Annotated in this window: 191 protein-coding genes, 1 rRNA gene, 2 pseudogenes and 1 riboswitch (1 of these 195 cut by a window edge); of the genes and pseudogenes, 104 read left to right on the plus strand and 90 right to left on the minus strand. The window is 39.5% G+C overall.

Annotation, left to right across the window (positions count from 1 at the left end):
- The 5 genes from AACV00_RS05975 to AACV00_RS05995 form a co-directional block, all read left to right on the plus strand.
- Positions 1-1,147, plus strand: partial view of a cellulose biosynthesis protein BcsC gene (locus tag AACV00_RS05975; RefSeq protein ID WP_104459536.1) — the 3' end only. The gene continues 2,540 nt to the left of window position 1, outside the view; 1,147 of the gene's 3,687 nt are visible here — the last part of the coding sequence; its start codon lies off the left edge, out of view; it ends in the stop codon at positions 1,145-1,147.
- Between the two features lie 15 nt (positions 1,148-1,162).
- Positions 1,163-1,633, plus strand: coding sequence for a cellulose biosynthesis protein BcsD (gene bcsD / locus AACV00_RS05980; RefSeq protein ID WP_004246549.1), 471 nt, complete (start codon positions 1,163-1,165; stop codon positions 1,631-1,633).
- Positions 1,634-1,671: 38 nt separating this feature from the next.
- Entirely contained in the window at positions 1,672-2,577 is a 906-nt protein-coding gene (locus AACV00_RS05985; RefSeq protein ID WP_020946489.1) for a sensor domain-containing diguanylate cyclase, read from the plus strand.
- A gap of 173 nt (positions 2,578-2,750) precedes the next feature.
- A complete protein-coding gene (galU, locus tag AACV00_RS05990) occupies positions 2,751-3,713 on the plus strand; it encodes a UTP--glucose-1-phosphate uridylyltransferase GalU (protein ID WP_020946490.1) in 963 nt (320 codons plus the stop codon).
- A 73-nt stretch (positions 3,714-3,786) separates the two neighbouring features.
- A complete protein-coding gene (locus AACV00_RS05995; RefSeq protein ID WP_049220162.1) occupies positions 3,787-4,824 on the plus strand; it encodes a glycosyl hydrolase family 8 in 1,038 nt (345 codons plus the stop codon).
- 138 nt (positions 4,825-4,962) lie between these two features.
- Here AACV00_RS05995 and AACV00_RS06000 read toward each other — a convergent pair whose 3' ends face one another.
- From AACV00_RS06000 to fdnG, 7 genes are all read right to left on the minus strand, one after another.
- A complete protein-coding gene (locus AACV00_RS06000) occupies positions 4,963-6,612 on the minus strand; it encodes an LTA synthase family protein (protein ID WP_143475488.1) in 1,650 nt (549 codons plus the stop codon).
- 108 nt (positions 6,613-6,720) lie between these two features.
- Positions 6,721-8,583, minus strand: coding sequence for a selenocysteine-specific translation elongation factor (gene selB / locus AACV00_RS06005; RefSeq protein ID WP_020946492.1), 1,863 nt, complete (start codon positions 8,581-8,583; stop codon positions 6,721-6,723).
- Positions 8,580-9,971, minus strand: a complete 1,392-nt coding sequence (gene selA / locus AACV00_RS06010; RefSeq protein ID WP_004249787.1) for an L-seryl-tRNA(Sec) selenium transferase — start codon at positions 9,969-9,971, stop codon at positions 8,580-8,582. Before selA ends, selB begins: the two co-directional genes overlap by 4 nt.
- 15 nt (positions 9,972-9,986) lie before the next feature.
- Positions 9,987-10,907 (minus strand): formate dehydrogenase accessory protein FdhE, encoded by a 921-nt coding sequence (gene fdhE, locus AACV00_RS06015; protein WP_004246539.1) that lies wholly within the window; start codon positions 10,905-10,907, stop codon positions 9,987-9,989.
- A 198-nt stretch (positions 10,908-11,105) separates the two neighbouring features.
- Positions 11,106-11,762 (minus strand): formate dehydrogenase cytochrome b556 subunit, encoded by a 657-nt coding sequence (fdoI, locus tag AACV00_RS06020; protein ID WP_004246538.1) that lies wholly within the window; start codon positions 11,760-11,762, stop codon positions 11,106-11,108.
- Entirely contained in the window at positions 11,759-12,697 is a 939-nt protein-coding gene (gene fdxH / locus AACV00_RS06025; protein WP_004246537.1) for a formate dehydrogenase subunit beta, read from the minus strand. Before fdxH ends, fdoI begins: the two co-directional genes overlap by 4 nt.
- An 11-nt stretch (positions 12,698-12,708) precedes the next feature.
- Complete coding sequence (fdnG, locus tag AACV00_RS06030; protein WP_080633831.1) at positions 12,709-15,756, minus strand: formate dehydrogenase-N subunit alpha; 3,048 nt, start codon at positions 15,754-15,756, stop codon at positions 12,709-12,711.
- 179 nt (positions 15,757-15,935) lie between these two features.
- Here fdnG and fdhD point away from each other — a divergent pair, with 179 nt between their 5' ends.
- On the plus strand, positions 15,936-16,766 hold the full coding sequence (gene fdhD / locus AACV00_RS06035; RefSeq protein WP_161680112.1) for a formate dehydrogenase accessory sulfurtransferase FdhD: 831 nt from the start codon (positions 15,936-15,938) through the stop codon (positions 16,764-16,766).
- Here fdhD and AACV00_RS06040 read toward each other — a convergent pair.
- From AACV00_RS06040 to umoA, 3 genes are all read right to left on the minus strand, one after another.
- A complete protein-coding gene (locus tag AACV00_RS06040; RefSeq protein ID WP_004249783.1) occupies positions 16,763-17,524 on the minus strand; it encodes a GNAT family N-acetyltransferase in 762 nt (253 codons plus the stop codon). The genes fdhD and AACV00_RS06040 overlap by 4 nt on opposite strands.
- 19 nt (positions 17,525-17,543) lie before the next feature.
- Positions 17,544-18,419, minus strand: coding sequence for an ATP-grasp fold amidoligase family protein (locus AACV00_RS06045; RefSeq protein ID WP_004246527.1), 876 nt, complete (start codon positions 18,417-18,419; stop codon positions 17,544-17,546).
- Positions 18,420-18,710: 291 nt separating this feature from the next.
- Positions 18,711-19,253 (minus strand): flagellar biogenesis regulator UmoA, encoded by a 543-nt coding sequence (gene umoA / locus AACV00_RS06050; RefSeq protein WP_004246526.1) that lies wholly within the window; start codon positions 19,251-19,253, stop codon positions 18,711-18,713.
- Positions 19,254-19,467: 214 nt separating this feature from the next.
- Here umoA and AACV00_RS06055 point away from each other — a divergent pair, with 214 nt between their 5' ends.
- The 6 genes from AACV00_RS06055 to AACV00_RS06080 all read left to right on the plus strand — a co-directional run bounded on the left by AACV00_RS06055 (position 19,468) and on the right by AACV00_RS06080 (position 28,136).
- The gene (locus AACV00_RS06055; RefSeq protein ID WP_161680114.1) at positions 19,468-20,439 is read left to right on the plus strand and encodes a nitrilase family protein; all 972 of its coding nucleotides are present in this window, start codon (positions 19,468-19,470) and stop codon (positions 20,437-20,439) included.
- Positions 20,440-20,563: 124 nt separating this feature from the next.
- The gene (locus AACV00_RS06060; protein ID WP_004249779.1) at positions 20,564-21,451 is read left to right on the plus strand and encodes a LysR family transcriptional regulator; all 888 of its coding nucleotides are present in this window, start codon (positions 20,564-20,566) and stop codon (positions 21,449-21,451) included.
- A 414-nt stretch (positions 21,452-21,865) separates the two neighbouring features.
- A complete protein-coding gene (locus AACV00_RS06065; RefSeq protein WP_036908603.1) occupies positions 21,866-22,666 on the plus strand; it encodes a Slam-dependent surface lipoprotein in 801 nt (266 codons plus the stop codon).
- Between the two features lie 174 nt (positions 22,667-22,840).
- Positions 22,841-24,193, plus strand: a complete 1,353-nt coding sequence (locus AACV00_RS06070) for a surface lipoprotein assembly modifier (protein WP_152134546.1) — start codon at positions 22,841-22,843, stop codon at positions 24,191-24,193.
- Positions 24,194-24,227: 34 nt separating this feature from the next.
- The gene (locus AACV00_RS06075) at positions 24,228-27,305 is read left to right on the plus strand and encodes a TonB-dependent receptor domain-containing protein (RefSeq protein WP_161680116.1); all 3,078 of its coding nucleotides are present in this window, start codon (positions 24,228-24,230) and stop codon (positions 27,303-27,305) included.
- A 27-nt stretch (positions 27,306-27,332) separates the two neighbouring features.
- Positions 27,333-28,136, plus strand: coding sequence for a TonB family protein (locus AACV00_RS06080; RefSeq protein WP_161680118.1), 804 nt, complete (start codon positions 27,333-27,335; stop codon positions 28,134-28,136).
- Positions 28,137-28,189: 53 nt separating this feature from the next.
- Here AACV00_RS06080 and AACV00_RS06085 read toward each other — a convergent pair whose 3' ends face one another.
- From AACV00_RS06085 to AACV00_RS06110, 6 genes are all read right to left on the minus strand, one after another.
- Positions 28,190-30,046 (minus strand): insecticidal delta-endotoxin Cry8Ea1 family protein, encoded by a 1,857-nt coding sequence (locus tag AACV00_RS06085; protein ID WP_237612835.1) that lies wholly within the window; start codon positions 30,044-30,046, stop codon positions 28,190-28,192.
- Between the two features lie 136 nt (positions 30,047-30,182).
- Entirely contained in the window at positions 30,183-31,112 is a 930-nt protein-coding gene (locus AACV00_RS06090) for a metallophosphoesterase (RefSeq protein WP_004246518.1), read from the minus strand.
- A gap of 184 nt (positions 31,113-31,296) precedes the next feature.
- A complete protein-coding gene (locus tag AACV00_RS06095) occupies positions 31,297-31,761 on the minus strand; it encodes a DUF1097 domain-containing protein (protein WP_004249773.1) in 465 nt (154 codons plus the stop codon).
- Between the two features lie 402 nt (positions 31,762-32,163).
- Positions 32,164-33,477, minus strand: coding sequence for a type II toxin-antitoxin system HipA family toxin (locus AACV00_RS06100; RefSeq protein WP_036908598.1), 1,314 nt, complete (start codon positions 33,475-33,477; stop codon positions 32,164-32,166).
- Positions 33,478-33,735 (minus strand): helix-turn-helix domain-containing protein, encoded by a 258-nt coding sequence (locus AACV00_RS06105; RefSeq protein WP_049203075.1) that lies wholly within the window; start codon positions 33,733-33,735, stop codon positions 33,478-33,480.
- 254 nt (positions 33,736-33,989) lie between these two features.
- Positions 33,990-34,313 (minus strand): phage integrase N-terminal domain-containing protein, encoded by a 324-nt coding sequence (locus AACV00_RS06110; RefSeq protein WP_237584914.1) that lies wholly within the window; start codon positions 34,311-34,313, stop codon positions 33,990-33,992.
- Between the two features lie 764 nt (positions 34,314-35,077).
- Here AACV00_RS06110 and AACV00_RS06115 point away from each other — a divergent pair.
- From AACV00_RS06115 to AACV00_RS06130, 4 genes and pseudogenes are all read left to right on the plus strand, one after another.
- Positions 35,078-36,208, plus strand: a complete 1,131-nt coding sequence (locus tag AACV00_RS06115; RefSeq protein WP_161680122.1) for a ComEC/Rec2 family competence protein — start codon at positions 35,078-35,080, stop codon at positions 36,206-36,208.
- Entirely contained in the window at positions 36,205-37,641 is a 1,437-nt protein-coding gene (locus AACV00_RS06120; protein ID WP_161680124.1) for a HamA C-terminal domain-containing protein, read from the plus strand. Before AACV00_RS06115 ends, AACV00_RS06120 begins: the two co-directional genes overlap by 4 nt.
- Entirely contained in the window at positions 37,641-39,818 is a 2,178-nt protein-coding gene (locus tag AACV00_RS06125; RefSeq protein ID WP_161680126.1) for a DEAD/DEAH box helicase, read from the plus strand. Before AACV00_RS06120 ends, AACV00_RS06125 begins: the two co-directional genes overlap by 1 nt.
- Positions 39,819-39,980: 162 nt before the next feature.
- Positions 39,981-41,091 (plus strand): annotated as a pseudogene (locus AACV00_RS06130) (IS3 family transposase).
- Positions 41,092-41,103: 12 nt separating this feature from the next.
- Here AACV00_RS06130 and AACV00_RS06135 read toward each other — a convergent pair.
- The 6 genes and pseudogenes from AACV00_RS06135 to rpmH form a co-directional block, all read right to left on the minus strand.
- Positions 41,104-42,096, minus strand: a pseudogene (locus AACV00_RS06135) (tyrosine-type recombinase/integrase); the annotation flags it as partial.
- A gap of 275 nt (positions 42,097-42,371) precedes the next feature.
- Positions 42,372-43,736 (minus strand): tRNA uridine-5-carboxymethylaminomethyl(34) synthesis GTPase MnmE, encoded by a 1,365-nt coding sequence (gene mnmE, locus AACV00_RS06140; protein WP_004246513.1) that lies wholly within the window; start codon positions 43,734-43,736, stop codon positions 42,372-42,374.
- Between the two features lie 137 nt (positions 43,737-43,873).
- Positions 43,874-45,514, minus strand: coding sequence for a membrane protein insertase YidC (gene yidC, locus AACV00_RS06145; RefSeq protein WP_004246512.1), 1,641 nt, complete (start codon positions 45,512-45,514; stop codon positions 43,874-43,876).
- Positions 45,515-45,516: 2 nt separating this feature from the next.
- A complete protein-coding gene (yidD, locus tag AACV00_RS06150) occupies positions 45,517-45,777 on the minus strand; it encodes a membrane protein insertion efficiency factor YidD (RefSeq protein ID WP_012368639.1) in 261 nt (86 codons plus the stop codon).
- Entirely contained in the window at positions 45,741-46,100 is a 360-nt protein-coding gene (rnpA, locus tag AACV00_RS06155) for a ribonuclease P protein component (protein WP_004246510.1), read from the minus strand. Before rnpA ends, yidD begins: the two co-directional genes overlap by 37 nt.
- A 17-nt stretch (positions 46,101-46,117) precedes the next feature.
- A complete protein-coding gene (gene rpmH / locus AACV00_RS06160; RefSeq protein ID WP_004246509.1) occupies positions 46,118-46,261 on the minus strand; it encodes a 50S ribosomal protein L34 in 144 nt (47 codons plus the stop codon).
- A gap of 722 nt (positions 46,262-46,983) precedes the next feature.
- Here rpmH and dnaA point away from each other — a divergent pair.
- Genes dnaA through gyrB form a run of 4 tightly spaced genes read left to right on the plus strand, consistent with a single transcriptional unit; the run spans position 46,984 to position 53,027 of the window.
- Positions 46,984-48,384, plus strand: coding sequence for a chromosomal replication initiator protein DnaA (dnaA, locus tag AACV00_RS06165; RefSeq protein ID WP_004246507.1), 1,401 nt, complete (start codon positions 46,984-46,986; stop codon positions 48,382-48,384).
- 4 nt (positions 48,385-48,388) lie between these two features.
- Complete coding sequence (gene dnaN, locus AACV00_RS06170; RefSeq protein ID WP_004246506.1) at positions 48,389-49,492, plus strand: DNA polymerase III subunit beta; 1,104 nt, start codon at positions 48,389-48,391, stop codon at positions 49,490-49,492.
- Positions 49,493-49,503: 11 nt separating this feature from the next.
- Positions 49,504-50,592, plus strand: a complete 1,089-nt coding sequence (recF, locus tag AACV00_RS06175) for a DNA replication/repair protein RecF (RefSeq protein ID WP_004246505.1) — start codon at positions 49,504-49,506, stop codon at positions 50,590-50,592.
- Between the two features lie 20 nt (positions 50,593-50,612).
- Positions 50,613-53,027: a DNA topoisomerase (ATP-hydrolyzing) subunit B gene (gene gyrB, locus AACV00_RS06180; RefSeq protein WP_004246504.1), complete on the plus strand. Its 2,415-nt coding sequence runs from the start codon at positions 50,613-50,615 to the stop codon at positions 53,025-53,027.
- A gap of 77 nt (positions 53,028-53,104) precedes the next feature.
- On the opposite strand, the gene asd is transcribed toward gyrB, so the two are convergent.
- A complete protein-coding gene (gene asd, locus AACV00_RS06185; protein ID WP_004249769.1) occupies positions 53,105-54,211 on the minus strand; it encodes an aspartate-semialdehyde dehydrogenase in 1,107 nt (368 codons plus the stop codon).
- Positions 54,212-54,710: 499 nt separating this feature from the next.
- Between asd and AACV00_RS06190 the strand changes: the two genes are divergently transcribed.
- Entirely contained in the window at positions 54,711-55,280 is a 570-nt protein-coding gene (locus AACV00_RS06190) for a class I SAM-dependent methyltransferase (RefSeq protein ID WP_004249768.1), read from the plus strand.
- 55 nt (positions 55,281-55,335) lie between these two features.
- Here the strand turns inward: AACV00_RS06190 and pdxR are convergent, their stop codons facing one another.
- Complete coding sequence (gene pdxR, locus AACV00_RS06195) at positions 55,336-56,823, minus strand: MocR-like pyridoxine biosynthesis transcription factor PdxR (protein WP_087740988.1); 1,488 nt, start codon at positions 56,821-56,823, stop codon at positions 55,336-55,338.
- A gap of 128 nt (positions 56,824-56,951) precedes the next feature.
- Here pdxR and AACV00_RS06200 point away from each other — a divergent pair, with 128 nt between their 5' ends.
- Complete coding sequence (locus AACV00_RS06200) at positions 56,952-57,410, plus strand: GNAT family N-acetyltransferase (protein ID WP_004249766.1); 459 nt, start codon at positions 56,952-56,954, stop codon at positions 57,408-57,410.
- 95 nt (positions 57,411-57,505) lie between these two features.
- Here AACV00_RS06200 and AACV00_RS06205 read toward each other — a convergent pair whose 3' ends face one another.
- Complete coding sequence (locus tag AACV00_RS06205; RefSeq protein ID WP_004249950.1) at positions 57,506-58,243, minus strand: tetratricopeptide repeat protein; 738 nt, start codon at positions 58,241-58,243, stop codon at positions 57,506-57,508.
- A 108-nt stretch (positions 58,244-58,351) separates the two neighbouring features.
- Between AACV00_RS06205 and murQ the strand changes: the two genes are divergently transcribed.
- Complete coding sequence (murQ, locus tag AACV00_RS06210) at positions 58,352-59,251, plus strand: N-acetylmuramic acid 6-phosphate etherase (protein WP_109023958.1); 900 nt, start codon at positions 58,352-58,354, stop codon at positions 59,249-59,251.
- A gap of 356 nt (positions 59,252-59,607) precedes the next feature.
- Here murQ and AACV00_RS06215 read toward each other — a convergent pair whose 3' ends face one another.
- From AACV00_RS06215 to AACV00_RS06235, 5 genes are all read right to left on the minus strand, one after another.
- Positions 59,608-60,846 (minus strand): type II toxin-antitoxin system HipA family toxin, encoded by a 1,239-nt coding sequence (locus tag AACV00_RS06215; RefSeq protein ID WP_020946511.1) that lies wholly within the window; start codon positions 60,844-60,846, stop codon positions 59,608-59,610.
- 12 nt (positions 60,847-60,858) lie between these two features.
- Entirely contained in the window at positions 60,859-61,173 is a 315-nt protein-coding gene (locus AACV00_RS06220) for a helix-turn-helix domain-containing protein (protein WP_004246498.1), read from the minus strand.
- A gap of 406 nt (positions 61,174-61,579) precedes the next feature.
- The gene (locus tag AACV00_RS06225) at positions 61,580-61,963 is read right to left on the minus strand and encodes a type II toxin-antitoxin system death-on-curing family toxin (RefSeq protein WP_049194960.1); all 384 of its coding nucleotides are present in this window, start codon (positions 61,961-61,963) and stop codon (positions 61,580-61,582) included.
- Positions 61,960-62,181 carry a type II toxin-antitoxin system Phd/YefM family antitoxin gene (locus tag AACV00_RS06230; protein ID WP_004246496.1) on the minus strand — a complete coding sequence of 74 codons (222 nt, stop codon included), beginning with the start codon at positions 62,179-62,181 and terminating at the stop codon, positions 61,960-61,962. The genes AACV00_RS06225 and AACV00_RS06230 overlap by 4 nt, the downstream gene beginning before the upstream one ends.
- 280 nt (positions 62,182-62,461) lie before the next feature.
- Positions 62,462-63,325 carry a YicC/YloC family endoribonuclease gene (locus AACV00_RS06235; RefSeq protein ID WP_004249947.1) on the minus strand — a complete coding sequence of 288 codons (864 nt, stop codon included), beginning with the start codon at positions 63,323-63,325 and terminating at the stop codon, positions 62,462-62,464.
- A gap of 126 nt (positions 63,326-63,451) precedes the next feature.
- On the opposite strand from AACV00_RS06235, the gene rph reads away from it, so the two are divergent.
- Together rph and pyrE are read left to right on the plus strand one after the other, a co-directional pair.
- Positions 63,452-64,168 carry a ribonuclease PH gene (rph, locus tag AACV00_RS06240; RefSeq protein WP_004249946.1) on the plus strand — a complete coding sequence of 239 codons (717 nt, stop codon included), beginning with the start codon at positions 63,452-63,454 and terminating at the stop codon, positions 64,166-64,168.
- An 80-nt stretch (positions 64,169-64,248) separates the two neighbouring features.
- Positions 64,249-64,893 carry an orotate phosphoribosyltransferase gene (gene pyrE / locus AACV00_RS06245; RefSeq protein ID WP_004246493.1) on the plus strand — a complete coding sequence of 215 codons (645 nt, stop codon included), beginning with the start codon at positions 64,249-64,251 and terminating at the stop codon, positions 64,891-64,893.
- Between the two features lie 318 nt (positions 64,894-65,211).
- Here pyrE and slmA read toward each other — a convergent pair whose 3' ends face one another.
- The 3 genes from slmA to coaBC form a co-directional block, all read right to left on the minus strand.
- Positions 65,212-65,817 carry a nucleoid occlusion factor SlmA gene (gene slmA, locus AACV00_RS06250; protein ID WP_004246491.1) on the minus strand — a complete coding sequence of 202 codons (606 nt, stop codon included), beginning with the start codon at positions 65,815-65,817 and terminating at the stop codon, positions 65,212-65,214.
- Positions 65,818-65,936: 119 nt separating this feature from the next.
- Complete coding sequence (gene dut, locus AACV00_RS06255; protein WP_004246490.1) at positions 65,937-66,395, minus strand: dUTP diphosphatase; 459 nt, start codon at positions 66,393-66,395, stop codon at positions 65,937-65,939.
- A complete protein-coding gene (gene coaBC, locus AACV00_RS06260; protein ID WP_049219319.1) occupies positions 66,379-67,587 on the minus strand; it encodes a bifunctional phosphopantothenoylcysteine decarboxylase/phosphopantothenate--cysteine ligase CoaBC in 1,209 nt (402 codons plus the stop codon). The genes dut and coaBC overlap by 17 nt, the downstream gene beginning before the upstream one ends.
- Positions 67,588-67,894: 307 nt before the next feature.
- Here coaBC and radC point away from each other — a divergent pair, with 307 nt between their 5' ends.
- From radC to AACV00_RS06295, 7 genes are all read left to right on the plus strand, one after another.
- A complete protein-coding gene (radC, locus tag AACV00_RS06265; protein ID WP_004249757.1) occupies positions 67,895-68,566 on the plus strand; it encodes a RadC family protein in 672 nt (223 codons plus the stop codon).
- Between the two features lie 247 nt (positions 68,567-68,813).
- Positions 68,814-69,050: a 50S ribosomal protein L28 gene (gene rpmB, locus AACV00_RS06270; RefSeq protein ID WP_004246485.1), complete on the plus strand. Its 237-nt coding sequence runs from the start codon at positions 68,814-68,816 to the stop codon at positions 69,048-69,050.
- Between the two features lie 11 nt (positions 69,051-69,061).
- The gene (gene rpmG, locus AACV00_RS06275; protein ID WP_004246483.1) at positions 69,062-69,229 is read left to right on the plus strand and encodes a 50S ribosomal protein L33; all 168 of its coding nucleotides are present in this window, start codon (positions 69,062-69,064) and stop codon (positions 69,227-69,229) included.
- Between the two features lie 148 nt (positions 69,230-69,377).
- A complete protein-coding gene (locus AACV00_RS06280; RefSeq protein ID WP_012368651.1) occupies positions 69,378-70,505 on the plus strand; it encodes a glycosyltransferase family 4 protein in 1,128 nt (375 codons plus the stop codon).
- Between the two features lie 138 nt (positions 70,506-70,643).
- Entirely contained in the window at positions 70,644-71,645 is a 1,002-nt protein-coding gene (locus AACV00_RS06285; protein ID WP_012368652.1) for a glycosyltransferase family 9 protein, read from the plus strand.
- A 3-nt stretch (positions 71,646-71,648) separates the two neighbouring features.
- A complete protein-coding gene (locus tag AACV00_RS06290) occupies positions 71,649-72,755 on the plus strand; it encodes a glycosyltransferase family 4 protein (RefSeq protein ID WP_036919452.1) in 1,107 nt (368 codons plus the stop codon).
- Positions 72,752-73,930, plus strand: a complete 1,179-nt coding sequence (locus AACV00_RS06295; RefSeq protein WP_017826991.1) for a glycosyltransferase family 4 protein — start codon at positions 72,752-72,754, stop codon at positions 73,928-73,930. Before AACV00_RS06290 ends, AACV00_RS06295 begins: the two co-directional genes overlap by 4 nt.
- On the opposite strand, the gene rfaL is transcribed toward AACV00_RS06295, so the two are convergent.
- Positions 73,923-75,191 (minus strand): O-antigen ligase RfaL, encoded by a 1,269-nt coding sequence (rfaL, locus tag AACV00_RS06300; protein ID WP_161680128.1) that lies wholly within the window; start codon positions 75,189-75,191, stop codon positions 73,923-73,925. The genes AACV00_RS06295 and rfaL overlap by 8 nt on opposite strands.
- A 121-nt stretch (positions 75,192-75,312) precedes the next feature.
- On the opposite strand from rfaL, the gene mutM reads away from it, so the two are divergent.
- On the plus strand, positions 75,313-76,137 hold the full coding sequence (gene mutM / locus AACV00_RS06305; RefSeq protein ID WP_004249937.1) for a bifunctional DNA-formamidopyrimidine glycosylase/DNA-(apurinic or apyrimidinic site) lyase: 825 nt from the start codon (positions 75,313-75,315) through the stop codon (positions 76,135-76,137).
- Here the strand turns inward: mutM and coaD are convergent.
- The 6 genes from coaD to rfaQ all read right to left on the minus strand — a co-directional run bounded on the left by coaD (position 76,134) and on the right by rfaQ (position 82,047).
- A complete protein-coding gene (gene coaD / locus AACV00_RS06310; RefSeq protein ID WP_004246474.1) occupies positions 76,134-76,619 on the minus strand; it encodes a pantetheine-phosphate adenylyltransferase in 486 nt (161 codons plus the stop codon). The genes mutM and coaD overlap by 4 nt on opposite strands.
- Positions 76,609-77,388, minus strand: coding sequence for a glycosyltransferase family 2 protein (locus AACV00_RS06315; protein ID WP_036895904.1), 780 nt, complete (start codon positions 77,386-77,388; stop codon positions 76,609-76,611). The genes coaD and AACV00_RS06315 overlap by 11 nt, the downstream gene beginning before the upstream one ends.
- A complete protein-coding gene (gene waaA / locus AACV00_RS06320; RefSeq protein WP_161680130.1) occupies positions 77,388-78,665 on the minus strand; it encodes a lipid IV(A) 3-deoxy-D-manno-octulosonic acid transferase in 1,278 nt (425 codons plus the stop codon). Before waaA ends, AACV00_RS06315 begins: the two co-directional genes overlap by 1 nt.
- Before the next feature lie 81 nt (positions 78,666-78,746).
- Positions 78,747-79,850: a glycosyltransferase gene (locus AACV00_RS06325; protein ID WP_004249748.1), complete on the minus strand. Its 1,104-nt coding sequence runs from the start codon at positions 79,848-79,850 to the stop codon at positions 78,747-78,749.
- The gene (locus AACV00_RS06330; protein ID WP_004249747.1) at positions 79,847-80,980 is read right to left on the minus strand and encodes a glycosyltransferase family 4 protein; all 1,134 of its coding nucleotides are present in this window, start codon (positions 80,978-80,980) and stop codon (positions 79,847-79,849) included. The genes AACV00_RS06325 and AACV00_RS06330 overlap by 4 nt, the downstream gene beginning before the upstream one ends.
- Positions 80,980-82,047 carry a putative lipopolysaccharide heptosyltransferase III gene (gene rfaQ, locus AACV00_RS06335; RefSeq protein WP_049199802.1) on the minus strand — a complete coding sequence of 356 codons (1,068 nt, stop codon included), beginning with the start codon at positions 82,045-82,047 and terminating at the stop codon, positions 80,980-80,982. Before rfaQ ends, AACV00_RS06330 begins: the two co-directional genes overlap by 1 nt.
- 159 nt (positions 82,048-82,206) lie before the next feature.
- Here rfaQ and AACV00_RS06340 point away from each other — a divergent pair, with 159 nt between their 5' ends.
- Positions 82,207-83,169 (plus strand): polysaccharide deacetylase family protein, encoded by a 963-nt coding sequence (locus AACV00_RS06340; RefSeq protein WP_161680131.1) that lies wholly within the window; start codon positions 82,207-82,209, stop codon positions 83,167-83,169.
- Position 83,170: 1 nt separating this feature from the next.
- Positions 83,171-84,247, plus strand: a complete 1,077-nt coding sequence (locus AACV00_RS06345) for a glycosyltransferase family 9 protein (protein WP_161680133.1) — start codon at positions 83,171-83,173, stop codon at positions 84,245-84,247.
- Positions 84,248-84,263: 16 nt separating this feature from the next.
- Here AACV00_RS06345 and rfaC read toward each other — a convergent pair whose 3' ends face one another.
- From rfaC to rfaD, 3 genes are read right to left on the minus strand one after another with little or no spacing between them, the layout of a single operon-like run.
- Positions 84,264-85,223: a lipopolysaccharide heptosyltransferase RfaC gene (rfaC, locus tag AACV00_RS06350; RefSeq protein ID WP_049210422.1), complete on the minus strand. Its 960-nt coding sequence runs from the start codon at positions 85,221-85,223 to the stop codon at positions 84,264-84,266.
- The gene (gene rfaF, locus AACV00_RS06355; protein ID WP_049194944.1) at positions 85,220-86,272 is read right to left on the minus strand and encodes an ADP-heptose--LPS heptosyltransferase RfaF; all 1,053 of its coding nucleotides are present in this window, start codon (positions 86,270-86,272) and stop codon (positions 85,220-85,222) included. The genes rfaC and rfaF overlap by 4 nt, the downstream gene beginning before the upstream one ends.
- A gap of 9 nt (positions 86,273-86,281) precedes the next feature.
- Positions 86,282-87,220, minus strand: a complete 939-nt coding sequence (gene rfaD, locus AACV00_RS06360) for an ADP-glyceromanno-heptose 6-epimerase (protein ID WP_004246462.1) — start codon at positions 87,218-87,220, stop codon at positions 86,282-86,284.
- Positions 87,221-87,487: 267 nt separating this feature from the next.
- On the opposite strand from rfaD, the gene AACV00_RS06365 reads away from it, so the two are divergent.
- Positions 87,488-88,687 carry a glycine C-acetyltransferase gene (locus AACV00_RS06365; protein WP_017628701.1) on the plus strand — a complete coding sequence of 400 codons (1,200 nt, stop codon included), beginning with the start codon at positions 87,488-87,490 and terminating at the stop codon, positions 88,685-88,687.
- A gap of 9 nt (positions 88,688-88,696) precedes the next feature.
- Positions 88,697-89,722, plus strand: coding sequence for an L-threonine 3-dehydrogenase (gene tdh / locus AACV00_RS06370; protein WP_161680135.1), 1,026 nt, complete (start codon positions 88,697-88,699; stop codon positions 89,720-89,722).
- An 81-nt stretch (positions 89,723-89,803) separates the two neighbouring features.
- On the opposite strand, the gene AACV00_RS06375 is transcribed toward tdh, so the two are convergent.
- The 5 genes from AACV00_RS06375 to AACV00_RS06395 form a co-directional block, all read right to left on the minus strand.
- Positions 89,804-90,862, minus strand: coding sequence for an Abi family protein (locus tag AACV00_RS06375; RefSeq protein WP_004249737.1), 1,059 nt, complete (start codon positions 90,860-90,862; stop codon positions 89,804-89,806).
- 247 nt (positions 90,863-91,109) lie between these two features.
- Positions 91,110-92,075 carry a divergent polysaccharide deacetylase family protein gene (locus tag AACV00_RS06380; protein ID WP_161680137.1) on the minus strand — a complete coding sequence of 322 codons (966 nt, stop codon included), beginning with the start codon at positions 92,073-92,075 and terminating at the stop codon, positions 91,110-91,112.
- Between the two features lie 2 nt (positions 92,076-92,077).
- The gene (gene envC / locus AACV00_RS06385) at positions 92,078-93,370 is read right to left on the minus strand and encodes a murein hydrolase activator EnvC (RefSeq protein ID WP_049194938.1); all 1,293 of its coding nucleotides are present in this window, start codon (positions 93,368-93,370) and stop codon (positions 92,078-92,080) included.
- A 219-nt stretch (positions 93,371-93,589) separates the two neighbouring features.
- The gene (gene rimO, locus AACV00_RS06390; RefSeq protein WP_004246457.1) at positions 93,590-94,921 is read right to left on the minus strand and encodes a 30S ribosomal protein S12 methylthiotransferase RimO; all 1,332 of its coding nucleotides are present in this window, start codon (positions 94,919-94,921) and stop codon (positions 93,590-93,592) included.
- A 65-nt stretch (positions 94,922-94,986) separates the two neighbouring features.
- Entirely contained in the window at positions 94,987-95,274 is a 288-nt protein-coding gene (locus AACV00_RS06395; RefSeq protein WP_071531011.1) for a hypothetical protein, read from the minus strand.
- Between the two features lie 3 nt (positions 95,275-95,277).
- Between AACV00_RS06395 and AACV00_RS06400 the strand changes: the two genes are divergently transcribed.
- From AACV00_RS06400 to AACV00_RS06425, 6 genes are all read left to right on the plus strand, one after another.
- Entirely contained in the window at positions 95,278-95,715 is a 438-nt protein-coding gene (locus tag AACV00_RS06400; protein WP_004246455.1) for a rhodanese-like domain-containing protein, read from the plus strand.
- A 70-nt stretch (positions 95,716-95,785) separates the two neighbouring features.
- Positions 95,786-96,259: a protein-export chaperone SecB gene (gene secB / locus AACV00_RS06405; RefSeq protein ID WP_004246454.1), complete on the plus strand. Its 474-nt coding sequence runs from the start codon at positions 95,786-95,788 to the stop codon at positions 96,257-96,259.
- Positions 96,259-97,275 (plus strand): NAD(P)H-dependent glycerol-3-phosphate dehydrogenase, encoded by a 1,017-nt coding sequence (gene gpsA, locus AACV00_RS06410; protein ID WP_004249735.1) that lies wholly within the window; start codon positions 96,259-96,261, stop codon positions 97,273-97,275. Before secB ends, gpsA begins: the two co-directional genes overlap by 1 nt.
- 108 nt (positions 97,276-97,383) lie before the next feature.
- Positions 97,384-98,205: a serine O-acetyltransferase gene (gene cysE, locus AACV00_RS06415; protein WP_004249733.1), complete on the plus strand. Its 822-nt coding sequence runs from the start codon at positions 97,384-97,386 to the stop codon at positions 98,203-98,205.
- Between the two features lie 2 nt (positions 98,206-98,207).
- Positions 98,208-98,765, plus strand: coding sequence for a serine acetyltransferase (locus tag AACV00_RS06420; protein WP_161680140.1), 558 nt, complete (start codon positions 98,208-98,210; stop codon positions 98,763-98,765).
- Between the two features lie 9 nt (positions 98,766-98,774).
- The gene (locus tag AACV00_RS06425; protein WP_071233807.1) at positions 98,775-99,752 is read left to right on the plus strand and encodes a glycosyltransferase; all 978 of its coding nucleotides are present in this window, start codon (positions 98,775-98,777) and stop codon (positions 99,750-99,752) included.
- Positions 99,753-99,891: 139 nt separating this feature from the next.
- Here the strand turns inward: AACV00_RS06425 and trmL are convergent, their stop codons facing one another.
- The 12 genes from trmL to cpxR all read right to left on the minus strand — a co-directional run bounded on the left by trmL (position 99,892) and on the right by cpxR (position 112,859).
- Complete coding sequence (trmL, locus tag AACV00_RS06430) at positions 99,892-100,395, minus strand: tRNA (uridine(34)/cytosine(34)/5-carboxymethylaminomethyluridine(34)-2'-O)-methyltransferase TrmL (RefSeq protein ID WP_161680144.1); 504 nt, start codon at positions 100,393-100,395, stop codon at positions 99,892-99,894.
- 11 nt (positions 100,396-100,406) lie between these two features.
- Positions 100,407-101,573, minus strand: a complete 1,167-nt coding sequence (locus AACV00_RS06435; protein ID WP_161680146.1) for a nucleotide sugar dehydrogenase — start codon at positions 101,571-101,573, stop codon at positions 100,407-100,409.
- A 66-nt stretch (positions 101,574-101,639) separates the two neighbouring features.
- A complete protein-coding gene (locus AACV00_RS06440; RefSeq protein WP_161680148.1) occupies positions 101,640-102,035 on the minus strand; it encodes an adenylyltransferase/cytidyltransferase family protein in 396 nt (131 codons plus the stop codon).
- Entirely contained in the window at positions 102,020-103,225 is a 1,206-nt protein-coding gene (locus AACV00_RS06445; protein WP_161680150.1) for a CDP-glycerol glycerophosphotransferase family protein, read from the minus strand. Before AACV00_RS06445 ends, AACV00_RS06440 begins: the two co-directional genes overlap by 16 nt.
- Positions 103,212-104,351 carry a glycosyltransferase gene (locus AACV00_RS06450; protein WP_161680152.1) on the minus strand — a complete coding sequence of 380 codons (1,140 nt, stop codon included), beginning with the start codon at positions 104,349-104,351 and terminating at the stop codon, positions 103,212-103,214. The genes AACV00_RS06445 and AACV00_RS06450 overlap by 14 nt, the downstream gene beginning before the upstream one ends.
- 7 nt (positions 104,352-104,358) lie before the next feature.
- Complete coding sequence (locus AACV00_RS17625; RefSeq protein ID WP_161680154.1) at positions 104,359-105,426, minus strand: EpsG family protein; 1,068 nt, start codon at positions 105,424-105,426, stop codon at positions 104,359-104,361.
- 1 nt (position 105,427) lies between these two features.
- Positions 105,428-106,333, minus strand: coding sequence for a glycosyltransferase family 2 protein (locus tag AACV00_RS06460; protein WP_161680156.1), 906 nt, complete (start codon positions 106,331-106,333; stop codon positions 105,428-105,430).
- 12 nt (positions 106,334-106,345) lie between these two features.
- Positions 106,346-107,464 (minus strand): polysaccharide pyruvyl transferase family protein, encoded by a 1,119-nt coding sequence (locus tag AACV00_RS06465; RefSeq protein ID WP_161680158.1) that lies wholly within the window; start codon positions 107,462-107,464, stop codon positions 106,346-106,348.
- A gap of 3 nt (positions 107,465-107,467) precedes the next feature.
- Entirely contained in the window at positions 107,468-108,835 is a 1,368-nt protein-coding gene (locus AACV00_RS06470) for a Coenzyme F420 hydrogenase/dehydrogenase, beta subunit C-terminal domain (protein ID WP_237584916.1), read from the minus strand.
- Entirely contained in the window at positions 108,832-110,376 is a 1,545-nt protein-coding gene (locus AACV00_RS06475; RefSeq protein WP_237584917.1) for a lipopolysaccharide biosynthesis protein, read from the minus strand. The genes AACV00_RS06470 and AACV00_RS06475 overlap by 4 nt, the downstream gene beginning before the upstream one ends.
- A 380-nt stretch (positions 110,377-110,756) precedes the next feature.
- Complete coding sequence (cpxA, locus tag AACV00_RS06480; protein WP_004249722.1) at positions 110,757-112,148, minus strand: envelope stress sensor histidine kinase CpxA; 1,392 nt, start codon at positions 112,146-112,148, stop codon at positions 110,757-110,759.
- Positions 112,149-112,160: 12 nt separating this feature from the next.
- Complete coding sequence (gene cpxR, locus AACV00_RS06485; RefSeq protein WP_004246432.1) at positions 112,161-112,859, minus strand: envelope stress response regulator transcription factor CpxR; 699 nt, start codon at positions 112,857-112,859, stop codon at positions 112,161-112,163.
- 183 nt (positions 112,860-113,042) lie between these two features.
- On the opposite strand from cpxR, the gene cpxP reads away from it, so the two are divergent.
- Positions 113,043-113,609 (plus strand): cell-envelope stress modulator CpxP, encoded by a 567-nt coding sequence (gene cpxP, locus AACV00_RS06490; RefSeq protein ID WP_161680160.1) that lies wholly within the window; start codon positions 113,043-113,045, stop codon positions 113,607-113,609.
- A 276-nt stretch (positions 113,610-113,885) separates the two neighbouring features.
- Here cpxP and AACV00_RS06495 read toward each other — a convergent pair whose 3' ends face one another.
- Positions 113,886-114,857, minus strand: coding sequence for a phage integrase (locus AACV00_RS06495; protein ID WP_124740830.1), 972 nt, complete (start codon positions 114,855-114,857; stop codon positions 113,886-113,888).
- Positions 114,858-114,923: 66 nt separating this feature from the next.
- On the minus strand, positions 114,924-115,229 hold the full coding sequence (locus tag AACV00_RS06500) for a helix-turn-helix domain-containing protein (RefSeq protein ID WP_036908544.1): 306 nt from the start codon (positions 115,227-115,229) through the stop codon (positions 114,924-114,926).
- 104 nt (positions 115,230-115,333) lie between these two features.
- Here AACV00_RS06500 and AACV00_RS06505 point away from each other — a divergent pair, with 104 nt between their 5' ends.
- The 10 genes from AACV00_RS06505 (at position 115,334) to AACV00_RS06550 (ending at position 121,270) form a co-directional block, all read left to right on the plus strand.
- A complete protein-coding gene (locus tag AACV00_RS06505; protein WP_124740831.1) occupies positions 115,334-115,624 on the plus strand; it encodes a Cox family DNA-binding protein in 291 nt (96 codons plus the stop codon).
- 1 nt (position 115,625) lies between these two features.
- Positions 115,626-115,814 carry a hypothetical protein gene (locus tag AACV00_RS06510; protein ID WP_049220106.1) on the plus strand — a complete coding sequence of 63 codons (189 nt, stop codon included), beginning with the start codon at positions 115,626-115,628 and terminating at the stop codon, positions 115,812-115,814.
- Entirely contained in the window at positions 115,811-115,960 is a 150-nt protein-coding gene (locus AACV00_RS06515) for a hypothetical protein (protein ID WP_157849310.1), read from the plus strand. Before AACV00_RS06510 ends, AACV00_RS06515 begins: the two co-directional genes overlap by 4 nt.
- An 8-nt stretch (positions 115,961-115,968) precedes the next feature.
- Positions 115,969-116,364, plus strand: a complete 396-nt coding sequence (locus AACV00_RS06520; RefSeq protein WP_049220105.1) for a DUF5347 family protein — start codon at positions 115,969-115,971, stop codon at positions 116,362-116,364.
- Positions 116,365-116,432: 68 nt separating this feature from the next.
- Positions 116,433-116,639, plus strand: a complete 207-nt coding sequence (locus tag AACV00_RS06525; protein WP_232467360.1) for a DUF2732 family protein — start codon at positions 116,433-116,435, stop codon at positions 116,637-116,639.
- Complete coding sequence (locus AACV00_RS06530) at positions 116,632-116,853, plus strand: TraR/DksA family transcriptional regulator (protein WP_124740832.1); 222 nt, start codon at positions 116,632-116,634, stop codon at positions 116,851-116,853. The genes AACV00_RS06525 and AACV00_RS06530 overlap by 8 nt, the downstream gene beginning before the upstream one ends.
- 1 nt (position 116,854) lies before the next feature.
- Complete coding sequence (locus AACV00_RS06535) at positions 116,855-117,682, plus strand: DNA adenine methylase (protein ID WP_049220103.1); 828 nt, start codon at positions 116,855-116,857, stop codon at positions 117,680-117,682.
- On the plus strand, positions 117,682-118,005 hold the full coding sequence (locus AACV00_RS06540; protein ID WP_087726419.1) for a DUF5405 family protein: 324 nt from the start codon (positions 117,682-117,684) through the stop codon (positions 118,003-118,005). The genes AACV00_RS06535 and AACV00_RS06540 overlap by 1 nt, the downstream gene beginning before the upstream one ends.
- The gene (locus tag AACV00_RS06545; protein WP_161680162.1) at positions 118,005-120,383 is read left to right on the plus strand and encodes a replication endonuclease; all 2,379 of its coding nucleotides are present in this window, start codon (positions 118,005-118,007) and stop codon (positions 120,381-120,383) included. Before AACV00_RS06540 ends, AACV00_RS06545 begins: the two co-directional genes overlap by 1 nt.
- 206 nt (positions 120,384-120,589) lie before the next feature.
- A complete protein-coding gene (locus tag AACV00_RS06550) occupies positions 120,590-121,270 on the plus strand; it encodes a terminase large subunit domain-containing protein (protein WP_152964423.1) in 681 nt (226 codons plus the stop codon).
- 70 nt (positions 121,271-121,340) lie between these two features.
- Here the strand turns inward: AACV00_RS06550 and AACV00_RS06555 are convergent, their stop codons facing one another.
- A complete protein-coding gene (locus AACV00_RS06555) occupies positions 121,341-121,736 on the minus strand; it encodes a GNAT family N-acetyltransferase (protein ID WP_152964424.1) in 396 nt (131 codons plus the stop codon).
- Between the two features lie 315 nt (positions 121,737-122,051).
- Here AACV00_RS06555 and AACV00_RS06560 point away from each other — a divergent pair, with 315 nt between their 5' ends.
- Entirely contained in the window at positions 122,052-123,026 is a 975-nt protein-coding gene (locus tag AACV00_RS06560; RefSeq protein ID WP_049220095.1) for a hypothetical protein, read from the plus strand.
- A 1-nt stretch (position 123,027) separates the two neighbouring features.
- A complete protein-coding gene (locus AACV00_RS06565; RefSeq protein WP_049220093.1) occupies positions 123,028-123,369 on the plus strand; it encodes an STAS-like domain-containing protein in 342 nt (113 codons plus the stop codon).
- Between the two features lie 43 nt (positions 123,370-123,412).
- Here the strand turns inward: AACV00_RS06565 and AACV00_RS06570 are convergent, their stop codons facing one another.
- Entirely contained in the window at positions 123,413-124,441 is a 1,029-nt protein-coding gene (locus tag AACV00_RS06570; RefSeq protein ID WP_087726284.1) for a phage portal protein, read from the minus strand.
- A complete protein-coding gene (locus AACV00_RS06575; RefSeq protein ID WP_087726283.1) occupies positions 124,441-126,195 on the minus strand; it encodes a terminase ATPase subunit family protein in 1,755 nt (584 codons plus the stop codon). Before AACV00_RS06575 ends, AACV00_RS06570 begins: the two co-directional genes overlap by 1 nt.
- Before the next feature lie 172 nt (positions 126,196-126,367).
- Here AACV00_RS06575 and AACV00_RS06580 point away from each other — a divergent pair, with 172 nt between their 5' ends.
- From AACV00_RS06580 to AACV00_RS06690, 23 genes are all read left to right on the plus strand, one after another.
- The gene (locus AACV00_RS06580; protein WP_049256947.1) at positions 126,368-127,177 is read left to right on the plus strand and encodes a GPO family capsid scaffolding protein; all 810 of its coding nucleotides are present in this window, start codon (positions 126,368-126,370) and stop codon (positions 127,175-127,177) included.
- A gap of 15 nt (positions 127,178-127,192) precedes the next feature.
- Positions 127,193-128,338: a phage major capsid protein, P2 family gene (locus AACV00_RS06585; protein ID WP_152964427.1), complete on the plus strand. Its 1,146-nt coding sequence runs from the start codon at positions 127,193-127,195 to the stop codon at positions 128,336-128,338.
- Complete coding sequence (gpM, locus tag AACV00_RS06590; RefSeq protein ID WP_087726281.1) at positions 128,338-129,006, plus strand: phage terminase small subunit; 669 nt, start codon at positions 128,338-128,340, stop codon at positions 129,004-129,006. The genes AACV00_RS06585 and gpM overlap by 1 nt, the downstream gene beginning before the upstream one ends.
- Before the next feature lie 77 nt (positions 129,007-129,083).
- The gene (locus AACV00_RS06595) at positions 129,084-129,539 is read left to right on the plus strand and encodes a head completion/stabilization protein (protein ID WP_087726280.1); all 456 of its coding nucleotides are present in this window, start codon (positions 129,084-129,086) and stop codon (positions 129,537-129,539) included.
- A complete protein-coding gene (locus tag AACV00_RS06600) occupies positions 129,539-129,745 on the plus strand; it encodes a tail protein X (protein WP_012368195.1) in 207 nt (68 codons plus the stop codon). Before AACV00_RS06595 ends, AACV00_RS06600 begins: the two co-directional genes overlap by 1 nt.
- Before the next feature lie 19 nt (positions 129,746-129,764).
- Positions 129,765-130,079, plus strand: a complete 315-nt coding sequence (locus AACV00_RS06605) for a phage holin family protein (RefSeq protein ID WP_012368194.1) — start codon at positions 129,765-129,767, stop codon at positions 130,077-130,079.
- Positions 130,072-130,476, plus strand: a complete 405-nt coding sequence (locus AACV00_RS06610; RefSeq protein ID WP_087726278.1) for a M15 family metallopeptidase — start codon at positions 130,072-130,074, stop codon at positions 130,474-130,476. Before AACV00_RS06605 ends, AACV00_RS06610 begins: the two co-directional genes overlap by 8 nt.
- The gene (locus AACV00_RS06615; protein ID WP_087726277.1) at positions 130,473-130,976 is read left to right on the plus strand and encodes a lysis protein; all 504 of its coding nucleotides are present in this window, start codon (positions 130,473-130,475) and stop codon (positions 130,974-130,976) included. Before AACV00_RS06610 ends, AACV00_RS06615 begins: the two co-directional genes overlap by 4 nt.
- Entirely contained in the window at positions 130,951-131,385 is a 435-nt protein-coding gene (locus AACV00_RS06620) for a phage tail protein (RefSeq protein WP_087726276.1), read from the plus strand. The genes AACV00_RS06615 and AACV00_RS06620 overlap by 26 nt, the downstream gene beginning before the upstream one ends.
- On the plus strand, positions 131,375-132,010 hold the full coding sequence (locus AACV00_RS06625; RefSeq protein WP_087726275.1) for a phage virion morphogenesis protein: 636 nt from the start codon (positions 131,375-131,377) through the stop codon (positions 132,008-132,010). Before AACV00_RS06620 ends, AACV00_RS06625 begins: the two co-directional genes overlap by 11 nt.
- 65 nt (positions 132,011-132,075) lie before the next feature.
- Positions 132,076-132,702: a phage baseplate assembly protein V gene (locus AACV00_RS06630; protein ID WP_087726274.1), complete on the plus strand. Its 627-nt coding sequence runs from the start codon at positions 132,076-132,078 to the stop codon at positions 132,700-132,702.
- Positions 132,699-133,037 carry a GPW/gp25 family protein gene (locus tag AACV00_RS06635; protein WP_036907670.1) on the plus strand — a complete coding sequence of 113 codons (339 nt, stop codon included), beginning with the start codon at positions 132,699-132,701 and terminating at the stop codon, positions 133,035-133,037. The genes AACV00_RS06630 and AACV00_RS06635 overlap by 4 nt, the downstream gene beginning before the upstream one ends.
- Before the next feature lies 1 nt (position 133,038).
- Entirely contained in the window at positions 133,039-133,947 is a 909-nt protein-coding gene (locus AACV00_RS06640) for a baseplate assembly protein (RefSeq protein ID WP_087726273.1), read from the plus strand.
- Positions 133,940-134,551 (plus strand): phage tail protein I, encoded by a 612-nt coding sequence (locus AACV00_RS06645; protein ID WP_161680164.1) that lies wholly within the window; start codon positions 133,940-133,942, stop codon positions 134,549-134,551. The genes AACV00_RS06640 and AACV00_RS06645 overlap by 8 nt, the downstream gene beginning before the upstream one ends.
- Positions 134,541-136,169, plus strand: a complete 1,629-nt coding sequence (locus AACV00_RS06650) for a phage tail-collar fiber domain-containing protein (protein ID WP_161680166.1) — start codon at positions 134,541-134,543, stop codon at positions 136,167-136,169. The genes AACV00_RS06645 and AACV00_RS06650 overlap by 11 nt, the downstream gene beginning before the upstream one ends.
- A 101-nt stretch (positions 136,170-136,270) precedes the next feature.
- The gene (locus tag AACV00_RS06655) at positions 136,271-137,443 is read left to right on the plus strand and encodes a phage tail sheath protein (RefSeq protein WP_087726271.1); all 1,173 of its coding nucleotides are present in this window, start codon (positions 136,271-136,273) and stop codon (positions 137,441-137,443) included.
- Between the two features lie 3 nt (positions 137,444-137,446).
- A complete protein-coding gene (locus AACV00_RS06660; protein ID WP_012368183.1) occupies positions 137,447-137,962 on the plus strand; it encodes a phage major tail tube protein in 516 nt (171 codons plus the stop codon).
- Positions 137,963-137,966: 4 nt separating this feature from the next.
- Positions 137,967-138,329 (plus strand): phage tail assembly protein, encoded by a 363-nt coding sequence (locus tag AACV00_RS06665; protein WP_232467348.1) that lies wholly within the window; start codon positions 137,967-137,969, stop codon positions 138,327-138,329.
- A gap of 23 nt (positions 138,330-138,352) precedes the next feature.
- Positions 138,353-138,463, plus strand: coding sequence for a GpE family phage tail protein (locus AACV00_RS17630; RefSeq protein WP_308807857.1), 111 nt, complete (start codon positions 138,353-138,355; stop codon positions 138,461-138,463).
- Complete coding sequence (locus AACV00_RS06675; RefSeq protein WP_161680168.1) at positions 138,456-141,290, plus strand: phage tail tape measure protein; 2,835 nt, start codon at positions 138,456-138,458, stop codon at positions 141,288-141,290. The genes AACV00_RS17630 and AACV00_RS06675 overlap by 8 nt, the downstream gene beginning before the upstream one ends.
- Positions 141,290-141,754 (plus strand): phage tail protein, encoded by a 465-nt coding sequence (locus AACV00_RS06680; protein ID WP_036907694.1) that lies wholly within the window; start codon positions 141,290-141,292, stop codon positions 141,752-141,754. Before AACV00_RS06675 ends, AACV00_RS06680 begins: the two co-directional genes overlap by 1 nt.
- Positions 141,754-142,851 carry a phage late control D family protein gene (locus AACV00_RS06685; RefSeq protein WP_124740845.1) on the plus strand — a complete coding sequence of 366 codons (1,098 nt, stop codon included), beginning with the start codon at positions 141,754-141,756 and terminating at the stop codon, positions 142,849-142,851. Before AACV00_RS06680 ends, AACV00_RS06685 begins: the two co-directional genes overlap by 1 nt.
- 52 nt (positions 142,852-142,903) lie before the next feature.
- The gene (locus tag AACV00_RS06690) at positions 142,904-143,122 is read left to right on the plus strand and encodes an ogr/Delta-like zinc finger family protein (RefSeq protein ID WP_012368178.1); all 219 of its coding nucleotides are present in this window, start codon (positions 142,904-142,906) and stop codon (positions 143,120-143,122) included.
- A gap of 31 nt (positions 143,123-143,153) precedes the next feature.
- Here the strand turns inward: AACV00_RS06690 and AACV00_RS06695 are convergent, their stop codons facing one another.
- Complete coding sequence (locus AACV00_RS06695; RefSeq protein WP_124740846.1) at positions 143,154-143,861, minus strand: hypothetical protein; 708 nt, start codon at positions 143,859-143,861, stop codon at positions 143,154-143,156.
- A 335-nt stretch (positions 143,862-144,196) separates the two neighbouring features.
- Here AACV00_RS06695 and AACV00_RS06700 point away from each other — a divergent pair, with 335 nt between their 5' ends.
- Complete coding sequence (locus tag AACV00_RS06700; protein WP_161680170.1) at positions 144,197-145,258, plus strand: glycosyltransferase; 1,062 nt, start codon at positions 144,197-144,199, stop codon at positions 145,256-145,258.
- Between the two features lie 48 nt (positions 145,259-145,306).
- Here the strand turns inward: AACV00_RS06700 and AACV00_RS06705 are convergent, their stop codons facing one another.
- Complete coding sequence (locus AACV00_RS06705) at positions 145,307-146,455, minus strand: glycosyltransferase (protein WP_107336901.1); 1,149 nt, start codon at positions 146,453-146,455, stop codon at positions 145,307-145,309.
- Between the two features lie 118 nt (positions 146,456-146,573).
- Positions 146,574-147,329, minus strand: a complete 756-nt coding sequence (fabG, locus tag AACV00_RS06710; RefSeq protein WP_063691996.1) for a 3-oxoacyl-ACP reductase FabG — start codon at positions 147,327-147,329, stop codon at positions 146,574-146,576.
- A 538-nt stretch (positions 147,330-147,867) separates the two neighbouring features.
- On the opposite strand from fabG, the gene pfkA reads away from it, so the two are divergent.
- Both pfkA and AACV00_RS06720 read left to right on the plus strand, forming a co-directional pair.
- A complete protein-coding gene (gene pfkA / locus AACV00_RS06715; RefSeq protein ID WP_004246429.1) occupies positions 147,868-148,845 on the plus strand; it encodes a 6-phosphofructokinase in 978 nt (325 codons plus the stop codon).
- Positions 148,846-149,138: 293 nt separating this feature from the next.
- The gene (locus tag AACV00_RS06720) at positions 149,139-150,143 is read left to right on the plus strand and encodes a sulfate ABC transporter substrate-binding protein (protein WP_161680171.1); all 1,005 of its coding nucleotides are present in this window, start codon (positions 149,139-149,141) and stop codon (positions 150,141-150,143) included.
- Between the two features lie 95 nt (positions 150,144-150,238).
- Here AACV00_RS06720 and tpiA read toward each other — a convergent pair whose 3' ends face one another.
- Together tpiA and AACV00_RS06730 are read right to left on the minus strand one after the other, a co-directional pair.
- Positions 150,239-151,009, minus strand: a complete 771-nt coding sequence (tpiA, locus tag AACV00_RS06725) for a triose-phosphate isomerase (RefSeq protein ID WP_004249716.1) — start codon at positions 151,007-151,009, stop codon at positions 150,239-150,241.
- Between the two features lie 106 nt (positions 151,010-151,115).
- Positions 151,116-151,751 (minus strand): DUF1454 family protein, encoded by a 636-nt coding sequence (locus tag AACV00_RS06730; RefSeq protein ID WP_017827016.1) that lies wholly within the window; start codon positions 151,749-151,751, stop codon positions 151,116-151,118.
- A gap of 111 nt (positions 151,752-151,862) precedes the next feature.
- Here AACV00_RS06730 and AACV00_RS06735 point away from each other — a divergent pair, with 111 nt between their 5' ends.
- Entirely contained in the window at positions 151,863-152,291 is a 429-nt protein-coding gene (locus AACV00_RS06735) for a DUF805 domain-containing protein (protein WP_004249714.1), read from the plus strand.
- 60 nt (positions 152,292-152,351) lie between these two features.
- On the opposite strand, the gene fpr is transcribed toward AACV00_RS06735, so the two are convergent.
- Positions 152,352-153,098 (minus strand): ferredoxin--NADP(+) reductase, encoded by a 747-nt coding sequence (gene fpr / locus AACV00_RS06740; protein WP_161680173.1) that lies wholly within the window; start codon positions 153,096-153,098, stop codon positions 152,352-152,354.
- A gap of 338 nt (positions 153,099-153,436) precedes the next feature.
- On the opposite strand from fpr, the gene emrD reads away from it, so the two are divergent.
- Entirely contained in the window at positions 153,437-154,621 is a 1,185-nt protein-coding gene (gene emrD / locus AACV00_RS06745; RefSeq protein ID WP_004246423.1) for a multidrug efflux MFS transporter EmrD, read from the plus strand.
- A 110-nt stretch (positions 154,622-154,731) separates the two neighbouring features.
- Here emrD and glpK read toward each other — a convergent pair whose 3' ends face one another.
- Positions 154,732-156,264, minus strand: coding sequence for a glycerol kinase GlpK (gene glpK / locus AACV00_RS06750; RefSeq protein ID WP_004246422.1), 1,533 nt, complete (start codon positions 156,262-156,264; stop codon positions 154,732-154,734).
- A gap of 42 nt (positions 156,265-156,306) precedes the next feature.
- Entirely contained in the window at positions 156,307-157,122 is an 816-nt protein-coding gene (locus tag AACV00_RS06755; RefSeq protein WP_004246421.1) for an MIP/aquaporin family protein, read from the minus strand.
- A 296-nt stretch (positions 157,123-157,418) separates the two neighbouring features.
- On the opposite strand from AACV00_RS06755, the gene zapB reads away from it, so the two are divergent.
- Positions 157,419-157,661, plus strand: coding sequence for a cell division protein ZapB (gene zapB / locus AACV00_RS06760; RefSeq protein WP_012368679.1), 243 nt, complete (start codon positions 157,419-157,421; stop codon positions 157,659-157,661).
- 93 nt (positions 157,662-157,754) lie between these two features.
- Here the strand turns inward: zapB and rraA are convergent, their stop codons facing one another.
- The 7 genes from rraA to priA all read right to left on the minus strand — a co-directional run bounded on the left by rraA (position 157,755) and on the right by priA (position 165,754).
- Positions 157,755-158,285 carry a ribonuclease E activity regulator RraA gene (gene rraA / locus AACV00_RS06765; RefSeq protein WP_161680175.1) on the minus strand — a complete coding sequence of 177 codons (531 nt, stop codon included), beginning with the start codon at positions 158,283-158,285 and terminating at the stop codon, positions 157,755-157,757.
- 108 nt (positions 158,286-158,393) lie between these two features.
- Positions 158,394-159,311 carry a 1,4-dihydroxy-2-naphthoate polyprenyltransferase gene (locus tag AACV00_RS06770; protein WP_020946557.1) on the minus strand — a complete coding sequence of 306 codons (918 nt, stop codon included), beginning with the start codon at positions 159,309-159,311 and terminating at the stop codon, positions 158,394-158,396.
- Between the two features lie 98 nt (positions 159,312-159,409).
- Positions 159,410-160,750, minus strand: a complete 1,341-nt coding sequence (hslU, locus tag AACV00_RS06775) for an HslU--HslV peptidase ATPase subunit (RefSeq protein WP_161680177.1) — start codon at positions 160,748-160,750, stop codon at positions 159,410-159,412.
- A gap of 12 nt (positions 160,751-160,762) precedes the next feature.
- Positions 160,763-161,293 (minus strand): ATP-dependent protease subunit HslV, encoded by a 531-nt coding sequence (hslV, locus tag AACV00_RS06780; RefSeq protein ID WP_004246416.1) that lies wholly within the window; start codon positions 161,291-161,293, stop codon positions 160,763-160,765.
- A 110-nt stretch (positions 161,294-161,403) separates the two neighbouring features.
- The gene (ftsN, locus tag AACV00_RS06785; RefSeq protein ID WP_004246415.1) at positions 161,404-162,198 is read right to left on the minus strand and encodes a cell division protein FtsN; all 795 of its coding nucleotides are present in this window, start codon (positions 162,196-162,198) and stop codon (positions 161,404-161,406) included.
- Positions 162,199-162,268: 70 nt separating this feature from the next.
- Positions 162,269-163,300 (minus strand): DNA-binding transcriptional regulator CytR, encoded by a 1,032-nt coding sequence (gene cytR / locus AACV00_RS06790; RefSeq protein ID WP_004249710.1) that lies wholly within the window; start codon positions 163,298-163,300, stop codon positions 162,269-162,271.
- Positions 163,301-163,552: 252 nt separating this feature from the next.
- Positions 163,553-165,754, minus strand: a complete 2,202-nt coding sequence (gene priA, locus AACV00_RS06795) for a primosomal protein N' (protein ID WP_004249709.1) — start codon at positions 165,752-165,754, stop codon at positions 163,553-163,555.
- Between the two features lie 203 nt (positions 165,755-165,957).
- On the opposite strand from priA, the gene rpmE reads away from it, so the two are divergent.
- Complete coding sequence (gene rpmE, locus AACV00_RS06800; protein ID WP_004246411.1) at positions 165,958-166,170, plus strand: 50S ribosomal protein L31; 213 nt, start codon at positions 165,958-165,960, stop codon at positions 166,168-166,170.
- 391 nt (positions 166,171-166,561) lie between these two features.
- Positions 166,562-167,866: a type II toxin-antitoxin system HipA family toxin YjjJ gene (gene yjjJ, locus AACV00_RS06805; RefSeq protein ID WP_004246410.1), complete on the plus strand. Its 1,305-nt coding sequence runs from the start codon at positions 166,562-166,564 to the stop codon at positions 167,864-167,866.
- A 72-nt stretch (positions 167,867-167,938) separates the two neighbouring features.
- Here the strand turns inward: yjjJ and metJ are convergent, their stop codons facing one another.
- Complete coding sequence (gene metJ, locus AACV00_RS06810) at positions 167,939-168,256, minus strand: met regulon transcriptional regulator MetJ (RefSeq protein WP_004246409.1); 318 nt, start codon at positions 168,254-168,256, stop codon at positions 167,939-167,941.
- Positions 168,257-168,541: 285 nt separating this feature from the next.
- Between metJ and metB the strand changes: the two genes are divergently transcribed.
- The 5 genes from metB (at position 168,542) to ppc (ending at position 176,140) form a co-directional block, all read left to right on the plus strand.
- Positions 168,542-169,702: a cystathionine gamma-synthase gene (metB, locus tag AACV00_RS06815; RefSeq protein WP_004249895.1), complete on the plus strand. Its 1,161-nt coding sequence runs from the start codon at positions 168,542-168,544 to the stop codon at positions 169,700-169,702.
- A 9-nt stretch (positions 169,703-169,711) separates the two neighbouring features.
- Positions 169,712-172,150 (plus strand): bifunctional aspartate kinase/homoserine dehydrogenase II, encoded by a 2,439-nt coding sequence (locus tag AACV00_RS06820; RefSeq protein ID WP_004249705.1) that lies wholly within the window; start codon positions 169,712-169,714, stop codon positions 172,148-172,150.
- Positions 172,151-172,272: 122 nt separating this feature from the next.
- Complete coding sequence (locus AACV00_RS06825; RefSeq protein ID WP_004246405.1) at positions 172,273-172,791, plus strand: TIGR00645 family protein; 519 nt, start codon at positions 172,273-172,275, stop codon at positions 172,789-172,791.
- Positions 172,792-172,869: 78 nt separating this feature from the next.
- On the plus strand, positions 172,870-173,031 hold the full coding sequence (locus AACV00_RS06830; RefSeq protein WP_004246404.1) for a hypothetical protein: 162 nt from the start codon (positions 172,870-172,872) through the stop codon (positions 173,029-173,031).
- Positions 173,032-173,503: 472 nt separating this feature from the next.
- Entirely contained in the window at positions 173,504-176,140 is a 2,637-nt protein-coding gene (gene ppc / locus AACV00_RS06835) for a phosphoenolpyruvate carboxylase (RefSeq protein WP_104459511.1), read from the plus strand.
- 57 nt (positions 176,141-176,197) lie between these two features.
- Here the strand turns inward: ppc and AACV00_RS06840 are convergent, their stop codons facing one another.
- Genes AACV00_RS06840 through proP form a run of 3 tightly spaced genes read right to left on the minus strand, consistent with a single transcriptional unit; the run spans position 176,198 to position 180,164 of the window.
- Positions 176,198-177,181, minus strand: coding sequence for a glycosyltransferase (locus AACV00_RS06840; RefSeq protein ID WP_017628677.1), 984 nt, complete (start codon positions 177,179-177,181; stop codon positions 176,198-176,200).
- A 39-nt stretch (positions 177,182-177,220) separates the two neighbouring features.
- Complete coding sequence (phrB, locus tag AACV00_RS06845; protein WP_017827019.1) at positions 177,221-178,651, minus strand: deoxyribodipyrimidine photo-lyase; 1,431 nt, start codon at positions 178,649-178,651, stop codon at positions 177,221-177,223.
- Between the two features lie 10 nt (positions 178,652-178,661).
- The gene (gene proP / locus AACV00_RS06850) at positions 178,662-180,164 is read right to left on the minus strand and encodes a glycine betaine/L-proline transporter ProP (RefSeq protein ID WP_004246398.1); all 1,503 of its coding nucleotides are present in this window, start codon (positions 180,162-180,164) and stop codon (positions 178,662-178,664) included.
- A 769-nt stretch (positions 180,165-180,933) separates the two neighbouring features.
- On the opposite strand from proP, the gene AACV00_RS06855 reads away from it, so the two are divergent.
- On the plus strand, positions 180,934-181,947 hold the full coding sequence (locus AACV00_RS06855) for a LysR substrate-binding domain-containing protein (RefSeq protein WP_004246397.1): 1,014 nt from the start codon (positions 180,934-180,936) through the stop codon (positions 181,945-181,947).
- 75 nt (positions 181,948-182,022) lie between these two features.
- On the opposite strand, the gene AACV00_RS06860 is transcribed toward AACV00_RS06855, so the two are convergent.
- From AACV00_RS06860 to AACV00_RS06870, 3 genes are read right to left on the minus strand one after another with little or no spacing between them, the layout of a single operon-like run.
- On the minus strand, positions 182,023-183,204 hold the full coding sequence (locus AACV00_RS06860; protein WP_161680179.1) for a M20 metallopeptidase family protein: 1,182 nt from the start codon (positions 183,202-183,204) through the stop codon (positions 182,023-182,025).
- Positions 183,204-183,653 carry a hypothetical protein gene (locus AACV00_RS06865; protein WP_004246394.1) on the minus strand — a complete coding sequence of 150 codons (450 nt, stop codon included), beginning with the start codon at positions 183,651-183,653 and terminating at the stop codon, positions 183,204-183,206. The genes AACV00_RS06860 and AACV00_RS06865 overlap by 1 nt, the downstream gene beginning before the upstream one ends.
- Positions 183,650-184,471, minus strand: a complete 822-nt coding sequence (locus AACV00_RS06870) for a DUF3100 domain-containing protein (protein ID WP_004246392.1) — start codon at positions 184,469-184,471, stop codon at positions 183,650-183,652. The genes AACV00_RS06865 and AACV00_RS06870 overlap by 4 nt, the downstream gene beginning before the upstream one ends.
- 564 nt (positions 184,472-185,035) lie before the next feature.
- Between AACV00_RS06870 and poxB the strand changes: the two genes are divergently transcribed.
- A complete protein-coding gene (gene poxB, locus AACV00_RS06875; RefSeq protein WP_017827020.1) occupies positions 185,036-186,760 on the plus strand; it encodes a ubiquinone-dependent pyruvate dehydrogenase in 1,725 nt (574 codons plus the stop codon).
- A gap of 91 nt (positions 186,761-186,851) precedes the next feature.
- On the opposite strand, the gene argE is transcribed toward poxB, so the two are convergent.
- Positions 186,852-188,015, minus strand: coding sequence for an acetylornithine deacetylase (argE, locus tag AACV00_RS06880; RefSeq protein WP_004249893.1), 1,164 nt, complete (start codon positions 188,013-188,015; stop codon positions 186,852-186,854).
- Positions 188,016-188,115: 100 nt separating this feature from the next.
- Here argE and argC point away from each other — a divergent pair, with 100 nt between their 5' ends.
- The 5 genes from argC (at position 188,116) to oxyR (ending at position 193,817) form a co-directional block, all read left to right on the plus strand.
- Entirely contained in the window at positions 188,116-189,120 is a 1,005-nt protein-coding gene (gene argC / locus AACV00_RS06885) for an N-acetyl-gamma-glutamyl-phosphate reductase (protein ID WP_104459509.1), read from the plus strand.
- 20 nt (positions 189,121-189,140) lie between these two features.
- A complete protein-coding gene (argB, locus tag AACV00_RS06890; protein WP_004246388.1) occupies positions 189,141-189,914 on the plus strand; it encodes an acetylglutamate kinase in 774 nt (257 codons plus the stop codon).
- Positions 189,915-189,978: 64 nt separating this feature from the next.
- Positions 189,979-191,190: an argininosuccinate synthase gene (locus AACV00_RS06895; protein WP_004246387.1), complete on the plus strand. Its 1,212-nt coding sequence runs from the start codon at positions 189,979-189,981 to the stop codon at positions 191,188-191,190.
- A gap of 92 nt (positions 191,191-191,282) precedes the next feature.
- Complete coding sequence (gene argH, locus AACV00_RS06900; RefSeq protein ID WP_104459508.1) at positions 191,283-192,665, plus strand: argininosuccinate lyase; 1,383 nt, start codon at positions 191,283-191,285, stop codon at positions 192,663-192,665.
- A gap of 234 nt (positions 192,666-192,899) precedes the next feature.
- Positions 192,900-193,817, plus strand: a complete 918-nt coding sequence (gene oxyR / locus AACV00_RS06905) for a DNA-binding transcriptional regulator OxyR (RefSeq protein WP_004249700.1) — start codon at positions 192,900-192,902, stop codon at positions 193,815-193,817.
- On the opposite strand, the gene sthA is transcribed toward oxyR, so the two are convergent.
- Entirely contained in the window at positions 193,809-195,206 is a 1,398-nt protein-coding gene (gene sthA / locus AACV00_RS06910; protein ID WP_004246384.1) for a Si-specific NAD(P)(+) transhydrogenase, read from the minus strand. The two genes, oxyR and sthA, sit on opposite strands and share 9 nt — an antisense overlap.
- A gap of 200 nt (positions 195,207-195,406) precedes the next feature.
- Between sthA and fabR the strand changes: the two genes are divergently transcribed.
- Complete coding sequence (fabR, locus tag AACV00_RS06915) at positions 195,407-196,087, plus strand: HTH-type transcriptional repressor FabR (RefSeq protein WP_004246383.1); 681 nt, start codon at positions 195,407-195,409, stop codon at positions 196,085-196,087.
- The gene (locus AACV00_RS06920; RefSeq protein WP_004249699.1) at positions 196,087-196,488 is read left to right on the plus strand and encodes a YijD family membrane protein; all 402 of its coding nucleotides are present in this window, start codon (positions 196,087-196,089) and stop codon (positions 196,486-196,488) included. Before fabR ends, AACV00_RS06920 begins: the two co-directional genes overlap by 1 nt.
- A gap of 121 nt (positions 196,489-196,609) precedes the next feature.
- Here AACV00_RS06920 and trmA read toward each other — a convergent pair whose 3' ends face one another.
- Entirely contained in the window at positions 196,610-197,707 is a 1,098-nt protein-coding gene (gene trmA / locus AACV00_RS06925) for a tRNA (uridine(54)-C5)-methyltransferase TrmA (RefSeq protein ID WP_004249698.1), read from the minus strand.
- 113 nt (positions 197,708-197,820) lie between these two features.
- Positions 197,821-198,023, plus strand: a riboswitch (cobalamin riboswitch).
- 69 nt (positions 198,024-198,092) lie between these two features.
- Here trmA and btuB point away from each other — a divergent pair.
- From btuB to AACV00_RS06940, 3 genes are all read left to right on the plus strand, one after another.
- Positions 198,093-199,946: a TonB-dependent vitamin B12 receptor BtuB gene (btuB, locus tag AACV00_RS06930; RefSeq protein WP_104459507.1), complete on the plus strand. Its 1,854-nt coding sequence runs from the start codon at positions 198,093-198,095 to the stop codon at positions 199,944-199,946.
- On the plus strand, positions 199,891-200,757 hold the full coding sequence (gene murI, locus AACV00_RS06935; protein WP_104459506.1) for a glutamate racemase: 867 nt from the start codon (positions 199,891-199,893) through the stop codon (positions 200,755-200,757). Before btuB ends, murI begins: the two co-directional genes overlap by 56 nt.
- Positions 200,758-201,154: 397 nt before the next feature.
- Positions 201,155-202,697: ribosomal RNA gene (locus tag AACV00_RS06940) — 16S ribosomal RNA — on the plus strand.
- The last annotated feature ends 22 nt before the right edge of the window (positions 202,698-202,719 follow it).

The following is a 202,719-nucleotide window of genomic DNA, read 5'->3' on the forward strand; positions in this document are numbered from 1 at the left end:
GCAGCAGATATCTCCTTGGGTACAAGGTGGTATTGCTATTCGTCATCGTAATGGTGATAAGGGATTATCAAATTTGACTGAAATATCGGCACCGATTGCTATCTCAAGTGTTCCTGGTGAAGATTGGCGCTGGCAATTTAATATTAATCCCGTTTCAATCACCAGCGGTACGGCTTCTGGAGAGCGCGCTAATCGCTTTGGCTCGGGGCAATTGCAGCATGCTGAACGTTTTGCGAAAAACAGTGATAATCATGATGAAAAGAACAAAATAAACGCAGATGATGCGGGAAGCCAGCGGGCTTCAGGTGTTGAATTAGGATTGGTTTTATCTGATCACAATACACGTTTTGATGTTGGAACAACACCTTTGAATAAAGATAGTTCCACTATTGTTGGTGGACTGACTTACTCACCAAAAATTGGCCAAAATGGACAGTTAACATTAACCGCAGAGCGTAGAGCGATTAAAGATAGCTTACTTTCCTATATGGGACGTACCGATCCTATAACGGGAGAAACCTGGGGACAGGTCACGCGTAATGGTGCTAAAGCGCAATATGCATGGGATGATGGCAAAGTCGGTGCTTATATTGGTGGGGGATACTATAACTACCAAGGGAAAAGTGTTGAAAGTAATGAAGAGGTAAAAGTTTGGCTTGGCTCTTATGCAAACTTCTACAAAGATGAGCAACAAGAAGTCAAAGCGGGTGTTCATGTGGACTATATGAACTTTAAAAACAACCAAAATTACTTCTCATTAGGGCATGGGGGGTACTTTAGCCCACAAAATTATGTCGCTGTCTCTTTGCCTGTTGCTTATACCCGTCGTTTTGAAAAAGGAGAGGTATCGCTAAATGGTGCGATAGGGGTACAGAGTTACAAGCAAAAGGGGAGTGATTATTTTCCAACCCATGCTTATATGCAAAATGCGTTAAACAAACGTCATACGAGTGACTCACGTATTAAATCTCGTTATGAAGAGCAAGATGAAACCAATATTACCTATCGTTTAGGGCTCGATGCTAAATATTATTTAAATAAAGAGTCAGAATTAGGACTCAGCTTATCTCATGATACATCGGGTGATTATGCTGAAGATAATATGTGGTTATATCTAAAATACACCCCAGACTTTTTATCTAAATAATTAAGGAGATAAGTAATGAACCAACATGATAGCGATATATTACAGTTACCTTTTGAAAGCGGTTGGCAAGATCTGACACAACTATTATTTTTTCAAATAGTTAGTGATAACGATATTACGCAGGCCGAAAATAAATTAAGGGATATCGGGAAAGATATCGCTCAACGTTACCCATTACCTGATAGCGAAAATATCCAGTCATTAGAATCACATATTAATCAAGTTTTAACACTGTTTAAGTGGGGCTTTGTGACTATCTCTCCAGCAATGAGTGAGTTGCTATTAGTTCACTGTGCATGGCCACATTTTTCAGCAAATGAAGAGGAAGCTAATTGGCGTGCAGCGAGTGCCAGTGTATTAGAAGGGCTATATGAAGGCTGGCTTACTCATCAAGGGGGAAATGATAAAATGCATGTACACCGTCAAGCTACAGATGCAAAAGATGCCTTTATTTTTCGTTATGCGAATAGTTCATCAGATAAATAATAAAAACTATGCTTTATTGATAAGCATAGGAGGAAAAAATGAGTGAATTAGTAATTAATAATAATATTGTTAATGACTTATTAATAAAGCAATTTACTAATTATGTATTTATGATGATAGTAACAGATATAAAAGGTAATATTATCTACGCTAATAAAAAATACTGCCAATTTAATCATATTAATTTTGAAAGTATAAAAAATAAAAGATATAACTTGTTTTATTTAGTTGATGAAAATCAAGATGTGTTTTCTAACATTAGTGATAATAAAGAGGTAATAAGATTAGAGGCAAAACACCCAAATAAAAATAAACAAGAAATATGGGAAGATATTAATATCGTTCCAATTTTTGATGAAAATAATCTAATTTCTCATTATGCATTTTTAAGTTTAGATATCACGGATAAAGTAAAGTTAAGAAATGATTTATTAAATAAAAGCTATATTGACTCTTTAACTGGGATGGCTAACCGTCTAAGTATTATTGAGAAAATTGAACAGGAGCGATTAAATATCGCGACACCTTCATCTTTTTGTCTTGGGATTATTGATTGTGATAAATTCAAAACGATTAATGATCAATATGGCCATGCTATTGGTGATCATGTTTTATGTGAGATAGCGCAGCGTTTATTAGCCTTAGAACGCCAGCAGGTTTACTGTGGACGACTCGGTGGCGATGAATTTGCGGTACTTTTCCCTGCTGGATTACGTTCTTGCTCTTTATTGTTATTGGAGATCATCGAATCGCTATGGCGAGGAATGGAAAAACCGATAAAAATCAATAAAGAAAAAACAATCGTTCCTTCTATTAGCTTAGGTATTGCTGAATACCCTAAGGATGGCAAGACATTATCTGAACTATTAAAGTCAGCAGATAAACAGCTTTATGCAATAAAAGAGAAAGGAGGAAATAAATACGGTTTTTATTCAGAGTATTAAATAACACTATATTTCAAATAAAAGTCATTATTAATAAATAAAAATCTCCTTATCTGGAGAGGGATACTTATATTTTAAATAGAGAGTTTCTTAGAAAAGAAAATAAAAGAAAATTATTTTCAATTAATAACAATGTATTGTTTTTATATAAATAATTATTTGAGGAGTATATTATGATGAAAGCTGTTATTCCTGTCGCTGGATTAGGCACACGTATGTTACCTGCAACTAAATCCATTCCAAAAGAAATGTTACCGATAGTTGATCGTCCTTTAATTCAATATATTGTTGAAGAGTGTGCACAAGCGGGCGTTGAAGAAATTATTTTAGTGACACATTCATCTAAAAACTCAATTGCTGATCATTTTGATACCAGCTTTGAATTAGAGAATATGTTAGAGCAACGAATAAAAAATAAATTATTAAAAGAAGTTCGCTCTATTTGTCCTGAAAATGTAAAAATTATTCAAATTCGCCAAGGGCAAGCATTAGGATTAGGGCATGCCATTTGTTGTGCTCACCCTGTCATTGGTGATAATCCTTTTATTGTATTACTCCCCGATGTGCTATTAAATTCTCACTACTGTGATCCTTGCCATGATAACTTATCTGCCATGATCAAACGCTTCCAAAAAACAGAGCGTAGCCAAATTATGGTTGAACCTGTCGCACTCACTCAAGTACATCAATATGGAATTGTTGATTGCCAAGGTGTTTTTTGTCCACAAGGTAACTGGGCGCCTATTCGTCGTATTGTGGAAAAACCTAATCCAGAACAAGCACCTTCTAATCTTTCTGTGGTGGGGCGCTATGTTTTCTCTGCAGAAATCTGGCCGTTACTCGATGGGTTGCCTGCGGGGGTTGGCGGCGAAATCCAATTAACGGATGCTATTGATCTCTTATTGAGAAAAGAGGTTGCCGAAGCTTACACCTTAGTTGGCAAATCTCATGATTGTGGTAATAAACTCGGTTATATGAAAGCCTTTGTTGAGTATGGTTTACATAATAGCGAACTGAAAGAAGAGTTCGCTCATTGGATACAAGAGTTATATGCAAAAGATGTATTATCCCAAACTATGGCCAATAATCGCCCAACACTAAAAGAAGTCGATAACAGTGTGATGACAATTTTTTGAGGCTATTTTGCAATAATCAGTAGTATGCCGACCGAGTTCATTTAGCGGTCGGCAAAAGAAGGAGAAAGAGACAATGTCCATAAGACAGTTATCTCGATTGACTCATCGACTTGGTATTTTGCTAACACTAAGTGTGATGTTAATGATATCCCCAATCACACAAGCGACAGAAACCCAAGCAGGATGGCAACAATTTAAAGCGCGTTACATTACTCCCGAGGGGCGTGTCATTGACAGTGCTAATCAAAATATTTCACACTCAGAAGGTCAAGGATATGGCATGTTAATGGCGGTTATGAGTGACGATCGCCAAACCTTTGCACAATTATGGCACTGGACGGCAATGTCGCTGTATCGTGGTGATCTTGGCTTATTTAAATGGCGTTATGAACCCGAAAATAACCAACATACACCCGATCCTAATAATGCAACAGATGGTGATATTTTAATTGCTTGGGCATTATTAAAGGCCGGGGAAAAATGGCATGATGAAAGCTATCTTTCAGCATCAGATTCTATTCAGCATGCGATCCTTGAACACACTTTAGTGAAGACAGAAAACTACAGTGTACTCTTACCGGGAATTAATGGTTTTAAAACTCCCGAAGAAATTATTATTAATCCCTCCTATTTTATCTTTCCGGCATGGAAAGATTTCTATCGAGTTAGTCATGATAGCCGCTGGAAAAATTTAATTAACGATAGCCAATCCTTATTAAGAAAAATGCGTTTTGGTAAATATAAATTACCAAGTGATTGGGTAAGTTTATACCCTGATGGTCATCTTGCCCCGAGTGAAAAATGGCCAGCACGATTTAGTTTTGATGCTATTCGCATTCCTCTTTATTTAGCATGGGCACAAGATAAACTCGCATTACAACCTTTTGTGAATTATTGGCAACAATTTGATCGTGATAAGACGCCTGCGTGGATCAGTATTGATGGTAAAGAGCGCGCTGATTATAACTTAACGCCAGGTATGATGGCGGTAAGAGATCTGACAATGAAAACAGTAATTGAAAATGTTGATTTAACTAAGGATACGGATTATTACTCTTCAGCCTTACATTTATTAGCCGCCTTTGCGCAGAATAATCACAATGACTATTAATTAGCCCCGGTGGATATAACCATTAAAATAAAAAGAGGCCAGTTATCAGCCTCTTTTTTGTTTGATATCAGGACGAGTCAATAATCGTGTTGTTACAGATTAGTAATCCCGATCACCTTTTATCAGTAAATTTGAAAATTAATTATCTTTGCCACCGGCAACGTTTAATTTGTCATAAATATAGTTCTTATAACTATTAACTAATTTTTCATCCTCACAATCATTTAATTTGCCTTGGCATAAATGACGCATTTGAATATTGGCTTTATAGTAAGGTGATAAAGGTAAACGAGCGCGCTCTAACAACATTCCCCCTAAAAAATTAATATCCGTTAATTCTCCAGTAGAAAGGGTTGCACCTTGCGTTAAATTATCCCTTAAGGTGAATTGAGTAATATGTGCTGGATCACTAAAAGGTGATTGATAATTTTTTAGGTCAATATTAGGTTGATGATCACCAAAATAAAGAAACAGGGTGGGGCGCTCTCTATTTGCGACAAAGTGGGAAAAATCTTCAATAGCCGGATCACTGGCAATAATTTTTTCCATATAGTGGCTAAATTTACCCGGTGCATCAGGGCTTTCTGTCTGACCAGCTAATTGATAATCATCACTATGTGAGCCTTTATAAGGGCCATGCTCATACATAGTTAAAGAAAAGATAAATAATGGCTTATCTGTATGTGTTTTTAAGATTTCTTTTAGATAATTAATCATATCTTGGGTAGGGATAGTCCATAAATTCTCTTCTAAACTCCCCGGATAACCCAATTCTTGTGGCTGGATAATCTCATCAACCCCTAATTTTTCATAAGCATATCCCGCGTGATAGGCGTTACGATTAAAGGGAGTGAGCAGTACGGTGTAATACCCTTGAGATTTGAGTTGGCGGAATAAACTTTCATTGAGTTTATCAACCACAAAATAGAACACAGAGTTTTTACGCGCACCAAAATCATCGGTATTTAGACCGGTTAATACTGAGAACTCAGAAAGCCAAGTTCCTCCACCAAAGGTTTGTACTCGTAATGGGCTTTGGGCACTGACACCTTCATCTTTTTTAAACATAAAAAGATCGGGCAAATCCACGTTTTTATCAAATTGGTAAATGTTTGGGTTTACGGTAGATTCTTGTAGTAATACAACAATATCGGGTTTTACCTCGGTTTGTGTTTCCGGTAAGACCACACGGTTGGCTTGCTCGATAAAGTAGTCTGCACTTTGTGCATAGTAAGGGGGATGATAAGCCGTTTGATAACCCGACATAATTAAATTAGTCACAGTTCCTCGACCACCGGGAAGCGTACCTTCCCACTCCGATTGCCATTTATTCACTGTAAAATGAATAGTTGTAAGGCCAATAATAATGAGCAATAAGCTACTTAGGCGTGTAGCAATAGGTGATTTACGGGAGAAACGCCACGCGGTAACCATATTAATGATTAGCCAAATAGCCATGGCAATAATCGCGACACCGGCTTCCCAATACTGCGTTAAGGTGCCTAAATTTGAGCTATCAAAAGCAAGATTAAAATCTGAAAATAGCAGTGACTCTTTATAATAGTGGACTTTAAGCTGATTGATAAACTTGATAATGATAAAGAGTGTCCCTGTTGTGATTGCCGAGAATAGCGCGCGGGACGATAAAACAAAACACAGCGTAAAAATAATAAAATAAACACTAACAGACAGTAGTGCGGTATAAATTAGAGAAGCTTTCTCAAAGACAATAAATAATGAAGCAATAAGAACAAGCGCAAGATATATACGCCCTGATAATTTTTTCATATCTCTTCCGAGCATAGTGATTAAAAGTTTATTGATAAATACAAGCAAAGAATACCTTAATTGGCTGAATGCTCATATCCAGCCAATCATAAAGAGTAACCAGTTAAGTTAGAATAACCCTTTATCTCGTAAGATATGAAGATCTTTTTTACGTCGAGTGAACCCTGTTCGGTCAAAATACTCAAGAATTTGTACGGCAAGTTTGCGACCTACGGCCAGTTCATCACGAAAATCGGCTGCGGTCACACTGCCGTTAGTTTCGTTATATTTTACGATGATAGCGGCAAATTTTTCTATCGAATCATGAGTATAATAGCGATCGGCAATAATGGGGATAATAAGACCTAGTTGAGCGGCTTTGCGTAATAAGCCTCGTATGACTTTTTCATCATTTTTCATTTCATGGGCGAGATCACGAACCCACCAAGGCTCTGATTGTTGAAAATAGTTTTTGGCAATCTGCCATAGTGCCTCTTGCTCTGCTGTGAAAGCTAACCCATGTGTTGGTAGATGTAGCCAGCCTCGAGTTTGCTTAATAGCACCTTCTTGGCGTAACTGATCAATTAAGTGATAAACCAGCTCATCGTGATAAGTGGGAAGAGCCATACGTTTTAAACGGGAACGGCCCACACCCATTTGATCGTTATGTTGCTGGTGATATTCTTCTAGTGTGCGTAATAGCTTTGCTTTGGCCTGTTCGGCATTGGCTTTCGAAATGACGACGCCGGAAATAGAAATAACATCAAAGGTGGTTAATAGCGTATCAAGTGCAGTTTCCGTCAGTTGCTGTGCCCAAGCAAATTGCGTCAATAACAATTCACCTTTGGGTAAATAGAGTGCGAGGTTATCACTCACCGTGTTGGCTTTATCAAGTGCACTTAGCCAAGATAAAAATTCAGCTTGTCGTTTACCCCGACGAGGAGAGTGTAAGCAGAGCACTTTGGCAGCCGCTAAAGTTCGTTGTGCACTGATATCGCGTAAAATCAGTCTATCGTTATCCACCAGCCACAAGGGTTCATCAAGAATAAGCTCTGCTAATAGCGGTGTTTCATCGGTATTATTTAATAGTGCAATACGTCCTGTAATATGGCGTGTACCATGATGAATATGAACCGGTTGCCAATGTTTAATAGGTTCATCAGCTGTTAGACTGACTAATATTTTGTGTGAAGGATAAAGTGGTGCTTGTGATAGTAACCAATCACCACGAGAAACCGTTTCTTTACTGACATCACCACTAATATTTATCGCAATGCGCATACCTGCACCAGCTTGTTCTACTGGCTGATTTTGCGCATGTAATGCCCTAATTCTTACCGGTTTGTCTGCACCGGTTAGCCAAAAAGTATCACCTAGCGCAATTTGCCCGGCAAGTGCTGTACCTGTGACCACCAAACCCGCACCTTTAATACTAAATACACGATCAATTGCTAAGCGAAAACGCTTATGCCATTGAGGGTGTTGTTGCTCTTGCTGATGTAGAGTAACTAAATAGTCCCGTAATGGCGCGATACCCGCGCCAGTTGAGGCTGAAGTGACAAAGATTTGTGGTGCTGACCAACCTAGATTAAGTAAGTGTGTAGTTATCTGCTGTTTAACTTCATCAATACGTGGCGGCTCTACACGATCTGCTTTGGTGAGGATCACCGTGATGTTTGGACAACCGGCAAGACGTAAGATAGCTGTATGTTCAATAGTTTGTGCCATCACACCGTCATCACAAGCGACAATTAATAAGGCGTGAGAAATTCCCCCAATACCTGCCAACATATTAGAAAGAAACTTTTCATGACCGGGGACATCGACAAAACCAATGACTGATCCATCGGTTTGTGGCCAATAGGCATAACCTAAATCGATGGTCATACCGCGTTTTTTCTCTTCAGGTAAGTGAGTTGTATCTACACCGGTGATCGCTTGTATTAATGTTGTTTTTCCGTGGTCTACGTGACCGGCTGTCGCAAAAATCATAGTGATAGAGCCTGTATTAATGCATTTTCATCCTCAAGACAACGTAGGTCGAGCCATAAGCGACCATCCGTAATACGGCCGATAATAGGTTTTTCTAGGTTACGCCAATGTGCCGCAAGGGCATCTAATTGACTTCCTTTCCCATCTTTGGCAGCAAAGGTAAGGGCTGCACTGGGTAAGCTTTCAATCGGTAATGAGCCACTTCCTATTTGCGAAGCACATGAGGATATTGTGATATGGTAGTTATCGCCATAATATGCCTGAAAATGAGGAAGTAACCGTTGCGCCATATCATGAATTTCGGTTTGTGTACGAGTGAGTAAACGTAATGTCGGGATATCCTTGATCATTTTTTCAGGTTGTTGATAAAGTCTTAAGGTGGCATCTAATGCTGCCAATGTCATTTTATCGACACGTAACGCTCGTTTTAGGGGGTGATGTTGGATGGCTTCTATCCACGCTTTTTTACCTAAAATAATTCCTGCTTGTGGGCCACCTAATAGTTTATCTCCTGAAAAAGTGACTAAATCTATACCCTGTTGCAAATAGTCCTGTGGCATCGGCTCGCTAGGTAAACCCAGAGCAGCCAAATTGGTCATAGAGCCACTGCCTAAGTCTATGGCGGTGGGTAAATTCATCTCTTTACCCAGCGCAGCAAGTTGTGCACCTTCAACTTCAGCGGTAAAGCCTTGAATGCTGTAGTTACTGGTATGAACTTTCATTAGCAACCCAGTATTTTCGTTAATCGCGTTACGGTAATCTTTTAGATGGGTACGGTTAGTGGTTCCCACCTCTTTTAAACGACATCCCGCTTGGCACATCACATCAGGAATACGAAAAGCACCGCCGATTTCAACTAATTCGCCACGAGAAACAACCACTTCTTTATCTGGTGCGACGGTGGCCAGCATTAATAAAACGGCAGCTGCATTATTATTAACAATACAAGCATCTTCGGCGCCAGTTAATTCACATAACAGATCGGCAATGGCTCGATCACGATGTCCTCGAGAAGCACCATCAAGGGAGTATTCTAATGTTGCCGGAGAGCGCATGACTTGGCTTACCGCTTCAATCGCTGACTCTGCCATTAACGCACGACCTAAATTGGTGTGTAATACCGTCCCTGTTAAATTAAAAACCGGTTTTATGGCGGCTTTTCGTTGTAATGCAATACGATTTTTTAATTCTTCCGCCCAATTATCATGCCATTGCGGTAACTGATTATTTTGTCGAATAATGATACGCGCTTCTTCTTGTAGTTTGCGTAAATGTTCAACGATAAAGGTCTGCCCATAACCATCAACTAAAGTTTGAATGTCAACCTGATGGAGCAAACTGTCTATCGATGACAGTTGACTGTAAAGTGAACGCGTATCATGTGTCATGTTAATACCTAATTATTATTCATTGGGGAATAGAAGGGGGTTAATACTACTGCGTGCAAAACCTTCTTCTTCCATTTTTGCATCAAGAATAAGGGAGGCTAAATCGTCAGCTACAGCATCGACGTTAGCATCTTTTTCTTGGTATAAAATTTTTAAATAACTACCACAATCGCCACAGCTTTCTGCTTTGACTGGCGCATTTTCACTATCAAGAGACCAGTAATTTAATTTGCCCGTTAGTTCACAATTAGTACATTTTATACGTACCACGTGCCATTCGGTTTCACATAAATTACAGTGTAAATAACGCAGTCCTTGAGTGGTGCCAATTTGTACCATACTCGATACAGGCATACTGTTACAAACGGGGCAAAATTGGCGATTTTCGCCATATTCTGTTTTCGCTTTACCGGGAATGTTTGCCGCCAGTTGCGCCCAGTAAAGTGATAATGCCGCCCAAATAAACACTGATTTATCAGCGGAAACTTTTGAGTATTCATCGTTTAATAGTGCTGTTGCCATCTCTTCTAATTCGGTTTCAGAGGCTTTAGAGAGATTTTCTAAGGCAATTTTAGCACTTTCAGGTACAACGGATTGTAATTCCGCAATGATTGAGGCGAGTAATGCATGCCAATGCTTACTACGCTTAAAGGTCTTTTTATCTAACGGCGCTATACCCGTTTGTTGAGAAAGTAACGGGGTTAAATCTAATTCAAGCGGGTTATCATGTAATGCTTTTTCTTGTGCTAAGGCAATTTCGGCAGCAAATTCAAGATAATCAGCGAAAGGATTGTCTTTGGCTAATGCTTGAAAACGTTCAGCACGACGTTGGTAGAGGTTTTTTAAATTCGGGAATAACACCGGTGGAATAAAGCTGATGCTTTTTTCTGATGGCTCTTTACCTAATTGCTCTTTAGGAACGATGCGAATACTCATAACGTTCTATCTTCCTTCATAGTGTATTACCTACAAATATTGGCATCAGAATAATGCAAAATTTTACTTGAAGCCATGACAGCAGGTAAGGATATAGTCAATTTCTTGTTTATTTACGCTTGAAGATGATCGGGTAAATAAAATAAAAACGGAGGCAACAGTCAGCCTCCGTTTGTTCAGCAAATTAGCGTTAGTGCATTATTTCTGTGACTGCTTTTCGGCTTCTTTTTTCTCTTCTTCCAGTACTTCACGATACCAGCGAGGATGGTGTTTTTTCGCCCAACCGCGAGTCACCCAACCTTCAACCATGCTACGAATTGAGCCTTTCACCCAAAACGCTGCATAAGCGTGAACGATAACGGTAATAATCAGTAAGATTGCGGCAAATGAGTGCACCAGCAATGCAATACGAATCACCGGAATGGAGAAATATTCAGCAAAATAAGGACGCCAGATGATGATGCCACTGACCGTCAGCAGGATCAAACTGATAGATAATGCCCAGTAAATGCCTTTCTGACCTAAGTTATAGTGACCAATATCACCCGCTTCTTCATTTTTTAGCACTTTATGAATATTTTTAGCCCAAACTAAGTCATCTTTATCAATAAAGTTGTACTTCAGGTATCTGAAGAACATAAAGATAAACAAAATCGCCATCGCACTCCCCACAAATGGGTGAAGTAAACGTGACAGTTGAGGCGTACCTAAAATGTTCATAAACCAGTTCAGAGATGGGAAGAAGAAACCCAAACCACTGATGGCTGTGAATAGAAATACAATCACAACAACCCAGTGATTAATTCGCTCTGATGCGGTATGGCGAAGAATTTTATCACCTTTCTTCTTCATCATTTTTGCTCCTCCTTATTCACAGAGGTCTGTGTTTTAGAAGATGCTTCCATCTCTTTTTGTGCCGCTTCTTCATCTTCTTCGGTGGTGCGGTTAGGGCCAACACCTAAGTAGTGGAAGATAGCACCTGCAAATGTAGCAGCAAAACCAACCGCCGCTAATGGTTTCCAAATACCTTTCCAGAATTTAACCGTTGAGCTAATTTCTGGGTTTTCTGGTAAACCATGGTACAGGTTGGGTTTATCCGCGTGATGAAGCACGTACATAACGTGTGTGCCACCAACGCCTTGTGGATCGTAGAGTCCAGCGTTGTCATAGCCACGAGTTTGTAACTCTGTAACACGTTCATTGGCAAGATTAATCATCGACTCTTTTGAGCCAAAATGGATAGCACCAGTCGGACAGGTTTTAACACAAGCCGGCTCTTGACCCACTTCAACACGGTCTACACACAAGGTGCATTTATAAGCACGGTTATCTTCTTCATTAATACGCGGTACGTTAAAAGGACAACCAGCAATACAGTAACCACATCCGATACAGTGCTCAGATTGGAAGTCCACAATACCATTAGCATATTGAATGATAGCGCCTTCCGCAGGACATGCTTTTAAACAGCCCGGATCAGCACAATGCATACAACCATCTTTACGGATCAACCATTCCAATTTGCCATTCTCTTCAACTTCAGAGAAACGCATCACTGTCCATGATTTAGCCGTTAAGTCCGTTGGGTTGTCATAAACACCGACGTTAGTACCAATTTTATCGCGGATATCGTTCCATTCAGAACAAGCAACCTGACAGGCTTTACAACCAATACAGGTGGTAACGTCGATAAGTTTTGCCACTTCTTCCTTGTAATCCCGCACTTGTGGTGCGGGAGTAAGGGAATTGGTGGCAGAGCGACGAATAATGTCTTGTGATTGCAGTGACATAATTTATCTCCTTACACCTTTTCCACATTAACAAGGAACGCTTTAAATTCTGGCGTTTGTGTATTTGCATCACCGACGAATGGCGTTAGGGTATTAGCAATAAAGCCTTTAACCGCAACCCCTTCAAAACCCCAGTGGATCGGAATACCAATGGTATCCACTTTGCGACCATCAACATCAAGTGTTCTAATACGTTTGGTCACTACAGCTTTTGCTTTAATGTAACCACGTTTGGAACTGACTTTAACGGTGTCACCTTGAGAAATACCTTTTTCTGCCGCTAACCGTTCACCGATTTCGATAAATTGTTGAGGCTGAATAATGGCATTTAACAGCGCATGTTTTGTCCAGAAGTGGAAATGCTCAGTCAGACGGTAAGTCGTACCTACATATGGGAACTCTTCTGCTTTACCCATCTCTTCCCAGTCATCTTTAAACACACGTGCTGCTGGGTTTGAAACAACATTTGGATGCAGTGGGTTGGTACCTAATGGGGTTTCAATTGGCTCATAGTGTTCAGGGAATGGACCTTCTGCCATCTTGTCGATAGCGAATAAACGCCCCATACCTTCAGGTTGCATAATAAATGGACCAACATCAGAGCCTGGTGCGGCATTGCTATAGTCAGGTACATCAATACCTGTCCATTTGCTACCATCCCATTCGATTAACTTGCGTTTTGGATCCCATGGTTGACCTTGTGGATCTGCTGATGCACGGTTGTAAATAATGCGACGGTTTAAAGGCCATGCCCACGCCCAACCTAATGTGTTACCCAAACCTGATGGGTCTGAGTTATCACGGTTAGCCATTTGGTTGCCTTTTTCTGTCCAGCTACCCGCGAAGATCCAACAGCCACTTGCCGTTGTACCATCATCACGTAACTGAGCAAATGAGCTTAGTTGCTGACCTTTCTTCAAAATGATATTGCCATCAGCGTCTTTTAAGTCGACAAGGGCTTTACCATTGCTCTCTTGAGCCACTTCTTCAGATGTTGGATTATTAGGATCAAAGTAATCCCAAGTCATATTCAACACCTGCTCAGGCATTGCGCCACCTTCTTCTTTATAAAGTTGGCGTAAACGATGGAAAATACCTGAGAGAATTTCACCATCAGGCAGTGCAATTCCTGGGGCATCAGCACCTTTCCAGTGCCATTGTAACCAGCGTCCTGAGTTAACAATAGAGCCGTTCTCTTCAGCAAAACAAGTCGTAGGTAGACGGAAAACTTCAGTTTGGATATCTGCTGTTTTCACATCATTCTCTTCACCGTGGTTTTGCCAGAAACAAGATGTTTCTGTATTTAACGGATCCATGGTGATAAGGAATTTCAGTTTTGATAATGAACGGATCACTTTGTTCTTATTCGGGAATGAAGCTACAGGGTTAAAGCCTTGGCAGATATAGCCATTGACTTCACCTTTATCCATCATTTCGAAATATTGCAGAACGTCGTATGGTTTATCCCATTTAGGTAATAGTGAGAATCCCCAATCGTTATCACGTTGAGCATGATCACCATAAAATGTCTTCATCATACTGACGAAGAATTTAGGATAGTTACCCCAGTAGTTAACCTGCCCTTGGACGGTCGGTTTTGGCGTATTGGCTGCTAAATAGGTTTCTAACGATGTTTGCTTTTCAGAAGGCAAGGTTAGGTAACCCGGTAAGCTTTGTGATAACAGACCAAGATCTGTTAAACCTTGAATATTAGAGTGACCACGTAGAGCATTAACACCGCCACCTGCCATACCCATATTACCTAACAGTAATTGGATCATCGCCATAGTACGAATGTTTTGTGCACCAACAGTGTGTTGAGTCCAGCCTAATGCATACAGGAAAGAGGCTGTTTTATCTTTCGCCGCTGTTTCAGCAATATATTCACAGACTTTTAAGAAATCTTCTTTTGGTGTACCACAAATCTGAGTGACCACATCAGGTGTGTAGCGACTAACGTGTTCTTTTAATAGATTCCAGACACAACGAGGATGTTGAAGCGTGGTGTCGCGTTTAGCGAAACCATTTTCATCCATCTCGTAATTCCAAGTGGTTTTATCATATTGACGTTTTTCAGGATCGTAACCACTAAAGAGACCATCATCAAAATGGTAATCTTCGCGTACAATCAAGCTGGCATTGGTATAAGCCTCAACGTACTCTTTTTGATATTTTTTATTTTCGAGCAGATATAAGATAACCCCCGATAAGAAGGTGATATCTGTACCTGAACGAATAGGCGTATAGAAATCCGCAACAGACGCAGTACGTGTGAAGCGAGGATCAATCACAATTAACTTGGCTTTATTATGGATTTTAGCTTCCATCGCCCAGCGGAAACCGACAGGGTGTGCTTCAGCCGCATTACCGCCCATAACGACGATAAGGTTGGCATTTTTCATATCAACCCAGTGGTTGGTCATCGCACCGCGACCAAATGTTGGAGCAAGACTTGCTACCGTTGGTCCGTGTCAGACACGCGCTTGGTTGTCGACAGCCAGCATCCCAAGTGCTCTTGAGAATTTCTGGGTCAAAAAGCCTGTTTCGTTACTTGCTGCGGAGGCACAAAGCATCCCCGTTGATAACCAACGGTTTACTTCAACACCTTCTTTATTGAATTTTTCGAAGTTGGCATCGCGATCTTTTTTCATTAAGCGTGCGATACGATCAAAGGTCTCTTCCCATGAAAGTTTTACCCATTTATCTGAGCCGGGAGCACGATATTCAGGATATTGTAAACGGCCTTTACTATGGATAAAATCAACGAGACCAGCACCTTTAGGACAAAGTGCACCACGGTTTACTGGGTGGTCAGGATCACCTTCAATATGGAATATGGTTTCTTTTGCGTTTTTCGCGCCATCGCCCAGACTATACATTAATAGTCCACAACCGACAGAACAGTACGTACAGGTATTGCGAGTTTCACGGGCACGCAGTAATTTATACTGACGTGAGCCTGCTAACGCAACAGCGGGTGCAAAACCTAAGGCAGCCGCTGTAGTACCTGCCATACCGCCAGCACAGATCTTAAAGAACTGTCTTCTGCTGACCTGCATGGGGTCTCTCCTCATCATACATTGCTTTTACTGACTCTGATTTTCTTCACGAAAACAGGAGCTGATTGTTTTTTTATTCCTATTATCCTTAATAGGATCAGGTTCATTGCCTGATAGGTAGTGTAAAATCGTTTTACCCGTATTGTTATTATGTATTAATAAAATTAGGAATTCATCTTATGGATGAAACAAAATCGACAAACTTGTTAACTAAACGTGTAATTGTTGGCATAGATCAAACAACTGTGCAACACAAAGGCTCCCTTAACCAAGCAGAGCAGGATTATATTGCACTCGAAGTTCCAGTTGCATTAGTGTACAACGGAATATCTCACGTTGTTATGATGGCAAGCCCTAAAAATTTAGAGTTATTTGCTGTCGGATTTTCCTTATCTGAAGGCATTATAGGATCTTCTAACGAAATTCGCAGTATTGAAATCGTTGAAAGTTGCCATGGTGGCACAGAAGTACAAATTGAATTATCAAGTCGGCGCTTTATGCAATTAAAAGAGCGACGTCGTAGTATGGCGGGGCGCACCGGATGCGGTATTTGTGGTACAGAACAATTATCAGAAATTTTTCGCCCTATAGCGCCATTACCTTTTACACAAACATTTTCACTCTCTTTGCTTGATAACGCACTCGAGCAACTAAAAACCGTACAGGAAATTGGCGAGCTAACAGGATGTACTCATGCCGCAGCTTGGCTATCTCCTGAGGGGCAATTACAAGGCGGTTGCGAAGATGTCGGGCGCCATGTAGCTCTTGATAAGTTGATTGGCTTAAAAACACAACAAAAGTGGACAGAGGGTGCAATATTAGTATCAAGTCGTGCAAGTTATGAAATGGTGCAAAAATCAGCAATGTGTGGTGCCGAAATTTTATTTGCGGTTTCCGCTGCTACCTCACTCGCCGTTGAAGTGGCGAATCAATATAATTTGACGCTGGTGGGTTTTTGTCGCCGTGGAAGAGCAACTGTTTTTACTCATCCACAACGACTCACTGATTAACGTATGCGGTGAAACATCCAAAGGTTGGGTTCCAGATAGACACCATATTGACGTTGAATATCGATATTTAACGGTGCCAGCCCCATAGGAATGGTGTAGTCACCACTGACAGGAAATCGTAATGAAGTCCATTGTTGCCATTTTTCTGTCGGTGCTTCAATTTTCATAGACTGTGGGGCAATTTTGATCGTGGTGGCACCTAAGCGCCAATGTGTACGTATCCAAGGATCAAAAGGCTCATTATTATCGTTTTTCCATTGGCAATATTCAGCAAAAGAGTGCAATGGATAACAATGTTTTAATGTAGGGCGTACAGGTACAGCAACACCGAGGTAACCTTGTTTTTTTGCATGCTCCTTTAAGGTATTAATTAAGCGTTGAGCAATACCTTTCCCCCGATAATGATGATCGATAGTAACCGACAAAGCAGAAATAAGATGGCAAGGTAATTGTTGTTCTTCAGCCTCCATGCCTAGCTGAAAAACACGATCCCAACCTTCATCCGGTAAATCGTTGAGAGAGTTGGTTTGCCAAGGTAACGCAATGGAGTTAATTACACCGATAACCTTTTCTTCTGTTTGCGTTTTTAATACCGCCATAAATTGGTAATGGGAAAAAGGCACATCATATAAGCGTTCCCAATAGCTATCATCAACAGAAGTTCCCATCATAAAAGCAGGCCAATGGTTGGCTATCATGGCTTCTGCTTTATCTAACAAATCGCTGCGATGGTAAAAATCGGTGATAAATATATTCATGATATACATATACCTTTTGTTAAGAAGCAATAGGTGTCCATAGTTCACCTAATTTATAGTCCCACTCTTTTGGTTTAATGGGAATGCGCCCCGCATTGGGGGTAAAGGTCATTTCACTAAACAGTAGTGTGGTTTCTGACATTAAAAAATCGACCCGACAATAGGCAAAACCGTTAGCTAATTTGTTGGCTAATGTGAGCATATTGTCAAATTGTAGCGGTTTTTCAATATATTCTGGGGTATTGGGATCTTCTAAAGTAAAAGGCTGTAATTGCCATTGTGTATCATAAACATTGATATACTCGCATCCCTTTGTATCCGAAATATCAATTTCCGCATAATGAGGCTGACCATGAAAACAGTGGATACGGCATGTGGTTGGGATCATCGGGCATTGAGTATCAAAAAGGTCGATATACTCTTCACAGATAATTTGCGCACTAATATTTTTATAATGCCATTCACGAGTAACGTGGTAGAGATTTCTCTTTAAATGAAAATTAAGTTTCTTTTTTGCCATCTCCAAATCAAATTGAGATTTATCAAGGCAAATAATAGTACTGCCACTGTCATGATTACATTTTAATACGAAACGGTTAGGTAGTGTATTAAGTTCGATTTCATTTGGATGGCGATAAGTATTAAGGATTTTGACCAGATATTTTTCGCCTATCTTTTCTTTTACATACTCCCTGACACTGATTTTATCTGCTAAGCGTGTATAGATAGGATCTCTATCAAATAACATACGTGCATTGATTTTTTCATTCAATGACATGGGGTGGCGAAAATTAGGTTGATAACCTAAGTTACGAATAAATTTATTTTTTAGATAAACACGATCTGGCTGTGCGAGCGTGCGTAATTGTTTGAAATAATATTCTAAAATTTTCATATGCAACTGTTTATTTTAAATATTTAAGTAAGATAAATATAAATTTTTATTTATATAATTTTGCCTTAGGAGAAATTAATTTTTTATTAATTTAGCCTTAATATTTTTATGTATTTATAGAAAACAAAAATACAAAAGAATACAGATATATTCTTTGTTGTATTATCATTTTTTTATATAGAATCAATGGCTTTCTAGATAAGCTTTATAGAATAAAAAAACTATTATAGAAGAGAAAGCAATATTGACATTAAGAGAGAATTAATAAAAAGATGAGAAATTAAATATATATTAATATGTAGACCAATTTGTTATATTTATAGGTCTATCCCAGCGGTTAAAACGCAATCCTTTGCCTGTCCTATTTCCATGTGTATCTAAAATCTCATAATACTCTTCAACTATTTGGCTACGACCGCGTTGCCATTCATTGGTGGTAGCAGCAGGATCGATTAAATAAATATCACCGACAACGGTATATAACTCACCTAAATAACGAACTTTACGTGTGGTGGTGGTGGAATAGTGAGAGAACATCACTTGGTAGGTTTTATAGTGTTCAGGTTGCCCATAAGGGCCATATTTCATCGCAATATAGCGAATTCCTTTAGTACCAACAGGACTCGTGCCACCTGGCGTTGGCATATCGGGTGTAATATTAAAAAGAGTATAACGTGAGCCAACCGTTGGTTGCCTTAGCGCTTGGCGATAACTATAGCTATCCATTCCTGAAGCTGTCCATGTTCTATCCACCAGACCATTTCCTGCCCAACAATAGCAAGATAAGGCGAGTAAAGGGAATGAAAGAGGGATAAACAAGGCTCTAGCCAACATAAATACTCCTTTTTATTAGTATTATGATGCCAGAAAACTAGGGTGTTATTCCGTAAAATAACGCTATAACAGCGTGCCATTTCTGATGCTTATCCCTTTCCATTCCAAAAGGTTATTAAAAACAGAAAATAATTGATTATATTTTGGACAAAAAAAACGTTTAGATAATAAAGGTGAAAAGGTGATAAATAAGACAGTGTAGAGGTAACCGTTTATGAACCCATTAACGACATTACGTGTTGCAAGCGTACAACTACAACATAAGGCTAATGATAAAGATTATAATTTAGCCAAAATACATCAGTTTATTGAGATGGCTGCCAGTGAAAAAGTGAATCTTCTAGTATTTCCTGAAATGTGTATCACGGGATATTGGCATGTCCCTAAATTACCGGCGCAACAGGTTTATGCATTAAGTGAAAAACTGGCTGATAGCGCATCATTAAAATCCATTAAACAAAAAGCACAACAGTATGCAATGGCTATTGGTGTTGGATTAATTGAACGGGATAACAATAATAATTTGTATAATACTTGGGTTGTTTGTATGCCTGATGGTTCATTACAAAAACATCGTAAATTGCATGCATTTGAACATCCGGTTATTTGTAGCGGAGATCAATACACCGTATTTGATACCCCATGGGGAATTAAAATGGGTATTTTAATTTGCTGGGATAATAATTTAGTTGAGAACGCACGGGCGACGGCGTTATTAGGGGCAGATATTTTATTGGCTCCTCATCAAACTGGCGGAACCCACTCTCGTAGTCCACACAGCATGAAACCTATTCCAATGGCGTTGTGGGAAAATCGTCAGCAAGATCCACAAGCGTTACAAGCTGCTTTTCAAGGTGAACATGGCAAAGGATGGCTAATGCGCTGGTTACCTGCTAGAGCTCACGATAATGGTATGTTTATCATCTTTAGTAATGGGGTTGGGCGTGATGAAGAAGAGGTGAGAACGGGTAATGCGATGGTTATCGATCCTTATGGACGTATTGTAAAAGAATGCTGTGCGATAGAAGACGATATGGTCGTTACGGATATTGATTTAACGCTTTTGCCTGAATCAACAGGGAGACGCTGGTTAACGGGCAGAAGACCAGAGCTATATCAGATCCTCACCACTCGACAAGGTAATGAACAAGATCCGATTTCCGTTCGTTTTGGTAACAAAGACTAATAGAGATAATTATAAAAAGAGCATAATTATTTATCAGGCAAAAGATTAACACCTAATATTAATTTTACTAATTTATTTTATGTTAGAATAATAAAAGAAACTAATATAGGTTTGATGATAAATAATGGATACACGTTTATTAAATGCTTTTGTGGTGTTAGCTGATACAGGGCACTTTGGTGAAGCTTCCAAACAGCTTTGTATTAGCCAACCCGCATTAACTAAACAGATTAAAACGTTGGAATCACAACTGGATATCGTGTTGTTTGAGCGTGGTCGCCATGGTGCAAAGCTCACGCAAGAAGGACAATATTTACTCAATCAAGCTCAAGTGGTATTACGGGAATCCCATATTTTAGAAAAACAAGCTCGTCAATTAGTTGAGCCACAAAAAGTCTCACTTTATGCGGGATTCGGTCTGTCATCATTAAGTTTTATTACTTCACTATTGGCGAGATTTAATCAAATTGAGCCAAATATTAGCGTCAATATTGATGATATGTCTTCTCATAAAATGGAAGAAAAATTATTAATAGGTGAACTTGATGTGGCTTTTTCTCGTTTACCCGTTATGCCCCCTTTACAAGGGATAGCGTTGACACAAGAGCAACTGATGTTAGCTATTGCAACACAACATATTACGGTGTTGGAGGCAGATTATAACCCATTACATTATTTTGATTCATTAGGGCTTATTCTACTTGCCCCAGAAAAAGGGAAAAAACTGTATCAGCAGATACATGCTTTTTTACAACAGCATAAACTAGCACCGCGTTTATTACAGCAATCTCAAGATATTCAGACCCAATTAGCGCTAGTCGCAGCTGGATTAGGGATAGCATTAGTGCCTAAAAGCGCGCAATTAATTTGTGATAAACAAAGAGTCACATTGTTACCTCTATCTGGGTTATACACACAATGGAAAATTGGTGTAATTTGGAATAGTAATATTAAAAATAAAGAACGTGATCTTTTTATTAAAATAATTACTGAAAAAATTGATATTAAATAAACAATTAGCTTTCTTTATTTCTTTTAATATAAATATTCTATTTCAATTTTTAGTCTCTATTAAATATTAATTAGTTTTAAAATAAATAGGAATGATCAACTGAGATCACTCTCACAAAAAATAAACATAAGTTTATAAAGGTTTTATTTAAGCTTTATGATAAAAAATAATTTAAAACATTAAGTTAAATGATTTTTGTTTTGTTAAATGTATTTAATGGGAATTAGCGTGCTTTAAAAGATCTATTTACAATAAAATAAGAATGTTTAATATCAAAGGGCAGTCAACTCAAGAAAGGTACTTGCCTTGTTTTAATATTGAGTAAGAAAGAGAGAATTAAAATATCTCTCTCATGGATAATTTATTAGTGATAATAAATTATGATCTTATGTAATAAATAATAAGGAAGTTATTATGAAAAAAATAAACATTTTTACGGGTACTCTATTTGTTTTATCTAGCATAAGTATGGCACAAGCAGAAATCCATTCTAATCAAAGTGGCCCTTTAACCACCATGAGTGTGGGGGCGAGTGATCCCGTGACTCATGGCCCTCATCAATCAGCAGGTGGGGAGCCGGGTGTTGGTATTTCTAATCTATATGGGGGTAAAAAAATTGGTTTTGCGTCATTAACACCAAATAATATGAGTGGTGGGGCGGATAGCCATGGTGTTTATACTGTCCAATCTAATCATCATCATAATAATCTTGGCGTTTTTCATTTTTCACAGGTGACTGATGCCAATGTCTATTTTGGTACTTGGGCAAAAACAGCCGCTGTTACAGATATCACTCATCAGTCTTATTATGTAGGTAAAGAAGTTACTAGTACGCTACCGACAGACAGTGCAACTTATACCGTAACAGGTATCAGTCAATATAGTGGTGATAATTTACTGTCTGGTACTTTTGATGTTGATTTTTCACAAAAGACAATTGGTGGTTCACTGGCTAATAACCTACGTACTGTCGAGTTAGAACGTGGCAATATTTATACCGCAAATAACCAAGTAACCTTCTCTGCAGATGCAAAAGAAGATACCACATCAGGTATTGTTGAAGGGGCTTTTTTTGGTGAAAATGCTGAAACATTGGCTGGTATTGTCGTCTTCCACACCGATCATACTAAAGATATTGGTTTTGGGGGAAGCAAAAATAGTGCTGAAGTAGATACTGCAACAGATAGCGTAACAGATAGTGCAGAAGCCTCTTAACGTTAGGTTTTAAGTTCGGAGCTTAAAAACAATTTAGTCCTTTTACATACGTGGTATTAGTGGTCATTAAGCTAGTTTTTAGCAACAGATAATCAAATATACGGTTATCTGTTTTTTTTTGCCTTAAAAAACGGATTGTAAGGAATAGATCTATTGTTATTATAAGGATAAACCATGCATTATTATCAAAGGCTAATAAAGTCATTATTTATTATTAATATCTTATTTCATTCGTCACAGGGGGCGGCAACACAACCTAATCAAGAGCCGCTTAATAAAGAGAAGGTCGCTCAATTAGGTCAACAACTGTATCATCATTTACAGCAACAGCAGTGGTATCAAGCGGAAAAACTATTAGTTAATTATCAGCAATTACCATTACACGAAACTTTATTAGTCTATTATGCTCAAGCACTATTAGCACAGAAGAATGGTAATTTCTTACAAGCTGAATTTTATTATCAGCAGCAACTTAAGCAGCAAGCAGATTTTATTCCGGCACAAACAGGCCTAATTCAGCTCTACTTTTCTCAAGGAGAATATAAAAAAGCACAATACCAGCTAAATCAATTAAGTCGTTTATCGGGATTATCACCTACCATTAATCAAGCAATTATCTATTATCAGAAACAGCTTAACGATTATTTTAAAGCTAGGCGTTTTTATCAAATCAGTTTTTTTTATGATGATAATATTAATCATGCACCTTATCTTGATGAGCAAATTGTTTCGCAATCAACGCAAGTCATCATGACCAGAAAAGGCGCTCAACCTATAGCATCGATGGGGGTTAGTCATCTTTTTTCTTTCTATCAGCCCACTTTTATTTACGCTAATAATACCCTATCAGGCTATTTTTCAGCACGCTACCGTGATTATTTTGCATATAAACAAGCTAATTTTACACATTTATATACTCAATTAAGTTATCAGTACCAAAAAAAGGATTATCGGTGGACTTTATCCCCCTATTATGAAATAAAATCACCTAAAAAGGCGTTTGAGTATCAATCTATTGGGGTATATACCGGGCTATTTTTCTCCATTAATAAATATCATTCTATTAATTTATCTATAAATTATTATATAAAGAAATATAATAAAGAATTAATAAACTTAAATAATCATAAGCAGCTATATGCTATTAGCTATTACTATACATTAGCAGAGAATGTTCAATTAGTTAATCAATTAAACTATTATAGTAGTCGTAAAAAAAATACTTTATTAAATTATCAGCAATATGATATAAAAACGGGTGTTTATTACTTATTACCAAAAAATTGGCAAGTTTCTCTTTCTTTACAATATCAATTTAAAAGTTTTAATAATTATAGTCCATTATTAAATAAGAAAAGAGAAGATAATGGTTTTGTTTTTACAACAACTATTAAAAATAAAGCACCTATTATCTGGGGTTTTTATCCAGCAATAGAATTAAGTTATACCCGTAGATTAAGCAATGTGGATTGGTTATATCAATATCAGCAGCATGAAGTCTTATTTAAATTAGAAAAACAATTTTAAGCATGACTTCTTTATTAATTAAGTAGGTAACACAATGCATGTAGTGCTTTTTCACAAACGTACGTTAGTCTCCATGATGGTTTCACTCTCCTTATTTTCTCTCAATAGTTATTCCAAGACGAAGGATAATACAACCGATCTTGGACAAATTCAGGTTGCAGATAATTTAGAAAAAGATCAACAAGGTTATGCTCAAGTCTATGAAAAGGATGTGGCTAATATTTATTTAGGTAAAGCCCTTATTGAACGTTATCAAGGGGTATCGCCTGCAGATTTATTTAAAAGCGCGATAGGTGTTTATAGTGGTGAAGCCCGTAATGGAGGAGCATTGGATCCGAATATTCGTGGTATTCAAGGCCAAGGGCGTATCCCCGTTACTGTGGATGGTACTGAGCAGGCGATTACGGTTTATCGTGGTTATAGCGGTGCATCTAATCGTAACTATATTGATTCAAATTTGATAAGCAGTATCTATATAGAAAAAGGCCCTTCACTTAATCCTAATATAAAAACAGGGATTGGCGGAGGGGTTGCCATTAAAACATTAGATATACGTGATATTGTGCCCATTGGTGAGTCTTTTGGCATTAATTTTAAAGGGGATATTAGTAATAATGCCACAGGCTATAAAGATATTTATATCAATATGATTGAAGATTATCGTAATTATCCAAAATTCTATCATAAATATTCTTTTTTAACTGATCCCGCATTAGAAATAACACCTGAAAAAAATAAAGATTTAAAGTTTAATGACTATGCGTTTCGTATTGGAATAGGATTTGAGAATGAAAAATTTAATTTACTCTTTGCATATGCATTACGTGAAAAGGGAAATTATTTAGCAGGTAAAAGAAATAAAGACGATTATCTTAAAACAGATTACATGCATGAGATACATGCTACAGATCATAAATTCAGGTTAACACCTTATGTGCCTTTTATTGCTCATATTTATCGACCTGGTAATGAAGTGCCAAATACATCTAATCGTAACCGCTCTTTTTTAGTAAAAGGAACTCTATTTCCACAACAAGCGCATCGTTTCTCCATTAATTATCGATACACCGATTTATTATTTGGCGACATTATGCCATTACGTTTAAGTTGGGCTCGTTATGAAGAAAATTTAGTTAATCAATGGCCTTTGGCAAATATTACACAACAAGCAGGCATATTAACCTATCAATATAAACCAGAAGATAAAAAAACAGATTTATTACTGCGTTTATGGGGCAATTTAACGACAGGAAATACTAATACTCGAGGAGGAGCACCTCGACAACCTAAGAATAGAGATATAACTAATGATTTTGATCGATATTTATTTATGAAATCAAAATCTGAAAGTGGTATGAGTTATGACACTGATACTCGTTTTTTAGATACAGCTTCTCTATATCAAGATAATAATCGTTATGGTGTTGATTTTTCATCGTTATTTAAATTATCACCTCAGTTTTCTATTTCTTTTTCCGGTCAATATCAATTGGAAAAATTAGATAGTCATGAGCTTGAACTTCCCATGGGTTTTGATTTCGTGACCGAGGGGCGAGCAGGGCAACGTCATGAAGTCAATTTAGCGTTAGCCACAGATTGGAAACCATTACCCTGGTTTGCGATGAATATTGGCGGTAAATATCATTACTATCATCTGACGGATACCTTTTTAAATAATAAACGGAAGAATAGGGTTAAAAATTACGAGAAAACAGCCCCTATCCGCGGTTATCTGATCTCTTATCGACGAGTATTAACGCCAGAAGAGTATTTACTCTATCGCGCGGTTAATAAAATTGATGTCGATACTTTACCTGACGAGTTAAAAAATTACCGAAGTTCTGCTGAGCTGAGTAAAAAAATTAGAGACTTTCAACAAGCGGATTTAGTTTACCCTGAAGGTGGCGCTTTGCTAGAGGAAATCAAGGAGCAGATTGTTAGGCCATATCTTCAGAGAATACAGCATGATATGGAGCATGAAGATTTTCTTCGTAATAATCATGGAAAGATGCAAATAAAAAACGCTAAAGCCATCCCGATGAAAAGAGAGTTTAGCCTTTGGTTATTTGATGAAAATGGCGTGCTATCTAAGAGTAAGAATATTTTACTTAATGGTTTTCTTGATATGGAGGAAAAAGTCCCTCATCCAGTGACGGGGGAGTTAGTCTATCGCTTTGAAAAAGATGTTATTAATCCTCAGGCATTTTCTCTATCAGAAGATATTCAAGATCCCTACGCACTGGAGCCTAGCTATCAGCATGGCGCATTTTCCCCTTTAATCTCTGCCACCCTTTATGCCAACGATATGGTGCGTTTTTATGGCCGTTATACTGAGCAATTGCGTTTGCCTAACTTATTTGAAGATACCAGTGGTTTTTCAGGCTCTAAAGCTCGCTATTATGGTTTTAAGTTAAAGCCAGAGCGAGCCAAAAGCAGTGAGTTTGGTGTGGTTGTTGATTTTACGCATTGGTTGAATATAGAGCGCCACGCTGATATTAAAATTAATTACTTTAAAACGAACATTGAAAATGTATTTGATAGAGATGCTAATTGGCAAATTAGACAGTTAGAAAAACAAATATTAGAAGGTGTAGAGTTACAAGCCCGGTTTGATAATGGATTTATTTTCTTTGATACCGCATTAGTGTATAGCCATAAAAATAAAGTCTGTGATGAAAATGCTTTTTATGAGCTTGATGCATCAGGATTATCGGGTATTAAAAACTGTATGACAGGGGGATACCCTGGCGGATTTTTGCGCACCTCAATGCAGCCTAAATACTCAGTTAACCTACATTTAGGCACGCGCTGGCTAAATGATAAATTAGAATTAGGTAGTCGCTGGCTCTATTCATCAGAAGTTGAAAATAAAGATGAGAAATGGCTTAAAGAAAATTTACCTAATAGCTATTTTGGCATAAATAATAATCCGATGCGTTGGGCAAAAGTATTTACTATTGATGCTTATGCAACTTATCAATATAGCCCCAACTTAGCTTTTGAAATAACAGGAAGTAATTTATTAAATGAATATTACATTGATCCGCTGACTCGTTCTGGTATGCCGGCACCAGGAAGAAGTTTGCGATTAGGTGTAACAGCCCAATTTTAATACAAGGATAAAATAGGAGTTTTATTTATGTTGGCACTTTCTGTCAGACAGCCACTTAATATTTATTATTGGCTCATTGCGATATCATTAGTTTATATCAGTTTATTGAGTTGGGTACTTAATTCATGGTCTATGACAGAAAGTGCGCACCATATTGATCAGCAACAGCAAAATACATTATCGGTCTATCAGGTGATGTTTTCGCCACCTAAACAATCTACTACCATGATTGAACCGAGAATAAAGATCGAGTCACAACAACCACCTATTGCACTACCAAGAAGTGAGAACGGTGAATTTATTGAAGCGCCCAAACAACCCGCAAAAAAGCGTCAACAACAACCGGCCCCAATAACACCTAAAGCGATAAAACAGGTAAAAAAACAGCCAGTAGTAGAAAAAACAGTACCTATAAAACCACGTGATTTAACAAATCACAACATAGTTCAAAGTACATCACAACCATCAGCAGAAAACTTAACACAGCATACCGCGAGTTCATTGGCAGGGAGCAGTCGTGCATTAAGTGAAAATGGTATTGGGCAGGGAGAGTCTGAAAATCACTATATCAGTTTATTGCGTCGAGAAATTGAGCGTCATAAGCGCTATCCTGCGCAAGCTCGTCGTATGCAAGATGAAGGGCTGGTTGTTGTGCGTTTTTCATTAACCGATGAAGGCTATATTTCATCCGTTGTACTTGAGCAGACCTCAGGGGTGGCATCTCTTGATAATGCTGCACTTGCCGCGGTAAAACGGGTAAAACCAATTGGCCCGAAACCTAATAACTTATCTGATCCTTTAACTATCTCGTTAAAATTTCAATTAAATTGAATAAAAAATACCTAAGTCAATATCACACTTAGGTATTTTATGGAAATAAAACATTAGAATAAAACAGTCATATCAGCCAACAAGGTATTAGGCTCAAAGAAATAGAGATGAAAATAGAGATTTTTTTGATCTTCTTGACTAAAAATACAAGATAAATCAATTTGATAAGTATAAAAATAACTTTTATTATCGGAAATAGGATGATTAAGTAATGGGGTTATTTTATAAATAATATTATCTTGATCTGTGGTGAGCTTAAATTCAGCAGAACCAATAATAGTGCCTTGGGTCGCATCGCCCGTTCTTGCCACTATGGCTAACGATTGTTCCTGCGTAATTGCACACTGTAATAACAAGGTGATTTTTTGTGATAAACCTACTTTGCCAATCGGCTCTTCGGATGGTAAACAAAAATAAGCATCGTGATTTAACAAAATACAATTTTTCCCCACTAACATATCACTATAGCCATATTGAGCTTTGCTTAATTGAGTCATAAATCCATGATTTAAATCGAGTTCATAGCTCTTTTTTGCTGTGGGTAAATGATTTTTAGTGTCAAGAGGTAAGGATGCATAACCATCATAAAAACGAAATATAGGTGCAGATTCAGTTAACCAAGCTCCTGAGTCAGCTTGACAGCTTTTTCCATTGTGACGACTTAAATAAAGATTTACGCCATTAAAGCAGTAGCCAGGAATATTAAGATACGATTTATTATCTCGATTACCTTGACCGATAGTAAAACTATTATTGTTAACATCATCAAGTACCATATATTTTAACCCTCCCCAAGGTGTGTCAGAAATATAGCGAACGGAGGGTAAAATTTGTGTTGGTGACAGATAGGCTTTCTGACTGTCTGGGGTAAAAAATGTGTCGTTTTTTATAACATCATGGCTATCTCCTGCCACGCCATTACAGCCTTCATATTGAAAACTATCTACCTCTTTTTCAGGTGTTAAGTAGTTCTGTTTTAAACGGATCACTGCATCAATATGAGAGTAGGATTCAATACTTTGTAGCATGGATGTTCTATGTAATATATCTTTTCCCATCTCAACGTAAGTCTTGTAATAACTGATTTTTGGATCATGGCTATAGTCATTTCCATAAAGCTCTAAGCTATTCCAACGAGCAAAGGGGGTTGTAAATTCAATTTCAAAACTACGTTTAACCCAAGTTTGATAGAAAGATAAACCAGAAGTATAGATACCCACTAAAAAAGTATTACATTTATTATAATCATCTTTAAAAACTTGGGAGGTCTGCTGATAAATGGCTTTATGAATATTGGCGTTAAATTTATCAATGCTGTTTCTTAATGTTTTTAGATTATTTTTGAAATAATCCTCTTCCAGAGCAAGTTTTTCTTTATTGGTTAATATATCGCAATGGGCGGCGACAAAAAGTGCGCAACAGTGGCAATAAAAGGGCAATCCTGCTGATTGTGCTAAATTTAATACTAATGGTTGTTGAGCGATAATTGTCGAAATCACATCATCAAAACGGTTAAGAACTTGTTCCCGTAAATCTCGTAATTGTTCTTCTGAATAATGCACATTGGGGTCAAGGTAACGAGCGAGAGAATCTGAAAATAATTGATAAACGTCGCTAATACCTTCTGTGGTAAGTTTAATGATTTTTATATTGTTATCAGTGATTTTAGCATCAATAATACGAGAGACATGGGCAATAATTTGCTCAGCTAAAGAGCTATCTTTCATATTTTTATTCATGAGGCCAAAAAGCGCGGAAGTAATTTTTGAAAGTACTCCCCCAACAACGGGTATTAGACCAATGATATGACCCACGACCACTTCACCCACCATAATAGGCGCATTAAGCGGATCTTGTTGATTAAATTCATCCACAACAGTGGGTAATATATTACTGTTGCGATTAATCATATCTAACATCCCATCCTTTAAGTCCTCATATTCAATGCAGGTTAAAGGTTGAGTGCAGGGGAGTGACGAAGGGCTTATTGATATTTTTAACGGATTTAAATGCATAAAAGAGACTCCTTCTCTGTTGTAGTATTCTTTAATTCCATTTTTCTATTAATTGAGGTGTACCTGATAAGCCGTTATAAACAGTGATAGATAGTTCAGTACCACGGATTTCTACGGCTAAATAATCTCCTTTAAATAGCGCACCACTATTATAAACCGGGACATCGCCGAAGATCTCACTGCCACCATAACGGTTATCTTGACCAACATAATGGGTATGTCCAACAAATACCGCCTTTACCCCGTAATGTTCTAGCATATATTTAAAGAAGGTCAGCTCTTCTTGAGATGATTTTTCTGGGAAGTGTTGGTTTCCATCATGGAAGTTTAATATGATGGTTTTATTGCTATTTCGCGCCTGAATTAAATCTTTTTCTAACCAATCAATAGAATCTGTGACATTAATGGTTGAAGCTGACCAGTGATCGAGCACCACATGATAAGTGGGATAATTTTGTAATTGTACAAAATGAATATCACCATATTCCCAAGAGTAAGCCTTACTACCTGAATATTCGCTACTATCGTATCTAAAATTACCTGAAGTTGCATAATTACGATACTCTTCAATACGGTAGTGCATATCAAAAACCATGCCCCTTGCACAGGCATTCATACTGTAATCGGCATTACTCGGCTCTGCACAGTCACCCACATTGTTTTGATAATCGTGATTACCAAGTCCAACATAGGTATTAAATCCTAAAGGTGAAGGGGCAAACAGTGCACGAAAACTTTCACGTTGGGAGCGACGGCCAAATTCTGTTAAGTCACCATTTATAATGCCAAAAGCAAAAGATTTTTCACGGTGTAATGCTTGAATACTGTCTCTAACGCTTTTTACGGTGGTTTCCCAACGGGATTGATCATTATTGGGGTCATTATTATCCAGATCTAGACGCCAAGGTTGTGGATCTGACATGACAATAATATTGTAATCAGTAGATTGTGTTGTTGTCATCGCGATACTCCTCGTTACATTTTTATCGGTTAGCCTCCTTTTTGACCTAAATAGCCATAAACTACAATTGCAAAGTTTATTAGTGGACTGTGAGAAACATTGGAGAAAGTAGTGAAAAAGAGAAAGCGGCGCTCTAGAAATAAAACCTATAGAGTTACCGCTTTTTCATGGTGAGGTAAATTGATTAAATGGCTTTCTTCTGTGATTTATTCGCGATCCACAGTCCGCTCATTTTCATCGAGTAACCAAATAAAATACCGAGAATGAGTGAAGGGATAGTTTGTGTTAAATGACCTTGTGCGGCAAAAATAGTACATGCGCCAATAAAAGTACCCGGAATATAAGCCAGTAATGTGCTTTTAGCTTGCACACACATTACAAAGGCAATTACACCGGTGACGGCGTAGCCAAAAATCGCACTATCATTAAACAGTTGGCTACCATAAATAATCGCTAATGCCCAAATAACACCACTCATAATAGTCGCAATCGTCACGACTAAGCCTTTAAAACCTTCTTTAGGGTAGGCGAAATAAGCCGTGCAACCTAAAAAACCAGCCCAACTTAATAAGTCAAATTGGCTAGCAACAAATGCCCAAATGGCAGAAAGAATGCCTGTTGTCAGCGCAGTAAAATAAAGCGTTCTCACGATAGACTCTTAAAAGTAGTGGGGATATTTACCCTGTTAACTAAAGGTGAAGTTTAGCATTGTCATTAGTTGATTTACTATATTTAGATCATTAAACATCATAATTTAAATAACAATTTTTTTGCTATCTGAAATCTATTTATCTATTGAAAAATAAAAAGATAAAGTAAACGATTGCTTTATTAGATTTGTAGTTAAATAAAAAATAACTAAGTATGTTGTTTGATATATATTATTAATAGGTTAATTAAAATCGAGTATTAAATAATATAATAAATAAAAATAATTAATTTATGACACTCTTTTTGAAAAAACGTATTACCTAACTTTATATCGTATATATGCAATTTTTACCTGCTATAACCGGTAAAGTAATATTTACACGCTATAGCAGGTAAATGGCTAAATGTTAGCTAATCTAACAGCGCGTGCTTTCATTCCATCTAATATTGTATTGCTAATCTCAGAAGGGAAATCCTCGGGTAATTGCTGTTTTACGCGTTGTATGACATCGTCCATTTCTTGATAAAAATAACGAAGAATATCGCTCATTAATGAAGGATCGAAACCAACAGCTTCAGCTGTTTGGTAGAAATGACGAGGAAAAATTTGTTCTATTGCGTATTTTTTGCCTCGGCTTGCTTTTAATCCCATAGCAAGTTTTGCATCTCGTGGATTAAGTCCTCGTCCTCCGAAATTGGGATAGATGGACATAATGTCATAAAGGGGAGTGAGATGGAAACGTCCTTCTTGGTTGATAAAAACAGAAAAATTCTTTGCGTGTCCATCCGTTGCAGCCAAAAGCCAAAATAGCACTTGTGCCTTCATAAAATGAAAACGATCTTGATCGGCATTTGATGAGCCAAGTAAATATTTCATAATATCGATAATGCCAGGCCCTCCTTCATTTTCATATTTTAGCGCAGAAGGTATATTTAAAATTTGGCAAAAATCTTCTTGAGGTAAACGTATTATCCACGATTTATCAGATGAATATTTTCTATCAAAACGTTCTACAGCAAGCGCTTTAACATTTTTTGTTTTAATAATAGAGCAGTGGGGGACGGGAAGATCAAATTCTTTGGCAATTAAGGTACAAAGATACTCATTTTCTACACTATTGGATAAATCCATTGTATAAGAATGACTTTCAATAACACCAATTGGCAGTTTAATAATATGGGTAGTTGGTGTGTTATTATGTGGCACACACCAATGATTATCTTTTAAAAGTAATGCCGTTTTTTCTTGTGCTCCAGCGATGGAAATTCTGAAATCAGTATATTCTTTAAGCATACCAAGTGGAGTATTGGATTTATATCCTAGTAGAATTTTTTCAAGCTCAATATCATTGAGTTTTTGATATTCTATTTTTTTGATATTCGCAGGCGTACTGCCACTAGGAAGTAACCTTAATGCACCAACAGTATCTGCACCGATAGCCGCTAATAGGTCAAAGGGTTGATTTGAGTTCGCATTATAGCGACTCACAATACGATTTCTAATTTCAGTATTATCAGGTAACAGATTATCAAAGAAATTATAGACACAGTCTCCTTGATATTCTTGAAGCTGTAATGGCATCGAAAGAGAGATGGGACGACTTCCTGGTTGATTAACCCAATCTTCAGTATATTGGAATGAATGCGCACCTGAGCTTTTTTTAGTAAAGATGCCCACATAGTATTCATTCATATATACATCAAGACTCGCCATTTACCACTCCTCTTTCCATTCACTTTTGTGTGCTAAATTATTTTTAGCATCTTTAGGATGAATTTCCATCTCTAAATTTAGTGCGGAGAGCAGTTTGAAAAAGGTTTCTAGTTTGGTGGAATTAGGATTAATTTCAAAATTGGACACGGTATCTTGTCGGATCCCTACTTTTTGGGCGACTTTACTTTGAGACAGTTTTTTTGTTAATCGGACATCTTTTAGATGCACACTGAGTTGATAGGCATTAATTATGATCATCATCTTCTACCGGTTATAGGCGTTAATATCTAATATACCGGTTATAGCGTGTAGATCAAGATTTAATGGTTATAGCGTGTAGAGCTATAATTACCTGCTATAGCCGGTGAAGTTTGGGCGTTCAATACAGAAGCTGGAAAATAGAGTTAACTCGTTAATCTATAAGCGATACGTTGTCTCGAAAACATAGCTATGGGCACATTCAAGGACACAAAAACCAAATAGCTGGTTGAACCACGGTTAAAACTATCACCCTATGAGGACTTAGGGAAGTTCAACCTTTTATTGCTGATGCGCTCCGATTGGGCAAATTTTTGACGTCCAGATTGAGCAAGGATGGTGCGCAGGGCAGCCATCTCGTTTTGTAGCGTGCGTGGCGTAATGCCTGCTTCCCGTCGCGCCATCACGTAGCTTTCTATATGTAACGATTTCAGATGCTGGAGATCCTGAATCTGGATATTCAGCTTGTGCAGATGCTGGCTTAAACGCCTGGCGATGCGGAGGCGATCATGGACTGTTTTAAAACTGTCGCCAGCCAGCAGGGCGAGTTTTTCCATGCTCTTTGTAAGTTTCGACATAGTTACTCTCCACTCAATTCTCCGACATACGGTTGGGCACAGCGTGCTGTGCTGAACGATACCGGTGCGCCGGAGAATGCGCGGATGAGGTATGACAGGGTACGGTGATGCACGAATGCAGCCGCCTGCTCAGGCAGGTATATCCCCACAGGTAAAATAACCTGTCCTCCGGTATTGGTTCGGTAGTGCTGGTTTCTCCTCCTGGTAAGTGAATTTCTGACATCTGTTTGAGTGTCAGTCTGTTTGTTGCAGTGGAATTGCAGGCAGTAGCTGGGTTGAAGCTGATCTGCGCGCTGGCGTCACTTTCACTCGCTTACGCTCTTAAAAGTGACGCCGCGTTTTGCACATTCAGCAGGAAGTACGGACGCAAAGCCTTCGGCAATGCCGTCCGACTTCTCTACAGCGTTCTGTCTGTCGCTACGCTTGCAACAGGGTAGCGATATAGGGTGTGGTCACCTGTATCGAGACAGGAGGTCAGTTTCAGACCACGCTTCGTTCCCTGGTTTACCGGGGGGCTGACCACCAAAGGCGATTCTTACAGGTCGCAGTTCGTCTTAGAACAGGAAGCTTTTAGGGGTAATGCTATGAGTTGGGGATAGGGTAGAGTGGGGGGAGGGAGGAAGCAGTGGGAAACTGTTTTAGAAATCTAAAAATTTTTACCCATAGGAATCAATAGGTAAACACGCTAATATCATGGAGCACAAAACATTATCATCATTAGTCTTGTTTCTATATTCTTGATATATAAGGTTTTTTGGTGTTTTATGAAAATATATTTAAATGATGCTGGTAATGGCGACAGCATCATACTCGCAACAGAAAATACAACAATTATGATTGACGGTGGTACAGCAGCCTCTTACAACATTTGGAAAAAAAACGTATCAGAGATCAATAAAATTGATGCTTTATTTGTAACACATATTGATAACGATCACGTTAATGGTCTCATTCGTATGTTTGAAGAAAAAGCTCATCCAGTCATAAATGAAATTTTCTACAATGGCATTGAACAGGTAACTAACTCTGAATTTTGTCAGGATGATTCAAATAATGAGGAATCAAGTATACTTGATTCTATGATATCAAATTTCTCTGATGATGTTGAAGGTCAATCAAATATAGGGTTTTCGGAAGGAACATCTCTTTCATTTTTATTGAGAGAACTTAGTTATAATGTGAATGAAAGATTTGATGGTAAGGTAATTACCAACACTTCAAAACCAAATGTTTTTAGTATAGGTGATGTTACTATTGAAATTATAGGACCATCGAATGAAAATATCTACTCAATCAAGAATAATTGGCTTGAAGTTTTGTCTGAATACGGGGTGAAAAGAAAACTAATCAATAAAAAATGCAGTGTAGCATTTGAGAAATATATCGATTCATTAAGAGGTGATCTTGATGTTGAAGATATATGTGAGGCTTCAGAAGAATCAATTGAGAATTTATCGAATAAACCATTTATTGATGATAATTCGTTAAATAATATGAGTAGCATATCTTTTATAGCTGAGTGCAACAAGAAAAAAATACTTCTTCTAGGAGATAGTGATGCTCGAACCATCTTAGAATGGATGGATTGTAGAGGTTATGAAACAATTAATGTGGATGCAGTGAAGTTACCACATCATGGTAGTAAACATAATTATAATAAAGAATTATTAGAAAGGATTTTATGCAATAAGTATTTAATTAGTACTAATGGAAGAAAACATAGTCATCCAGATTTAGAAACACTAGCTAGGATTGTAAGATATTCAAAAAAACAACCAGTAAATATTTTTATTAACCATTCAATATCACATATTGATGAGTCATTTAAAGAAAAAGTATCAAATTATAGTCCTGGCTCAAATATATTGACAGGAGAGAGAGAGGTTTTGTTATGAAATTAAATAACTATCCTACAGGAAGTGTTTATATATTTCAGTCACAGAAGGAGGATTCTGTTAGGAGGGGAACCTGTTTTAGTATAAGTAATAATGTTGTTATAACGGCAAAACATACGATTGAGGATGGCGGAGAATATAGCCTTTATTTAAAACCTGATGATTTCATATCAGGAGATAAGGTTAAATTAAAAATTATTGATGGATATGATAACTCAGAATCCGATTTTGTTCTTCTTGAATGTATCGAAAATGAGATTTCGTCATTTTTAAATGCCGGAATAGTCAGCTTCTCTGTCGATGAAGAGGTCCAAGTATATGGATTTCCTGCGGAAAAGAATCAAATTCCAGCTGGTTTTTCTTCAAGAATATGCAGTGTAATTGAGAATATAAAAACAGCTAAGCATAGCTATGAAATAGCACAGGTACCTACTGTTTCGAAATATAAAGGTATGTCGGGATCACCTGTTTTATTCAATGGTTACGTTGTTGGTATGTTAATTGTTCAGCAAGGAAATAGTACTTTACATGTTCTATCTATTTCTGAAATATATAATAATATCGGTGAGGAGGTTAAGGGCCTAAATCTAAATACAGCGCTACGGGAGGAAATAGAGTATATACCTCCTGAACATCCAGACACTCCGTTTGAAATTTGTATTGATTGCAATAAAGCTATACCCAATATAAAAGGGATTAATATCGGTTTTGAGTATAGTGAATGGCGTAAAAATGAACTTATTGAATATTCAAAAGACTGGTTGATTGATTATTCATTAACTGCGCAGCATAAGAAAGCTATAGGTAACAGACCAGCTAAACAATTACAAGAGGCTATAAAGAAATATCCAATTGATAATTTAAATGCTTTGGGTGATCTTTTTTTACATATGGCCATTAGGCAAAGCCATAAAACAATTCCTGTAGTTAATGGTGTCTATGATATCAATGGTAATTCACTTTTTTCTTGCTCACACGTTGTTATTAATAGTGGGCAGGTTGAATTATGGCTTGGTGCTTCATCAATAAAAAGTACTATGAATGAAGCCATAACTTCTGTTATAGAAAACATTAACAATTTAATTACAATTAATGAAATAAAAAACAGATTTTTAATTATAACATCTGAAATAGATAAAGAATGGCCTTTTAAAGAAAAACTAAAAAGACTGTCTGATAATAGAATTTCCATTGAGAAACGAGTGGATAAAATAATAATACCAATATTTATTGTTAACTCAAGTGATATAATAAAAAACTATAATGAAAATGAATTTTTAGAAAAATTCAAATCCAAAATAGATAAATGTCGGGAATTAATTACGTCTCATTACAGCAATAAAATTGTCAAGTTAATTGATGTTAGAGTGTTTCTATTTCCTGTGGATGATATCACCTCATTGTATAATGATTTCAAAAAGGAAGTGCAATAATGAACATTGTAAAATATAATGAGCTAAAAAATCGTATAGCTGCAGAGGATAGTGTTTGGGTAGAGATAATTTTGGAATTAATTAATGAATATAATAAACATGAGAACAAATATTTAATCCAAGATTTAGTTTTGCGTTTATTAGATAAAAAAGATTATTTCAGCGAGCATGTTAATCTACTAAATAGATTAATATGGGAGTTGGGATTGTTTCCATATATAGACGACACCAAGATAGATTTTAAGACTAAAATTGGAAGGGATGTTTTCTTATCCCCGATAGATGACGAGACTACATTCCATGTTAAGCAGGCAGAGATTTACTATAGAATAGTTAATGGTGAGAATATTGTTTTAAGTGCTCCAACAAGCTTTGGAAAAAGTCTTATAATAGATGCTTTAATTAGCTCTCGGTTATTCAATAATATTGTTGTAGTTGTACCTACAATAGCACTGATGGACGAACTTAAGAAGAAATTTCATAAGCACAATGATGTATATAAAATAATAACCCAATCAAATCAAGCTACTTCTGGTAAAAATATTTTCATATACACACAGGAAAGGGTAATTGAGCGTGACTTTGAGTCAATAAAAATTGACTTTTTTATTATTGATGAGTTTTATAAGTTGGCGCCTAGCAGTGATAGTGATTACAGATGTGATAGGTTAAATATTGCTTTTCATAAACTATATAATGTATGTAATAGATTCTATATGTTGGGGCCAAATATAAATGGCCTTACAAATGGGTTGGAGGATGACCTTAATTGTTCTTTTGTTAAGTTTGATTCATATAAAACAGTGGCTGCTGATGAATTTTACTACGAACTTAAGACCAAAGGTAAAGACGAAGATGTAGATATAGAAAGAGATAAATATTTAAAAAGTATACTTAGTGCACTTGATTCTAATGAACAAACTGTTGTTTATTGTAAGTCGCCAAAACGAGCCAATAAATTAATGTCAAAAATATTGGCAATGGATCTTACAAGTAAACGACCAGAAAATAATAAATTTTCTAAGTGGTTAAGGGATAATTATCATCAGGATTGGAGTTTAGCTCATGCGGTTGGTTATGGTATCGCGTGCCATCATGCAAAACTTCCAAGAGCAATAGGTTCTTATCTGGTCGATGCATTTAATAAAAAAAGAATAACTATATTAGTTTGTACCTCAACCCTCATTGAGGGGGTGAATACAAATGCTAAAAATGTCATCATTTATGATGATTGTATTACTGGAAGAACTAAACTAGATTCGTTTACTTTTAATAATATTTCAGGCAGAAGTGGGCGAATGTTTAAGCACTTTGTTGGAAGAATTCATGTAATTGGTGCCAAACCCAACAAGCAGTTGCCATTAATTGATATCCCTATTATTACTCAAAGTGATAATGCTTCAGATTCTATGCTTTTACAAATTAAAAATGATCTATCAGAGATTAATTTAACTAGGATATATAAATATACTCATCAACAAATCCTACCAATAGAGTTAATCAACAAACATCAAGGTATTTCACCTGAAAAACTATTAACTTTTGCAGAAGCTTTGATGGATAATTGCGGTAAGTGGAATAGGAATATGGTATGGGATTCATTGTATCCCACAAAAGGCCAGCTTAATCACTTATGTTTTATTTTATTTGAGTATTTTTCTATATCAAGGATGGGTAATGGCACGGTAAAATCTGCATCGCAACTGCACAATAGATTAAGATCTATCATGAATCATGAAAGCGATTTGGATTTGATCAATAAAGAATATTCTTATTGGATAGAAAAGGATGCTGATTATACTGTGGATGACGCAGTACAAATTATTTTTGATTTCAAACGGAATTTAGTTAGCTATAATTTACCAAAAATAATTCTTGCTATTAATGATATACAAAAGTTAATTTTTACAAGATTTAATTATTCGTTTGGTGATTATACTAATTTCTGTCATGCTCTAGAGGCGCATTTCGAATTACCAACTTTAGTTACGTTAGAAGAATTCGGTATTCCAATGCAGATATCTAAGAAAATTGCAAAAGTTGCGGATATTACATCAGAGGATAATATAGATATCACCTTAGGTAAGATAAAATTGAAAGCAAGTAATGGAAAAATATATAATGTTTTGAGCGATTTTGAGTCTTCTCTTTTGGAAAATATTCTTCCTTATTTATAATGATAAGAAAGTGGTCACTATAATTTGGGGTGACCACTTTAAATTTATTTTATTGTATAAGCCTTCCTAAACTTACCAATAACAACCTTTCGCCCTGTCCACTTCCCCTAAAATAAGACAGCTGTAATTAGATTTTCTGCCCTAAAATTTGCAGAGGTCATGATGAAGAAAGCCCGTTTTACTGAAACTCAAATCGTTAATATTTTAAAACTCGCTGATTCTGGTATGAAAGTGGAAGATATTTGTCGCCATAATGGGATCAGTAATGCCACTTATTATAATTGGAAATCAATGTATAGTGGTATGGAAACTAATGATATTAAACGATTAAAATAGCTTGAAGCATGAAAATGCTAAACTGAAAAAGCTATTTGCAGAAGTCAGCCTTGAAAATCATGCCATGAAGGAGCTTTTCGCAAAAAAGGGTTGGTGATGGCTGAGAAAAAATCCTGTGCTCAGGCTTTAAACGAGGCAGGGTTATCAGTCATTAAAGCTTGTCTGCTCACGTCATTGCCTCGATCCACGTTTTATCGGAAGACTCAAAATTGGCGCGAGAAGGATAAAATCGTTATTGATGCTATCCAAACTGTGTTAGCTAAACCACCTCAAGCAGGTTTCTGGAAATGCTATTTCCGGCTACGATTTCAAGGCTATCCGTTTAATCATAAACGAGTTTATCACGTTTACTGTCGACTAGGACTGAACTTGAAGCGACGGATTAAAAAATTGCTTCTAAAGCGTGAAAAAAAGACCATTAAAAATTGAAAATGTCCCGAATATTCAATGGGCATTAGATTTCATGCCCGACAGTTTGTTTTGTGGTAAGTGTTTCAGAATACTCAACATTATTGATGAAGGAACGCGTGAATGTTTGGCAATTGAGGTTGATACATCACTGTCTGTAGAGTTTATTATAAGGGTGCTCGAGCGATTAAAAATGGAAAGAGGATTGCCAAAACAGATCCGAGTCGATAATGGACCTGAGCTAATCTTGATTAATTTATTGAATTACTGCAAAACTCACCACGTTGAGCTTTGCCATATTCAACCCGGCAAGCCACAGCAAAATGGCTTTATTGAACGATTTAATGGCTCATTTCGCCGTGAATTTTTAAATGCCTATTTATTTGAATCATTAAGTCAGGTGCGAGAAATGGTGTGGTTTTGGCAGCAAGATTATAATCAAAACCGTACTCATGAAAGTTTAAATCACCTCCCGCCGGAGGCATACAGAAAACAGTTAGAAAACTCTAATTTAACGTGTCTCAATTAATGGGGAGTGGACACTGGCAGTACGCCGGAAGTCATGAATAACAAAATCCCTGACGTTCAGATCCAGTGTACGCACCGCACAGTTAAGTGTTGTTTTGGAGATCGGGCGTCGGTGGTCGTTTCGGCTTGGGAAGACGTATGGAGAATCTCCGGCCAGAAATTTTAACTCTTCAAACATCGCCAGCGCCTGCTTTGACAGCGGAACAATATGCGGGTTATCCATCTTCATTCTTTCGCCGGGGATACGCCATTCCAGCGCGTTGAAGTTAACTTCGCTCCATATCGCTTCAATCATCTCCGATTTACGCACCATGCAGATGATCAGCAGGTGCAGAGCCAGTTTGTGGCGTCGGTTCATATTAGAGGTGTAGATCCCCCGTAACAGGATGCCGATCTCTTCTGCGGTTAGCGCTACGTCGCGGCTTGTTGCTTGTGCGATATAACGGGCCTAGATAGCGGCTGCCGGGTTGTTGAAGATGATTCCCCTGGAAATCGCATAGGCCAGCATGCGTTTAAGCACGTTTCGCGTCAGTAATGCGACGTGATCCGAACCTCGTTGCTTGATGCGGTCGAGCACGACCTGAATGTGGGCTTCGAGTTCCAGCTTCCCGATGATGGGAATGATGTCCTTCTTGATAACGCGAGTGATGTTGCGCGGATCGCGGTTACTTTTTTCAACGATATCGGTCAGCCAGCGTTTGGCGAATGTTTTGACTGTCGTTGGGTCTTTCTGTTTAAGTTTTTCTTCTTGCTTTTTCTGCGCGAGATTGATGCCATGGGCAACCATTGAGCGGCACTTTTCACGCCAAAGCCGCGCTTCTGCAAGTGAGAAAGCAGGGTATTCGCCCAGCGTGATCTTTTGCGATTTGTTGTCAAAGCGGTAGCGGAAACGCCATATTTTCCGTCCGGTGGGAAGAACTTCAATCACCAGTCCGTCATGATCGGTAAGTTGCCAGGGGCGGTTTCTGGGGGCAAGTGTGCGTAGTTTGGTATCTGAAAGTGCCATATCTCACCTCTACAGTGTGTCCATGAGCATCCTTTCTAATAGATTGTTTAATATTGGATTATTAATGCCTTCTTTTTCACTGTGTCCATTTGATGTGATTTTTAGCTCAAAAAACAAACAATGACACTCGAGGAATTTAAAGATGGGCACAATTCGGGATACAAAAATCGCGGATGAACCCGCACGGCGATGAACTCGTGCAGAAAGTAAAAAACCGCATTAACAGGCAGTTAATGCGGGTTAGTGAACGTTAACGGACGAGGGTGAACTAAAATTTACTTCCCAATACAGAAACTAGAGAAAATTCGCCCTAATAAATCATCTGATGTAAATTCACCAGTAATTTCGCTTAATGCTTGTTGAGCAAGTCTTAACTCTTCTGCTAATAGCTCACCTGACTTGGCATAAACCAATTGCTGATAGCCTTGTTGTAGGTGTTCAGCGGCTGTGTTTAACGCTTGTAAATGACGGCGGCGCGCTAAGAAGCCCCCTTCAGTATTGCTGTTAAAGCCCATGGCTTCTTTAAGGTGTGAGCGTAGTAATTCAATACCCATCCCATCACGGGCAGATAAACGGATCATCGGATAGTCACCTTGCGAGGTGATCTCGGCAGGTTCACCCGTTAAATCTGATTTATTGCGAATAACGGTGACCGGCAGTGTGCTAGGTAAACGAGCCATAAACTCAGGCCAGATCTCTTCCGGTGTCGTCGCCTCGGTGGTGGTACTATCAACCATAAAGAGGACTCTATCTGCTTGCTCAATCTCTTGCCATGCACGCTCGATACCAATACGTTCAACTTCGTCACTGGCTTCGCGTAAACCTGCTGTATCGATAATATGTAATGGCATACCATCAATATGGATATGTTCGCGTAATACATCTCGTGTCGTACCCGCTATATCGGTGACAATGGCCGCTTCTCTTCCCGCTAATGCATTTAATAAGCTTGATTTACCAGCATTAGGGCGCCCGGCAATGACGACTTTCATCCCTTCACGCAATAGGCTGCCTTGGCGCGCTTGCGCACGAACATCGTCTAATTGACTGATAACCGTATTGAGTTTGCCCTCAATCACCCCGTCAGAAAGAAAGTCTATCTCTTCATCAGGGAAATCAATAGCCGCTTCAACATAGATACGCAAATTGGTTAAGGACTCGACCATCTCATTAATATGAGAGGAGAAAGCACCTTGTAAAGAGTTAATCGCAGAGCGTGCTGCTTGCTCTGAACTGGCATCAATTAAATCGGCAATCGCTTCAGCTTGCGCTAAATCGAGTTTATCGTTTAAGAAGGCTCGCTCTGAGAACTCACCAGGCTTAGCAATACGGATACCGGGAATTTGTAGAATACGCTTTAAGAGTAAGTCGAGAATAATTGGGCCACCATGGCCTTGTAGTTCTAAAACATCTTCACCCGTAAAAGAGTTAGGATTAGGGAAGAACAGGGCGATACCCTGATCAAGCACTGAGTTATCTTCATTGCGAAAAGGAAGATAGTCGGCATAACGTGGCTTAGGTACTTTGCCTAAAATAGTTTGTGCCACAACAGCCGCTTTAGGGCCAGAAACGCGTAGGATACCAACACCGCCTCTTCCAGGAGGTGTGGCCTGAGCGACGATAGTATCAGTGCTATGCATGGTGAACTCGCTTAATCAGAATAATCATTAATCGTATAAAAATAAAAAAACAGAAGGCGGCCTATTAGACCGCCTTCACTATTTTATGTCACTTTTCTTTGAATGTAACCAAAGAAGAGGTTTTTCCTGATGTGACCTTATTTTTTGTCTCTACTATGTAGCCCACGTTTTTCCAGACCGCGGTAGATTAACTGCTGCTGGATAATGGTTACTAGGTTACTGACGATATAGTACAGAACCAGACCTGATGGGAACCACAGGAAGAATACAGTAAATACAACCGGCATAAAGGTCATAATTTTTTGTTGCATCGGATCAGTGACTGCTGTTGGTGACAGTTTCTGAATGATGAACATCGTCACACCCATTAATAATGGCAGGATATAGTACGGATCTTGTGCTGATAAGTCTTGGATCCATAATATAAATGGTGCATGACGTAATTCAACCGAGCCCATTAACATATAGTATAAGGCAAGGAAGATTGGCATCTGGATAATCAGCGGTAAACAACCACCAAGAGGATTAACTTTCTCTTGTTTGTATAACGCCATCATTTCTTGGCTCATACGTTGTTTATCATCACCAATACGCTCACGAAGTGCCGCCAGTTTTGGTTGCAGTAAACGCATTTTCGCCATAGAGGTGTATTGCGCTTTCGTGAGTGGATACATAATACCACGAACGATAAAGGTGATCATGATGATGGAGAAACCCCAGTTACCGATAAAGCTGTGCAGGAATTTCAGCAGCTTAAACAGTGGCTGAGAGATAAACCATAACCAACCATAGTCAACAGATAGGTCTAAATGTGGTGCGATTGCAGACATTTCAGACTGGATCTCAGGCCCGACCCATAATGTTGAAGTGATATCCTGTGTGCTATTGGGTGCAACAGTAATAGGTGCTGATTTATAACCAATCAGTGCGATAGATTTATTATCTAAAGTGATAGAGTAGAAGTTGTTATTCTGACTATCTTTAGCTGGGATCCACGCGGTTGCGAAGTATTGTTGTAACATCGCAATCCAACCATTGTTGGTTGTGATAGAAAGGTTTTTATCTTCGATATCACCAAAGCTATATTTTTTATAGTTGGTTTCATCTGATGAATAAGCCGCACCACGATAGGTATGTAGCGCAAAGTTGCTACTTCCAGTATCACGGTGTTCTGGTAACTTAACAGATTGTTTTAACTGACCATAAAAGTTCATTGTCAGTGTTTTATCTGTTGGGTTCTCAACTTTGTATTCAATACCAATGTCATACTGACCTTTTTTCAGAATAAAGGTTTTGACGAATTTCACGCCTTCTTCATTCACAAAAGTCATAGGTACACGTAATTCATCTTGGTTTTCACCTAAGATAAATTCTTGTTGTGTGGCACTGTAGACAGGGCGAGATTTCTGATCTGGACCATCAGGGCCAATTAAGCCACTTTGAGCCTGATACAGGAATTGAGGTGTAGTTTCCAGTAAACGGAAAGGGGTTTTTGAATTAAGCTCGGCGGGATAGGCTAACAAATCAGCCTCATCGATAGTACCGCCCTGAGTATTGATACGAAGATCAAGTACGTCAGTTTTTACGGTAATCAATTTTGCCTGCTCATTGCTGTTACCAGTCACAGCAAGACTATCACTGCTTGGCATGTCCGCTTGTTGCGAGACCTGAGTAGTAGTGGTGGTGTTTTGTGATACTTTATCACCCTCCCACTGCTGCCAGATCAGGAAAGAAACGAACAGTAAAGCGATGAATAGAAGATTGCGTTGCGAATCCATCGTTAATTTTCTCTGTTATCGTCGTTTTTTCTAGGTGGGACAGGATCATCACCACCTTCGTGTAAAGGGTGGCATTTTAATATGCGTTTCACTGTTAACCAACTACCTTTTATCATTCCAAACCTGCGCAATGCCTCAATACCATAATGAGAGCACGTAGGATTGAAACGACAACGAGGCCCCAACAGAGGACTAATCCCCAGTTGATAGCCCCTAATCAGCAAGATCAGGATTTTTGAGCCAAGCGACAATGACGACGCCATAATTTACCCAACACTTCCGTCAATTGGTGGTTATCAAGTTCAGCTACCCCCTTCCTTACTAATACCACAAAATCCATAGCAGGTAATTGATGCTGATGTAAACGAAAGTATTCACGGGCTAATCGTTTAATCCGATTACGCTCATGAGCACGTTTAACGTTTTTCTTTGCGATAGTTAGACCGATGCGGGGATGCCCCAGCTCATTCTGGCGACCCAAAATTGTAACTTCTGGTGAACTCGCACGCTGTGGCTGCTGGAAAACAAAATTGAAATGCTTGGGAGTTAACAAACGTAACTCCCTTGGAAAAGCGAGCTTAACCACGGAATGGTTAGCTTTTATTATTTCGAAGAAACGGTCAGACGAGCGCGGCCTTTCGCACGACGGCGAGCCAGAACCTGACGACCATTTTTAGTGGCCATACGAGCGCGGAAGCCGTGGTTACGGTTGCGCTTCAGTACAGACGGTTGAAAAGTGCGTTTCATAGCGATTTCTACCTACTTTATATTATTACTGATTCAGCAAATGCGTTGACAGACAGGAGTGCAATAAATAAACAAACCAGTACTTCAATCGCAGCATCAATGATGGAAAGATGCGGGATTGTAATAAAATCACTCAAATGCGTCAATGAAGATGACGTTTTAAGTACCGATTTTTGTCGTCTTTTTTAGCAAACCCGATTATCAATCCTTACTTATGCGCAACGCTCGCTCTTATCGACACCCTAAAAAGGGAAGATAAAGGGCGAATTGTTGGTACAAGCACGCAGGGTGCAAGATTATACGGACTCAGGGTGAAAGCGCAAGGATCTTTGGTGGATCATCATGCAGATAATTGATCATCCTTTATAAGAAGAGCAGAAATTTACTTACAGAAAGTTATCCCCAATTGCTATTTATAGGGTGACTCAAGTACACTAGAACTCCCTTACCTATTTATTTCGGAGAATTATCACAAATAGGTAAGCCTGTGGATAAAAACCATAAAAACTGTGTAAAAGAAAGAGGATCTTCGTTTCATTTTGCGATATGATCCCCCGTCACGATCAGAACAACCAGTCTGCGATCGTGAAGCACGATGTAAAAATCGTGGTCATCAAAGTTGTTCCTTATTAAGAATTGAAGAGGAACGGTGTTGTGTACCTAAGTGTTTAATCACATTTTTCCTGTTTATTTTTTAGTCTTGTTTTTGAGGGGAGTCCGCCGTGTCACTTTCGCTTTGGCAGCATTGTCTTGCCCGATTGCAGGATGAGTTACCTGCCACTGAATTTAGTATGTGGATACGTCCCTTGCAGGCAGAACTAAGCGATAACACGCTGGCACTGTATGCACCTAATCGTTTTGTGTTAGATTGGGTAAGAGAAAAGTACATTAATAATATTAATGCGTTATTAGTCGACTTTTGTGGTTCTGATGTCCCTTCGTTGCGTTTTGAAGTGGGGAATAAACCTGTATCAGCACGTACCACCGAGAGTGTTCCCAAAACCGTGACACATCCCGCGGTTAATTCCACACCGACTAACAGCCAGCCTGTGCGTCCTAGCTGGGATAATCAACCGCAATCCCAGTTACCTGAACTTAATTATCGTTCTAATGTGAATCCTAAACATAAATTTGATAATTTCGTTGAAGGTAAATCGAACCAACTTGCTAGAGCTGCCGCAAGACAAGTTGCTGATAATCCTGGAGGAGCTTATAACCCACTGTTTTTATATGGGGGAACGGGTCTGGGTAAAACGCATCTATTGCATGCGGTGGGCAACAGTATTATGGAACGTAAAGCCAATGCTAAAGTTGTTTATATGCATTCGGAACGTTTCGTGCAAGATATGGTAAAGGCGTTACAAAATAATGCTATTGAAGATTTTAAACGCTACTATCGCTCTGTAGACGCGCTATTAATTGATGATATTCAATTTTTTGCCAATAAAGAGCGTTCACAAGAAGAGTTTTTTCATACCTTTAACGCTTTGTTAGAGGGAAATCAGCAAATTATTTTAACCTCAGACCGTTATCCTAAAGAGATTAACGGGGTAGAGGATCGATTAAAATCGCGCTTTGGTTGGGGATTGACTGTAGCCATTGAACCACCAGAATTAGAAACGCGTGTGGCGATTTTGATGAAAAAAGCGGACGAAAATCAAATCCAGTTACCTGATGAAGTGGCGTTTTTTATTGCTAAACGACTCCGCTCTAACGTCCGTGAACTAGAAGGTGCATTAAACCGAGTAATAGCTAACGCAAATTTTACCGGTCGAGCCATTACCATCGACTTTGTGCGTGAAGCATTACGTGATTTACTCGCATTACAAGAGAAACTCGTTACTATCGATAATATTCAGAAAACTGTAGCAGAATATTATAAAATTAAGGTAGCGGATTTGTTGTCGAAGCGACGATCCCGATCGGTTGCCCGTCCGAGGCAAATGGCAATGGCGCTGGCAAAGGAATTAACAAACCACAGCTTGCCTGAAATCGGGGATGCCTTTGGTGGTCGTGACCATACTACGGTACTGCATGCTTGCCGAAAAATAGAGCAACTGCGTGAAGAAAGTCACGATATCAAAGAAGATTTTTCTAACTTAATCAGAACATTATCATCCTAGCGCTATGAAATTTATCATTGAACGAGAACAGCTGCTAAAGCCGCTGCAACAAGTCAGCGGCCCTTTAGGCGGTCGCCCAACTTTACCTATTTTAGGCAACCTGTTGCTTAAGGTGACGGAGAATACCTTATCGCTAACAGGTACAGACCTTGAGATGGAGATGATGGCAAGAGTGAGTCTTAGCCAATCTCATGAAATCGGTGCAACGACTGTTCCTGCGCGTAAGTTTTTTGATATTTGGCGCGGATTACCTGAGGGAGCAGAAATCAGCGTAGAATTAGACGGTGATCGCTTACTCGTTCGTTCAGGAAGAAGTCGTTTTTCTTTATCGACACTCCCTGCGTCTGATTTCCCGAATTTAGACGATTGGCAAAGTGAGGTTGAATTTACTTTGCCACAAGCCACTCTAAAACGTTTGATTGAATCCACACAGTTTTCAATGGCGCATCAAGATGTGCGTTACTACCTCAACGGTATGTTATTTGAAACGGAAAACACGGAATTGCGCACAGTTGCTACTGATGGTCACCGTTTAGCGGTCTGTGCCATGGATATTGGACAATCTTTACCCGGACATTCTGTTATTGTGCCACGTAAAGGTGTTATTGAACTGATGCGTTTACTTGATGGCAGTGGTGAGAGTTTATTACAGTTACAAATTGGCAGTAATAATTTACGCGCTCATGTAGGCGACTTTATTTTTACCTCGAAACTGGTTGATGGTCGTTTCCCTGACTATCGCCGCGTATTACCGAAAAATCCGACTAAAACAGTTATCGCAGGTTGTGATATCCTCAAACAAGCGTTCTCTCGTGCGGCGATTTTATCGAATGAAAAATTCCGTGGGGTGCGTATTAACCTCACTAATGGACAATTAAAAATTACCGCTAACAACCCTGAACAAGAAGAAGCAGAAGAAATTGTCGATGTTCAGTATCAGGGGGAAGAGATGGAGATCGGTTTTAATGTGAGCTACCTTCTTGATGTGTTAAACACACTCAAGTGTGAAGAGGTAAAATTATTACTGACTGATGCTGTTTCAAGTGTACAGGTTGAGAATGTGGCAAGTGCAGCCGCAGCTTATGTTGTTATGCCGATGCGCTTGTAATCACGATTAATATGATTTTATCCCGTTTATTGATCCGCCATTTTAGAAATATTGAACAGGCTGATTTGCCATTAGCGGATGGTTTTAATTTTCTTGTAGGACCAAACGGGAGTGGGAAAACCAGTATACTTGAAGCGATTTACACATTAGGCCATGGACGGGCATTTCGTAGTGCCCAAGCGAATCGAGTGATCCAGCATGATGAAAATGCGTTTATTTTACATGGGCGTTTAAGTGGCCTTGATGAAGAAAGTCGCGGTTACTCAATTGGTTTAAGTAAAGATCGCGAGGGTAACAGTACGGTACGTATTGATGGTAGCGATGGGCATAAAATTGCAGAGTTAGCGAAGTTATTACCGATGCAATTAATAACCCCTGAGGGGTTCACATTACTTAATGGTGGGCCTAAATATCGTCGTGCTTTTATCGATTGGGGTTGTTTTCATAATGAGCCTCGATTTTTTGCTGCATGGTCAGATTTAAAACGCGTCTTAAAACAGCGTAATGCAGCACTCAGGCAAGCGTCGTCTTATCGACAACTCTTACCTTGGGATAAAGAGCTTATCTTACTGACAGAACAGATAAGCCAATGGCGAGCTGAATATACAGAAGATATCGCCAAAGATATTGAAGAAACGTGCCAATTATTTCTCCCTGAATTTACCTTGAAAGTCAGTTTTCAACGAGGATGGGATAAAGAAACCGATTATGCACAGTTGCTAGAACGTCAATTTGAACGTGACAAAGTGTTATCATATACCTCGTTAGGTGCTCATAAAGCGGATTTACGTATTCGTGCTAACGGCACTCCGGTAGAAGATATGTTGTCACGGGGTCAGCTTAAGTTGTTAATGTGTGCATTAAGGCTGGCACAAGGTGAATATTTCACTCGTAAGAATGGGCAAAGATGCCTGTATCTGCTCGATGATTTTGCTTCTGAATTAGACGCAAATCGGCGCCAGTTGTTAGCCGAGCGTTTAAAGTCTACGCAAGCTCAAGTGTTTGTCAGTGCAATCACTTCTGGGCAAGTTAAAGATATGCTAGATGTAAATAGCAGGCTATTTAGCGTAGAACATGGCAAAATAGAGGTTAAACCATAGGAATAAAGCGAGAAACGTTGATGTCGAATACATATGACTCCTCAAGTATCAAAGTATTAAAAGGGCTGGATGCGGTGCGTAAGCGCCCGGGGATGTATATCGGGGATACAGATGATGGAACCGGTCTGCATCACATGGTCTTCGAGGTGGTCGACAACGCTATCGACGAAGCCCTCGCGGGTTACTGTGATGAGATTATTGTCACTATCCATTCAGATAACTCAGTCTCTGTTCGCGATGATGGCCGTGGTATTCCAACGGGTATTCATGAAGAAGAGGGCGTTTCTGCAGCAGAAGTGATTATGACGGTTCTGCATGCGGGTGGTAAATTCGATGATAACTCCTATAAAGTCTCTGGTGGGCTGCATGGTGTAGGGGTTTCCGTTGTTAATGCGTTGTCTGAAAAACTTGAACTGACTATCCATCGTGATGGTAAAATTCATCAACAAATTTACCGTTCAGGTGTACCTGACGATCGCTTAAAAGTGATTGGTGAAACAGATAAGTCAGGAACCTTTGTTCGTTTCTGGCCAAGTCTTGATACCTTTAAAGGTGAGACTGAATTCCAATATGATATTTTAGCGAAACGTCTGCGTGAGCTCTCCTTCTTAAACTCAGGAGTCTCTATTCGTTTAATTGATAAACGTGATAACCGCGAAGATCATTTCCACTATGAAGGTGGTATCAAAGCATTCGTTGAATACTTAAGCCGTAATAAAACGCCTATTCACCAAAATGTATTCTATTTTTCTACAGAGAAAGATGGCATTGGTGTTGAAGTGGCGATGCTGTGGAATGATGGTTTCCAAGAAAACGTTTATTGCTTTACCAATAATATTCCACAACGTGATGGTGGTACTCACTTAGTTGGTTTCCGTACCGCGATGACCCGTACGCTAAACAACTATATGGATAAAGAAGGCTTTAATAAGAAATCGAAAATCAGTGCAACGGGTGATGATGCTCGTGAAGGCCTGATTGCGGTTATTTCTGTTAAAGTACCTGATCCGAAATTCTCATCACAAACGAAAGATAAACTGGTTTCTTCTGAAGTTAAAACAGCGGTAGAAACGCTGATGAATGAGAAGCTGGTGGAATATCTATTAGAAAATCCGACTGACGCAAAAATTGTTGTCGGTAAAATTATTGATGCCGCTCGTGCCCGTGAAGCTGCGCGTAAAGCACGTGAGATGACGCGTCGTAAAGGCGCACTCGATTTAGGCGGTTTACCGGGTAAATTGGCGGACTGCTCTGAGCGTGATCCTGCTTTTTCTGAACTCTACTTAGTGGAAGGGGACTCTGCGGGTGGCTCGGCAAAACAAGGGCGTAACCGTAAAACGCAAGCGATTTTACCGTTAAAAGGTAAGATCTTAAACGTTGAGAAAGCGCGTTTTGATAAGATGCTGGCATCTCAAGAAGTGGCAACGCTTATCACGGCATTAGGTTGTGGTATTGGCCGTGATGAATATAACCCAGATAAACTGCGTTATCACAGCATTATTATCATGACGGATGCGGACGTCGATGGTTCTCACATTCGTACATTATTACTGACGTTCTTCTATCGCCAAATGCCAGAAATTATCGAACGTGGTCATATCTTTATTGCTCAGCCACCTCTCTATAAAGTGAAAAAAGGGAAACAAGAGCAATACATTAAAGATGATGATGCGATGGATGAATATCTGATGTCTATTGCGCTTGATGGTGCAGCGCTTTACGTCAGTGAACATGCCCCTGCTATGCATGGTGCACAATTAGAAAAACTGGTTGTTGACTACCATGCTGCGCATAAAATTATTCGTCGTATGGAGCGTCTCTATCCACTGAGTATGTTAAATAGCTTGGTCTATCACTCAACGCTGACAGAAGATGATCTCTCTGATAAAGCGAAAGTGGAAGAGTGGATGAGTGGCTTGGTGAACCGTTTAAATAATGCGGAAGAGCAAAGCAGTACTTACAGCTATACCATCACACAAAACGAAGAAAATCGTTTATTTGAGCCAGTATTACGCATTCGTACTTACGGTATCGATACAGACTATAAATTGGATTACGATTTTATTCATAGTAGTGAATATCAACGTATTACTAATTTGGGCGATATTATTGGTAACCTGATTGAAGAAGGGGCCTATATTGAGCGTGGAGAACGTCGTCAGGCGATTTCAAGCTTTGAAGAAGCCCTAGAATGGTTAACCAAAGAATCACGTCGTGGTCTTGCTGTACAGCGTTATAAAGGTCTTGGTGAAATGAACCCAGAACAATTATGGGAAACCACCATGAACCCAGATACACGTCGTATGATGCAAGTCACTGTGAAAGATGCGATTGCGACCGATGAGTTATTCACAACCTTAATGGGTGATGCTGTTGAACCTCGTCGTGCCTTTATCGAAGAGAATGCACTAAAAGCAGAAAATATCGATATCTAATAACGTTTTTTAAGTCAAACAAAACCCGCTAATTCAATAGATTAGCGGGTTTTTATATTTATAATATTCGTTGTGTTTTAAGCTAAAATCTTCAGCATACGACGAAGTGGCTCTGCAGCACCCCATAACAACTGATCACCCACTGTAAAGGCAGAAATAAATTCAGGTCCCATATTCAGTTTACGAATACGTCCTACAGGGGTACTTAATGTGCCCGTTACGGCTGCTGGGGTTAATTCGCGCATTGTTAATTCACGATCGTTCGGCACTACTTTTACCCAATCATTATGTTGGGCAAGCAATTGCTCAATTTCGTTAACCGGTAAATCTTTTTTCAGTTTTAAGGTGAATGCTTGGCTATGACAACGTAATGCACCTATACGAACACAAAGACCATCCACAGGAATGATATTTGAACCGGTGTTTAAGATCTTGTTGGTTTCAGCTTGGCCTTTCCACTCTTCACGGCTTTGGCCATTTTCCAATTGTTTATCAATCCAAGGAATTAAGCTACCTGCCAGTGGAACACCAAATTGCTCTGTCGGCATAGTACCACTGCGAGTAAAGTTAGTGACTTTGCGTTCAATATCTAAAATTGCCGAAGCTGGATTTTCTAGCTCTTTAACCACTTGGTTATGTAATGCACCCATTTGTGACAATAATTCACGCATATGACGCGCACCGGCGCCGGATGCGGCTTGGTAAGTGGAGACACTAGCCCATTCAACTAAATCGTTAGCAAAAAGTCCGCCCAAAGACATCAACATTAAGCTTACGGTGCAATTCCCCCCCACAAAGGTTTTAATACCTTTATTGAGGCTATCTTGGATATGTTGACCATTAACGGGATCAAGAATAATCACCGCATCATCATTCATGCGTAGTGCAGATGCCGCATCAATCCAATAACCTTGCCAACCCGCTTGACGTAATTTGGGATAAATATCATGGGTGTAATCACCCCCTTGGCAACTGATAATGATATCGAGTGAGGCGAGCGTATCAATATCATAAGCATCTTGCAGTGTACTACGATGATTGCCATAAGCAGGTGCTGCTTCACCTAATTGAGAAGTGGTGAAGAAAACAGGGTTTATCCCATCAAAATCACGTTCTTCAACCATTCTTTGCATTAAAACGGAGCCGACCATACCACGCCAGCCCACAAAACCAACATTTTTCATTGTAATTACCCTGTCTTTGTCTGTAGGAATAGTGAGAGACTTCACACTAACCTGACAAAATATAGAGAGAGGTGCAAGTGAATTTATTGATTATTTACCAAAGAATTAGAAGTGTTTCTAATAGTCTGCATAGAGTTAACAAAAGGAAACCACAGAACGAACAAATATCACGAATTTGTTAAAAATAATGCGCCATTAATTAAGTGAACATTAAGCACAAATCATTTATAAAAAAGATTAAGATGATTCCGTTATGACTTATTTCATTTTTTTGATAAATAAATTTATATTCTTGTCTAATAAACAATGATAAAAATAGAAAAATGTAAAATAGTGTAATATATAAGAAAAACGTATTTACTTAGAGATAGCTCCAAGCTTTATACTGAAATCCGTCATTGGTGAGATGACATAAATTCATAAATAAAAAATAACGATGAATGTACTTCATTTTATCTGATTTTTATTTTATCTAGATAAAAGCTTTAGGGGGCGCAAGATGGATTTATCAACCTACTTTCCATTATCAACCTATTATTCATATTTAAAGCGGTTTGTACTGTCTCCTACCACAATGGGAACTATTGCGCCTTCATCACGTTGGTTATGTTATGAAATGCTCAATAAATTAAATTGGCAACAAGATATCCAAATTGCCGAATTAGGTGCGGGAACTGGGGTGATTACGCAACAGATCTTAAAACGTATGTCATCAAACTCGGTATTAGATGTTTTTGAGATAGAGCCGGCATTCGCTAATGAGCTGAATAAGATTAATGATCCCCGTTTAACCATCTATACAGCGTCGGCTGAAAAGTTAGATAGTCATTATAATATGATTATTTCTGGGTTGCCTTTCTTGTCTATTAACAGAAGGTTAGGGTTAAAAATCTTAAAGCGGGTACATAGCGAATTATTAAAAACCCAAGGTTGTTTTGTGTTGTTTCAATATACCACTCGATATGAAAAAACATTATCTCGTTATTTTCATTTAGAGAAAAAACGTGTGATGTTAAATGTACCGCCAGCTTGGGTTTATTATTGCACGCCCAAAAATAAAATAGGGTAAATAGAAATCTTATTCGATTTTTATAGTGAAAATGATAAATAAGAATAAATGTTATTTATTTAGATAAAGCTTGAGCAAGCAAAATAATATTTTTTTCAATTTCAGAGGGATGGTGTGCGGCATATCCTAATAATACACCCTGTTTAGGATAAGATTGAATACAATAACGCGATAAAGGCTGTATGGCTAACCCAATTTTCCGTCCCTCTTTCACAATATATTCTTCTGTATAACCAGACTGTAACCAGCAGACAATATGGATGCCAGAATCAGTCGGTTCAATACGAAAAATGTGAGAGAGATACTTTTTTATCGTATTGGTTAACGTTAGATAACGTTCATAACAGGCTTTTCTGATCCGTCTAACATGGCGAGCATAATGTCCTTGAGATATAAATAGCGCTAATGTTGCTTGTTCTAAAAAACCAGAATGAGAGTCGGTGTAGTATTTAGCGACTTTAAAGCTGTCAATTAAAGATGGAGGTACCACTAAAAAGCCTAAACGAAATCCCGGGTACATCATTTTTGAAAAGGTTCCGGCATAAATAACCCGCTGATGTTTGTCTAATCCTTGTAGAGCTTGAATGGGTTTAGTGTGATAGCGAAATTCGCTATTGTAATCATCTTCAAAGATCCACATGTTATTGGACGATGCCCACTCTAATAAGGCAATACGACGTGAAAGTGAAAGAGTATTACCTAAAGGGAATTGATGTGAAGGTGTGGTGAAAACCAGTTTTGCTTGCGGGCATTGGTCTATAGCTTGAGAAATATCCATACCGTCACTATCTGAATGAACGGGGTGTATTTTTATACCATACGATGTAAAGATAGCTCGAGCGCTGTCATAACCAGGATCATCTAACCAAGCAGTATCTCCCTCTTGTAATAGCACTCGAGTAGCAAGATTAATCGCTTGCTGTGTGCCATTGACAATGATGACTTGCTCAGGTTGACAGTTAAGTCCACGCGTTGATTGGGCATATTGGCATATCATCTTTTTTAATGGTGTATAGCCTGTTGGCGAGTTAAAGGTTGCGAGTTCTTTTTTGGAGTGTCGCCAAACTCGTCCTAATAATCTTCCCCAAAGCTCATGGGGGAAAAGATCAATACACCCAACACCCACATGAAACATAAAGCGACTATTGGTATTTAGTTGTGATTGCTGCCAAAAAGCATGCATCTTTTGCAAATTAGGATTAAGTGTTCCTAATTCATTATCGATATGCAATGAAGACGTCGGCAGGGTTGTTTTAACCCACTGATTGGAATTAATGCTATCAGGAATGGTATTCGTAACAAAAGTGCCCGACCCGCGACGAGTAAATAAATAGCCTTCATCAATTAAACGTTCAAATCCGGCAATAACAGAATTGCGAGAAATCGACATCATTTCAGCCAATGTGCGACTTGACGGTAGACGGCTACCCGGAGATAGAACGCCTTCTAAAATAGCCTTTCTAACGGCGTAATAGACTTGTGAGCTAATAGACCCTTCTTCTAATACAAGGTTAGGGAAATAAGCTGTTGGTTTCTGTTTCATAAAGTGGATCCTATAAAAACACAAAAAGTGTACCTTATTAAGAGCCAGAATTAAACGTACTATGACAGCAATAACAGGCCGAGTGATATCTTTTTATCGCGTTGATGAAAGTAAAAGGAAGTAAATAAATGAGCACAATATCGATGGCAGTTTCCGTTCAACTTATTGAGCAAGAGCATTATGCTCAATGGTTACCATATTGGTTAAGTTATCAGGAATTTTATAACGTTGAATTATCAGAAGAGATAACATTAAAAACATGGGCGCGCTTTTTTGATGAGAAAGAGCCGATTTACTGTGCTGTAGCAACAGATGGCAAAAAAATACTGGGTTTTGTTCATTATCTTTTTCATCGTTCAACTTGGGCTGAAAGTGATTTTTGTTACCTCGAAGATTTGTTTGTTTCACCAGAAGCTCGTGGTTGTCATGTGGGGAAAAAATTAATCGATTTTGTAAATCAACAGGCTAAACAACGTAATTGTGCTCGTTTGTACTGGCATACACAGGAAACCAATTTACGGGGTCAACGTCTGTATGATTGGGTGGCTGAAAAACCAGGTGTAATTGAATACCGTATGGCGTTGTAAAAAATAGGTGTCACGTCGAGATGAATAGAAAAGAGATGATATAAGCATAACCATCCCTTTTCTGAGCTAGGGGCATTTATTAGCTTTAATTTCGGTTAATTTAATTCTGGTTGGCAATAAAATTCATTGCCAACTTTTCTCGCTTCTTCACAGGCTTGTTTCATAAATGCATCTGCTTTTTGTTTGTTGGGCTCGATAATATGATATTGACCTGAGAACATAAAAGAGGCCATTGCTTGAGCAAATCCTTCAAATGTCATTTCATTGGCTTGTGCAAATAATTTATTGGTTTTTTCCATATCGACAGGAATATTACCTATACCACTATATAAAATACCTAACCAAATGGGGGCATAAACAAGTTCTTGTTGATGCGCTTGTGTGGCTTCTTCAAGTAATACCATCGCTTGCTGATAATCTACTTCACCAGATAAAGGAGCAATAAGCGCGGTTGCTAAGCTGATTTTTCCTCTCATGCTTCCTTTATTAACGGCAGTGGTGGCTAACTCTTTTGCTTCGACATAATAGCTTTTAAAATAAGGGTCGGCATTAAAGAGGTAAATGTCAGCAAGGAGCGCATAGGCATCGGCATAGCCACTTTTTATTGCTTCATTTGCCCACAGCTGTGCATTTAGCAGGTTTTTTTCTACGCCATCCCCCAGTAAATACATTTCAGCTAACTGATATTGAGCGAGTGCATTATGGTTTAGTGCTTCTTTGCGGGTATCTTCAAATAATTTTTTATCTTGCTCTTCGAAATTAGCGTGTAAAGAAAATGAGCAAAAAAGTGTTATTAGACTGATAAAGGTCGAAATAGATTTAATAAATGTCATGTAGAGTACCGTTTATAATGATTTTGAAAATATTACCAATAATAGTGGTATAAAAGCAGTTAATTTCTTTGTCTTAATCAAATAATTAATAATATTTGGAGAGTAATAATGGCTATTGACCTTAGCAATCTTGTCACGGAAAGTCGCAATCATCACAGTGAACATATTGATACACTTTCAACACTTGAAATGCTAAAAGTCATTAATAATGAAGATAAAAAAGTGCCTTTTGCGGTTGAAGCCACATTACCCCATATTGCACGGCTGGTGGATAAGGTCGTAACAGCATTTTCTCAAGGTGGTCGATTAATTTATTGCGGTGCAGGTACTTCTGGTCGTTTGGGAATTTTAGATGCCAGTGAATGTCCTCCAACCTATGGAACCCCCCATGATATGGTGATTGGCTTAATTGCCGGGGGACACAAAGCCATTTTACAAGCGGTTGAAAATGCAGAAGATAATGTCCAATTGGGGGCAGAGGATTTACACCAGCTTAATTTTAATGCTAAGGATGTACTAGTTGGGATTGCAGCCAGTGGTCGAACGCCTTATGTGATTGGCGCATTAGAATATGCACGCTCACTAGGTGCGGTGACCGGGGCAATTAGTTGTAATCCTGATAGTCCCATAGCGCAACGTGCCGATATTGCTATTACGCCGATTGTGGGGCCGGAAGTGGTAACTGGCTCATCACGTATGAAAGCAGGCACGGCACAAAAACTGGTATTAAATATGATAACCACAGGTGCCATGATAAAGATGGGTAAAGTATTTGGTAATTTAATGGTAGATGTTGAAGCCACTAATGCCAAATTAATTGAACGCCAAATTCGTATTGTGATGCAAGCAACAGAGTGTGATCGAGCTACTGCTGAACAAGCACTAGCACAATGCCAACGTCATTGTAAAACAGCGATTTTGATGATTTTAGCCGGCGTAAATGCACAACAAGCAACACAGTTGTTGGCGCAAAATAAAGGGTTTATTAGGCAAGCACTAGCTAAATGATAGCGTTACAGATTTGCTTTTAAACGGAATGATAAATGCTATCTTCGCATTGGTGAGTGATCCGTCGCAATGTTAATCAGCGAAAATTCAATATGTTACTACCTTGTCATATTTGGTATGAAATATTGAAAGGATCCTTTATTTTATGTCCATGTTTATAGAAATAAGCGCAATATGAATACTCTGGTATCCAAAAAATAATAGGCCTGAGTGTCGTGAAGTAACCCTATCAATTGTTACCTATAAAGTAACTTTGTGTAGATCTCTGGCCGCTGTATTTCTCCGTTTAGTAAAAAGAATGGTTCAGTAATCAATTTGCATTTCACACTTTATGCGCATAAAAGTGCGATGGCGTTCTAGTCGAGTCGAAAGCAGTCCCTCAATAATTCTCTTTCTTCTTTGCAGATACCCGCTTGTTGGGCAAGGCTTTCCCATTGTGAAACTGCTTTGAACAATCTTTGGTATATGGACTTCGCTTTACTTTTGGTAACGTGAAAATACTCTGCGACGTCAAATGCCAAGTCGGTAGAAAGCGCATTGCTGACGTCATCAATATTAAGGTGTAGACCATAGGCGTATAACATAGGGTTAATATCGTAGGCGGGAGATAGTCGCCAACCAGTAGGCTCTAGAATGAATCCGTGATTTCTAAGATGATCATCACAATTAGATACCATGATATTAAACAGTATTCTAGTCCAAAGTTGTTCAAGATCTGACTGAGTATTCGAGCCGTTTTGGATCAGAAACTCAGCCAGCTCTAAGTAACTTGCGCCATTATCCTGACCATCAAAGTACTCTAGTTGAGTCATCGCTGAACTGAAGTGTAGTCGCTTTCCTGTTTTGGTACGGTCGAATCTTTTTGTTAAAAAAATATGATGTTTGCCAATAGCCTCAGCTTTTGATTCAGCCATTTCGATCCCAGATTCAATAGCCATTTGATAAACAATGAACTCCCATAAGCCAATATCGTAATCATCGTGACGGCTAGGGAACTTAGCTAACCACAAACTATCGTCGTGATTTCTTATTGATGCCTTTGGTCTGGCTCCGCCTAGTGATGATCCCGGTGAGATCAACATATTGAGCCACTTCAGATAATCTGGATTATCTAAATCCGGAGTTTCTTCGATTTTATTGGCGGCATGTTGTAGCTCGGGTAAACTGGTTATTGTGGGTGCTGCAAGCTCATGGTTATCATCTAAAAATGGACCATTTGGAGATGTACGAAAGCGCAGTGCTCCCATGCGAAATGAATCGTGAACGCCTAGTAAGTAATCCGTCTCATATAGGCTTTTTGCTCGCCGTTTTTCTTGCCTAGCCACCACCGCTTCTCTGCGTTGCATTAATAGTCGACCCCAACGATCAGGGCATGAGTCGAGAAATATTTTGAAATTCTTATCGTCCTGCGCATGTTGCTCGCCAACGAATAGTTTTAAAGAAGGGTCAATCTGGCGGACATAATCGGAGGTTAACCATGTCTTGTCATAACTAAAGCTGAAATGTTCTTTGCCTCTAATTTCTGATGATCGTAATGTACCAACTAATACAGGGTCAGTTGATTCAGTCCAATCAGCATAAACGTAGATTTCCATAATGCGATACCCTTATTTTTTTTTCAGCAATTGGATGTCTTGCAGCTTTCTTCCCAATTCGTCATCAAAGGCGACTTTGGTTAAGTCTTCTAAGAGGCCTAAGGAGGCTAATACGTTGACATAGTGACCAAGCGAAACGGAAGGATCGCCTTTTAGGATTTTTCGTAGCGTTGGTTTAGACAATCCTGTTCGATTATGCATCATTTCTTGGGTAATACCACGTCGCTTCATTGCTAGAGTTAAGTTCTCGCCCAAAATGCTTAACACCTTTTTATGTTTTGGAAAAACGACAGCAGTGCGCTTTGTTGTTGATTCGATGGTATTCATAGTGAAACTATATTTTCTTAAATCTTCAGTTAGTGAAAGTATAGCTTCACTTTTGGCTTTGAGTAAAGTGACTGTTCGATATTCTCAAATAGATTAAAGTGAAATAATACTTTCATTTTTAATCGAATAAGGAAATTATAGTTTCACTTTCGCTCAGTTGCGTCGTAAAATCAAGTTACTTCAGAAATCAGTGCTGGAGAGGCTTTTTTGCTGAATGTGTACATTGTAAAAATTAAGTTTTCAGTGGACTGGGATTGGGAGGTATTGAGAGGTAAAGTTGTTAGCTGTCCTTAATGCGGTAAAACTAATTATAGCTATCTCATTTTAGGGGAAGTGGGCTGTGCCACCTTGTCATATTTGGTATGAAATATTGAAAGGAGCCTTTATTTTGCTAATGAAAACTATTTTAGTTAGTTTTCTCTACCAAGTTTTGTAGATGTTTTGCTAACTGGTCGACGGTTTTCTCACCTGTAGCCGCTTCCACTGTTAAGTTTTCCAGCATATTGTCGGTATCGCGGATCCTGATGCCATTACGATAGAGAAATGTCATGGTCACAAAAAATGCGGTACGTTTATTACCGTCATTAAATATGTGCCCTCGAGCGATAGCGACCCAATAAGTTGCTGCCAGTTCAAACACATCTGTAATGCCTTCATCATGTTTACGGTTTTGCACCCGGTAAATAAGAGCTTCCGCTCTGCCAGGATCGGACATACCGGCCACACCTGGGAAATGTTGTAATATACGATCATGGAAAGCGATAACTTCCTGTGCGCTAACCCATATCATCGATTTGTCAGCGCCTCTACGGTATGTCCATGACGTTGCATCATCATATCAAACTCTGCATCTAGCTTAGCATTCTGGTATGACTCAAATTCAGTTTTACTGATAACAACCGCTGAACAACCGTCTCTGCGGGTGATTTCAACAGGTTCACCGTGGGTCGCAATATCTAATACTTCTGAAATATTGGCTCGGGCTTGTGTCGAGGTATATGTACGCATAATATTTCTCCTATAATGTACATTTTAAGTGTACATTTTAAATAATAAATATGCAATTGTACTCAGTGATCAGAGATAACTATTTGTTGATGTAGTTTATATTGGGTGAGGGATTACTGCGCTAAGGTATAACCAAACAAGCTTTTTAAACTCGTCCAAATTCTCTTGCGCTTTTATTTAGTGATATCAAAATATGACTTAAGTAACTTAAAAAGCCAGCATTTACACTGGCTTACTATGTTGGGTGATGTCGTGAGACTGAATAAATATAATCGATAATTTACTCAATATTCTGGATCTGCTCACGCATCTGTTCAATTAATACTTTTAATTCAATAGCGGAATTGGTGACATCCGTATTAATTGATTTGGATGCTAGTGTATTGGATTCACGATTAAACTCCTGCATCATAAAATCAAGGCGACGGCCGACAGCCTCTTTTTTACTGAGAATTTTGCGTGTTTCTTTAACGTGGGCATCTAATCTATCAAGCTCTTCAGCGACATCTAAGCGTTGCGCTAACATCACTAATTCTTGCTCTAAACGATTATTATCGACTTGAACTTGTGCTTCTTCTAATTTGCTGGTTAAGCGCTCACGTTGCCATTGGAGAATTTCTGGCATCTGTGCTCTTACTTTTACGACCTCAGCACTTACGGCATCTAAACGTTGCTCAATCAGCGTTTTGAGTGCTTGGCCTTCAGCTTCTCGACTTGCAATAAAGGCATCGATAGCTACATCAAGCTCTGCTAATAGTTCGCTACCAATGGCATCTAAATCTTGCTCTTGGGCTGAGATAACCCCAGGCCAACGTAAAATATCAAATGGGCTGATAGTACCTTCATGGCTTTGGCTTTTTACCCAGTTAGCAGAAACAATCAGTTGCCTTGCTAAATTTTCATCCAAAGTCAGTTCACCTTGTGAGTGAGCATTGAGTTCAAAACGCAAGTTACATTCTATTTTACCGCGTGTTAAGCGATTACGTAGACGTTCACGAATAACAGGCTCTAAACTACGTAATTGCTCAGGTAAACGGATATATGTTTCAAGGTAACGTTGATTAACGGAACGCAGTTCCCATGCGGCGCTACCCCACTCTTTTTTGATATCTCGACGAGCGAAAGCGGTCATACTACGGATCATAATAGGGTCTCAATATTGTAAATGATGTAACGATTATAACCCTAGGTATCAACACAAGGATAGGCATAAGCCGTTTTAGGTCGTATAATGCGCCCCCAATATGTCAGAGAAAGCGGAGATAACACCATGCGTCCAGCAGACAGACAAGCAGACCAAGTACGTCCGATTACCATTACTCGCCACTATACAAAACATGCTGAAGGTTCTGTATTAGTTGAATTTGGTGATACCAAAGTCTTGTGTAATGCCACTGTAGAAGAGGGTGTACCTCGTTTTCTTAAAGGACAAGGGCAAGGCTGGGTGACTGCAGAATATGGCATGCTTCCTCGCGCCACTAACAGTCGTAATGCTCGTGAAGCCGCTCGCGGTAAACAAACTGGCCGCACAATGGAAATCCAACGTTTAATCGCTCGCTCACTACGCGCCGCTGTGGATTTAAAGGCCTTGGGTGAATTTACTATCACGGTTGATTGTGATGTTATTCAAGCCGATGGGGGTACTCGCACCGCCTCTATTTCTGGTGCTTGTGTCGCGTTAGTGGATGCTTTAAATAAAATGGTTGCAGAAGGTAAGCTGAAAAAGAGCCCTCTTAAATCAATGGTAGCTGCTGTTTCTGTGGGTATCGTTGATGGTCAACCATTATGCGATTTGGAATATGTTGAAGATTCCGCAGCCGAAACGGATATGAATGTGGTGATGATCGATGATGGCCGTATGATTGAAGTACAGGGTACGGCAGAAGGTGCACCATTTAGTCATGAAGAGTTACTTGCTTTACTCGCCCTTGCGAAAGGGGGATTAGAAAAGATATTTGAAGCGCAAAAAGAGGCGCTAAAGCAATAAATTCTATTTTTAAGGCGACTGAAAAGTCGCTTTTTTTATGTCTAAAATCTGTCATTAAGCAATCTTAATAGGAGAAAAAAATGAAAGCCTACCAGCGCCACTTTATCGAACTTGCATTAGCAAAAAATGTATTAAAATTTGGTGAGTTTACGCTGAAATCAGGTCGTGTTAGTCCTTACTTTTTTAATGCAGGTTTATTTAATACTGGGCGTGACTTGGCTTTATTAGGACAGTTTTATGCACAAACATTAATAGATAATCATGTGCCTTGTGATGTGCTGTTTGGACCGGCTTATAAAGGTATTCCCATCGCGACAACGACCGCAGTGGCCTTAGTTGAACATCATGATATGGATGTTCCTTACTGCTTTAATCGTAAAGAAGCTAAAGATCATGGTGAAGGAGGGACATTAGTCGGCAGTCCATTAACAGGGAATGTGGTGATTGTTGATGATGTTATTACCGCTGGAACTGCTATTCGTGAATCGATGGAAATAATCAAACAACATGATGCGACGCTGTCAGGGGTATTGCTTAGTTTAGATAGACAAGAAAAAGGGCGTGGTTCGCTTTCTGCAATACAAGAATTAGAGCGCGATTATCAATGCCAAGTTTATTCAATTATTACTTTGGATGATTTAATTAGCTACTTAACTGAAAGTGAGACATTATCGGCACATTTGCCAGCAGTAAAAGCCTATCGTGAACGTTATGGCATTAATTAAAAAAGCAAAAATACAATAAAATCGCTCAATAGCTGTAAAAAAAAGCCCTCGCCCAATAATGGGCGGGGTGAGTAGTACAATGAATTTTCTGCGATAATTATCACAGATATTGAAAGATAAAAAGGACTTTTACAGTAGGGACAAGGCGCGTTGCCACTGTCACAGATTGGGGATCGCTTAGTGCCATTCCCAGTAAATCTATTTAGATACTCTGATATCAATAGAGCGCATGTTAACACAAATAAGAAAAAAACGGCATATATGTCATTTTCAAATTATTGAGTTAAGTCACGAGTCCACTCTTTCATTGTTACTTGCTCACTGTAATTGCGCCTGAATTAATGGCCAACGTGCTTCAAATTCCTGTGTAGGATGATAACGAAATTCCGTACGTACAAAACGTGCTAGCATACCTTCACAAAACGCAAGCAGTTGTGAAGCGAGTAGTGCTTCATCATGTAAAAAGGCACTTCCTTCGCGAATTTTACGCTCTTTAATCACTTGGCGAAGTTGTACTTCAATTCGCTCATACAATTGGTTAATGCGCCCTTGTAATCTATCTTGCTCAAACATTAATGCGTGTCCGGTAAGAATGCGAGATAGCCCAGGGTTTTTCTCTGCAAAGCCAAGGATCAAGATAAGAATAAGGCGAATGCGTGCGATAGTTTCTTTCTCATCTTTTAAAATCAGGTTGATACGCGAAACTAAGCTATCTTCGATAAACTCAATTAGGCTATCAAACATCTTTGTTTTACTGGGGAAGTGTCGATAAAGTGCTGCTTCAGATACCCCAACGGTAGCCGCTAATTTGGCTGTAGTAATACGTTGACTACCATCACTAGACTCCAACATTTGAGCGAGCGATTGTAGTATTTCATCCCGTCTATTTCTGCGTTTCTTTTTGGTTTCTTTTTCTTCTGCCATGACTGATAAGGCCCCTGCTAAAAGCAAAACAAATCAGTAAACCTTTGCACTAAATAAAAGTGTTAGTGCAAAGGGAGTGATATCGTCATTGATATTAAAATAAATGCAAGACGTCGTGCTTATTGGCGACCAGAGTGTCCAAAACCGCCTGTACCACGCTCTGTTGCCGTAAAATCTTCTACAATATTAAATTCTGCTTGAACAACAGGTACGATAACCATCTGGGCAATACGTTCGCCGGGTTCAATAGTGAACGCTTGTTGACCACGATTCCATACCGATACCATCAGTTGACCTTGATAATCAGAATCAATTAATCCCACTAAGTTACCGAGTACCACCCCATGTTTATGACCTAGGCCTGAGCGAGGAAGCACCATTGCCGCTAACCCTTCATCAGCAATATGTACAGCAAGACCTGTAGGTAACAGCTCAGTTTGTCCTGGTGCTAATACCAGTGGAGCATCAAGGCAAGCACGTAAATCTAAACCAGCAGAGCCTGTTGTTGCATACGCAGGGAGTGGATACTCTTGTCCAATTCGTGGATCAAGGATTTTAACGTCAATTTTTTTCATCATAATGTTTGGCTATCTCGTCAAGTAGGCGATGACTCAGTTGCGTTTTACTACTATGTGGTAAACGCGTTTCTCCATTTGCCCAGATAAGGTGTAATGCGTTGTTATCACTATTAAAACCAGCATCTTTTAGTGATACATCATTAGCACAGATTAAATCGAGTTGTTTTTGTTCTCGTTTACGGCGGGCATATTCTTCCACATTCTGGGTTTCGGCTGCAAATCCGACAACAAATGGGCGATGCTCAACCATTTTTCCGACACTGGCAACAATATCGGGGTTTTTTATCATAGTTATCGTTACTTCATCACCTTGTTTTTTAATTTTTTCAGGGGCAACCTGTTTGGCTCGATAATCGGCAACGGCAGCACAACCAATAAAAATATCTTGGGATGGCGCAATATCCATCACTTGTTGATACATCTCTTGGGCACTTTCGACGTCGATACGTTTAACACAAGCAGGTGTCGGCAATGTGACAGGGCCGGCAATGAGTGTCACTTCTGCTCCCCGTTGAGCGGCCGCTTGCGCAATAGCAAAGCCCATTTTTCCTGAGCTATGGTTGCTGATAAAGCGTACTGGATCTAAGGCTTCACGTGTTGGGCCTGCGGTAATGGTAATTTTTTTACCTTTAAAATCGTGTTGAATTGCAAATTGTTGCTCTGCTAATGCCACCAATTCAAGAGGATCTAACATTCTACCGGGTCCAACATCACCACAGGCTTGGCTACCAGAGTCAGGCCCCCAGATAAGACAACCTCGTTGTGCCAAAGCCGTTAAATTTTCTTGTGTAATCGCCGCACGATACATTTGTTGATTCATCGCTGGGGCAATCGCAATAGGTGCTGCACTGGCTAAACAGAGTGTGGTTAACAGATCGTTTGCCATTCCCATGCGTAAACGAGCAATTAAATCCGCGGTAGCAGGGGCTAATAAAATCAGATCAGCCCATTTTCCTAGTTCGATATGTCCCATTGCGGCTTCTGCGGCAGGATCAAGCAAATCATCCGCAACAGGGAAGCCTGATACCGCTTGTAGCGATAACGGGGTGACAAAGGCATGTGCTGCAGGCGTCATAACGACGCGCACAATAGCGCCTTTATCACGTAAACGACGGACTAGCTCAGGCGCTTTATAGGCCGCAATACCACCACTGATACCCAGAATAATCTTTTTGTCGTGAAGTGTAGTCATGATGAAATGCCTAATTGCATAAATAAATGTCCATAATTTTACCACAAGCTAAGCCAGAGTTAGGCATTCTATGTAATACGATGTTTTATAAAATAAATTATTGTGTATTACCTCGCACAAATTTTATCTGTGGCTTTTTTATTCAACTTGTACAGTTTATAGTAAATTAACTGTATATAACAACAGTTGTTTTGTGATAAATATTGCATGAAAGATAAAATTAAATAATTGAAAGATAAAATAACAAGATAGGCCAATTATAACGTATTGATGTTTAAATGCTTGGCGAAAAGGGAGAGCACAAAGAATGGAAAACGCAACCATAGAGACACTCTTACCGAGAGAAAAACTGCTATTGCATGGTGTAGAATCGTTAACGGATGCAGAGTTATTGGCCATTTTTTTACGTACAGGCACCTATGAAAAATCGGTATTAGAATTAGCAGACTTTTTACTTAGAAAGTGTGGTTCTCTCTATCATGTGATCAATGCGGATTATGAAACATTAGGCTGTTTTAAGGGGATAGGCGTGGGTAAATTTACCCAATTACAAGCCATTAATGAGATGGCTCAACGCTTTATTAAAACAAAGTTTATGCATAAAAATATCCTCTCCTCATCCGCAGAAACCAAAAGTTATTTGCAAAAACGACTTAATTGGCGTGATAGAGAAGTATTTGTCGTGCTATTTTTAGATAACCAAAACCAAATGATCGATTGTGAGGAAATGTTTAAAGGAACGGTGGATCGTGTTGAAGTTCACCCCAGAGAAATTATTCGCCAGTCGATTAAAAAGAACGCAGCATCGATTATTTTAGCCCATAATCATCCTTCAGGTCTGTCTGAGCCAAGTCTTGCCGATAAGCAGATGACAGAAAAAATTTTTACAGCTTGTCAATTAGTCGGTATAAAAGTGCTTGATCACCTTGTGGTAGGGCATGATAACTGTGTTTCTTTTGCTGAGCGAGGTTGGTTATAGCCAATATTTTTTAAAATTATTGACAATCTTTATTGTACGGGTCTTGAGCGTTGAGGCCATTGGGCGTATACTACGCCACCTTTGAGGATCTTGGGTTTGGCGAGAAGAGCCTATCTCAGCAAGTTTTTTCTGAGGTGTTTACACAGTTTTTCAATCGTTAAAAGTTGCTGAGATGGGCTCCAAAGCCTGACGAGGCGGTCAAACCTGATACTAAAGCTCGAGCTGATTAGATTTTTGGAGAATAGACATGTCCCGAGTCTGCCAAGTTACCGGCAAGCGTCCTGTGAGTGGAAACAACCGCTCTCACGCATTAAACGCGACTAAACGCCGTTTTCTGCCAAACCTGCACTCTCACCGTTTCTGGGTTGAGTCTGAGAAACGTTTCGTAACTCTGCGTGTATCTGCTAAAGGTATGCGTGTGATCGATAAGAAAGGCATCGAATCTGTATTAGCAGATTTACGTGCCCGTGGTGAGAAGTACTAAGGAGCTGAAAAATGGCTAAAGGTATTCGCGAGAAAATTAAACTCGTTTCTTCTGCTGGTACAGGTCACTTCTATACCACTACGAAGAACAAACGCACTATGCCAGAAAAACTGGAAATGAAAAAATTCGATCCAGTTGTTCGTCAGCATGTGACTTATAAAGAAGCTAAAATTAAATAATTTTAGTTCTCTGAAAAAAACCCGACCTTAGCGTCGGGTTTTTTGTTATCTGGCTTGCGCTAAGTATAACAAAGTAAAGCTATTATGATCTTTATTGACTCTTTCGTTATACTAGTGCCCTTTTTATCTATCGAGTGAATAGTTGCAGATGAGTAAATCGGTGTTATCTATCTTACATACAGAGTCGTCTTGTGGTTGGGGTGGTCAAGAAATCCGCATTTTGACAGAATCTCAAGGCATGGTGCAAAGAGGGCACCATGTGACACTGGTTTGCTGTCCAAACTCAAAAATTGCCAAAGCAGCCCCTGACTATGGTATTGAGGTTGTCACATTACCGATTGAAAAAAAACGCGGATCTGCACTGATGGCATTGCGTAATTGGTTAAAAGTCCATCGTCAGCAATTTGATGTGATTAATACCCATAGCTCGACAGATGCTTGGTTAGTTGCGCTATCTTGTGCTTCATTACGCCACTCTCCCGCCATAGTACGTACTCGCCATGTATCTACCGATGTATCACGTTCACTGCCCACGCGTTGGCTCTACCTGTCTTCAAGTGCCCATATTGTCACTACCGGTGAAAAATTACGCCAAACCTTACATCAATATAATCGTTTTCCGCTCAGTCAAATGACCTCAGTTCCTACGGGGATCGATTTAGAAAAGTTCTCGCCACAAAATAAACAGCAAGCACGAGAAAAAATAGGTGTGCCTAATAAACCTACATTAGGGATTGTGGCAACAATGCGGGTATGGAAAGGACATAAATACCTAATAGAAGCTTGGAAAACACTGCATCTTCAATTTCCTGACTGGCAACTACTTCTCGTCGGAGATGGCCCACAACGTAAAAATTTACAACCGATGGTTAAACTTGCAGGGTTAGAAGAGAGTGTCTTTTTCTTAGGCAACCGCAATGATGTACCGGATTGCTTAAATGCAATGGATTTATTTGCCTTACCCTCTTTTGGTAACGAAGGGGTGCCACAAGGTATTATGCAAGCGATGGCTTGCGGATTACCGGTGGTATCAACCACAGTAGGTGCAATTAGTGAAGCGGTGATTGATGGTAAAACTGGTTTTACATTGGCACCTCAAGTACAAGAAACCCTAATCAATTACCTTGCTAAATTAATGGCCTCTGATGAGTTACGTCAACAAATGGGGCAAGCGTCATTAGCCCATGCCAAAGCTCAGTTTGGTTTAGATAACATGCTAGATAAAATGGAAAAAATATTTATTAACGCCATTAGCCTTAAAGATAAATCACGATAATTGATATCCTATAAAGTCGCTAAGGGCTAATTATCCTGTATCTGATGTTATATTTTCATTCTGTTTATGAATATTTGTAATGCTTTTTAGTGTATAGTCTGGAAAGTAAATGTATCATTTAAACTAAATAAAAAGTGTATGGATCCAAAAAACATATTGGTTATAGCAATTGCGCGTTTTGGTGATACGTTACTGATCACGCCGGTGATCCACGCACTAAAAGAGCGTTGGCCGAATGCCCGTATTCATGTATTGGCGCATAAACGCAGTGCCTGCATCTTGCAGCACAATCCTGATATTTTTAGTGTTAAGCCTTTCTCGAAAAAGCGCGCCCGTTGGCGAGGATGGTTACCCCATAAACCTTATGATTTAGCTTTGGTATATGGAAATGATCATTCATTAGTGCAGTATGCCCGCCGTCAATCACAACATGTAGTGGCTTTTGCTGAAAATAACCAAAAGCAATCAGACATAACATGGGTGGCTTACCCTAAAGAGTTAATGGTGGCACAAAAAGAGCGTGCTTTATTAATTAATGCATTAGGAATTTACCCAACCAATTGGCAATTACGCTACTCTATTAGTTCAGAAGAAAAGCAATTTGCCCAACAGTTTATAGAGAGTAATGCATTAATTAATAAGCACATTATTGGCTTACAATTACAAAGTTTTCCTGCCAAAGCTTACCGCGATTGGCCTATAGAACACTTTTTGCAGTTAGCCAAACAGATAATGACTCATGACGAGCAGGCCTATTTTCTGTTATTAGGTGGGAAAGAGAGCCAACAAGTCGCCATTGAACTGGCGAAAAAAATAGGTACTGAGCATTGTTTGGCATTAGCAGGGCAAGTTTCTATGCGCGAAAATGCTGCCATTATGGCGCATTTGTCGCTCTATATCGGGGTTGATACAGGGCCGACGCATTTAGCTGGCGCGTTAGGTATTCCGATGGTAGCCATGTATCACAGCTATCATCCCGGATGTTATTTAGCGCCATTACAACATTCATGTTGTCATATTATCCAACATCCTATTGCGTTAGCCGATGCAAGTCGTGAAGATAGTATGTCTGATATTTCTGTCGCCAATGTTTGGCATGCCGTTAGCGATATTTTAAATGGAATAAAGGTGAAACAGTAACTCATGAAGATTGGCTTAATTGATGTCACAATCACAATGTCTTATGGTGGGATCCAAACCGCAGTATGGGAGCTTGCCAAACAGTTACATGATGCGGGACATGAGGTACATCTTTATGGGGGCAATGGTGATGTCAGGCATGAACTAGCAGGCCGACAAATTCATATTCATACCTATCCTTATACACCAAGAGAGAAAGTTATCGATCTCGGTGGTCGTTTTCGTCGTATTGTTGAACGTTATAGTTTTGCTCGCTATGCTAAACAAGATGTTATTCGACAAAATTTTGATTGGGTTATTTTAACCAAGCCGTTTGATTTCTTTTGGCCTGCAATGATGCCCAAATCTTGCTCGACACGTTTTTGTTATATGAGTGGTGGCACCAGCTTTTTTAAAGGTGATCGTAAACTGGCGAAAAAAATCTCTGCTTGGGTTGCGTGTAGCCATTTTAATGCTTGGCAAATTCAGCAGCATTTTAAACAATTTCCTGCGGTTATCTATAATGGTGTTGATATGGCAAAGTTTAAGCCTATGACAACATCTTTGCGCCAACAGCTCGGTGTGAGTGAGCCTACATTTTTATTGGCATTTGCGGGGCGTGTAGTCGGTTGGAAAGGCTTAAGTGTTGCTATTGATGCAATAGCCCAATTGCGAGATGAAGACGTTAAGTTACTGATCATCGGCGCGGGGGATGCGCTGGAACAATTAAAAAATAAAGCGATGGTAAAAGGTGTTGCTGAACAAGTTATTTTTCATCAACCAGTTGAGCACGCAATGTTACCTGAGTTTTATGCCGCTTGTGATGCAGGGGTTTTCCCAAGTATCGGCGATGAAGCATTTGGGATCACCATTGCAGAAGCAATGGCATGTGGAAAACCGGTGATTGCCAGCTATATCGGCGGTATTCCTGAGGTGGTAGGCAATGAGCAAAGTGCAGGATTATTGGTAACCCCAGGTGATGTAACCGCGATGGTGAAAGCCATCAACCATCTTCGGGCATTGCCGGATAGAGGTAAAGCGATGGGTGAAAATGCACGCCAACGCATTGCTTCTCACTATACTTGGCAACATTCAGCACAACGATTACTACAGGCATTAAAAACAGAATGATGAAAATCGCCTATCTTGATCCTTATCCCGTTCCCGATTTGCGTGTGGCTTCATTGCAAATATTGCAAAACGTTGATGCGTTTGCCCGTGCCGGTGCACAAGTGACGCTAGTCACCCCCAAAGGACAGTATCGAGATAGCGATATTCTCGGGCGTGATATTCATAACAATGCGCGGTTAATTGCGCTAAGAGATATCAGACGTAAATGGTATTTTCCCTTTAATTCTCAAAAGCTATTTTCATTACAAATTGCACGTTGGTTAAAACAACACCCTGTTGATGCACTATTTACGCGTAATTTAAAACTGGCCTGTTATCTGGCTGAGAACCATGCAGATATTCCGCTTTTTTTCGAAAGCCATGAGATTTTTGCGCAATCTTTTGCAGAGTCGCACTCTTTTGAAACGAAAAAAAATCGCCTGAAATACCATAAACTACTAAAAATGGAGAAGTTGGTATACAGTCGCGCAACGGCAGTATTTGTGCTGACCTCGCTGTTAAGGGACGATATTATTTCGCAATATCAAGTAACCACGCCTATTACTATTGTACCCGATGGGGTGGATTTATATGCCGCAGATAGCAACAAAGATAGCCATAGAGATATAACCGCTACGACCAATAATGTAACAGAGGTACTTTATCTAGGTAGTTTGCATAAATGGAAAGGGATCCCCACCATGATGCGAGCGATGAAATATCTGGATAATGCTAGACTGAATATTGCTGGTGGAACGGCTGAGCAAATTAAAGGGCTGCAATTGCTTGCTAAGGAGATGGATGTAAAAGAGAAAGTTAACTTTCTTGGTTTTATCGATCCTAAACAACGCTTTCAGGCGATTGCTCAACATGATATTTGTGTGCTGCCTTTAACCTTAACCAGTATCGGTAGTCGCTACACCTCTCCGTTAAAACTGTTTGAATATATGGCGATGAGAAAACCGGTGGTTATTTCAGATTTTCCATCAATTCGTGATGTGGTGGATGAAAAAGCGGTGAGTTTTGCTGATAGTGGTGATGCGCAGAGTTTTGCCCAACAAATTAAATTACTAAGAGAAGAGCCACAACGTACCAGTGAGAAAATCAATCACGCCCGCTCATTAGTTGAAAATTATTACAACTGGGATAAACGGGCAGAGACGATTTTACATACCATCAATAAACTGATTAGCTAACAGATGTATTTTCTTGGGTCGGTGTTGCTGAGGGCTGATTTAATAATGAATAGCGCAATGCTAACATTAACCCTAATAAAATACCCACTTGATTAATATAGGCATTTTCAAATAATCCACGCAGTACATAAATCCCTAAAAACGATATTAATAACACTAGCGCTGCTTGGCGAATAATCCCCTGATTTTTGCGGATCAGTTGAATACCCTGAGCGATAAAAGACGCGCAGAAATAGAGTAGACTTATTAACCCCAAAATACCGCCGGCAAACCAGAAAGCTAAAAATACATTATGGGGGCCAATGGATTTTTTAAAAAACCAGTTTTTATGCTGTTTTACTTGCTGATTATAAACATTATGATAAAGCTGATTACCATAACCATAGCCTTTAATAGGTTGTTCTAAGATCAAATCTAAGGCTGAGCCTTGGGTGCCTCCATCAAATCTTAGTCCGCTATTGGTTTGCGATAGTTTATATTTAAGTTTGGCGTTAATAAATTGGTTATTAGGTAATTGTGTTACACCGAAAAAGAGCGCAACGCAGATACCCATGCTGAGTAAAGTAAATATCCACTGGCGATTAATGATTAAGATAAGTAATGTGCTAATCGCTAATGCGACCCAAGCCCCGCGTGCTAATGTCCCTAAAATTGCAAATAAAAATAATAGGCTAACTACACTTAATAAAAGCCAATTAATTATCGAATGATTTTTTTTCAATGCCCATAAGGCCAATATAATAGGAAAGAAAAATAGCAGAGCATAAGAGATTTCTCTATGCGCTAATTGACTTTTTGTTGTAAAAGGCAAAAGATTTTGCTGATATTCCAAATAATACTGCACCAACTCCTTTGCCATAATCACCAATAACCCCATGGCGAATGACACCATCACCATCTTCGCAATTGCCGTAGGTGTTTCTTTATACAATACAATGGGAAACGCAATGGCAAAGAGCAGTAAGCCATTTAAAATCGGCTTATTAATCTCCTTTAGACTCAGTGCGGGCTCTACGGAAATCACCACTGAATAGCCAATGGCGAGCAATAAAAAAAACAGCGCATAGGCGAGATTATTTTTAAAAATCTGACCAATAGTGCGAAAATCACGCACCAGATACCAAAGTGCCGTTGCACCAATTAGCCCCATCACTATATTTTTATAGCGAGTGATATCGGGTAAGTAGATCAATATAATGTAAAGTCCAATAATGGATAAATTCCACAAAGATTTTTTACTATCGTCTTTAAACAACATCATAATAAGCTACCACTGTCCTTTATGTTATATTGCTCTAGCGGTTTGTGGGGATGAATGGCTCATCATACAATAAAAATGATGTTATCGCTGTATTTCTCAAGTGACAATAATGGAGTGACTTGTGCCAGAATTACCAGAAGTTGAAACCAGTCGCCGAGGTATTGAGCCTCATTTAGTGGGCAATATCTTGCACTACGCGATAGTGCGTAACAGTAAATTACGTTGGCCTGTTTCTGAAAAAATCAAAACCTTGCTGGATGAACCGATTTTAAGTGTTAAACGGCGCGCTAAATATCTGTTAATTGAATTAAATCAAGGATGGATCATTGTTCATTTAGGCATGTCCGGCAGTGTACGTATCTTGCCAGAAGAGCAGCCTGAAGAGAAACACGATCATATTGATTTAGTGTTTCGTGATGGCAAGGTACTACGCTATACCGATCCGCGTCGTTTCGGTGCATGGCTATGGTGTGAAGATTTAGCCACCAGCTCCGTATTAGCCCATTTAGGGCCAGAGCCGCTTTCGGCGCAATTTAACGCGCAATATTTATATCAACAGAGCAAAAATAAAAAAATCGCCATCAAACCATGGCTAATGGATAACAAACTGGTGGTGGGTGTCGGCAATATTTATGCGAACGAAGCACTCTTTTCATCAGGGATCATGCCAGATAGAAAAGCCAGTAGCTTAACCGAGCAAGAGTGTGACGTATTGGTTAATGCCATTAAAACGGTATTAACTCGCTCGATAGAGCAAGGGGGAACCACTTTAAAAGATTTTCTACAATCTGATGGTAAACCAGGTTATTTTGCCCAAGAGCTATTTGTCTACGGGCGCAAAGATAAAGCGTGCTTAATTTGTGGTCATACTATTGAAAGTATTAAGCAGGGGCAACGTAGCACTTTCTTTTGCCGACATTGCCAACATGGTGAAATAACCGATTAACGCTTACCGAGCTTTTGTAGCATTGCTGTAGCAACCACTTCAGGTAAAAAAGTCGATACATCGCCGTCATGACGTGCCACATCTTTGATCAGTGAAGAAGAAACAAAAGAGAGATTTTGTGAAGGCAACAAAAAGACACTATCGAGATCTGGGGCAAAATGACGGTTCATATTCGCCAGTTGCCACTCATATTCAAAATCAGAAACCGAGCGTACGCCACGGATCAAAATGGTCGCTTGCTGTTTTTTAGCAAAATTCGCCATTAACTCACAAAAGCCGACAACTTCCACATTCGGCAAGTGTTGGGTGACTTCTTTTGCTAAAGCGACACGCTCTTCTAAACTAAACATAGGGTTTTTACGGGCGCTGGCGGCAATAGCTAATAACACCGTGTCAAACATCCCCGCAGCACGAGTGAGAATATCAATATGCCCATAGGTGATGGGATCAAAGGTTCCAGGGTAGATAGCTTTATTTTTCATATTCACGGTTTTTCCGGCTAAGTTCCCATAATGAGGCGTATTTATTAAAGGTATACTGTGCATTAACAAATGCCAATATTAATCCCTGTTTTCCATCTAAAATACCCATTCTCAGTAACCAAGTTTTAAAAAACGCCCCCAGCGTATGGCTAATAATGGCGCTATAACGGGTGGTTTTACCCTGCTGATTGCGCTCTTGTGCCCATGCTTTAGCGTATTTTAGCTGTTTTTGTTGGAACTCGATTAAATCACGACAAGTAAGATGCAGCAGATCCCCTGGTAAAGTTTTAATGGTTGCGCCTTGGGTTTCTAATGACTCATGAACCAAATTATCATTATATTGATACTGTTCGCGAGCATAAAGGCGGGTTACTTTATCGGGATACCAACCACTATGTTTCATAAAACGGCCCATAAACAGGTTACGGCGAGCACAATTATAAACCACACCCGATTCAGGTTGTTGTAACACGGCTTGAATACTGGCTTTTAACTCAGGGGTAATACGCTCATCACTATCAATCATAAAAATATAATCGCCTGTGGCGTATTGCTGTGCTAATTGTCGCTGTTTACCAAACCCCGGCCATGGAGTATTACTAAATACTTTAGCCCCTTTTTCACGGGCCAACTGGCAAGTTGTATCATCGCTCCCTGAGTCTAAAACAATAATTTCATCAGCCCATTGTACCGAGTCTAAACATGCTTCAATAACATCCGCAACATTTTTACTGATCATCACGACCGAGAGGCGTTTATTTTCACTCATCAATGACTCCGAGGTGGCAGATAAGGAGAGAGTAAGGTTAATAAGCGCAATAACGCCCCTTGATTTTCATGAAGTACCTCAACGGCATGGTGTCCATAATAGCGGCGATAATCTTCATCATTGAGTAATGAGGCGATTGCCGTCGCCATAGAGTCACTATCAGTGACGGTAATTAGCCCTTCAGCTTGGTCTAACTTGGCACAGATATTTTTAAAATTAAAAGTATAAGGCCCCATTAATACCGGAATAGCATGGGCTGCGGCTTCTAATGGGTTATGTCCACCGCGCTCGACTAAACTGCCTCCAACAAAGGCCAGATCAGCAATACCATATAGCAACATTAACTCCCCCATAGTATCGCCTATCACCACTTGGGTTTGTGCATCGGGAATAGCATTACTACTGCGTAGGGTATATTTAAAGCCGGCCTCTTGGGTAAGTTGTTCTGCTTTTGCAAAACGTTCTGGATGGCGGGGAACTAAAATCAGCAACAGTTGAGGAAATTGTGCCAGTAATTTTTTATGGGTATCTAAGACAATCGCCTCTTCCCCTTCATGGGTACTGGTGGCTATCCAGACAGGGCGATGTGCTGCCCACTGGCGGCGTAATGCCACAGCTTTAGCAGCGAGTTCAGGGGTGACCGAGATATCAAACTTTAAGCTACCGGTAATATGCAGATGTGAGCGTTTTAGCCCTAAAGCAATAAAACGTTCGCCATCTTCCTGATTTTGGGCAGCAATTAAGGTAATTTTTCTCAGCATCGTTTTGACAAAACTACCTAGTTTTTGATAACCCGCCGCTGAGCGCTCTGATAAGCGAGCATTAGCAATAATCAATGGGATTTTGCGACGATAAAGCTGTGAGATAAGATTTGGCCACAGCTCTGTTTCCATGATGATCACCAATTTCGGATCAACCGTTGTAAGAAAACGATTAACCGAGCCGGGTAAATCATAAGGAAGGTAGACATGGTACACATCGTCACCAAATGCAGAGCGTACGCGCTCTGAGCCTGTTGGTGTCATGGTGGTGACGGTAATAGGTAAATCGGGATAATGGTGGCGTAATGCACGAACAAGAGGTACGGCGGCAAGTGTTTCACCCACTGAAACGGAGTGCAATAAAATGCCATGAGGCGCGACTTTGCCTCGACAAAAGCCATAGCGCTCACCCCACCGTTTGCGATAGGCGGGTGCTTTGCGGCTGCGTAATAAAAGACGTAGCCAAATCAGAGGTTGAATAAGGTAAAGAAGTACCTGATATAAACGCAACAACATGCTATCAAATTCACTTATCTGGACGAAAGCCTATAGTACCACACTGTGTAGGAGAAAGTGTGTAAAACAAGTCGGCGTGTATTACGGAATTAAAGCGATATACTGCTTTAAAATATGGTTTATTTCAAATTTTGCATAAGATGATGGCAATATTTGAGGTGGTGCGTAATAAGCGAGACGTAGTTTATCTGCGAGTGAGTCTGCATCCATATCTGAAAGATAGTTAGTCAGTTCGTCTGTCATAATTTCACTTACGCCACCAGGGCAACGAGTGCTTACAATGGGCGTTCCACAGATAAGAGCTTCAATTAGTACGGTTGGTAATCCTTCACTGTCAGAGCTGAGTGCAACAACTTTAGCACCTTGAATGATAGGGAGTGGATTGGCGATAAAACCCGCTAATATGACTTTTTCATTTAAATTGAGTTGGGCAATTTGCTGCTGTAATTGTTGCTTAATAACGGGAGTACCTTCCCCTAATAGAATAAGTTGACAAGGTATATTGGCTTTAGCGAAAGCATTTATCAATCTATCTTGTCGTTTAACTTCATGGAATCGCCCAACATGCAAAATATACGCTTTCCCTGCAAACGGGTTAGGTTGTGAGGCTTTATGTTGGATCTCCATAATATTAAATGGGTTATAAATTGTTTTTAATTGTTGTGCATCGACGCCAATAGCATGTATTAAATCGTCTTTTACCGCATTAGAAACACAAACAAGGTTTTTATCTTTATAAACTCGCTGAATTTTCTTCTTTTTTAACCAATAAGAGAAACCCGATTTATTACCAAGATAAGATTGTGAATAGATCCCATGAATACAGTACCAAACATTACAATGTTTTAGTTGTTTCGCTCGACAAACAATACGGTCTGTCTTATGTAAATTAGAAAGTACCAATGCAGGACGACCTTTTTGTGCAAAAAGTCGCGTTAATACCTTATCAAGAGATTTTGCTCTGCGAGATATCTCTGTTAGTTTTCTAAAGATACCTCGGTATTCATCATGATCAACAATATAGTCAATAAAATCAGGTAATTCATACGCCAATTTATTATGTAAGGATAAAAGAGTGACTTGATATCCTTGCTGATGAAAACCATTAGCCAGCCTGAGCGTGACATTTTCAGCGCCACCACCTGGTAATCCATCAATAATAAAAAGTATATGTCGTTGATTCACAAAGTTAATATCCGTTTATAAAGTGAAATAAGCTCGTCTGATAATCGCTTCGGTGTATAGGGGAGGATAGTTTCTCGCGCCACTTGCGACATTTCAGACCATGCTGAGTTTGTTGGAATTTGCACAATTGCCTCTGTTAATGCAGGAATATCTAACGCATCACAAACAAACCCATTTTTACCATTTTGAATAAATTCTGCACCACCACAACTGGTTGAAGTGATCACAGGCAAACCACATGATAACGCCTCAAGAATAACATTGGGAAACGGATCGTAAAGCGTTGGTAGTAATAAGGCATCGGCTATTTGATAAAAGTCGAGCGTCTTTTTTTGCATACCCAAAAAGAAGATACGCTGTCTACAGCCTAATTGTGTTGCAAGTTGTTCATATTTTGGCTGATTTTTATCACTACCTACGACAAGTAAGATTGACGATGTATTGGCAATGGCTGAAATAGCTGCAGCTAACCCTTTTCGTTCAAATCCCGATCCTACATAAATAAAACAAGGCTTATCTTGAGGGATATTATACTGTGTTTTTAAGCGCTGTTTTTGAGAATTTGTTGCTGGTACAAAAACATTATGGTCAATTGCATTATAAATAACAGATATTTTATCGGCAGAGAGGCCAAAATCCGCAATAATTTCCTTTTTCACCATCTGTGAGTTACAAATAACTTGTTTTAACGCTGGATCAGCATACATCTGTTGTTCTGCATTCATCACATAACGGTGGTATCTATCATAAAATAACCAACGTCCTTTCCAACGAGGTAATATTTTCTGTCGTTGTAATAACCAACGACGATGTACGCCATCACCTGCACGAAAAATATCACATCCCGCGATACGCTCATGGCTTTGTACAATATCAAAGTGGTTTTCTTGCCAGCATGCTCTAGCCGCTTTAGCAAAACCAGACTCCCGACTAATACGACCATATTTTTTGGGGTTGCATAGATGTATATGCCAATCAGGATGGGTATCACCCTGCCATTGTCGAGTAATGACGTTAAGTTCTAGTGCATCACTAGATAAGGCATCAAGTGCACGTGCGATAAAGCGCTCAGCACCGCCATCTGGACGGTATTTTTGTCTAACAATGGCTAATCGTAAAGGGGCATTCATTAGCTTAAGTACCTTTTTGCTGCATTAAATACAGCATCAACGGGAATAGCAGAAAGATAACGTTGTTGTGTATCGGTTTTTATTTGATCTGGGTGGGGGATTTTAGCGTAATTACCTGCCCAAATAGTTTCTCCAATGGCTTGCCAAGGATGCCAATGCTCTAGTTTTGATGGGCCAAAGAGTGCGACTAGCGGTGTTTTTAATGCAGCCGCCATATGCATAGCTACAGAATCAACACCAATAAAAAGAGCCGCATGATCAATTAATGCCGCAAGCTGAGAGAGTGATGTTTTTCCTGCTAATACATTAATTGATGTTTTATCAGGACACTGAGCTAAAATATTTTCTATCATCTCAAGCTCTTTCGCTTCTGGCCCTGATGTTAACACAATTGAGTAATTATCTTGCTGAAGCTGAGTAATTAATGTCGCCATTTTATCTTCATTCCAACATTTAAAAAACCAACGAGAGGTTGGTTGAATAACAATATAGTTTTTAGGGATATGATGCTTTTTAATTGTCTCTTCTAACCATTGTTTATCTTGGTGGCTATATGCCATGGTAACATCAGAAATAATTGGTACATTAAGAGGGGCTAGAATAGAAAGATTTTGCTCTACAGTGTGTAATTGTCCATGCTCTGCAGTAGGGACAATAATGTTATGACATTTTTGCCAAAACTTACTATTTTGCCGTTTTTCAAATTCAAACCCTAGGCGCACTGGGGCTTTGGTAACTAAGGCGAAAATAGCGGCTTTCCATTGGTCAGCTAAATTCACCACTAAGTCATATTGCTGTTTTTGTAAGATTTTCCCTAGTTGCCACTCTTTTTTTAATCGTGTGAACTTACCTTGATATTTCCAATTTCGGTCAAGATAAAAAATATGATTTATTAATGGATTATGTTCAAGCATCGGTAATGTTTCTTTGTATAATAAAACATCAATCTTTGCATTAGGATAAGCTGATTTTAACGAATTAATAACAGGTGTCGTTAATAACATATCTCCATGATGTTGAAGTTTAATAACCAGTATTCTGTTAAATGATTGATTTATATTATTCATAATTACTTTAGCTTCAATGAGATACTTTAATTGTAAACAAATCCGTAGAATGCATCTACCATACCTTGTTTATATTATTTGAATTGACGTTTTCTACTGCGTAACATGAGTCAATTGATACAATTATGAGCCTATAATCCATAAGTTGACGGGGAATGCATGAAAAAACCAGCATTTATTATCACATTAGATACCGAAGGCGATAATCTTTGGGAAAATGAGCATAACATTACTACGCAAAATACGCATTTTTTACCCCGTTTTCAGCAACTTTGCGAACGTTTTCAATTTAAACCCGTTTGGCTAACCAACTATGAAATGGCAATAGATGAAGCCTATATTGAGTTTGCACAAGATGTGATAGCCCGTAACACTGGGGAAATTGGTATGCACCTTCATGCATGGAATAGTCCCCCACTTGTTGCGTTAACGGACAATGATCTCCATTATCAGCCTTATTTAATTGAATACCCCAAATCGCAGATGCGTGACAAAATTGCCTTTATGACTGACTTACTGGAAAATAAACTACAAACAAAAATGTTAAGTCACCGTGCTGGGCGTTGGGCATTTAATGAAACTTATGCGCAGCTATTGATTGAATTTGGTTATCAAGTCGATTGCTCAGTCACACCCAAAGTCGATTGGCGTTTTACTAAAGGTGATCCGGCACAATCAGGCGGTACAAATTACAGTAATTTCCCAAGCCATGCGTACTTTATGGATGTTAATGATATCAGCAAAGCAGGGGATTCAACGTTACTTGAAGTGCCAATGAGTATTCAATATAAACATTCCCCTTTTATGAATAAAATTAAGCAAGGGTACGATAAGCTAAGAGGTAAACAACGTTCACCTTCTGTTAATTGGTTACGCCCTAAAGGGGGAAATGCACAACAGATGATTGAAGTGGCACAAAAATCTTTAGCTCAGGGTCACTCTCATATTGAATTTATGTTGCACTCTTCTGAGTTTATGCCTGGTGGAAGCCCTACTTTTAGAACAGAACAAGATATTGATGGCTTATATCATGATTTAGAAACACTATTTAATTTCTTACAAGATAAAGTACAGGGAATGACATTGGCTGAGTATTATCAAAATAGAGTGCAGGCAAAATAAGATGAAGTTAAAGAAATTAAAATGGGTGCACTGTTTTTTAAATCTCTATAACCCACTCTTTGGTAAGATGAAAAAAACGGCAACATTTTCATCTGATATCAAATTTAACAGTATTGTTATTTTTTCAACCACAGCGTTGGGGGATTTTATGTTTAATACCCCAGCCATCAGAGCAATTCGTGCACATTATCCTGATGCACATATCACACTGGTTTCTAGTGTAAAAAATAAGCTATTAGTGGAAAACTATGAGCAAATAGATAGTGTGGTGTATTGGGATAATAAGATCAGAAACTTGTTACCGGTGGCTTTACAAGCTAAAAAGTATAAACCTGAGTTAGCGATTATTTTACATTCCCACCTTCCTTATGACGTATTATTTGCTGTGATGGCAGGTTGCCAATATATTTTACGCAATACTTTTCATGTTATTCCTGAGTGGTTCCGAAAATGGATTATTGCTGAACACCAACCCTCTCAATATCATGTGATCCAAAGCAAATTAAATATTATTCGTTATTTAGGAATTGATTGTTCTGATACTAGAATGGAGCTCCCTTGTAAAATAGAACCATTAGCTCAAAGTAACAATAGCATTGTTGGTTTTCAGATGGGAGCATCAACACAAGAGCGTAGATGGCCTGTTGGATCTTTTGTGGAATTAGCGAAAAAATTAATTGATAGTGCGCCATTATTACAAATAAAGCTAATAGGTTCATCGAGAGAGCTGGAATTGCCAGAAGAGTTTTTTGCTTTATTACCTGAAAGATATCATCAAAATATAGAAAATCTGGTAGGAAAAACCTCACTACCTGATCTGTTAAGTCAAATAAAAACCATGGCGGTATTAGTTACGGGAGACACCGGCCCGCTACATTTGGCAATAGCATTACAAGTACCTACGGTAAGTTTATTTGTAACCGCAAATCCAAAGTGGACAGGACCTTATCAAGATCTTGATATTCATACTATTATCCATAAGATCCCGCAACAAGATGAAAATAGAGCACTTTCGATGGACTTGATTACTGTTGATGAGGTTCTAACTGCAGTAAATAACACCCTAAAAGATAAATAACTTTTAGGGTATTGGGTTAAATATTAAGTATATTAAAAACCTTTTGAGGCGTGATCTCCCCAATATCCCCACCTGCTGCTTTTAACGACCTTTGTGCCTTACCATAACCGCCGATTAATCCCGGATCGGTAGGGCCAAAGAGGGTAATATTCGGCTTATCTAAGGCTGCGGTTAAATGGCTTAATCCGGTATCGACAGAAACGACACTTTGCGCTCCGGCAATCACTTGAGCCACTTCTGCGAGTGACATTTTGGGTAATACATCAACATAGTCAAAACCTTGAGCAAGGCGTATTGCACGCTGATGTTCATGCTCTGCGCCCCAAGGTAGTTTGATACGTAAACCTGAATTCGCCAGTAATGCAATTAACTCTCGCCAATGGGTCTCGGGCCAATGTTTCTCATCACGGGTAGTGGCGTGTAAGAAGACTAAATAAGGGCGTTTATCAATAGCGGGTAATGAGAGAAAATGCTGTGCTATACCATAGTCCCCTTGAGTGGTGGGGAGTGGGTAATTAAGGCTGAGGGCAAATAGCTGGCGGATACGCTCTACCGCATGCATTTTTTTACTGACATTGTGGCGAATATCATAGAAAAAACTCGCTAAAGGCTCTCTAGCACTTTGACGAGAATAGCCGTGCTTAGTGCCTTTCGCATAGCGTGTAACTAAAAAAGCGCTTTTTAGTAAACCTTGGGCATCAATCACCGCATCATAATGATGTGCTTGTATCGCGTGACGAAATTGTGCACGCTCAGCGCGAATAGGCGCACTAAACCAGTTTTTACGCCAACGGCGTATTGCGACAGGAATAACGGTATCAACAGCTGGGTGCCAGCTTGGAATTTGTGCAAAACCCTCTTCAACGGCCCAATCAAAACAGATCTCAGGATATGCTGCTCTTGCATCAGTTAATGCTGGTAGGGTATGCAGTACATCCCCCATGGAAGAGGTTTTAACAATCAGTACCCGCTTCATAGCGATGGCTCCGTAGCGAGTAATTGCTCGAGTTCGCTAAAGACTTGTTCCGGTTGAATGTCGATTAAGCTTTGGTGATAACCTTGTTCAGCATCGCCTTTACGCACTTTGTGATAGCCAGTAATTAAACGAATAACACGGGCTTTATCAGATAACGGGGGGGTAAAGTCGGGACTACTTGGGCCATAAAGGGCAACTAATGGACGCTCTAATGCTGCGGCGACATGCATTAAGCCAGAATCGTTACTGACCACGGCTTTACAAGCGGCAATGAGGTTAACGGCTTGCTCAAGAGTAGTCTCACCGGCCAGATTAATACAAGCAGCTTGGGCATCGGGGGTTAAGGCGTGTTTGATCTCTTCCCCTGCAGGCTTATCTTTTTGTGAACCGAATAAGAAAATCTGATAGCCATATTCGCTAATAAGTTTCTGGGCTAATGTCGCGTAGTGGTAATGAGGCCAGCGTTTAGCTGGACCAAATTCCGCCCCCGGACAAAAACCGATAGCAAGGCGCTGTGTAGATAATGAAAAGTGCTTAAGTGTGGTAGTGATATCTTTGTCAGAGACAGCCAGTTTTGGCCATAATAACGGCTTTGGTAACTCAGCGGCTGAATGTACCTGCTGTTTATCGTAAGCTAGCGCGACATAACGCTCTACCATTAATGGAAATGCAGCTTTATCCAATGGGCGTAAATCATTTAATAATCCATAACGCATTTCTCCTCGCCAGCCAGTACGTTTAGGAATAGCGGCAAAGAAAGGCACTAAAGCAGATTTAAATGAGTTAGGTAAAACATAAGCATGAGTATAACCTTTGGCTTTTAGTTGTTTACCTAAGCGGCGACGCTCACCAATTGCTAAGGCACCGTGACCTAAAGGCATAGCAATGGCATTATCGACCTCGGGCATTTTCTCTAATAATGGACGACACCAAGCGGGTGCCATCACATCAATAGTTGCCGCGGGATGTAACGCTTTTAATGTACGATATAGGCTTTGGGACATCATCATATCCCCAACCCAAGAAGGCCCTACCACAAAAATTTTCATAAACCGCGATTACTTATCCTGATTTAACCATTGCATATAAAGAGCAACACCTTCTGCGACCGTTTTAAAAGGTGCGCTGTAGCCTGCTTTGCGTAAATTTGTCAGATCAGCTTGTGTAAAGGCTTGATAGCGACCTTTGAGTTTCTCAGGGAATTCAATATGCTCCACAGAGAGCTCTTTATCGTTATGATAAGCGATAACTGCATCAGCCACGGCTTGGAACGATTCTGCGCGGCCGGTACCACAATTATAAATACCGGAGACATTGTTGCGCCAGAACCATAAATTAACCGCAGCCACATCACCCACATAAATAAAGTCACGTTGGAAGGTTTCACTACCTTCAAATAATTTTGGATTTTGCCCGTCATTGACTTGTGTATTTAAATGGAAGGCAACACTGGCCATACTGCCTTTATGCCCTTCACGGGGGCCATACACATTGAAATAACGGAAACCACACACCATAGATTGTGCTTCAGGTAAAATTTGGCGCACATATTCATCAAATAAGAATTTAGAGTAGCCATACACATTAAGTGGGGCTTCATATTTTCTTTCTTCAATAAAATGATCAGTACGGCCACCATAAGTGGCAGCAGAAGAGGCATATAAGAAAGGAATTTGGCGATCGAGGCAATAATGCAATAACTCTTTAGAATATTGATAGTTATTATCCATCATATATTTGCCATCCCACTCGGTAGTAGAAGAGCATGCCCCTTCATGGAATACGGCATCAATATCACCAAAATCATCACCGGCTACAATACTGGCAATAAAGTCTTCTTTATCCATATAGTCAGCGATATTAAGATCGACAAGATTCACAAATTTTGTGCCATCTTTTAGGTTATCAACCACTAAAATATCGGTATAACCTTCATCATTTAATGCTTTAACAATATTGCTGCCGATAAAACCTGCACCGCCAGTGACGATAATCATATGGCTACCCCTTTATATAAAATCTAAAAATTAGCTCTGCAACTATAATAACACTGAACAGCATGAACGGTAGCATTCATCATAGAAGAGTAGACTGAAATTCTTGAAAATCGCAGTGATGATTAGTGATCTTAATTACATAAATAACATTATTTATTTACATTTGTCGTTTTTAATAGAACAAAAGCATAAAATAAGAAACAATAATGATTATATTATAGTCAACTCTAGCTCTTATCTCTTTTCGTCTCTGCCTTAGGAGAAAGCATGTCTACTCACTCTTTCTATCAACAAATTAATCAACAACTCGAACAAACACGTCAAGATGGCTTATTTAAAAATGAGCGGATCATCACTTCTTCGCAAAGTGCCGATATTGCGGTTGCTGATGGTAGTCATGTTATTAACTTTTGTGCCAATAACTACTTAGGTTTAGCTAACCACCCACAACTTATTGCAGCGGCGAAAGCGGGAATGGATAGCCACGGTTTTGGTATGGCGTCGGTGCGTTTTATCTGCGGAACGCAAGATCTACATAAAACATTAGAAAAGAACATTGCTGAATTTTTGGGTATGGAAGATGCCATTTTGTACTCCTCTTGTTTTGATGCCAATGGTGGGTTATTTGAAACACTGATGGGATCTGAAGATGCAATTATTTCTGATGCGCTAAATCACGCATCGATTATTGATGGTGTTCGTTTATGTAAAGCCAAGCGTTATCGCTATGCCAATAACGATATGGTGGCGTTACGTGCCCAACTTGAACAGGCCAAAGCAGATAATGCCCGCCATATTATGATTGCCACCGATGGGGTGTTCTCTATGGATGGGGTGATTGCTGATCTAAAAAGTATCTGTGATTTGGCTGACGAATATGGCGCATTAGTGATGGTGGATGACTCGCATGCGGTGGGTTTTGTCGGCGCACAAGGGCGCGGTACTCATGAGTATTGTGATGTATTAGATCGCGTCGATATCATCACAGGAACATTAGGTAAAGCTTTAGGTGGCGCATCGGGTGGTTATACCGCAGCTCGTAAAGAAGTGGTGGAGTGGTTACGTCAACGCTCTCGTCCTTATCTATTCTCAAATTCTTTAGCCCCTGCAATTGTGAGCGCCTCTATTGCAGTTTTAGATATGCTGAAATCAGGGGATGAACTGCGCGCTCGTTTATGGCGTAACGCAGCACTTTTTCGTGAAAAAATGACGGCAGCAGGTTTTACTTTGGCGGGGGCTGATCACGCGATTATTCCTGTGATGTTAGGAGATGCCAAATTAGCGCAACAATTTGCAGCACGTTTACTTGATGAAGGTATTTATGTCACCGGCTTTTTCTACCCAGTAGTACCACAAGGGCAAGCACGTATTCGTACACAAATGTCAGCGGCACACACCCCAGAACAAATTGAACGTGCTGTTGCTGCATTTATTAAAATCGGTAAGCAACTTAATGTGATTGCATAAGGTTCTAATATGAAAGCATTGTCAAAATTAAAAGCACAACCCGGTATCTGGATGACCGATGTACCCGTACCTGAGCTTGGTCATAACGATGTGATGATCAAGATCCGTAAAACTGCCATTTGTGGTACAGATGTTCATATTTATAACTGGGATGAATGGTCACAAAAAACCATACTGGTTCCCATGGTGGTTGGCCATGAATATATTGGTGAGATTGTTGCTATTGGCCAAGAGGTTAAAGGTTTTAATATTGGTGATCGCGTCTCGGGGGAAGGGCATATTACTTGCGGTCATTGTCGTAATTGCCGTGGTGGGCGTACACACTTATGCCGTAATACCATTGGTGTTGGCGTAAATCGTCCCGGTTGTTTTGCGGAATATCTGGTTATTCCCGCCTTTAATGCATTTAAAATTCCTGACAATATTCCGGATGAACTGGCGGCTATTTTTGATCCCTTTGGTAACGCAGTACACACGGCGTTATCTTTTGATTTAGTGGGGGAAGATGTACTGGTTTCAGGTGCGGGACCCATTGGTATTATGGCGGCAGCAATCTGTAAACATGTGGGGGCACGCCATGTGGTGATCACCGATGTTAATGAATACCGCCTTGATCTGGCTAAAAAAATGGGTGTCACCCGTGCAGTCAATGTTAGCAAAGAAAATCTAACAGATGTGATGAAAGAATTAGGTATGACCGAAGGCTTTGATGTTGGATTAGAAATGTCCGGTGCGCCACCGGCTTTTCGCACCATGCTTAGTACGATGAATCATGGTGGTCGTATTGCTTTACTGGGTATTCCTCCCTCAGATATGGCTATTGATTGGGGACAAGTCATTTTTAAAGGATTATTTATTAAAGGTATTTATGGTCGTGAGATGTTTGAAACATGGTATAAGATGGCGGCGCTGATCCAGTCGGGTCTTGATCTCTCACCGATTATTACTCATCAATTTCCTATCGATGAATTCCAAAAAGGCTTTGATATTATGCGTTCAGGTCAATCGGGCAAAGTAATTTTAGATTGGCAGTAGGAGTTATAAAGCGCCCTGAACGGTGAAAGGGCGCTACCTCTTTTAAATAAATACCTATATTGAGGGTAAAATAGATTTGTATTATATTTGTCGATGAGGTTTTTCTATTATTCCTCTAACAAGATTATTTGAATTTGTAACAACTAGATATTTTATTTTTTTACTTTGAAATATTTTCTTTGCATGAAGAAAACTTTCAGAATCACCAAAAATAGCAATATTCTTTTTAATTCTTCTATTAGTAACGATGTCACCAATAGTTAATGTACTAAGATCCATCATAAGAGTTTTATCTTTATCAACAGCGGAAAGGAAGTATTGAGCAATTTCTCGTAGATCTACGATGAGCTCTTTGTCTTCACAATAGATAAAGCGGCTTTTAGGAATTGGTAATAAGGCATCTGAACTTTGGACAATAGTAAAATCGATATCCGCTTTATCTTTTAATAGGGGTTTAGGTTGTCCAGATGGTGCTGGTTGCGATGCAATAACTAACTCAACGGTTGAATGTGATTTCACCCAAATTTGAACTTCATTATTGATATAACCTATAGCCTTTAAAATATCTTGATAGCGTGCATTATAAGGTTGGTCTAAAATTGGCTCATAATGAGCGATTCGATTCCTAAAATCATTGATTTTCTTTATAAGAGCAAAAAACTCACCTCGAGATAGGGATAGGTTACTATAGCTAAATTTAGAGAAATTAGTTCGCCAAAATTTATTGTAATCAGCGTGAAGTAGGAATGTCCAAAACTCAAATGTGCTACTAGCGACTACATCGTCGATAGAGTTTGATTTTGCGTTTGACTTTGCTTTTTGTAGGCTATCTTTGCTTTTGGGTTTGAGCATATCAATAAAGTTAGGATCTTCATGCCAATCATCACGATTGAATGCTTCTTTTAGTACCCACTGTATGCGATTTCGTAAAGTTACTTCTAATATATGTAATGGAAACAACAGAGATTTTGATAATCTAGCATTATATAGATATTGATGAAATGCTTTTTCGTAATCATAACCAGCGCTCCTCATATAAGGAAGCAGTCTTTCAATAGATAGGCTTGTTTCAATCCATTGTGCTTTTTGTTTTAAGTTAACTATTTCTGTATATGGGTAAGGTTGTTGACTTTCCGCCATGTTTTTCTATAATCCCTTTCAGAGCAGTTTTTTGGCCCCACTGGCAACTTGTGTTGTTATGCGCCCTTAAACAATCTACTTAGAGTCCCGAGGCGAGCTTTAGTTAGCAGACCTTGGGATTTGTCTTTTGGGGATATAATAAACAAAACAATTAGCCTAGTCCTCTCAAAAAATAGAAATTAATATCATCTTCTTTTTCTTCAAGTAACCTAATTTGATCTGAATATTTTCCACTAAATATTTTTATTTATTCGACTTTATCTTTGTTGCTTTCTAAATGCTGGGAAGGGAATTGCTTATCTTGTTCGAAGGTCATTAATTTTTTAGTAAGTACTTTCATAAGAGTACTTTTTTTCATTGAAATAATGGCTTGTTGTGCTGGCTTTAACCATGTTGCAGGTTTTGGCTCTTTAGATTGTTCTGTTGGCGGTATAACAGCGGGTGGCTCTTGTACCATTGGGCTGTTTGGTGAAGGGGTTAACAAACCACTGGGTGCGACTAGCTGAATATCGGCAGGTAGTAGTGGCAACTGCTGTTGTAATGCCCTTACGGTTGAAGGGTGGGGGTGACCAATGGCAATAGCAAAACCATTTTTACGCGCTAAATTAATAGCACGATTAAGCTGTTGTCGGGTTTCTGCTTCTGTTTGCACATTATCTAAAAATACATGCCGGCGTAAAGAAGGAACGCCAGCCGCTTTGGCTGCCGTGGCCGCTTGCGTATTGCCTATAGTGACACTATCAAGAAAATAGAGATCAGAATAATTAAGGGCTTTGATCACTCTATCCATCGCTTGCCTATCCGATGTCATCGCACTCCCCATATGATTATTCATACCCACAGCATAAGGCACACGATTAATTGCATTTTGAATAATACGATTAATTTCAGCCTGATCCATGGAAGGCTTTAAGGTATCTTTTTCTAATGGCTGTTTACTAATGGGTGCCATTGGCATATGAATAAGAATTTCTCGTCCTTGGGCATGGGCTTTTGTCGCCATCTCTTTACCATGGGGCGAGTTGGGTAAGATGGCAATAGAAACGGCTGTTGGCAGTTGTAAGATTTGGTTATCTTCTTTTTTTCGATAACCAAAATCATCAATAACAATGGCCAACTTTGCCGAAAAAGCAGGTGCACTGAATAGAAAACTTAGCAACATTAAACTAAGTGTTAGCGCGATATTTCGTTGTAATGTGCCAAGTAAATGCAAAACTACCTCCCAAGCCAAGGAACTGGGTTGACTGCTTTTCCTTGGCGTCTAATTTCAAAATAGAGCGCTGAACGCTCTTGTCCACCACTGTTTCCTACCAAGGCGATAGGTTGTCCAGCTTTGACTTGCTGACCAACATTGACTAACGCACTTTGGTTATAGCCATAAAGGCTCATATCCCCTTTACCGTGCTCAACGACGACCACTAAACCATACCCTTGTAGCCAGTCGGCTAACAGCACCCGACCATCCGCAATCGCTTTTACTTCAGTGCCTTGTGCTGCGGGGATCACAATTCCTTTCCAACGTAATTCACCCGAGCCGGAAATAGACTCACCAAAGCGGTGTAATAAACTGCCTCTAATAGGCCAAATAGCCTGACCTGCAGGTTTACCCAATCCGCCAGTACGGGACATTAAAGAGCGTTCTTCTGCGGTGGGTTTATAGGTCGAACCACGCTGTTGCGCTTCACGTTGCTTGGCGGCAATACGAGCAGCTTCCCGTGCTTCACGCTCAGCTCGCGCTTTGGCTTCACGCTCTGCTTGAGCAATTTTATTTCTTAAGCGTGCTTCATTAGCACGCATGGTGGCTAAATTGCGTTGATCTTCTTTTAAGGTTGATTCTAGTTGCGTTAATGTTTTTTGACGAGCAACTAGCGCATTATCCAGTTTTTGTTTCTCTTGTTGCTGTTTGGTGAGTACCTGCTTTTGCTCGTTCTGTTTCGCTTGTTGGGCGTCTTTTTCTGCCTGTAGCTCTTTGGAAGTTTGCGCCAATTGCTCCATTGACTGTTTACGCGCTTCATTTATATAACTGTAATAGGCTAAGATCCGCTCTTCTCGCTGACCTTCTTCACCGCGAAACAGTAACTCAATACCTTGATGTTTCCCTTGTCGGTAAGCCGCATCGAGTTGGCGTGCTAGCAGTGCTTGTTGCTCGTTATATTGCTTTTGCAATCGGGCAATATTTGCGGTGATGGTTTTGATCTCTTTAGCTAAGGTTTGTAAGCGGTTTTGCGTCTCATGCACAGAGCGGCTGGCATTAGCGATTTGCGTCTCTTGTGATTTGAGTTGTCCAAGTAAAGCCGTGCGCTGTTTTTGTTGCTCTTGAACGCGCTTTTCTTTTTCAGCAATGGTGGTTTGCAGATCTTTTAACTGACTACGATTATCCGTTAATGTATTGGCAAAAGCGCTGGTTGCAGAAAACAGAGATGTGCTAATCAGTAGCGTGATTAACGGTAAAGAAAATACACGGTAAGTACGGTGTGTTGTGTTCTGAAGATCCTTTTTCTCTGCCATCTGACCAAAGTACCTTTAATAACAGTTTATAAGATTATTTCATGTCGCTAATCAACTGACCAGTTAACAGGAAATAAAGTCGTAATTTCAGATAATACCTAACAGTTAATCTAATGAACTCAGAGATGATAATAAAGCAATAATAGTCGGAAAGAGGAAAAAAGCAGCACAATGTGTAACAGCGCAATAGAATAGCTATCACGCTGTACACAGGATAAGTTATTGTTCGACGATGGTACCCCACAGATCATATTCATCGGCATGCTCAATCAGCACACGTACGATCTGTCCTGGCTCGACATCAAACTGCTCATTAAGGTACACAGCACCATCAATTTCCGGCGCATCCGCCATACTACGGCCAATAGCACCTTCTTCATCCACTTCATCAATGATAACCGGTAAAACTTTACCTATTTTCTCTTGCAGACGCTCGGTGGAAATTTGTTGCTGTAGTTGCATAAAACGATGGTAACGCTCTTCTTTTACCTCTTCAGGAACTTGATCAGGTAATTCATTCGCTTTCGCACCTTCAACGGGGCTATATTTAAAACAACCCACGCGATCTAAACGAGCTTCAGTCAAGAAATCCAATAGCATTTGGAAATCTTCTTCTGTTTCCCCCGGGAAACCGACAATAAAGGTTGAACGTAACGTTAATTCAGGACAAATTTCTCGCCAACGTTTTACACGCTCTAAAGTACGCTCAACAGAGCCTGGGCGCTTCATTAATTTCAGCACTTTCGGGCTAGCGTGTTGTAGCGGAATATCTAAATAAGGCAAAATTTTGCCTTCTGCCATTAATGGAATAACTTCATCCACATGTGGATAAGGGTAAACATAATGTAAACGTACCCAAATCCCCAATTTTGCCAGTTGTTCACATAAACTGACCATACTGGTTTTAACTGGCATACCATCCCAAAAACCGGTTTGATGTTTGGTATCAACCCCATAAGCGGAAGTATCTTGTGAGATAACCAGTAACTCTTTCACCCCAGCATTGACTAATCTTTTCGCTTCATTTAACACTTCACCAATTGGGCGACTGTCTAAATCACCTCGCATTGAAGGAATAATGCAAAAAGTACAACGGTGATTACAACCTTCAGAAATTTTTAGATAAGCGTAATGACGAGGGGTTAATTTAACGCCCTGCTCGGGAACCAAGCTGGTAAATGGATTATGAGAAGGTTTGGGAACATAGTGATGGATATGTGATAACACTTGTTCATAACTATGAGGGCCGGTGATTTCCAGCACTTTTGGGTGAACTTCACGGATTTGATTTTCTTTGGCACCTAAACAACCGGTGACGATAACTTTACCGTTTTCATCGAGTGCTTCGCCAATGGCTTCAAGAGATTCTTGTACTGCGCTATCAATAAAGCCACAGGTATTGACGATGACTAAATCAGCATCATCATAGGTAGGAACAACTTGATAACCTTCTGTACGCAGTTCGGTGAGGATACGTTCAGAGTCCACTAAATTTTTAGGACAACCTAAAGAAACGAATCCAATTTTAGGCACTTGATTTGTTTGCGACATGCTCGTGTTCTCAATACTTTTAATAAATAACAAATAGTGGTTGTATCTCAGACAGGTGTGAAATTCTACGTACGAGTGACTATTTTTGTCACAGGCTTTGATGATGAATGCTGATTTCTTAATAGCTTACCTGAAGAGAGATCCGGTAAAGTGAAAAGAGAGACTCTTTTAAACGCTGTTTTACAGGATTTTTCGGCGCTAATGGTACATAAATCCGTCAATAAAAAAAATGATTGTTGAGAAACTTTCCGCAAAAACTGAAAGAGAAACGAAGGAATAGGCTGTAATTGCGCCATGACAAAGGTATACTTTGGCTCTTTAATACTATTTTTAACTAACGAGAGTGATTGCATCCTATGCTGCAAGAAGTAATGCAATTTTTTAGCCGGCACACCCTGTTAAGTTTTATCTGGATTGCGCTGCTGGTGGCGGTCATTGTATTGACCTTTAAAGGCCTTTTTTCTAAAACGAAAAATATTTCCCGTACAGAAGCGATTTCTTTGATAAACAAAGAGAATGCGGTTTGTGTTGATATCCGTAGCCGTGATGAGTTCCGTAAAGGACACATCATCGATTCTATCAATTTAACGCCTTCTGAGATCAAAAGTAACAATATTGCTGAGCTGGAGAAATATAAATCACAGCCGGTGATTGTGGTATCACCATCAGGTATTGAGGGTGCAAAACCTGCTGAAAGCCTTATCAAATTAGGTTTTGAAAAAGTCTTTATTTTAAAAGATGGTCTTTCAGGTTGGAGTGGTGAGAATTTGCCACTGGCAAAAGGTAAAAAGTAACGAGCGGGCAGATTGAGTTCTATACTTACTGCTATTCAATTTAATAAGGATATAAAAAGGTAAGATTATTATGTCAGAACAGCAAAACCAAGAGATGACTTTTCAAATTCAACGTATCTACACAAAAGATATCTCTTTCGAAGCGCCAAATGCCCCACAAGTTTTCCAAAAAGAGTGGCAACCAGAAGTTAAATTAGATTTAGATACTTCTTCTAATACGCTAGCTGAAAATGTATATGAAGTTATCTTACGTGTCACTGTTACGGCAACAATGGAAGAAGAAACCGCTTTCCTGTGTGAAGTACAACAAGCAGGTATCTTTACTGTTGAAGGTATCGAAGGTACACAATTAGCACATTGCTTAGGTGCATACTGCCCGAACGTATTATTCCCTTATGCACGTGAATGTATCACCAACTTAGTGGGTCGTGGTACTTTCCCACAATTAAACTTAGCACCTGTTAACTTTGATGCGTTGTTTATGAACTACTTACAGCAACAACAGCAACAGGATGCAGCAAACTCAGGAGTTGAAGAAGCTTAATGAACGCTTCTATGACAGTTATCGGTGCCGGTTCATACGGCACCGCTTTAGCGATTACCTTAGCGCGTAATGGGCACGATGTTGTGCTGTGGGGGCATGATCCCAAGCACGTTGCGGCATTAGAACAAGCGCGCTGTAATCAAGCCTTTCTGCCCGATGTTTCCTTTCCTGATAGTTTATATATGGAAGCTTCTTTGCAAAAAGCGATTGAAGCGAGCCGTAATATTCTTGTGGTGATCCCAAGCCATGTGTTTGGTGAAGTACTGCAACAAATCAAACCCTTTTTACGTCAGGATGCACGTGTTGTTTGGGCGACAAAAGGTCTTGAAGCACATACTGGTCGCTTATTACAAGATGTTGCCCGTGAAGTATTAGGTAATGAAATCCCGCTCGCAGTATTATCTGGCCCTACTTTTGCTAAAGAGCTTGCCGCGGGTTTGCCCACCGCGATTGCAGTGGCCTCGACAGACAATCTCTTTTTAGAGCAGTTACAACAGCTATTTCATTGTGGTAAAAGCTTCCGAGTCTATAAAAACCCTGATTTTATCGGTGTGCAACTGGGGGGCGCTGTTAAAAACGTGATTGCTATTGGTGCGGGTATGTCTGATGGTATGGGATTTGGCGCTAATGCGCGTACTGCACTTATTACCCGTGGTCTGGCCGAAATGAGCCGCTTAGGTAAAGCCTTAGGTGCAGATGCGGCAACTTTTATGGGCATGGCTGGTTTGGGTGATTTAGTTTTAACCTGTACTGACAACCAATCACGTAATCGTCGCTTTGGTATGATGCTAGGTCAAGGTTTAGATGTTGATACAGCCCAAGAGAAAATTGGCCAGGTAGTCGAAGGTTATCGTAACACCAAAGAAGTTCGCGCATTAGCCGAACAAGTGGGTGTAGAGATGCCAATCACCGAACAGATTTACCAAATTTTATATCAACATAAAGATGTAAAAGAGGCTGCATTGGCTTTATTAGGGCGAGCAACCAAAGATGAGATAGACAGCAGCCTGTTGTAAGTTTATTTTAAATAATATTCTTAGGGTATCTGTTTTAACTATCCATTTGTTTGAAAATTCAAAGCCTAAGTATTTACTTAGGCTTTGGTGTAAAAAATGAGAGTGAGTATGTCGCTAGAAGAACTAACAAGAGTCTGGGATCATATTAAAAGCGAAGCGCGTGCATTGGCAGATTGTGAGCCAATGTTAGCCAGTTTCTTTCATGCGACACTTCTCAAACACGAAAATTTAGGTAGTGCATTAAGCTATATGCTGGCCAATAAGCTGGCAACTCAGACTATGCCAGCCATTGCAGTACGAGAAATTGTTGAAGAGGCTTATAGTCACGATAGCTCAATGATTGAGTCGGCCGCTTGTGATCTCTCCGCGGTACGCCTACGTGATCCCGCAGTAGATAAATATTCAACCCCATTGCTCTATTTAAAAGGGTTTCATGCATTACAAGCCTACCGTATTGCCCATTGGCTATGGCAACAAAATCGCCAAGCGCTAGCCATTTATCTACAAAACCAAATATCAGTCACCTTTGGGGTGGATATTCACCCTGCGGCACGTATTGGACACGGTATTATGCTCGACCATGCGACAGGTATTGTGATTGGTGAAACGGCGGTGGTTGAAAATGATGTCTCCATTTTACAATCTGTGACCTTAGGGGGAACAGGTAAAACAGGAGGCGATCGTCACCCGAAAGTGCGTGAAGGGGTAATGATTGGCGCAGGAGCTAAAATTCTTGGTAATATCGAGATTGGTCGTGGTGCTAAAATTGGTGCTGGCTCGGTAGTATTACATGAAGTACCGGCTCATACTACGGTGGCGGGGGTGCCTGCCCGCATTGTCGGTCGTCCTGATAGTGAAAAACCGTCATTCGATATGGATCAACACTTTAATGGTGTTGTACCCGGCTTTGAGTGTGGTGATGGTATTTAACTATGCATGCTCAAGCTAAGGTTACCCTTGCTGAACTAAAAGATTGCTTACAGGCTGAATATATTGGTGATAAAAAACCCTTTAGTTGGTTAAGACTATTTCATCGAGTATTTTTCTGCCAGCGTTCCCGTTACCTATTTTGGTGGCGGGTAGCACAGTATTTTTATTTCTCTCCCCATCGCTTTTTACATAAATTAGGTATTCGGATCGGTGCTAGCAATAATCGTAAGTACTGTAATGATATCTCGTTAAAAACCCGTATTGGTAAAGGCCTTTCTTTACCACACCCGATTGGCATTGTACTGACTAATTACTGTCAACTGGGGGAATATGTCACTATTATGCAAGGGGTGACTATTGGCGTAAAAGAGAAAGGGGGAAAAGCCAATATCCAAGTAGGAAACCATGTTTATATTGGCTGTAATTCGTCCATTATTGGTGGTGAGATTAAGATTGGTGATAATGCGATTATTGGCGCCCATGCATTAGTATTAAAGGATGTGGGAGAAGGGTGTCGGTATATCAATAAGATGAATTTTGAAATTAATAAATATTGCTGAAAATAGATAATGAAAAACAATATGCCCAAAATTACCGTATTAATGTCGGTATACAATGATGAGAAATACCTTCAGGAGTCTATTGATTCTATATTAAATCAAACATTTAAAGAATTTGAGTTTCTTATCATTAATGATGGCTCAACGGATAACTCATTATCTATCTTAAAAGAAAATGCCAAAAAAGATCCCAGAATAAAACTGATTATTAATGAACAAAATATCGGATTGATCGCTTCTTTAAACAAAGGATTACAATTAGCTTCATGTGATTTAGTTGCTAGAATGGACTCTGATGATATTGCCGTTTCAACCAGACTAGAAGCGCAATATCAATTTATGTTACAACATCCTGAAGTGAGTGTTTGTGGTGGTGCTTTTATCTACCAAGAAGAGCCAAATAGAATTAATACTTATCCAGAAACACATAGTGATATTGTGATTTCTAGTCTTTATGATTGCTCCTTGGCGCATCCAACCATTATCTATCGTAAGCAAGATATATTATCTGTTGGTGGATATGATAAAGCAGACCTCTATGCAGAAGATTATGGTTTATGGGTGAACTTAATTATTGCTGGAAAATTTAAGCTCCATAATCTTCCTGTACCACTTCTTTATTATCGTACTCATCCAAATGTCGATCGCTCGCAATATAAAGCGATACAAAAAGATACCGCGGAAAGAGTAGGGCAAAAATTATTAATGTATTTTGGCATTAACGTGAATAAAGAGGATTATTCATTATTATTGGATAATGATAAAAAAACAGTAGAGCAAGTAGTACGCTGTAAAAGGTTACTTGAAAAGATTAACCAACAATTTAATGCTAAAGAGTATCGAAAAGAGTTAATACAAAAAAATGAATTTAAGAAAAGATTATTAGAAAGAAAGATATTAGTAACTGATTTCTCATCATTTTTAATAAAAGTAAGTGCAAGATGGTATTTCTTGATAAGAAAAATAACTAAAAAAGCTAAGAAATAAAACCGAAAGATATAAAAAAGATACAAAGAAGATATAAAACAAGAAAAGCTAAAACTAGCACAAAGCATATACATAAAAATGACCTCGAGACAATGAAGTCTAGAGGTCATTTTTTATGGTTATAAATTAAAAATATAAATTAATCTCTTAATAATGCCCCCGGATAGCCTAATTGACGCCATGCCTCAAAAACAACCACGGCAACCGTATTAGAAAGATTCATACTGCGGCTATCTGCTAACATTGGCACACGGATTTTTTGTTGTATTGGCATATTATCCAACACATAAGGTGGTAAACCTCGTGTCTCAGGGCCAAATAGCAGATAATCCCCATCGTGATAACTTACATTACTATGGGCGGGGGTACCTTTAGTGGTTAATGCAAACAACCGCGCACCTGTCGGGGATTGTGCATTATCAGTGCTTAATCCTTCACTTGCTAAAAAAGCATAATAATCGTGATGCTGTTTGATATCAGCAAACTCACGATAATCAAGCCCTGCACGGCGTAGCCGTTTATCATCCCAAGTAAAACCCAATGGTTGGATCAAATGAAGATGAAAGCCTGTGTTGGCACACAGGCGGATAATATTACCCGTATTCGGTGGAATTTCGGGTTCAAATAAGACGATATTGAGCATATAAATTAGTTTTAATCGTTACCAAAGAGATCACGAGTATAAACTTTTTCTTCAACATCGTTTAGTGCAGAAGCCATTCTATTGGTAATAATGACATCAGACATTGCTTTAAACTCATCTAAATTATGAATTAATTTTGAGTTAAAGAAAGTCTCTTCTTTCATTTCTGGCTCATAAATCACCACTTCAATCCCTTTCGCTTTAATACGCTTCATAATCCCTTGGATTGAAGATGAACGGAAATTATCAGAGCCTGATTTCATAATTAAACGATAAACGCCAACAATCTTCGGTGATTTAGCGATAATAGAATCAGCAATAAAGTCTTTACGAGTGCGGTTAGCTTCCACAATGGCGCCAATAATATTATTAGGCACTGATTCGTAGTTGGCTAACAGTTGTTTAGTATCTTTTGGTAAGCAGTAACCGCCATAACCAAATGATGGGTTGTTATAGTGATTACCAATACGCGGATCTAAACAAACACCTTCAATAATTTGTCTTGCGTTTAGACCGTAAGCTTGGGCGTAGCTATCGAGTTCATTAAAATAAGCAACACGCAGTGCGAGATAAGTATTAGCAAATAACTTAATGGCTTCTGCTTCTGTAGAATCAGTAAAAAGAACATCAATATCTTTTTTTAATGCCCCTTGTTGTAAAAGCTCAGCAAATTTCTCTGCTCTTGCAGATTGCTCACCAATCACAATACGAGACGGATAAAGGTTATCGTAAAGGGCGCGACCTTCACGTAAGAACTCAGGAGAGAAGATAATATTATCGGTATGATATTTTTCTCTCATCTGTTTAGTAAAACCAACTGGAATGGTTGATTTTATAATCATAGTGGTGTTTGGATTATATTCTAAAACATCACGAATAACCGACTCTACAGAAGAGGTGTTAAAGTAGTTAGTTTTAGGATCATAATCAGTAGGAGTGGCAATGATAACAAATTCAGCATCTTTATAAGCGAATTCTTTATCTAAAGTTGCCGTAAAGTCGAGCTCTTTAGTGGCTAAAAACTCTTCAATTTCTTTATCAGAGATAGGAGAGATTTTTTGGTTTAATAGTTCGACTTTTTCTTTATTGATATCTAATGCAACAACTTTGTTGTGCTGGGAAAGGAGTATCCCGTTAGATAGACCGACATAGCCGGTTCCTGAGATGGTGATTTTCATAATATATTAAAACCATATGGAATATATTGCAATATACGTTAAGCAATAGAAAGGAATGAGTAATACTTATCTTGCTTTAGCGATTTCAATAATTTCTGTAGTTGATATTGACGGTGTTCTAGGTAAATAGATAACTTTACATATTTTTCCTAAATGATCAAATTTTCCCTCCCAATCATTTCCCATCACTAGAATATCAGCATTAAAGCTTTTAATATAATATTCTTTTAATTCTAAAGATTCTTCAATGAATACTTCATCGACATATTTTAATGATGATATAATATCAATTCTATCGTTTTGATTATATATAGGGTATCTGTTTTTTTTCTTGAAGTTTAACTTATCAGACGATACCCCTACAATTAAATAATCACCTAAGCTTCGAGCTCTTTCAAGTATTTTTATATGCCCTATATGAAAGACATCAAATGTTCCAAAAGTTATTATTCTGACGGCCATCTTTTTTTATACTCCTTCATAATGATAGATATATTGTAGTCTGTGATTGAACAATTATCTGGGATAAAATTTAATTTTTCTGCTAAAGTATTTTGTTCTTCGATATTAAAACAATCATTAGACACTTGTGCACAAAAATCGATAAAGTCAGTATGATTTTTTATTATGGTTTTAGGGAAAATTTCTTTATATAGAAATGAAAAACCTATTTCCTTAACATATTTATCTAAATCATAAGGTAACAATGCAACTGGTTTTTTTAATAATAAATAATCGCAGTAAATACTAGAATAATCAGTTATAAGACCAGAGGTAAAATATAGAGCATCAGAGATATCTTCACAAATTTTTGAATTAAAATTTAAAATATTAGTTCTTAGGTAACTATTTAAATTAGACTCAAATCTAGGATGTAATCTCAATAAAATAATTATGTTAAGTTGTTGAAGTTCTCGATTCAAATTATCGATATTATCTTTAATGTAAGGAAATAGTTTAACATCGTCATAATGACGCCAAGTAGGAGCATAAAGTATATATTTTTTATCCTTTTGAAAAGAAAAGTTTATGTTTTTATTTTTATTTATTAAATCTTCAATTCTAGGCTGTGGTGCCACAACAATCTTTTCTTCATTAACACCAAATGCTCTAGCCATATATTTTTTAAAAAAATGTGAAGAGCTTAAAAATAATGAAATATTACTCTTGTTTAATCTATAAAAAGATTTTTTTAAGAAACCTAAATTATTTTCACATAATCCTATATTTTTTATTGGCGTTCCATGACCTAAATGATAGACAAATCTTTTCCTATTTAAGAAAATTCCTGAACAAGGTGTTTCTAATGTACTTAAAATCCAGATAGCCGCAGTATATATTTTAATGACATTGGTTTTTTTCTTATTGCATATAAAATAGTTGCCATAAAGAGATGTTAGATATTCTCTTTTATTTTTATCATTGATAACAAAATATACTTTAAAACCTAGAGCTTCAAGTTTATTTCTAGAATGAAGAAATAAACTTTTAGCATTCCATGTAAACTCTTGATTACATGCAGAATTAAATATAATAGTTTTTTTTCTTTTTGTATATATATATGAATAATATATTGAAAACAAAATTCCTTTTATAAAATGTAATATTCTATGAAAAAGGTATTTATTTCTAAAATTTTTAGATGTACTCATCAAATAAATCCTTCCATCTTAAAAAAATATTTTCTAAATTAAACTCTTTAGCTCTATTTTCAGCTAAATCTAAATTTTTTTTATTAGCTACACAATTCAATAAAAGCAATATTTCATTTGAAATCAATCTATCGTAATCACCTATAGATTTAGTATATAATGAAGAAGTAGTTCCATAATTTGGTATTAATTTCCCATAGGTAATATTATCTTTAATTAAAAGCTCTCTGGGGCCGGAAAAACAGTCACTAGAAATAATAGGAGTTCTACAAACCATTGCTTCTATTAATACCATAGGAAGGCCTTCGTATAAAGAAGGGAAAACAAAAGCTGATGATTTATTCATATATATGAAAGGATTTTCTTTAAAACCCTCGAAGATTACTTTTTTATCTATATTTAAACTTTTGCATAGATTTTTTAATATTATTTTCTCTGGTCCTTCACCAATAATTACTAAATATAAATCAGGTTGCTTTTTTAATGTTAAATAAAATGCTTTTATTAAATGCCAGTGACCTTTTTGTGAATCTAATCGACCAATATTTAATATAAATTTTTTATTGCTTAGATATTCTGGTAACTGAGCGTTTAATGATTTTTTTATTAAATTAAAGTCAACAGGATTAGGAATGTTTATTATTTTATTATAATTTGAATATTTTTTTTTAAGCTGAGAAGCTAAATCTTCAGAAACAGTGACAACGGCATCTGATTTTTTTAAAATAATTATTTTTAATAGTAATTTTGTTATTTTAGAGTATCTTAGTTCAACGTTATTATGTACTGTCGATATCGTAATTTCTTTGTTTTTTGTTTTTGTTATAGAATTTATAATATCACAATGAGGAATATGACTAATAAAAAAATCATATTTATTAGAAGTTTTTATTTTTTTTATTTTTAAATATAACTTAATAAAGTTAAGTATTTTAAATACCCCCCGTTTTCTTTTTAAATTTAAATTTATTAGGTTTCCTGAAAATGGGAATTTAACAGATTTATTTTCTTCTACGATTATATCAACGAGATAACCTTGATTTGAAAACATGATGGAATGTAGAGCTGCAACTCTACTAACTCCATTATCTTTTAGATTAGGTACTAAGATAGCAATTTTTTTCATTTTTAACCTAGCTTATAAATATATTCTGGTAAGGTAAAAGCCCATTTGAATTTGATAATGAAGCCAAGAAACTTATTAGATAGAAACAAGTAATTACAATACTAATAATAAATTTATTCTTATTAAAGCACATAATAAAGAAAGGAATGAAAAAAGTATCAAAAACGGTGAAGTAATATGATGGCCTGACAAATATAATGTTATCTAATGCTAGTATTCTAAATGAAATGCCTATAGAAAACATAAGAAATAAAAAATTATATTCTTTGGTTTTCATTTTCTCATTTCTGACGACAAATTTTATAAAATAAATAAATAGGAATAATATAACGTATAAATAAACACCAAGCCCAGAACCTCCATAGTCAACAGGATTTTCCAAATATCTGGCATATTTTTCACCAAGAATGTTAATCAAACTATTTATTGTTAAACTAAATATACCTGACTTTACTAAAATAAAAGAAATGGAGACAATAATAAAGCAATACAAGTTTTTAATATTTATTTTATATACAAAATAAAACGGAATAAATAATAATATTGATTTGTGAAATAAACTACCTATTAAAATTAATATTAGGAAATAAAGAAAACGTCTTTGTTTTATGAACGTAAATGATAATAAAGTACAAGAGAAAGCGATTCCCTGCCTGATACCATTAAATGGCAAAAAATATAAGTTACTAATAAAAAAGAATAAAATTATAAGAAACCTTTCTTCAGGTGATTTATTCTTAATTCTATTTTTTATGGCTAAAAATAAAGTGAAATTTGTTATTAGAGAAGTTATGAAAATAAGACTAAAAAAGCCTTCTTTTTCTTGTGGTAATAATTTTGATAAATAGTAGAATCCATATTCTAGTCCGCTATTATAACTATTATCATAATGAATGTTATAAAATATACTTTCATAATTAAAATAGTCAGTACCTATTCCATACCTAAATCCAGAGAATGATAATATTAATATATAAGATATAAAACTTAAAGGATAATAAATATTGTTATTAGATCTAAATGGTATAGATAACAAAATTAAATTTGTTATTATAAATATAATGTATATTGCCATATTATTTTTTTAGCAAATAAAATTTATAGATAATTAAGTATAGGAAGAAATTTAGTTCATAAATAAATTTGTTTTTTCCAAAAATGTTTTTAATTATATTATTTATTTCAATAAATTCTTTTCTCTTAGAATAAATTTTCCCTAAAGGAAAAGAGCGAATAAAATTATTAAGAATTATTTTTTTATCCTTTTTTATGAAGTTTTCTAAATCAATTTTTTTTAGCGTATTGTTTCTTATAGAAATACTTTCTAAAGCTTTAACGCTATCAAATCTTCTATGAGAAAATGTATACATAGCCGAATTGCATCTTTGAATATAAAATAAATTAATATTATCCAATTTAGTAAAACTATTAATGCTGTCTATACATTCATATATGAATTTCAAATCTTCTCCATACTTATAGTTTTCATCAAACATTATTTTTTGAGAAATTTTCTTTGAAATTATAAAGCTCCCCATGAATAAATAATATTTTCTACATAGTAATGCATAAACTAAATCATTTACGTCTTTTTCTAAATATGTCTTGTAAATTATATTCTTATTATTTGGAAATACTTTTATTGTGTCCCAATATATTAAATCAAAATTTTTTATTTCTTCCGAATGTTTAATTAACTCATCAAAATTTATATAATCGTCGCTATCTAAAAATAAAAGTTTTTCTTTTTTTGCAAATAAGATCCCTTTATTTCTGGCTGACGAAACACCTTTATTTTCTTGTTCAAGATAAGTTAACTGAGGATTAATTATATTTTTTATATCTCTAGCTATATTATCGGAGCTACCATCATTAATAATGATAACTTCACCATCGATTTTTTTTGCAAATAGTAGTAAAGAATCTAAATTTTTTTCTAACGATTGCCAATCATTATAGCATGGAATAATGATAGATATCATAGTTGGAAAGGCCTATTTATTAGTATTAAGTGCTTTCTTTAAAGTTAAAGATGCTATGTTTTTTTCTTTTTCTAATATTTCATTAATTAAACAATAATCTATTTTATGATTAAAAAACTCATCATTTAAATCTTTAGAAGAAAAAATGATTCTATTTTCTAAGCTAAATTTTTTTAAAATAGAACTGAAACGAGCTAATCCACGGTTTATATTACCTATAGCTATAAACTGTTTATTAAAAATAATCGAAAATACAACACCATGAAATGAGTCAGTTACAACATATTCAGCATCCCAAAAACCACGCAACCATTGTGTAACAGGAGGATATACTTTGTTATTTTTATCAGGCATTACCGAATACGGAGTTAATTTATATTTTTTAGCTACAATATTAATTATTTTTTCTTTATCTGGTGATGAATCTAAAATATATGTCATCATATTGCCTGTGTTTCTAGATATATTATCTTTTTTTATTAACTCAATATAATCCTCTTTGTTTAATAACATTGTAGGGTCTAAAACATGTTGAGCATTTAGGTTAAAATATTTTTTGCATAATTCAACACCAGAATCTTCCCTGACTGATATTAAATGAAATTTCTTTGCTAATTCAGAACAAATTTTTAATTGTTTTTGAGTAAACTCATTACAATTATCTAATCCAAAAGAAGCTGCATAAGCAATACGAATTGTTTTTATATCGTTTTTTAAAAAATCTAAAAAATAAGTTGTTATATTAGGTGAGTATGCAGGACGCCAGACTTGATCACTACCAACTATATAAGCATCAAAATTATACTTATTAAGTTTATTTATCTCTTTTATTGATTTTATTTTTTCAGTTGTTTTGATATTTTCATTTATAAATTTAGAAGTATATTTTCGAATTGTTTTTTTTTCTTTTTTAGATATAGGAAGAATAGTTATATTTTTTCTCCTAAGTAGATATTTTTTAATTATATTTACTATTATACTTTTTATTCCCCATAATTTTGGTTTTTTAGGACGAATATCAACTGTTAATACCTCAAAATCATTTTTTATCAGATATTTTTGTAAAGCATAAGCTTGTAATAATCCACCATAATTAGTAACTAATGGTTGAGTTAAAATACCTATTTTCATAGACTACCCTTTCATTTTAATTATTAATCTTCTTTTAAGATGATTTAATTTTGTTAATATTTTCAATATGGTTAGATCAAGTTTCATTTTTTTATCAAATGTTATATGATTTTTTTCTTTTAACCATAGTTCGAGACTTTTTCTTCTGGTTTTCATTCGCATTCTTTGTATTAATCTCTCTAGAATATCTATTCTTGAATTAAATATTCTTTTGGGGGGAATTAAAATTCCTAATTTTTTAAACCTTCTTATACGAAAAGGTAGGGCATTATGTCTATGAGTAAAACTACCTTGCTGAGATTTTAAAAATTCATCTGTTGACAATTTAGTAATGTTTAACTCTTTATTTTTTATCCCGTAAGTAATAATGTCATTTGCTAATTCCGATCTTGTAATTATGACATTATTTCCTTTCCCATCATCAGAGAAAGGTTTCATCCATGCATCTCCAACTGATATATCGGCTAGTTCTGTTGTTACATCATCACATAAATCACAAGCATTTGATTTAAATAATCCTGTGCCCCACATATCACCTACAGCAGACATTTTTATTAAATTTATATTATTTTTTTTATCATAACATCCGAATGAATAATCACTTGCTTTACTATTAATATCTTTAATTCTAAATTCAGGATTTTTATATTCATAAGGATTAGCTCCTGCTTTGCTTGCTAAATATTCTGCAAAAAAACTACTTTTTATACCACCACAAATAATACCAACAATGAATTTTATTTTATCTTTCAGTATCGGATCATTTAATTGTGCTAATCTAATTGCTTTTACAAAACAAGCAACACCAACAATAGCTATACTTCCATCTAGTTCATTTATTTCTTTTAGAACTGAAGATAATGTCACTGGATAATATTTTGTTTTTGCAGATTTGAAGAGCTCTTCTTTAGAACTACTTATTATATATTCATAATGAGTGCTCCCATTTTGGGATGCTTTAACGGATATAACATGATTGATCGTTTTATTATCTAAAAGTTTTTCTAATACATATGTTGCTATACCTCCTGAAGATGAGCTCTTTCTATGTTTATGAGAATAACCTGCATATGTTGAAATATAATAGCCAATTTTGGGATGATGTTTCTTTTGATTATCGAAAAAATATTCTGATATTTCGTTCTCTGTTTTTACTTTTTCATTCGGATATGGATTGAATGGACACACAGATAAACATTCACCATCGCAACTACAGTCTTTTATTTGCCTTGCTTCATAAAATCCATATTTATTTTCTGACATAATTAAAGAGTTATTTTTACATTTTGATACGCATAATCCACAACCTATACATAAATTATTATTGACTACTAATTTAATAACATTACAACATTGATTATTTTTCATCATTTATTTTCTTTAAATTTTATATATTTTTTGACTAAAATATTTTTTACTTTTAACCTTTCATTTTTTGTTAATCCTAAAAATATAATATTAATAATTAAGAAAGACCAACTAGTAATACAAGTTAAAATAAAATTAAACAAATCATTTTTAAGATCTTTTGTAATAAACCAAGATAAAGTATAAGAAATAGAAAATATCGCAATTACTCTCCAAAAAATTGTCTTATAAAATTTATCAGAAATACCAGGAAATAATTCATTTAATAACAATAAACGTACTATTAAAGATATCAATGATAAAACAATACTAACAGCGAATGTTATTGTCGCTTCAAATCCATAGCTTAGTAAAAAATACGAAATAGGAATGTTTAATAGTAAGATTGAGCCAATAGTAATTTGATATTTTTTTATTTTACCTGATGCTTGAAATGCAGTCATTAAAGAACTAGACAAGCTATTAATTAATGAATCAATTAAAATTAACTGACAAAATATTGATGTATATGCAGGATAGTTACCTAACCAAAGACTTAAAACTATATCTGGTTTTAATAAAATAGGGAGTGATAGGATTAAAATAAGAAAAAATGAATATTTGGAGCCAAGTAAAACTAAATTTTCTAGATAAGAAATATCATTTTTTGCATAAGATTTTACAATTTGTGGACTTAAAGCTGATTGTAGATTAATTACAAATCCATTAATTGCATTGTTGACTTGAAATGATATTGCTCTAGCGGCATTAACTATAGGTCCGAAAAAGATATTTAATAATATATTAATACCCTGGTTCATTCCTACAGAAGCCATGTTGCCAAACAAATTCCAACCAGTATAACTAAAGAGTGAGAAAAAAAGTTTTCTATTCCAATAAAATTTATATTTTGTAGTATCAAAATGGAGCCTATTATAAGCTAATAATATTAAGTAAATTGAGATACTGATGATGGAAATTAATATAGAATAAATAATGAGTTTATCACCTAAAATATATTCAAGCATTAACACTGCTATTAATTTTAGAAAAACATCGATTATACCTATATAAGCAAAAATATTCATTTTCTCATGGGCAATAATATTGGCTTTATATGGCGTACTTAATATTGTAAAACAAAATGATAATAATGAATATTGAAAGACAATATTAGCAGCTTTGATTCTATCTGGACCAATTATTAAATAATTATTGATTAACCATAGACCAGCTGTTTCAGCAATTATAAATATACATATTATAATCATAATATGTATATTTATACTCATTATAAATGTTTTTGATAATTTTTCTTTATTATCTTTTCCTATTTCAAAAGATAAAAATCTTTGTGTTGCTGAAGTCATTGCCCCACTAATAAAAGTTAACATAGTAACAACACCACCAACGATATTGTATATACCAAAATCTTCTACACCTAATGTTTTTAATACTATTCTAGAAGAATACAATGTTATTACTAAGGTTAAGATCATTCTAAAATATAAAAACAATGTGTTTTTTATTATTATTTTATTTTTTATATTATATGTCATATTCATTATAAAATATTTGTTTTAATATATTTATCTTTTTTTTTAGATATTTATTTAAGTAAAAATAAAGCTACCGCACTGGGTTTACGGCCCCCAGAGCGCCAAAATTTCTCTTTCAAAACCCTTATCTATCTGTAATATAAGAGTTTTATTATATAAGCATACTTTAACAGTACGCAAAACCGCTCTGAGATTAGACTCTTCAAACCCGCGGGTCAAGTAATTGATGGGTATTCTAACATTGATTAGGTATATATAAATATCGGAATATCGACTGAATTAGCAAGATCATTCTGAAATATCTATAAAGATGGGAATGAAAAGAATATGCCACCTATTCTTCAATAGATGGCAGAATATTTTAATGTAGTAATTTTATTACTGAATTAAGCGTGTTGTGATTTATTTACCACACTCCCTCTCGGCAACCAAATCTCCACTCTTAACCCCCCTAATGGGCTATCGTCAGCTTTTACATGGCCTCGATGTTGACTAATTGCGGTTTCAACAATTGCCAGTCCTAGTCCTGTACCGCCGGATTCTCTATCACGTGCTTCGTCCGTACGATAAAAAGGTCGGAAAATATGCTCGCGATCTTCTGGGCTAACCCCTGGGCCATCATCATCAACAATAATAGTGATACCCTGATTTTGTTCGGTAAAAGCCACTTCAATACGAGAATGTGAATAACGCAAGGCATTGCGAACTATATTTTCAAAGGCACTCGCTAATGAATAAGGATTGCAATAAATCGTCCATGGGCCTGGCGGGGCGGTTACTGTTAGAGTTTTATTGCTCTGTTCAGCCTCAAATTTCGCATTATCTAAAATATCGTTCCAAAGCTCATTCGCTTTTACGGTTTCGCGTAATAACTCATTTTTATATTGATTGCGGGAAAGCACTAATAAGTCATTGATCATGCCATCTAGCCGCTGTGTTTCTGTTTCAATACGCTCTAGCTCTTTACTTTCACCGCTACGACGACGTAGTAATGCACTGGCAAGCTGTAAACGAGTTAATGGGGTGCGCAACTCATGGGAGATATCAGAAATCAATCGCTGTTGCGCTTCAACCATGCGTTCTAAGGCGCTGATCATCTGATTAAAACTGGTGCCTGCCGCTAAAAATTCTTGCGGGCCGGTTTCCAGTTCAGGGTGAGGGCGCAGATTACCTTTTGCCACATCATCCGCCGCATTTTTGAGTTTTCGGGCCGGTTTTGCCAAGCTCCAAGAGAGCCAAACCAGTAGCGGTGTACTGATAAGCATAGTGAATATCAGTAATAAAAGCGGTTTATCAAATAATAAATTGATAAAATCAGATTGCGGGCTACTTGATGGGCGCACTAAGTAAAGTTGGTAGTGATCTTCACCATCTCTAATGGAAAAGGGGCCTAACATCTCAGAGCGACCGTATTTTTTCTTTTTCGGATGGTCTGCGTTATCAGACTGCCCCATAAAGTTTCTGACAACTTGTATCTCATTACGTTGAGCACCAATAATACGACCTTCACTGGTGACAATAATAAGACGTTGACCAGGTGGCGCCCATTTGTCAATGGCGCGGATTAATCGCCGCCACCATAGCAGATCGTTAGCCGGATCTTGCGCTAGTTCGGCTTCTATATGTTGCTCTAGCATAACACCTTGACGGTATTCACTTTCAAGTAAAGTGGTAAGCTGGCGCGAGTCCAGCTTGGGTACCATCATAACTAGCACTAGAACTAATGCTAGTGTCAGCCAGAATATGGCGAATATACGCGCTGACAAACTGTTTATCATAAAGATTTTTTATTAAGTTATTGAAACCATAAGATAACCACGGCCACGTAATGTTTTAAACCAAGGCTGCCCGTCTGTTCTTTCCGGTAACTTACGACGTAAGTTGGAAATATGCATATCAATCGCTCTATCAAAAGGTGTTAAGCGTTTACCTAACACTTCTTGGCTGAGATGCTCGCGCGATACCACTTGTCCTAAATGCTGAGCAAGTAGATAAAGTAACGTAAACTCAGTACCTGTTAGCTCTAATGGTTCATTATCAAAGCTGGCCTCTTGTCTACCCGGATTAAGTTGTAATTTATCAACTTGCAATATCGGTGAGGTGTTGCCATCGGTCTGTTTTTGTTCACTCCAGTTGGAACGACGTAAAATAGCCCTAATGCGTGCAACTAGCTCTCTATCGTTAAATGGCTTAGGTAAATAGTCATCTGCTCCCAGCTCTAGGCCAAGTACACGATCAAGATCGCTGCCTCTTGCCGTTAACATAATGACAGGTGTTTGGAAATTTTGGCGTAACTCTTTAAGTGTCTCGATCCCGTTCTTACGTGGCATCATGATATCCAGTAATAACAAGTCAATAGACGCGTCCAGAAGTTTTAAGGCCTGTTCGCCGTCAGTGGCGAGCACAACATTAAAGCCTTCCATTTCAAGTAGTTCTTTCAATAGCGAGGTTAATTCGCGATCGTCATCCACTAATAAGATTTTATGCATTCGTCAATTCCTCCAAGAGAAAAATACGATAATAAATAGCGCGAATCTATGACTTTACGTTCTTTTACACGCTCTGACGCTAGTTTGCAGCCGTAAAGGTATAGTAATCCACATCGAGAACAATTACACATATTTAGGTCAGCATTAATAAGTCGGTATTATAACCGAATGAGGAGTGGGACAATGCGTAAAGTAGCAATGGTTGCACTAGCATCAATGTTTTTAGTAGCTCCGACGGTAGTAATGGCTGAAACATCAAATACAAATAATCAGCCTGCTGGGCAACAACAGTATAATGATAATTACAATTGTGGATACGGTTACGGTATGCATGATGGACGAGATAATCGAGGTCATCGTGGACAACGTGGTCATATGATGGGTAACAATAATTTCGGTGAGTCGCGTATGTTTAATGGTATTACATTAACAGAGCAACAACGTACTCAAATGCGCGATTTAATGCGCCAGCATCATCAAGATCGTTTTAATAACAGTGATTTTCGTCAGCGTCACGAAAATATGCATAAGCTAATTACCGCGGATAAGTTTGATGAAGCAGCGGTAAGAGCGCAAATACAAGATATGGACAAACAAGCAATAGAGCGCCGAGTTGAAATGGCGAAAGTTCATAATCAAATGTATCAGCTATTAACCCCTGAGCAAAAAGCGCAGCTAGAAAAGAATTATCAACAGCGTGTCTCTTCTGTTAGCCAGCAAAACCAGCAAACTCAAGAGAAAGCTAATTAGTGATTAAGTAAAGTCCTTTAGTAATGTAGTAAGAGTGTAGTAAAGCAGTACCTAGTTAGAGAGTAAGTAGCAACAACGAAGTTTTTTCCTTGCCATAGACACCATCCCTGTCTTTTGCAGCCCCTCTGGAGAGGGGCTTTTTTTTATCTATTATATTTTAAATCCTTATAAAACAAATAGATAATGATTTATGAGATCTAACGGTAAGTCTCTAAAAGCATCTAAATTTATCTCAAGTGTGGACACTTTGTGGACACTTTTAAAGGTTTATAAATGCTAAATTTCCACTTTACCTTTTAGTGGGTTTAGTGAAATGGCGAATTGCAAATAATCAGGCGCTAAATGAGCATATGCCATTGTTTGGTTTATGCTTGCATGACCTAATATTTGTTGTAGTGCAACAATATTCCCCCCATTCATCATAAAATGACTAGCAAATGTATGCCTTAATACATGAGTTGCTTGTCCTCTCGGTAGATCGCTTTTTACCGCCTTTAGTTTCGTTCTGAAAGATTCATAATCAACTTTAAATAAAGCACCAGATGTTTCACTTCTTAGGAGTTTCTCCAGCTCCTCTGAGATTGGAACAGTTCGCTGTTTACCATTTTTGGTTTTTAAAAAGGTAACTCGTCCATGCATGACTTGCTTGCCTTTTAAATTAGCCGCTTCGCTCCACCTCGCGCCTGTACTTAAGCAAAGTAGTGCTACTCGTTTTTCATCTCCATCTAATACATTTAATAACTGACGTATTTCCTCTCGAGATAAAAAAGTCATTTCTGGCTCTTTTTCTTTTAATGGTGGTAATCCCTTAATTGGATTGTCACCGTTGAATAACTCAAATTTTTTCAGAACAGTTAACATACCGGATAAGCGGTACATGTCACGATTGATTGTTGATGCACTAACGGAATTGCTAAGCCTCTCTGTTCTGTGTTCAAGCAATACTTTTTTATTTAGGCGGTTTATTGCTGGATTTTTTAGGGAAGCAATAGTCTTGTTTAATTGGCGTTTTTCAATCTCACCATTTTTAAGGTTAGCGCCATGATATAACCACCATAAATCTAATAATTCGCTTAATGTCCGGCGATCTTTTTTTGTATCGGAAATATTCGCATTAGCCATTGTGTATCTTTCAAATGCAATAGCTTCTGCTTTTTTGTTAAAGACTTTCCTGATTCGATATCCTTGTCGTCCAAGAGGTCTTATATCCACTAAATAACGGCCATCATCGGTTTTTTTAATAGGCATATTAAAGCCCTCCGATGTGGCAAATTGATTGGCTATCTATCCAATCAATAAAATCTAAATGTAGGTCTAGCCAGTTTTCTTCTCTGATTGGGGTAATGTTGTTGAATCTGCTCCATCAGGGGAGAGAGACGGACTAATTTGCCCAATGGATTCGTTAGTCTTTCCTGTTAGAAGCCATAAAGTGTATTTTTCAAATCTAGGATGATTAGTAAATTTGACTATTGATGACTCCGTAAGCTGAATTCCTTTAGTTTCATAGTTATTGAGAGTTCCATAAGAGATACCTAACAATTCTGATAGCTCTTTTCTGTTAAGTCCTTCCGCTTCACGTATTAAGCGAATTTTATCTCCAAGTCTTGACGTGTTGGTCATATGTGTCTAATATCCTCTTTAGTTGGTCACATGTGTCTAACTATTAAAAGCCTAAAGATGCAAAAAGAAGCATTTATAAGCATTCAAGAAAAGGATTATGACATATGAGTGAGAAGAACGCAGAAAGTTATATGCAGGTCTATTACCCAATTGATGCCGTGCCTTATCAAAAGTTTGCGGAGCTAATTGGGAAAACTCCAACCGCAGTTAAAAACATGGTTGATAACAATAAATTACCGCTTATTCCTTGGCAAAATCCAGATAACAAAGGAAATACCAAAACTCGTGGTGAGAATTGGGTTTATATCCCAGAATTCAATCGTGCTATGCGAGATGCATTTGAAAATAGGCCAAAAGAGTTACGTGATGCATGGCTTTTATGGGTAGGGCTATAAGATGCAGGTGAAACAAATTACAGAGCATAGTTTTATGTATCGAGGTTTCACCATTATTAAACTGCCAAGAAAAGCAGTAACACCGATAACTCGTTATCATGTTTGGTTAGATGATCAGTCATTCGGTAAGTTTGATGCAATGGCAGAAGCAACTCACTATATCGACTTATTAAAAGGTGACATTCAATGAACCAATTAATTAAGCAAAGAAATAAATATAAATTAAGCAGTGAATCTTTTACTAATAAAAGTAAAAAGTATTCAAAAGCGGATAGAGTAACACTGGCTTTATGTGCCATTGTTATTGTTTCGTTTCTTGTGAAAGTTTCTATCTAGGTGTTGTTATGAATGCTGCGGAGCTTATTCAAGCAAGAGAGCAACTACAAGGCAATGATGATTTTTATCAGTCTAAAGTGGTAAAGCATTATCGCAATGATGGTCTTTCATTTGATGAGCGCGTCAGTGGTATGAATAAAACAGCCGAAGTTAGGGCTGATTTATTAAGTAAGTTAAATAAAAATAGTGATGATATTTTGATTGGTGAGTTTCTTGATTATTTAAGAAATGAAAATAATCGTATATATCAGATGATTTATTACCTTGCTGAGATAGAAAAAGAAAAGAACGGAATAGATTATTTATTATTAAAGAGGAAAGATAAAATAAAAATCATTAATGCACTTCATCAAATAAAAGTATTGAGCGCATTAATCCCAAATAAATTAGCAATGCCTATTTAATTACACCTAAAAAATAAATGACATTTATTTGTCAGGACTTTTTATATCTGATTATCAGAGGTCTGATTATGTCTAAAGAAAGTGATGTAACCGATTTAATTAATGCCGTTCGAGAAGATGAAAGAAAATCTCGGGCGGTTTTTTATGCAGTTCGTTTGCATTCATTGATATCAAAAATAACAAGCGAACAAATGGAACGCCCTGAAATCGTTCAGTTAGTGGAAGGGGAAATCGAGAATATCGAACATCAAGCGCAGGAATGGAATTATGTCTAAAGAAATGGATTTAGCCTCTGAACAATCACAGTTATTGCTTGATAAACAAATAAAAGCAGTAACAGGGCGTTACGTCGGTGTATCAGCGTTTGAATGTGAAGATTGCGGTCGTGAAATCCCAGAAAAGCGCCGTATTGCAGTAATGGGATGCACCCGCTGTGCAGATTGCCAAACAGTGTACGAGCTGAAATCTAAGCATTATCGGAGTGTGTGAAATGGCGAATAAAACCATTCTGAAATGGGCGGGGTCAAAAGTCCGTATCATGGATAAATTAATTCCACATTTGCCAAAAGCAAAGCGCTTAGTTGAGCCTTTCGCCGGTTCTTGTGCTGTGATGATGAATACAGAATATAACGAATATTTAATTGCTGATGCTAATCAGGATTTAATTAGTTTATATCGTAATGTCGTAGAACATACTGAAATAATGGCGCGTAAAGAGTTTTATGCGTGGGAAGAAAACAATCATAAAAATGATTACATTGCTATTAGAAAGTTATTTAATTCAATTAAGATATTAGATAAAAACGAGTGTGATCAATATATACAATCTGCTCGGTTTTTATATTTAAATCGTCATTGCTTTAATGGATTATGTCGATATAACAATTCGGGTGAATTTAATGTGCCATTCGGAACATATGCCCGTGTTTATTTTCCAGAGGAGGAAATCAGACAATTTGCTGAGAAAGCCACTAATGCCATTATCGCTTGTTTAGAATGGCAAGATACTTTGTCACTCGTTGATTTCGGTGATGGTGTTTATTGTGATCCTCCATATATGGGAGATGAAGGTAGTTTTACTAAATATCATCACACGGATTTTACTCACGCTCATCAAATTGAGTTAGCTCAAGCATTAAAGGCATTAAATCAATCACAAGGTAACCCGATTACTGTCTCTAATTCCATTCACGCCAAAGAGCTGTATGCCGATCTCGGTTTTATTATTCACGAGATTGATGCGCCTCGTTCTATTTCTGCAAATGGAAACCGCCAATCAGCAAAAGAGATTATCGCCGTTTTGCCGGAGGTGTGCTGATGGAACAGGGCTATGTCGATATTCAAGATCCAAAAAATGGGGTGCATATTACCGGCACTCGTTTTGCTATCGTTTATTGGAAAAAACAATTTGGATTAATTGAAGTCACTGTGATTGATGGTCGTGTGCGCCGTGAAGTGATTGCGTGGTATGACTCTGCGGTAAATGTGACGGCTGGCGTTGTTGGTGCACATGTGAGTCGTGTTATTAGTGCTGAAATTAAATCTATCTCTGAATTGATAGACGTAATGACTCACGTTGCTAAACTGTGCGAAACAGCCATTGAAATTATTGATCCGAAGCATTTAGGCGGTGTGCGGTAATGGCTAGCCGTCTGATTGATTTTTCTCAGCCTCCGGTTTCCTATCCTGCTGATATGCAATGGACATATTGGTGGAATAGGAAACAGCATGAGCCAGTTGTTTATGAAAGACCGCTTACCCGTGAGCAATTGGCTCAGGGGCAAGCGATTTTATTCGATATTGAAAAACTGCCTCGCTTTCTTAAATCTCGCTTATTTAAGTACATCGAACATCTTAAAAAAGAGAAAACGCCGAAAGAAGTTCATAACTGGCTGGTCTTTAAGTTCCATAAAAGCGTCTATCAGCGTTTGCAAGCCGTTAATGCGCGCTATGGTTTAGCGAAAGATAAACGTCAATTTTTATTAGATAGAGATTTTGATCAAGCCATGTTCTTTAATCGCTTGCCCGATGCACATGACAAAATATTGCGTCATATGGCGAAGTCATTTGCGAACGCGTGTGACAACTTATTCGATGAATTGGCTGATCAGGCAATTGCTGAAAATAACGGTGATCGTGAGGTGTTACTTAACCTAAAAGTGATTAACCCTATTTATCATCAATTAGGAGAGTTAATTACCTATTTACATGTAACACCGTTGTTTTGGGGAAAAGCTCAAAAAGGGAAATTGACACCCGAAGATGCACTATCAGGATTGAGTCGGTTAACGAATGAAGATTGGTGGTTTAAAAAGTTAAAAGCTCATCGTCAGCGTTGGCGTGAGTCTTTGCATATTGCTTTTGGTGATGTGAATTCAGATAAGACGCCTTACGCCAGTAAAAATGCAGTACGTGAAGTCAGAGCGCAACGTTTAGCGAATATGAATTATCTTGAAATGATGGATATTCAAGACGTTGAATCGGGTGATCGCTTCGATTTAATGGAAAAAGTATTAGCGAGTATCGCTAACCCTAAAATTCGCCGTATGGAATTAATGGCACAAGCCGCAGGTATTCAAAAAGTCGCAGAAGAACGGGGTGATATTGGTTTATTTATTACGTTAACCACCCCTTCAAAATACCATCCCACCAAGCAAATTAATGTTTCTAAAGATGAGAAAAAGAAAAAAGTTCTCATTAACGAGAAATGGAATAACAGCGCATACACTCCGAAAGACGGTCAACGTTATTTAGTGAGGGTATGGGCGAAAATTCGCACTGCTTTTAAAGATAACGATATTAACGTTTACGGGATCAGAGTTGTTGAACCTCATCATGACGCTACACCCCATTGGCATATGATGATGTTTCTGGATAAATCTCAACGTGCATCAGCGATTGAGATCATGCGTAAGTATGCCCTTGAAGAAGACGGCGAAGAACGGGGCGCAAAGAAACATCGTTTTGAAGCAAAGCATTTAAATAAAGGCGGTGCTACGGGTTATCTCGCTAAATATATCTCAAAAAATATCGACGGTTATGCATTAGAGGGCGAAGTTGATGACGAATCGGGAGAATTATTAACCGAGGTTGCATCAGCCGTTACTGCGTGGGCGTCTACTTGGCGTATTCCTCAATTTCACATGTTTGGCTTGCCGTCTAAAGGTGTGTGGCGTGAGTGTCGTCGTATTCGTGGTGTGAGTATCGCTGATAAATTGGGTGATATAGCGGAAAAAGTAAGAGCGTCTGCCGATGCAGGAGATTTCGCCGCTTATATCGAGCACCAAGGAGGCCCTAACGTTAAGCGTAACCTACAAACGTTATTAGTCGCTCGTACTGTTGCCGATGAGCCGAATTCTTATGATGAAGAAGTGATGCGCGTTATTGGGCTATGTTCACCATTGAAAAGCGGTGATTTAGTAAAAACGCGTGAGCGTCAGTATCGTTTAGTTCGTAAATCTAAGCAGGATATTGAGGCAATTGAGCATAAGCGTAAGTCAGAAACGGGTCGGGTTTTGACTTTAAAAAGCGCGATCAGCGCGCCTCGGAGTCCTGTCAATAACTGTGGATCGGGCAGTTCACCCGATATTAAAAATCCACACGAAAGGGGCTTAAAATCGCCCGTATGGGGGATTTCTGAGCCTGATGTTTTTGACCTACGTTCACAATATAGCGATTGGGAGAAATCATTTGGCGAGGTTTTAGAGCACAAAAAGAGTCAGCGAATAATTTCAACGGTGTCATTAAGTGAAAATCAGGAACGTTTGATACCTGAATTCAAAGCCTTTGCCGAAAAAATGGGATTGGATTTACCACCAGACACAATGTGGTCAATGGTGATGAACGGTATGCGCCTTAGTTATGGCGATGAAGTGATTTGGTTTGAGAACGGGAAGATTCAAATTTCATCAGCGAAAAGTGAAAAAGTTAATTTTGAAGAAGTGAAGCAAAAGAATATCTCAAATACACGAGATAGGGTAATGGCTAAGGTTAATAAATTGAGAGGAATAAATGATTAAATATTTAATTTTGTTTTATTTGTTGGTATCGGTAACTCTTTTTATATACAGGACTATTAAATCAAAAAAGAGTTATCACGATAAATATAGTTTTGGCGAAGCGATAGATTATTCAACGTTATGGCCTCTTTATGTTTTTATTGCGCCATATTTTTTTATTGCAGAGAAATATAGAAAATTTATTGGTATGAGTGAGGAGAGATAAAATGAAAGTCAAGGTAACAACTGATTTATTGATAAGTTTATATAGCAAGTTAGATAAATTATATCCATGGCAAACACGTTGGTATAACCACAGGTTTGAAAGAAATAGATATTTACATAAAGGACGTCAAATAGGTAGCAGTTATTTCTTTGCTCTAGAGGGTTTATTAGATGCCTGTTTAACAGGAAGAAATAAAATATATATAAGCCATGTTTGTGGGCCAGATGATGAGTTTATCTCTAATGAAATGGAGATTGTTAAATATTTTTTAGGTATAAAAAGCAATAATTCTATAACAAAAATAGGATTAGATAATGGTGCAGTATTGTATTTTTTACCTGAGAATCGTAAGTCGTGGGTTGATATCATTGGTGACATTTATGTTTCAGAATGGAGCTGGTTCCAAGACCCTTCTTACATTGTAAGCCTAGTTAAATCAGTGAGTTCAAATAAAAAATGGAGAAGGACTTTTTATTCAAGTCGTTCAAAGTCAGATAATGGCCATATTGTTGATAATGACTATTTTAAACATCATAAAGTTTTTAATGAGGAAACGTATTGGGATGTTGTTCCATCCGTTGATATAGGATGTCGTGAATTGTTTAATATGGAAATGGTAAGAAATGATATGGGTGATGGTTATTTTAATGAAATGATATTATGCCAGTTTTGTTATAATTAGAAATATATATATTGAAAGTGTTAAGCTTTAAAAATTTAAAGAGAGGTTTATATAGTTTACCTCTCTCTTTTCAGAAAAGACTTTTTATCCAATATTCATTAGAAGTGTTGTCTTTTTTATAGCCGTGCTTTTCATACCAAGAAATTAGCTTTTCTTTTGTTATAGTGCGATCGAAATTATTTGGTTCTAATTTAATTGGATTACGATGAGACTGAGCTGCTTTATCTTCGGCAAATGTAAGTAATTTTTCACCAACTCCTTTTCTTCGATAATTATGTAGCACATATATTTCATATATAAATGCAGTTGTATTTGTGGGCCAAAATACAAGGGAAATAAATCCTACTTCTATATTGTTCATAAGTGCAATGTACTCAGTACTTGTATCATGAGATGCACCTTTAATTCTTTCTTTTAAACAATTATCTCTTACTTGGTTTGGCTCAATACTTTTTATTTCTAACATACAAAACCTTATTCAACATAAAATGTATGATTTTTTGACTATGCCATTTTCTGCAAGATTTTGCATTAAGTTGCAAGCTTAAAAAAGAATTAAAGTTAATTAATTGTGATAGCTATCACGGGTTTTTGTGGCACTCATGCAGGTGCATAAAAAGAGGTCGATTTAGTGCGCGGGCGTGGCGGGGTCACGATTGCGTTTTGAGAGGCTCGAGATACTAAATCTTCCCAATATTTAATAGACTTTATTTCGGTTAATTTTGCTTAAAAAGTATCAACGTTATATCATAAGAAAAATTGATTAAAATAGGTTTATGTTATGGGGTTAGGGTTAAAAGATGCGATTAGATATGTGAATGTTTTTCATGAAAAAAACACTAATAAATTAAACTTATTTAGAGGCCATTGGTATCCTGGTTTTATTTCTGTTTTAGCGGCATATATTAATTATCATCGAATAACAGAAGAAAATTGTGATTTACCTAATTTGGAGTATATGCAAGCAATTAATTTGCATGGAGCTTTATGGGGTACTGATCAATACCCTCAAGAACGTATAAATGTTGGTACAAATTATAGTTTAGTAACGGCTCTGAAAAGTGTTGAAGCTGTAGATACAGCAACAGGAGCTATAAATGGTTGTGTGAGGCGATTAACGTTTCCCGATCGTTCGCCAGAATTTTATCCTCAAGGACTACTTGATCTAACCCATGTTATCGGAGAGCTTCATGATAATGTTTGGTCACATGGAAAATCAACGGGTTTTTCTTTTGCACAAAAATATGCAGTTCCTAGAACCAATCGAGAGGAGTACTACCTTGAGTTTTCTTTAGCTGATTGTGGTCTCGGTTTCCTTAAAGAGCTTCAACGGGCTAAGATTCCAAATATTCGCACACATCAAGAAGCTATTGAATGGTGTATACAGCAAGGAAATTCATCTAAACATGCTGATTTACAGGATGATTGGGCTCAACAACTCCCCCAAGACTTTATGGGAGGGAGCATGTTTGGTGCTGACGTCGCAATAAAAGAAAAAGATAATAACCATCAAGGACTTGGTTTATATCATCTAATTGAATTAGTAAAAAACTATAATGGAGAATTGCATCTTGCAACAGGAGATGTATGCTTAGATGTAATTGATGGTAAAATGAGCTATACTAAGCTAGATTCTATGTGGTCCGGTGTCGCCATTTCTTGTCGTTTTAAAATTAGTGAATTGGCGAAGGAACATGACAATGGAGATGATGACCCTCAGCTTATGGATATTATGAGGGCGTTAGGAGGAGAGTAAAATGAGAAAATTAGCATATAAGTTACCTGTTGGTGACCTAGCTTCACGTAATCAAGCTATCCCCCAACGGCATAAAATTGAATCAATCATTAATGATAATAATCTTGTGGAATTAGATTTGAGTGGAGTTTTTTCAATATCTGAATCTTATTCAGATGAAATCTTTGGTGTTCTAGTTATCAAATTTGGTAAGCAACGTGTTTTAAATCAATTAAAAATTCGGAATGCTTCACCGGCAATCCTAAAAAGTATTGCAAAAGTTATACAACGTCGTGACAATGAGATTCAATTAAAGAAAGTGTATCCAGAATATAACAGAGAATATTCATGTGTAGCTTGTTAATGATGAAAAGCGCTCAACTTGTAAAATGTTGAGCGCTTTTTTATTACTCATCATCTAATGTGTACTTATCAAACTTAATCACTTCTTCACCTAGCCAATCATTAATCTGTAATATCTTGCTTTGTAGTGGTGCCAACTCATTACGAAAGAAAACCTTTGCTGCTTTTTCAACATCACCAAAGCCACCGGTATTCTGTGGAATGATCCCCATCATTTGAGGCGGTACACGGTGCGCCGCTAACATATCGTCACGGCTGACATTCTTGATATTGAGAAATTCATCTTTTGCCGCAATTTCGCTTAATGGAATAACTTGCACACCGTCTTTTTTGCCGTTCGGCGCGTGGATAAACAGGTTGCGGAAATTGCCGGGGCCTTTTGAGTTTTGCATTGCGTTACGGATTTTATCAATGTCGCTTTGGTTTTGTGAGGCGTCACTGACGTATAAAATAAATCCGGCATGGCTTCCGTTGCGATAATATTTAACACGAAACAAGGTTGCAGCTTCATTCAGTAGCACTGACATCGTGGAGGCCAGATATTCTGGTAACCCGTATAGCTCTTGATTTAAGTCTGGTTCGTATAACTGAAATACACTACCGGGCTTAAATTCATACGGCTTTGAGTCATAGCCATAGCGCACAAACCAATAGCTATCATCAGCAACACCACGGCGGGTATATTTGGCGAGAACGGGGGTGAGTTTTAATAAGTTACCCACCATATTATTACGACGTTCAAGATAGGCATTGCCAAAGGTTAAGAAGTCGAGGGCAAATCGGCTAAAGTCTAACTTAGAGAGAAAACGGTTAGGCTGGAACGTACTCACTAAGATATTACGTTTGACATAAATCGCACTGCTATGATGCGTCGCCGCACGAAACAGTTTTGATAATCCATCAAAGCTAATCGGTGGCTCATACCAATTATCAATTTGCGCACACTCCAGATAATCAAAAATTTCTCGTTTATCTAATACCGGAACGGGATCACCAAAGGTAAAGGCTTCCATGCTGTTATTGGCGGTTGCCGTTTGTTGTGCTTTAAAACTTTTTTTATTTTTACGGCTCATCAATAAATCTCCACAATGTTATTACTGTTCTCGGTGGTGCCGGTTAATGGTTCGTTGAAAAGGGCGTGCATCGTTGCCCATGCAAGGTCAGCATGTCCGCTTTCTTCACTGCGTGAGGCTTCATAAGTAGGTCGGTTACCGCTTCCGGTGGTGGTACGGCGAATGGAAGTAAAAGATTGAATGATATCAACGCACTGTGCATCGAACTCTAAACGTCCGTGACTAATCACGTCATAGGCTTTAATCACTAAGGCATTTTTGACATTCGGGTTATAAATAAACTCACGCGCAGCAGGAAAAAACTGGATAACATTCTGATAAACCCCATGCCCTAAGCCGGTGGTATCAATACCCATATATTCCACATAGAAACGTTCGGTGATTTTTTTAATGGCGTCAGCTTGTGCGCGAAAATCCATACCACGCCATTGATGGCGTTCTAATATGCGGAATTTTCCTCCGGGTACTTTCGGCGGCGCGATAACCACACAACCGGCACTATCACCATTTTCACCGCCTTTGCTGGGGTCGTAACCTACCCAAACCGGATCATAACCATAAGGGCGCAACGCTAATGGCTGAATGTCGTCCCATACTTCCCAACTGTCCACCATGCAGTTTTGCATCATGTTAAAGTTGAATAGGGATTCGATATCATCCATAAAGTGACACATTAACAGGTTGTTATATTCGTCCGGGCTATACTCTTTTTTGAGTTGCTCTAAATCGAATAAATCACAACCGCCTCGTAGTGCATCTTCAATATTGACGATTTGTCGCCATTGCCCATCTTCACATAAACGTCCATTGACTAAGGCTTCATGTGAGATATCAATATCAACTCTGTCTTCTTTTTTGCGCCCGCGGTTATACAGCTTGCCTGACCAAAAGGGGTACGCTTCATGGCTCATGGTTGACGGTGTTGAAAAGTAGGTTTGTCGCCACTGTTTTTGTATCGCCATACCCGAAGTCACTTTGCGTAACTCCTGAAATTTCGGGATCCAAAAGGTTTCATCCAGATATAAATTGCCGTGATAACTTTGTGCTGTGCGTGCATTAGTGCCAAGGAAATAGAGCGTTGCACCGTTGCTTAACATCAATGGGTCGCCTTTTAATTCAACATCAACCTCCAATGCCATTTTGATAATGTATTCACGGAACATATAGGCTTGCGCTTTACTGGCGGAGAGGAAAACCTGATTACGTCCGGTGGTCAGGGCATCAATAAAGGCTTCTCGGGCAAAGTAGAATGTTGCGCCGATTTGACGGGATTTTAAAATATTGCGGATACGGTGATGACCGGCGCGATACCACACCTTTTGATATTCAAACAACGTATCACGAAAGATATCTTCCAGTTTTTCAATTTGTTCTTCTGAAAAGAAGTTTTTCTCTGGCTGACGGCGTTCGCCTTTGTTGCGGTTAGCAATCTTAGGATTAAGGTCTGTTTCATTACCGCCGTTTTGATATTTTCTGATCCGCGCCATACGTTCGAGTTGACGTCCTAATAAGTCGATTTCTTTAAAATCTTTGCCTTCTTTGCTCTCTTTTAAAATTAGATTGCAATAACGTGCCTCAACGGTTAGCTCTGCGCGTTCGGTAGGGCTGATTTCATCCCAATTATCGCGGCGTTTCCAACTGTGAATAGTGGACGCCTTTTCGCCTAGCGATTCCGCTATGCGAGCAATGCGGTAACCGGCAAAATACAGGTGCATTGCTTTTTTTCGGTTATCAAATGTTTCTGTAATAGTCATTGCACAATCACGATTTCTTGCTTAAGTTACGGCTAGTCTATTGACCGCTGATCACCGATTCGCTTTATTCCCGTTGTGCCATATCTCAGACAAACCCTATCCATTGTTTAACGCCCCTTTTAACCGACAACATACAGACCAACGAATAAACGGATGCAGTCTGGAGTAGTGCATGTCGAAGAAATCAAAACCGGTTCGTCTTTGTGTTGAAGGGGCGACAACGGATGGGCGTCGAGTTGATCGGGAATGGTTAACCCAAATCGCGAAAAACTTTGATCCCACGGTTTATGGTGCGCGAGTCAATATCGATCACTATAACTATTCATGGGCACCACGCTTTGGTGATGTGGAGTCGGTGTATACCGAGGAAATTAAAGAAGGGGCACTGGCGGGTAAGTTGGCACTGTATGGTGTGATCAATCCGACGCCTGATTTAATTGAACTCAATAAAAAACGTCAAAAAGTCTATACCTCTGTTGAAATTGACCCGAGTTTTTCAGATACCGGCGAAGCGTATTTAGTTGGGCTGGCGGTCACCGATAACCCCGCGAGTTTAGGCACTGAAATGCTGCAATTTAGTGCTAATGCACAAAGTAGCCCGCTTTCAGAGCGCAAACAAAGCAAAGATAACGTTTTTACTGCTGCAGAAGAAAATCACTTTGAATTTATTGATGAAAACCCGCAGAGCGAGAAGCCAGGGCTTTTTAGCATTATTAAAGAGATGTTTTCTAAAAAACAACACAGTGATGATGCGCGATTTACCGATGTGCATCAGGCGGTGGAGCTGTGCGCCCAAGAAGTACAAACCCTTTCTGCAGAAATTACCGCATTAAAAAACGCCGACCAAAGCGAAGCGGTAAAAGCACTCACGCAACAACTCACGGAATTAAAAAACCAATTTGAAAATACAGACGCCTCGTTCTCACATCGTCCGCCGGCCACGGGTGGCGAAAATAATAGCGAAGTGCTGACGGATTGCTAAGGTAGTGAACAGACCATGAAAAAAGAAACTCGTTTTAAATTTAATGCGTACCTCACGCAACTCGGTAAAATTTACGGTGTTAGCGCACAAGCGTTTAGTGATACAAAGGTTCAAATTGAACCGTCTGCCGCGCAAACGCTGGAAACCAATATTCAGCAGTCAGCAGAATTTTTAACACACGTTAATATCGTGCCCGTTGATGAGCAAGTGGGTGAGGCCATCGGTTTAGGTATCGGCTCAACTATCGCAGGCACTACCGATACAACAGCAAAAGAGCGCGAAACAAGTGATCCGATCAAGCTGACCAAAAATAGCTATCATTGCCAGAAAACCAATTACGACAGCCACCTTGATTACGCCAAAATTGATATGTGGGCGAAGTTTACCGACTTTCAAACCCGTATCCGCGATGCGATTATCCGCCGTCAGGCATTAGACCGCATTATGATTGGTTTTAATGGTACGCACCGCGCTGATAATTCTGATCGGACAAAATACCCCTTACTGCAAGATGTGAATTCAGGCTGGTTACAAAAAGTACGCGAGCGTGCGCCAGAGCATGTGATGGGCAGTGAAACGAAAGACGGCGCAACCACAGCGAAGCCTATTCTGGTCGGTAAAGGGCAAGACTACCAAAATCTTGACGCATTAGTGCAAGATACGGTCGATACTGCGATTGATCCTGAATATCAGGACGATACCGGTCTTGTTGTGATTTGTGGCCGTAAATTATTAGCAGATAAATATTTTCCACTGGTTAATAAAGACCAAGATAACAGTGAAAAACTGGCGGCAGATACCATTATCAGCCAGAAACGTATTGGCGGTTTACCGGCTGTACGTGCGCCGTTCTTTCCTGACAATGCGTTTTTTATCACCCGCCTTGATAACTTGTCGATTTATTTCCTTGCGGATTCTCGTCGTCGTCAAGTGTTAGATAACCCAAAACGCGATCGCATCGAAAACTACGAGTCCGTCAATGAAGATTTTGTGGTTGAAGATTTTCGCGGTGTGGCACTGGTCGAAAATATTGTTTTTGAAGATGTAAAAGAGAAATTGCCAGAAACAAAAAAAGAGGGAGTAGCTTCTGAAAATGAAGTCGTCAAAGACGACAAAGCAGTAACAGAAGAAACACCCACTGAAAATAAAAAGGCGAAATAATGGCATTATCTCCGTGGGAAAAACACCGCATGAGCCTTAGCGCGCAACAGTCCAGCCAATTGGGTGGGCATGTTAGCCGCAATACACAGGGCTATCACATGATGCTGTTACGTCTTGCGACAGATAAAAAAGAGCTAAAACATTTTCAGTCACGCGAACGCAAAGAAGCTTATAAGCGCAAGATATTAGCCAATTATCAGCCGTGGGTTGATGGGGCATTGTCCGGTGGTAGCGGTGTGCAAGATGATGTCTTAATGACGATTTTGCTGTGGAAAATTGATGCGGGGGATCATGAGGGGGCGTTAGATATTGCCGTTTACGCATTAGCTAACCGTTTAGTGATCCCCGGTGTTAACCGCACCACTGGCACCGTGATTGCCGAAGAAATCGCCGATTCTGCCATGCGAGCGTATGCCGTGAAATCACCGGTTTCATTGGCAACATTAGAGCGTACACGTGCCTTGACCGATGATGAAGATATGCCTGATGAAGTGAGGGCAAAACTCTACAAAATCTTAGGGTTAGTGCTACGCGATAATAATCGCCCACAAGAAAGCTACTGCGTATTAAGTCGAGCCTTAGAGTTAAACATGAATATCGGTGTGAAAACCGAATTAAAACAACTCGACAAAGTGCTTAAAGCCCAGCGTGACGCTGAAAAAGCATAGTGACACCACGTCAGGGCGGCACGGAAAAAGCAATTTGCTTTCTTTCGTCCACCGCCCACCTATTTTAAGGTTTTCTTATGGATTATGTTTCTGCTAACCCTGTGCCACAAAAAGACGAAACCATTAAAAATAATGGCTTTTTCCCTGATATTCAAACTCGTGATTTTCAATTGCAAACTCGCGTCGATGGCACTGTGACACCGGAACGGCTGAAAAGTACGTTATTGAACGCCATGATTGAAGTGAATCGTGAATTGTATCAGTGGCGTATTGGTCAAACTGCGAAAACATTAAAAGAGGTGCCTGCCGAACAGATTAACGGTGAAAGTGAATTGATGATTTTATATCAGCGAGCGGTGTTCTGTTTTGCAAAGGCCAGTTTAATCGAACGTTATCGCGATATTGATACTACCGCACAAGGTAATAAAAAAGCCGACACCATGACGCCGGCTATTGATGAAGTGTGGCGTGATGGCAAGTGGGCGTTACAACGTATCAAAGGGGAAACCCATAACACGGTGGAGCTTATCTGATGCGGATTTATACCCAACAAGGGGATACCGTCGATGATATTTGTTGGCGTTACTTTGGTCAGTCATCCGGCATGATTGAACAAGTATTAGAAGCCAATCCGGGGCTGGTTGAATTAGGGGCAATATTACCCACCGGCACCGCGATTGAGTTACCGGATACGCCTCAACAACACAGCACCACACCGATTTTACAACTTTGGGATTAACCCCTTTAAGGGGGAAGGTATGAAGAAGATGCCCTATAAAGATCCAAATAATATGAATTGGTTTACTGCCTTATTAATTGCCGGTATGGCGGTTTTTGGTGGTATTGCCAGTTATGCCAATAAAATAGTGAAAGGGGAACCGTTCCGCTTTGCCATCTTATTTGCACAAATTGTTGTCTCTATGTTTTCAGGGGCATTGATTTTATTCGGTGCAAGTTATTACCAGTGGCAACCTGAAATTGCCGGCGCTATTGCCGGTATGGCGGGCTGGTCTGGTGCTGCATTGGTCAGTGCGTTAGAAAAAAGATTCTTAAGGAAGGTCTCTGGTGAATAAATTTATCTTTAGCCAGCGCAGTAAAAATAATCTTAGTGGCGTTAATCCGCTATTAGTGAAAATTGCTTATCGTGCGTTAGACATTTCTACGGCGGACTTTGCAGTGATTGAAGGTGTTCGCACACTTAAAAAGCAAAAAGAAAATGTGAAAAAAGGCGTTTCAAAAACATTAGACAGCCGTCATTTAACAGGCGATGCCATTGATATTTTGCCTTCTGCGATTAAACCAGGGATGGAATGGCACCCGCATTTTTTTGAGCCGGTTTTAATGGCATTTAAGCAAGCGGCAGATGAAGAAGGGGTAACATTACGTTTTGGTAAAAACTGGAAAAGTGATCCCAGTTTACCCGTTGAAACCCGCTTTCCTGATTATCCTCATATTGAGATCCCACGATGAAAAGGAACGTACTGCTTATTATTGTGGCGGGTGTGATGGGCTTGCTACTGATATTTAAGTTTGATGCTTTGCTCACTGAGAATAGCCAGCTTAAGGGTGATAATCTCGCCCTTAAGAAAAGTGTTATCAGTCATCAAGACGCCATTGAACATTATCAGGAAGAACTTGCCCGCTTATCAGAATTGGATAAACAACACACAAAGGCGTTAACCGATGCAAAAAATGATATTAGCCGGCTTAATGATGAGTTGCGCAATAATACTAAACGGGTGTACATCAAAGCCGATTGCCCCAACCCCGATAATCACACCACCGCCACCGCCGGCATGGGTAATGCAACCTCCGCACGACTTACCGAAACAGCTCAACAAGATTATTTACGTCTCCTCGAAATGATGGCGGAGAATAAGGCACAAACGGAATATTTGATTGATTATACAAATCGATTATTGCAATACATCAATGAGTTAAACCATGAAAAAGCCTGCAAACCTGCGTGATGCATTAATTAAAAAGGTAAGCTATTTAGGGGATAACCCCGATAGGCTCTACACCTTTATTGACGGCGGGGCGATTGTGGCAACGGGTGCAAGCAGTCAATCTTATGAGTATCAATACAATCTCAATATTATTATTGATGATTATCCAGGTGACCAAGATGTGTTAATGGCGGTGATCATTGGTTGGATTGAACAACATCAGCCTGATATTTTCCTGAATCCCGATAAACGCCAAAGTTTTACCTTTGACGCCTTTATTGATAGCAACCAGACCGCCAGTATTAGCATTGATTTAAAGTTGACTGAGCGTGTCCTCGTTAATGTGCAAGCGGATAAATTGGTTGTTGGTGCCATTGAAGAGCCGGCTGATCCGTTTGAAAGTTGGGAGAGTGTGGCTCATGAACGCTGATGATTTCAGCCCGTTAACCCAAGCATTAGCCGCTATATTGGCAAAAGCGTCACCCAATGAACGTAAAAAATTAGCCCGTGAAATTGCCCGTGATTTACGCAAAAGCAATTTACAACGTATCCGTGCGCAAAAAAATCCCGATGGAACGGCATTCACCAAACGTAAAGCATCAACGGTTACCGTGTTGCGAGGAATGAAATTTGTCTGGAAAGGGCAACCACGTAGTTTAAAAAACTGGCGATTACGCAAAACAAAAAAAGGTGAGGTGATCACCGGTTACGATTTGGAAAAGAAAGCCGAACGTAGTTTTTATAAGCGCGATATTCTGCGTTTTATTGAAGTAAAAAAAGACAAAATTAGCACCGCAAAGCCCAATAAACAGACTCGCATGTTTAAGCGTTTAGCCACTGCCCGTTATTTGCGAATGTCAGCAAATGATAAAGGTGTCACCCTCTCTTTTGCCCCGCAAGTTGCAGGCATTGCTGCGGTGCATCATTACGGTTTAAAAGAGCGTGTGCGGGGCAAGTCATTAGAAATCCAATACCCTGAAAGAAAGTTACTAGGCTTTTCATCAGCGGATATCAAACATATCGAAAATCAATTACTGGAATTCCTTTCCCGTTAATTGTCCTGTCGTTGAAACAATCCCAACCCCGTGCGTTTTTTTATTTCCCGTTGCACATTGCGGGTATGAATATCGCAGAACTTATCCGAAAAATACAAAACTTGATCCGCACTGGCGTTGTGATTGATGTCAGTGCGGAAAAAGGCTGTCGAGTTAAAACGGGCGACAATGAAACCGACTGGCGCCCGTGGCTGACTGCACGTGCTGGTAACTCGCGCTCATGGTGGGCGCCCAGTGTTGGCGAACAAGTGTTATTGCTATCAATCGGTGGCGATTTAACTACCTCGTTTGTGTTGCCGGCGATATTTAGTGATGATTTTTCAGAGCCGTCAACCTCATTAACCGCGCATCGTCATGAGTATAAAGACGGGGCAGTAATTGAATATGAGCCGGCAACAGGGTCGCTAACAGTCACGGGAATTAAAACCGCCGTGATTGAAGTCCGCGAGTCGGTCAAAGTCACGTCACCTGACATTACGTGTGTCGCGACAAGCAAAATCACCTTAGATACCCCTACCGTTATTTGTACCAACAACTTAACTACGGGATCACTGACGGTGCAAAAAGGCGGCACCATGACCGGTGATATTACCCATGTTGGTGGGAAAATGTCCTCTAATGGCGTGGTGGTTTCAGCCCATACCCACGGTGGTGTGCGTACCGGTGATGATAATACGGGGCAACCGCAATGAACTATCTCGGCATGAATGCACAAACCGGTGAACGTATTACCGATATTGAGCACGTTCGCCAGTCTATTAAAGATATTTTTAACACCCCCATTGGTAGCCGATTGATGCGCCGTGAATATGGCAGTTTGCTTGCCGATTTAATTGATGGCCCAGTTAACGCCAAGATGCGATTGCAATTAATGTCAGCGTGTTACACCGCAGTTTATCGTTGGGAGCCGCGTATTGTGATGACGGCCATTGATATTCATAGCCAACAGGAACAGGTGATTGTCGATATCACCGGCTATTACGCCCATAACCAACAACCGATTAATTTCTCTCTACCGGTGACATAACATGCCAACGATTAATTTAAGCCAATTAACACCGCCCGATGTGATTGAGTCGTTAGATGCAGAACAATTATTACGCGAACGCAAAACGGTATTGATTGCCGCAATGCCCGTCCATTTACGTGATGCGGTGGCTAACACGTTATCGTTAGAGTCTGAACCACTGACCAAGTTGTTAGAAGAAAACGTCTATCGTGAGTTGTTATTGCGCCAGCGTATCAATGAGTCTGCCCGCGCGGTGATGGTGGCGTATGCAAAAGGGGCGGATTTAGATCAGTTAGCGGCGAATTATAATTTATCGCGTTTAGTGTTACGCCCTGCCAATAACAACACTATTCCGCCTACACCGGCGATTTTAGAATCTGACGATGATTTGCGTTTACGCATTCCCGCCGCGTTTGAGGGGCTAAGTGTTGCGGGGCCGGTGGGCAGTTATGAATTTCATGCCCGTAGTGCCGATGGTCGGGTATCCGATGTGTCCGCGATCAGCCCAACGCCGGCAAATGTCACTATCTCGGTGTTATCTCGTGAGGGTGACGGCACCGCATCGGAAGAATTACTGCGCATTGTTGAGCACGCGTTAAACGATGAAGATGTGCGACCAGTTGCTGATCGCATCAAAGTGCAATCTGCCAAAATTATTCCCTATCAAATTGATGCCACGTTGTTTTTATTTCCGGGGCCTGAGTCGGAGCCGATACGCAAAGAAGCAAATCAACGTTTGACGCAATACATCACAGAGCAACACCGCTTAGGGCGTGATATTCGCCTGTCAGCGATTTATGCCGCGTTGCATGTGGAAGGCGTGCAACGTGTGGAATTAAAACAACCCACTAAAGATGTGGTACTGGATAAAACGCAAGCCTCCTATTGCACCCAAAGCACCTTAACCATTGGTGGTTCGGATGAATAGCTTGTTACCGTCAGGCAGTAGCCCATTAGAAAAGGCAGCCGCCATTGCCTGTCAATCCTTGCAAACCTTGCACGTGCCTTTACGCCAATTATGGAACGCCAGCACATGCCCCGTTGAGTTATTGCCATATCTCGCATGGGCCTGGTCGGTTGATAGATGGGATGAAAACTGGTCAGAATCCGTTAAGCGCCAAGTAGTACGGGATTCGATGTTTATTCACCGACACAAGGGCACTATTGGCGCACTTAAGCGCGTGGTCGAGCCGTTAGGTTACATCATCAAAGTCACTGAGTGGTGGCAAACCGACGATCCGCCGGGCACATTTCGCCTTGATGTGGGCGTGCAAGAAAACGGCATTACTCAAGAAATTTATGACGAATTAGAGCGTTTGATCGCTGATGCACGCCCTGTTAGTCGGCATCTCTTGGGGTTATCTATCAATCTTGATTCGCAAGGTGAGTTTTATCTTTCTGCCGCGACGTTTAGCGGTGATGAGTTAACGGTTTACCCCTATTTTGCAGAAGAAATTACCGTGTCTGGTGCGCCATTAACGGCGGTCGGAGTACACATTATTGATAAAGTTGAGGTCGCACATGAGCGCTAAATTTTTTGCCTTATTAACGGTAATTGGTGCCAATAAATTGGCAAAAGCCACGGCACTAGGCACTACCTTAAAAATTACCCAAATGGCCGTGGGTGACGGTGGCGGAATGTTGCCAACACCCGATACACAACAAACTAAACTCGTAGGCGAAAAACGTCGCGCGGGATTAAATACCTTATTTGTTGATCCAAAAAACGACAGCCAGATTATTGCTGAACAAGTGATCCCTGAAAATGAGGGCGGTTACTGGATACGTGAGATTGGTTTATTTGATGATGAAGGCAGTTTAATTGCTGTAGGTAATTGCCCCGAAACCTATAAACCCCAATTACAAGAGGGAAGCGGGCGCACACAGACTATTCGCATGATATTAACCGTTAGTCATACCGAGTCAGTCGAGTTAAAGGTTGACCCCTCGGTGATATTGGCGACCCGTGAATCTGTCAATGATGCTATTGAAAGTGCCTCAAAACAGACATTGGAGGAAGTCGCTAAGCTTTATGCCACCAAAGCCGAATTAAGCACGGGATTAAGTAAGGTACAAAAATCAGCGGATGCCGCTAACACGAACGCCAATAGTCGCGTACCTAACACTCGCAAAGTAAACAATAAACCATTGAGTACCGATATTACCTTAACTGCGGGTGATGTGGGCGCAGCAACGCCGGCACAAGTGAATGAAGCCAAGACCGCCGCATCTAATGCACAGGCCACAGCAAACAGTGGTGTGAGCAAAGCGGATGCCGCACAGAAAACTGCTAACGATGCAGTAAGCAAAGCTAACGCCGCGCAAATTGCCGCAAATAATGCCAATACTAATGCTAATGGTCGTGTACCTAGCACCCGTAAAATTAACAACAAACCATTAAGCGCTGATATTAGTTTAACTGCCGGTGATGTAGGTGCTGCAACGCCGGCACAAGTGAATGAAGCCAAGACCGCCGCATCTAATGCACAGGCCACAGCAAACAGTGGTGTGAGCAAAGCGGATGCCGCACAGAAAACAGCTAACGATGCAGTAAGCAAAGCTAACACAGCACAAACTGCCGCAAACAATGCTAACACTAACGCCAATGGGCGAGTGCCTAACACGCGTAAAGTGAATGGCAAGCCATTGAGCGGAGATATTAGTTTAAATGCGAGTGATGTAGGGGCTGCAACACCGGCACAAGTGAATGAGGCCAAGACTGCCGCAAACAATGCTAACAATAATGCCAATGGGCGGGTGCCTAACACGCGTAAAGTAAATGGTAAGCCACTAAGTGCTGATATTAGTTTAACGGCGGGTGATGTGGGTGCTTTAACTCAAGGGCAAGCTGATGCTAGATACCAAACTAAAGGAACAAATTCTAAATCAAAATTAATATGGAATAAATTCGTCGGCAGTGGAGGTGTTGTTGACTTACCTAAAGATATTCGTGGAAAGTTTGCGCTTATTGCAACAAATATTAATGTTGAAATTTATGCATTAACGTATTTCCCCACTATGGATAATATAGAGGTTGAAGTCCATCGTGGTGCTACGGCTTTTTGTCGATTAAAAATCACTAATGGAGGTAAGCGAATCACAGTAACATCCATGGATTGTGGGTTATATAAAATCATACTATTAGATTAGTCAGAATAGCCCTTGTATCACCCCTCAAACAATCCCGCTTTCGTGCAATTTAACCGCTAATTTTTCATGCTACACGGACACAGTTATAGGAGTCCGTGAGCATGGCACAAGATTATCATCACGGTGTGCGCGTTATTGAAATAAACGAAGGCACCCGCCCCATTCGCACTATCAGCACCGCTATTGTCGGCGTGGTTTGCACCGCTGATGATGCGGACGAAAAAACCTTTCCTTTAAACAAGCCCGTCTTATTGACCGATGTATCACAAGCGATCGGTAAAGCAGGGAAAACTGGTACTTTAGCCAGCACGTTAAAGGCGATTGCAGATCAGGCTAAACCCATCACTATTGTAGTACGTATTGCTCAAGGTGAAGAAGAGGCAGAAACCACCACTAATATTATCGGTGGCACTACCGAAGAAGGGCTAAAAACAGGATTACAAGCACTGCTAGCCTCTCAATCTCAACACGGCATTAAGCCTCGTATTATTGGCGCGCCCGGTCACGATACGTTAGCGGTTGCCAATGAGATTGCGGTGATTTGTCAAAAGCTCCGCGCCTTTGGTTATGTGTCTGCTTACGACTGTAAAAATATCAGCGAAGCAATCAAGTACCGTGACAACTTTGGTCAGCGTGAATTGATGGTGATTTTCCCTGATTTCACGTCATGGGATAGCACCACCAACAGCGAATCAACCGCTTACGCCACTGCGCGTGCGCTAGGTTTGCGTGCCAAGTTAGACAATGATATTGGTTGGCATAAAACCCTATCAAATATCACCGTTAATGGTGTGACGGGTATTTCTAAAGATATCTATTGGGATTTACAAGACCCTGCCACCGATGCCGGTTTACTGAATGAAAAAGGCGTCACTACGCTTATCCGCCGTGATGGTTTTCGTTTTTGGGGTTCTCGTACCTGTTCGGATGATCCGCTGTTTGCCTTTGAATCTTATACCCGAACTGCGCAAGTCCTAGCTGACACCATGGCAGAAGGGCAAATGTGGGCGATTGATAAACCGTTAACACCGTCTTTGGCGCGGGATATCGTTGAAACCATCAACGCAAAATTACGTTCACTGGTCAGTCAGGGCTATTTGTTAGGCGGTGAATGTTGGTATGACCCGACATCAAATAGCAAAGAAGCACTTAAAGACGGCAAACTCACACTGGATTATGACTATACGCCAGTGCCACCAATGGAAAATCTGATGTTACGTCAGCGTATTAGCGATAAATACCTGATGGATTTCGGTAACAAAATCAAGGGGTAAATCATGGCGTTACCACGCAAGCTAAAGAATTTTAATTTATTTATGAATGGCACCAATTATGTGGGCGTTGCGGAAGAACTCACATTACCCAAAATCACCCGCAAGTTAGAAGCCTATCGCGGGGGCGGTATGAATGGTTCGGTGCAAATTGATATGGGCCTTGATGATGGTGCGCTTGATAGTGAGTTTACCCTCGGTGGTGCTGATATCGACGTTTACCGCCAATGGGGTGCCTCAACCATTGATGCCGTACAACTGCGTTTTTGTGGTGCTTATCAGCGTGATGATACGGGGGAAGTGCTTGCTGTAGAGGTGGTTCTGCGTGGCCGTTATAGCGAAATCGATCCGGGTAACTGGAAATCGGGTGATAACACGCAAACTAAAGTCACCGTAAAACCCACTTACTACAAGTTAGTGATGGACGGTCAAGAAATCATTGAGATTGATATCGTCAATATGGTGGAAAAAGTGGACGGTAAAGACCTGTTACAAGCACAGCGTGACGCGCTGGGGCTTTAATTAAATGCGGAAAGAGAACATGAAAGAGCCAATCGAAGAACAGAACAAAGAGCAAGTTGAGTGGGTTGTTGTTAATGGCGACCAAGCCACGGTGACCTTAGAACAACCGATTATGCGCGGTGAAACCAAAATCGACAAAGTGACCGTGCTTAAACCCAATTCAGGCGCATTACGCGGTGTGCGTTTACAGCCTTTAATGGATATGGATGTTGATAGCATGATGCAGGTGCTACCGCGCATCACTATGCCAACGCTAACCAAAAACGATGTGCTGTCTTTAGCCGCGGGCGACTTGGTAAACCTAAGTGTGCAGGTGGTCAATTTTTTATTACCGAAGTCGGTTATGCCCGATTCCCAAGCGAATTAACCACCGATGAACTGGCGGCAGATATTGCCGTCATTTTTCATTGGTCACCGGCAGACACCGGCAAAATGAGCCTTTCAGAATTATTGTCATGGCGCTATCAAGCGGCGAAACGTAGCGGACAACAGGATGAGTAATAACTTAAAATTACAAGTTGTACTGAGTGCGGTTGATAAATTAACCGCACCGTTTCGCAGTGCGCAAGAAAGTAATAAACGACTGGCGTCCGCTGTACGCCAGTCGCGTGACTCATTAAAAACCCTTAATCAGCAAGCCTCACAAATTGACGGCTTTCGCAAGATTAAACAGCAGTTAACCTCCACACAGCAAGCGTACCAATCCGCCACACAACGTGTTGCCACTCTCGCCAAAGAAATTGCCAACAGTGAAAATCCCACAAAAAAACAGTTAGAGGCGTTTAAAAAAGCGCAACGGGAAGCGGGGCAGCTCAAAACTAAGTATGAGCAGTTACAGCAGTCGGTACAGCGACAGCGCTCAGCATTACAAGCTAATGGCATTTCAACAAACCAACTCGGTCAAGCGCAACGGCGACTGAATGGTGATATTGAACGCACTACGCAACAGCTCCGCCGGCAAGAAAACCAATTAAGGCGCAGTGCTGAACAAGAGCGGCGCATGGTAGCGGCTAAATCGCAGTATCAAAAGACGCTCGATGTACGAAATAAAATGGCGGGCACTGGTGCCACCATGACGGCAACCGGTGCCGGTATGTTGTATTCCGCGAAACAAACCTTAATGCCGGGGTACGAGTTTAATGTCGGGATGTCAAAGGTGCAGGCATTAACGCGCTTAGATAAAAACTCCGATGAATTTAAGATGTTGCGTGAACAAGCGCGAGAGCTAGGTGCAACCACGGCATTTACCGCCAACCAAGTGGCGCAAGGTCAGGCATTCTATGCAATGGCGGGCTTTAAGCCTGAGCAAATTAAAAATGCTATGCCGGGCACGCTGGCAATGTCATTGGCAGGTGATATTGATTTAGGTACTACGGCAGATATCGGCTCCAATATTTTAACCGGCTTTGGGTTAAGCTCTGATGAAATGAGTCGAGTGAGTGATACGCTGGTAGGGGTATTTACACGAGCTAATGTTAATTTAGCAATGCTCGGTGATACCATGAAATATGTTGCTCCTCCTGCATCTTCATTAGGTGTTGATTTAGAAACTACTGCCGCCGCTGCTGGCAAGTTAGGGGATGCGGGGATTCAAGCAAGTACGGCAGGTACAAGCTTAAAATCTATTTTTGGACGGCTTGCCGCACCAACTTCGGAAGTCTCTAAAGCGTTAAAAGAAATAAATCTAAAAACAACCGATTCAAAAGGAAATTTTAGAGAGTTCACGGAGATATTGGTCGAGTTAGACAAAAAAACTAAAGGTATGGGTAATGCCCAACGCGCTGGCTTATTTAAAAAATTAGCCGGTGAAGAAGCTTTTAGCTCATTAATGGTTTTAGTAGATCAGGCATCCACAGGCTCTTTACAAAAATTAATAGCAGAACTCAAGGCGTCAAAAGGTGAAGCCCAAAAAGTGGCGGGCACCATGACGGATAACTTAAGCGGGGATATGAAAAACCTGCAATCTGCATGGGAAGATTTAGGTATTCAGATTTTTGACGGTATTGATAGCCCGTTGCGTCAGATATCACAAAGCATTACCCGTGTGATTTCTAAAGTCGGTGTGTGGATGAAAGAAAACCCTGAATTGGCTAAAACACTGACGATGATCGGTTTAGCCATTGCAGGCATTATTACCACACTGGGCATTCTCTCGTTATCCATTGCGGCAATGTTAGGGCCATTAGCCGCCGCGAAATTAAGCTTGTCAATTTTAGGCATTAAAGGCGGTAGTGCGCTAACACTGTTATTAAAACCGATAAAATTATTAGGTAGTGCATTTTTAGGGTTGGGTAAAGCCATGTTAGCTAACCCTATTTTATTGGTTATTGCCGCTATTGCGGCTGCTGTTTATCTGATTTATAAAAACTGGGACACCATTGGCCCCTACGTTTACAAGGTATGGGATACCGTTAAAAGATATACTGCTATCGCATGGCAAGCGCTAAAAGATACTATTAAGAGTGCATGGGAGGCCATTAAGTATATATTCTTTAATTGGACACCGCTTGGGCTCATTATTAAACATTGGGATTCGATAGTCAGCTACACCCAAACAACATGGACGATGATAAAAACTAAAATTTCAGATGTTTGGGAAGGAATTAAAACAACACTTAAAAACGGTTGGAATAATATTGTTAAGTCTGTACAAGAAACGTGGGAAACAATTAAAACCACGATATCAACAAAATGGAATGAAATTGTCGAAGACACCAAAGCATTACCGGCTAAATTTTTGCAGTTTGGTAGTGACCTGATTGATGCCATTATTCAGGGGATCAAAAACAAATGGACGGACTTTAAAAATAGCATTGGGGAATTGGCAACCGCAGCTAAAGAAGCACTCACCCCTGAGTTTATGAAAAGTAATGATCCGAAAGTGCAGTCTGCGTTAGATTCTTACAACAGCAACTTTGCCGGTATGTATGATTCCGGCGGTTATATCCCGCGTGGTAAATTTGGTATTGCGGGAGAAAATGGCCCGGAAATTGTCGAAGGCCCTGCGAATATCACCAGTCGTAAACACACTGCGATGTTAGCGGCTGCCGCATTATCGTTAGGCAGCGCCTTTTCGTTACAGGCACAAAATGCCCCGTTGCACCCACACAGTTTGCCCGTTGAAAACTATCGTCCTGCTCCGGCTAATGTGAGTATTCAACAACAGCGTTATCAAGGCGCGCCGGCACATTATGAAATTAATATTCATCCTCAACCAAACCAATCCGCGCAAGATATTGCCCAGCTTGTTATTGCGGAAATCGAACGCCGTGAGCGTGAAAAACAAGCACGATTAAATAGCCGTTATCAAGACAGTGAGGTGTGGTAATGATGGCAGCACTTGGGGTATTTGTGTTCGAGTTACGCACCGTACCTTATCAATCCCTACAAAAACAACAAACGTGGCGACATGGTTTTACTCAACGTGTCGCACGCCGACCGGCACAACAATTTATTGGCCCTGATACCGATGTGATCACCTTATCGGGGGCGCTTTATCCCTCATTAACTGGCGGTAAAGTGTCGTTGCTGGCTCTAGAACTCATGGCGGATAGCGGTAAAGCATGGTCGTTTATTGATGGTACGGGTACCATTCATGGCATGTTTGTGATCACCGATTTACAACGTACCCATACCGAATTTTTCCAAGATGGTGCAGCCAGAAAAATTGATTTCTCGCTGACACTAAAACGGGTGGATGACTCCATCAGTCAGATGTTGGGAGATTTAAGCGACCAATTAGGCATGATGGCCAATGGTGCCGGTGAAGCGATGAAAGGAGTTTTATCATAATGTTGCCAGAAATGATCACCGGTAAAAGTAGCATACCGGCTTTTGTGTTAATTGCTGGTGATGAAGATATCAGTGCCAAAATTCAAGGGCGATTAATTTCGCTTTCATTAACGGACAATCGGGGCTTTGAAGCTGACCGGCTTGATATTGAGTTAGATGATTCTGACGGCGCATTAATGATGCCTAAACGCGGTGAGGTGTTGACCTTGCATCTTGGTTGGCAGGGTGAAAACCTTATTCATAAAGGCTCATTTACAGTTGATGAGATAGAGCATTCAGGTGTACCCGATAAAATGACATTGCGCGCTCGTAGTGCCGATTTTAGGGCAACACTGAATGTGCGCCGTGAAATGTCTTACCACCAAAAAACATTAGGCGATATCGTCAGAACCATTGCAGGGCGTAATAATGTCACGGCAGTGGTTGATCCTGGTCTTGATACGGTAAAGATTGAACATATCGATCAGACTAATGAGTCAGACGGTAGTTTTTTAACGCGCTTAGGACAATTAAACGGTGCCACCGCTTGTGTTAAAAACGGAAATTTGTTGTTTATGGTACAAGGGGGCAATACTACCGCCAGTGGTCAAGTATTACCGCTAGTACAAATTACCCGAAGTGTGGGTGATGGACACCGTTTTTCATTAGTGGATAGGGGCGCTTACACCGGTGTGACGGCCAATTATTTAAATACCCGTAAACCGCAAGAAAAAACACAATCACAAATTCGCCGTAGAAAACCCACTACCAATAAACCGAAAAAAGAAGAGCAGAAACAAGGGGAGTACCTTGTCGGTGAAGAAGGTAATGTGATGGTGTTGTCTCATACTTATGCGAGTAAAACCAATGCTGAACGTGCCGCGAAAGCCGCGTGGGAAAAAATACAGCGAGGTGTTGCCTTTTTTAGTATTACCCTTGCGAAAGGGCGTGCGGATCTCTTTCCTGAATTGCCTGTAAAGGTTAGCGGATTTAAGCCTGAGATTGATGAGGCCTATTGGACGTTAGTCACGGTGAGTCATTCATTGAACAATAGCGGATTTACCACCTCGTTAGAATTAGAGGTAAAAAGCAGTGAGATAGATATGGATAAGGAATAGTGCCTGTGTATAATTACAGGTAATTTCCACATCATAAAGAGGTAACCCGTTTATGATGATTTGTCCTGTTTGTGGTCATGCCGCTCATACTCGTAGTAGTCAACAAATATCTTCCGATACCAAAGAACGTTATAACCAGTGCCAGAATATCAATTGTGGCGCGACGTTCGTCAGCCATGAAACCGTAACGCGGTTTATTTCAAAGCCTCAGTTGATTGAGCGGGTAGAGCCGCATGTAGATAAGTGTTGCCAACAGGCATTAGCGATTTGAGGAAAATGCCCGGAGTATTCCGGGCGTTGTTTTATTTATTTGCCGTTAATTCATTAAAGAATTTATCAAAACCTTTTTTGCCGCTATCGTCATAACGTAATTCATTAAACTGTTTTGTGAATGAGCAGTTTTCATCAATTAAGTCATTCAATGAATTGATTGGAATATATTTCTGGGTAATTTTTAGAGCTTGATCTTTGGTAATTGTAGCTGTGTATTCTGGACTATCTTTTAGCTTTTTATAACTATTGTTGTAATCAACTAAATTAGAAACGATAGTGATACTATCATTGTTTGTGTTAATAAATGTACGGAATATGCCATAAACAAGAGCTCGTTTAGCTAAATTATCTTTAACATCACTAAAATCATTATCTAAAGCAAAAGCGGATAATCTAATTTTTAATGGTTTTTCGCTAATAAGCTCAAAGCCATTCATATCTGATGGATAGTCGTTAAAATCTTCTATCATGGCAGAAATTGAAGGGTAAATTGCATTTTTATTACTACATACAAAAGAATCGGTTATTGTTTCTTGTGTTTCGGTGATTTGGTTGTTAGGGGTATCGGGAGCGAAATTAAGAACCCCAATGATTGATAAGACGAAGGTAATAAGAAAAGCAATAAATGATTGTTTGCGGTTTTTTAACTTGATGATGCTAGGTTTTATCATGCCTAGAGTTATGCAAACGACAGATATTAAAAATAAAAAAATTGATACAATGAATAGAAATTCCATGTTTTTTCCTTTCTAACGATAAACAGAAGAATCTTAAGAATTTCTAATGATGAGACACGAAATGTGGTAAGTAAAGCCCCTAAAGTAAGGGGCTAGTCTTTATATCAATGTGGTCGTTTTTTTCGTGGATGTGGACAGTTGGTGGACAGTCCGATATTAGACTTCAATAAAAACAAAGTGTTAAATTCTATTTTCGGACACCATCCCTGTCTTTTGCAGCCCCTCTGGAGAGGGGCTTTTTTTTGCCCTTCAATACATATAACGCGTTGAAATAGTAATCTCTATAGAGTTCTAATATAATCAACAAATATTTTTAAGTATGGTTTATTTCTATAATGAAAAAAGTATTAATTATTGGTTATAATTTAGGTGGATTTGGCGGTATGGAAACCGTTTTTAAAAAATCTATAAATATATTGGCATCGCATGCTATCCACTCGGAGTTTATCTTTTTTAATGAAGGGGATAATAAAGTTAATGATGATTGGTTAGTTGATTGTAAATATAGAAGGCTATCTTCTAAGATAAAAAATACTAAGTTAAGAAGGATGAGCTATGCAGTTCAGTTAGCAAGAATTCTTAAACAAGAAAAGCCAGACATTATTATTTCTTATGATACGGTGTGTTGCTATATTGCTAATTTAGCAAGAAAAATTGTTAGAAGTAAAGTTTATATTTACTCATGGATACATTTTTCATTAAATAATTTATATAAATCAATTTATTTACATAAGGCTGATTATCATTTATCGATTAGTTCGGGTATAACTCGGTATATGCTTGATATGGGGATAGATAGAGAGAATATATTTACTATTTATAATCCCATAACAGAAAATAATATAATTATACCAAGAAATGATAAGATAAGATTTCTATATGTTGGAAGATTGGTTGCGTATGCTCCTAAAAATGTTAATGAATTATTTTATGCGCTTTCCAAATTGAATGGCGATTGGACGCTTGATATTGTTGGGGATGGAGAAGATACCGATTTTTTAAAAAGCTTAGCACTAGAATTAAAAATAGCCACTAAGATCAACTGGCATGGTTGGCAAAAAGATGTTTGGTCATATATTAAGAGGAATATAAAATATACGTCTACATTAGTATTGACATCAATATCTGAAGGGTTTCCCATGGTGTTATGTGAAGCTTCTTCTTATGGTATTTTTTGTATTAGCTCTAATTGCCCAACCGGTCCTGAAGATATTATAACGCCTGAATCGAATGGATTACTGTACCCAGTAAAGGATGTAGCTAGTTTAGCTAATCACTTACAAAGTATTATTGATGGGCGTTTATTGCCTAAGCATAATGAAATAAAAAATGCTATTACTAAATTTAATGATGAAAACTTTGCAAATCGTTTATTATCTGCATTAAAGTTGAGTTGATATGAATAAAGGATATTATTATCCTTTATTCTATTCTTTATATTTTAGCTATATTTGACTATCTCTTATCGTACTTTCAAATTCTTTAATAAATAGATTGTAATCTGTCGTTTCTTTTGACCATTCAATCGCATTCTGGCTAAAGTTAGTATAATTATTCATTATTTCTATTATAGCCGTAGCACAGTTTTGGGGAGATATTAATTTGGGTAAAATTAATGTATCTGAGATAGGATCATAAACTTTATAGGGGAAGTTGATATCTAAATTTGTTAATTTATGATATTCATCAATAGATAATTTGGGAGCAATACCTAGACCGCAATACTTATCTTTTATTGCTTCGGGTTGTCCGTCAATATTAGGATAGATAACAGGGATACCTTGAGCTAAAGCTTCAATGCAAGATAAACCAAAAGGCTCTGTTACTGGTGTACTTAAATAAATATCGATATCTGAATAAAATTTATCCATATCTGATTGATAGCCAATAAAGCTGATATGGTTTTGTACATTATTTTGTCTTGCTAATTGTTCTAATTCTGTCCTTTGTTCACCATCACCAGCAATAATTAACTTTGCCTTTATATTTAATTTTATTAATTCTGATAAACAGAGAATACTAATTCCGATCCCCTTCAGTCCTACTAAGCGAGAGGCTGTTCCTAGCGTAATTTTATTATTGTGCAGTTTTTTAGCTATGTTACTAGACTTTAGTGGTAGACGATTAATGACTTTTTTAGGCGTATATGTCGTATTGAATCTTAACTCCATAACACGTTTAGATGCTGTAGATATCGCGATAGCATTATTGAGCATACTAAAAAAGCTTAATGTTTTTTTGTTAAGAGGATAGCGCCAAGAACAGCCATGATCATAGTAGACTAAGCTAGTATTCTTGGGTTTTCTAGATAATCTAGGGACGAAATCCCATACTAGAGTGACATCGGCTTTACTTGCTTCTATTTTTTTTGTTAAGACATGTTTTCTTAAAAAAGCAGGGTACTTTATTTTAGTAGAAGCGATTTTATTAGCGTATTTTATATCGAAATGCTTAAGCTCAGGGATCAGGTTTTTATTTAAAGAGTTACTGGTGCACAAAACCTCATTTTGAAATGAGCTATTTTTTAAATATTCAATAAACAAACGTTCAGCACCACCAAACCCTTGTAAATTAATTAAATGAAGTATTTTCATGATACTAAGCCTGTTTTTTATTAAAAAACGCAATAATTCAATTAAGCCGTTATAACTCAAAAATTTATATAATTATAATTAAAAATAAGGGTAGGTTATTATTCTACCCTTAAATATATTACAACAACGCCTCTGGAGATTCAGGTAAAATCTGGCCGCCATCGACAATAATGGTTTGACCGGTAATATATTTTGCTTCATTAGAGGCAAAAAATGCAGCGGCATAGCCGATATCTTCAGGCTCCCCTAAGGTATGGGTTGGGATAGAGGCCTTCATTTGATTAAGATACGTCTCTCCTTGGGCTTGTAAGCCTTCGGTTAAAATATTGCCGGGCATAACGGCATTAATGGTAATACCGTGGCGTGCATATTCTAGTGCAGCACTGCGCATAAAGCCTAACTGACCTGCTTTGCTTGCTCCGTAATGGCTCCAGCCCGGATAGCCAGTAATGGCGCCTGTAATAGAAGAGGTGATGATCACACGGCCATATTGTTGTTTTTCCATTACCGCAAGGGCCGCTTTTACTAAGAAAAACATCCCTTTTAAATTGACGGTATGCATTTTATCCCAATCAGCTTCGGTCATCTCTTTAATTGTCGCCTGGGGGAAAATACCGGTATTAGAGCAAAGAATATCGAGTTTGCCATACTGTTTAACAACATCATTGACTACTTGTTCACAGGCTGCTTGAGAGGTGACATCAAGGTGCATAAAATCAACACCAAGTGCTTCTTTGGTTGCGTTACCTGCTACATCATCAATATCAGCAATAATAACCTGTGCACCGCTGTTTTTTAATGCGCTAACAATGCCTTTACCAATACCTTTTGCTCCGCCGGAAACTAAAGCAATTTTACCCGTTAAATCAAACATAAAACCTCCTACTGTACTGTTTGTTATACTGTATCAGCCTTATTGTATAAACGGTAAATTAACGCAAAATTTTTGTCATCAGTCACAATTGTGTAGGGTGAGCGCTTTTTCTATTTATGCCGAATAACACAAAAGTATCGATAACAGCGCGCAAAGTGTTAAGCAAACAGTCAATAAGCCCATTACACTTTATGTGATATGTTGATAGCTATATATGGCTAACACACTGTTTTTTGAGATAGATAGCAAAAGGCTGTAAAGTATCTGTATAAAAAGTGTTAACTTATCGGTGTAATACAGAGACGATAGACTAGTATAGTATTTATACAGGCTACTCAATTAATTTAATGCGTATCAAGTTTATAAAAAAAAATGTACGTTGATGATGAAGTGATAAAAAATATGCGTACAATGGGGTTGTTGAATCAATTCAGCATTTGAGATATCGGTGGATTACGTTCGTGAAGCCGGTATTAAGATAACAGTTATTCCAACAATATATTGCAATAATGATATCGAATAAGAATCAGAGGTAATCATGGTTAATGGGATCAAAAGAATTGGGGTTTTAACAAGTGGTGGTGATGCACCGGGTATGAATGCCGCGATCCGTGGTGTTGTCCGTGCAGCACTCAGCGAAGGTTTAGAAGTGTACGGTATTTTTGATGGCTATATGGGCTTATATGAAAACCGTATGAAAAAACTCGATCGCTTTAGTGTGTCAGATATGATCAACCGTGGTGGTACCTTTTTAGGCTCAGCGCGTTTCCCAGAATTCCGCGAAGATAATGTGCGTGCCGTTGCTATTGAAAATATGAAGCAAAATGAGTTAGATGCACTGGTGGTTATCGGAGGTGATGGTTCTTATCTGGGGGCGAAAAAATTAACTGAAGCGGGTTTCCCATGTATTGGTTTACCGGGCACCATTGATAATGACGTTGCGGGTACTGATTACACTATTGGCTATTTCACGGCGTTAGAAACGGCGGTAGAAGCGATTGACCGCTTACGTGATACCTCAACATCGCATAAACGTATCTCTATCGTTGAAGTGATGGGACGTTATTGTGGTGATTTAACCTTATCCGCTGCTATTGCGGGTGGTTGTGAGTTCGTGGTGTTGCCTGAATCCGAATTACCTTTTGATCGTGATGAATTATTAGCAGAAATTAAAGCGGGTATTGAGCGTGGTAAACGTCATGCTATCGTGGCAATTACTGAACATGTGTGTGATGTACATGAGCTAGCACGTTTTATTGAAGCAGAAACCAAACATGAAACACGTGCCACTGTATTAGGCCATATTCAACGTGGTGGCTCTCCGGTTGCTTACGATCGTATTTTAGCCTCTCGTATGGGTGCTTACTCGGTACAACTGCTACTAGAAGGTTATGGTGGTCGTTGTGTAGGGATCCAAAATGAAAAACTGGTTCACCATGATATTATTGATGCGGTTATGAATATGAAACGTGTCTTTAAAGCCGATTGGTATGAAACTGCGAAAAAACTGTATTAAGCCATAGTTTTACTCTATTACCAGAGCCTTTCTGAGTTATATCCTTATTCGTGGACTGTTCTGATGCAATATCAGCTTGTATCAGAACAGCTTCCCGAGTGAAAACATTTCATTCTACGCGCTTTTCTTCTCTTATCTGATGGGTAATGACTGTGTGAGTCCCCGTTTTATCAACTATATAGCTGTTACGTATAACAGTCTGTTTTTTATTATTTCATCGTTATAAATCTTTCTGTCAGCCTAGTTAAACAAAACAAATAAACCAACTAGAAATAGGATAGGGGGAGATAACGATGTTAAAACGATGGGGATTATTGACGACGCTAGCGCTGACGGCACTGTTTACACAAAGCATCTGGGCGAAGGATATTCAGTTATTAAATGTCTCTTACGATCCGACTCGAGAGCTTTATCAACAATATAACCACGCATTTAATCAATATTGGCAACAAAAAACCGGCGATCATGTGACTATTCGTCAATCTCATGGTGGCTCTGGTAAACAGGCAACCGCCGTAATTAATGGTATTGAAGCGGATATTGTCACCCTCGCATTAGCTTATGATATTGATGCCATTGCACAAAGAGGGCGTATAGATAAGCAGTGGATCACCCGCTTACCTGATAACTCAGCACCTTACACCTCAACCATTGTTTTTTTAGTGAGAAAAGGTAATCCCAAACAGATAACCGACTGGGATTCTTTAATTAAACCCGGTGTATCGATTATCACGCCTAATCCTAAAACCTCCGGTGGGGCAAGATGGAATTATCTGGCTGCATGGGGATATGGATTAAAGGCCAATCAGCAAGACAGTGAAAAAGCGAAAGCCTTTGTAAAGTCACTGTATCAACAGGTTGAAGTATTAGACTCAGGCGCGAGAGGCGCGACAAATACTTTTGTTGAGCGTGGTATTGGTGATGTGTTAATTGCATGGGAAAATGAAGCGTTATTGGCGATTAATGAGTTAGGTACAGATAAGTTTGAAATAGTCACCCCTTCCGTCTCTATTTTGGCAGAGCCAACCGTCTCTGTGGTGGATAAAGTGGTTGATAAGCGAGGTACGCGGGAAGTGGCAACCGCTTATTTAGAGTATCTTTATTCACCTCAAGGGCAAGAAATTGCTGCTAAAAACTATTATCGTCCAAGAGATAAAAGCATTGCTGAGAAATATCAAAAACGTTTTCCAACCCTGCAATTATTCACTATTGATGAGCTTTTTGGCGATTGGCAATCAGCACAACAAACTCATTTTGCCACCGGGGGAATATTTGATGAAATCAGCCGACGTGATTAGCGAGTAACGCATAAAAAAATCACCTTCTGTTAAGACACAGTAAGGTGATTTTCGCGATAGTTATTTATCGGTAAGATAACTATTTGCTATCAAAGTTATTTTTTCGCTTTTGCTTCTGCTGCCGCTTTCACGATAACAGCAAAGGCATCCGCTTTCAGTGACGCGCCACCAACTAATGCACCGTCGATATCAGGTTGGCTAAATAGCTCTGCTGCGTTTTTATCGTTGACTGAACCGCCGTATTGAATAATGACTTGCTCAGCGATAGCCGCATCTTGTTTAGCGATATGATCACGAATAAATTTATGTACCGCTTGTGCTTGTGCAGGCGTTGCTGATTTACCTGTACCAATCGCCCAAATAGGTTCATAAGCGATCACTGCATCTTTGAATGCTTGTGCACCATGTGCATTTAAAATCGCGTCGATTTGACGTGCGCACACTTCTTGTGTTTTACCAGCTTCGTTTTCTGCTTCTGTTTCACCGATACATAACACAGGTGTTAAGCCTAATTCTTTTAACACACCAAATTTTTGTGCGATAAATTCATCAGATTCTTTATGGTAAGTGCGACGTTCAGAGTGACCGATGATCACGTATTTAACATCAACGTTTTTCAGCATTTCTGGGGAAGTTTCGCCAGTGAAAGCACCAGATAAGTTAACACCGGTATCTTGGGCACCTAACGCAATACGGCTTCCACCGATTTCATGACGAGCTTGGCACAGATAAACTGTTGGTGGTGCAATAGCAACATCACATCCAGCAACACCGCTGATTTCTTTACGTAATGCAGCGATTAATTCATGAACCATATGAATGCTGCCGTTAAGTTTCCAGTTACCCATGACTAATGGATGGCGCATAACTTTTCCTCCAACCGAGTGGTTTAAATTTAATTTATCGATAAACTCAAATTCTGTTGATGCACAACAGTATAGAGAACATTGAATAGAATAGCTTTGTTTTTTATCACGGAATAGCTGAATCGATATTGCTATTGAGTGAAAGCTTAATCGGTTCAATGGCAAAGGTCGTTAGTTGATTGTCCTCGTGGGCAATAATATAGCGAATAGCACCGACATTATGGCTAATATAAGCAGGCACATCTTGTTTAACAGCAAATAAATTGAGCACCTCTTGAATTTGCGCTGCATTAATGGAGGGATCAAACTGTGTCACTAATGCAGTGATATAGCGCATTGCAGTATCTTGATGCTCTTTTTCGATTTGTGGCGTATCAAGTGTATGGATCAGGGTGAGCTGTAGACTCTTAATTTTTTCACTGCCACGCTCTAATACGGCTGATGAGTATAAATAAGGGGTTATTCGTGTCGCGGCCCTGACTAACGGAATAGTAATATCGTTGTTGGTGATAATTTTATATTCATTGAGAAATAACGACGCATTATTTTGATTGAATTTAGCTCTTATCTCCGGAATGGTGGTTTCAAAAACAGGGGCATCCTGTTTAAGGTAAAGAATATCATCTTTAGTTGGGGGTTGATGAGCAATAGAGGGCGACGCTGCCATAGAAAGGGTTGGCAAAGATAAAGCAATGCTTATTATGATAAGCGCTAACTGAGTAAGCGTGCTTTTTTTTATCATCTGTCCTCCTTGGTCTGTTGTGCGATAGAATATTATAAAATCACTCTGTATTATTTGATGTTAAATGGACAGCTTAATTCACTAAAATAAGTCTATATTGAGAAATTATTAATGACCTTACAACATTGGGCCTTTTCATTCAAAGGGCGAATTGGACGCCGTGACTTTTGGGCGGGTTTTGCACTCTGTTTTGTGCTGTTTTGCGGATTATATACAGTTAATCAGCACTATTCATTGCCTGCTGTGCTGGTGGGGATAATTTCACTGGCTATTTTATATCCGTTATGTGCCATTTTTACTAAGCGACTTCACGATAGAAATAAACGTGGTGCATGGCTGTTATTATTGTTGCTGGCGGTGATGCTAGGATTGACTGATACCAGTAGTTTAGAGCCCTTTTGGCAGTGGGCGATAGGTCGTTTTCTCCCTTCATTTATTATGATGATCATGTTGTTAGATTGTGGGGTGTTTATTGGCACCCAAGGAGAAAACTATTTTGGTGCCACGACTGAAAAGGTCGACTACTCAAGTTTTCGTTAAAGTGTGTAACTGCTAAACAGTCAGGGCTGAATAAAGTGCTATTCAGCCCTGATATTATCATTACCAATACTGTTCACTGGTGATATGTCCCGGTTTACGGCGTAAATGTTTTCTCATATCACGCTGTGTTTTCAGTAACTGTTGCGTGTCTCTTACCATTTCTGGATTACCACATAGCATAATATGGCTCTCTTCTGGGGAAATGGTTAATCCTACGGTTTTTTCTAATGCACCACTTTCAATTAATGCTGGAATGCGTCCGGTTAGTGAGCCTATATGGTTTTCACGGCTGACAATAGTTTGGATACGCAGTTTCCCTTGGTAGCGTTCAGCTAACTGCTCCATTAATGGTAGATAGCTTAAATCACGGGCGTAGCGTACAGCATGGACTAAAACAATATTTTCGAAACGGTCGAGATCATCACCAAGTTGTAAAATAGAGAGAAATGGCCCGATCGCCGTACCTGTTGATAACATCCATAAGGTATTCGCGCTAGGCATCTCTTCTAGAACAAAAAAGCCACTGGCTTGTTCTGTCACTAAGAGTTCATCACCAACGGTTAACGCCGCTAAGCGTGGGCTGAGTTTACCTTCAGGTACAGTGACTAGATAGAACTCTAAGTTGGGATCTTGCGGGGAGTTAACATAAGAGTAGGCGCGTTGTATACGTTCACCGTCAATTTCGAGTGCCAGTTTGGCAAATTGACCTGCTGTAAACTTATCGATAGGGGCGTGTACAACTAAACTGATTAATGTATCTGTCCAATACCTAACTTGAATGACTTTTCCAGTGACCCAATTTGCCATAATCTCTTATCTCCTTTTTAGGAAAGCGCTTATGTCGATAATTTATTCTAAAGAGGAAGGGCGTTTTTATTTATCAAGATGATGTGATGGCGATATTAATCTGTAGTTTCGTTAATCGTTAATACAAAATGTACATTTATATTGACAACGATGGTGTTTTTCACTGACATCGTTGACGAGATAAAAATGGCTGACTACTTCGCAAATTTTGCTAGATTTGTTACCTTAGTCTCATTATTTAGCGCAAGTGCATTTTGCAGAGTTTATTTTATCAAAGCTCTGTAGCACTTTCCTGTCCGTTAATCGGTTAATTTTTAATTTCTGAGCAAAGAAAAGAAATGAGAAAGTTAGAACATGCAAATCTGTTATTACTGATTATTGCACTGGTTGCTGTCGGTCAAATGACACAGACGATTTATGTTCCTGTGATTGCTGATATGGCTGTCTATTTTGGTGAGCCAACAGGTGCTGTACAGCAAGTAATGGGCGCATATCTGTTTTCTTATGGTTTTTCACAATTAATTTATGGTCCTATTTCTGACCGAGTAGGGCGTCGTCCGGTTATTTTAGTGGGGATGAGTATTTTCTGTTTAGCGACGATCGTGGCTATTTTTTCACAGAACTTAACTACCTTAGTGATCGCCAGTACCTTACAAGGAATGGGGACTGGGGTCGCAGGGGTAATGACCCGTACTCAGCCTCGTGATCTCTATACCGGTACTGCGTTACGCTATGCCAATAGCTTATTAAATATGGGGGTGTTAGTCAGCCCACTCTTAGCGCCGATGATCGGTGGGGTGGTGGCGCACTTCTTTGGCTGGCATGCCTGTTATATCTTCCTATTATTATTAGGAGGAAGTGTACTCTTTAGTATGTATCACTGGATGCCAGAAACCCGACCTGTACAGGCTGAAAGACGCAGTATGTTGTCATCTTTTTATTTATTGCTGTCCAACAGTACTTTTAGTGCCTTTTTGATCATGTTGATTTGTGCATTATCAGGTATTGCCGTATTTGAAGCTTCCAGCGGTGTGTTGATGGGAGGCGTGTTGGGTTTAAATAGTATTACTATCAGTATTCTATTTATTTTACCTATTCCCGCGGCCTTCTTTGGTGCGTGGTACGCAGGGCGTGAAGGTAAAACCTTTGTGCAATTGATGTGGCACTCCGTATTTTGCTGTGTAGCGGCAGGTATTTTAATGTGGCTTCCCGGCTGGCTGAATATTATTAATATTTGGACTTTACTGGTGCCCGCTGCCCTGTTTTTCTTTGGCGCTGGGATGCTATTTCCGCTGGCAACGACAGGGGCGATGGAGCCATTCCCTTATTTAGCCGGAGCGGCTGGTGCGTTGGTGGGCGGATTGCAAAATGTTGGCTCAGGGATAGCAACGTGGTTCTCTGCACTATTGCCACAACATAATCAATTTAGCTTAGGAATGATTATGTTTATTATGTCAGTGGCTATTATGTTGTGTTGGATCCCGTTATCACACCGTTTTAGTCATCAGCAGAATACGGTTTAATGACTACCTTTAAGTTTTCGCCAATAAAAATGCCGATAGTGTAATACCTACTATCGGCATTTGTTTTATGTCGCCTAGGCGACTTCTCTCTCATAGGGGGGAATTAGCGATTAACCGCGATCTTCCCATTCTTGTGCACGGGCAACCGCTTTTTTCCAGCCGTTATAACGATAATTACGCTCTGTGGTTTCAATACCTGGGCGGAATTCTTTATCAATCTCGGCTTTATTTTTTACCTCTTCCAGATCAGACCAGAAACCTACCGCAAGGCCTGCAAGGAACGCAGCCCCTAACGCAGTACTTTCACGTACCACAGGACGTTCAACACGGGTACCTAAGATGTCAGATTGGAACTGCATTAAGAAGTTATTGGCAACGGCACCACCATCTACACGTAGTGCTTGTAAGCGTGCTCCGGAGTCTGCTTGCATCGCATCAAGGACATCGCGGGTTTGATAAGCGATAGATTCTAAAGTAGCTCGAATAATATGATTACGGTTAGCGCCACGGGTTAAACCGAAGATAGCGCCACGGGCATACGGATCCCAATAAGGTGCGCCTAAGCCAGTAAATGCAGGTACGACATAAACACCGTTGGTGTCATTAACTTTAGTGGCAAAGTATTCTGAGTCAGTTGCTTCATCAATTAATTTTAGCTCATCACGTAGCCACTGAATGGAAGCACCACCGACGAAGACTGCACCTTCTAAGGCATAGTTTACTTCACCACGTGGGCCACAGCAGATAGTGGTTAATAGACCGTGGTTAGAGCGCACGGCTTCTTTACCTGTATTCATCAGCAAGAAGCAGCCTGTTCCGTAGGTGTTTTTTGCCATACCGCTTTGTACACAGAGCTGACCATAGAGTGCCGCTTGTTGGTCACCAGCCATACCGGCGATAGGAATACGTGTACCACCTTTACCACCAATGTTGGTTTGACCATAAACTTCAGAAGAAGGCACCACTTTAGGTAGCATATTGCGGGGAATATTCAGCAGATCGAGGATTTTTTGATCCCAATCTAAAGAGTGAATATTAAACAACATAGTACGTGAAGCGTTGGTATAATCTGTTACGTGAACACGACCTTGTGTCATTTTCCAGACTAACCAAGTATCAACGGTACCAAAGAGTAACTCTCCTTTTTCTGCTCGTTCACGAGCGCCTTCAACATTATCGAGGATCCATTTTAATTTGGTGCCTGAAAAATAGGGGTCAACCATAAGCCCAGTATTTTGACGAATGTACTCTTCAACCCCTTCTTGATCTTTTAAGCGAGTACAAAAGTCTGCAGTACGGCGACATTGCCACACAATAGCATTATAGATAGGTTTACCGGTCTCTTTTTCCCAGACGATAGTCGTTTCACGTTGGTTGGTAATACCGATACCGGCAACATGATCAGAAGGGATGTCTTCTTTGGCCAATACTTCAATTAGCGTTGCGCTTTGAGTTGCCCAGATTTCCATTGGATCGTGCTCAACCCAGCCGGGCTTAGGATAAATTTGGGTAAATTCGCGTTGTGAGATGCTAACAATGTTGGCGTCATGATCGATTACGACAGCGCGTGAACTGGTTGTTCCCTGATCCAGAGCAACGATATATTTTTTTTCACTATTCGATTTGTTTGTTTCTGTTGTCATGTTAGTAACCTGTTTTCATAATCAACGATATTGCTTGCATCGTTATTTGTCGTTTTCAATTTTGCAGGTATCACAAGGTAAGTGACGGCCAATAAGTTTACGATAAGCAAGTGCGCCTAAAATACCCCCAATCATTGGAGCAATGAGTGGGACTAAGAAATAAGGAATATCGCGTCCACCTGTTAAAGCAATATCACCCCATCCGGCAAAGAATGCGACTAATTTTGGCCCAAAATCACGGGCAGGGTTTAAGGCGAATCCAGTTAATGGACCAAATGCACCACCGATAACCGCAATCAGAATACCGATAAGTAATGGCGCTAAAGGCCCACGAGGTACACCGTTACCATCATCTGTTAAGGCTAAAATTAAGCCAACGAGAATAACGGCAATAATTACTTCGATAAAAAATGCGTGGATCACAGAGATTTGGGCTGCTGGGTAAGTAGAGAAGACGCCCGCAGTAAAGAGGCTTTCTTGTGATCCTCGTACAATTCCGTTGACCTGTTCGTAGTCGATAAATAAATTGTAATACATAAAGTACACAACAGCGGCGGCAAAAAAACCACCTAACATTTGTGCAACAATATAAGGGATAACTTTTTTACGTTCAAAGCACGCAAACAACCAGAATGCGACTGTGACCGCCGGGTTGAGGTGAGCACCAGAGGTACCCGCAGTAAGGTAAACGGCTAAGGCAACACCTAAGCCCCAGATAATACTTATCTCCCAAAGACCGAGTTGAGCGCCTGCGATACGTGCTGCTGCAACACAACCAAGACCAAAGAAGACTAGCAATGCAGTACCGATAAACTCGGAAATGCATTGACCCATAAGAGAGGTTTTCGTCTGGCTCATATATTCTATCCTGAAAGAGGGTGATTTTAATTGTTAGTATTCTTTTCGTATTGAAAAGATAACTGTAAATTTATCGTTAATGAGCGTAAACGAGAATAAGCGAAATTGAATTTTGTGTGTCCCATCATGAAAATGAGTGAAAACGCTCTTAAATAGTGACTTGTACAACACTAGGAGTGTGATCAGACCAGTATTTTTGTTAAATTGAAAAAAGCAGGTAATTCCACGGAAGATGCTAGACAGTTGTTGATAGGCTACTTACAATCGGGAGTATCGATTATATGGGGGATTACAGTATGTCATTTGAAGTTTTTGAAAAATTAGAGTCAAAAGTACAACAAGCACTAGATACCATCACATTATTACAGATGGAAATTGAAGAGCTAAAAGAGAAAAATGATGCACTGAATCAAGAAGTGCAGGGCGCAAGAGAATCAAGAGAAGCTTTGGTTCGTGAAAACGAAGAGCTGAAACAAGAGCAATCAAGCTGGCAAGAGCGTTTACGTGCTCTGCTAGGAAAAATGGAAGACGTACAATAATCGTCCACCGTTTTCACCAGTTAAAAACAAAGCCACTGATAAAGTGGCTTTTGTCGCTTTATGCGTTATCTTTGTTAATAAGAGAATGGTCTATTATTCTTCTAATAAATCATCATCTAAATCATCATCTAAATCGTCATCATCTAAGCCTAAAGGCTCTTCAGATAAGATAATGCCAGTATTATCAGCATAAAGGTAATCACCAGAGAAGAAAGTAACACCACCAAAGTTTACGCGGATATCACTGTCGCCGATGCCTTCACTTGGGCAACCTGCAGGAATGGCAGCCATCGCTTGAATACCTAAATCAAGCTCAGATAAAGCGTCCACTTGGCGTACTGCACCATAAACAACAATACCTTCCCATTCGTTGAGTACCGCCAGTTGCGCCAATTCAGCGTCGACTAGCGCTTTGCGGACAGAGCCACCGCCATCAACTAATAGAATACGATCTTTACCGTTTTCTTCTAGTAAGTCATAAAGCAGACCATTATCTTCAAAACATTTGACAGTGGTAATTTGTCCACCAAAGGAGCTACGACCACCAAAGTTTGAGAAAAGCGGTTCTACGACATTGATATCTTCTTGATAGATATCACAGAGTTCAGAAGTATCATATTTCATAGGATTTACGTCAGGTTGCCTCAGGAAAGTCCAGTATATCCCTTAACAGGGGGTGTTGGCAAAAGACTCACTGACAATTCAGTGAGTCAAATCAACAATAGCGGTAAATTACTCTAAAACTAAACCTAAAGAAAAAAGAATATTGGTTAACAGCGCCGCTTTGACCATATGTTCAAGCAGTGGTCGCATGGCTTCGCCACTAAGATCAGCATTAACGCGTTTAATATGCAGTAATAGCATGGGAACGGCTAATAAAAATAGCCACGCCGTCCAACGGTGCATATAAATCAGGGTGAACACAATCAAACAGATAATGGCTATGGCAATCACACAGGTGTGGTAAATCCGTGAGCCAGAAGCCCCCAAACGCACCGCCAAGGTATTTTTACCGGCTTGAATGTCGTTTTCAAGATCACGCATATTGTTAATGTTAAGTACTGCGACCGAGAGCAGTCCGCAGGCGGTGGCAGGCAGTAGTGTCACAATATTAAAAGCATTAGCTTGCAAATAATAAGTGCCAATCACACTCAGCCAGCCAAAGAAAATTAATACCGAAATATCGCCCAATCCCATATAGCCATAAGGGCGTTTCCCTACGGTATAGGTAATGGCTGCCACGATAGCCAATAAGCCCATCACTAAAAAGCCAATAGCATCTTCGGGTTTTTTACAGGCGACAATTATCAAGGCGATACCTGAAACACAGGAGATAATCACATTGATAATTAAGGCTTTTTTCATTTGAGCAGGGGTGATCACCCCTTTTTGCATTCCACGCAGTGGCCCTAATCGCTCTTCAGTATCTGTCCCTTTAACGGCATCGCCATAGTCATTCGCTAAGTTAGAGAGAATTTGTAGTGTGCCAGCAGTTAAAATCGCCAGTAATGCAATAGGTAGCTCAAAATGACCCGTCCAATACGCTAAGGCGGAGCCAGTCACAATAGCAATTAACCCTAAAGGTAGGGTTTTGGGTCGTAAACTTTCAAGCCAGGCTTGTGTCCGGCTAATGGAATGTTGAGCGCTCATGCTGAAATTCAATACTCATGTTCGTTGTTATTATAAAAATAAGAATGGGAGGCAAGCCTCCCACGTTAATATTGCTGATTAAGGATCGCATAAGTTGATTATAAAATAAATCGACTCAGATCTTCATCTGCTACAAGCTCATCCAGATGCTGTTTCACATATTCTGCATCAATAAGAATAGTTTCGCCTTGACGTTCACTCGCATCATAGGAAATTTCTTCCATTAAACGCTCTAATACCGTATGTAGACGACGTGCACCGATATTTTCAGTGGTTTCATTTACACGCCATGCAGATTCGGCAATTTTGCGAATACCGTCTTGGCTAAAGTTAATGCTTACCCCTTCGGTAGCCATTAAAGCTTGATACTGTTTTGTTAATGATGCATTTGGCTCAGTAAGGATACGCTCAAAATCTTCTGCAGTCAGTGCTTGTAGTTCAACACGAATAGGCAGACGGCCTTGTAACTCAGGAATTAAGTCAGAAGGACTAGAGACTTGGAATGCGCCTGAGGCAATAAACAGAATATGATCTGTTTTCACCATACCGTGCTTAGTGGATACGGTGCAACCTTCTACCAGTGGTAATAGGTCACGTTGTACACCTTCACGAGAAACATCAGGGCCAGGGCTTTGACCACCACGTTTACAGATTTTATCTACTTCATCAATAAACACGATACCATGTTGCTCAACTGCATCGATGGCTTGTTGTTTTAACTCTTCAGGATTAACCAGTTTAGCGGCTTCTTCTTCGACAATCAGTTTAAACGCTTCTTTGATTTTCATCTTACGCGCTTTTTGCTTTTGTCCCGCTAAATTTTGGAACATGGATTGTAATTGATTAGTCATCTCTTCCATGCCTGGAGGTGCCATAATTTCAACACCCATTGGGGTGGCCGCTAATTCAATTTCAATCTCTTTGTCGTCTAATTGGCCTTCACGGAGTTTCTTACGGAACGCTTGGCGCGCTGCTGAAGGCTCTGAGGATGATGCTGATTCTGTGACTCCCCAGTTATTTTTTGCTGGTGGGATCAGTACATCAAGAATACGCTCTTCTGCCATTTCTTCAGCACGGTAACGATTTTTTTCAATCGCTTGGCTACGTACCATTTTAACAGCAGAATCAGTTAAATCGCGGATAATAGAATCGACTTCTTTACCTACATAACCCACTTCAGTGAATTTTGTGGCTTCGACTTTGATAAAAGGTGCATTGGCTAATTTTGCTAAACGACGTGCAATTTCAGTTTTACCTACCCCTGTAGGTCCAATCATCAAAATATTTTTTGGGGTTACTTCATGACGCAGCGCTTCATCAAGCTGCATGCGACGCCAGCGGTTACGCAGTGCAATAGCAACCGCACGTTTGGCCTTATCTTGACCAATAATAAATCTGTCGAGTTCGCTGGCAATTTCGCGAGGAGTCATTTCGGACATGCTCTCAAATCCTTACTCTTTTGAAGAGATTTCTTCAAAGTTGACATTATGGTTGGTGTAGATGCAGATATCACCGGCAATATTCAGTGCTTTTTCCGCAATTTCGCGTGCACTTAGATCGGTGTTTTCTAACATCGCTCTCGCCGCTGCTTGTGCATAAGGGCCACCAGAACCAATAGCAATCAGATCGTTTTCTGGCTGCACAACATCACCGTTACCAGTGATAATCAAAGATGTTGTTTCGTCTGCCACAGCCAGTAATGCTTCTAGTTTGCGTAACATTCTGTCTGTACGCCAATCTTTCGCAAGTTCAACAGCGGCTTTAGTTAAATGGCCTTGATGGAGCTCTAATTTACGCTCAAAAAGTTCAAAAAGCGTGAAAGCATCAGCAGTGCCGCCGGCAAATCCCGCAATCACTTTGTCGTTATAAAGACGGCGTACTTTGCGAACATTGCCTTTCATGACGGTATTACCCATCGTCGCCTGTCCATCACCACCGATTACGACTTGGCCATTACGGCGAACACTTACGATTGTAGTCATGAGTCAGCCCCTGGTTTATCAATAAAAAGAAGTGGGTTGTGCTTTAATATCAGAAAAAACACAGCCCATTATGTGAATTAGATTTATAGGTGGGGGAGAAATTTTATTTTTCAACCCCCCGCAGTACGAAGAATACAACCTGATACACCTGCGCCTGCAGCTTGACGGCTTAGCGTATTGGCTTGCTCTTTATTAAATGGGCCAGATAAAACGCGGATCCAGCCGTCATTTCCTTTGGTCACACGGCTTTCGATACCGGAAAATGCTAAGGTTGCGCGTACAGATTCGGCTTGTTCATTGGTTTTAAATGAACCGCATTGGACTAAAAAGCGCGCTTCAGTCGTCGCAGGTTTTGGTGTCGTTATCGCGGGTGCAGGCTCCTGTTTTACCGGTGCTGAAGGTTGCGAAGGTTGTACCGAAGGTGCGGTGGTTGTCGGTGGGGTAATGACAACCTGTGAACGTGGTACTTCACCGTTATAAGGCACTTCTGGTAACTCTACCGCCGGTTGACGTTTATCCGCTTCAATTTGTTGTAAAAAACGTAATTGCTCCGGTGAAAGTGTCGCTTTCGGATTAATCTGGCTCCCTGAAGAGGTCGCTGGTGGCTGTAATGGGTTCCCCACCTGTCGATTCTCGAGCTCTTTGATATATTGCCAACGCTCTTGCGGTTTAGGTGGTAAGTTGTTAGTTGGTTGTTGCCCTGCACTTGATGACGTTGGTTCGACAACCTCTTTTTTATTATGGGTAATAAAATAGAGGCCGCCAACAAATAGCGCCACAAGCGCAATTGCTACAATAAGTGTGGTTAAAGGCAACCCACTGGCCGCCTTTTTACCTTTGCCTTTCGTTGTCTTTTTACGACGAGCAGATGACTGTCCTCGTCCCACATAGTCTCGTTGTGCCACAGTTCGATTCGCTGATAATTAAATGAATAGGTATCACAACCGATATGTTACTTAACATAGTGTCTTTTGCCTAGCTTTTAAGCCGACAGACACTTTCTCTTACTATTAACTCACAATCTAATAGGCGAGAGCCGGGTGCAACAGGTCTACCTTGTAACTGATCAAGCAGTAACAACATGGATTGACGACCAATTTGGTAACGTGGCTGTTCCATGGTGGTTAATGCAGGCTCGCTATAGCGCGTAATATCAAGGTTATCGAAGCCAATCACAGAGAGATCGTCAGGTAATTGTAAGCCAAGTTTTTTAGCCTGCCACATCACACCAATCGCCATAATATCGCTATGACAAAATACCGCTGTCGGTGGTTCAGGTAACGAAATTAACTTTTTCAGACTTTCTGCACCGCTTTCGTGGGTAAAATCACCTCTAATAATATAATCTTCGCGTAGAGGGACACCGGTTCTACGCATAGCTTGAATATAACCTTGTAAGCGATAACGACATAGTGGCATATCTTCAGGGCCAGTAATACAGGCAATACGCTTATGTCCCATCTGTTGTAGATAGTGGGTGGCTCTAAAAGAAGCAGTCAAATTATCAATATGAACGGTTGGCAATTCAAGCTCTGGCGCAAATTCATTTGCCATGATCATAGGAGGAAGATTTTTTTGCTCTTCTTTAGAAACATCAAAAGGGATATGAGAGCCAAGCAGTAACATGCCGTCAATCTGCTTAGTAATAATTAAATTAATAAAGGCATTTTCATGTTTTTGTTGGTGTTTACAGTCACCAATTAACACAAGATAGCCGTGTTGAGCTGCGGTTTCTTCAATGCCACATACAACATCTGTAAAAAAGGGATCACTGATGTTAGGGACGATCACGAGGATCGTTTTTGACTCGTTACGTTTCAGGTTTTTTGACAAATTATGTGGGTAATAACCCACGTCAAGAACAGCTTGCTCAACTTTTTGACGGGTTTGTGAGGATACTTTTTCTGGATTCATTAATGTGCGTGACACCGTGGCTGTTGACACGCCAGCAGCAAAAGCAACATCTTTCATTGTTGCTTGTGCGCTCTCTTTATTATTCTGTTGCAAACCCCATACCTCCGTACTGATGGTTTGGTTAAACGATTGCTTTTTTGTTGCAAAAAAACCGTCGTTGTCCAAAATACAAAGATGCGACGGTTTTTTAATTCAAGAAATATTCTAAATTGTTATTTTACCCACTTTTTGAATAGATACTGTTACCTAGTTTGCATAAAAAGTGTGATACCAATCGTTTTTATGAGGTAGTTCGCAAAATTGATAAATAGTTTTGAATTATAAGTGTGCTAAAAATCAGTAGGCTCAGCAATCAGTTGGATCAACATCAATATTCCATTTCACTTTTTTACTCTCAGGAAGCGCCACTATCTGAGGATAAGTAACAGACATTAACTTTTGTAAATAACCCCTTGAAGGATGTTGCAATAATAGTTGCCAACGGAAATTTCCCCCTCGTTTTGCCTGAATGGCCGGAATGGGGCCCATCACCCATAAATGACTATCCCTCATCGGGTGTTGCTCGAAGAACTGTTTAAGCTGGCGTAAAAACTGGGGGGCTTTTTGGTTATTATGATCTTCAGAGCGGATCATAATATGGCTGGAATAAGGGGGTAAAAAGGTTGCTTGTCGCTCTTGTAACGCCTCTTTAGTAAAAGCATCATAGCCTTTTTCTAACAGCGTTAATAATAGCGGGTGATCGGGTTGGTGAGTTTGTAAATAGACGGCACCTTGTTTCCCGGCTCTTCCTGCACGACCTGATACTTGAGTATAAAGCTGAGCAAAACGTTCAGCAGCACGAAAGTCACTAGAAAATAAAGCACCATCAACATCAAGTAGCGCCACCAGCGTAACGTCTGGGAAGTGGTGACCTTTAGCCAACATCTGTGTGCCAATTAGAATACGTGATCCACCTTGATAGATGTCTTCTAGTTGTTGCTCTAATGCTCCTTTACGACTGGTGGTATCTTTATCAATACGGGTTATGGGGGTATTAGGAAATAACTCGCCAATGCCTTGTTCAAGTTGTTCTGTGCCCAATCCTACTGGCATTAAATTAGTTGAACCACATTGAGGGCATTGTGATGGAATACGACGTTGGCTATCACATTGGTGGCAACGTAGCATGCCGTGTTTTTGATGTAAGGTATAATAGTGATCACAGCGAGGGCATTCGGCAATCCAACCACACTCATGGCAGAGTAACGCAGGCGCAAAGCCACGGCGATTTAAAAACAACATCACTTGGTTACCGGCATTAAGATGCTCTTTTATGGCTTTAATGAGTGTTGGAGAGAGTCCGGTTGTGAGCGGTTGCCCTTTTAGGTCGATTAAATGCTCTGTGGCAGGTTTAGCATTTCCCGCCCGTTGCGTTAACGTCAGTTGTTGATATTTTTTTTGTGCAACGTTATAGCTGGTTTCAATCGATGGGGTGGCAGTGCCCATCACGATAGGAATATTTTCTTGCTTGGCGCGAAAGACCGCTAAATCCCGTGCATGGTAACGCCAGCCATCTTGTTGCTTATAAGAGCCATCATGCTCCTCATCAATAATAATAATCCCTAATTGCTGAAAAGGGGTGAGCAATGCCGAGCGCGTACCGATAATAATGGCATTATCTCCCCGTTTCGCTCGTAGCCATACCGCAAGGCGTTCCGTATCGTTGAGTCCGGAGTGAAGAACATCGACGGGGGCATTAAAACGTGCTTTAAAACGGCGAATGGTTTGTGGGGTCAAACCTATTTCAGGGACTAAGATCAGTGCCTGTTTACCTTGAGCGAGAATAGTTTCAAGTACACTGAGATACACTTCTGTTTTACCAGAGCCTGTGATCCCCAATAATAACCAAGGCGAAAATTGGTCTGCTTGTGCCGTGATAGCACCAACAGCAACCGCCTGTTCGGCATTAAGTTTAAATCGTTCGCCTTGTACGGCAAAAGTGCTTTGCCACTGTATAGGGGCGGGTTGAATAGGACGTAAATCCGCTAATGCTTTCTTTTTTAAGTTATTTAGTGTCGCTGTTGTAATTTCATATTCATCTAACTGGTGGCGATACAAAGGGGCACGGCGTAGTGCCGCCAAAGCTTGTTGTTGCTTTTTAGCGCTTTTTAGACTGTTAAGATCAAGCGCTTCTCCCTCTTGAGTGGCATACCATTGCCATAAGGGCGTAAATTCAGCCGGTTTCCCTTGTCGTAGTAGAATTGGCATCGCATGAAAGAGAACTTCACCTAAAGGATAATGATAATAAGCACTTGCCCAATTAAGCATATCCCATAAGATCCCTGGAAACAGAGTCTCTGTATCAAGTACTTCTTCAATAGGTTTCAGTTTTTCAATGGGAAACTCACTGTGTGAACTAAAACCTTTAACAATACCGATAGAGCGACGCTGTTTGCCAAAGGGAACGACCACGCGACAACCTATTGTTGGCATGGCACAACCTTCTGGAAGCAGGTAGTCAAAGGAAGAAAACAGTGGTACAGGTAATATTACCTGAACTATAGTCATATCAGGGTTTCCGAGTGTTTTAGCGAAAAGATAGTATTAAGAATATCACAAAAAGTGTGCAGATTTCATTGCGCGTTTGGCGGATATTCTGTATGATCCGCCCCCTTTGGTAGATAAAATACCAAACAATTTAATTCAATCAACACGACGTGTGGTGTTCGGCTGAGGGCTGAATAGCGACACGGCCTTAGCAGAGGTTTTCCATGAAAAAAGATATTCATCCTAAATACGAAGAAATTACTGCAACTTGTTCTTGCGGTAACGTTATGAAAATCAACTCCACAGCAGGCCACAACCTGAATCTGGACGTTTGTGATAAATGCCACCCATTCTATACTGGTAAACAACGTGATGTTGCAACCGGTGGTCGTGTTGATCTGTTCAACAAACGTTTCAAAATCCCAGGCAGCAAATAAGATATTTGTTACCACAACTTTTCAGGTAACACTGAAAACGTGTAGGGAAAACGGAATTGAAGAAAGCCCAAAGTATTTGCTTTGGGCTTTTTGTTATTGTGTATCGTCCAAATTATGGTCACTTTGTATCACACTTTAACCGCTTGATCTTTTATTATTGATAGTAAGCTTCCCTATCTCTATTCATCACCTAGCATGACCTCCCAATGATAAAATAACATATCGAATATACCTCAAAGCGATAGCGCCCTTTTGTATGCATTTTTTATGTAATATCGTCGCCAATTTTCGCGCTTTTAATAGTGACAAGACAGATCACAGCTGATAAATTATCTATTCATAATCCTATTCATTTATCTATTCATTAACCTATTTATAAGTAGCTAATATCATGACACAACGAGCAGAAGTCATACGAAAAATACTACGTAATGGACCTGAGCCAGCAAGGCAACTAGCTAATATTATGAATATTAGTCAGCCAACCCTGTCGAGGGCATTAAAAATGTTGTCTAATGATATTGTTCAAATTGGCTCGGGTCGTTCTATTCAATATGCTTTACGTGATGGTTCGCGTGGCTTCAACTCTGTACCCATTTATCGCATAAATGAAGAAGGTAAAATTAAATTGTTGGGTAAATTGACACCAGTTTATCCAGCCGGTTTTGTTATGGAGCAGGTTGATAATGTCAATCGGTATAGCGAAGGATTGCCGTGGTGGTTATTTGATATGCGTCCACAAGGGTATCTTGGACGTGCTTATGCTGCGACTTATTCCGCTGAGTTGGGTTTACCACATAATCCAGACAGTTGGTCTGACACAGATATTATCAGAGCTTTAATTGCTCACGGTCATGATGCAGTGGGAAATTTGTTAATAGGGGAACAGGCAAAAAAACATTTTTTGGCGATGCCGATACCTGCTGTGGTTGCTCGTTCAACAACTTACCCAACATTAGCTCGAGCGGTTAGTTCAGGGGAAGATCCTGGCTCATCCGCAGGTGGCGAACAACCCAAATTTTGTACCTATACCGATAGAGGCCATGTCATCGTTAAATTTACGGCTTCTGACAATAATGCTATCAGCGAGCGTTGGCGTGATCTCCTGCAAGCTGAGCATCTTGCCTTAAAGGTGCTAGGCGTTGAAACAGAAATTTTTGATTTTGAAGGGCAACGTTTTCTTGAAATACCGCGTTTTGACCGTGTAGGTGCTCTAGGTCGTGTCGGACTTTTTTCTTTACAAGCATTAGATGCACAGTTTGTCGGGCGAGCAAGAGAGCCATGGCCTGTGTTAGTTGATGCGTTAATTGAGCAAAAACAGGTTCAGCCTGATGCCTCGGTAAGTACAATGCGACGTTGGGCATTTGGTATGTTGATTGGAAATACTGACATGCACCATGGCAATTTATCGTTTATTAGTCTCCATGGCCGACCATATGCGCTTGCGCCTGCTTACGATATTCTACCAATGGGATTTGCGCCTAAAGTAGGAGGAGAAATAGTCAACACACTGCGACCGGCGACATTACTTGATGGGATCAGCCGTGAAATTTGGCGGGAGAGTTTAGCACTCGCAGAGCAGTTTTATACTTTGCTTACTCATTGTCATGCTCTTTCTGACAATTTTTCTCCCTGCCTTAACGCGTTACGCAATCATCTGGATGAAGCGAGTTCGCGTATCTCTCGTCTAGAGTAATGCACAAATTGAAGCCCAAAGTGTTGGCTTTGGGCTTCTGGTTATATTTTTGCTATCAAAAATAATTTCTGATCAATATTCCCAAGTCTCGGGATCAACACCCCGCTGGCGCATTATTTCTTTTGCCTCTTCAGGGATTTCATCGTTACGCTCTTTGCGTAAGTCTTCATCATTGGGGAGAGGCTGTCCGGTAAATGCGTGTAAAAATGCTTCACACAATAATTCACTATTGGTGGCATGTTTTAGGTTATTGACCTGACGACGAGTGCGCTCATCTGTCAAAATTTTTAGCACTTTCAATGGGATTGAAACTGTAATTTTTTTGACTTGTTCGCTTTTTTTACCATGCTCAGCGTAAGGGCTGATATATTCACCGTTCCATTCAGCCATGGATTACCTTAATTAATATCATTTAGTTGAAGCCAGTTTAGGGTTGATGCCCTATTCTGACGAGCCATGCCAGTTTATCATGACTTTTCTAAAACCACCGACTGTTACTGGCTAAAGGTGTGAGAAAAAGCAATAGTTACCTGGCGATATCCTTAATATTTATATTATTCCATTTGTTGGTCTATCCGTAAAGGAGTTTAGATGTCTAGATGTATTGACGTCTTGGTGTCTAATTGGATATGCTGTAAGCGACTTTTCCACTTAGCGCTGTAACAAGGTGTCTGTATGACGAAGAAAACCGCAACCATTGCCATTCACAATGGGCTTAATGAAGATAAGCAATATGGCTGTGTTGTACCGCCAATCTATCTTTCTAGCACCTATAATTTCTTAGCATTTAATCAACCTCGTGAACATGATTACTCTCGTCGGGGCAATCCCTCGCGCGATATGGTGCAAAATGCATTAGCAGAGCTTGAAGGTGGGGTGGGAGCGGTTGTTACTAGCAGTGGGATGTCAGCAATTCATTTAATTTGTACGACTTTTTTAAAACCGGGTGATGTCATTGTGGCGCCCCATGATTGTTATGGGGGCAGTTATCGTCTGTTTAATAGTCAGCAGCAACGTGGTGCTTATCGTGTGGTATTTGTTGATCAAAACGATGAGCAAGCGTTACAACAGGCGTTGGCATTAGCACCAAAAATAGTATTTATTGAAACACCTAGTAATCCACTATTGCGCATCACTGATATTGAGAAAATAAGCCAATTAGCTCACCAAGTTGGGGCGTTGGTGGTGGCGGATAACACCTTTATGAGCCCGGTATTGCAAAAGCCATTGGCTTTAGGGGCTGATTTAGTGGTGCATTCTTGCACTAAGTATCTTAATGGGCATTCTGATCTTGTCGCGGGTGTTGTGATTAGTCAGTGTAGGAAACAGCTTGAGGATTTAAGCTGGTGGGCAAATAATATTGGTGTTACTGCTGGGGCGTTTGATAGTTATTTGTTATTACGAGGGATCAGAACCTTAGTACCACGAATTCGATTACAACAAGAAAATACTCAAGCATTGGTGGATTATCTACAAACACAACCCTTAGTGGATAAAATTTATTATCCAGCACTAGAACATCATGTCGGTCACGTGATAGCGAAAAAACAGCAACAAGGTTTTGGTGCGATGTTAAGTTTTGAGTTAAAAGGGGGTATTGAGGCAATTAAATCCTTTTTATCTCATTTAACACTCTTTACACTGGCAGAGTCTTTAGGTGGTGTAGAAACATTAATTTGTCATCCGGCGACCATGACACACGCAGGAATGTCTGAAGAAGCGAGAAAAACCGCTGGGATCAGTAACGCTTTATTGCGCATTTCCGTGGGGATTGAGGATAGTCTGGATCTCATCAACGATTTACAAAATGCGTTTAATGCAGCAACGAAAAGGTAACCATGGATCATGAGCGTAGTGGCGATTAAACAACAGGCGCAACCAACTTGCCGTCAGTTACATAAATTCGGTGGTAGCAGTCTTGCAGACATAAAATGTTATCAGCGAGTCGTGAATATCATGACAAATTATAGCCAACCTAATGATTTAATGGTGGTTTCTGCAGCAGGCTCGACAACAAATCAGCTGATTAACTGGTTAAAACTGAGTCAAAGTGATCGTATTTCTGCCCATCAAGCTCAGCAAGAATTACGTCGTTATCAGCTATCCTTAATTGAAGGACTATTATCAAAAGAGCATGCACAAGCTCTTTCACAGGCCTTTATTGCTGATTTAGAAAGACTAAGTTACTTACTTGATAAGCCGATAACGGATGCAACTTATGCTGAAGTCGTTGGTCATGGTGAAATTTGGTCAGCGAGATTAATGGCAAGCTTATTAACGGAGCAGGGCTTACCTAGTGTGTGGTTAGATGCGCGAGAATTTTTATGTGCAGAGCGCGCCGCACAGCCTCAAGTTAATGAAGCCTTATCGCGTCCTTTGTTACAATCACTGCTGGCTAAATATCCTCAATGTCGCTTTGTGGTAACGGGTTTTATTAGTCGTAATCAACAGGGTGAGACGGTGCTATTAGGCCGTAATGGTAGTGACTACTCAGCGACCCAAGTAGGTGCTTTAGCGGATGTGGGTAAAGTGACCATTTGGAGCGATGTTGCAGGGGTTTATAGTGCCGATCCCCGAAAAGTGAAAGATGCTTGTTTGCTACCGTTATTACGTTTAGATGAGGCGAGCGAGCTGGCAAGATTAGCGGCACCCGTTTTACATACACGCACACTACAACCCGTCTCAGGGAGCAATATCGATTTACAATTACGTTGCAGTTACCAACCAGAGCAGGGTTCAACTCGAATTGAGCGGGTATTAGCATCAGGCACAGGGGCAAAAATTGTCACTAGCCATGATGATGTTTGTTTAATCGAGCTTCAATTAGCCGCACATCAAAATTTTGAACAAATCGCTAAAGAAGTGGATGCATTACTTCAGCGGGTACAAATTCGTCCACTGGCAACAGGTATTGATAGAGATAGTCAGTTGCTACAGTTGTGTTACACCAGTGAAGTCGCTAATAGTGCGTTAGATGTTCTGCAAGATGCGGCCTTACCGGGTAAATTACATCTGCGAGAGGGCTTTTCTCTCGTTGCTTTAGTTGGCGCGGGGGTATGTAAAAATCCACTCCATTGCCACCGTTTCTACCAACAACTTAAAGATCAACCGGTAGAGTTTATTTGGCACGCGGAAGATAACATCAGTTTAGTTGCGGTATTACGTAACTATACGGCTTCATTATTGCAAGGTTTACATCAAACATTATTCAGGGCAGAAAAACAGATTGGTTTAGTGCTGTTTGGTAAAGGGAATATTGGCTCACGTTGGTTAGAGCTGTTTGCTCGTGAACAAGAGCCATTATCTGCGCGTAGTGATTTTGAATTTATTCTGGCGGGGGTGGTAGATAGCCGTCGCAGCCTACTAGATCACCAAGGTATTGATCCTAGTCGCGCACTGGCCTTTTTTGATGATGAAGCAACAGTGCATAGTGAAGAGTCGCTTCATTTATGGATGAGATCGCATCCTTTTGATGATTTAGTGGTGGTCGATATTACCGCTAATGAAGAGCTTGCCGCCTGTTATGAAGATTTTGCCAGCTATGGTTTTCATGTGATTAGTGCGAATAAAATCGCTGGCTCAGCATCAAGTTTACGCTATCGCGCAACTCGTGATGCCTTCTCTAAAACAGGACGCCACTGGTTATATAATGCGACAGTTGGTGCGGGATTACCTATTAATCATACGGTACGTGATCTACGTGAAAGCGGTGATACGATTTTATCTATCAGTGGTATTTTCTCCGGCACATTGTCATGGCTATTTTTACAATTTGATGGCAGCGTACCTTTTAGTGATTTGGTAGAACAAGCATGGCAACAAGGCCTAACCGAGCCTGATCCGCGTATCGACTTATCAGGACAAGATGTGATGCGCAAATTGATTATTTTAGCCCGTGAAGCTGGCTATGATATTGAACCTGAGCAAGTCCGTGTTGAATCGCTGGTTCCTGCTCAAGCGCAAAGTGGATCATTAGAAGCCTTCTTTGAAAATAGCAGTGTGATTAATGAACAAATGGCACAACGTTTAGCGGCTGCCAATGAGATGGATATGGTACTGCGTTATATTGCGCGGTTTGATGCTAACGGCAAAGCGAAGGTTGGGGTTGAAGCGGTGAGAAAAGATCATCCTCTGGCATCACTATTACCGGGGGATAACCTATTTGCTATTGAAAGCCGTTGGTATCGTGACAACCCATTAGTCATTAGAGGTCCTGGTGCTGGACGTGATGTGACTGCGGGGGCTATTCAGTCTGATCTCAATCGCCTTTCTCAACTATTGTAAAAGACTATTTTCTTTTTAATCAAAACTATCAGTGATTTTTTTATTGCTGATAGTTTTCTGTGTATTTTTTTCTCTTCTATACTGAAAAAGATGATGATTAATTGTGTAGATAGAGAGGAAATATGAATAGAATTGTTGAAAAATGGATGTATCGCTCTCGTTGGTTATTTGCACCTGTCTATATTGGCTTATCTCTTGGATTGTTGGCATTAACGATTAAGTTTTTTCAGTCAATGTACGAGATCTTACCCAATATATTTGCCTTATCTGAAGCTGATTTAGTTTTACGTTTATTATCGCTAATTGATTTGGCATTAGTGGGGGGGTTATTGATAATGGTTATTTTCTCAGGTTATGAGAATTTTATTACCAATATGGAAATCGAAGGAGCGAAGGATAAACTCTCTTGGTTAGGTAACATGGATGCAGAATCGCTGAAAAATAAAGTTGCTGCTTCTATTGTTGCTATCTCTTCTATTCATTTGTTAGGGGTGTTTATGGACTTAAAAAATATCCCCGATAACAAGTTATTATGGTATGTGGTGCTACATCTGACTTTTGTTTTTTCCGCTTTTGTGATGGGCTATTTAGAGAAGATCTCTAAACGAAGTAAGCGAGCAAATAAAGCCAATCAAGGGTGATAAAATGAGAGCTACAGCACGTCGTTATTTTTAACCTTGGCTATACTTAAATCATCTCTAGTCACAAAGGAGCGATTAATGTCAAAAATTGAAAAACATGTTGATCAGCTAAAAGATAAAGCGACGGAGGTGAAGCATCGGACAGAAGAAAAATTATCTGAAGTTGCCCACGATTTAAAACATGGTGCATCTGATCTTAAAGAAAACGTAGAAAAAAAGATTGATTCATTGAAAAAATGAATGTGCTATTTGTTAACACAAGGCGCTGCATAGTCAGCGCCTTTTCTATTTAAGGGGTATCGATAGGGTGAAATTGGAGAAAAAATACCAGACAATTTATCAATATTAAAAAAATTCATCTAAATTTTTCGCCAGATAAATTTTTACTTATTTCACCCTTTCTAGTAAAAAACGCTTCTTAGACGATAAGAAACAAAAAAATGTCCTTATTATGGTTAATATTGAGCAAAAACAACGTCGATATTAGCCATTCTTATAACACTAAAGCCGTAATTAAATTTCAGAAAATTCCCCCAAAACGCTTATTTTCTGATATGAATAGTAGGCTATAAGTAAAAAGCAGTGTGGCTTATCACAAAAATCACAATAAAGTCACATAAAAAATGAAAATTAATTACACAACTGGAAGGACATGACTTTTTCTTAGTAAAAAGTATGTTGTTACCGACACAAAGCCAAGGTCAGGAGTCTTATGAATCAACAATATTCTGCTATGCGTAGTAATGTCAGCATGCTTGGCAAACTACTCGGCGACACGATAAAAGAGGCACTCGGTGAAGAAATTTTAGATAAAGTGGAATCTATCCGAAAGTTATCTAAGTCATCACGAGCAGGTAATGAAGTTCAGCGACAAAAGCTACTATTAACCTTACAAAATCTCTCTAATGATGAGTTATTACCTGTTGCTAGAGCATTCAACCAATTCTTAAACCTGACTAATGTGGCAGAGCAATACCATAGCATTTCTCCTCATGGTGAAGCGGCAAGTAATCCTGTGGCATTGGCTAAATTAATTGAACGGCTGAAAGATAAAAACTTTACTAATCAGCAACTCAAACAAGCCGTTGAACAAATTTCGATTGAATTAGTCTTAACGGCTCATCCAACGGAAATTGCTCGCCGTACGCTTATTCATAAGCTAGTGGAAGTCAATACTTGCTTATCTCAGCTTGATCATGATGATCTTGCCGATTATGAACGTACCAATATTATGCGCCGTTTACGCCAATTGGTTGCGCAATCGTGGCATACCGATGAGATCAGAAAAATTCGCCCAACCCCTATTGATGAAGCGAAATGGGGCTTTGCGGTGGTCGAAAATAGCTTATGGGAAGGAGTGCCTGCTTTCTTACGTGAATTTAATGAACAGTTAGAAGAGTCTATTGACTACAATTTACCGGTAGAAGCTTCTCCTATTCGCTTTACTTCATGGATGGGGGGAGATCGTGATGGTAACCCAAATGTTACCGCTGAAATTACCCGTCATGCATTATTACTTAGTCGCTGGAAAGCCGCTGATCTATTTTTAAATGATATTCAGGTGCTCGTTTCTGAGCTGTCTATGACAGAAAGCACCCCAGAATTACGTGAATTAGCGGGCGGTGCCGATGTTGCCGAGCCTTATCGTGAAATAGCCAAACAATTGCGCACTCGCTTACAAGTGACTCGTGATTATTTAGAACAACGTATCAAAGGTCAGCAATCATTACCTCCTGAAGGCTTACTGATTGATAATTCAGCACTTTGGGAACCTTTATATGCTTGTTACCAATCACTGCATCAGTGTGGTATGCGCATTATTGCCAATGGACAGTTATTAGATACTTTGCGCCGTATCCGTTGTTTTGGATTACAACTGGTGCGACTCGATATTCGCCAAGAAAGCACTAATCATACCGAAGCGCTGTCTGAATTAACGCAATATTTAGAGCTTGGTGATTATGCTAGTTGGTCTGAAGAGCAAAAACAGACGTTTTTACTGACAGAACTTAACTCTAAACGTCCATTGATCCCTACTCATTGGCAACCGAGTGAAGCAACTAAAGAGGTATTTGAAACCTGTCGGGTGATTGCTGAGTCACCAAAAGATTCTATTGCTTCTTATGTGATTTCCATGGCGAAAGTCCCTTCGGATGTATTAGCCGTTAAACTATTACTAAAAGAAGCAGGGGCAGATATTCGTTTACCTGTAGCACCATTATTTGAAACGTTAGAAGACTTAAATAACGCAGAAAGTGTGATGACCCGTCTGTTTAATATTCCGTGGTATCGCGATTTAATTGATAACAAACAGATGGTAATGATTGGTTATTCTGACTCAGCGAAAGATGCGGGTGTGATGGCGGCATCGTGGGCGCAATATCGAGCACAGGATGCATTAATTAAGTTATGTGAGAAATCTGGCGTGACATTAACGCTATTTCATGGCCGTGGAGGCACTATCGGCCGTGGAGGTGCACCGGCACATGCTGCATTATTATCACAACCACCGGGTAGTTTAAAAGGTGGGTTGCGGGTGACAGAGCAAGGGGAGATGATCCGCTTTAAATTTGGCTTACCGCAAGTGACTATCAGTAGTTTGGCTCACTATGCTGGTGCGATTTTAGAAGCTAATTTATTGCCTCCTCCAGAGCCAAAAACAGCTTGGATTGAGGTTATGGATGCTTTATCTGATGTATCTTGCGAGATGTATCGTGGCTATGTCAGAGGCGAAAAAGATTTTGTGCCTTATTTCCGTGCAGCGACGCCAGAAGGTGAATTAGGTAAATTACCATTAGGCTCTCGACCTGCTAAACGTCGTCCAACTGGAGGCGTTGAAACATTGCGTGCTATTCCGTGGATCTTCGCTTGGACTCAGAACCGTTTAATGTTACCCGCATGGTTAGGAGCCGGTGCTGCTTTACAGCATGAGATAGATAACGGAAAACAAGCCGTATTGGATGATATGTGTGAGAATTGGCCTTTCTTTAATACTCGTATTGCTATGCTAGAGATGGTGTATGCAAAAGCGGATCTATGGCTTGCGGAGTATTACGATCAGCGTTTAGTCGAAGAAAATTTATGGCCATTAGGGGCGAAATTACGTCAACAACTCTCTGATGATATTAAGAGTGTATTAGCGATTTCCAAAGATGAGCATTTAATGGCGGACTTACCGTGGGTTGCTGAATCTATCGCATTGCGTAATGTTTATACTGATCCACTTAACGTCTTACAGGCAGAGCTATTGCAACGCTCTCGTACTCATAGCGAGTCTGATCCACGTATTGAACAAGCGTTGATGGTGACTATCGCAGGTATTGCAGCGGGTATGCGTAATACCGGTTAGTGGTCGCAATAGGGTTATTTTATTAGTAAAACAGCGCTAAATTTAGCGCTGTTTTTTTTATCTTTTTTTCCAACGATGCCAATAAAGAACGCAATAAACACGGCAAATAAACCAACGTTGATGCCAATTTTGGGCGCCTTTATTAAGGGCTGGAAAGAGGTGATAAGTCCTAAATTGCTGTGCAATGATGGTTTGGTTTTTTGTATCACAGCGTTTACGAAAAAGAATAAAGAAACTGCCAAGTTCACGTAGTGCTTGTTGGCGCAACGCGTTGGCTAATAGTGGTTGATGTTGTTTATCTGCAAGCTGCAAGAGTTGTATAACAATTTGCAAATAACTTTGTGCGCGTTTGGCTTCTTTTTGTGGATTAGGTTTACGCGTAATAGAGTTAGGGTTAGCGCAATAGTAATAAAGAGGTTGATCATCAAAGCCGATACGTTGAGTGACTAGTGCAAGTTGTGTCGTCCACAAAATATCTTCATGATAAAGGCCATCAATAAAGCGTAGGTGATGTTTTTTGATTATTTCGTGGCGAATAAATTGTAACCAAACAAAATGTGGCCATTGATGTTGCGTAACGGCATGGATCACCCACTCTTGGCCGCTGATCACTTGTTGATAAGGTTGACGTTGGTGGATGGTAGTTTGATGCTTTTGTGGATTATGTACATCATAGCGTTCACCATTGCCAATTAATACATCGATATGTTGTTCGCTGGCTAATTGATGCCAATGTGCCAGTAATTGAGGTTTAATAAAATCATCGCTATCAAAAAAGACTATCCAATCACCTTGAGCATATTTTAAGCCAGTATTTCTCGCGCTAGATAACCCTTGGTTAGTTTGGTGATAAAGGTGAAAACGATTATCTTGTTGGCAATAGAGCATAGCGATGTCAACACTATTATCCGTTGAGCCATCATTTATAATGATCACTTCAAAGTCGTGAAAGGTTTGGCAAAGTAGGCTCTCTAATAATCGCGTAATGCGAGATGCCTCATTAAACATAGGAACGATAACAGAAATAATCGGTGTTTTCACAATAGCCCGCCAAGGATTGAGAGATAATATCGCGCTATTTTACCTTTTTTTGGCCTCTTCATAAGACGCAATTGCAGTTACTCGTGCTTTGGCGTGATCAACAATTGGCTGTGGATAATCGAGGTAGTGACCTGTTTTGATTGCCCATTCAGAAGGAGTATGGATATCGCGATCTGGGACATCAGCAAGCTCTGGTAGCCAGTGGCGGATAAACTCACCATCAGGATCAAACTTACGTCCTTGGGTGGTCGGATTAAAAATACGAAAATAAGGCACAGCATCAGTGCCTGTTGATGCTGCCCATTGCCAGCCACCATTATTTGACGCGAAATCACCATCAATTAATTGTGACATAAAATAATTTTCCCCCCAGCGCCAATCAATTAATAGATCTTTGACTAAAAAACTTGCCGTCAGCATACGTAAGCGATTGTGCATCCAGCCGGTTTGATTCAGTTGTCGCATCGCGGCATCAATAATAGGAAAGCCTGTTAAGCCCTGTGTCCAAGCGGTAAATTCAGTTTGGTCATTACGCCAGCGAATATTTTCTGTCCATGGTTGAAAAGCTATCTGTTTGGATAAACTCGGGTTAGCAACTATTAGATGTTGATAAAACTCGCGCCAAACTAACTCATTAAACCAAACAAATGCACTGGAATGGTTATTTTCTAAGAAATCAGGCTCTGTTTGGTAAAGGCGATTAAAACATTGGCGCACAGACACTAGGCCTATGGCAAGATAAGGGGATAATTGACTGGTTCCATCAATAGCAGGAATATCTCGCCATTTTGCATAATGTATCACCCTTTCATAGCAGAACTGTTTTAAACGCTGTAACGCTGCTTGTTCGCTTGCTGGGAACATCTTGGTTGATGATATTGGTAGTGCAAAAAGTGGTGCACTTAACGGTGAAACGGCTTTTTGGTGTGCTCTTATTTCGGGGGCTGGTAATGAAGCATTATCTTGCGACAGAAATAGCCGTAAAAATGCGGTTCTAAAAGGAGTAAAGACTTTGTACATCTCTCCTTGTTGGGTCACGACATTCCCCGGTGGCACAAAAACGTTATCGTGGTAACAATAAACCGTGGTGTTATGGGCGAGTAATTCCATTACTTTTTTATCACGGTTTTGCTCATTAAGCGCATATTGATGATTAAAAAATAGCGCAGTGACCTGATGTTGCTGACAATAATCCACAATACTTTGTGCCGCATCAGCATATGTATCACTGATGATAAGTGTCAGTGGAATATTTAATTTAGCTAGCGCATGGGAAAGATTAAGCAATGCATCATGAATAAACGCCTGCTGTGATAAAGCCATATGATGGGCTTTCCACTGTGCAGGCGTGACGGTAAAAATGGCATGCACCTGCGCCTGTGTATTTTGGCAAGCATAAAAGAGCGCTTTATTATCGGTCACTCTTAGATCATGACGGAACCAAACTAAATGAACAGGCGCTGAGTGCATGTAACCTCTCTTAATCTAATTTTGGATGTTGATCGATAAGCGCTTGGCGTTTTTTCTGTAATGCTTCAATTTCCGCTTCGATATCTTCAACACGTTGTTCGATATTGTCATAGTGCTCAGATAAAATCTCTTTTGCTTCTGATTTATCTGATGCTGCCGGTGTTGCTCCGCGTAATGGTTTGTTGGCTGTTTCAATCATTTTTATACCCGTTATCAAACCGACAACAGCAACTACCATTAGATAATAGGCGGGCATATATAAATTGCCAGTCGCTTCAACTAACCAAGCCGCTGCAGTTGGTGTGGCACCAGCAATTAATACCGAGATATTAAATGCAATAGCTAAGGCACTATAACGAATATGGGTTGGGAAAATAGCCGGTAAAATAGAGGCCATCACCCCAGTAAAACAGTTTAATAAAACCGCAAGAATTAATAATCCTAAGAAAATTAAGCCGATTTCATCACTGTTAATCATCATAAATGCCGGATATGCCAATATAAACAGTCCAACGCTACCCCCGATAACAAAAGGTTTACGACCAATTTTATCACTCAGTAATCCAATCACAGGCTGAACAAATAGCATCCCTATCATAATCGCGATGATGATCAAGACCCCATGATCGGCGGAATAATTTAAGTTATGGGATAAATAACTTGGCATATAGGTTAGCAGCATGTAGTAAGTGACGTTAGTCGCAATCACTAAGCCCACACATACCGTTAAACTTTTCCAATACTTGGAAGCGATTTCTCGTAATGAAACACGTGGCGGATTTTCGATAGATTTACGATCATCGCTGTTCATTTCATCAACATGTTGTTGGAATGCCGGGGTTTCTTCTAAGGCATGACGTAAATATAAGCCAATCAGACCTAAAGGTAATGCCAAGAAGAATGGAATACGCCATCCCCACTCATGGAATGCAGCTTCACCCATAATAGTTGAGATAAGGACTACAACACCCGCCCCCATAACGAAGCCGGCAATAGAGCCGAAATCTAACCAGCTTCCCATAAAGCCCCGTTTACGGTCTGGTGAATATTCGGCAACGAAAATCGCTGCACCTGAGTACTCACCACCAATTGAGAAGCCTTGGGCTAGTTTTGCTAATAACAGTAAGACGGGTGCCCAAATCCCAATGGTGTCATACCCAGGAATAAGACCGATAGCAAAAGTACTTAGTGCCATAATTATGATGGTGACAGATAAGACTTTTTGTCGTCCAAACTTATCCCCCAACATACCAAATACAACCCCACCTAATGGTCTAACAAGGAATGGGACTGAGAATGTCGCAAGTGCTGCGATCATTTGTACGCCAGGTGATGCACCAGGGAAAAACACTTGACCTAATACATAAGCCAAGAAGCCATATACACCAAAATCAAACCACTCCATTGCATTACCTAACGCTGCCGCAGTAATGGCTTTTTTAAGTTTGCTATCATCAATAATGGTTATATCATTGATTCTTAATGGTTTGTTTCTTTTTTTCTTCAATTTCATATTAAGTGACCTTTCAATTAAGGTATTAGTAAATTGTTGTTATTCAATTAATAATTAAACGAAATGAAGTGACTATTTTATAGCGAGAAAAGAGAGTGGTAATAATTCACTAAAAAACAGTTTACTTCTACATAGTTAAATAGTGAGGGTGAACTAATAGCTTATGGAACACTTATTAAGTATAGATGAGGTTAAATGAAAGATTAGGGATTTTTTGTCGTTGTTTTGATATAACAAAACGAAGCCTCTAAGTAAAAAATGTGACCTATATCATAGCTGAATATGGCTTTTGTGTAAAATCCATGATGTTAATGGTTGTAAATTTGAATTAAGTTAGATGAAGATGGCGATAAAAAGCTAATAGTAAATATTATTATATAACAATGGGTTATGTTGGGTTTTTATTTTTTGATTAGAAATAATATATTGATAGTCAAATTATGCATAATAAATAGTTAATATCTGCTTTAATGTGGATGAAATCATCTATTATTCGTTGTGCTAAAACACAGAAATAAAAACAGTCATTGCTAGATTTGGTGCAGTCACTTTTCTATTCTAGCAAATAGATAAGGTAAGTCAGTGGATAATTAAGTAGATATCACTATTCTTATTAAGAGAGCAAAAAGAGAGGAGATGTCATAATATCCACTAGGCATAAGAGCAGATAATTTGAGTAATGACATTGTAGTATAAATATTAACAATAATTATTTTTATAAAATCAATAATTAACGGCATGCTTGTGCCAATTAACCCAGGTACTCCTCATGAATATTAATCAACTGAAAAGCTTTGTTGAAGTAGTGCGAAATGACTTTAACATTACGAATGCGGCAGAGAAACTCTATACTTCACAACCAACGATTAGTAAGCAACTTAAGATATTAGAAGACGAACTCAGTGTTTCTTTATTCGTCCGTAAAAATAATAATTTATTAGCACTTAGTCCTATGGGGAAAGAGGTCCATAAAATAGCTAGCGATATTCTTGGGCAGGTTGATAAAATTAAAAGTATTGTGGCAGAAGAAGATCGTAATAAAAAAGTAGATTTGCACATTGCCACAACACATACGCAAATACGTTACTCCTTACCCAACGTCATTGATCATTTTCGCCGCTATTACCCTAATATTTCACTCCATTTTCACCAAGGTGCTCCTGCTCAGTTAGCAGAAATGGTAAAAAATGGCGATGTCGATTTTGCCATTGCCACAGAATCGATGCATTTATATGAAGATTTAATTACTTTGCCTTGCTATCGCTGGACTCGCAGTTTATTAGTACCTTATGATCACCCTCTTGCATCATTACCTGATGATCAACAGGTTACCATTGAACAACTTGGCCAATATCCCCTTATTACCTATGTGTTTGGTTTCACTCGAGGCTCTAAACTCGATAAAGTGTTTTATAAAAACCATCTTAAACCTCAAGTGGCATTGACGGCGACAGATACCGAAATTATTAAATATTATGTCAAGCGCCACCTTGGGATTGGTGTGATTGCCACGGTTGCTTATGATGAAATAGAAGATAGCCAAGCATTAAAGTGCATCAATATCGATCACTTAGTACAGCCCAGTTATACACATATATGCCTAAGTAAACATACGCATATGAAAGATTATATGCATGAGTTTATTTCACTCTATGCTCCGCATATTGATAGAAATATTATTCAGATGCCAGAGCAGTGGGAAACCCAGTGGCATAGCAAAGAAGTGTATCAGGGGTTACCTGATCTGATTTCGGTAAATAGCAAAGAGAAAATAATAGAATAAATCTTCAGTTAAGATGAGGGACTAAAAAGCCCGTTTTTGCGGGGGCAAAAAACGGGCTTAGGGCAGAATAAGTAATTATTTGCGAGTTAGCAGATTAACAAAAATCTGTGCACCCACTAATAAGCAATCATCATCAACAAAATAAGGATTAGCATGAAGGTAGTTATTGATACCTTTAGCTTGATTACCACTGCCTAAAAAGAACATTGCGCCAACTTTACCTTTAGTGGCATTCACCATATAGCTAAAGTCTTCACTACCCGTCATTGGTTTACCGTTAGATTCGATATTCTCTTCTGGTAAAAATTGGCGAGTGGCTTCTAGTAAACGCTGATAAGCCGTAGGATGGTTAATAACAGCAGGGTAGCCTGTTGCTGTTAATGTTGTTTTAAATCCACCCGCTGTACTGCGCGCTACGATTTCATTAAAGCTTTCTTTTAATACTTTGTCGGTATTTTCATCCATAGAGCGGATAGTACCACGGGCTTGAACGTGATCTGCTAACGCATTAGGAATAGTACCGCCATTGATCATGCCGCAACCAAATACCGCAGGGCTAAAGGGATCAGTTTTTTTGGCAACTACATAATCCATATAATCAATTAAGCGAGTTGCTTCACGAATAGCATCTAAACCTTTATGCGGTGTAGATCCGTGCGCAGAAACACCATAAACATCTAATGTCCATGCTGAGCCGTAAGATGACATGACACCATCATTAAAACGTACACAACCGGTTTCGATAGCTGCATCATTATGTAGTGCGTAAGTTTCATCAACGCCTTCCATGCAACCTAACTCAACCATTTTGTCAGCACCAGGAACACGCATATCCTCTTCTGCCATTTGGAAAATAAAACGCACATTAGTGCTCATTTCTGCTTGATTTTCAGCAAGGTATTTAGCGGCCGTTAATGCAATGGTCATATGAGTATCGTGACCACAATTATGTGCACAACCTTGATGGATAGAGCTGTGTTCGTTGTTCGTTAAGTCTGGCATTTCTAATCCATCCATATCTGCACGGATGGCAATTAGTGGAAAATCAGCATTAACAATTAAATCGGCAGTAAATCCAGTATAGCCATCAAAGGTTTTAATTTGATAGCCAAAGCTTTCCATCAATTCACGGCAATACTTTGATGTTTTATATTCTTCACCTGATAACTCAGGAATTTTGTGCAGATCTTGTCGTGTTTTTTTACTAAAGTCATTTAATTGAAAGAGTTTTTCGCTGACATTATAAATATTATTCATTAGATAACTCCCTGGATAGTAAATCCAATTTGTGCGACGATTGATGCGCCGAAGAAACAGCAGGTAGAAACAATCATGAAAATAAGGATCACTTTCCATGACATTTTCTTCAGTTCTTCTAATTGGCCACCAACGGATAAACCAGCAAATGCTAATAAAGGTACACAACAAGATAAGAAAGAGACTTTACCAATAGAACTAATAAAAAACTCTCTTACAGGTGTTTCAGGTAAACAAATAAGTATCCCGATAATAGTTGCATAAGCAAATGTTGGTAGAGATGAAGGTAAATATTGTTTAGCAACGAGTGAAATAAAAACCACTACAGACATAGCAATAAAGCTATCCCACATTGCATAAATAGCAATCCCTGATGTTAACGTTTGAGTAAACATTGCCAGTAAAATAGCAACGAATACTAATTTCATATCTATAATTATATTTTTCATGCAGTTTTGCCTCTGGTGAAAACTTTATAAATTTTTTCTGAAAGAGGTAAACCTAAATAGGTTAATGAGAGTGCGCCAAGTGCAGAAGATAATAAGTTAGATGCAGCCGCAACACTTAATACTTGTTGTGCTAAAGCTTCGTCTAAACCGTTAATTAATGCCCCTGATGCAGCACTTAACATTGAACCTGAACCTACGCCGGAGCCTGCTGCTAGAGCAAGTGGGTGTAAGCCTGTTAATGGTGCAAGACTACCTAATACGCTAAACCATAAAGTCCCGATAACAGAACCACATAAGTAAATAGCTAATACACCAATATATTCTTGTGAGCCAGTCCCAAATCTACCTTGAATAACGGCGATAGAAGGTTCTCGACTAATAGATGAACATGCACCAATTGCACGGCGACCAAAACCAAATTTAATGGCTAATGGTACGGCAATTAATACTGGTAATAAGTTTCCTAGCTCTTGAACAAATAAAGGAATACCGACACTTAAAATCATTTTTATATTTGGGACGATCATGCCAGCATATTGCGTACCTAAAATAAGTAGGCTGAAACCTACCATTTTACCGCAGAAGCCTTCTTCTTTTTCTGTAAATAATTTACCCCAAACTTTAATTTTTTTGCGGGTAAATCCAGCCGACATAAACATACCAATAATAACTGCAAATAACATTGGTAGAATAGGAATGACTGCAATGCCAATCTTAATTTCTTTTTTACCAATCACATATTGTGAAATAAAAATTAAGAAAAGGACTGCCAGAATACTAATAAAGAAAACCTTTATCGGACTTCTACTTTTGTCCATCCGTTAATCTCCGTAGAAAAATAAACAGGCTTTATTCTAGAGGACAAAAAGCAAAAGGTAGCGTGACCAATGTCATGTTTACTTCATACCTCTTTTTCATGGGACATGAAATAAAATAATAGTAATAAATTTATTAACAATTTGAGTTAACTGAAATTATTGAGGAAAGACAGAGAGTAAGGCTGAAATGTGTCAGCTATATTGTTAAATAAAATGATAGTAGAAAAAGAGCAATTAAAAATTAGTTTAATTATTAAAATAATCCTATAAGTTTATTTTGTCTAGCACTTGATGATTTTAATACAATATAAATGAGATAGATTCTTATTTAATGCGAAATGAGTCATAAAAGCGATAAGTGCATTTATCAATAGTATTATTTTTTATAGTTAATTTCCTTTATTAATTGACCTATCTACCGTGACAATCAATCAAGAGATGTTATTCTTAATATTTGATTTAATAACACGGTATTCTCTATATGATGTGGTAAAAGAGTCGGTTGTTATATCTGGGGCAGCATGTAGAGAGATTACCCACTAAAATAAAAAGGAAATGCGTCACATGAGTAAGCAAACAGTTGCAACCTATATTGCTAAAGTGCTCCATAATGCAGGTGTGAAACGTATTTGGGGGGTGACGGGCGATTCATTGAATGGATTAAGTGATAGCTTGCGCAAAATGGGTACCATTGAATGGATGGGCACACGCCATGAAGAAGTCGCGGCTTTTGCCGCCGGAGCAGAAGCGGCTATCAATGGTGAATTAGCCGTTTGTGCCGGCTCCTGCGGACCAGGTAACTTACACTTAATTAATGGACTTTTTGATTGTCATCGTAATCATGTTCCCGTGTTAGCGATTGCCGCTCATATTCCCTCTGCTGAAATTGGTAGTAATTACTTTCAAGAAACTCATCCTCAAGAGTTATTTCGTGAATGTAGTCACTATTGTGAATTAGTCTCTAATCCCGATCAGATCCCACAAATTCTGGCTATCGCTATGCGCACCGCTATTTTGAAAAAGGGTGTTGCGGTGGTAGTATTACCCGGTGATGTAGCGTTAAAACCCGCTCCAGAAGATGCCCATGAAAATTGGTATCCACTACAATCACCACTGATTATGCCGAATCGTTTTGAAATCGAAAAACTGTCTGAGGCACTGAATAACGCTAAAAATATCACCTTAATGTGTGGTGCCGGTTGTGCTCAAGCACATGATGAAGTGGTGAAACTAGCACAAACCTTAAAAGCCCCTGTTGTGCATGCACTACGTGGTAAAGAGTATCTTGAGTGGAATAATCCATGTAGCGTGGGAATGACGGGTCTTATCGGTTTTTCATCGGGTTATCACGCAATGGAGAATGCCGATACTTTAGTACTGTTAGGTACTCAATTCCCTTATCGCGCTTTCTATCCTGCCAAAGCTAATATTATTCAAATTGACCTTAATCCAAGTAGTATTGGCTCACATTGCCATGTGGATATGGCTTTTGTTGGGGATGTCAAAGCAACCCTTAATGCATTACAACCGCGATTAAAAGAGAAAACAGATACCGCACATCTTGATGCCTCGTTAAAACATTATGCTAAAGCACGCAAAGATTTAGATGCATTGGCTCAACCTAGTGAGCGTGAGTTGATCCACCCTCAGTATTTAGCACGTCGATTAAGTGAATTAGCCAACGATGATGCGGTATTTACCTGTGATGTTGGTACGCCAACAGTTTGGGCAGCACGTTACGTGAAAATGAATGGTAAACGTCGTTTAATTGGTTCGTTTAACCATGGCTCAATGGCGAATGCGATGGCGCAAGCTATTGGTATTCAAGCACTGGACAGAAAACGTCAAGTTGTGGCGATGTGCGGTGACGGTGGTTTTACCATGTTAATGGGTGATTTCATCTCATTGGCTCAAATGAACTTACCGGTGAAAGTGGTGATTTTTAATAACAGCGTATTAGGTTTTGTGGCGATGGAAATGAAAGCGGGGGGCTATTTGACTGATGGCACCGATTTACATAATCCTGATTTTGCCGCTATTGCCAATGCGTCGGGAATTAAAGGTATTCGCGTTGAGAAAGGCGAAGATCTTGATGAAGCATTAAAAACAGCCTTTGAACATGATGGCCCTGTTATTGTGGATGTGGTAACCGCAAAACAAGAGCTTTCCATGCCTCCGGAAATTAAATTTGAGCAGGCCAAAGGTTTTAGCTTGTATATGATGAAAGCGATTATTAATGGTCGTGGCGATGAAATAGTGCAATTAGCGAAAACCAACTGGTTGCGCTAATCATTAAACGCATAATCGTTATATTGCGAGTTGCAGGGGCTAATCGCCTACCTGCAACTTGCATTTCAACATAAGTCGATAGGATTTTTTATTATTTCGCTTTCTCTGCTAAACAAAAGTTTTCAATTAATTGCCCCATTAATTCACGAGTTGGCTCAATAAAAGCCATATCAATAAACTCATCAGGCTGGTGGGCTTGTTCAATGGAGCCAGGACCAAGCACTAGCGTAGGGCATAGCGCTTGAATAAAAGGTGCTTCGGTACAGTAATTAACAGTTTGCGCTTTCTCACCCAGTAGTTTTTCAATCACGGCAACCATTTTATGATCGGTCGGACACTCGTAGCCGGGAATAGGCTCGTGCAATGCTTCGACACTTAAACGTCCCGGCCAGCGCGCTTTTACCGGGGCTAATGTTTCGTGCAGCAGATCATCAAGATCTTGCAGCGTTAATCCCGGTAATGGGCGAATATCCATATGTAATTCACAGCAAGCACAAATTCTATTAGCAGCATCACCACCGTTAATATAACCAAAGTTCATGGTGGGATAGGGAATAACAAACGCCGGATTGTTATAACGGGTTTTTAATCTATCGCGCAGTGTACTGAGATGGGTGATAGATTCATGCATTAACTCAATAGCGTTGACACCTTTTTCCGGATCACTAGAGTGACCGGATTGCCCAGTAATACGGATAGCATTAGATAAATGCCCTTTGTGAGCACGTATTGGTTGTAATGAGGTGGGTTCGCCAATAATAGCAAAATCAGGACGAATAGCGGTATTAGCGGCAAAATAACGTGCACCAGCCATCGACGTTTCTTCATCTGCTGTAGCAAGAATATACAGAGGATGTGTGAGTTGAGAGGTATCTATATCTCGCAATGCATCAATAATAAAGGCAAAAAAGCCTTTCATATCTGCCGTACCTAAACCATATAACTTGCCTTCTTTTTCCGTTAGGGTAAAGGGATCTTGAGTCCAACGCCCTTCATCAAATGGCACCGTATCCGTATGTCCACAGAGTAATAACCCGCCGGTTCCACTGCCAAGGGTAGCAAGTAGGTTAAATTTCCCTCTGGTTTCAGGTACTGGTTGTATTTCAATTGAAAAACCGAGTGTTTCCAACCAATTAGCCAACAGATTAATCAGTGCCTCGTTACTTTGGTCTGTCTTAGCATCTGTTGCACTAATTGAGGGTGTTGCAATTAATTGTCGATAAAGCTCAATAAATGTAGGTAATTTAATATTCACTGTTGACAGCCTTTCTTCATAATAGTATCAATATTCATGCACTTTTTTTGAATAAAAATACATTAATCGGTTTGTGTTCATAGTACAAGGTAAGAATGACATGTTAAATACTCTGATTGTAGGAGCAAGTGGTTACACCGGTGCTGAATTAGCAGCCTATCTTCAGCAGCATCCCCATGTGAATTTGAGCAGACTGATGGTATCCGCTCAAAGTATAGATGCAGGGAAGTGCTTTTCTGAGCTTTACCCACAATATCGTGGCTTAGTTGATTTGCCACTTGAGCCTATGGTCGATGTTGCTAATGCCGCTAAAAATATCGATATCGTTTTTTTAGCCACCGCACATGAAGTCAGTCATGACATTGCCCCTATTTTTCTCGCTCAGGGGTGTGTGGTGTTCGATTTATCCGGCGCCTACCGAGTACAAAATAAGCATTTCTACCAACAATACTATGGATTCGAGCATAAGAATACTGATTGGTTATCACAGGCGGTTTATGGTCTTGCCGAATGGAACGCTGATCAGATTAGTCAGGCTCAACTTATTGCTGTGCCGGGTTGTTATCCCACCGTTTCTCAGCTGTCGTTAAAGCCATTAGTTGAAGCGGGATTATTAGACAGCACTCACTGGCCTGTTATCAATGCCACCAGCGGTGTAAGTGGCGCAGGCAGAAAAGCGTCTTTAACAAACAGCTTTTGTGAAGTGAGTTTACAACCTTACGGTGTTTTTACGCATCGTCACCAACCGGAAATTGCTACTCACCTTGGCATTGATGTCATTTTTACTCCTCATCTTGGTAATTTTGCTAGGGGGATCTTAGCCACTATCACCTGTAAGTTAAAACAAGGTGTCACAGAAAATGAGGTAAGGCAGGCATTTGAAACAGCGTATCAAGACCAACCGTTGGTGCGTATGTATGACAAAGGTCTACCTGCATTAAAAGCCGTTGTCGGTACCGCCTTTTGTGATATCGGGTTAGCACAACAAGGTGAGCATTTAATTATTGTCGGTGCGGAAGATAACTTATTAAAAGGGGCCGCAGCACAAGCGGTGCAATGTATGAACATTCGGTTCGGTTTTGCACCAACCGAAACACTTATCTAAATAATGAGTAGGGACGTTTTATGGAACCATTAATTATCAAACTAGGCGGTGTACTGCTAGATAACGAAAAAGCGTTAACACGTTTTTTTACAGCACTACAAGAATATCGTACTAGTCATAGTCGTCCATTAGTGATTGTTCATGGTGGTGGCTGTTTGGTTGATTCTCTGATGAAAAAGCTGCAATTGCCCGTTGTTAAAAAACAAGGCCTACGAGTTACCCCCGCCGATCAAATTGACATTATTACTGGCGCGTTGGCAGGAAGTGCCAATAAAACATTGCTGTCATGGGCCACACGCTTTGGTTTAAATGGTGTCGGACTTTGTTTGGGCGATGGTCAATTAGCCAAAGTAACAAAAATTAGTGATGAACTAGGTCATGTGGGAAATGCTGAACCTGGCTCTCCTGAGTTATTAAATCTATTACTGAATGCAGGGTATCTCCCGATTATTAGTTCTATAGGTGTGAGCATCCAAGGTGAACTGATGAATGTTAATGCTGACCAAGCGGCAACAGCGATTGCTGAAACCTTAGGCGCAGATTTGGTGTTGCTCTCAGATGTAAGTGGCATTTTGGATGGTAAAGGACAAAAACTCACAGAAATATCTGCCACAAAAGCGCAAGCATTAATCGACCAAGGCATTATCACCGACGGCATGATTGTTAAAGTTAATGCTGCGTTAGAAGCGGCAAAAACGCTTAGACGTCCTGTTGAAATAGCCAGTTGGCGTCACGCGGAAAAACTGACTGATTTATTTAATGGTATGGCGATCGGGACACGTATTTTAGCTTAAACACAACCACATAACGCTTTGTATATTGGCGAAATAAACACAATTGAGAATAAAGGTTATCACTATGACAAAAGGTATTAAAAAAATTGTACTGGCATATTCAGGTGGTCTAGACACATCGGCTATCATCCCTTGGTTAAAAGAGCATTATGACAATTGCGAGGTGGTTGCGTTTGTTGCTGATGTGGGACAAAGCCGTGAAGATCTGGAAGGTGTAGAGCAAAAAGCATTGGCGTCAGGGGCCAGTGAATGCTATGTGGTTGATTTACGAGAAGAGTTTATTAAAGACTATGTGTATCCAGTATTAAAAACAGGGGCATTATATGAAGGGAGCTATTTGTTAGGCACTTCAATGGCACGTCCTGTGATTGCGAAAGCACAAGTTGAATTGGCGTTAAAACTCGGGGCTGATGCCTTGGCGCATGGCGCAACAGGTAAAGGTAATGACCAAGTTCGTTTTGAAAGTACTTATACCGCACTGGCACCGCAACTTAAAGTGGTTGCACCTTGGAGAGAGTGGGACTTGCGCTCCCGTGAAGCCCTACTGGATTATCTAAAAGTTCGTCATATTCCAACCACGGCGACACTTGAGAAAATTTATAGTCGTGATGAAAACGCATGGCATATCTCAACAGAAGGCGGAGTGTTAGAAAGTCCATGGAATGCCTCTAATGAAGATTGCTGGGCATGGACGGTAGATCCGAAAAAAGCCCCTGATACACCTGAACAGGTTTCTGTAACGGTAAAAGCAGGTGAAGTGGTTGCTATCAATGGCAAAGCTCAATCCCCTTATGAGTGTTTAGCTACATTAAATACGCTAGGTGTAAAACACGGTATTGGTCGTATTGATATTGTGGAAAATCGTCTGGTCGGTATGAAATCTCGCGGTTGCTATGAAACCCCAGGAGGCACCATTATGATGGCGGCACTGCGTGGTGTTGAGCAACTGGTTTTGGATAGAGATGCTTTTAAATGGCGTCAACAGTTGGGTTTAGAGATGTCTTATGTTGTTTATGACGGTCGTTGGTTTACGCCAATTCGGGCTTCATTACAAGCTGCTGCTGACTCGCTGGCAACAGAGGTAAATGGCGAAGTGGTGTTAGAGCTTTATAAAGGCCATGTGAATGCTATTCAGAAAAAATCTGACAACAGCCTCTACTCGGAAGAGTTTGCCACCTTTGGTGAAGATGAAGTCTATGATCACAGCCATGCAGAAGGGTTTATCCGCCTATACTCTTTGCCATCACGTATTCGGGCATTAAGTAAAAAGAAATAAGGTGAGACCAATAAGAGTGATGTGACAAAAGGCATCACTCTCTACATTTTTATCAAGCATGACTTTTAACAAAGACAAAATAGGATGTGATTATGGCACTTTGGGGTGGACGTTTTAGTCAGCAAGCTGATCAACGGTTTAAACAATTCAATGATTCACTGCGGTTTGACTATCGACTCGCACAACAAGATATCTTTGGTTCAGTAGCTTGGTCTAAAGCGTTAGTCACAGTAGGTGTCTTATCGCAGGATGAACAAGCTCAACTTGAACAGGCACTTTATGAACTGTCTGAGGAAGTAACAGCTAATCCTCATTCTATTTTACAAAGTGATGCGGAAGATATTCATAGTTGGGTAGAGAGCAAACTGATTGCCAAAGTGGGTGATTTAGGTAAGAAGTTGCACACTGGACGTAGCCGTAATGATCAGGTCGCGACAGATTTAAAATTGTGGTGTAAAGAAGAAGTCGCCCATTTACGTCAGGCTATTATTGAATTACAAAAGGCGTTAGTGGTAACCGCTGAGCAAAATCAACATGCTGTGATGCCCGGTTATACTCATTTACAACGTGCTCAACCCGTCACTTTTGCGCATTGGTGTTTAGCTTATAAAGAGATGTTAGCAAGAGATGAGAGTCGTTTAGCGGATGCATTAACGCGTTTAGATGTAAGTCCACTGGGTAGTGGCGCTTTGGCGGGTACCGCTTATGATATTGATCGTGAACAATTAGCTCAATGGTTGGGTTTTGCCAGTGCAACAAACAATAGTTTAGATAGCGTATCAGATAGAGATCATGTGTTAGAGCTATTATCTGCGGCCGCTATTGGTATGGTGCATCTTTCTCGTTTTGCTGAAGATTTGATTTTCTTTAATAGTGGGGAAGCAGGTTTTATTGAGCTTTCAGATAAAGTCACTTCTGGCTCTTCATTAATGCCACAGAAGAAAAATCCTGATGCATTAGAACTTATTCGTGGTAAGTGCGGGCGTGTACAAGGGGCATTAACCGCAATGATGATGACTCTAAAAGGGTTGCCTCTTGCTTATAATAAAGATATGCAAGAAGACAAAGAAGGGCTGTTTGATGCCGTTGATACTTGGTCTGATTGTTTGCATATGGCAACATTAGTGCTTGATGGGTTGCAGGTTCGCCGTCCTCGTTGTGAAGAGGCCGCAAAACAAGGTTATGCCAATGCGACAGAGCTTGCTGATTATTTAGTCACAAAAGGGGTGCCATTTCGCCAAGCTCACCATATTGTCGGTGAAGTTGTTGTTAGTGCAATTGAGCAAGGTAAAGCGCTTGAAGAGTTGGCGCTATCTGAATTACAGAAGTTTAGTAGCAAAATTACCGTTGAAGTTTACGAGATCCTTTCATTGCAATCTTGTTTAGATAAACGATTAGCAAAAGGTGGAGTATCTCAACAGCAGGTTTCTTATGCCATTACTGAGGCCAAAAAACAGCTTAATATGGATGAGTAGTTTTATCCCATTGTATAACTGACAGATTATTCAAAAAAAGCAGGGTGGCTCATGAACTGCCCTGCTTTTTTATGGACGCTTACCGATAATAATAGTTTAATCAATTGATATATCACCATTTATTGATAAAAGATGAAAAAATCACGTTACAATAACGCACGATTGATAGAAAAATTTATCAGTTGTTATATTATCTATAGCTATTAACTATCAGTAATAAGTATGGGATCTGCAATGAATATCCGTGATTTGGAATATCTGGTGGCTCTAGCTGAGCATAAACATTTTCGCCGTGCGGCAGATTCTTGCCATGTGAGCCAGCCAACATTAAGTGGCCAAATTCGTAAACTTGAGGACGAATTAGGCGTTATGTTACTTGAAAGAACCAGTCGCAAAGTACTGTTTACCCAGCAGGGATTATTGCTAGTAGAGCAAGCGAAAACGGTATTACGTGAAGTGAAAGTGCTACAAGAAATGGCATCACTACAAGGTGAGAGTATGGCAGGGCCGTTACATATTGGGCTTATTCCTACTGTTGGACCTTATTTATTACCGCATATTATTCCCGAATTACATAGAAACTACCCTAAGTTAGAGATGTATCTTCACGAAGCACAAACCAATAGCTTATTAGCTCAGTTAGATAGCGGTAAACTCGACTGTGCTATTTTAGCCATGGTAAAAGAGAGTGCCCCTTTTATAGAAGTGCCTTTGTTTGAAGAGCCGATGAAATTAGCTATTTATGATGAGCATCCATGGCATGATCGCAAATCAGTGCCGATGGGGGACTTAGCAGGCCAACGTTTATTAATGTTAGAAGATGGGCATTGCTTACGTGATCAAGCTTTAGGTTTTTGTTTCCAAGCAGGGGCTAAAGAAGATACCCATTTTAGAGCAACTAGTTTAGAAACATTGCGTAATATGGTCGCTGCAGGAAGTGGTATTACACTTTTACCTGATTTAGCGGTACCTCAAGCACAAAAACGCGATGGCGTTTGCTATTTAGATTGTACTTCACCTAACCCATCACGTTCTATTATTTTGGCTTATCGCCCCGGATCGCCTTTGCGTAATCGTTATGAACAATTAGCAGAGACAATCCGTGATCATATGACCGCATTTTATGAGGCTAAGAAAGCAGCATCAAAATAAGCGATTTAAACCATTTAAAGCAGCAACGCGATAGGCTTCCGCCATGGTTGGATAGTTGAAGGTGGTATTAACGAAGTATTCGATAGTATTGCCTTCTCCTTTCTGCTCCATAATTGCTTGGCCGATATGAATTATTTCAGCAGCGCGCTCGCCAAAGCAGTGAATACCTAAAATTTGCTTGGTTTCACGGTGAAAAAGAATTTTTAAGCTACCGACATTCATACCTGCAATTTGGGCCCTAGCAAGATGCTTAAATTGTGAACGACCGACCTCATAGGGGATCTTCATTGCGGTGAGTTGCTGTTCCGTTTTACCCACAGAGCTGATTTCTGGAATGGTATAGATACCCGTTGGAATATCTTCAATTAAATGCGTTTCCGAGGTGCCTGTGGTAAGCGCAAGTGCCGCAATGCGCCCTTGATCATAAGCCGCAGAGGCTAAGCTTGGATAGCCAATCACATCACCTACTGCATAGATATGTTCACAACTGGTTTGATAATGCGCATTAACTGCCACTTGTCCACGGCTATCGGTTTTGATCCCAACATTTTCTAAACCAAGCGTATCGGTATTACCCGTTCTACCATTAGCATAAAGCAGACAATCGGCTTTGACTTTCTTACCGGATTTTAGATGAACAATAACGCCATCATCAACGCCTTCGATGGTGTCGTACTCTTCATTGTGTCGAATAACAATACCGTTATTCCAAAAATGGTAAGAGAGTGCATCTGACATTTCTTGATCAAGGAATGACAGTAGATGATCACGAGTATTAATTAAATCAACTTTTACTCTTAGACCTCTAAAAATAGAAGCGTATTCACAACCAATGACCCCAGCACCATAAATAATGACATGGCGAGGTTCATGCTCAAGGTCGAGTATGGTATCGCTGTTATAAATACGAGAGTGTGAGAAATCAACATCCGGTGGGCAATAAGGGCGAGAGCCTGTGGCAATAATAAAATTATCTGCACTGAGAATATCACAAGTACCATCAGGATAACGTACGCTAATTCTATGATCATCAATAAAAGCAGCTTCGCCTGAATACATCGTACAATGATTACGCTCGTAGAAGCCTTGACGCATTTTAGTCTGTTGACTGATTACCGTGCTGGCTTGGCGTAGTATTTGAGAAAAAGAGGAGTTGATCAGGCGAGATTGGTCGCTATAGAGCGGGTTTTGATTAAACTCGATAATACGACTGACCGCGTGGCGTAGAGCTTTTGAAGGGATAGTTCCCCAGTGAGTACAGCCACCACCGACTTGATCATAACGTTCAATGACGGCGACGCGTTTTCCTTGTTTAACCAGCCCCATGGCCGCGCCTTCACCACCAGGACCTGAACCGATTACAATTGCATCGAAATGAGAATGTTGCATAGGAAGAGACCTGTTTTATACAAAACGACAACGACATATTAACATTAGAATGAATAATAGCCCAATTGACATTAGGGGCATTAGTCACACTTTATTTAGTTTTTTATCTGAATGTGTCGTTATGGATAACGGTACGTACTTATTTTCTGTAAAAATTTGATATATTGGTTATAAACCACATTTGGATTATCAGGATTGCTGTGAGTAATAATATTGGCATCAGAGCGAAACAAAAAGAAAAAACCCGCCGTTCTTTGATTGAAGCAGCTTTTAGCCAACTCAGTGCAGAACGTAGTTTTACTAGCCTAAGCTTACGAGAAGTGGCGCGAGAAGCGGGTATTGCACCTACCTCATTTTATCGTCATTTTAAAGATGTTGATGAGTTGGGGTTAACTATGGTCGATGAAAGTGGACTGATGCTACGTCAATTGATGCGACAAGCACGACAGCGTATCGCTAAAGGTGGAAGTGTGATCCGTACATCGGTTTCTACCTTTATGGAATTTATTGGTAATAATCCGAATGCTTTTCGATTATTGTTACGTGAACGCTCTGGCACATCTGCTGAATTTCGTGCCGCTGTCGCACGAGAGATCCAACATTTTATTGCAGAACTGGCAGACTACCTTGAGCAAGAAAGTAATATGCCTCGCTATTTTACTGAAATGCAGGCTGAAGCGATGGTGACTATCGTATTTAGTGCAGGGGCAGAAGCATTAGATATTGATATTGAAAAACGCCAACAATTAGAAGAAAGATTAGTAATACAACTACGGATGATTGCCAAAGGCGCTTACTATTGGTATCGACGTGATTTAGAAACACCTCTACAAAATAACCCCGAAATAAAGAAAAAAATGCATCAGAAAGGAGATAAATGATGGAACAAAATCGCTGTGAAAAAAGCACACTATTACTTTCCGTAGTTATCGGTGTTGCTTTACATGGTAGTTACTCAACTTTATTTAACCCACTTACTGGACCTTGGTCTATTTTTCCACTGATTAGTTTAGTTCTAGCTGTTTACTGCTTATACCAACGTTATTTAAATCAACCAATGACTGATGGTATGCCTAAGTTAATTTTCTCATTCTTTTTATTAGGGCTATTTGGTTACAATGCTTATTTAAAAACCTCTAACCCTGAAATGGGCTCTAACTTCTTCTCTTCTGTATGTATTGTGATTATTGCTCTATGGATTTATCGTCAAATTAAACAGCGTAAACGTCTACGTGAACAGGAAGAAGACGCTGAGAAAGCATCGCAAGCAGAGCAATATTAATTGTTATCAGCTTTTGGTTGTAAACACAGCGAGATTTTGACACCAGTAAGTGCACTTACTGGTGTTTTGTTTTTATTGGGGTTTTGGTGGTAATTTCTGCTATAACTTCTAAAACTAAAAGTTATCTTTTCTCTAATAACACACCACATTCCATATGATGGGTGTAAGGGAATTGGTCAAAAAGTGCTAACTTGCTGATTTTGTGAGTTTTGATCAGCGTTTCTAAATTCTGGCACAGAGTCTGCGGATTACAAGAGATATATAAAATGCGCGAGTAATTCTTAACCAACTCAACAGTTTTCTCATCCAAACCACTGCGTGGTGGGTCAACAAAAATAGTTTCACATTGGTAATCTTGTAGATTAATCCCTTCTAAGCGTTTAAATTCCCTTACGCCATTCATTGCTTGAGTAAAATCTTCTGCTGACATACGAATAATTTTAACATTATCAATATGGTTCATCGCGATATTATATTGCGCTGCATGCACTGAAGGCTTCGCTATCTCAGTGGCCAGCACTCGTTTAAAATTACGTGCAAGGGCGAGAGAGAAATTGCCGTTACCACAATAAAGCTCTAACAGATCACCGGTTGAGTTTTCAGTGACTGATAGTGCCCATTCCAACATCTTAATATTGACCTGTGCATTAGGTTGGGTAAAGCTATTTTCTACTTGACGATAGATCATCTGTTGACCAGCAACAGGTAATACTTCATCGACAAAATCATTATCGAGCATAATTTTAGTTTTATATGCACGGCCAATTAATTGCACATCAAACCCCTGAGCAATTAATGTTTGGCGTAATGCTGTCGCTTCTTGTTGCCAAGTCTCATCAATTTTTTTGTGATATAACAACGATACAATGATTTTATTGCTTAAGGTTGAAAGATAATCAATTTGAAATAATTTATGGCGCAGTGTTGGTTTATCTTTTATTTCTGCCAATAAAGCTACCATCATCTGATTAATCAGTTGACTCGCCACTGGAAATTGATCAACGCGGATACGCTGCTTAGTCTCTTGATCAAACATAATATGATACAGAGCGTCCTGCTCATGCCAGATGCGAAATTCTGCACGCATACGATAATGTTGTTCTGGTGATGAAAAAACTTCCACATTAGGCGCATTAAAAGGTGCCATCATCTTTTGTAGGCGTTCGGTCTTTTCATTCAGTTGAGACTGGTATGTTTGCGTTGGTAATGAATTTTGCATGGTATCTCGCCTTGTTTTTGGCAGTAATAAAGTTAAGCGAGCGAAATTGTAGAGATCCTCATGAAGATGTCCAGTATTCTTCATGTTCAATTTCTGGACTCAGTGAAGTTGGCATCGTAGCATAGCGATTCGGTCTCCGATATGGAGTGAAAAGGGAATCTGGTGCAAAGCCAGAACTGACGCGCAGCGGTAATAGGATCAAGGATAATAAAAGACACTGCAATGCACCAAAATCAGTGCTGTGGGAAGTCATTATCTTAAATGCTCAGAGTATTTAACCTAGAGTCCGAAGACCTGCCGAACATTTGTCGCATGTAAAATTAAGTACGCGTTTTATTTAATTTTGGCGGCATCCTGCTACTTATTTCTGTTGGATGCAGATTTCATGAATAATAAAAAAGTATTTTTTCTTTCAAGTGTTGTTTTAAGTGTTATGACGAGCAGTTTCAACCTATTTGCACAGGCTGATAATACATTGAGTGTGACTGCTAATCGTTTTCAACAACCTACCTCCTCTATTTTAGCGCCAGTGACTATTGTTGATCGTGAACAGATCGATCGCTGGCAGAGCAATAGTGTGCTTGATGTATTGCGTAGAATGCCAGGGATTGATGTAGCACAAAGTGGTGGTATAGGGCAGATGAGTTCAGTCTTTGTGCGAGGAACTGACTCAAGACATGTATTAATATTAATTGATGGTGTACGTACCAACCAAGCAGGGATTTCTGGCTCTTACGATATGAGTCAACTGCCTCTTTCTTTAGTACAACGTATTGAATATATAAGAGGCCCTCGTTCGGCTGTTTATGGCTCCGATGCGATTGGTGGGGTCATTAATTTTATAACGAAACGCCCAAATGATGGCTTAACGTTAAATGCAGGAATAGGAAGCCATGGATATCAAAATTACAATGGTTCAATACAACAAAAGGTAGGTGAGAGAACCACATTATCTGCGGCAGGTGGATATACTTATACTAAGGGAATACATGCAACGGATGATTCTGTCCCTGTTGCCGCCCCTTTTCATGACAGACATGGATTTATGAATAAATCCTATTGGTTTGGTATCGACCATATTTTTAATGATAACTTTCAAGGCTACATGAAAGGGTATGGTTATGATAATCGTACTACTTATGTTGCATCTTATCCCGGTAATACAGATCAAAGTAAAACTTATAATCGTAATTATGAAGCGGGTATTAAGTTCAGTGGTGATTCCTATTTTAGTCAATTAATTACGGTGTATAGCCAAACTAAAGACTATAACTACATTTCAACAAATGGCCGTGATGGTAAGGGCTCTTCTGTAGATAATTCTAAACAATATAATGTTCAATGGGGGAACACCTTTTTAATTCCAAGTGGCATGATCAGCGCTGGAATGGATTGGCAAAGACAAACGATTGAAGCGAATTCAGCATCAGTACCTCATCAAAGAACAATTGATAATACGGGGCTATATCTCACATCTCAAAAACAACTTAGTTCAGTTATCGTCGAAGGCGCTATTCGTTCTGATCACCACGATGAATTTAACTGGCATACTACATGGCAAACCAGTGCAAGTTGGGAGTTCGTCGATAACTATCGAGTAATTGCTTCTTATGGTACGGCATTTAAGGCTCCTACATTGGGGCAACTTTATGCGGATAATCCTGCATGGAACACAAAAGGTAATCCCAATTTAAAACCAGAGAAAAGTAAGCAGTGGGAAGTGGGCGTTGAAGGGTTAACTCAAGGGATTGATTGGCGTTTATCTCTATATCAAAATGATATTGATAATCTGATTGCTTTTAGAGATAACACTTACATTAATTACAATAAAGCTAAAATAAAAGGTGCTGAATGGGTTGGTGAGATGGATACTGGATCATTACATCATCAATTAACATTGCAGTACCTTGATGCTAGAGATAGTGATAATAATCTATTAAGCAGAAGAGCAAAGCAACAGCTTAAGTATCAAGTAGATTGGAATATCGCAGATATAGATATTGGAATTAATTATCAATATATAGGAAAGCGCTATGATACGGACTTTAACCAATATCCTACGAAAAGAATAAAACTAGGTGGGATAAGTCTTTGGGATTTAACTGCGTCATATCCTATTACATCTCATCTCTCAATTCGTGGTAGAATAGCCAACCTGTTTGATAAAGATTATGAGACAGCTTATGGCTATCGCACGCCAGGACGTGAATATTTCCTCACCGGAAGCTACAACTTCTGATGCACAATCTACCGCTAATCCCACTGTCTTAGTTTTTGACTCAGGGGTTGGCGGTTTATCTATTTATCGAGAGATCCGTGAAAAACTGCCGGATGCTCACTATATCTATGTTTTCGATAATGAAGCATTTCCTTATGGTGAGAAACCTCAAGAGTTTATTATCGAGCGTGTCGTTCGTATCGTCAGTGCTGTCGCGCAACAGCATGAGTTAGCAGCGATTGTGATCGCTTGTAATACCGCAAGTACAGTAAGTCTGCCTGCTTTACGTGCTAAATTTACTGATATCCCCATTGTTGGTGTTGTTCCTGCGATTAAACCTGCAGCAAAACTCACCTGTAATGGTGTGGTCGGCTTGTTAGCCACAAGAGCAACGGTTAAGCGACCTTATACTCATGAACTTATCGAACGCTTTGCGACGGAGTGTAAAGTGCATCTATTAGGTTCAGCAGAGCTGGTGGAGTTGGCTGAAAAAAAACTGCATGGCGAAAAGGTGCCATGCGATGAGCTACGTAGAATTTTAGCCCCTTGGCTTAAAATGAAAGAGCCACCAGATACGGTAGTATTAGGGTGTACCCATTTCCCTCTATTAGAAGAAGAGTTACTTTCTGTTTTGCCTGATGGTACTCGAATTATTGATTCTGGTGGTGCAATTGCAAGAAGAACTGCGTGGTTAGTTGTAAATCAAGATAAAATCAGAGGTTCAAAAGAAATTAGTTTTGCTTACTGTCTTAAAGAAGATGAGTATAGCGAATTATTAAAACCGGTTTTAGCCGATTTTGGCTTTAAAACGCTCAGAAAATTGGCGCTTTAAGTTAAATTTGTTGGAAAATTAAACGGTCGGTAAAAAAATCAAAAAAAAGTGTTGCCAGCTTCACAAAACTCCCTATAATGCGCCCTCGTTGTCACGGCACAGGGCGCTAAGCGAACCGGCTGAGAGAACAAAATAAAAAGTGAAAAGCCTGATAAATTAGCGCTTGACACTGAATGAGGAAGATGTAGAATGCACCTCCTCGCAACAACGCAGAAGACCGGAAACGGCAGCAACAGTTGCACTGCTCTTTAACAAATTATCAGACAATCTGTGTGGGCACTCGCAGAGACGATATCTTCTAAAAAATTAGATGTATCAAGTCTTGAAGAGTGACTAACAAGTTAATTCATATAATGAATAAGCTAAGTTTTCGATTTCTTTGAGCATCAAACACTTTTAATTGAAGAGTTTGATCATGGCTCAGATTGAACGCTGGCGGCAGGCCTAACACATGCAAGTCGAGCGGTAACAGGAGAAAGCTTGCTTTCTTGCTGACGAGCGGCGGACGGGTGAGTAATGTATGGGGATCTGCCCGATAGAGGGGGATAACTACTGGAAACGGTGGCTAATACCGCATAATGTCTACGGACCAAAGCAGGGGCTCTTCGGACCTTGCACTATCGGATGAACCCATATGGGATTAGCTAGTAGGTGGGGTAAAGGCTCACCTAGGCGACGATCTCTAGCTGGTCTGAGAGGATGATCAGCCACACTGGGACTGAGACACGGCCCAGACTCCTACGGGAGGCAGCAGTGGGGAATATTGCACAATGGGCGCAAGCCTGATGCAGCCATGCCGCGTGTATGAAGAAGGCCTTAGGGTTGTAAAGTACTTTCAGCGGGGAGGAAGGTGATAAGGTTAATACCCTTATCAATTGACGTTACCCGCAGAAGAAGCACCGGCTAACTCCGTGCCAGCAGCCGCGGTAATACGGAGGGTGCAAGCGTTAATCGGAATTACTGGGCGTAAAGCGCACGCAGGCGGTCAATTAAGTCAGATGTGAAAGCCCCGAGCTTAACTTGGGAATTGCATCTGAAACTGGTTGGCTAGAGTCTTGTAGAGGGGGGTAGAATTCCATGTGTAGCGGTGAAATGCGTAGAGATGTGGAGGAATACCGGTGGCGAAGGCGGCCCCCTGGACAAAGACTGACGCTCAGGTGCGAAAGCGTGGGGAGCAAACAGGATTAGATACCCTGGTAGTCCACGCTGTAAACGATGTCGATTTAGAGGTTGTGGTCTTGAACCGTGGCTTCTGGAGCTAACGCGTTAAATCGACCGCCTGGGGAGTACGGCCGCAAGGTTAAAACTCAAATGAATTGACGGGGGCCCGCACAAGCGGTGGAGCATGTGGTTTAATTCGATGCAACGCGAAGAACCTTACCTACTCTTGACATCCAGCGAATCCTTTAGAGATAGAGGAGTGCCTTCGGGAACGCTGAGACAGGTGCTGCATGGCTGTCGTCAGCTCGTGTTGTGAAATGTTGGGTTAAGTCCCGCAACGAGCGCAACCCTTATCCTTTGTTGCCAGCACGTAATGGTGGGAACTCAAAGGAGACTGCCGGTGATAAACCGGAGGAAGGTGGGGATGACGTCAAGTCATCATGGCCCTTACGAGTAGGGCTACACACGTGCTACAATGGCAGATACAAAGAGAAGCGACCTCGCGAGAGCAAGCGGAACTCATAAAGTCTGTCGTAGTCCGGATTGGAGTCTGCAACTCGACTCCATGAAGTCGGAATCGCTAGTAATCGTAGATCAGAATGCTACGGTGAATACGTTCCCGGGCCTTGTACACACCGCCCGTCACACCATGGGAGTGGGTTGCAAAAGAAGTAGGTAGCTTAACCTTCGGGAGGGCGCTTACCACTTTGTGATTCATGACTGGGGTGAAGTCGTAACAAGGTAACCGTAGGGGAACCTGCGGTTGGATCACCTCCTTACCTAAGAGATACGTGTTATGTG

It is taken from the genome of Proteus sp. G3927, assembly GCF_963894685.1.
GTDB lineage: Bacteria > Pseudomonadota > Gammaproteobacteria > Enterobacterales > Enterobacteriaceae > Proteus > Proteus mirabilis.

Coding starts and splice junctions, on each gene's coding strand:
- bcsD (WP_004246549.1), top strand. CDS start 1,163: ATGAACCAACATGATAGCGATATATTACAGTTACCTTTTGAAAGCGGT.
- AACV00_RS05985 (WP_020946489.1), top strand. CDS start 1,672: ATGAGTGAATTAGTAATTAATAATAATATTGTTAATGACTTATTAATA.
- galU (WP_020946490.1), top strand. CDS start 2,751: ATGATGAAAGCTGTTATTCCTGTCGCTGGATTAGGCACACGTATGTTA.
- AACV00_RS05995 (WP_049220162.1), top strand. CDS start 3,787: ATGTCCATAAGACAGTTATCTCGATTGACTCATCGACTTGGTATTTTG.
- AACV00_RS06000 (WP_143475488.1), bottom strand. CDS start 6,612: ATGAAAAAATTATCAGGGCGTATATATCTTGCGCTTGTTCTTATTGCT.
- selB (WP_020946492.1), bottom strand. CDS start 8,583: ATGATTTTTGCGACAGCCGGTCACGTAGACCACGGAAAAACAACATTA.
- selA (WP_004249787.1), bottom strand. CDS start 9,971: ATGACACATGATACGCGTTCACTTTACAGTCAACTGTCATCGATAGAC.
- fdhE (WP_004246539.1), bottom strand. CDS start 10,907: ATGAGTATTCGCATCGTTCCTAAAGAGCAATTAGGTAAAGAGCCATCA.
- fdoI (WP_004246538.1), bottom strand. CDS start 11,762: ATGATGAAGAAGAAAGGTGATAAAATTCTTCGCCATACCGCATCAGAG.
- fdxH (WP_004246537.1), bottom strand. CDS start 12,697: ATGTCACTGCAATCACAAGACATTATTCGTCGCTCTGCCACCAATTCC.
- fdhD (WP_161680112.1), top strand. CDS start 15,936: ATGGATGAAACAAAATCGACAAACTTGTTAACTAAACGTGTAATTGTT.
- AACV00_RS06040 (WP_004249783.1), bottom strand. CDS start 17,524: ATGAATATATTTATCACCGATTTTTACCATCGCAGCGATTTGTTAGAT.
- AACV00_RS06045 (WP_004246527.1), bottom strand. CDS start 18,419: ATGAAAATTTTAGAATATTATTTCAAACAATTACGCACGCTCGCACAG.
- umoA (WP_004246526.1), bottom strand. CDS start 19,253: ATGTTGGCTAGAGCCTTGTTTATCCCTCTTTCATTCCCTTTACTCGCC.
- AACV00_RS06055 (WP_161680114.1), top strand. CDS start 19,468: ATGAACCCATTAACGACATTACGTGTTGCAAGCGTACAACTACAACAT.
- AACV00_RS06060 (WP_004249779.1), top strand. CDS start 20,564: ATGGATACACGTTTATTAAATGCTTTTGTGGTGTTAGCTGATACAGGG.
- AACV00_RS06065 (WP_036908603.1), top strand. CDS start 21,866: ATGAAAAAAATAAACATTTTTACGGGTACTCTATTTGTTTTATCTAGC.
- AACV00_RS06070 (WP_152134546.1), top strand. CDS start 22,841: ATGCATTATTATCAAAGGCTAATAAAGTCATTATTTATTATTAATATC.
- AACV00_RS06075 (WP_161680116.1), top strand. CDS start 24,228: ATGCATGTAGTGCTTTTTCACAAACGTACGTTAGTCTCCATGATGGTT.
- AACV00_RS06080 (WP_161680118.1), top strand. CDS start 27,333: ATGTTGGCACTTTCTGTCAGACAGCCACTTAATATTTATTATTGGCTC.
- AACV00_RS06085 (WP_237612835.1), bottom strand. CDS start 30,046: ATGATTAATCGCAACAGTAATATATTACCCACTGTTGTGGATGAATTT.
- AACV00_RS06090 (WP_004246518.1), bottom strand. CDS start 31,112: ATGACAACAACACAATCTACTGATTACAATATTATTGTCATGTCAGAT.
- AACV00_RS06100 (WP_036908598.1), bottom strand. CDS start 33,477: ATGGCGAGTCTTGATGTATATATGAATGAATACTATGTGGGCATCTTT.
- AACV00_RS06105 (WP_049203075.1), bottom strand. CDS start 33,735: ATGATCATAATTAATGCCTATCAACTCAGTGTGCATCTAAAAGATGTC.
- AACV00_RS06110 (WP_237584914.1), bottom strand. CDS start 34,313: ATGTCGAAACTTACAAAGAGCATGGAAAAACTCGCCCTGCTGGCTGGC.
- AACV00_RS06115 (WP_161680122.1), top strand. CDS start 35,078: ATGAAAATATATTTAAATGATGCTGGTAATGGCGACAGCATCATACTC.
- AACV00_RS06120 (WP_161680124.1), top strand. CDS start 36,205: ATGAAATTAAATAACTATCCTACAGGAAGTGTTTATATATTTCAGTCA.
- AACV00_RS06125 (WP_161680126.1), top strand. CDS start 37,641: ATGAACATTGTAAAATATAATGAGCTAAAAAATCGTATAGCTGCAGAG.
- mnmE (WP_004246513.1), bottom strand. CDS start 43,736: ATGCATAGCACTGATACTATCGTCGCTCAGGCCACACCTCCTGGAAGA.
- yidC (WP_004246512.1), bottom strand. CDS start 45,514: ATGGATTCGCAACGCAATCTTCTATTCATCGCTTTACTGTTCGTTTCT.
- yidD (WP_012368639.1), bottom strand. CDS start 45,777: ATGGCGTCGTCATTGTCGCTTGGCTCAAAAATCCTGATCTTGCTGATT.
- rpmH (WP_004246509.1), bottom strand. CDS start 46,261: ATGAAACGCACTTTTCAACCGTCTGTACTGAAGCGCAACCGTAACCAC.
- dnaN (WP_004246506.1), top strand. CDS start 48,389: ATGAAATTTATCATTGAACGAGAACAGCTGCTAAAGCCGCTGCAACAA.
- recF (WP_004246505.1), top strand. CDS start 49,504: ATGATTTTATCCCGTTTATTGATCCGCCATTTTAGAAATATTGAACAG.
- gyrB (WP_004246504.1), top strand. CDS start 50,613: ATGTCGAATACATATGACTCCTCAAGTATCAAAGTATTAAAAGGGCTG.
- asd (WP_004249769.1), bottom strand. CDS start 54,211: ATGAAAAATGTTGGTTTTGTGGGCTGGCGTGGTATGGTCGGCTCCGTT.
- AACV00_RS06190 (WP_004249768.1), top strand. CDS start 54,711: ATGGATTTATCAACCTACTTTCCATTATCAACCTATTATTCATATTTA.
- pdxR (WP_087740988.1), bottom strand. CDS start 56,823: ATGAAACAGAAACCAACAGCTTATTTCCCTAACCTTGTATTAGAAGAA.
- AACV00_RS06200 (WP_004249766.1), top strand. CDS start 56,952: ATGAGCACAATATCGATGGCAGTTTCCGTTCAACTTATTGAGCAAGAG.
- AACV00_RS06205 (WP_004249950.1), bottom strand. CDS start 58,243: ATGACATTTATTAAATCTATTTCGACCTTTATCAGTCTAATAACACTT.
- murQ (WP_109023958.1), top strand. CDS start 58,352: ATGGCTATTGACCTTAGCAATCTTGTCACGGAAAGTCGCAATCATCAC.
- AACV00_RS06215 (WP_020946511.1), bottom strand. CDS start 60,846: ATGGAAATCTACGTTTATGCTGATTGGACTGAATCAACTGACCCTGTA.
- AACV00_RS06220 (WP_004246498.1), bottom strand. CDS start 61,173: ATGAATACCATCGAATCAACAACAAAGCGCACTGCTGTCGTTTTTCCA.
- AACV00_RS06225 (WP_049194960.1), bottom strand. CDS start 61,963: ATGATATGGGTTAGCGCACAGGAAGTTATCGCTTTCCATGATCGTATA.
- AACV00_RS06230 (WP_004246496.1), bottom strand. CDS start 62,181: ATGCGTACATATACCTCGACACAAGCCCGAGCCAATATTTCAGAAGTA.
- AACV00_RS06235 (WP_004249947.1), bottom strand. CDS start 63,325: ATGATCCGTAGTATGACCGCTTTCGCTCGTCGAGATATCAAAAAAGAG.
- rph (WP_004249946.1), top strand. CDS start 63,452: ATGCGTCCAGCAGACAGACAAGCAGACCAAGTACGTCCGATTACCATT.
- pyrE (WP_004246493.1), top strand. CDS start 64,249: ATGAAAGCCTACCAGCGCCACTTTATCGAACTTGCATTAGCAAAAAAT.
- slmA (WP_004246491.1), bottom strand. CDS start 65,817: ATGGCAGAAGAAAAAGAAACCAAAAAGAAACGCAGAAATAGACGGGAT.
- dut (WP_004246490.1), bottom strand. CDS start 66,395: ATGATGAAAAAAATTGACGTTAAAATCCTTGATCCACGAATTGGACAA.
- coaBC (WP_049219319.1), bottom strand. CDS start 67,587: ATGACTACACTTCACGACAAAAAGATTATTCTGGGTATCAGTGGTGGT.
- radC (WP_004249757.1), top strand. CDS start 67,895: ATGGAAAACGCAACCATAGAGACACTCTTACCGAGAGAAAAACTGCTA.
- rpmB (WP_004246485.1), top strand. CDS start 68,814: ATGTCCCGAGTCTGCCAAGTTACCGGCAAGCGTCCTGTGAGTGGAAAC.
- rpmG (WP_004246483.1), top strand. CDS start 69,062: ATGGCTAAAGGTATTCGCGAGAAAATTAAACTCGTTTCTTCTGCTGGT.
- AACV00_RS06280 (WP_012368651.1), top strand. CDS start 69,378: ATGAGTAAATCGGTGTTATCTATCTTACATACAGAGTCGTCTTGTGGT.
- AACV00_RS06285 (WP_012368652.1), top strand. CDS start 70,644: ATGGATCCAAAAAACATATTGGTTATAGCAATTGCGCGTTTTGGTGAT.
- AACV00_RS06290 (WP_036919452.1), top strand. CDS start 71,649: ATGAAGATTGGCTTAATTGATGTCACAATCACAATGTCTTATGGTGGG.
- AACV00_RS06295 (WP_017826991.1), top strand. CDS start 72,752: ATGATGAAAATCGCCTATCTTGATCCTTATCCCGTTCCCGATTTGCGT.
- rfaL (WP_161680128.1), bottom strand. CDS start 75,191: ATGATGTTGTTTAAAGACGATAGTAAAAAATCTTTGTGGAATTTATCC.
- coaD (WP_004246474.1), bottom strand. CDS start 76,619: ATGAAAAATAAAGCTATCTACCCTGGAACCTTTGATCCCATCACCTAT.
- AACV00_RS06315 (WP_036895904.1), bottom strand. CDS start 77,388: ATGAGTGAAAATAAACGCCTCTCGGTCGTGATGATCAGTAAAAATGTT.
- waaA (WP_161680130.1), bottom strand. CDS start 78,665: ATGTTGTTGCGTTTATATCAGGTACTTCTTTACCTTATTCAACCTCTG.
- AACV00_RS06330 (WP_004249747.1), bottom strand. CDS start 80,980: ATGAATGCCCCTTTACGATTAGCCATTGTTAGACAAAAATACCGTCCA.
- rfaQ (WP_049199802.1), bottom strand. CDS start 82,047: ATGAATAATATAAATCAATCATTTAACAGAATACTGGTTATTAAACTT.
- AACV00_RS06340 (WP_161680131.1), top strand. CDS start 82,207: ATGAAAAAACCAGCATTTATTATCACATTAGATACCGAAGGCGATAAT.
- AACV00_RS06345 (WP_161680133.1), top strand. CDS start 83,171: ATGAAGTTAAAGAAATTAAAATGGGTGCACTGTTTTTTAAATCTCTAT.
- rfaC (WP_049210422.1), bottom strand. CDS start 85,223: ATGAAGCGGGTACTGATTGTTAAAACCTCTTCCATGGGGGATGTACTG.
- rfaF (WP_049194944.1), bottom strand. CDS start 86,272: ATGAAAATTTTTGTGGTAGGGCCTTCTTGGGTTGGGGATATGATGATG.
- rfaD (WP_004246462.1), bottom strand. CDS start 87,220: ATGATTATCGTCACTGGCGGTGCAGGTTTTATCGGCAGCAATATTGTT.
- AACV00_RS06365 (WP_017628701.1), top strand. CDS start 87,488: ATGTCTACTCACTCTTTCTATCAACAAATTAATCAACAACTCGAACAA.
- tdh (WP_161680135.1), top strand. CDS start 88,697: ATGAAAGCATTGTCAAAATTAAAAGCACAACCCGGTATCTGGATGACC.
- AACV00_RS06375 (WP_004249737.1), bottom strand. CDS start 90,862: ATGGCGGAAAGTCAACAACCTTACCCATATACAGAAATAGTTAACTTA.
- envC (WP_049194938.1), bottom strand. CDS start 93,370: ATGGCAGAGAAAAAGGATCTTCAGAACACAACACACCGTACTTACCGT.
- rimO (WP_004246457.1), bottom strand. CDS start 94,921: ATGTCGCAAACAAATCAAGTGCCTAAAATTGGATTCGTTTCTTTAGGT.
- AACV00_RS06395 (WP_071531011.1), bottom strand. CDS start 95,274: ATGCAATCACTCTCGTTAGTTAAAAATAGTATTAAAGAGCCAAAGTAT.
- AACV00_RS06400 (WP_004246455.1), top strand. CDS start 95,278: ATGCTGCAAGAAGTAATGCAATTTTTTAGCCGGCACACCCTGTTAAGT.
- secB (WP_004246454.1), top strand. CDS start 95,786: ATGTCAGAACAGCAAAACCAAGAGATGACTTTTCAAATTCAACGTATC.
- gpsA (WP_004249735.1), top strand. CDS start 96,259: ATGAACGCTTCTATGACAGTTATCGGTGCCGGTTCATACGGCACCGCT.
- cysE (WP_004249733.1), top strand. CDS start 97,384: ATGTCGCTAGAAGAACTAACAAGAGTCTGGGATCATATTAAAAGCGAA.
- AACV00_RS06420 (WP_161680140.1), top strand. CDS start 98,208: ATGCATGCTCAAGCTAAGGTTACCCTTGCTGAACTAAAAGATTGCTTA.
- AACV00_RS06425 (WP_071233807.1), top strand. CDS start 98,775: ATGAAAAACAATATGCCCAAAATTACCGTATTAATGTCGGTATACAAT.
- trmL (WP_161680144.1), bottom strand. CDS start 100,395: ATGCTCAATATCGTCTTATTTGAACCCGAAATTCCACCGAATACGGGT.
- AACV00_RS06435 (WP_161680146.1), bottom strand. CDS start 101,573: ATGAAAATCACCATCTCAGGAACCGGCTATGTCGGTCTATCTAACGGG.
- AACV00_RS06440 (WP_161680148.1), bottom strand. CDS start 102,035: ATGGCCGTCAGAATAATAACTTTTGGAACATTTGATGTCTTTCATATA.
- AACV00_RS06445 (WP_161680150.1), bottom strand. CDS start 103,225: ATGAGTACATCTAAAAATTTTAGAAATAAATACCTTTTTCATAGAATA.
- AACV00_RS06450 (WP_161680152.1), bottom strand. CDS start 104,351: ATGAAAAAAATTGCTATCTTAGTACCTAATCTAAAAGATAATGGAGTT.
- AACV00_RS17625 (WP_161680154.1), bottom strand. CDS start 105,426: ATGGCAATATACATTATATTTATAATAACAAATTTAATTTTGTTATCT.
- AACV00_RS06460 (WP_161680156.1), bottom strand. CDS start 106,333: ATGATATCTATCATTATTCCATGCTATAATGATTGGCAATCGTTAGAA.
- AACV00_RS06465 (WP_161680158.1), bottom strand. CDS start 107,464: ATGAAAATAGGTATTTTAACTCAACCATTAGTTACTAATTATGGTGGA.
- AACV00_RS06470 (WP_237584916.1), bottom strand. CDS start 108,835: ATGATGAAAAATAATCAATGTTGTAATGTTATTAAATTAGTAGTCAAT.
- AACV00_RS06475 (WP_237584917.1), bottom strand. CDS start 110,376: ATGAATATGACATATAATATAAAAAATAAAATAATAATAAAAAACACA.
- cpxA (WP_004249722.1), bottom strand. CDS start 112,148: ATGATAAACAGTTTGTCAGCGCGTATATTCGCCATATTCTGGCTGACA.
- cpxR (WP_004246432.1), bottom strand. CDS start 112,859: ATGCATAAAATCTTATTAGTGGATGACGATCGCGAATTAACCTCGCTA.
- cpxP (WP_161680160.1), top strand. CDS start 113,043: ATGCGTAAAGTAGCAATGGTTGCACTAGCATCAATGTTTTTAGTAGCT.
- AACV00_RS06495 (WP_124740830.1), bottom strand. CDS start 114,857: ATGCCTATTAAAAAAACCGATGATGGCCGTTATTTAGTGGATATAAGA.
- AACV00_RS06500 (WP_036908544.1), bottom strand. CDS start 115,229: ATGACCAACACGTCAAGACTTGGAGATAAAATTCGCTTAATACGTGAA.
- AACV00_RS06505 (WP_124740831.1), top strand. CDS start 115,334: ATGAGTGAGAAGAACGCAGAAAGTTATATGCAGGTCTATTACCCAATT.
- AACV00_RS06510 (WP_049220106.1), top strand. CDS start 115,626: ATGCAGGTGAAACAAATTACAGAGCATAGTTTTATGTATCGAGGTTTC.
- AACV00_RS06515 (WP_157849310.1), top strand. CDS start 115,811: ATGAACCAATTAATTAAGCAAAGAAATAAATATAAATTAAGCAGTGAA.
- AACV00_RS06520 (WP_049220105.1), top strand. CDS start 115,969: ATGAATGCTGCGGAGCTTATTCAAGCAAGAGAGCAACTACAAGGCAAT.
- AACV00_RS06525 (WP_232467360.1), top strand. CDS start 116,433: ATGTCTAAAGAAAGTGATGTAACCGATTTAATTAATGCCGTTCGAGAA.
- AACV00_RS06530 (WP_124740832.1), top strand. CDS start 116,632: ATGTCTAAAGAAATGGATTTAGCCTCTGAACAATCACAGTTATTGCTT.
- AACV00_RS06535 (WP_049220103.1), top strand. CDS start 116,855: ATGGCGAATAAAACCATTCTGAAATGGGCGGGGTCAAAAGTCCGTATC.
- AACV00_RS06540 (WP_087726419.1), top strand. CDS start 117,682: ATGGAACAGGGCTATGTCGATATTCAAGATCCAAAAAATGGGGTGCAT.
- AACV00_RS06545 (WP_161680162.1), top strand. CDS start 118,005: ATGGCTAGCCGTCTGATTGATTTTTCTCAGCCTCCGGTTTCCTATCCT.
- AACV00_RS06550 (WP_152964423.1), top strand. CDS start 120,590: ATGAAAGTCAAGGTAACAACTGATTTATTGATAAGTTTATATAGCAAG.
- AACV00_RS06555 (WP_152964424.1), bottom strand. CDS start 121,736: ATGTTAGAAATAAAAAGTATTGAGCCAAACCAAGTAAGAGATAATTGT.
- AACV00_RS06560 (WP_049220095.1), top strand. CDS start 122,052: ATGGGGTTAGGGTTAAAAGATGCGATTAGATATGTGAATGTTTTTCAT.
- AACV00_RS06565 (WP_049220093.1), top strand. CDS start 123,028: ATGAGAAAATTAGCATATAAGTTACCTGTTGGTGACCTAGCTTCACGT.
- AACV00_RS06570 (WP_087726284.1), bottom strand. CDS start 124,441: ATGAGCCGTAAAAATAAAAAAAGTTTTAAAGCACAACAAACGGCAACC.
- AACV00_RS06575 (WP_087726283.1), bottom strand. CDS start 126,195: ATGACTATTACAGAAACATTTGATAACCGAAAAAAAGCAATGCACCTG.
- AACV00_RS06580 (WP_049256947.1), top strand. CDS start 126,368: ATGTCGAAGAAATCAAAACCGGTTCGTCTTTGTGTTGAAGGGGCGACA.
- AACV00_RS06585 (WP_152964427.1), top strand. CDS start 127,193: ATGAAAAAAGAAACTCGTTTTAAATTTAATGCGTACCTCACGCAACTC.
- gpM (WP_087726281.1), top strand. CDS start 128,338: ATGGCATTATCTCCGTGGGAAAAACACCGCATGAGCCTTAGCGCGCAA.
- AACV00_RS06595 (WP_087726280.1), top strand. CDS start 129,084: ATGGATTATGTTTCTGCTAACCCTGTGCCACAAAAAGACGAAACCATT.
- AACV00_RS06600 (WP_012368195.1), top strand. CDS start 129,539: ATGCGGATTTATACCCAACAAGGGGATACCGTCGATGATATTTGTTGG.
- AACV00_RS06605 (WP_012368194.1), top strand. CDS start 129,765: ATGAAGAAGATGCCCTATAAAGATCCAAATAATATGAATTGGTTTACT.
- AACV00_RS06615 (WP_087726277.1), top strand. CDS start 130,473: ATGAAAAGGAACGTACTGCTTATTATTGTGGCGGGTGTGATGGGCTTG.
- AACV00_RS06620 (WP_087726276.1), top strand. CDS start 130,951: ATGAAAAAGCCTGCAAACCTGCGTGATGCATTAATTAAAAAGGTAAGC.
- AACV00_RS06625 (WP_087726275.1), top strand. CDS start 131,375: ATGAACGCTGATGATTTCAGCCCGTTAACCCAAGCATTAGCCGCTATA.
- AACV00_RS06630 (WP_087726274.1), top strand. CDS start 132,076: ATGAATATCGCAGAACTTATCCGAAAAATACAAAACTTGATCCGCACT.
- AACV00_RS06635 (WP_036907670.1), top strand. CDS start 132,699: ATGAACTATCTCGGCATGAATGCACAAACCGGTGAACGTATTACCGAT.
- AACV00_RS06640 (WP_087726273.1), top strand. CDS start 133,039: ATGCCAACGATTAATTTAAGCCAATTAACACCGCCCGATGTGATTGAG.
- AACV00_RS06645 (WP_161680164.1), top strand. CDS start 133,940: ATGAATAGCTTGTTACCGTCAGGCAGTAGCCCATTAGAAAAGGCAGCC.
- AACV00_RS06650 (WP_161680166.1), top strand. CDS start 134,541: ATGAGCGCTAAATTTTTTGCCTTATTAACGGTAATTGGTGCCAATAAA.
- AACV00_RS06655 (WP_087726271.1), top strand. CDS start 136,271: ATGGCACAAGATTATCATCACGGTGTGCGCGTTATTGAAATAAACGAA.
- AACV00_RS06660 (WP_012368183.1), top strand. CDS start 137,447: ATGGCGTTACCACGCAAGCTAAAGAATTTTAATTTATTTATGAATGGC.
- AACV00_RS06665 (WP_232467348.1), top strand. CDS start 137,967: ATGCGGAAAGAGAACATGAAAGAGCCAATCGAAGAACAGAACAAAGAG.
- AACV00_RS06675 (WP_161680168.1), top strand. CDS start 138,456: ATGAGTAATAACTTAAAATTACAAGTTGTACTGAGTGCGGTTGATAAA.
- AACV00_RS06680 (WP_036907694.1), top strand. CDS start 141,290: ATGATGGCAGCACTTGGGGTATTTGTGTTCGAGTTACGCACCGTACCT.
- AACV00_RS06685 (WP_124740845.1), top strand. CDS start 141,754: ATGTTGCCAGAAATGATCACCGGTAAAAGTAGCATACCGGCTTTTGTG.
- AACV00_RS06690 (WP_012368178.1), top strand. CDS start 142,904: ATGATGATTTGTCCTGTTTGTGGTCATGCCGCTCATACTCGTAGTAGT.
- AACV00_RS06695 (WP_124740846.1), bottom strand. CDS start 143,861: ATGGAATTTCTATTCATTGTATCAATTTTTTTATTTTTAATATCTGTC.
- AACV00_RS06700 (WP_161680170.1), top strand. CDS start 144,197: ATGAAAAAAGTATTAATTATTGGTTATAATTTAGGTGGATTTGGCGGT.
- AACV00_RS06705 (WP_107336901.1), bottom strand. CDS start 146,455: ATGAAAATACTTCATTTAATTAATTTACAAGGGTTTGGTGGTGCTGAA.
- fabG (WP_063691996.1), bottom strand. CDS start 147,329: ATGTTTGATTTAACGGGTAAAATTGCTTTAGTTTCCGGCGGAGCAAAA.
- pfkA (WP_004246429.1), top strand. CDS start 147,868: ATGGTTAATGGGATCAAAAGAATTGGGGTTTTAACAAGTGGTGGTGAT.
- AACV00_RS06720 (WP_161680171.1), top strand. CDS start 149,139: ATGTTAAAACGATGGGGATTATTGACGACGCTAGCGCTGACGGCACTG.
- tpiA (WP_004249716.1), bottom strand. CDS start 151,009: ATGCGCCATCCATTAGTCATGGGTAACTGGAAACTTAACGGCAGCATT.
- AACV00_RS06730 (WP_017827016.1), bottom strand. CDS start 151,751: ATGATAAAAAAAAGCACGCTTACTCAGTTAGCGCTTATCATAATAAGC.
- AACV00_RS06735 (WP_004249714.1), top strand. CDS start 151,863: ATGACCTTACAACATTGGGCCTTTTCATTCAAAGGGCGAATTGGACGC.
- fpr (WP_161680173.1), bottom strand. CDS start 153,098: ATGGCAAATTGGGTCACTGGAAAAGTCATTCAAGTTAGGTATTGGACA.
- emrD (WP_004246423.1), top strand. CDS start 153,437: ATGAGAAAGTTAGAACATGCAAATCTGTTATTACTGATTATTGCACTG.
- glpK (WP_004246422.1), bottom strand. CDS start 156,264: ATGACAACAGAAACAAACAAATCGAATAGTGAAAAAAAATATATCGTT.
- AACV00_RS06755 (WP_004246421.1), bottom strand. CDS start 157,122: ATGAGCCAGACGAAAACCTCTCTTATGGGTCAATGCATTTCCGAGTTT.
- zapB (WP_012368679.1), top strand. CDS start 157,419: ATGTCATTTGAAGTTTTTGAAAAATTAGAGTCAAAAGTACAACAAGCA.
- rraA (WP_161680175.1), bottom strand. CDS start 158,285: ATGAAATATGATACTTCTGAACTCTGTGATATCTATCAAGAAGATATC.
- AACV00_RS06770 (WP_020946557.1), bottom strand. CDS start 159,311: ATGAGCGCTCAACATTCCATTAGCCGGACACAAGCCTGGCTTGAAAGT.
- hslU (WP_161680177.1), bottom strand. CDS start 160,750: ATGTCCGAAATGACTCCTCGCGAAATTGCCAGCGAACTCGACAGATTT.
- hslV (WP_004246416.1), bottom strand. CDS start 161,293: ATGACTACAATCGTAAGTGTTCGCCGTAATGGCCAAGTCGTAATCGGT.
- priA (WP_004249709.1), bottom strand. CDS start 165,754: ATGACTATAGTTCAGGTAATATTACCTGTACCACTGTTTTCTTCCTTT.
- rpmE (WP_004246411.1), top strand. CDS start 165,958: ATGAAAAAAGATATTCATCCTAAATACGAAGAAATTACTGCAACTTGT.
- yjjJ (WP_004246410.1), top strand. CDS start 166,562: ATGACACAACGAGCAGAAGTCATACGAAAAATACTACGTAATGGACCT.
- metJ (WP_004246409.1), bottom strand. CDS start 168,256: ATGGCTGAATGGAACGGTGAATATATCAGCCCTTACGCTGAGCATGGT.
- metB (WP_004249895.1), top strand. CDS start 168,542: ATGACGAAGAAAACCGCAACCATTGCCATTCACAATGGGCTTAATGAA.
- AACV00_RS06820 (WP_004249705.1), top strand. CDS start 169,712: ATGAGCGTAGTGGCGATTAAACAACAGGCGCAACCAACTTGCCGTCAG.
- AACV00_RS06825 (WP_004246405.1), top strand. CDS start 172,273: ATGAATAGAATTGTTGAAAAATGGATGTATCGCTCTCGTTGGTTATTT.
- AACV00_RS06830 (WP_004246404.1), top strand. CDS start 172,870: ATGTCAAAAATTGAAAAACATGTTGATCAGCTAAAAGATAAAGCGACG.
- ppc (WP_104459511.1), top strand. CDS start 173,504: ATGAATCAACAATATTCTGCTATGCGTAGTAATGTCAGCATGCTTGGC.
- phrB (WP_017827019.1), bottom strand. CDS start 178,651: ATGCACTCAGCGCCTGTTCATTTAGTTTGGTTCCGTCATGATCTAAGA.
- proP (WP_004246398.1), bottom strand. CDS start 180,164: ATGAAATTGAAGAAAAAAAGAAACAAACCATTAAGAATCAATGATATA.
- AACV00_RS06855 (WP_004246397.1), top strand. CDS start 180,934: ATGAATATTAATCAACTGAAAAGCTTTGTTGAAGTAGTGCGAAATGAC.
- AACV00_RS06860 (WP_161680179.1), bottom strand. CDS start 183,204: ATGAATAATATTTATAATGTCAGCGAAAAACTCTTTCAATTAAATGAC.
- AACV00_RS06865 (WP_004246394.1), bottom strand. CDS start 183,653: ATGAAAAATATAATTATAGATATGAAATTAGTATTCGTTGCTATTTTA.
- AACV00_RS06870 (WP_004246392.1), bottom strand. CDS start 184,471: ATGGACAAAAGTAGAAGTCCGATAAAGGTTTTCTTTATTAGTATTCTG.
- poxB (WP_017827020.1), top strand. CDS start 185,036: ATGAGTAAGCAAACAGTTGCAACCTATATTGCTAAAGTGCTCCATAAT.
- argC (WP_104459509.1), top strand. CDS start 188,116: ATGTTAAATACTCTGATTGTAGGAGCAAGTGGTTACACCGGTGCTGAA.
- argB (WP_004246388.1), top strand. CDS start 189,141: ATGGAACCATTAATTATCAAACTAGGCGGTGTACTGCTAGATAACGAA.
- AACV00_RS06895 (WP_004246387.1), top strand. CDS start 189,979: ATGACAAAAGGTATTAAAAAAATTGTACTGGCATATTCAGGTGGTCTA.
- argH (WP_104459508.1), top strand. CDS start 191,283: ATGGCACTTTGGGGTGGACGTTTTAGTCAGCAAGCTGATCAACGGTTT.
- oxyR (WP_004249700.1), top strand. CDS start 192,900: ATGAATATCCGTGATTTGGAATATCTGGTGGCTCTAGCTGAGCATAAA.
- sthA (WP_004246384.1), bottom strand. CDS start 195,206: ATGCAACATTCTCATTTCGATGCAATTGTAATCGGTTCAGGTCCTGGT.
- AACV00_RS06920 (WP_004249699.1), top strand. CDS start 196,087: ATGGAACAAAATCGCTGTGAAAAAAGCACACTATTACTTTCCGTAGTT.
- trmA (WP_004249698.1), bottom strand. CDS start 197,707: ATGCAAAATTCATTACCAACGCAAACATACCAGTCTCAACTGAATGAA.
- btuB (WP_104459507.1), top strand. CDS start 198,093: ATGAATAATAAAAAAGTATTTTTTCTTTCAAGTGTTGTTTTAAGTGTT.
- murI (WP_104459506.1), top strand. CDS start 199,891: ATGGCTATCGCACGCCAGGACGTGAATATTTCCTCACCGGAAGCTACA.